At 46.2% G+C, this 227,853-nt stretch carries 210 protein-coding genes and 2 tRNA genes (1 of these 212 running past the window's edge); 123 read left to right on the plus strand and 89 right to left on the minus strand.

Annotated features, from left to right (window positions below; translation table 11 throughout):
• The 4 genes in view from CSH92_RS12720 to rpe are tightly spaced (at most 57 nt apart) and all read right to left on the minus strand, a layout consistent with a single transcriptional unit that may run on beyond the window.
• Positions 1-635: the 5' portion of an HDOD domain-containing protein gene (locus tag CSH92_RS12720; RefSeq protein WP_100658014.1), read on the minus strand. The gene continues 547 nt to the left of window position 1, outside the view; only the first 635 of its 1,182 coding nucleotides appear in the window; the start codon lies at positions 633-635; the stop codon falls past the left edge of the window.
• 57 nt (positions 636-692) lie between these two features.
• Complete coding sequence (locus tag CSH92_RS12725) at positions 693-1,307, minus strand: anthranilate synthase component II (protein WP_100658015.1); 615 nt, start codon at positions 1,305-1,307, stop codon at positions 693-695.
• A gap of 5 nt (positions 1,308-1,312) precedes the next feature.
• Positions 1,313-2,323 carry a tryptophan--tRNA ligase gene (trpS, locus tag CSH92_RS12730; RefSeq protein WP_100658016.1) on the minus strand — a complete coding sequence of 337 codons (1,011 nt, stop codon included), beginning with the start codon at positions 2,321-2,323 and terminating at the stop codon, positions 1,313-1,315.
• A gap of 20 nt (positions 2,324-2,343) precedes the next feature.
• A complete protein-coding gene (gene rpe / locus CSH92_RS12735) occupies positions 2,344-3,024 on the minus strand; it encodes a ribulose-phosphate 3-epimerase (protein ID WP_100658017.1) in 681 nt (226 codons plus the stop codon).
• Positions 3,025-3,358: 334 nt separating this feature from the next.
• Between rpe and CSH92_RS12740 the strand changes: the two genes are divergently transcribed.
• The 3 genes from CSH92_RS12740 to CSH92_RS12750 all read left to right on the plus strand — a co-directional run bounded on the left by CSH92_RS12740 (position 3,359) and on the right by CSH92_RS12750 (position 4,713).
• On the plus strand, positions 3,359-4,000 hold the full coding sequence (locus tag CSH92_RS12740) for a TorF family putative porin (protein ID WP_100658018.1): 642 nt from the start codon (positions 3,359-3,361) through the stop codon (positions 3,998-4,000).
• Between the two features lie 193 nt (positions 4,001-4,193).
• On the plus strand, positions 4,194-4,502 hold the full coding sequence (locus CSH92_RS12745; RefSeq protein WP_100658019.1) for a hypothetical protein: 309 nt from the start codon (positions 4,194-4,196) through the stop codon (positions 4,500-4,502).
• Between the two features lie 13 nt (positions 4,503-4,515).
• Entirely contained in the window at positions 4,516-4,713 is a 198-nt protein-coding gene (locus CSH92_RS12750) for a DUF2970 domain-containing protein (protein ID WP_100658020.1), read from the plus strand.
• Positions 4,714-4,729: 16 nt separating this feature from the next.
• Here the strand turns inward: CSH92_RS12750 and CSH92_RS12755 are convergent, their stop codons facing one another.
• From CSH92_RS12755 to pilM, 9 genes are all read right to left on the minus strand, one after another.
• Positions 4,730-5,551 carry a Dam family site-specific DNA-(adenine-N6)-methyltransferase gene (locus tag CSH92_RS12755; RefSeq protein WP_100658021.1) on the minus strand — a complete coding sequence of 274 codons (822 nt, stop codon included), beginning with the start codon at positions 5,549-5,551 and terminating at the stop codon, positions 4,730-4,732.
• Between the two features lie 73 nt (positions 5,552-5,624).
• Positions 5,625-7,070: an SPOR domain-containing protein gene (locus tag CSH92_RS12760; RefSeq protein WP_124916958.1), complete on the minus strand. Its 1,446-nt coding sequence runs from the start codon at positions 7,068-7,070 to the stop codon at positions 5,625-5,627.
• A 63-nt stretch (positions 7,071-7,133) separates the two neighbouring features.
• A complete protein-coding gene (gene aroB, locus CSH92_RS12765; protein ID WP_100658023.1) occupies positions 7,134-8,204 on the minus strand; it encodes a 3-dehydroquinate synthase in 1,071 nt (356 codons plus the stop codon).
• An 18-nt stretch (positions 8,205-8,222) separates the two neighbouring features.
• Positions 8,223-8,738, minus strand: coding sequence for a shikimate kinase AroK (gene aroK, locus CSH92_RS12770; protein WP_100658024.1), 516 nt, complete (start codon positions 8,736-8,738; stop codon positions 8,223-8,225).
• A gap of 240 nt (positions 8,739-8,978) precedes the next feature.
• A complete protein-coding gene (locus CSH92_RS12775) occupies positions 8,979-10,751 on the minus strand; it encodes a type IV pilus secretin PilQ (RefSeq protein ID WP_100658025.1) in 1,773 nt (590 codons plus the stop codon).
• Positions 10,744-11,292: a pilus assembly protein PilP gene (locus CSH92_RS12780; RefSeq protein WP_100658026.1), complete on the minus strand. Its 549-nt coding sequence runs from the start codon at positions 11,290-11,292 to the stop codon at positions 10,744-10,746. Before CSH92_RS12780 ends, CSH92_RS12775 begins: the two co-directional genes overlap by 8 nt.
• Entirely contained in the window at positions 11,289-11,915 is a 627-nt protein-coding gene (locus CSH92_RS12785; protein ID WP_100658027.1) for a type IV pilus inner membrane component PilO, read from the minus strand. The genes CSH92_RS12780 and CSH92_RS12785 overlap by 4 nt, the downstream gene beginning before the upstream one ends.
• A gap of 1 nt (position 11,916) precedes the next feature.
• Positions 11,917-12,498 (minus strand): PilN domain-containing protein, encoded by a 582-nt coding sequence (locus CSH92_RS12790; protein WP_100658028.1) that lies wholly within the window; start codon positions 12,496-12,498, stop codon positions 11,917-11,919.
• Positions 12,486-13,550, minus strand: coding sequence for a type IV pilus assembly protein PilM (gene pilM / locus CSH92_RS12795; RefSeq protein ID WP_100658229.1), 1,065 nt, complete (start codon positions 13,548-13,550; stop codon positions 12,486-12,488). Before pilM ends, CSH92_RS12790 begins: the two co-directional genes overlap by 13 nt.
• A 264-nt stretch (positions 13,551-13,814) precedes the next feature.
• On the opposite strand from pilM, the gene CSH92_RS12800 reads away from it, so the two are divergent.
• From CSH92_RS12800 to CSH92_RS12820, 5 genes are read left to right on the plus strand one after another with little or no spacing between them, the layout of a single operon-like run.
• On the plus strand, positions 13,815-16,562 hold the full coding sequence (locus CSH92_RS12800; protein WP_100658029.1) for a penicillin-binding protein 1A: 2,748 nt from the start codon (positions 13,815-13,817) through the stop codon (positions 16,560-16,562).
• 27 nt (positions 16,563-16,589) lie between these two features.
• Positions 16,590-18,275 carry an NAD-dependent malic enzyme gene (locus CSH92_RS12805; protein ID WP_100658030.1) on the plus strand — a complete coding sequence of 562 codons (1,686 nt, stop codon included), beginning with the start codon at positions 16,590-16,592 and terminating at the stop codon, positions 18,273-18,275.
• Between the two features lie 9 nt (positions 18,276-18,284).
• The gene (locus tag CSH92_RS12810) at positions 18,285-19,040 is read left to right on the plus strand and encodes an MBL fold metallo-hydrolase (RefSeq protein WP_100658031.1); all 756 of its coding nucleotides are present in this window, start codon (positions 18,285-18,287) and stop codon (positions 19,038-19,040) included.
• A gap of 53 nt (positions 19,041-19,093) precedes the next feature.
• Entirely contained in the window at positions 19,094-19,477 is a 384-nt protein-coding gene (locus tag CSH92_RS12815) for a PAS domain-containing protein (RefSeq protein WP_100658032.1), read from the plus strand.
• Complete coding sequence (locus CSH92_RS12820; RefSeq protein WP_124916959.1) at positions 19,470-19,868, plus strand: hypothetical protein; 399 nt, start codon at positions 19,470-19,472, stop codon at positions 19,866-19,868. The genes CSH92_RS12815 and CSH92_RS12820 overlap by 8 nt, the downstream gene beginning before the upstream one ends.
• A 32-nt stretch (positions 19,869-19,900) precedes the next feature.
• Here the strand turns inward: CSH92_RS12820 and argA are convergent, their stop codons facing one another.
• From argA to argC, 6 genes are read right to left on the minus strand one after another with little or no spacing between them, the layout of a single operon-like run.
• Positions 19,901-21,214, minus strand: a complete 1,314-nt coding sequence (gene argA / locus CSH92_RS12825; protein ID WP_100658034.1) for an amino-acid N-acetyltransferase — start codon at positions 21,212-21,214, stop codon at positions 19,901-19,903.
• A gap of 2 nt (positions 21,215-21,216) precedes the next feature.
• Positions 21,217-22,611: an argininosuccinate lyase gene (argH, locus tag CSH92_RS12830; RefSeq protein WP_100658035.1), complete on the minus strand. Its 1,395-nt coding sequence runs from the start codon at positions 22,609-22,611 to the stop codon at positions 21,217-21,219.
• Between the two features lie 4 nt (positions 22,612-22,615).
• Positions 22,616-23,830 (minus strand): argininosuccinate synthase, encoded by a 1,215-nt coding sequence (locus CSH92_RS12835; RefSeq protein ID WP_100658036.1) that lies wholly within the window; start codon positions 23,828-23,830, stop codon positions 22,616-22,618.
• A gap of 11 nt (positions 23,831-23,841) precedes the next feature.
• Positions 23,842-24,777 carry an ornithine carbamoyltransferase gene (locus CSH92_RS12840; RefSeq protein ID WP_100658037.1) on the minus strand — a complete coding sequence of 312 codons (936 nt, stop codon included), beginning with the start codon at positions 24,775-24,777 and terminating at the stop codon, positions 23,842-23,844.
• 6 nt (positions 24,778-24,783) lie between these two features.
• Positions 24,784-25,575: an acetylglutamate kinase gene (gene argB, locus CSH92_RS12845; protein WP_100658038.1), complete on the minus strand. Its 792-nt coding sequence runs from the start codon at positions 25,573-25,575 to the stop codon at positions 24,784-24,786.
• Positions 25,568-26,602, minus strand: a complete 1,035-nt coding sequence (gene argC, locus CSH92_RS12850; RefSeq protein WP_100658039.1) for an N-acetyl-gamma-glutamyl-phosphate reductase — start codon at positions 26,600-26,602, stop codon at positions 25,568-25,570. Before argC ends, argB begins: the two co-directional genes overlap by 8 nt.
• 350 nt (positions 26,603-26,952) lie before the next feature.
• On the opposite strand from argC, the gene CSH92_RS12855 reads away from it, so the two are divergent.
• The 3 genes from CSH92_RS12855 (at position 26,953) to CSH92_RS12865 (ending at position 29,556) form a co-directional block, all read left to right on the plus strand.
• Entirely contained in the window at positions 26,953-27,363 is a 411-nt protein-coding gene (locus CSH92_RS12855) for a methylglyoxal synthase (protein WP_100658040.1), read from the plus strand.
• Positions 27,364-27,513: 150 nt separating this feature from the next.
• On the plus strand, positions 27,514-28,998 hold the full coding sequence (locus CSH92_RS12860; RefSeq protein ID WP_100658041.1) for a methyl-accepting chemotaxis protein: 1,485 nt from the start codon (positions 27,514-27,516) through the stop codon (positions 28,996-28,998).
• Positions 28,999-29,556, plus strand: coding sequence for a DUF6436 domain-containing protein (locus tag CSH92_RS12865; protein ID WP_100658042.1), 558 nt, complete (start codon positions 28,999-29,001; stop codon positions 29,554-29,556).
• Here the strand turns inward: CSH92_RS12865 and CSH92_RS12870 are convergent.
• A complete protein-coding gene (locus CSH92_RS12870) occupies positions 29,553-30,299 on the minus strand; it encodes a Spy/CpxP family protein refolding chaperone (RefSeq protein ID WP_100658043.1) in 747 nt (248 codons plus the stop codon). The genes CSH92_RS12865 and CSH92_RS12870 overlap by 4 nt on opposite strands.
• A 168-nt stretch (positions 30,300-30,467) precedes the next feature.
• Between CSH92_RS12870 and CSH92_RS12875 the strand changes: the two genes are divergently transcribed.
• The 4 genes from CSH92_RS12875 (at position 30,468) to trmL (ending at position 34,011) form a co-directional block, all read left to right on the plus strand.
• Complete coding sequence (locus CSH92_RS12875) at positions 30,468-31,163, plus strand: response regulator transcription factor (protein ID WP_100658044.1); 696 nt, start codon at positions 30,468-30,470, stop codon at positions 31,161-31,163.
• Positions 31,164-31,255: 92 nt separating this feature from the next.
• Positions 31,256-32,581 carry an ATP-binding protein gene (locus CSH92_RS12880; protein ID WP_164084737.1) on the plus strand — a complete coding sequence of 442 codons (1,326 nt, stop codon included), beginning with the start codon at positions 31,256-31,258 and terminating at the stop codon, positions 32,579-32,581.
• On the plus strand, positions 32,565-33,554 hold the full coding sequence (locus tag CSH92_RS12885; protein ID WP_100658046.1) for an alpha/beta fold hydrolase: 990 nt from the start codon (positions 32,565-32,567) through the stop codon (positions 33,552-33,554). Before CSH92_RS12880 ends, CSH92_RS12885 begins: the two co-directional genes overlap by 17 nt.
• Complete coding sequence (gene trmL, locus CSH92_RS12890; protein ID WP_100658047.1) at positions 33,547-34,011, plus strand: tRNA (uridine(34)/cytosine(34)/5-carboxymethylaminomethyluridine(34)-2'-O)-methyltransferase TrmL; 465 nt, start codon at positions 33,547-33,549, stop codon at positions 34,009-34,011. The genes CSH92_RS12885 and trmL overlap by 8 nt, the downstream gene beginning before the upstream one ends.
• 278 nt (positions 34,012-34,289) lie before the next feature.
• Here trmL and CSH92_RS12895 read toward each other — a convergent pair whose 3' ends face one another.
• Complete coding sequence (locus CSH92_RS12895; protein WP_124916960.1) at positions 34,290-34,538, minus strand: hypothetical protein; 249 nt, start codon at positions 34,536-34,538, stop codon at positions 34,290-34,292.
• A 267-nt stretch (positions 34,539-34,805) separates the two neighbouring features.
• Between CSH92_RS12895 and CSH92_RS12900 the strand changes: the two genes are divergently transcribed.
• Positions 34,806-35,375, plus strand: a complete 570-nt coding sequence (locus CSH92_RS12900) for a hypothetical protein (RefSeq protein ID WP_100658049.1) — start codon at positions 34,806-34,808, stop codon at positions 35,373-35,375.
• Positions 35,376-35,439: 64 nt separating this feature from the next.
• On the opposite strand, the gene ppiC is transcribed toward CSH92_RS12900, so the two are convergent.
• Positions 35,440-35,718: a peptidylprolyl isomerase PpiC gene (gene ppiC / locus CSH92_RS12905; RefSeq protein ID WP_100658050.1), complete on the minus strand. Its 279-nt coding sequence runs from the start codon at positions 35,716-35,718 to the stop codon at positions 35,440-35,442.
• A gap of 239 nt (positions 35,719-35,957) precedes the next feature.
• Here ppiC and CSH92_RS12910 point away from each other — a divergent pair, with 239 nt between their 5' ends.
• From CSH92_RS12910 to CSH92_RS12920, 3 genes are all read left to right on the plus strand, one after another.
• Entirely contained in the window at positions 35,958-36,443 is a 486-nt protein-coding gene (locus tag CSH92_RS12910) for a DUF1648 domain-containing protein (RefSeq protein WP_100658051.1), read from the plus strand.
• Positions 36,444-36,691: 248 nt separating this feature from the next.
• On the plus strand, positions 36,692-37,123 hold the full coding sequence (locus tag CSH92_RS12915; RefSeq protein WP_100658052.1) for a hypothetical protein: 432 nt from the start codon (positions 36,692-36,694) through the stop codon (positions 37,121-37,123).
• Positions 37,113-37,568: a hypothetical protein gene (locus CSH92_RS12920; RefSeq protein ID WP_100658053.1), complete on the plus strand. Its 456-nt coding sequence runs from the start codon at positions 37,113-37,115 to the stop codon at positions 37,566-37,568. Before CSH92_RS12915 ends, CSH92_RS12920 begins: the two co-directional genes overlap by 11 nt.
• Positions 37,569-37,917: 349 nt before the next feature.
• Here CSH92_RS12920 and CSH92_RS12925 read toward each other — a convergent pair whose 3' ends face one another.
• Positions 37,918-39,945 carry a VIT and vWA domain-containing protein gene (locus tag CSH92_RS12925; protein ID WP_100658054.1) on the minus strand — a complete coding sequence of 676 codons (2,028 nt, stop codon included), beginning with the start codon at positions 39,943-39,945 and terminating at the stop codon, positions 37,918-37,920.
• Positions 39,946-40,114: 169 nt separating this feature from the next.
• On the opposite strand from CSH92_RS12925, the gene CSH92_RS12930 reads away from it, so the two are divergent.
• Positions 40,115-40,717: a TetR/AcrR family transcriptional regulator gene (locus CSH92_RS12930; RefSeq protein WP_164084738.1), complete on the plus strand. Its 603-nt coding sequence runs from the start codon at positions 40,115-40,117 to the stop codon at positions 40,715-40,717.
• 11 nt (positions 40,718-40,728) lie between these two features.
• Entirely contained in the window at positions 40,729-42,603 is a 1,875-nt protein-coding gene (locus CSH92_RS12935; RefSeq protein WP_100658056.1) for an MFS transporter, read from the plus strand.
• Positions 42,604-42,676: 73 nt separating this feature from the next.
• Here the strand turns inward: CSH92_RS12935 and CSH92_RS12940 are convergent, their stop codons facing one another.
• The 5 genes from CSH92_RS12940 to CSH92_RS12960 form a co-directional block, all read right to left on the minus strand.
• Positions 42,677-43,237, minus strand: coding sequence for a GspH/FimT family pseudopilin (locus CSH92_RS12940; protein WP_164084739.1), 561 nt, complete (start codon positions 43,235-43,237; stop codon positions 42,677-42,679).
• Between the two features lie 264 nt (positions 43,238-43,501).
• A complete protein-coding gene (gpsA, locus tag CSH92_RS12945) occupies positions 43,502-44,503 on the minus strand; it encodes an NAD(P)H-dependent glycerol-3-phosphate dehydrogenase (RefSeq protein ID WP_100658058.1) in 1,002 nt (333 codons plus the stop codon).
• A 1-nt stretch (position 44,504) separates the two neighbouring features.
• Positions 44,505-45,008, minus strand: coding sequence for a protein-export chaperone SecB (secB, locus tag CSH92_RS12950; RefSeq protein ID WP_100658059.1), 504 nt, complete (start codon positions 45,006-45,008; stop codon positions 44,505-44,507).
• Positions 45,009-45,031: 23 nt separating this feature from the next.
• Positions 45,032-45,292 carry a glutaredoxin 3 gene (gene grxC, locus CSH92_RS12955; RefSeq protein WP_100658060.1) on the minus strand — a complete coding sequence of 87 codons (261 nt, stop codon included), beginning with the start codon at positions 45,290-45,292 and terminating at the stop codon, positions 45,032-45,034.
• 12 nt (positions 45,293-45,304) lie between these two features.
• Positions 45,305-45,730, minus strand: a complete 426-nt coding sequence (locus tag CSH92_RS12960) for a rhodanese-like domain-containing protein (protein ID WP_100658061.1) — start codon at positions 45,728-45,730, stop codon at positions 45,305-45,307.
• Positions 45,731-46,116: 386 nt separating this feature from the next.
• Here CSH92_RS12960 and gpmI point away from each other — a divergent pair, with 386 nt between their 5' ends.
• The gene (gene gpmI / locus CSH92_RS12965) at positions 46,117-47,661 is read left to right on the plus strand and encodes a 2,3-bisphosphoglycerate-independent phosphoglycerate mutase (RefSeq protein ID WP_100658062.1); all 1,545 of its coding nucleotides are present in this window, start codon (positions 46,117-46,119) and stop codon (positions 47,659-47,661) included.
• A 71-nt stretch (positions 47,662-47,732) separates the two neighbouring features.
• Positions 47,733-48,899: a murein hydrolase activator EnvC family protein gene (locus CSH92_RS12970; protein ID WP_240612808.1), complete on the plus strand. Its 1,167-nt coding sequence runs from the start codon at positions 47,733-47,735 to the stop codon at positions 48,897-48,899.
• On the opposite strand, the gene CSH92_RS12975 is transcribed toward CSH92_RS12970, so the two are convergent.
• On the minus strand, positions 48,900-49,886 hold the full coding sequence (locus CSH92_RS12975) for a threonine/serine dehydratase (RefSeq protein WP_164084740.1): 987 nt from the start codon (positions 49,884-49,886) through the stop codon (positions 48,900-48,902).
• Positions 49,887-49,989: 103 nt separating this feature from the next.
• Between CSH92_RS12975 and CSH92_RS12980 the strand changes: the two genes are divergently transcribed.
• Positions 49,990-50,808, plus strand: coding sequence for a divergent polysaccharide deacetylase family protein (locus CSH92_RS12980; protein ID WP_124916961.1), 819 nt, complete (start codon positions 49,990-49,992; stop codon positions 50,806-50,808).
• A gap of 101 nt (positions 50,809-50,909) precedes the next feature.
• Positions 50,910-51,302, plus strand: coding sequence for a MerC domain-containing protein (locus CSH92_RS12985; RefSeq protein WP_100658230.1), 393 nt, complete (start codon positions 50,910-50,912; stop codon positions 51,300-51,302).
• On the opposite strand, the gene CSH92_RS12990 is transcribed toward CSH92_RS12985, so the two are convergent.
• The 4 genes from CSH92_RS12990 to rsgA form a co-directional block, all read right to left on the minus strand.
• Complete coding sequence (locus CSH92_RS12990; RefSeq protein ID WP_100658066.1) at positions 51,299-52,021, minus strand: glycerophosphodiester phosphodiesterase; 723 nt, start codon at positions 52,019-52,021, stop codon at positions 51,299-51,301. The two genes, CSH92_RS12985 and CSH92_RS12990, sit on opposite strands and share 4 nt — an antisense overlap.
• A 35-nt stretch (positions 52,022-52,056) precedes the next feature.
• A complete protein-coding gene (locus CSH92_RS12995) occupies positions 52,057-52,932 on the minus strand; it encodes a DMT family transporter (protein ID WP_100658067.1) in 876 nt (291 codons plus the stop codon).
• Between the two features lie 5 nt (positions 52,933-52,937).
• Complete coding sequence (gene asd, locus CSH92_RS13000) at positions 52,938-53,807, minus strand: archaetidylserine decarboxylase (RefSeq protein WP_100658068.1); 870 nt, start codon at positions 53,805-53,807, stop codon at positions 52,938-52,940.
• A gap of 96 nt (positions 53,808-53,903) precedes the next feature.
• Complete coding sequence (rsgA, locus tag CSH92_RS13005) at positions 53,904-54,950, minus strand: small ribosomal subunit biogenesis GTPase RsgA (protein ID WP_100658069.1); 1,047 nt, start codon at positions 54,948-54,950, stop codon at positions 53,904-53,906.
• A 98-nt stretch (positions 54,951-55,048) separates the two neighbouring features.
• Between rsgA and orn the strand changes: the two genes are divergently transcribed.
• The 6 genes from orn (at position 55,049) to ilvN (ending at position 59,609) form a co-directional block, all read left to right on the plus strand.
• Positions 55,049-55,594, plus strand: coding sequence for an oligoribonuclease (gene orn, locus CSH92_RS13010; RefSeq protein WP_100658070.1), 546 nt, complete (start codon positions 55,049-55,051; stop codon positions 55,592-55,594).
• 253 nt (positions 55,595-55,847) lie between these two features.
• A tRNA-Gly gene (locus CSH92_RS13015) sits at positions 55,848-55,923 on the plus strand.
• A 260-nt stretch (positions 55,924-56,183) separates the two neighbouring features.
• On the plus strand, positions 56,184-56,684 hold the full coding sequence (locus tag CSH92_RS13020; protein ID WP_100658071.1) for a DUF4442 domain-containing protein: 501 nt from the start codon (positions 56,184-56,186) through the stop codon (positions 56,682-56,684).
• A 112-nt stretch (positions 56,685-56,796) separates the two neighbouring features.
• Entirely contained in the window at positions 56,797-57,171 is a 375-nt protein-coding gene (locus tag CSH92_RS13025) for a MaoP family protein (protein ID WP_100658072.1), read from the plus strand.
• A 222-nt stretch (positions 57,172-57,393) separates the two neighbouring features.
• Positions 57,394-59,112, plus strand: a complete 1,719-nt coding sequence (locus CSH92_RS13030) for an acetolactate synthase 3 large subunit (protein WP_100658073.1) — start codon at positions 57,394-57,396, stop codon at positions 59,110-59,112.
• The gene (ilvN, locus tag CSH92_RS13035; protein ID WP_100658074.1) at positions 59,112-59,609 is read left to right on the plus strand and encodes an acetolactate synthase small subunit; all 498 of its coding nucleotides are present in this window, start codon (positions 59,112-59,114) and stop codon (positions 59,607-59,609) included. The genes CSH92_RS13030 and ilvN overlap by 1 nt, the downstream gene beginning before the upstream one ends.
• On the opposite strand, the gene CSH92_RS13040 is transcribed toward ilvN, so the two are convergent.
• Positions 59,610-60,560, minus strand: a complete 951-nt coding sequence (locus CSH92_RS13040; protein ID WP_100658075.1) for a TonB-dependent receptor — start codon at positions 60,558-60,560, stop codon at positions 59,610-59,612.
• A 137-nt stretch (positions 60,561-60,697) separates the two neighbouring features.
• Here CSH92_RS13040 and tatA point away from each other — a divergent pair, with 137 nt between their 5' ends.
• From tatA to hemB, 7 genes are read left to right on the plus strand one after another with little or no spacing between them, the layout of a single operon-like run.
• Positions 60,698-60,928, plus strand: coding sequence for a Sec-independent protein translocase subunit TatA (gene tatA, locus CSH92_RS13045; RefSeq protein WP_100658076.1), 231 nt, complete (start codon positions 60,698-60,700; stop codon positions 60,926-60,928).
• 5 nt (positions 60,929-60,933) lie between these two features.
• Positions 60,934-61,302 (plus strand): Sec-independent protein translocase protein TatB, encoded by a 369-nt coding sequence (gene tatB, locus CSH92_RS13050; protein WP_100658077.1) that lies wholly within the window; start codon positions 60,934-60,936, stop codon positions 61,300-61,302.
• Positions 61,289-62,026, plus strand: a complete 738-nt coding sequence (gene tatC / locus CSH92_RS13055) for a twin-arginine translocase subunit TatC (RefSeq protein WP_100658078.1) — start codon at positions 61,289-61,291, stop codon at positions 62,024-62,026. The genes tatB and tatC overlap by 14 nt, the downstream gene beginning before the upstream one ends.
• A complete protein-coding gene (locus CSH92_RS13060) occupies positions 62,023-62,598 on the plus strand; it encodes a hypothetical protein (protein WP_100658079.1) in 576 nt (191 codons plus the stop codon). Before tatC ends, CSH92_RS13060 begins: the two co-directional genes overlap by 4 nt.
• 3 nt (positions 62,599-62,601) lie before the next feature.
• A complete protein-coding gene (locus CSH92_RS13065; protein ID WP_100658080.1) occupies positions 62,602-63,390 on the plus strand; it encodes a TatD family hydrolase in 789 nt (262 codons plus the stop codon).
• Positions 63,377-65,311, plus strand: coding sequence for a sensor domain-containing diguanylate cyclase (locus CSH92_RS13070; protein WP_100658081.1), 1,935 nt, complete (start codon positions 63,377-63,379; stop codon positions 65,309-65,311). The genes CSH92_RS13065 and CSH92_RS13070 overlap by 14 nt, the downstream gene beginning before the upstream one ends.
• Before the next feature lie 2 nt (positions 65,312-65,313).
• Entirely contained in the window at positions 65,314-66,318 is a 1,005-nt protein-coding gene (gene hemB, locus CSH92_RS13075; protein ID WP_100658082.1) for a porphobilinogen synthase, read from the plus strand.
• Here the strand turns inward: hemB and CSH92_RS13080 are convergent.
• Complete coding sequence (locus CSH92_RS13080) at positions 66,311-67,819, minus strand: Ppx/GppA phosphatase family protein (protein ID WP_100658083.1); 1,509 nt, start codon at positions 67,817-67,819, stop codon at positions 66,311-66,313. The genes hemB and CSH92_RS13080 overlap by 8 nt on opposite strands.
• A 2-nt stretch (positions 67,820-67,821) precedes the next feature.
• Positions 67,822-69,099, minus strand: coding sequence for an ATP-dependent RNA helicase RhlB (gene rhlB, locus CSH92_RS13085; protein WP_100658084.1), 1,278 nt, complete (start codon positions 69,097-69,099; stop codon positions 67,822-67,824).
• Positions 69,100-69,199: 100 nt separating this feature from the next.
• On the opposite strand from rhlB, the gene trxA (CSH92_RS13090) reads away from it, so the two are divergent.
• Positions 69,200-69,526: a thioredoxin TrxA gene (gene trxA, locus CSH92_RS13090; protein ID WP_100642744.1), complete on the plus strand. Its 327-nt coding sequence runs from the start codon at positions 69,200-69,202 to the stop codon at positions 69,524-69,526.
• A gap of 556 nt (positions 69,527-70,082) precedes the next feature.
• Entirely contained in the window at positions 70,083-71,624 is a 1,542-nt protein-coding gene (locus CSH92_RS13095) for a response regulator (protein WP_164084741.1), read from the plus strand.
• On the opposite strand, the gene CSH92_RS13100 is transcribed toward CSH92_RS13095, so the two are convergent.
• Positions 71,604-72,566 carry a calcium/sodium antiporter gene (locus CSH92_RS13100; protein ID WP_100658086.1) on the minus strand — a complete coding sequence of 321 codons (963 nt, stop codon included), beginning with the start codon at positions 72,564-72,566 and terminating at the stop codon, positions 71,604-71,606. The genes CSH92_RS13095 and CSH92_RS13100 overlap by 21 nt on opposite strands.
• Before the next feature lie 337 nt (positions 72,567-72,903).
• Between CSH92_RS13100 and rho the strand changes: the two genes are divergently transcribed.
• The 3 genes from rho to CSH92_RS13115 all read left to right on the plus strand — a co-directional run bounded on the left by rho (position 72,904) and on the right by CSH92_RS13115 (position 78,409).
• Positions 72,904-74,169 (plus strand): transcription termination factor Rho, encoded by a 1,266-nt coding sequence (gene rho, locus CSH92_RS13105; protein WP_100658087.1) that lies wholly within the window; start codon positions 72,904-72,906, stop codon positions 74,167-74,169.
• 112 nt (positions 74,170-74,281) lie between these two features.
• Positions 74,282-75,580 carry an amidohydrolase gene (locus tag CSH92_RS13110; protein WP_100658088.1) on the plus strand — a complete coding sequence of 433 codons (1,299 nt, stop codon included), beginning with the start codon at positions 74,282-74,284 and terminating at the stop codon, positions 75,578-75,580.
• 18 nt (positions 75,581-75,598) lie between these two features.
• Complete coding sequence (locus tag CSH92_RS13115) at positions 75,599-78,409, plus strand: response regulator (protein WP_100658089.1); 2,811 nt, start codon at positions 75,599-75,601, stop codon at positions 78,407-78,409.
• A gap of 6 nt (positions 78,410-78,415) precedes the next feature.
• Here the strand turns inward: CSH92_RS13115 and CSH92_RS13120 are convergent, their stop codons facing one another.
• The gene (locus CSH92_RS13120) at positions 78,416-79,318 is read right to left on the minus strand and encodes a LysR family transcriptional regulator (RefSeq protein ID WP_164084742.1); all 903 of its coding nucleotides are present in this window, start codon (positions 79,316-79,318) and stop codon (positions 78,416-78,418) included.
• Positions 79,319-79,590: 272 nt separating this feature from the next.
• On the opposite strand from CSH92_RS13120, the gene purE reads away from it, so the two are divergent.
• From purE to CSH92_RS13160, 8 genes are all read left to right on the plus strand, one after another.
• Positions 79,591-80,082 carry a 5-(carboxyamino)imidazole ribonucleotide mutase gene (purE, locus tag CSH92_RS13125; protein WP_100658091.1) on the plus strand — a complete coding sequence of 164 codons (492 nt, stop codon included), beginning with the start codon at positions 79,591-79,593 and terminating at the stop codon, positions 80,080-80,082.
• Positions 80,079-81,227, plus strand: a complete 1,149-nt coding sequence (locus CSH92_RS13130; protein ID WP_100658092.1) for a 5-(carboxyamino)imidazole ribonucleotide synthase — start codon at positions 80,079-80,081, stop codon at positions 81,225-81,227. Before purE ends, CSH92_RS13130 begins: the two co-directional genes overlap by 4 nt.
• A gap of 51 nt (positions 81,228-81,278) precedes the next feature.
• A tRNA-Thr gene (locus CSH92_RS13135) sits at positions 81,279-81,354 on the plus strand.
• Positions 81,355-81,576: 222 nt separating this feature from the next.
• Positions 81,577-82,869 (plus strand): sensor histidine kinase, encoded by a 1,293-nt coding sequence (locus CSH92_RS13140; RefSeq protein ID WP_100658093.1) that lies wholly within the window; start codon positions 81,577-81,579, stop codon positions 82,867-82,869.
• A complete protein-coding gene (locus tag CSH92_RS13145) occupies positions 82,870-83,244 on the plus strand; it encodes a response regulator (protein WP_100658094.1) in 375 nt (124 codons plus the stop codon). It abuts the gene before it with no gap.
• A 199-nt stretch (positions 83,245-83,443) separates the two neighbouring features.
• A complete protein-coding gene (locus CSH92_RS13150) occupies positions 83,444-83,926 on the plus strand; it encodes a copper chaperone PCu(A)C (RefSeq protein ID WP_100658095.1) in 483 nt (160 codons plus the stop codon).
• A gap of 148 nt (positions 83,927-84,074) precedes the next feature.
• Complete coding sequence (locus CSH92_RS13155; protein ID WP_100658096.1) at positions 84,075-84,551, plus strand: Dps family protein; 477 nt, start codon at positions 84,075-84,077, stop codon at positions 84,549-84,551.
• 10 nt (positions 84,552-84,561) lie between these two features.
• Positions 84,562-85,665: a PQQ-dependent sugar dehydrogenase gene (locus CSH92_RS13160; RefSeq protein WP_100658097.1), complete on the plus strand. Its 1,104-nt coding sequence runs from the start codon at positions 84,562-84,564 to the stop codon at positions 85,663-85,665.
• A gap of 56 nt (positions 85,666-85,721) precedes the next feature.
• Here the strand turns inward: CSH92_RS13160 and CSH92_RS13165 are convergent, their stop codons facing one another.
• Positions 85,722-86,423, minus strand: a complete 702-nt coding sequence (locus CSH92_RS13165) for a hypothetical protein (RefSeq protein ID WP_100658098.1) — start codon at positions 86,421-86,423, stop codon at positions 85,722-85,724.
• A gap of 149 nt (positions 86,424-86,572) precedes the next feature.
• Positions 86,573-86,905: an Mpo1-like protein gene (locus CSH92_RS13170; protein ID WP_100658099.1), complete on the minus strand. Its 333-nt coding sequence runs from the start codon at positions 86,903-86,905 to the stop codon at positions 86,573-86,575.
• A gap of 123 nt (positions 86,906-87,028) precedes the next feature.
• Here CSH92_RS13170 and trxA (CSH92_RS13175) point away from each other — a divergent pair, with 123 nt between their 5' ends.
• The 7 genes from trxA (CSH92_RS13175) to CSH92_RS13205 all read left to right on the plus strand — a co-directional run bounded on the left by trxA (CSH92_RS13175) (position 87,029) and on the right by CSH92_RS13205 (position 93,213).
• Positions 87,029-87,886, plus strand: a complete 858-nt coding sequence (trxA, locus tag CSH92_RS13175) for a thioredoxin (RefSeq protein WP_100658100.1) — start codon at positions 87,029-87,031, stop codon at positions 87,884-87,886.
• A gap of 229 nt (positions 87,887-88,115) precedes the next feature.
• The gene (locus CSH92_RS13180) at positions 88,116-88,820 is read left to right on the plus strand and encodes a spondin domain-containing protein (RefSeq protein WP_100658101.1); all 705 of its coding nucleotides are present in this window, start codon (positions 88,116-88,118) and stop codon (positions 88,818-88,820) included.
• A gap of 10 nt (positions 88,821-88,830) precedes the next feature.
• A complete protein-coding gene (locus CSH92_RS13185) occupies positions 88,831-89,559 on the plus strand; it encodes a spondin domain-containing protein (RefSeq protein WP_100658102.1) in 729 nt (242 codons plus the stop codon).
• Between the two features lie 10 nt (positions 89,560-89,569).
• On the plus strand, positions 89,570-90,295 hold the full coding sequence (locus CSH92_RS13190) for a response regulator transcription factor (RefSeq protein ID WP_100658103.1): 726 nt from the start codon (positions 89,570-89,572) through the stop codon (positions 90,293-90,295).
• The gene (locus CSH92_RS13195) at positions 90,289-91,773 is read left to right on the plus strand and encodes a sensor histidine kinase (protein WP_240612809.1); all 1,485 of its coding nucleotides are present in this window, start codon (positions 90,289-90,291) and stop codon (positions 91,771-91,773) included. Before CSH92_RS13190 ends, CSH92_RS13195 begins: the two co-directional genes overlap by 7 nt.
• An 82-nt stretch (positions 91,774-91,855) precedes the next feature.
• Positions 91,856-93,022, plus strand: coding sequence for an aminotransferase class V-fold PLP-dependent enzyme (locus CSH92_RS13200; protein WP_100658104.1), 1,167 nt, complete (start codon positions 91,856-91,858; stop codon positions 93,020-93,022).
• Between the two features lie 11 nt (positions 93,023-93,033).
• Positions 93,034-93,213: a DUF2065 domain-containing protein gene (locus CSH92_RS13205; RefSeq protein WP_240612810.1), complete on the plus strand. Its 180-nt coding sequence runs from the start codon at positions 93,034-93,036 to the stop codon at positions 93,211-93,213.
• Here the strand turns inward: CSH92_RS13205 and CSH92_RS13210 are convergent, their stop codons facing one another.
• Positions 93,214-94,896 (minus strand): alpha-amylase family glycosyl hydrolase, encoded by a 1,683-nt coding sequence (locus tag CSH92_RS13210; RefSeq protein WP_100658105.1) that lies wholly within the window; start codon positions 94,894-94,896, stop codon positions 93,214-93,216.
• 327 nt (positions 94,897-95,223) lie between these two features.
• Here CSH92_RS13210 and CSH92_RS13215 point away from each other — a divergent pair, with 327 nt between their 5' ends.
• Both CSH92_RS13215 and CSH92_RS13220 read left to right on the plus strand, forming a co-directional pair.
• The gene (locus tag CSH92_RS13215; RefSeq protein ID WP_100658106.1) at positions 95,224-96,522 is read left to right on the plus strand and encodes an adenylosuccinate synthase; all 1,299 of its coding nucleotides are present in this window, start codon (positions 95,224-95,226) and stop codon (positions 96,520-96,522) included.
• A 163-nt stretch (positions 96,523-96,685) separates the two neighbouring features.
• Positions 96,686-96,985: a hypothetical protein gene (locus tag CSH92_RS13220; RefSeq protein ID WP_100658107.1), complete on the plus strand. Its 300-nt coding sequence runs from the start codon at positions 96,686-96,688 to the stop codon at positions 96,983-96,985.
• A 413-nt stretch (positions 96,986-97,398) separates the two neighbouring features.
• Here CSH92_RS13220 and CSH92_RS13230 read toward each other — a convergent pair whose 3' ends face one another.
• A complete protein-coding gene (locus CSH92_RS13230; protein ID WP_100658109.1) occupies positions 97,399-98,397 on the minus strand; it encodes a hypothetical protein in 999 nt (332 codons plus the stop codon).
• Positions 98,398-98,738: 341 nt separating this feature from the next.
• On the opposite strand from CSH92_RS13230, the gene CSH92_RS13235 reads away from it, so the two are divergent.
• Together CSH92_RS13235 and CSH92_RS13240 are read left to right on the plus strand one after the other, a co-directional pair.
• Positions 98,739-100,157: an aldehyde dehydrogenase family protein gene (locus tag CSH92_RS13235; RefSeq protein ID WP_100658233.1), complete on the plus strand. Its 1,419-nt coding sequence runs from the start codon at positions 98,739-98,741 to the stop codon at positions 100,155-100,157.
• A 12-nt stretch (positions 100,158-100,169) separates the two neighbouring features.
• Positions 100,170-100,598, plus strand: coding sequence for a VOC family protein (locus CSH92_RS13240; RefSeq protein WP_100658110.1), 429 nt, complete (start codon positions 100,170-100,172; stop codon positions 100,596-100,598).
• A 4-nt stretch (positions 100,599-100,602) separates the two neighbouring features.
• Here CSH92_RS13240 and CSH92_RS13245 read toward each other — a convergent pair whose 3' ends face one another.
• Entirely contained in the window at positions 100,603-101,976 is a 1,374-nt protein-coding gene (locus CSH92_RS13245) for a Na+/H+ antiporter NhaC family protein (protein WP_100658111.1), read from the minus strand.
• Between the two features lie 75 nt (positions 101,977-102,051).
• On the minus strand, positions 102,052-104,472 hold the full coding sequence (pbp4b, locus tag CSH92_RS13250) for a penicillin binding protein PBP4B (protein WP_240612811.1): 2,421 nt from the start codon (positions 104,470-104,472) through the stop codon (positions 102,052-102,054).
• A gap of 260 nt (positions 104,473-104,732) precedes the next feature.
• Here pbp4b and CSH92_RS13255 point away from each other — a divergent pair, with 260 nt between their 5' ends.
• Positions 104,733-106,535, plus strand: a complete 1,803-nt coding sequence (locus tag CSH92_RS13255; protein WP_164084744.1) for a glycoside hydrolase family 3 N-terminal domain-containing protein — start codon at positions 104,733-104,735, stop codon at positions 106,533-106,535.
• Between the two features lie 146 nt (positions 106,536-106,681).
• A complete protein-coding gene (locus CSH92_RS13260; RefSeq protein WP_100658114.1) occupies positions 106,682-107,107 on the plus strand; it encodes a hypothetical protein in 426 nt (141 codons plus the stop codon).
• A gap of 13 nt (positions 107,108-107,120) precedes the next feature.
• Here CSH92_RS13260 and CSH92_RS13265 read toward each other — a convergent pair whose 3' ends face one another.
• The gene (locus CSH92_RS13265) at positions 107,121-108,077 is read right to left on the minus strand and encodes a glycoside hydrolase family 16 protein (protein WP_100658115.1); all 957 of its coding nucleotides are present in this window, start codon (positions 108,075-108,077) and stop codon (positions 107,121-107,123) included.
• A 297-nt stretch (positions 108,078-108,374) separates the two neighbouring features.
• Between CSH92_RS13265 and CSH92_RS13270 the strand changes: the two genes are divergently transcribed.
• Positions 108,375-109,400, plus strand: coding sequence for a mechanosensitive ion channel family protein (locus CSH92_RS13270; protein ID WP_100658116.1), 1,026 nt, complete (start codon positions 108,375-108,377; stop codon positions 109,398-109,400).
• Positions 109,401-109,488: 88 nt separating this feature from the next.
• On the opposite strand, the gene CSH92_RS13275 is transcribed toward CSH92_RS13270, so the two are convergent.
• From CSH92_RS13275 to CSH92_RS13290, 4 genes are all read right to left on the minus strand, one after another.
• Positions 109,489-110,325, minus strand: coding sequence for a substrate-binding periplasmic protein (locus CSH92_RS13275; RefSeq protein ID WP_164084745.1), 837 nt, complete (start codon positions 110,323-110,325; stop codon positions 109,489-109,491).
• Between the two features lie 455 nt (positions 110,326-110,780).
• Positions 110,781-111,596, minus strand: coding sequence for a substrate-binding periplasmic protein (locus CSH92_RS13280; RefSeq protein WP_100658118.1), 816 nt, complete (start codon positions 111,594-111,596; stop codon positions 110,781-110,783).
• Positions 111,597-111,781: 185 nt separating this feature from the next.
• Complete coding sequence (locus tag CSH92_RS13285; RefSeq protein WP_164084746.1) at positions 111,782-112,432, minus strand: GDSL-type esterase/lipase family protein; 651 nt, start codon at positions 112,430-112,432, stop codon at positions 111,782-111,784.
• Between the two features lie 10 nt (positions 112,433-112,442).
• Positions 112,443-113,759 carry a M14 family zinc carboxypeptidase gene (locus CSH92_RS13290; RefSeq protein WP_100658120.1) on the minus strand — a complete coding sequence of 439 codons (1,317 nt, stop codon included), beginning with the start codon at positions 113,757-113,759 and terminating at the stop codon, positions 112,443-112,445.
• Positions 113,760-113,917: 158 nt separating this feature from the next.
• Here CSH92_RS13290 and CSH92_RS13295 point away from each other — a divergent pair, with 158 nt between their 5' ends.
• Positions 113,918-114,712 carry a MurR/RpiR family transcriptional regulator gene (locus tag CSH92_RS13295; RefSeq protein ID WP_164084747.1) on the plus strand — a complete coding sequence of 265 codons (795 nt, stop codon included), beginning with the start codon at positions 113,918-113,920 and terminating at the stop codon, positions 114,710-114,712.
• Here the strand turns inward: CSH92_RS13295 and CSH92_RS13300 are convergent.
• The 3 genes from CSH92_RS13300 to CSH92_RS13310 are packed head-to-tail and all read right to left on the minus strand — an operon-like array spanning position 114,663 to position 118,438.
• Entirely contained in the window at positions 114,663-115,907 is a 1,245-nt protein-coding gene (locus CSH92_RS13300; protein WP_240612812.1) for an exo-beta-N-acetylmuramidase NamZ family protein, read from the minus strand. The genes CSH92_RS13295 and CSH92_RS13300 overlap by 50 nt on opposite strands.
• On the minus strand, positions 115,900-116,841 hold the full coding sequence (gene murQ, locus CSH92_RS13305; protein WP_100658123.1) for an N-acetylmuramic acid 6-phosphate etherase: 942 nt from the start codon (positions 116,839-116,841) through the stop codon (positions 115,900-115,902). Before murQ ends, CSH92_RS13300 begins: the two co-directional genes overlap by 8 nt.
• A 4-nt stretch (positions 116,842-116,845) precedes the next feature.
• Positions 116,846-118,438, minus strand: coding sequence for a sodium:solute symporter (locus tag CSH92_RS13310; protein WP_100658124.1), 1,593 nt, complete (start codon positions 118,436-118,438; stop codon positions 116,846-116,848).
• A gap of 113 nt (positions 118,439-118,551) precedes the next feature.
• Here CSH92_RS13310 and alr point away from each other — a divergent pair, with 113 nt between their 5' ends.
• Positions 118,552-119,619 carry an alanine racemase gene (alr, locus tag CSH92_RS13315; RefSeq protein WP_100658125.1) on the plus strand — a complete coding sequence of 356 codons (1,068 nt, stop codon included), beginning with the start codon at positions 118,552-118,554 and terminating at the stop codon, positions 119,617-119,619.
• 4 nt (positions 119,620-119,623) lie between these two features.
• Here alr and CSH92_RS13320 read toward each other — a convergent pair whose 3' ends face one another.
• The 5 genes from CSH92_RS13320 to fadB form a co-directional block, all read right to left on the minus strand.
• Complete coding sequence (locus CSH92_RS13320) at positions 119,624-120,601, minus strand: GGDEF domain-containing protein (protein ID WP_100658126.1); 978 nt, start codon at positions 120,599-120,601, stop codon at positions 119,624-119,626.
• A gap of 105 nt (positions 120,602-120,706) precedes the next feature.
• On the minus strand, positions 120,707-121,990 hold the full coding sequence (locus CSH92_RS17270; protein ID WP_240612813.1) for a hypothetical protein: 1,284 nt from the start codon (positions 121,988-121,990) through the stop codon (positions 120,707-120,709).
• Positions 121,991-122,040: 50 nt separating this feature from the next.
• A complete protein-coding gene (locus CSH92_RS13330; protein ID WP_100658127.1) occupies positions 122,041-122,553 on the minus strand; it encodes a DUF2846 domain-containing protein in 513 nt (170 codons plus the stop codon).
• A gap of 257 nt (positions 122,554-122,810) precedes the next feature.
• On the minus strand, positions 122,811-123,974 hold the full coding sequence (fadA, locus tag CSH92_RS13335) for an acetyl-CoA C-acyltransferase FadA (RefSeq protein WP_100658128.1): 1,164 nt from the start codon (positions 123,972-123,974) through the stop codon (positions 122,811-122,813).
• Positions 123,975-123,995: 21 nt separating this feature from the next.
• Entirely contained in the window at positions 123,996-126,152 is a 2,157-nt protein-coding gene (gene fadB, locus CSH92_RS13340) for a fatty acid oxidation complex subunit alpha FadB (protein WP_100658129.1), read from the minus strand.
• A 182-nt stretch (positions 126,153-126,334) separates the two neighbouring features.
• Between fadB and CSH92_RS13345 the strand changes: the two genes are divergently transcribed.
• Both CSH92_RS13345 and pepQ read left to right on the plus strand, forming a co-directional pair.
• Entirely contained in the window at positions 126,335-128,428 is a 2,094-nt protein-coding gene (locus tag CSH92_RS13345) for a lytic transglycosylase domain-containing protein (RefSeq protein ID WP_100658130.1), read from the plus strand.
• A gap of 52 nt (positions 128,429-128,480) precedes the next feature.
• Complete coding sequence (pepQ, locus tag CSH92_RS13350) at positions 128,481-129,800, plus strand: Xaa-Pro dipeptidase (protein WP_100658131.1); 1,320 nt, start codon at positions 128,481-128,483, stop codon at positions 129,798-129,800.
• A 12-nt stretch (positions 129,801-129,812) separates the two neighbouring features.
• On the opposite strand, the gene CSH92_RS13355 is transcribed toward pepQ, so the two are convergent.
• The 5 genes from CSH92_RS13355 to CSH92_RS13375 form a co-directional block, all read right to left on the minus strand.
• Entirely contained in the window at positions 129,813-130,808 is a 996-nt protein-coding gene (locus tag CSH92_RS13355) for an L-threonylcarbamoyladenylate synthase (RefSeq protein ID WP_100658132.1), read from the minus strand.
• Positions 130,809-130,810: 2 nt separating this feature from the next.
• Positions 130,811-131,677 (minus strand): DUF6671 family protein, encoded by an 867-nt coding sequence (locus CSH92_RS13360; RefSeq protein WP_100658133.1) that lies wholly within the window; start codon positions 131,675-131,677, stop codon positions 130,811-130,813.
• Between the two features lie 10 nt (positions 131,678-131,687).
• On the minus strand, positions 131,688-132,455 hold the full coding sequence (locus CSH92_RS13365; protein ID WP_100658134.1) for a ParA family protein: 768 nt from the start codon (positions 132,453-132,455) through the stop codon (positions 131,688-131,690).
• A gap of 131 nt (positions 132,456-132,586) precedes the next feature.
• A complete protein-coding gene (locus CSH92_RS13370; protein WP_240612814.1) occupies positions 132,587-133,099 on the minus strand; it encodes a fasciclin domain-containing protein in 513 nt (170 codons plus the stop codon).
• A gap of 283 nt (positions 133,100-133,382) precedes the next feature.
• The gene (locus CSH92_RS13375) at positions 133,383-135,404 is read right to left on the minus strand and encodes a phytanoyl-CoA dioxygenase family protein (protein WP_100658135.1); all 2,022 of its coding nucleotides are present in this window, start codon (positions 135,402-135,404) and stop codon (positions 133,383-133,385) included.
• A gap of 466 nt (positions 135,405-135,870) precedes the next feature.
• On the opposite strand from CSH92_RS13375, the gene CSH92_RS13380 reads away from it, so the two are divergent.
• On the plus strand, positions 135,871-137,031 hold the full coding sequence (locus CSH92_RS13380; RefSeq protein WP_100658136.1) for a tetratricopeptide repeat protein: 1,161 nt from the start codon (positions 135,871-135,873) through the stop codon (positions 137,029-137,031).
• 10 nt (positions 137,032-137,041) lie between these two features.
• Complete coding sequence (locus tag CSH92_RS13385) at positions 137,042-137,971, plus strand: M28 family peptidase (protein WP_164084748.1); 930 nt, start codon at positions 137,042-137,044, stop codon at positions 137,969-137,971.
• On the opposite strand, the gene CSH92_RS13390 is transcribed toward CSH92_RS13385, so the two are convergent.
• The 3 genes from CSH92_RS13390 to udk form a co-directional block, all read right to left on the minus strand.
• Positions 137,968-138,813: an isopenicillin N synthase family dioxygenase gene (locus CSH92_RS13390; RefSeq protein WP_100658138.1), complete on the minus strand. Its 846-nt coding sequence runs from the start codon at positions 138,811-138,813 to the stop codon at positions 137,968-137,970. The genes CSH92_RS13385 and CSH92_RS13390 overlap by 4 nt on opposite strands.
• A 97-nt stretch (positions 138,814-138,910) precedes the next feature.
• A complete protein-coding gene (locus CSH92_RS13395; protein ID WP_100658139.1) occupies positions 138,911-140,122 on the minus strand; it encodes a NupC/NupG family nucleoside CNT transporter in 1,212 nt (403 codons plus the stop codon).
• Positions 140,123-140,144: 22 nt separating this feature from the next.
• Entirely contained in the window at positions 140,145-140,768 is a 624-nt protein-coding gene (udk, locus tag CSH92_RS13400; protein ID WP_100658140.1) for a uridine kinase, read from the minus strand.
• 446 nt (positions 140,769-141,214) lie between these two features.
• Here udk and CSH92_RS13405 point away from each other — a divergent pair, with 446 nt between their 5' ends.
• Positions 141,215-144,367: a TonB-dependent receptor gene (locus CSH92_RS13405; RefSeq protein WP_100658141.1), complete on the plus strand. Its 3,153-nt coding sequence runs from the start codon at positions 141,215-141,217 to the stop codon at positions 144,365-144,367.
• Between the two features lie 450 nt (positions 144,368-144,817).
• Here CSH92_RS13405 and argR read toward each other — a convergent pair whose 3' ends face one another.
• Positions 144,818-145,282, minus strand: a complete 465-nt coding sequence (gene argR / locus CSH92_RS13410) for a transcriptional regulator ArgR (protein ID WP_100658142.1) — start codon at positions 145,280-145,282, stop codon at positions 144,818-144,820.
• 194 nt (positions 145,283-145,476) lie between these two features.
• On the opposite strand from argR, the gene mdh reads away from it, so the two are divergent.
• Together mdh and CSH92_RS13420 are read left to right on the plus strand one after the other, a co-directional pair.
• Positions 145,477-146,415: a malate dehydrogenase gene (gene mdh, locus CSH92_RS13415; protein ID WP_100658143.1), complete on the plus strand. Its 939-nt coding sequence runs from the start codon at positions 145,477-145,479 to the stop codon at positions 146,413-146,415.
• A 341-nt stretch (positions 146,416-146,756) separates the two neighbouring features.
• Positions 146,757-149,285 carry a M12 family metallo-peptidase gene (locus CSH92_RS13420; RefSeq protein ID WP_100658144.1) on the plus strand — a complete coding sequence of 843 codons (2,529 nt, stop codon included), beginning with the start codon at positions 146,757-146,759 and terminating at the stop codon, positions 149,283-149,285.
• A 114-nt stretch (positions 149,286-149,399) separates the two neighbouring features.
• Here CSH92_RS13420 and ppc read toward each other — a convergent pair whose 3' ends face one another.
• Positions 149,400-152,039: a phosphoenolpyruvate carboxylase gene (gene ppc / locus CSH92_RS13425; RefSeq protein WP_100658145.1), complete on the minus strand. Its 2,640-nt coding sequence runs from the start codon at positions 152,037-152,039 to the stop codon at positions 149,400-149,402.
• 153 nt (positions 152,040-152,192) lie between these two features.
• On the opposite strand from ppc, the gene CSH92_RS13430 reads away from it, so the two are divergent.
• The 18 genes from CSH92_RS13430 to CSH92_RS13515 all read left to right on the plus strand — a co-directional run bounded on the left by CSH92_RS13430 (position 152,193) and on the right by CSH92_RS13515 (position 172,870).
• Positions 152,193-152,810 carry a BamJ family beta-barrel-assembly machinery protein gene (locus CSH92_RS13430; protein ID WP_100658146.1) on the plus strand — a complete coding sequence of 206 codons (618 nt, stop codon included), beginning with the start codon at positions 152,193-152,195 and terminating at the stop codon, positions 152,808-152,810.
• A 122-nt stretch (positions 152,811-152,932) separates the two neighbouring features.
• The gene (locus tag CSH92_RS13435; RefSeq protein WP_240612815.1) at positions 152,933-153,442 is read left to right on the plus strand and encodes a TRAP transporter small permease subunit; all 510 of its coding nucleotides are present in this window, start codon (positions 152,933-152,935) and stop codon (positions 153,440-153,442) included.
• Positions 153,442-154,806 (plus strand): TRAP transporter large permease, encoded by a 1,365-nt coding sequence (locus CSH92_RS13440; RefSeq protein WP_100658148.1) that lies wholly within the window; start codon positions 153,442-153,444, stop codon positions 154,804-154,806. The genes CSH92_RS13435 and CSH92_RS13440 overlap by 1 nt, the downstream gene beginning before the upstream one ends.
• A gap of 30 nt (positions 154,807-154,836) precedes the next feature.
• Positions 154,837-155,946 carry a TRAP transporter substrate-binding protein gene (locus CSH92_RS13445; RefSeq protein WP_100658149.1) on the plus strand — a complete coding sequence of 370 codons (1,110 nt, stop codon included), beginning with the start codon at positions 154,837-154,839 and terminating at the stop codon, positions 155,944-155,946.
• 109 nt (positions 155,947-156,055) lie between these two features.
• A complete protein-coding gene (gene fabV, locus CSH92_RS13450) occupies positions 156,056-157,246 on the plus strand; it encodes an enoyl-ACP reductase FabV (RefSeq protein WP_100658150.1) in 1,191 nt (396 codons plus the stop codon).
• Positions 157,247-157,735: 489 nt separating this feature from the next.
• Positions 157,736-159,076, plus strand: a complete 1,341-nt coding sequence (locus tag CSH92_RS13455) for a Na(+)-translocating NADH-quinone reductase subunit A (RefSeq protein WP_100658151.1) — start codon at positions 157,736-157,738, stop codon at positions 159,074-159,076.
• A gap of 3 nt (positions 159,077-159,079) precedes the next feature.
• Complete coding sequence (locus CSH92_RS13460) at positions 159,080-160,321, plus strand: NADH:ubiquinone reductase (Na(+)-transporting) subunit B (protein WP_100658152.1); 1,242 nt, start codon at positions 159,080-159,082, stop codon at positions 160,319-160,321.
• Positions 160,311-161,072 (plus strand): Na(+)-translocating NADH-quinone reductase subunit C, encoded by a 762-nt coding sequence (locus CSH92_RS13465; protein WP_100658153.1) that lies wholly within the window; start codon positions 160,311-160,313, stop codon positions 161,070-161,072. The genes CSH92_RS13460 and CSH92_RS13465 overlap by 11 nt, the downstream gene beginning before the upstream one ends.
• Positions 161,073-161,084: 12 nt before the next feature.
• Positions 161,085-161,717, plus strand: coding sequence for an NADH:ubiquinone reductase (Na(+)-transporting) subunit D (locus tag CSH92_RS13470; protein WP_100658154.1), 633 nt, complete (start codon positions 161,085-161,087; stop codon positions 161,715-161,717).
• Positions 161,718-161,719: 2 nt separating this feature from the next.
• Complete coding sequence (gene nqrE / locus CSH92_RS13475; protein WP_100658155.1) at positions 161,720-162,328, plus strand: NADH:ubiquinone reductase (Na(+)-transporting) subunit E; 609 nt, start codon at positions 161,720-161,722, stop codon at positions 162,326-162,328.
• Positions 162,329-162,346: 18 nt separating this feature from the next.
• Positions 162,347-163,579: an NADH:ubiquinone reductase (Na(+)-transporting) subunit F gene (gene nqrF / locus CSH92_RS13480; RefSeq protein ID WP_100658156.1), complete on the plus strand. Its 1,233-nt coding sequence runs from the start codon at positions 162,347-162,349 to the stop codon at positions 163,577-163,579.
• A 60-nt stretch (positions 163,580-163,639) separates the two neighbouring features.
• On the plus strand, positions 163,640-164,665 hold the full coding sequence (locus tag CSH92_RS13485; RefSeq protein ID WP_100658157.1) for an FAD:protein FMN transferase: 1,026 nt from the start codon (positions 163,640-163,642) through the stop codon (positions 164,663-164,665).
• A gap of 20 nt (positions 164,666-164,685) precedes the next feature.
• Complete coding sequence (gene nqrM / locus CSH92_RS13490; RefSeq protein ID WP_100658158.1) at positions 164,686-164,919, plus strand: (Na+)-NQR maturation NqrM; 234 nt, start codon at positions 164,686-164,688, stop codon at positions 164,917-164,919.
• A gap of 403 nt (positions 164,920-165,322) precedes the next feature.
• Entirely contained in the window at positions 165,323-168,646 is a 3,324-nt protein-coding gene (locus CSH92_RS13495; RefSeq protein ID WP_100658159.1) for an Ig-like domain-containing protein, read from the plus strand.
• Positions 168,647-168,801: 155 nt separating this feature from the next.
• Positions 168,802-169,899: a DNA polymerase IV gene (gene dinB / locus CSH92_RS13500; RefSeq protein WP_100658160.1), complete on the plus strand. Its 1,098-nt coding sequence runs from the start codon at positions 168,802-168,804 to the stop codon at positions 169,897-169,899.
• Between the two features lie 17 nt (positions 169,900-169,916).
• On the plus strand, positions 169,917-171,488 hold the full coding sequence (locus tag CSH92_RS13505; RefSeq protein WP_100658161.1) for a M17 family metallopeptidase: 1,572 nt from the start codon (positions 169,917-169,919) through the stop codon (positions 171,486-171,488).
• A gap of 1 nt (position 171,489) precedes the next feature.
• Positions 171,490-172,665, plus strand: a complete 1,176-nt coding sequence (locus tag CSH92_RS13510) for an MFS transporter (protein ID WP_240612816.1) — start codon at positions 171,490-171,492, stop codon at positions 172,663-172,665.
• Positions 172,655-172,870, plus strand: a complete 216-nt coding sequence (locus tag CSH92_RS13515) for a DUF1653 domain-containing protein (RefSeq protein ID WP_100658163.1) — start codon at positions 172,655-172,657, stop codon at positions 172,868-172,870. Before CSH92_RS13510 ends, CSH92_RS13515 begins: the two co-directional genes overlap by 11 nt.
• Positions 172,871-172,917: 47 nt before the next feature.
• Here the strand turns inward: CSH92_RS13515 and CSH92_RS13520 are convergent, their stop codons facing one another.
• Positions 172,918-175,896 carry a TonB-dependent receptor plug domain-containing protein gene (locus tag CSH92_RS13520; protein ID WP_100658164.1) on the minus strand — a complete coding sequence of 993 codons (2,979 nt, stop codon included), beginning with the start codon at positions 175,894-175,896 and terminating at the stop codon, positions 172,918-172,920.
• 340 nt (positions 175,897-176,236) lie between these two features.
• Between CSH92_RS13520 and CSH92_RS13525 the strand changes: the two genes are divergently transcribed.
• From CSH92_RS13525 to CSH92_RS13540, 4 genes are all read left to right on the plus strand, one after another.
• A complete protein-coding gene (locus CSH92_RS13525) occupies positions 176,237-177,259 on the plus strand; it encodes a sensor histidine kinase (RefSeq protein ID WP_100658165.1) in 1,023 nt (340 codons plus the stop codon).
• Positions 177,256-178,008, plus strand: coding sequence for a LytR/AlgR family response regulator transcription factor (locus CSH92_RS13530; RefSeq protein ID WP_100658166.1), 753 nt, complete (start codon positions 177,256-177,258; stop codon positions 178,006-178,008). Before CSH92_RS13525 ends, CSH92_RS13530 begins: the two co-directional genes overlap by 4 nt.
• Positions 178,009-178,113: 105 nt before the next feature.
• Positions 178,114-178,971, plus strand: coding sequence for an MBL fold metallo-hydrolase (locus tag CSH92_RS13535; RefSeq protein ID WP_100658167.1), 858 nt, complete (start codon positions 178,114-178,116; stop codon positions 178,969-178,971).
• A 10-nt stretch (positions 178,972-178,981) separates the two neighbouring features.
• Positions 178,982-179,767, plus strand: coding sequence for a substrate-binding periplasmic protein (locus tag CSH92_RS13540; protein ID WP_100658168.1), 786 nt, complete (start codon positions 178,982-178,984; stop codon positions 179,765-179,767).
• A gap of 123 nt (positions 179,768-179,890) precedes the next feature.
• Here the strand turns inward: CSH92_RS13540 and CSH92_RS13545 are convergent, their stop codons facing one another.
• Positions 179,891-181,558 carry an amidohydrolase gene (locus tag CSH92_RS13545; protein WP_100658169.1) on the minus strand — a complete coding sequence of 556 codons (1,668 nt, stop codon included), beginning with the start codon at positions 181,556-181,558 and terminating at the stop codon, positions 179,891-179,893.
• Entirely contained in the window at positions 181,555-182,601 is a 1,047-nt protein-coding gene (locus CSH92_RS13550) for a serine/threonine dehydratase (protein WP_100658170.1), read from the minus strand. Before CSH92_RS13550 ends, CSH92_RS13545 begins: the two co-directional genes overlap by 4 nt.
• A 271-nt stretch (positions 182,602-182,872) precedes the next feature.
• Here CSH92_RS13550 and CSH92_RS13555 point away from each other — a divergent pair, with 271 nt between their 5' ends.
• On the plus strand, positions 182,873-183,247 hold the full coding sequence (locus tag CSH92_RS13555) for a PH domain-containing protein (protein WP_100658171.1): 375 nt from the start codon (positions 182,873-182,875) through the stop codon (positions 183,245-183,247).
• Positions 183,248-183,296: 49 nt separating this feature from the next.
• Here CSH92_RS13555 and CSH92_RS13560 read toward each other — a convergent pair whose 3' ends face one another.
• Complete coding sequence (locus tag CSH92_RS13560) at positions 183,297-185,522, minus strand: S9 family peptidase (protein ID WP_100658172.1); 2,226 nt, start codon at positions 185,520-185,522, stop codon at positions 183,297-183,299.
• Positions 185,523-185,584: 62 nt separating this feature from the next.
• On the opposite strand from CSH92_RS13560, the gene CSH92_RS13565 reads away from it, so the two are divergent.
• Genes CSH92_RS13565 through CSH92_RS13580 form a run of 4 tightly spaced genes read left to right on the plus strand, consistent with a single transcriptional unit; the run spans position 185,585 to position 187,856 of the window.
• Complete coding sequence (locus CSH92_RS13565; RefSeq protein ID WP_100658173.1) at positions 185,585-186,214, plus strand: NAD(P)H-binding protein; 630 nt, start codon at positions 185,585-185,587, stop codon at positions 186,212-186,214.
• Positions 186,177-186,953, plus strand: a complete 777-nt coding sequence (locus CSH92_RS13570; protein ID WP_100658174.1) for a methyltransferase — start codon at positions 186,177-186,179, stop codon at positions 186,951-186,953. Before CSH92_RS13565 ends, CSH92_RS13570 begins: the two co-directional genes overlap by 38 nt.
• A 10-nt stretch (positions 186,954-186,963) precedes the next feature.
• Positions 186,964-187,335, plus strand: a complete 372-nt coding sequence (locus CSH92_RS13575) for a hypothetical protein (RefSeq protein ID WP_100658175.1) — start codon at positions 186,964-186,966, stop codon at positions 187,333-187,335.
• A 14-nt stretch (positions 187,336-187,349) separates the two neighbouring features.
• Entirely contained in the window at positions 187,350-187,856 is a 507-nt protein-coding gene (locus CSH92_RS13580; RefSeq protein WP_100658176.1) for a YgjV family protein, read from the plus strand.
• Positions 187,857-187,910: 54 nt separating this feature from the next.
• Here the strand turns inward: CSH92_RS13580 and CSH92_RS13585 are convergent, their stop codons facing one another.
• The 4 genes from CSH92_RS13585 to CSH92_RS13600 form a co-directional block, all read right to left on the minus strand.
• Positions 187,911-188,309: an ExbD/TolR family protein gene (locus CSH92_RS13585; RefSeq protein ID WP_100658177.1), complete on the minus strand. Its 399-nt coding sequence runs from the start codon at positions 188,307-188,309 to the stop codon at positions 187,911-187,913.
• A 111-nt stretch (positions 188,310-188,420) separates the two neighbouring features.
• A complete protein-coding gene (locus CSH92_RS13590) occupies positions 188,421-189,242 on the minus strand; it encodes a CLCA_X family protein (RefSeq protein ID WP_100658178.1) in 822 nt (273 codons plus the stop codon).
• A gap of 11 nt (positions 189,243-189,253) precedes the next feature.
• A complete protein-coding gene (fldB, locus tag CSH92_RS13595) occupies positions 189,254-189,790 on the minus strand; it encodes a flavodoxin FldB (RefSeq protein ID WP_100658179.1) in 537 nt (178 codons plus the stop codon).
• Positions 189,791-189,808: 18 nt separating this feature from the next.
• The gene (locus tag CSH92_RS13600) at positions 189,809-191,725 is read right to left on the minus strand and encodes a metallophosphoesterase family protein (RefSeq protein ID WP_240612817.1); all 1,917 of its coding nucleotides are present in this window, start codon (positions 191,723-191,725) and stop codon (positions 189,809-189,811) included.
• Between the two features lie 161 nt (positions 191,726-191,886).
• Here CSH92_RS13600 and CSH92_RS13605 point away from each other — a divergent pair, with 161 nt between their 5' ends.
• A complete protein-coding gene (locus CSH92_RS13605; RefSeq protein ID WP_240612818.1) occupies positions 191,887-193,068 on the plus strand; it encodes a hypothetical protein in 1,182 nt (393 codons plus the stop codon).
• Positions 193,069-193,107: 39 nt separating this feature from the next.
• Here CSH92_RS13605 and CSH92_RS13610 read toward each other — a convergent pair whose 3' ends face one another.
• Both CSH92_RS13610 and msrA read right to left on the minus strand, forming a co-directional pair.
• On the minus strand, positions 193,108-193,728 hold the full coding sequence (locus CSH92_RS13610; RefSeq protein WP_100658180.1) for a hypothetical protein: 621 nt from the start codon (positions 193,726-193,728) through the stop codon (positions 193,108-193,110).
• Positions 193,729-193,880: 152 nt separating this feature from the next.
• Complete coding sequence (gene msrA / locus CSH92_RS13615) at positions 193,881-194,417, minus strand: peptide-methionine (S)-S-oxide reductase MsrA (RefSeq protein ID WP_100658181.1); 537 nt, start codon at positions 194,415-194,417, stop codon at positions 193,881-193,883.
• Positions 194,418-194,536: 119 nt separating this feature from the next.
• Here msrA and CSH92_RS13620 point away from each other — a divergent pair, with 119 nt between their 5' ends.
• The 3 genes from CSH92_RS13620 to CSH92_RS13630 all read left to right on the plus strand — a co-directional run bounded on the left by CSH92_RS13620 (position 194,537) and on the right by CSH92_RS13630 (position 197,276).
• On the plus strand, positions 194,537-194,950 hold the full coding sequence (locus tag CSH92_RS13620; protein ID WP_100658182.1) for a thiol-disulfide oxidoreductase DCC family protein: 414 nt from the start codon (positions 194,537-194,539) through the stop codon (positions 194,948-194,950).
• Entirely contained in the window at positions 194,940-195,677 is a 738-nt protein-coding gene (locus CSH92_RS13625) for an SDR family NAD(P)-dependent oxidoreductase (RefSeq protein ID WP_100658183.1), read from the plus strand. The genes CSH92_RS13620 and CSH92_RS13625 overlap by 11 nt, the downstream gene beginning before the upstream one ends.
• A gap of 177 nt (positions 195,678-195,854) precedes the next feature.
• Positions 195,855-197,276 (plus strand): sodium-dependent transporter, encoded by a 1,422-nt coding sequence (locus CSH92_RS13630; protein ID WP_100658184.1) that lies wholly within the window; start codon positions 195,855-195,857, stop codon positions 197,274-197,276.
• On the opposite strand, the gene CSH92_RS13635 is transcribed toward CSH92_RS13630, so the two are convergent.
• Complete coding sequence (locus CSH92_RS13635) at positions 197,265-198,110, minus strand: NAD(P)H-binding protein (RefSeq protein WP_164084750.1); 846 nt, start codon at positions 198,108-198,110, stop codon at positions 197,265-197,267. The genes CSH92_RS13630 and CSH92_RS13635 overlap by 12 nt on opposite strands.
• Positions 198,111-198,170: 60 nt before the next feature.
• Positions 198,171-198,986 (minus strand): DUF2884 family protein, encoded by an 816-nt coding sequence (locus CSH92_RS13640; RefSeq protein WP_100658186.1) that lies wholly within the window; start codon positions 198,984-198,986, stop codon positions 198,171-198,173.
• Positions 198,987-199,238: 252 nt separating this feature from the next.
• On the opposite strand from CSH92_RS13640, the gene CSH92_RS13645 reads away from it, so the two are divergent.
• Positions 199,239-199,430, plus strand: coding sequence for a hypothetical protein (locus CSH92_RS13645; protein ID WP_100658187.1), 192 nt, complete (start codon positions 199,239-199,241; stop codon positions 199,428-199,430).
• Here the strand turns inward: CSH92_RS13645 and CSH92_RS13650 are convergent.
• Genes CSH92_RS13650 through CSH92_RS13660 form a run of 3 tightly spaced genes read right to left on the minus strand, consistent with a single transcriptional unit; the run spans position 199,427 to position 202,487 of the window.
• Entirely contained in the window at positions 199,427-200,680 is a 1,254-nt protein-coding gene (locus CSH92_RS13650) for a mechanosensitive ion channel family protein (protein WP_100658188.1), read from the minus strand. The two genes, CSH92_RS13645 and CSH92_RS13650, sit on opposite strands and share 4 nt — an antisense overlap.
• 3 nt (positions 200,681-200,683) lie before the next feature.
• Positions 200,684-201,577 (minus strand): acyltransferase, encoded by an 894-nt coding sequence (locus CSH92_RS13655; protein ID WP_100658189.1) that lies wholly within the window; start codon positions 201,575-201,577, stop codon positions 200,684-200,686.
• Positions 201,578-201,581: 4 nt separating this feature from the next.
• Positions 201,582-202,487 (minus strand): acyltransferase, encoded by a 906-nt coding sequence (locus CSH92_RS13660; RefSeq protein WP_100658238.1) that lies wholly within the window; start codon positions 202,485-202,487, stop codon positions 201,582-201,584.
• 99 nt (positions 202,488-202,586) lie between these two features.
• Here CSH92_RS13660 and CSH92_RS13665 point away from each other — a divergent pair, with 99 nt between their 5' ends.
• The 3 genes from CSH92_RS13665 to CSH92_RS13675 are packed head-to-tail and all read left to right on the plus strand — an operon-like array spanning position 202,587 to position 205,025.
• On the plus strand, positions 202,587-203,708 hold the full coding sequence (locus tag CSH92_RS13665) for an S-(hydroxymethyl)glutathione dehydrogenase/class III alcohol dehydrogenase (protein WP_100658190.1): 1,122 nt from the start codon (positions 202,587-202,589) through the stop codon (positions 203,706-203,708).
• Positions 203,709-203,721: 13 nt separating this feature from the next.
• Positions 203,722-204,582, plus strand: coding sequence for an S-formylglutathione hydrolase (fghA, locus tag CSH92_RS13670; RefSeq protein ID WP_100658191.1), 861 nt, complete (start codon positions 203,722-203,724; stop codon positions 204,580-204,582).
• A 17-nt stretch (positions 204,583-204,599) separates the two neighbouring features.
• Positions 204,600-205,025 carry a CBS domain-containing protein gene (locus tag CSH92_RS13675; RefSeq protein WP_100658192.1) on the plus strand — a complete coding sequence of 142 codons (426 nt, stop codon included), beginning with the start codon at positions 204,600-204,602 and terminating at the stop codon, positions 205,023-205,025.
• Here CSH92_RS13675 and CSH92_RS13680 read toward each other — a convergent pair.
• Positions 205,022-206,134, minus strand: a complete 1,113-nt coding sequence (locus CSH92_RS13680) for a GNAT family N-acetyltransferase/peptidase C39 family protein (protein WP_100658193.1) — start codon at positions 206,132-206,134, stop codon at positions 205,022-205,024. The genes CSH92_RS13675 and CSH92_RS13680 overlap by 4 nt on opposite strands.
• Positions 206,135-206,136: 2 nt before the next feature.
• Positions 206,137-207,588 carry a RimK family protein gene (locus CSH92_RS13685; protein ID WP_100658194.1) on the minus strand — a complete coding sequence of 484 codons (1,452 nt, stop codon included), beginning with the start codon at positions 207,586-207,588 and terminating at the stop codon, positions 206,137-206,139.
• A gap of 364 nt (positions 207,589-207,952) precedes the next feature.
• Here CSH92_RS13685 and dusA point away from each other — a divergent pair, with 364 nt between their 5' ends.
• From dusA to CSH92_RS13735, 10 genes are all read left to right on the plus strand, one after another.
• Positions 207,953-208,924 (plus strand): tRNA dihydrouridine(20/20a) synthase DusA, encoded by a 972-nt coding sequence (gene dusA, locus CSH92_RS13690; protein ID WP_240612826.1) that lies wholly within the window; start codon positions 207,953-207,955, stop codon positions 208,922-208,924.
• Positions 208,925-209,139: 215 nt separating this feature from the next.
• Positions 209,140-209,421 carry a hypothetical protein gene (locus tag CSH92_RS13695; protein WP_100658196.1) on the plus strand — a complete coding sequence of 94 codons (282 nt, stop codon included), beginning with the start codon at positions 209,140-209,142 and terminating at the stop codon, positions 209,419-209,421.
• A gap of 19 nt (positions 209,422-209,440) precedes the next feature.
• Positions 209,441-210,169, plus strand: a complete 729-nt coding sequence (pspA, locus tag CSH92_RS13700; RefSeq protein ID WP_100658197.1) for a phage shock protein PspA — start codon at positions 209,441-209,443, stop codon at positions 210,167-210,169.
• An 88-nt stretch (positions 210,170-210,257) separates the two neighbouring features.
• Positions 210,258-210,458, plus strand: coding sequence for a PspC domain-containing protein (locus tag CSH92_RS13705; protein ID WP_100658198.1), 201 nt, complete (start codon positions 210,258-210,260; stop codon positions 210,456-210,458).
• A 1-nt stretch (position 210,459) separates the two neighbouring features.
• Positions 210,460-210,783 carry a hypothetical protein gene (locus CSH92_RS13710; protein WP_100658199.1) on the plus strand — a complete coding sequence of 108 codons (324 nt, stop codon included), beginning with the start codon at positions 210,460-210,462 and terminating at the stop codon, positions 210,781-210,783.
• A gap of 77 nt (positions 210,784-210,860) precedes the next feature.
• Positions 210,861-211,853, plus strand: a complete 993-nt coding sequence (locus tag CSH92_RS13715; RefSeq protein WP_100658200.1) for a DUF2333 family protein — start codon at positions 210,861-210,863, stop codon at positions 211,851-211,853.
• Positions 211,854-211,858: 5 nt separating this feature from the next.
• A complete protein-coding gene (locus CSH92_RS13720; protein ID WP_100658201.1) occupies positions 211,859-212,614 on the plus strand; it encodes a TIGR04219 family outer membrane beta-barrel protein in 756 nt (251 codons plus the stop codon).
• 138 nt (positions 212,615-212,752) lie between these two features.
• The gene (locus CSH92_RS13725) at positions 212,753-214,552 is read left to right on the plus strand and encodes an assimilatory sulfite reductase (NADPH) flavoprotein subunit (protein ID WP_240612819.1); all 1,800 of its coding nucleotides are present in this window, start codon (positions 212,753-212,755) and stop codon (positions 214,550-214,552) included.
• Positions 214,552-216,261 carry an assimilatory sulfite reductase (NADPH) hemoprotein subunit gene (gene cysI / locus CSH92_RS13730; RefSeq protein WP_100658203.1) on the plus strand — a complete coding sequence of 570 codons (1,710 nt, stop codon included), beginning with the start codon at positions 214,552-214,554 and terminating at the stop codon, positions 216,259-216,261. Before CSH92_RS13725 ends, cysI begins: the two co-directional genes overlap by 1 nt.
• 34 nt (positions 216,262-216,295) lie before the next feature.
• The gene (locus CSH92_RS13735) at positions 216,296-217,018 is read left to right on the plus strand and encodes a phosphoadenylyl-sulfate reductase (RefSeq protein ID WP_205662188.1); all 723 of its coding nucleotides are present in this window, start codon (positions 216,296-216,298) and stop codon (positions 217,016-217,018) included.
• A gap of 21 nt (positions 217,019-217,039) precedes the next feature.
• Here the strand turns inward: CSH92_RS13735 and CSH92_RS13740 are convergent, their stop codons facing one another.
• Complete coding sequence (locus tag CSH92_RS13740; protein ID WP_100658205.1) at positions 217,040-217,963, minus strand: TIGR03899 family protein; 924 nt, start codon at positions 217,961-217,963, stop codon at positions 217,040-217,042.
• 98 nt (positions 217,964-218,061) lie between these two features.
• Between CSH92_RS13740 and CSH92_RS13745 the strand changes: the two genes are divergently transcribed.
• Both CSH92_RS13745 and CSH92_RS13750 read left to right on the plus strand, forming a co-directional pair.
• Positions 218,062-220,293, plus strand: coding sequence for a bifunctional diguanylate cyclase/phosphodiesterase (locus CSH92_RS13745; protein ID WP_100658206.1), 2,232 nt, complete (start codon positions 218,062-218,064; stop codon positions 220,291-220,293).
• Positions 220,294-220,457: 164 nt separating this feature from the next.
• The gene (locus CSH92_RS13750) at positions 220,458-220,766 is read left to right on the plus strand and encodes a pyridine nucleotide transhydrogenase (protein ID WP_100658207.1); all 309 of its coding nucleotides are present in this window, start codon (positions 220,458-220,460) and stop codon (positions 220,764-220,766) included.
• A gap of 129 nt (positions 220,767-220,895) precedes the next feature.
• Here CSH92_RS13750 and sthA read toward each other — a convergent pair whose 3' ends face one another.
• Positions 220,896-222,320 carry a Si-specific NAD(P)(+) transhydrogenase gene (gene sthA, locus CSH92_RS13755; protein WP_100658239.1) on the minus strand — a complete coding sequence of 475 codons (1,425 nt, stop codon included), beginning with the start codon at positions 222,318-222,320 and terminating at the stop codon, positions 220,896-220,898.
• A 117-nt stretch (positions 222,321-222,437) separates the two neighbouring features.
• On the minus strand, positions 222,438-223,568 hold the full coding sequence (locus CSH92_RS13760) for an acyl-CoA desaturase (RefSeq protein ID WP_100658208.1): 1,131 nt from the start codon (positions 223,566-223,568) through the stop codon (positions 222,438-222,440).
• 143 nt (positions 223,569-223,711) lie between these two features.
• On the opposite strand from CSH92_RS13760, the gene fabR reads away from it, so the two are divergent.
• Complete coding sequence (fabR, locus tag CSH92_RS13765; protein ID WP_100658209.1) at positions 223,712-224,308, plus strand: HTH-type transcriptional repressor FabR; 597 nt, start codon at positions 223,712-223,714, stop codon at positions 224,306-224,308.
• 5 nt (positions 224,309-224,313) lie between these two features.
• Here fabR and trmA read toward each other — a convergent pair whose 3' ends face one another.
• On the minus strand, positions 224,314-225,402 hold the full coding sequence (gene trmA, locus CSH92_RS13770; protein ID WP_205662179.1) for a tRNA (uridine(54)-C5)-methyltransferase TrmA: 1,089 nt from the start codon (positions 225,400-225,402) through the stop codon (positions 224,314-224,316).
• Between the two features lie 128 nt (positions 225,403-225,530).
• Here trmA and CSH92_RS13775 point away from each other — a divergent pair, with 128 nt between their 5' ends.
• Positions 225,531-226,871, plus strand: a complete 1,341-nt coding sequence (locus CSH92_RS13775; protein WP_100658211.1) for a DUF5610 domain-containing protein — start codon at positions 225,531-225,533, stop codon at positions 226,869-226,871.
• 68 nt (positions 226,872-226,939) lie between these two features.
• Here the strand turns inward: CSH92_RS13775 and CSH92_RS13780 are convergent, their stop codons facing one another.
• Complete coding sequence (locus CSH92_RS13780; protein WP_100658212.1) at positions 226,940-227,404, minus strand: RNA recognition motif domain-containing protein; 465 nt, start codon at positions 227,402-227,404, stop codon at positions 226,940-226,942.
• Positions 227,405-227,853: the final 449 nt, after the last annotated feature.

A 227,853-nucleotide genomic window follows, 5' to 3' on the forward strand; every position in this document is an offset into this window, starting at 1 on the left:
GCCACACTCAGCGCGTAGTGCCAAATGTGCTGTTTTATTTCTGGATAGGGATCGGTAATTTGAGGGATACAGCGGCGAAAGACTAGCGTTGGTATGATTAGCTGTAAGTTCTCAATGTTGATGAAACTGAGAGCGGCACGCAGGGTTTCAACAATAATGACTTTCCCACGCGAATCTTTGCGCCGATGCTGCGGCGCATTAACGATTTTCAAAAGCTCAGGATACATCCAAGGGATCCGCGCAACTAATGGCTCAATACGCGGAATAGTGCAGGCCTTTACAGACAAAAGATCGAGCAGTTCGGGCACGCTATTACTCAAGCCTAACCAATCACTAAAAATTGCCCCGGGTAAGCGAATTTCTGTTTCCAGCCGACCGAGCAGTTGCTTGTGGAAGTCATTGCGTACGGCATCGACATACGCTTGTTGCGTCATTTCTGCGCGCTGGCGATTTTCAATCGCTTGTTTTTCAACGATCAGTAACTCACGCCTCGCATAACCTTGCTCTGAGTCTTCATAAGTAATCAAGCCTGGAGTTTCCCGGCCCATGAGTTCATTCGCTTCAAACAAAGATGTCATCATTGTTTCAAAGCGATGATTTACGATTGCTAAGTGATGTTCAGATTCAGTTTTCATTTACGCAATTACTGTTGCAAGTCGCACTCTTGACGTGCTTTCCTAATAGATAATAGCTTACCGCGCCATTTGTGTCATAACTGATTGATTATTCGGATGGAATAAAAAATTACGCAAGATTTGATGACCACACTCGGTAAGTAAAGACTCGGGGTGGAACTGCACGCCATACAGTGGGTAAGAAATATGTTCGAAAGCCATGATTTCATCCATTTTAGGCTGGTCGCTTGCAACCCATGCAGTGACAATCAAAGTACTCGGAAGCGACGCCGGTTCGGCGACTAGGGAATGATAACGGGTAGCCGTGAAAGGGTTTGGCACATCTTTAAATAGGCCCTTTTCACTATGCTCGATGAGCGACGTTTTACCATGCATAATTTGTCGTGCGTTAACGACATTCCCACCAAGTGCTTGGGCGATGGTTTGATGGCCAAGACAAACACCCAAAATGGGGATTTGGCCAGCAAACTCTCGCACCACATCTAAGCAAATACCGGCTTGATCGGGTGTGCAAGGCCCTGGCGAAAGCACAATATACTCAGGTTGTAGTCGTATAATGTCTGCAAGCTCAATCTGATTATTTCGAACGACTTCTACCGTTTGCCCTAATTCACAAAAATAGCGGGCAAGGTTATGGGTAAAAGAATCAAAATTGTCGATCAGTAACAGCACTGGTGTTAGCGGATGCGCGGCACAAAACCAACAGCATCATATACCGCCTGCAGAGTGTTTGCAGCGCGCTCTGAAGCTGCTTCCGCACCTGCTCGCATAATCGTATCTAATGCCGCTCTATCATCTCGAAGTTCATGAAAGCGCTGTTGAATGGGCTCGACTAAAGCTACTACTGCATCAGCAACATCACCCTTTAAATGCCCGTACATTTTATTTTCGTATTCTGGTACTAGCTCATCCACTGTTCGCCCTGTCGCACACGATAACAAGGACAGTAGGTTTGACACGCCGGGTTTTTCTTCCACGTTAAAGTAGATCCGGGCTTGTTCGTCAGAGTCGGTTACCGCTCGTTTGATTTTTTTCGCCAGTTTCTTCGGATCTTCCAACAGACCAATGACATTATTGGGATTGGTATCCGATTTGGACATTTTTTTGGTCGGGTCTTGTAAGCTCATCACCCGCGCACCGTGTTGCGGAATAAATGGGTCCGGAAGGGTTAAAATGTCACCATATAAGTTATTAAATCGCGTGGCGATATCTCTGGTCAGTTCTAGATGCTGCTTCTGATCTTCGCCCACCGGTACTTCATTAGCCTGATAAAGTAAGATATCAGCCGCTTGTAAGACGGGATAACTATATAGACCGACGTTTACATTTTGGCTGTGCTTTGAGGATTTATCTTTAAACTGCGTCATGCGGTTTAATTCGCCCATCTGAGCATAGCAATTAAGCACCCATGCAAGTTGCGCATGCTCAGGCACATGGGACTGCATAAAAATAGTGCTCTTATTGGGATCAATACCACAGGCAACGTACAAAGCTAAGCCGTCCAAGCAGGCTTCGTAAAGCGCTTTTGGGTCTTGCCGCACAGTAATTGCATGCAGGTCAACTAACATATATAAGCAATCATGAGTGTCTTGCATGGCAACCCACTGACGCAGCGCGCCCATATAGTTCCCAATGGTTAATTGACCTGATGGCTGACAGCCACTTAATACAATAGGTTTACTACTCATGAAAAATAACTCTAATCTGCTTATGCTTGGTTTAGGGTGCTTAGTTCGTGCCGCATCTGATCAATCACGGTTTTGTAATCCGGTTGATTGAAAATGGCGGAGCCAGCGACGAACATATCAGCACCCGCTTCTGCGATGGCGCGAATATTATCGACTTTTACGCCGCCGTCAATTTCTATTCGGGTGGCTAAACCGCGTTGGTTAATCAATTGTTTCGTTTGACGTAACTTATCTAACGTCGAAGGAATAAACGATTGGCCACCAAAACCGGGGTTAACTGACATCAATAATACATGATGTAGCTTATCAATGACATGCTCTAAGACACTGAGCGGCGTCGCAGGATTTAATACCAAACCTGGCTTGCAACCGGCGTCAATAATTAACTGTATACTACGGTCGACGTGCCGAGAAGCTTCCGGGTGGAAACTAATCATGTCGGCACCAGCATCAGCAAATCCAGCAATTAAATCATCGACAGGCTCGACCATCAGATGTACATCCATAGGGGCTGTTATGCCATAGGATTTCAATGCCTTTACTACCATTGGACCAAACGTAAGGTTCGGAACGTAGTGGTTATCCATAACATCAACATGCACAACATCCGCGCCAGCGGCCAAAACACGCTCTACATCGGCACCGAGCGCGGCAAAATTAGCCGATAAAATAGAGGGTGCGATTAGGAAATTAGAGTTCACGTAATCTATCCATTACAGCAAAAGATTGGCGTAGCATAGCAAATCTTCGCAAATGCTTGATACTATTTATAAATGGCACTAAAGTGGTGCAATTGGAGTGTAATGGTGCAATATGTTCGTCTGGCAATGCTCTCGGCTTTATAGGTGCCCTGTTAAAATCATTTAAAAACAGTAGCTTATGAATTATTGTGCGAGTGTTTTATCAAACGGAATGTCGGCACTAGATTTGCGTGGTGTTTGCGTAGAACAATAATAATACACTGCAGACAGAATAATTTACTGGCGCTTACAAAGCAGAGTAAAAAGCTAAGAATATAATCAATGGAGAACACACATGAAACTCAATAAATTAGCAGCGCTCACAGCACTTGCATTAGGTTCAACTGTGGTCAGCCACACCGCTGTTGCGGGTTGGTCTGCAAACGCCGGTTTGATGTCTGATTACCACTTCCGCGGTATTCAGCAAGCTGAATCAGCATCGGCTTATGCGGGCGTTGACTTTGAATCTGAAGACGGATTTTTTGTTGGTACTTGGGCAGCGGAAGTTGAAGATGGCTTGGAAGTAGACTTGTACGGTGGTTACGGTACTGAGTTCGAAAATGGCGTTGGTATGAGCTTTGGTTTTACCACGTATCAGTACACGGGCGATTTTGATTCTGCATATAATGAGTTAAATTTTGGCTTGTCATACAGCTTTGTTAGCTTTGAGTATAGCATCGGTGACTGGGATGGCGTTGTAGGCGACGAAGCAAATACTGAGTCTAAGTATGAATTCGTAGCGGTTACGCTTGAGCATGAAGGCTTTTATGCGACTTTCGGTAAATTTGGACGCGAATTCTCAGGTGAATACGGCGAGTTCGGTTATTCTACCGAGTATGAAGGGTTTGATATCGGGGCAGCTTTAGTGGTTAGCGGCAGTGAATTAGATGATAGCGAATCATTAGTATTCACTATCGGCAAAACTTTCTCTTTATAAGACGCAAGTTATGTGAAAAGCGCGGTCTATTTAGGCCGCGCTTTTTAGTGCACGTTTTCTACTGCTAGCGCTAACTAAATTGCTTTTCAAACCTTGATTAGCCGACCAAGTGTCAACTTTATCCGATAAGTTTCTTTCCGAATCCCCAAACCCGGCGTATACTTAAGTCTATGTGAGTTATGGGAGAGCGCGCATGAATTGGAAGTCATGTAGCAAAAAATCATTCGGTGTAGCATTAGGCGTGTTTACGCTTGGTTTTGTGTTAAGTGCTAGCGCGCTAAAGCCGCGGTGGCAAGGTAACTGTGAACAACAATTCGCAGTTGACCTTCAAACGCAACCCACATGTGTAACAAAAACCAATGAGTCTATCGGCTGGTTTGATTGGATCGGCGGCAAATCGCGTTCGTATCAATTTCATTTTTTAGATTTGCTCGAACTTTTATACAGCAACGATTCAGAACACAATGATAGAGTAGGTTCTGGCCCCACAAGTTCGCTTTAAAAGAATAGGCGGTATGACCAAATCCCCCAACCGCCCGACGTTTTGGCAAGTTATTACGAGTGTAATGGCCAGTTTCTTTGGCGTTCAGAGTCAAGCTAATCATCAACGAGATTTTACTCAGACCAGTGTTGTGCCATTTATTGTGGTGGGGATCTTCATGGTGCTCCTGCTGATTGCAGGCCTATTGATGATAGTGGATCTACTACTTTAACCCGCACTCTTACTAACTATCGATAATACAGCGCAAACAATTCTCCAACGGCAATCCGATTATTGGCATTCTGACTAATCGAGCGCTTCACTTTTAACTCAGTGATTGCGGCGTGCTGGTATATATCACGCGTGAATGGTACATCATGATTGCTGATCAGAACGGGGATCTGTCGTTTGAATGCTGCGTGTTTAGCTAGCTTTGCAAGTTCAACCTGCTGATCTAGACTAAAGCCTTTGCTACTGTAATCGGTAAACATTGCTGTAGTGTTGATTGGTACATAGGGGGGGTCGCAGTACATCACTGATCCTTTTCTTGCCCGCCTAAATACCTGATTGAACGATAAGCAAGTAAATGTTGCGCGTTTGGATTTTTCAGCGAATATTTCCAATTCATATTCTGGGAAGTAGGGTTTTACATAACGCCCAAAGGGAACATTAAAGCCCCCGCTACGATTATATCGACACAACCCGTTGTAACCGTGTCGATTCAAATACAAGAATAATAGACAACGCTCGTATGGATCGGTGCTTAGGTTAAACTGCTCGCGTAAGGCGTAATAAGCAGCATCAGTATTATTCTGATCCGTGAACAGCCTACGCGCATCGTTAATAAAGGTTTGCGGTCGGCGCTTGAGCGTCGTATAAAGATTGATCAAGTCGGGATTGATATCGTTAAGATGGTATTTTTCAAAGTCACTATTGAGAAAAACCGAACCCGCACCGACGAAAGGCTCAATGAGTTTTTCTGCTTCAGGTAGCAGATTAACAATACGTTCAGCAAGGCTATACTTGCCGCCAGCCCACTTCAAAAACGCGCGGGTCTTTTTGTTCTTCATTTTTCGCGCAACTACAGGCCGAATTCGTTCTCAAATTGTAACCATCTGCTCATGTTCAAACAAGCTTTACACGTTAATCTACATTGATTTGTTGACGTTTAATTTGCGCTATCGATTTAACAAAAGGCGCACTCACCTGGTTGTAATTGGGCAGTTGACTAATCCCATCGCGTGCTTGAGCAATGGTTGGATACGGTTTATTGGTCACAATGACATACCAAGGATTGCCATTTAGCTGTGCCTGATAAACCCAAGTTAACGCTGACAAATTGTTGTCGACAATGAACTGTTCGGCTAACCCTAGCGTGCTCACTCCGGTCAATTGAATAACAAACCCGTCTGCGAGTCCTTCGGGTAACCATGCGAAAGATTCTTGATCCGGCTGACTTTTAATCGACTGTGACTCCGCATAGACAGATTGATTCTCATCTGTCTTTGAAGGAGGCTCTTGCGCTTGCTGCGCGTTGTTTAACGCGCTTGGGTCAGAGATTTCATCTGCTGGGCCCTGTTCTAGCGTTACTGGTTGTGATTTGGTTGCTACCGCCGGAATTAGAGCAGTGTTCAATGTTTCTTGTGCAACCTTAGATGGCTGTTCGGAATCCATGCTTGCGGTCTCGTTATCACGTTGCCAGCGAGAGACCAACAATTGCTCGGTAACCGAGTCTGCGGGTTCGTTGACTGAGTCTGAATTTATTCCGTCAGCGCTCTGCGGGTTGGCAGATACTGGTTCCATTTCGGATGAGGCACTGACTGGGGTGGGGGCTTCAGTTGCAGAAGACGATTCGACTAATTCGCCCTCAAAACCGAATAGCGCAGCGACTTTATCCGGATATTGCCACCACAGCAAACCGCCGAATATGACGATAAATACAGCGATTGCAAGGAGCGCAAATATCGGACTGCGAGTAAATGCTGGTCTTGATTCGGCTTGTGTAGGAACGTTTGCGCGATCAGCAAGACGGCGTTGGAAGGCCGCACGTTTTTCTGCAATTAGTCGATCTAAATCGCTGGTGGCTCCACTAACAACTTCAGAACTTAGTAATAGCGGGGTCGCTGTATTGGTCGCTGGAAGCCATTGCTGAGCTCGCTCTGCCCAGTCAGTTTCACCAAATAAGACAATATTTAGGTGTTGCTTATTGGCCGCAAAGCGACTTTGCAGCACCAGCTGCCATAACTCACGAAGAAATTCATTCGGCAATTCTTGGGCTTGCATAATCCCAATCAAGACGGGTCCATCATGATGATTTAGAGATTGCAGCAATTCATTTAAAGGACGAATGAAACTACCTGCAACCTGCCCTAATAGCTGTTGGCACAGTTGCCGCCGATATTGGGTAATATCTAATTCTGGATTCGCTGTGATAAAAGCAACATCAGTTTGTTCGTCCTGGGTTGCCAGAAAGCTCTCGAGGGTCTTGCGCTGTGCGGCAATAGTATCACTGCTGACAAAGATCAACTGTGATGAATAGTTCACCATCTGATTTAAACGTTCATGCAGTTCGGAGTACACGGTGTTCACTGTTTTTTCCACTCTCATCAATAAGTGTAGCGAACGTTCAGACTCTTAGCTTAAGATCTTGTTTTATGCTCTGACTAATACTGCTTGCAGGCACTCATCGCTGATCTTATCGGTTACTATGGCGTTCCCAATCGTGGTTGGAATAACAAAGCGTATGCGACTGTCGAGGACCTTTTTGTCATGCCGCATATGCTGCATGTAACTGGCATAACTCATATCCTGCGGTCCCACGACTGGTAAACCAAATGCTTGTAGCAGGTGTTCTACCCGACAAAATTCTGACTCAGAGAACGAAAATTCGCGTCTTGCAACACTACAAGCAAGTATGATACCAGCCGAAACAGCTTCACCGTGTAGCCAATTTCCATAACCTTGTTCGGCTTCAATGGCGTGACCGAATGTATGACCAAGATTGAGCAACGCTCTAATACCGCTTTCTCTCTCGTCTTTGGCAACTATTTCTGCTTTTATCTCACAGCAGCGTCGAATCGCATATTGCAGAGCTTGCGCTTCTTTGTTTTGTAATTCAGCGACATGGCTCTCCAGCCAAGCAAAAAAATCAGCATCATAGATTATGCCGTATTTTATCACTTCGGCCATACCTGCGGCGAATTCACGGTCGGGTAAAGTGGCTAATGTCGTTGTATCAATCAATACGGCTTGTGGCTGGTAAAATGCGCCGATCATATTCTTACCCAAAGGGTGATTGACTGCTGTCTTGCCGCCAACAGAAGAATCAACTTGCGCCAATAATGTCGTGGGAATTTGAATAAACGGCATTCCACGCTGGTAAGTGGCTGCAACAAAACCTGTCAAATCGCCAACTACTCCGCCGCCCAAGGCTATTAGTGTGGTATCCCGACCCGCTTCACACGAGAGTAACTCGGTCATGATAGAGGCGTAGGTATCCAAGGTTTTGTGCTGCTCACCATCTTCAATAATGATGGTATGGAGTAATTGCTCACCGAGGTGTTTTTGAATTATCGATAAATACAGTGGCGCAATCGTCGTATTCGTCACGACGATTGCCTTTTTCTTGATATTGCTAATTAGCGGCTCGTTGGACTGAGAGAGAAGACCCGCTGCAATTATGATTGGGTAGCTACGGTCACCCAAGTCTACCGTTACGCTCATGGGTGAACCTCCGTACGATTACAATCCGATTTTACTGATTATTTGATTGGCCACAGCGCGTGCGCTTTGATCGTCGGTATCGACAACGTAGTCAGCAACTTCTTCATACATCGGATTCCGCTCATCAGCGAGATCGCGCAGAACTTGTTCTGGATTGTCGTTTTGCAATAATGGACGACGCTTATCGCGCTGAGTACGTGCCACCTGCTTATCGATTGTGGTTTGTAAGTAAACCACTATGCCGCGCGCGGATAGGCGATTGCGCACTGCTTTACTGACGACCGAGCCGCCACCCGTTGCAAGTACAATCCCTTGCAGGTCAGTCAAATCGTTGATTACGTTTTCTTCGCGCTTGCGGAAACCTTCTTCACCTTCTAAATCAAATATCCAAGCAATATCAGCACCTGTGCGGCGTTCTATTTCTTGATCCGAATCATAAAATTCAAGGTGGAGTTCATCTGCGAGGTGTCTGCCGATGGTGCTTTTACCTGCGCCCATTGGACCAACTAAAAAGATATTACGTTTTTCAGCCATAGTTTGCTATTTTCACAACTCAATATTGATAATAGGGCAGCGAATTGTTGCTCTGCTGACTACCCGTTCATGCGTGCATTGGGGAAATCGCCCATGTGCACGACTCCTCAGACCTCGTTAAAAATTTCGAGGGCGCGATTATCTCAGTTAAATTAGGCAATATGCAAGCTTCGCGGCGAATTCATTAAAAAAGCCGCAAAAATTGCGGCTCTTTTTTAGTCTAAAAATCGATGCTTAGTGTTAAAGGCTTTCGTTCATTATTTTAGGAGTGACAAAAATCAATAATTCACGTTTCTGGTAAATTGTTGATTTATTTCTAAATAACGCTCCGACGACCGGTAAATCACCGATGAGCGGAACCTTTGTTACATCGTCAGTATTGGTTTGTTGGAAAATACCACCCAGAACGACTGTTTCTCCATTCTCGACCAATACTTGTGTGCTGATTTCCTGTGTATCGATGGCTACCGCTGGACCGGTCGATGTAGATACTGTCTCACCGCGGGTATCTTGAGTTACCACCAAGTCCAAGATAATACGATTATCCGGAGTGATATGCGGCGTTACTTTTAAACTTAATACGGCTTTTTTGAATTCCACTGACGTTGCACCGCTAGAAGTCGCTTGTACGTATGGGATCTCGGTACCTTGCTCAATATATGCTTCTTGTTGATTAGCTACAGTAATGCGCGGGCTTGCAATCACTTCACCTTTATTCTCAGACTCTAGGGCAGACAGTTCTAAGTCCAAGATAGTACCGTCAACCAAACTTGCAATTTGGAAGCCGATGCGTCCTGCTGGGTTAGTAACCGGTAAGTTAACGTTGAGTCTATCCGTAATAGATGGGATCACGCCCCCGGCAATCGAATCGGCACCTTCTATTGAACCAGACACGCCATCATCTCCCTGACGGTCAGAGAAACCCCAACGTACACCCAATTCTTCATCGACATTGTCGCGCACTGTTACCATGCGGCTCTCGATCAATACTTGCTTAACTGGAATGTCGAGCTCTTTAACGACACGACGCGCTTCATCAATAGACTCTTGGGTGTCGCGGATCAGCAGCGTGTTAGTGCGCTCGTCTACGCTAACGACTCCACGGTCACTTAAAATTCCACCACTGCCATTTTTGAGAATTTCTGATAATCCTTCTGCTTTCGCGTAGTTAACGGTAATACTGGCAGATTTTAATGGCGCTAAGCTTTGCACTTGTTGCTGGCTTTGTAGCTCTTGTGTTTCCCGTGCGGTGAGTTCTTCAGCAGGCGCTATTAACAGGATATTGCCCTCTAAACGTTTCCCTAATCCTTTAATCTTCAGGATCATATCTAAGGCCTGATCCCAAGGTACAGCTGATAGGCTGATGGTAACGTTGCCAGTCACTGTATCTGTGGTCACTAAGTTAAATCCATTTACTTGTGCAATGATTTGTAGCACCTGACGTACAGGAACATCTTGGAAGTCCAAAGAAATGGGTTTGCCAGTGTAAGTACTCTCTTGTTCAAGTTCTTCCACCTGAGCAGCGGTTAGCGGAGATACTTCGACGCTAAAGCTACCTTCTTGTTCATTTAAGCGCGCCGTGACTTGGCCAGAATATTCTATAACAACACGAGCATCGGCATCATCTTGGAAGGTTTCAATATGCGTGATGGGGGTGCCAAACTCATTTACTGCAATCTTCACGAATTGATCATCAGCCAGACGGGTCGCGGGTAATGTAACCGTCACTTTGCCCTGAGATTCAATCAGTTGTGAGTTGCTTGGCAATGAATCGAAGGTAATATTGGCGATTCCTTGGCCGTTGGCACCACGTGTAAAGTTAATGCCGGTTAGGGTTGCGCTGTAAACGCTTTGGATTTCGGCGTTTGGATCGAGTAATTCAATATCTTGAGCCCATGCTTTTGCGCCCACACTGCTTGCAGCAGCAAACACTGCCAATGACATTGCCATCCATAGGTACTTGCGACCGCGGTTTTGATTTAATTTCTTGTTAAAGATAAAACGCTCAGACATTATCGTTCTCTCCTGCCAATGACGCCATAGTCAATTCAGTTTCTTTTCGCTGCCAACAGCCAGCGCCATCTGGAAGTAATTCAGTAATTGTCACTGATTGATTTGAAATCACAGTAATCTCACCGTGAAACAAACCTAAATGATTACCATAGGAAGCTTTGTGTAACGCTCCATCATTGGTTTTAAATAAGACCCACTTTTTATTATTGGCATTAAAAATTCCGGACATGGTTATAGCATCGATTCCATAATTCTCAAGTGCTTCTTTCTTGCGGCCAAAATCGGGTTGCAAACAGTTTGCTTTAGCCACCTCTGCGGCTGGCTGTTCAATTGTGCGAGGACGCACAAATGGACTGCGTAACTGATTAGCAGAATAATCAAACGGTGGTTGTACTTCAAACTCAGGATAGGGCTCAATGCGTACCTGGGTATTCGCTTTAACCTGCTGTGTATACGCCTGTAAGTCACTAATGTCAGCTGTACAGCCCGTTAAACCCAGTACAACGGCGGTAAGACAGAGAGTTAAATTGCTACGCTTCATTGCGCACCTCCCGTTGCAGCCCCAGCATTGGGTGACGAGGTTAATGCAGTACGATAGGTCTTCGCTTGCATTTGTAACTTAAGGCCATCAGATTCACTGATAATCTCAAAATCATGCAAAGTTACGATTCGCGGTAGACCGGCGATTGAGGACACAAAATCACCGAACTCGTGATAGTTGCCTTTAACTTCTAGTTCAATCGGAAGTTCTGTATAAAACTCTTTCGGAACTTCATTCTGCCAATTAAGCAAACGGAAAGTGAGTCCTGCGCTAGTGCCCACATAAGTAATATCATCCAATAATCCAGGCGTTTCATTGCTGGTCGGCAATGAACGTAACATTGAGCTGAAGTCTGCTTCGATGCGCGCTAGCTGTTCTTGGTAGGCCTCTAGATTGACCGCGATACGATATTTCGCCTCAAACTCACGTTTTAGCTCGACCTCTTTTAATTCGGCCTGCTCCAATTGCGGGAGTTTACTACTCACAATTAGGTTGTAACTTAAAATACCGACCACAATCGCGAGAACAAGGGCGACGACAGTTTTGATTTCGAACGGCCATACGGCGACATTTTCGAAATCCAATTCGTTCATTTCTTTTAATTTGGCAAAATCAAACTGCATGTTATTTGCCCTCCGACGTCGCAACTTGTAGCTGTGGTGCTACTCGCGGACTGATAGAAAATGTCAATTTAAATTCGCTGACCGCATCGGTTGATGAGGTATCCGCGACAATAGAGGACAGCACGCCATTTGAGAACACCTCTGAGGTTTCCAAGCGACGCATAAAATCGGATAAACGGTTGTTGCTGTCGCTGATACCATCGATATCAATTCGGTTACCCGTGCGGGTCATCGTTCTGAACGCAACGCCCGGTGGCACAATACGCGCTAATTCATCGAATACACGCGGAGCGATGTTACGACTGGTTTGTAGTTGCTCAATGAGTGCCATGCGCTGTTCAATTGCGAGTTTAGCTTCTTTGATCGTTTTAATTTTGTCAATTTGGGTATCTAAAATCCCAATTTGGGTACGTAAAAAATCATTCCGCGCATTTTGGTGACTAATTTTTTGGTCGATAAATGCACCAACAAACCAAAACACTAAGCCAACAAAAACCGCAGTAACAAATAACGCACCTAAGTATTGTTGCTTTTGGGCCTGACGCTGTTTTTCACGCCAAGGGAGTAAATTTATATGTGCCATGGATTAAAACTCCTACTGGCTAACCCAGCCGCAATAACCATTTGTGGTCCGATAGCCAGCGCTTTCTCCACGTCGATATGCTTAGCAAACTGCATGTTACTGAATGGGTTAAACACCTCAACCGCTACACCTAAATCCTGCTCTAGCAACGTCGCTAACTCAGTAATAACCGCACCTCCGCCACTAAGTAGCAGCTTTTCCGGTCGATTAGCGTGAGCTGCACTGATATACATTTGCATGGCACGGTTGATATGTTGTTGCAGACTAGATGCAAAAATTGGCAGTATTTCTTGCTTCCAAGTTTCCGGTAATTCACCGTTAAGCAATTGGTTTTGCGCGTCATCACGCTCGAGCATCATCGAGGCACAGATATCCTGTAAAAGTGCATCGGTACCAAAGTTATGTTCTTTGCTGTATTCAACGTTACCGTTTTTGGTCACAGAGACTTGTAATAGAGAAGCTCCGATATTAATGCATACAGTCGACTGCTCGTCAGCACCGTGAAACGCAGTCACTGCGTTAGCCATTGCATAGCCTTCGATATCAATGATTTTAGGCTCAAATGGAATTTCGCGGATAAGGGTCACACGAGCGTCGACGATATCTTTGTGCGCCGCACTAAGTAAGACGTTGACTTGATCCATATGGGTTTTACTTGGCCCCAACTCTTCAAAGTCTAAGTAAACTTCCTCAAGTGGATAGGGGATCAAGCTATCTGCTTCAATCTCAATTTGGCCTTCCAGTTGATAGTCCGTTTGGTCAGGTTGCATTTGTACAACTTTGGTCAGGACTGAAGGGCCAGCGACTGCAATAGCCACGTCTTTGACCTTTTTCTTTTTAAGCCCAAGCTTTACTTTTTTGAGGCACTGGCTAACCACATCAAAGTCTTTCAGCTCACGCTCAGCAAACGCATTCCCATTAATGGGTTCACACGCTAGCGCAGCAACGGTGTACGTGTCGCCTGTTTTTTCTAACAGGACGGCTTTAATGAAGCGAGTGCCTATATCCAGCCCTATTATGGGTTGAGCGCTTCTGTTGAACAGAGATTTCATTAAATCGTTATTCCGCATCATTGGCGTTTTCATGGCTATAAATCCGAGAAAGCCATCATACGCCGTTATTTTCAATAATATGGTTCTATTATCGACACTTACGTATAATCCTAGACAAGTAATTGTCGAATTGACCGATAAACCTCATACTAACAAACAGCAAAAAAACCGCTGTGATGGTTAAATGTTCAACAGCGATTTTATTCTTGTGATTAGTTATAATATAAGCCATTTCCTCGATTTTGCCTCGGAATCTGAAATTTTGTGAAGTACATCAAACCGTTATTCATCACCTTTATCGTTGGGTCCATCATCGGATTTGCAGGACTTGTAGGTATTTATTTTTATATCAAACCTGAACTGCCCAGCGTAGATGTACTAAAGGAGGTAAAGCTACAAACCCCCATGCGGATCTATACCCATGATGGCAAACTCATCTCCCAATACGGCGTCAAGCGCCGTATACCACTGGCGCTGGAGGAAGTTCCAGAGCAGCTAAAACAGGCCTTGTTAGCGACTGAAGATAGCCGTTTTTATCAACATATTGGGATCGACCCTATTGGCGTTTTCCGAGCAGCGCTTAACCTGGTTTTAACTGGCGAAAAGAGTCAGGGGGCTTCCACCTTAACTATGCAGTTGGCGAGAAATTTCTTTCTTACGCGGGAAAAAACCTATATTCGCAAGATAAAAGAAATCTTTATTGCACTGCATATGGAGCAAGTATTAAGTAAAGACGAAATACTTGAGTTGTACCTGAATAAAGTGGAGTTGGGGCACCGTTCCTTCGGCGTGGGCGCAGCAGCACAAGTTTATTATGGGAAGTCGGTTAACGAGCTTAGTTTGGCGGAAATCGCCACTATCGCTGGATTACCGCAGGCACCTTCGGTACTTAACCCAATCAGTCGTCCCGATCGCTCAATCGAGCGGCGGCGCATCGTGTTATTACGGATGCTTGACGAGGGATTTATCACGCAAGAGCAGTTCGAGCAGGCCAATTCAGCCCCCGTCACTGCGCGCAAACACGGCGCCGAAATAGAAGTGGATGCGCCCTATTTAGCGGATGTTATCTACAACGAAATGATTAGCATCTATGGTAAAGAAGAAGCGGAAACCGGAGGCTATCAGGTTTTTGCCACAACTCCATCACACCTCCAGTTAGCAGCACAAGAGGCCGTGATACGCAACATCCATGATTATGATGAACGGCACGGTTACCGGGGGCCTATCGGGCAGCTCTGGCAGTCAGAACCGGAACCACCGGGTGACTCGGAGTCCGTTGCAATAGCAGACTTAGCGCCTGAGGAACCACTGGAAGAAACTTCATTAGACATCGTTGACGAGCAAATGCTGGATGAGGTTATTGAGCAAACGCCTGCAGCTATTCAATTACCCGTCAGTGAGAACGTTATTCTTGAACATTTACTGAATATCAATTGGGTTGACCCTCTACGCCCAGCGGTTGTAGTTGAGGTTGGCGAATCTAGTGTTAGAGTTTTATCGGTTTCAGAAGAGCGAGAATTGAAATCGCTGCGTATCGACTGGCCAGGTATCGCATGGGCACGCGAATATATTAGTGATTCCAAACAAGGTGCTGATCCTCAAGTGGCTGCTGATGTGCTATCTCCAGGCGAAGTCGTTTGGGTAAGAGAGCAGGACAATGCTTGGCGATTATCGCAAATACCTGATGTTAGTTCTGCGTTCGTGGCGCTTGATCCATACAATGGTGCTGTCATGGCCGTTGTGGGTGGTTATAATTTTTATCAAAGTCAGTTTAACCGTGCGACTCAAGCAAAGCGTCAGGTCGGTTCAAACATAAAGCCATTCGTTTACTCTGCGGCTATTGAAAGTGGTTACACGCTGGCGAGCATTATCAACGATGCGCCGATAAATCAATGGGACGCGAGCAGCGGAATTGCTTGGCGCCCACAGAATTCACCCGCTGAGTACGATGGCCCTGTGCGCATGCGCTATGCATTGGGTCGCTCTAAGAACGTAGTGTCGGTGCGCTTGTTGCGCGGTGTAGGACTGGACGAAACCGTTCAGTACTTAACTCGTTTTGGCTTTGAACGTGAAGAAATTCCGCGTGATGAAACCGTCTCGTTAGGTTCCGGTTCGCACACTCCGCTCGAGGTCGCCAGGGGATTTGCGACATTTGCTAATGGCGGGTTTTTGGTGCAGCCATACTTTATTTCCCACATTACTAATGAGCTAGGCGAAGAAATCTGGCGAGCTAATCCTCCGCTAGCCTGCGATCCATGTGAACAAGAGGTGACAGATCTCAACGCAAAAGAGGTAGACAGCGATGACATCGAGGCGCTGTTGGCTGAGCAATTTGCCTCTATTGGGAATGACTTGAGTACTGCAGAAACGACCGAACAGAATGCCCCGCCACTGCTCAAAGCTGAACGCGTGGTTTCTGAGCACAATGCGTTTTTAACCCGAGAAATGATGCGCACAGCCGTGCGAGCCAATGGTAGTTGGTCGCATAACACCTATTGGTTAGGGACTGGTTGGCGCGCAAGAAACATTCTGCAACGCACAGATATCGGTGGTAAAACGGGAACTACCAATGATTCTCGAGACACTTGGTTCAGCGGTTTTGCTCCGGGTTTGGTAGCAACGTCTTGGGTTGGTTTTGACGATATGAGTCGTCAATTGGGCCGCGTCACGCGCAATCAGAATTTGGTCAACATGAACCCGGAAAAGTATAACTGGATTGGTAACGGTCTAGTGGGTGTAGAAGATGGTGCAAAGGCCGCTCAACCTGCTTGGATCCGTTTCATGCAACAGGTTTTAGCTGATCTTGAGGAGCAACCGACGGCGATTCCGGATGGGATATTACGAGTCAGAGTAGACCGTTCGACTGGTCTGCTGACATCTCGAACTGATCACACCACTTTATTTGAGTATTTCATTCCGGGCACAGAGCCGACACAATATGTACTTGATGAGGATATTGTCGATCCGGCAACTGAACAGACTACAGCGCCAGAAAATGATGAGATTTTCTAGCTTTACATTATTAACTAGAGACTGCAAATGGCTAAAAACAATCACCTATATATCCCGCATGCAGGTCCCGCTTTATTAGAGACCCCGTTATTGAATAAAGGGAGCGCATTTAGCTCGGAGGAGCGTGTAACCTTTAACCTGACGGGACTGTTACCGCCACGTTACGAAACTATTGAAGAGCAGGTAGAGCGTGCATACATGCAATACCGCAGCTTTGAAAACCCACTCAATAAACATATTTATTTACGCTCGATCCAAGATACTAACGAAACGTTATTTTACAACCTGATCCAGCAACATATCGATGAGATGATGCCAATCATCTATACCCCAACCGTGGGTGACGCGTGCGAACAGTTTTCCGACATTTACCGCTCGTCACGTGGGTTGTTTATTGCTTACAGCGAGCGTCATCAAATCGATGATATTTTGCGTAACGCAACTAAGCGTAAAGTAAAAGTGATTGTCGTGACCGATGGAGAGCGGATTCTAGGTCTTGGCGACCAGGGGATTGGTGGCATGGGAATTCCGATTGGTAAGCTATCACTATATACCGCCTGTGGTGGGATTAGCCCAGCTTACACGCTGCCAGTTATGCTTGATGTGGGCACCAATAACCAGAAATTATTGGATGATCCAATGTACATGGGCTCGCGTCACCCACGTATCGGACAGGCTGAATATGATGAGTTTGTAGAGCTATTTATTGCTGCGGTCAAACGCCGTTGGCCAGAGGCTATGCTGCAGTTTGAAGACTTTGCTCAACCGAATGCAATGCCGCTGTTAACGCGTTACCGCGACAAGGTGTGTTGTTTTAACGATGATATTCAAGGCACTGCTGCGGTCACTTTAGGAACAATTTTGGCCGCGTGTCGGGTCAAACAGGCAAAGCTATCAGAGATGAAAGTGGTGTTTGTCGGGGCCGGATCTGCCGGTTGCGGGATTGCGGAAATGCTCATTCAACAAATGGTTAGCGAGGGGATAAGCGACGCGCAGGCAAGGCAACAAATTTTCATGGTCGACCGTTTTGGTCTACTAACTGAAGGAATGCAGGGTTTACGGGATTTTCAAGCTCGTTTGCAGCAATCTACCGAACAGCTTGCTGACTGGAGTTACAGCGGCGATTATGCAAGTTTATTGGATGTTGTTAACTGTGCGAAACCTGATGTGTTGATTGGTGTGTCGGGTCAGCCAGGTTTGTTTACTGAGCAAGTTATTCGCGCTATGGCTAAACATTGTCCACAACCGATAATCTTTCCATTGAGCAATCCTTCAAGGCAGGTTGAGGCGCGTCCTGAGCAAGTCGTCGAGTGGACTGAAGGAAACGTAATTATCGCGACAGGTAGCCCATTTAAGCCGGTTGAGTATGCAGGTAAATTATTCCCAATAGCGCAGTGCAACAATAGTTATATCTTCCCAGGTATTGGCCTTGGCGTTATCGCCAGTAAAGCTAAATTGATCAGCGACGAAATGCTAATGGCGACCAGTAACGCCCTAGCCGATGCGTCTCCTTTAGCGCTTGGTCAAGGGAATGAACTGCTTCCGCCACTGACGACAATCGCAGAGTTGAGTAAAAAGATCGCCTTTGCAGTCGCCAAAGTCGCTGTTGAGCAGGGATTAGCGCTAGAACAATCCGATGAAATGTTGCACGCTGCGATAGAGCGCAACTTCTGGCAAGCTCAGTACCGTCCATATAAACGGGTCAGTATTTAGCTTTAAGCCATGCACATACACAAACTCAAAGGTTATATTCAGAATATCTATCTGGTTGAGTATGCTCATGGCTTGCTATTACTTGATGGTTGTAGCCAAGCCGACGTTCGGCGCGTCACTGAATTTATCGAGCAGAAGTTACAGCGTCCGGTGTCCGATCTTATTGCATTAGTAGTTACCCATATGCATCCGGATCATGCGGGTGGGGCGCATAAGCTCAGAGAGCTCACGGGGTGTCGTATTTTCGCGCACCCCAAAGCAGCACGTTGGTACACGGGATTGGGCGGTCGTCTAGCTCACATAATTGATATAGGGTTAGCGCTTTGGGTTGCCGGACGACTCGGTAAACCGCGCAAGAGTATTTGGTACTCTGCCGTGTTACGTCCCGATGAACTTGTCAAAGACTATCAGTCAATCCCGGGTTTTCCAGAATGGCAGGTATTACATACGCCGGGGCATACGGATCATGATTTATCTCTGTTGCACACGCCGTCACAGCAAGTCTATATTGCTGACCTAATCGTTAGGGTTAAAAATCGATATGTCCCACCTTACCCAGTGTGCCACCCAAATCAATACAAGCGTTCATTGGAGCGGATTGCCGCTTTAAAAAACGCAACGCTATACTTTGCGCATGCGGCTCCAGCACAGTTGTCAGATAACGAAATACAGAATGTTTTTGCGTTAGCACCGCATGAACCCAAAAATCATTGGCGTTCAACAAAATCGCGAATTTATCGTGTCTTACGCTTACCCCTCGCATAACGATGCATGCTGCGCTATCCTGCAGAAATGAGAGTGCTAGCTAGAGGGCGATAATGGCTGATTTCACGACCAGTATTGTAAAAGTAATACCTACCCCAGTATTAATAGCTAACGCGGTTGGCGATGATTTAAATCATCGATGTGTCTATGTAAATCCAGCGTTTGAGTCGCTCTTTGGCTGGACGCTCGAAGATATTCCGGACAAACAAGCATGGTGGTTCAATGCCTACCCGGATCCTGAGTATCAGATTGTTGTTGAGCGGCAGTGGGAACTGGCATTGGAAACCATGCATTTAAGTAAGGAAGAGCATGTGATGATGAAAGTCAATATTATGACAAAATCCCAAAAAACCGTGCGCTGTAAAGTGTTCGCTGAGAAATTGGGGGCCAGTTTCCCTGATCATTATTGTGTTGCATTTGTGCCCGAGCATGAGTAGTCCATCCTATTCCATCAAACGGACGCCGCGCATGATATACGTGCGCTTGAGTGGCCAATGGACGACGGCTATTGACTTGGCATATTTATCAGAGTTAATTGAAAACATACGTGCCATGCGCGGTCAGACATGGGGCTTGATTGCCGATCTACGCCAGTGGTTCGTTGCGCCAGAGATTGCAGGGAAAAACAGCGGTTACGTGATTGATATTCAACGCCGCAATCAGGTAGCTGAAGCTTGGATTGTTAATCATCCCGAACAAGGTCAGCATCTCGAAGACTTTTTTAACGAGTACAACTTTGCCCCTGAACGCGTGCAGACCGAAGACGAACTGGAGCAATGGGCACAAAAGCATCAATTGCCGCTCGATAAAACCTTTTACGCAGGATAAGCGTTAAATAAAAAGGCCGAATAAACGGGCCACTAACTGATCACTAGTTCAAACACCTTAGAGTTGCGTTGAAAGTTATACAGCTCTTTCTTTTGTGCCGGCAAATTATCTAAGTCGGCTGGTTTAAAGCCCTGCTCTAAAAACCAATGCGCGGTGACTGTGGTTAACACAAATAAGCGCTCAATACCTTGTAACTTAGCGAATTTAATCACTTCTTCCAGTAAGCGTTCGCCGCGATTCTTACCGCGATATTCATGATGGGTTGCAACACATGCTAACTCGGCACAAGCATCATCGGGGTACACGTATATCGCGGCACAGCCAATGATCATGCCATCGCGCTCAATCACACTGAAGTGTTCTATCTCACTTTCCAAGCGTTCGCGCGACCGTTTAACTAAAACACCGCTTTCTTCCAAAGGTTTGATTAAACGTAAGATGCCGCCAACATCTTCAATAGTTGCACGGCGCAGCTGTTCATAGTGGTTACGCAAAACGAGGGAGCCTGTGCCATCGCGGGTAAAGAGTTCTTCGAGTAGTGCGCCGTCTTTCTCATAACTGATGCAGTGGGCGCGCGGTACATCTTGCGACACGCTTGTAGTCAGTGCACGCAACACGCTGGCTTCGGTTTCAATCTGTTCGGCGCTGATCATTTGGCGCAGTTGCTCAAGCTCCAAGGTACGCAATAATTTCCCTTCTTTGTCGACTACGCCTGACCAATGGGAGAACACTATCAGCTTGTCTGCCTTCAAAGCTATCGCGGCTTGTGTGGCAACATCTTCATGGGACAAATTAAACACTTCGCCGGTGGGGGAGTATCCCATGGGAGATAACAAAACAATCGAACCATCGTTGAGGTGATCGTTAATGCCGTCAACGTCAATACGCCGCACTAATCCGGTATTTTCAAAATCAATGCCGTCACGCACACCCATGGGTTTGGCAACCACTAAGTTGCCGGAGCAAACACGGATCTGCGCGCCGTGCATAGGTGAGTTGGGTAACCCCATGGTTAATAACGCTTCAATGTGCGAACGCACCGAGCCAGCAGCATCCTTTACGCACTCAAGGGTCGCTTTATCAGTAACCCGTGTGTCGAATTCAAAGCGCCCATCCATGCCACGCAATGCCACACGTTGATCGATTTGAGGGCGCGCGCCATGGACCAATACAAGGCGAATCCCCAGACTGGATAGCAATCCGATATCATGAATGATATTGGCGAAATTATCATGCTCAATTGCTTCGCCCCCAAACATCAATACAAAGGTTTTACCGCGGTGTGCATTGATGTAGGGCGCAGAGCTACGAAATAAACGAACACTGTCTTTATCACTGATGGCCATGTTTATTTCTCAGCATCTAACTGTTCATCTAACCAAGCATGTGCGGCGAACAACGCATCGTTAACCGGTACAGTGCCAGTACCACCCAGAATGCTACGTTTATCCACTAGGTAGTCGAGCATTAATACTGGGTATACATCCTCTTCAATTTCGCAAGCAATGGTTTTTAATTGAGTAAGCGCTAAGTCCTCAATCGCACATTTTTGTTCAATCGCGAGTAATACCGCCTTGCCCGCCAGATCATGCGCCGTACGGAAGGGGATCCCTTTATCAACCAAATAGTCTGCAAGCTCGGTCGCATTGGCAAACCCTTGCTGCGCGGCCTTGCGGCAGCGTTCCTCGTTTAAGCTCAAGCCATTGAGTACTTCAACGCCAATGGACAAACAGATATGCCATTGTTTAACGGCATCCATGGCACCTTCTTTGTCTTCCTGCATATCTTTGTTGTAGGCTAAAGGGAGCCCTTTCATTGTGACTAAAAGCCCTTGCAAATGCCCGAACACGCGGCCACATTTACCTCGCATCAACTCTAAGGCATCTGGATTCTTCTTTTGTGGCATCAATGATGAACCTGAGGTCACATCGTCTGACAATTGAGTGAATCCAGCTTCGCCAGAATTGTAAAAAATGAGATCTTCCGCCATTCGACTCAAATGCATCATGCTGGTGGAGGCACAAAACAGTAATTCCAATACGAAGTCGCGATCAGACACAGCGTCAAGACTGTTCAGACAAGGACTGCTGAATCCTAGTTCGTCAGCAATCGCCTGACGGTCGACGGGGTAGGTTGTACCGGCGAGGGCGCCGCAACCCAACGGCGATTGATTCAATCGCTCTTGGGCATCTTGTAAGCGGCTAAGATCGCGCTTAAGCATTTCTACATAGGCTAAGCACCAATGGGGGAAGCGCACGGGTTGCGCGCGCTGGAGGTGCGTATAACCAGGTAAAATAACCGCTTGATTACGCCCAGCACAATGCAACAACGCTTGGATCAAGTGCAATATATCCTGACTCAGTGCTGTGATATGGCTCCGACACCAAAGGCGGAAATCGGTGGCCACCTGGTCGTTGCGGCTACGTCCGGTGTGAAGTTTTTTACCAATATCTCCGACCCGCTCAATAAGCGCGGATTCGATGAAACTGTGAATATCTTCTTCCTGACTCGTGGCAAATTCCAATTTGCCTTGTTCGGCTTCCTCCAGTAGCTCCTGTAGCGCAGCGATTAACAATTTATGTTCGTCGGCGCTAAGCACTCCGGCTTTATGAATCGCATTGGCCCAAGCCATAGAGCCGGTAATATCCTCGCTTACCATCACTTGATCAAACGGCAAACTGTCATTGACTTGTTTGAACATTTGGCTTGCTTGGCCCGTAAAACGGCCTCCCCATAGTGCCATTGCGTTAGTCCTTCTGCGCTTGGTTTTTCAATGCCTTGATCCGGCTGGACAAGCTGAATAAACGAATAAAGCCCTCAGCGTGACTTTGGTCATACACGGTATCTGCACCAAAGGTTGCAAAATCCTCAGAATACAAGCTGTTGGGTGAGCGCCGCTGCACGACTGTCGCTTGACCTTTGTAGAGTTTCACAACGATGTCGCCAGTGACTTGTTGAGCAAAGCTTTGTGCCCCTGCTAAAAGTGCATCATTGAGCGCGGTAAACCAACGCCCGTCATACATGACGTGGGAAAATTCCAAGCCGATTTGCTCGCGGTACTTGAGCGCGGCCTTATCGAGCACAAGTGTTTCCAATGCTTTGTAGGCTTTAAGTAAAACCGTGCCTCCAGGAGTTTCATAGCAACCGCGGGACTTCATGCCGACTAAACGGTTCTCAACAATATCAATGCGCCCAACGCCATGCGGAGCGGCAATTTCATTTAACTTCACCAGCGCTTGATAAGGCGATAATGCTTCGCCATCGACTTTAGTCAAACGACCCTGCTCAAAACTCAGCGTCACTCGCCCCGGCTCATCGGGCGCTTGTTCGGGAGCGGTCGTGAGAGTCCATACTTGGTCACTGGGCTCACACCAAGGATCTTCTAATTCACCACCTTCATGCGAAATATGCCAAGCATTGGCATCGCGACTATAAATCTTGGTCGCCGACGCTGACGTTTTAATGTCACGCTCTGCCAAGTAGGCCAATAAATCTTCTCGCGATACCATGTCCCACTCGCGCCAGGGTGCGATGACGGTTAAATCAGGCGCCAGTGCGGCAAAGGTACTTTCAAAGCGCACTTGATCATTCCCTTTGCCTGTGCAGCCATGACACAGCGCGTCGGCACCGACCTTGCGGGCAATTTCGACTTGGGCTTTAGCGATGACTGGGCGCGCCATCGATGTGCCCAATAGGTATTCGCCTTCGTATACGGCGCCGGTCGTTATCGTGGGGAAGATAAAATCACTGACAAATTCTTCCTTTAAATCGACGATATAGCATTCGCTAGCGCCGGACGCGATTGCCTTAGCATGTAAGCCTTCCAATTCTTCATCGCCTTGCCCCACGTCTGCGGCGAATGCGACCACTTCGCAGGCATAGTTCTCACGCAGCCACGGAATAATCGCTGAAGTATCTAAACCGCCGGAGTAAGCCAATACCACTTTTTTGATTGCGCTCATGAAAATTTGTCCTAACCTTCTGTTGTTGCGAGTAATTCGATTAAAATTGCATTTTGTGCATGCATGCGGTTCTCTGCTTGGAGCATCAATAGTGATGCTTCGCTGTCCATCAACGAACCGCTGATTTCTAAGTCCCGGTGCGCTGGCTGACAATGCATCACATGCTTTGCGCCACTGAGTGACATTAATGCTTCATTGACTTGATAAGGCATAAAAGTCTGTTTTATTTCAGCCAGTGGCGTGTTATCCCCCATTGACAGCCAGGTATCAGTATAGATGACATCTATCGAGTTGCTGCTATTCGCTAGCGCATTGATATCTGTCGTGACCGTTATGTCACAGCCAGTTTGTTGTGCAATGCTTTGCGCTTTGGCCAGAATATCAGTATCGACTTCAAAACCGGGCGGGGTCACTACCCACTGATTGCAACCTAGTAACGCGCCAAGAAGTAAGAGCGAATGCGTCACGTTGTTGCCATCGCCGACGTAAGCAAGCGTGCGACCTTTTACACTACCATAGGTTTCAAGCACGCTGAGGTAGTCGGCCATGGCTTGGCAAGGATGAAACCGATCACACAATGCATTAACTACCGGCACTTTTGCCGCTGCATCCAAGGTTTCTAACGTTTCGTGTTTGAATACCCGGGCAATAATTGCGTCGGCCCAACAGGCAAAGTTTGCGCCCATATCTTTAATGTCTTCGCGGCCTGCCAGATTGTTTGATTGACTGTCTAGATACACTAGGTGTCCACCCAGCTTGTTAATACCAATATCAAAGCTGACGCGGGTACGTAACGATGGCTTCTCAAATAACGCAATGATGGATTTCCCCGCCAGAGCAGTTGCATACTGGTGTGGATTTTGTTTTACCTGCAACGCCAGTGCGAGTAGTCTTTCCGCCTGAGCTGGTTGCCAGTCATAAAATGTGAGTAAGCTTTTCTTTGTCATTTCGCATTAACCTAAAGTGTGCGGGATGATTTGAGTGCCAAAAGGCGTATGATTTTGCTGAGTCGCATTAGCAATCAAGGATCCGGTATCCGCCCAACTACCGATGGTTACCGGCTTGCCGAGGTGATTAGCGGCTTGTAGTGCCGCATTGACTTTGACCAACATGCCATCTTTGATGGTTTGATTGGCGACCAACACTTGAATTTGTGTTGCTGATAACTGAGTGAGCGGCTTGTTGTTATCATCCAAAACGGCGGTCACATCAGAAAGTAGGTATAAATCAGCATTTAACAGCTCAGCCACGGCAGTGGCAGCCTGATCCGCGTTAACATTTAACAGCCGACCCTCAGTGTTGCATCCAATTGAACTCACGATCGGTACGTAACCCTTCTCAAGCAATCCTAACAGCAGTTCAGGATCGTTCGGTGTTGCTTTACCTACCGCGTGCAGTGCAGCAGAGATGGCAACACATTCAATACTATTTCCATCGAATAAACTTAAGCCTACAGGGCGTAATCCTTGTTGCTTAGCGATTGCACAGAGTTGTCGATTGGCTGTGCCGGCCAGCGCTCCGGCGATATACGGCATTTGTTCATCTGGCGTGACTCGCAAGCCTTGGTGTTTTTCAGATTGAAAGCCTAGCTTCGCCAACAAGGCTTCAACACCGTTACCGCCGCCGTGCACAATGACAACCGCGCGCGCAGCCGCAATTTGTTCAATCGCTTGAATAAAGCTACTAAGTGCAGCAGTATTCTCCAACAACGCACCACCTACCTTGATAACTACAGGCTCACTCATGGTGGCCACCTTGATGGGCGACTAACCCAACCCAATCAGGCAAACCAAAGACGAGGTTAGCGCATTGCATGGCCTGACTCGCGGCACCTTTTAACAGGTTATCAATGGCGCAGCTTATAACCACATACCCGTTCTGTGCAGAGTATTGCCAGTGAATATCGGCAAATGCTTGATGAACCACGTCGTCAATTTTGGGCGCCTGTGTTCTGAGTCTAACCAGACTACTTTGTTGGTATGCCTGGCTGAATGCGTCATTCACTTGTGCTTCGGTAACGCCGTATTTTAATTTGCACGTTACAGTCGCAAGAATGCCGCGTTTAAAATTACCCAAGTGCGGCGTAAAAATCACTGGTGAGCCTAAATAGGCGCTGATTTCAGGTGTGTGGCGGTGCGAAAGGATCCCGTAGGCCTGCAGACTGACCTCGCAAAAACTCGTGTTTAGCGCGGCTTTGCGACCAGCACCACTAACCCCGGAAACAGCATTGATAATCGGGTAATGCGCCGCATCAAGCAATTCAGCTTGCATCAGCGGTTTGGTGGCCAGTAGCGAGGCTGTGGGGTAACACCCAGGAACCGCGATTAAACTAGCCCGTGCGATGTCAGAGGCATACCACTCTGCCAATCCGTATACGGCTTTGCATAGCGTGTTGGGGTGTGCATGAGGAAAACCATAATGGTGCTCAAAAACCTGACGGTCTTGCAAGCGAAACGCACCGCTAAGGTCAAATACTTTGGCTCTCCCTTGCAATAGCGTACCGACCCAATCATGGCTTGCTTCATGGGGCGTTGCGAGGAAAATAATGTCAAAGTCGTTACTTAACTGAGTTAAGTCTGGCATTCCAATAGGAATGAGAGGGAAATCGACACAGCCTTGCAGAGCTGGATACAGCTCACTCAACCGTTTGTTTGCATCTGCGCTGTTTTCACTGACGCAAAGTTGCTCTAATTCAAATTGTGGATGGTTATTAACTAACCGCGCAAGCTCAGCGCCGGTATAACCACTAGCTCCAATAATGCATACTTTCATTTTTATTCATTTCGTTGGAATTAAAAGAACTTTTTATCTTTGCTTGTTGTTCCAACAGAACAGTGCCACAAGCAAAGATAAAAAGGTGCCAATGAGATTTACTTACATCGCAATTTAAGTGATTCTTGGCTAGTCAGGGAGTATTTTAGTGTTACAGATAAATGCCTTTTCATCGTATTCAAATTAGAGCAAATTGATTCCACGCAAAGAATACAACAATCAGAATAAATATGAAATAAAAAAGAATAAAAATTCATTAAAAGTGCATTTTTATAGCCTGAATGCCCGTCGCTATCTAACGATAGGCATGGCACTATGAACATAAATCCACAATTAAATGAGTAAATAGCATGCAAGAACCAACTGTGGCGCTGGTTGCCCATGACCACAAAAAATCCGATTTACTGGCTTGGGTGGAGGCGAATGTTAGTCGACTGGGGCAGTGTCAGTTAGTCGCAACAGGAACTACCGGAGGATTATTGGCCGATAAAACCGGTTTGAGTATTCATCGCTTTAAAAGCGGCCCGCTTGGAGGGGACCAACAAATAGGCGCGCTAATCGCTGATAATAAACTAGATGCTTTATTCTTTTTTTGGGACCCATTAAATCCAGCGCCACACGATCCCGATGTGAAAGCATTGCTGCGGTTGTGCTCGGTGTGGAATGTTCCCGTTGCCTGCAACAGGTCGAGTGCGGATATGATTATCACCTCGCCACTGTTTTTAGCTCCAGACTACACACGAGACGTACCCAATTATTAGCTGATTTCATTATTTTTGCATTGACTCCAATGCAGAGAACGCTTCGATGTACTAGATTGTAAGTAGTTATGATTGGTTTAATGACGCGTGTGAGTATGGCTCTTTTGTAGCAGAGCAAAGTCGCATTATTTTCCGAGAAAAAGGCAAAATATGACAATGTATAGTTGGACAGCACAAGCAAACAGTATCTTCCGAATTGTATTGATCGTTCAGTTCGCTTTGGCTCTGTTTATCGCCGCGTTTACTGATACCTGGTTCGAGGCGATTATCATTGGTGGTCTGATCGTCGCATTTCCACTCGCACTTCTGCAGATCAACCCTGCAGCGCCGATGACCCGCTACATAGTTGGAATCGCAGTGCAGTTGATTACCGCACTGCATATCCAGCAAACCTCGGGTTTAGTGGAGATGCATTTTGAAATATTTGTTCTTTTAGCCATTTTAAGCGTTTATCGCGACTGGAAAGTGATTGCGATTAGTACCGTGGTTGTCGCAGTGCACCATATTCTCTTCTTCGTACTCCAGTCTAACCAAGTGGGCGTTTACATATTTCAAGAAGGGTACGTAACGCTTTGGATTTTGGCGATCCATGCTGGGTTTGCATTAACTGAAGGTGGAATTTTAATTTTCACAACCCGCAAAAGTTACAGTGAAGCGATGGCTGGATTCGTACTTACTTCTACCATCAGTAAAATCTTTGCTGATCCGAAAAGAATAAATTTAAGCGTTGATATTCAGGGCGAGGGGCAAGAGATTGAAGAGTTTAAACGACTCATCAGTGGCTTTAAGTCGATCATCAATGCTGCTAAACAAACCGCATCATCGGTATTGAAAATTGTCGAAGATGTCGATAGCAGCGCAGATAAAGTGTCGGCGTTGCTAACCCAAAGTTCACAAGAGGTCGACTCCATCGTTCACGCCATCGAACAAATGAGTTCAACAATAGAAAACGTTGCCAAACAAGCTGAGAATGTATCAGTCGCGGCGACAACCTCACAGCAAGAAATCCAAGCAACTAAAACTACAATAGATAGTGTTAGAAGTGATATCCAAGCACTCCATGCCGCATTAGGAGACACGAGCAACACAATCGGTCGCTTGTCTGAGATGTGTAACGACATTGACAATGCGATGGCAGCTATTAAGTCGATTTCCGAGCAGACAAACCTTTTGGCACTCAACGCTGCAATAGAGTCGGCACGAGCGGGAGAGCATGGTCGAGGGTTTGCCGTTGTAGCAGATGAAGTGCGTCAGTTATCTATTCGAACCAGTGAGAATGCTGAAGAAATATCCAAAATTACGGCGCAATTGATGAGCGAATCGGCAGCCTCAGTTGAAAAGGTTAGTAACTGTGTCACTCAGGTTGAAAATAGCGTTGAATTGTCGAAGGGGGCGGGAGAAAAAACGGTCAGTGTGACCCAACGTATAGAAGAGTTGGCAGGTAACATTGAGCAGGTGGCCTCCGCATCGGAAGAGCAAGCATTAATGTCTAATTCCATTGCAACCTCATCGAATGGGCTGCGAGAGTCCTCCAATGTGCAACAGAGTGAGGCTACAACTACGGCGAAGAGTATTGATGCCTTGAAGGTGCAAATATCGTCGCTTAACGAACAACTCGAAACCTTTGACGTGTAGATGAAGGTTGAAGGTCCTGCAATATTGGCATCGCTCTGGGTGGTTATCATTGCTTTAGTTTGGCTACTCGGGATTGGGGTGCTGATGGCTGGATTCTCGGCGCGGCAACTGATTACTTTCGATCAAAATGGCGAATTATTGACTCAGATTGAGCGTTTAGATGCGATGACGTTCTCTCTGTTCAATGATACAAGCTTGATTGAGGCTTCTGCTAAAACCGTGCTGCACATAAAAGATAACGAATGCATGTGTCAGTGGGTAGCAGCTTCACACATTGCATCAGTGGAGCGTTTAGCGACAGAGCAAGGCTTTAAGAATATCAGCTTTACTGCAGCTGAAGCTGAGGCATTGGGGCTGTTTGTACCTGCAGTTCCGGCAGTTGCGGTCATTTCTGCAGAACAAAAGTTACTTTATTTCGGCCCCTATTCCGCAGGTTTATACTGTTCTGCTGGGAACGGTATCGTCGAATCTTTTATCGAGTCAACTCCTGAACGAAGTATAGGCGCGACGATACCGGTTGACGCTGAAGGTTGTTATTGCCCAGTACAGCGGGCTTAGCCCCTGCGGCGTTTGCGTTGCATTAATGCTTCCAACTTATCCTGTTGCGCTTCGTTCAATTGGTTAAACATCTGATGCTGCAGGTAAGTACGGTTTAGTGTGATTTGTTGTTGTACCGGCTGATATTCATTGAACAGCGCTTCCCATGCATCTACGTCAAATTCGGTAGCCTGAATGAGTGCGCGTTCCTGTGCTCGCAACGCTTGCAATTGTTGTTTAAGTGGAGCGATAACTTGGCTGGTTTCCTGCAGGAGCGTTTGCATGACTGCTTGTTGTTCGTCTGACAACGAAAGCTTTTCTGCCATATGAGGTAGACGCTCACTCCAATCAGGTCGCTCTTTGTCTTGTGGCCGTGCTAGCTGCATAAACTCGGTTTGCTGCTCGGGCGTTAACAATAGCCAAATATTATGGCGTAAGTCGGCACGGTCGCGCAGTGCTGACTTATGTTGCTCGGCGTGTTGGGCAAGCAGCTGCTCTACTAACTCAGGTTGCCAATCTTCGGCTTGAACGATGTCCTTCATCGCTTGACGAAAGGCCTGTTGGTCAGCTTTAAAAACCGCGCGATCTGCCTTCGCCTGCCGCATCAAAGCTTTTACATCTTGTTTTTGCTGCGCACCTAGGTCCAATTGTTTTAAGGTTTGCAACATAGGGTTTTGGTGTGCATCTTGCGGGTGTGCAACTGCAATGCTAGCAGCACTAATCGCACCAATAAAAAGTAAAGAACGAATGGTTGGGTTTTTCATATTAATGACCTCTGGGCTAGTGTTATTTTTCAACACCCTCAGTCTATAAAATTGGATGCAAAGAAACGCAAAGCCAGTGTAAAGGTTGTGTAAAGTTAACCGCGAAAAGATGAATTCACTAATTTAAACTCGTAGTCTACGCTTACCAAAACAGTCTTCTGCTTACTCATGGATAACCGACAACTTCTAATAATTGATGACGACCGCGCGTTAACGGATTTGCTGAAAAGTTATTTCGAACCGCAAGGTTATGCTGTATCGATATGTTCCGATGGACGCTCTGGTCTCGATGCAGCTACGTCCAGAAACGATATTGATGTGATTTTATTAGATGTGATGATGCCGCAGTTGGATGGTTTTGAAGTACTCAAGCAGCTGCGCCAAACTCATTTAACCCCGGTAATAATGCTGACCGCGCGAGGTGATGATTTTGATCGCGTGTTGGGTCTCGAGTTAGGTGCTGATGACTATCTCCCTAAACCATTTAATCATCGGGAACTATCTGCACGGGTGAAGGCACTCATACGACGCAGTGAACACGCCTTATTAGCGGTTAACCAACAGGACATTCAGTTTTCTCAGTTGTGCATTAGCCAGGCCAAACAAGCGGCTTTTATCAATGGCGATGCGCTAGCACTCACCATGACAGAGTTTATGTTGTTAAAGTTATTAGTGTTAAACGCCGGACATGTGGTGACTAAGGAAAAGATCAGTGAGCAAGTGTTGGGGCGCAAACTAGCGCCATTTGATCGCAGTATTGATATGCATGTTAGTAATGTGCGTAAAAAACTCGCCGATGCGGGATTAAGCGATGTCATTAAAACTCAGCGGGGTGCCGGTTATACTATGAGTGAACAAATGTAATGCAGTGGCGCCGGCTGGATCCTCGACACAGTTTTTTTGGCCGAATTTTTTTTTGGTTTTGGTTTATTACTTTGGTGAGTTTAGGCGCAGGTGTGTTAACAGCTCGCTACTTTGTAGCAACGCCGGAATACGCGACGCCAACTCAACAACAAATCAACACGTTAAATGCAGTGGCACAACGTTTAAGTGAACTGCCAATCTCGAATCGTACAGATTTGGAGCGAGCCTTACGCAGAGTAGGGCGGCGCTTTGAAACCGCAGTGTTCGTGGTTGATGCACAGTCAGAACAGTTTGAATTTGGTTTTCCACCGCCTCCCCGGCGCGCGATGCAACCCTACATTGATCTCGCAAGAGGACAGCAGGTGTTGGTATTAACGCGCGCTAATACTCAGTTTATTGGGCCGCAAACTATTCAATTGGGGCAGCGAAATCTAGCCGTGTTTGTTGGCACAATGCGGATCAATGAAAACGCCCGTTTGCCGATGGCATTAAGTATCTTGGCGGTGGCGTTTGTGGTGAGTGGCGCATTGTGTTTTTGGCTGGCGCGCAGTTTTTCCCGGCCGGTACAAGAGATCCAACGCGCTACTGAAGGTTTAGCGAGTGGAAACTTGAATACGCGTGTCTCACTGACTCAGCCGCGTCAAGATGAGCTTGGAAAATTGGCGCATGCTACCAACCAAATGGCTGCGCAATTGCAACAGTTATTCACTGAGCATCAACGTTTTTTGGCAGACATCTCGCACGAGCTGCGCTCGCCCCTTACGCGCCTGCAAATCGCTATAGGCGTTGCAGAGCAGCAACCGGAAGTTTCAGCTGAGGTTTTGCAACGGATCAGCAAGGAAAGCGAGCAAATGGAGCACATGATTGCTCAATTGCTATGGCTTTCGCGACTGACTAGCAATAGCGTTGAACTAAAGTTTCAACAATACTCCATAGCCACGATTATTGAGTCTTTGCTGTATCCACTGCTACAAGACTTGCGCTTTGAAGCCGATGCACACGGTAAAAGTATCACCTTCAGCGATACCGAAGTGATGCTACAGGCATCAGCCAGTATTTGCCCAGAGTTACTCGTAAGTGCCTTAGAAAATGTCTGTCGAAATGCCATTCGATATGCAGAAAGTGCCGTTGATGTGGGTATTAAAACGGTAAGTTCGAAGTTACTGATTAGCGTGAGTGATGATGGCCCAGGCGTGAATGTTGAAGAATTGAACGCCCTATTTAAGCCGTTTTATCGCACTGATCCCAGCCGCAACCGGGATAGCGGAGGCGCCGGATTGGGTCTAAGTATCGCACAGCGTGCAATTGAGCGTCACGGTGGTAATATACAGGCACAATTACGCCAGGATAAACAGGGCTTAATGGTTTGCATTGAAATTCCATTAACCAATACAGTACACGATGTGGAAAACTCTTAGTGAGCAAGCGCTTACAACCGCCTACGACAATGAAATTAAAGACTTTTGGCAATCTAAGGTGGTGCAGGATAGTTTCACTGGCGAACACGGTATCAATATCCAATATGCCACTGTGCAGCCGGCGCAACCGGTTGCCCATTTAGTATTCTCCAATGGTCGCATTGAAACGTTAGTGAAGTACAAGGCGTTTGCCTACGAGTGCTATCTGAATAATATCGCTTTGTATATGCTCGATCATCGTGGTCAGGGGTTGTCTGGGCGTATGCAAAAGGACTCTCAGCGCGGCTATGTCGATAATTTTGTGGATTACACCAAGGACTTGGCAAGATTTGTAGAACAGGTAGTGTTGCCGGTAAGTAAGTCTCCCCCTGTACTTGCATGCCATTCGATGGGCTGTACGGTTGGTTACCTAACTGCGTTGCAGCACCCAGAGCTTTTCAGTCGAGTGATGTTTTGTTCGCCAATGTTTGGTATTAAGCCGAGCATTCCTGCGCCGTTATTAGACATTTTACTCTCGGCTGGTTTATTGGCGAATCGTTGGTTTGGACGTAAAGCGTGGTATGCCTTCGGACAAGGCCCTTATATTGAGATCCCTTTTCAGCTTAATACCTTAACGCACAGTGAAATTCGTTACCGTCAATTTAGAGCTGAGTATAAGCAGCTACGCTCATTGCAACTAGGGGGCGTTACGTATCACTGGTTAGCTGAGGCAACAAAAGCAATGGCTCGCATTGAGAGCACTGCTAAAGACTTTCATTTACCAACCCGAGTGCTGGTATCTGGCGCAGATAAAGTCGTTGATAATCGACGGATCCGTCGAGTGGTAGCGCAATTACCCAATGCGACGGTGAGCACGATCGAAGGCGCACGGCATGAACTTTTGTTCGAAAGTGATAGCTACCGCGATCAAGCGATTAATGCACTATTCGATTTTGTATGTAAACCCCAAGAGAACCCAGCTGAACATGCTTGATATTGTTTTGTACCAACCTGAAATCCCGCCAAACACCGGTAATATTATTCGTTTGTGTGCCAATACAGGGTATTCATTGCATCTTATTGAGCCATTGGGTTTTGATTGGGACGATAAAAAGGTGCGGCGAGCAGGATTGGATTATCATGAGTTCGCCGAAGTAAAACGCTACGCGGATTTTGCTACCTATCTAGCTGAGCGCAAACCAGCGCGAGTGTTCGCCTGCGAAACCACAGCAAAGCAATACCATTCAGACGTCAGCTTTCAAGCAGGCGATGCCATTCTATTCGGGCCTGAAACCCGAGGAATTCCCAACGAGGTGATGAACACCTTTACGCCAGAGCACCAAATTCGTATTCCTATGTTACCCAACAGTCGGAGCATGAATTTATCCAACGCTGTCTCGGTAGTGGTGTATGAGACTTGGCGTCAGTTAGGCTATCCGAGCGCTTGCTAACATGTCTTAATACGCTATCTGAACTTTATAATTAAGCTCAACCATCAATAGTCTCACCTCGACCGAGGGCTATGAGTAAGTCTTTCAAATCCAAATACGACAGAAACGATCGCCCATTTGCACACGATAATAATCGGTATTGTGTTTTCGCCACGAAATAAGAATAGAATTACTGCTGCTAATTCAAAGAGACAGCTAATGCGGAAAAATATTGTTGTAAACAATCAAATGTTCCTCTAGAAAATGCTAAACACGATGTGTTCAGCATTCATAACAAGTTACTCGTCAGTGGTGCTGACTTCAATACGTTGCTCTTCTCGTTCAGAGGTAGCAAGTGCGAACCCGACACCAACCAAAGCTCCTACTGCCATGCCGATAGGACCGCCCCAAGCCATACCAAATGCGATGCCTGCTATCTTACCTGCGCCATATCCGCCAGCAGTAGAAAGACCAATACCAACTAAATCGCCAGTCAAACTGGCGCCACTTACTTCCATTATTTGTTGCTGTGATAACTCTTTCATCATTCTCTCCTTTAATGACGTTAATCAAACGCTCTTTTGCATTTGAGAGAATTATTCTATTAGACATTAGGTCTTCGTGTACCTGTCCTCTGGAACGTATTTTGGAGGGCGAAAACTGCATCTAACGTGCTTCAAGGGCACTAACTGAGCACGTTAAACGAACTGAGCGCCAATAACTTCCCGAAGCGTTAAGCGCTAAGTACTACCCATATTGCTAAAGCTACAAATGTCTTCTAGTGTTGGAGTTGGAAAACAAAACGAGTAAATATCATGACGGTTTCTTTAAGTGAGTTGTGGCTGGCTATTTTAATCGCAGGAGGCTTGTGTTGGGTGGCAAGTTCCCTAATCCATATGTTGTTCAAATACCATAACGCTGACTACCAGTCGCTGCCAAACGAAGACGAGGTAGCTACCGCTTTGCGCAACGGCGCTCCCAAGCCAGCGCTGTATACTTTGCCTCATTGCATCGACATGAAAGCCATGGGTGAAGAATCCATGCAAAAGAAGTTTAATGACGGTCCTGTAGCGATGATCAGTGTGATGCCAAACGGTATGCCTCCGATGGGTAAACTGTTAGGTCAACAAGTCGCGTTCTTCATTGTTGGTTCACTTTTGATTGGGTATATCGCAACACTGTCTATGTCCGCTTCATCAGACTACATGACGGTATTCAGACATGTTCTTGCGACAGCCTTTGTTGCCTACGGTTGGGCGCAAATTCCTTATAGCATTTGGATGGGGCAACCCTGGTCGAATTGCATGCGTTATTTGTTAGATGCTGTGATCTATGCTGGTGTGACTGCGGGCAGTTTTGCCTTTATGTGGCCTGAAGTGATTTGAGAAGCAAGCGCTTTGGTGCCAAAGTCATTTGCGTTTCAAGACTACATCGTGAGTCATTATAGTTTTAGTTGCGATATAAGGTCTTGATCAAATGATAACCAAAGCGTGTTTTCACAGGGCCATGCACTGTCAGGATGGGCTTTTTGAATACTACATCATCAAAGGCCTTGACCATCTGACCACGTCGAAACTCACCTAAATCACCGCCACGTTTACCCGAAGGGCACGTTGAATAACGTTTTGCCAATTTGCCGAAATCTTTACCCTGTTGTAGTTGCTTTAAAATATCCAACGCCTGCTTTTCAGTTTTGACCAGGATATGAAGAGCACAGGCTGTTGCCATGAGTAAATTCCTACTAAATCGTATTACCTATGACTATAACCTATTTAGTGGGGTTAGTTGCAGAGGTTACCCAGCTTAAGTCTGCATTTAGCACGCAATTGAATTTTAATAGCTGAGGTATTAACCGTTGTTGAGTGCATAGAACTTTTGCATTTTGCTCAATAAACTCACTTGGAAATCAGTTAATTGGATGCTAATTTTGCTCATCTGCAAGTTTGAACGCAAAAGGAAATGCCCAGATGAAAATGACTCTACTAACAGCAATCGGTGCCGTTATTTTTATATGGTTAACGGGCAGTGGTATGCCAGCAAAAGTCGCTTCACATTTTGATGCTGCTGGAACAGCAGACGCTTTTATATCCCGTGATAGTTATCTAATTTTAATGGCAGTAGTTGTCTTTTTTTCCACACTGTTTGTCGGGGGCATTGGCAAGCTCATTACATCACTGCCAGATGAAGCCATTAATCTGCCGAATAAAGCTTACTGGCTCTCACTAGAAAGAAAAAGTGAATCTCTTGGTTACATTGCAAGATGGCTAAATTTGTTTGCCGTAGGGATTGCGGTGTTTCTCTGCTTTGTACATTGGTTAGTGGTGCAGGCGAATAATGCAGAGGCTACACAACTTGATAGTGGCTTATTCTATTTGGGTTTAATACTCGTGTTAGTTGCTTTGATAATCGGTATTTATTCGTTGGTACGAAGATTCAGCACAATTAATGAGTAAGTATTAGCTTCATTATCGTGAGTTCGTTTCGTGCGAGCATTGAATTGGGCTTCACGTTAAGTGACTCAAAAAGACAATTTGCAGTCGTTCAATCCCGAACGGTAATCGAGAAAATGAAAAATCAGAGTTGAGGTAAAGCGGACGTTCAGCTCTTACCCCCTCTGAAAACTCAAGTTATGTTTTTTTGATGTTGGTGAGTGTTACTATTAACTTTTACTAATATCCTGATAGACGCTCAAAGGAAAGACATGGAAGTTAAAATTCTATTTATAGTTCTCGCTACGTATATTTTAGCGTCGTGTAGCGACTCTTCTAATCCAAAATATTTGATAGTAGATAGTGAACAATTGGCATGCATAATAAATAAGATGGAGAATGGAGATTATACTGTTGCTGATACCGTTTTACCTGAGCATTTAAAAAATGAATTGAAAGTTCTAGTTATCGATGACCAAAGCAGCCAAGATGAGGTCAGAATGGATTTCACTATATGCTTTTATGATCGAATATCTATAGTAAATGGTGGAACAGAGCGAATTAACTCTGTGTACAGTCACTTCGTGAGCACGGGCGCCAAAAGAGTCGGTATTTTCAAGTCTCAGTCTTCAGATTCAGTTTATATCTATTCCAAAGGTGATGCTAACTCTTCAAGTAATACCCCCGCGTCTGATGAAAAGTAATAAAAAGGTCTTAGTTCCGGTTCAATCTGCCTACCGGGAAATAGTTATAGGTCTTACTACCATTTTCGCATGGGTACCCAGTTTAGTTTTGGTGTTTCTATCGATTTTTATCATCTACATGGGGGGAGTCGCCCTTGTAGAGGGAGAGATTAAATTTGCTGTAAGCGCACTTTTGCTAGGTGTTGGCGGAGTTTTAGGTTTTATTTCGCTAACGTCTCTTTGTTGGGGGTTGTATGTACCTTTCTTAAAGCGTTTAATTTTCCTGCTGGCAGGTGTTATTTCACTTAGCATAGTTATTGCTCTTACGCACACAGAAGCACTATGGTTGTCATTGAGCCCTAACATTTTGGTGGCTTACCTTTTCTATTCACCTCTTACTTTAGGCATTTTTCACATAATTCTGCACTTGTGTTTCTGGCGTAAATCGAAAGATATTCCAATGTAGATTTTATTGTAAATTCGAATCGCGATTTACCTCTGTGGTACCAGACGAAAGCGGCCATTCAATTCGTAAATTACATGCGGTCAGTAATGTTATGAAACCAAAGCTATGAAACATTCAGTGAGAGATCGTTTATTACCCATTGCTGACATCGTATTGGCTCAACTATCAACGACCGCTTTACGTACACAGCAGATCCTGACTTTCGTCAGGATGACAGGCTGAAAAACGTACACAGCCGATTCTGGTTAACTTCTAAATCAATATTAGTTTTATATATTCAACGAATCCTATGATTCTCGATATTAACGATTGAGCCCTCTACTCAACATGGAGAAGAGGGCTAAAAGTGTTAACTCATATGCTGCAAGCGCAGTTTCAGATGGGTGTATTTTCGGTAGCCAACCAAAACTAACAGCAATACTAAGAGGCATTTACCCATGCTGCCGCCAGAACCCGAAGAATTGGAATAGGTGGCGCGGGGTTGGTTAAACATCGGTGCTTGTTGGTCAACTTTAGTAGTATTAATAGGGTTTAGCTGACGCTGCTCGCGTGCTCGTTGTTCTTTTTCGATGCGGCGTTGGTTAGCTCTATCGATGCCGAGTGCTGCGAACACATCTTCTTCCACCACTAACATTGAGGTGTAGTCGGTCACTAAACCGTACTCAATAGCTAAATCCACTATCGCATCTTGGCGATCAGCATCCTCACCAAAGTCTTGTTGTTGTTCAATCAAAGTTTCGATTTGATTGAAGGCCCAGAGGCGTTCGAGTTCCGGATACGATTCATTATAAGTCGGGATAGGGAAGCGGGTATTATAGCTCACCGTCTCGCTACCTCGTTTAGCGGTAAGCTCAACCTGTAATTCTCCGTCACCCCAATAGTGCCCCGTCAACACCAATTGCTGACCTCGATATAAGCTTTTAATGTCGACCGGGTGCACATCGGCCACTTTCACTCCGGTAAAGTTAACTGCAATATCACGCAGTGATTGATGTTTGACTTTGCTTGCCGCGTTCAATAGTAGGCCGGTAATGTCATCGCTATTGGAAACGTTTAAGGCAAAACCGTTACTTGCTTTAGTGAGGCCATTCAGTAACGGTTGATTTGCACTATTGCCCATAATGAATGTGAACAAGCGCACATCTTTTTGTTGCATAAGTTTTATGAACGCCTGCTGCTTAGTTTCGCCAACGTTGGCAACGCCATCAGTAACTAACCAAATCGCGCTAGTTCGGTCAGCATCTAATTCATCAAGCGCTGATTCAAGGCCTGCGTAGAGATTAGTTCCGCCATCAGGATGATACTGATCGAGTGATTGGATCAGGTGGTTAATGTCAGTCGGCGTGGCTGGGGTAAAGTGCTCGCGCACTAGGGTTGCACTATCATTAAACAGCACTATTTTGATACGGTCATTTGGCGATAGTTTTTTGAGGCCAGCCTGTACACCTTGCAATAGTGTTTGGTATTTACCTGCCATCGAGCCTGAGTAATCCAGCACAATAATCCAATCACGGCCTTGGGAAAGCGGCGCTAAATCATTACCCGGTGTTAAGGTCATCAGAAACGTGCCACGCTCGCTGTTCGTCGCGCGATAGGTCATCATGTCAATACTACCAGGCAAGTCACTAGCGAGGCGCCAGTACACGACAATGTCTTGATCCAAGCGGTATTGGTTGACCCCTTCGGTCTGCGGATCTTTATTGGTCAAATTAACCTTCCAGTTTTGCTCGTGTTGGCTGCTGATATGGGCTTGCGGATGAGCCGGAAGACGAAAATCTGCGACTGGGTAGCTGCTATTGAGGGTTAGATCGAAGCTGAAGTTTTGCTCAACAACTTCGTTTGCTGTCCAGAAGGCGTTTTGAGCCTCATCAGTTCCACCGAACTGCAAGGGATACACGAAGCGCGCAATCCCATGATCGACATGTACGGGCTGTAAATAAACCAGCTTTAATCTGACGTCTTGGCCCGCGGGGATCTGGCTAACTTTGATCTGAAAATCCAAGTAGTCATTTTTTTCCACTAATGCAGCATTTCGCCCCTGAGCCTTTTGTTCAGCGTAGACACTTCTGGCTGTTTCCTTAGCCAAAACTTCAGCATGTACCGGAATACCATTCAGCCAATAAGTAAATTCGCCAACACTCGCATTGTTTGGTACCGGGAATGAATATATGGCCTCTAACGGCAGGGTATGCGGGTTACTAAACACTTGCTCGACCTCAATCACGGCGAAGCTATGGTCAACTGTTACCTTAACTTGGTGCTGCTGAATACTCAGTGCTTGAGTTTGACCCACAGGCGTTAGCAAGCCTGCTGCCATACTGAATGGGGTCAATAACAAGGTCATTATCATTACTAGTGTTGATTTAATCCTGAACATTTTCTTTCTCCAATGAAACGGTGTTCGATTAATATATTGAACACTGTTCGATAAAAGTCAAGAAAAAATAAAACACTGTTCAATTAATTTTTGAACGCTATTGACCAGTCGATGGATTAGGGATAGTCTAAAAAAACACTGTTCGATAATGAGTTGGTTTAAGCAGACGATGGGAAGAAGAAACGATCATAATGCAGATGAGTTCAACGAGTTGGTGCTCACCCAAATGGAAGAGTTCCTCACTCGTTTACCAGCATCTGAACTGAGTTTGCGTAAAGTTGCCAAAATGATTGGGTATGCGCCAAGCACGCTCATTCATACCTATAGCAACTGGTCGATGTTATTGCTGCGGGTAAACGCAAGAACATTGGATCGCTTACTGAAAAGTTTAACAACCACCGAGGCAGAGTTCACAGATCCAGAGCAACGTTTGTATGCAATTGCAGAGAGCTATTTGGCCTTCGCGTGCCAGCAGCCACACTTATGGAGCTTAGTATTCGAACATAAATTACCGGCGGGAGCAGATATTCCGGATTGGATGCAGCAGCGAATTAACACCTTGTTTGAATTCGTTTCAAAATGTCTAGCCGATATCAATGACTCGCACTCGCCAGTGCAAACGCAGTTATCAGCGAATACCCTGTGGGCCAGCGTGCATGGCATAACGCTGTTAACGTTGGATGATAAGTTATCGCTGAATATGAACACTGATCCAAAGGTTATGTTGCATGATCTCCTGGATAACTATTTGCGCGCCTGGAAAAACGGCTAGAGGATGAACCAATGAGCTCTCAATTTGAATTACTGACAACCCGGCGCTTTTTACCGTTTTTTCTTACTCAAGCGCTTGGTGCGTTTAACGACAATATTTTTAAAAATGCTTTGATGTTGCTTATGGCATTTACTGCGGCGAGCAATTTACCCTTTTCCACTGACATACTGATGAACCTTGCTGCAGGATTATTCATATTGCCTTTCTTTTTGTTTTCTGCAAGCGCTGGTGAGCTGGCTGATAATATGGAAAAGTCGCGCATCATTCGCTGGGTAAAACTGGTCGAAATTGTACTGATGTCTTTTGCCGCCATCGCGTTTTATTACGAAATGTATATGGTACTGCTCGGTCTCTTATTCTTAATGGGCACCCAATCGGCTTTCTTCGGTCCCGTAAAATACGCAATTTTGCCGTCGCTGGTGGATGAAACCGAGTTAATCGGTGCTAACGCACTGGTCGAAATGGGCACGTTTGTGGCTATTTTGTTGGGCACCATAGGTGCAGGTTTGATTATGGGGTTGGAACACACGCTGTTTGTATTTTCGTGTGTACTGGTAGCTACAGCAATTGTCGGATATTTGGCTGCGCGCAAAGTACCCGCTATAGCAATGACCAATCCGCAACAAGCATTCAAATGGCAACCGGTTCGTCAAACCAAACAGGCTATGCGGATCTGCTTTGAACAGCGGCCAATTTACTTGTCTATTTTTGCCATCAGTTGGTTTTGGTTTTTGGGTGCGGGCTACTTAACTCAATTCCCGAACTTCGCCAAAGATTCATTAGGTGGTGATAGTTCAGTGGTCACTGTGTTGTTGTGTGCCTTTACGATTGGTGTTGCGGTCGGCTCAATGCTATGTGAGCGTCTATCGGGGCATAAAATTGAACTAGGGATAGTGCCGATCGGGTCTATTGGACTGACCGTATTTGGTGTGGATTTGTATTTTGCAACTCCGACGCTACTTCCTGAACAACTGTTGGCAGCGCAGGCGTTTTTTGAACAAAGCTATGCATGGCGGGTACTGATTGATCTTTCGTTGATTGGTATCTTTGGTGGCTTCTTTATTGTGCCCTTGTATGCATTATTGCAGCAGCGCGCGAAGCCAGAAGAGCGCGCTAGAGTGATCAGTGCGAATAATATCTTTAATGCACTGTTTATGGTGGGCAGTGCGCTTTCAGGTATTGTGCTGCTTGGCATGTTGGATTTATCCATACCGCAATATTTTCTGGTACTTGCTTTATTCAATGCGGTAGTGGCCGTGTATGTGTACAGCCAAATGCCAGAGTTTGTGCTGCGCTTTATGATCTGGATGTTAAGTCACAGCATGTATCGTGTGACCCACAAAGAGCTAGATAATATTCCTGATGAAGGCGCTGCATTGTTAGTGTGTAATCATGTGAGTTATGTTGATGCGTTGCTGTTGGCCGGTGCCTGTCGTCGACCGATCCGTTTCGTGATGGACGACAACATCTTTAAAAGCCCGGTATTAGGATGGCTATTTAAAATAGCTAAAACCATTCCAATCTGTGCCAAAGCGAAAGATGAGGCAACCTATGAAAATGCCTTTAAACGGATTAAGGCTGAATTGGATGACGGCAACCTGGTGTGTATTTTCCCAGAGGGTAAATTGACTCGCAGTGGTGATATCAACCCGTTTAAAACTGGCGTCGAGCGGATCTTGCAAGAAACGCCGGTCCCGGTTGTCCCTATGGCGCTGCAAGGATTATGGGGCTCGTTTTTCAGTCATCAGGGCAGCGGTATGTTTAAATCGGGTAAGCGCTTCTGGTCTAAGGTGAATATAATCGCTGCTGAGCCCGTTCCGGCGACTGCCGCAAACGCAGAAATGCTGCAAGCAAAGGTGCAATTGTTACGCGGTGACCATGCCTAAGCCTTGATCGAACTGAACATGAAGTCTGTGTCGCAGCGCAGACTATCGTGCTGCCAGAAAGGGCGGGCGCAATCTAACATTTAATGGCTTTACCATTGTTTAGCTCATGAATTCCATCGCCGTTAGTGTCTCGACTCAATTTGATCCGACCTTGCATCGATACTATTAGCGCGCGATTTAACTGTGGCGTTTTTTGGGTTGGACATAACGTTAGGGTTGCTGGTGTGGCCGTTTGACCATTGGCATGAAAACGGATGTGGCGCTTAGGTCCAACACTTTTGATTTGATTGTCAATCTTACCTGAACTCAACAATAAGGGTTCATTAGGATCGCGATGCTTATCGCCATCGCGATCGTCAAATACCATCTTTCCCAGTGTCCAATCAGAAAAGTCACAGCGCTGCCAATTCTGCGTGGGGCATAACGATAATGTGCGCTGCTGATCGATGGCCAAGGCTCTGGTGGCTTGGATAACCCCGCTGAGCGAATTTAACTCTGCGATGATTTGTGACTTGCGATACAACTCAGATAGCGGGGGAACGGCAGTGGTTAATAAAAAGCTACTGATCCCCAGTGCGACCATTAACTCCGTTAAGGTCGCGCCAGACACTGGCGAACCTGTATAAGCTCTCATAGCAAACTCCTGAATACAGTGTTTACCCAGCATAGTTCGTAAGGATGTCGTTAAACACTGGTCTCAGGGCTAGAAGCGCGTTACATGAAAACTATTTGAGTTTGATTCGCGCCTTGCCATCTAATACCCAGCCCAGCGGAGTGCTGCGCAAGAACAATTGGTAATTAATCAGCCACAGCACAAGTGATTCTGCCGTCGATCCTTTACGCTGTGATTGTGCGACGCCGCATGCGTGCACAGCCGAGCAAAGGGCATTAGTCGAGTTTATTCGGCCTTTTGCTCGCGGCCTAACAAGGTCAAGGCGGCTTCTTTGGCCGATTTGCCCTGATAGAGGACTTGGTAGATTTGTTCACTGATTGGCATTTCAACGCCCTCACGTTGAGCGAGAATATGCACTTCTTCGGTATTGCGGTAGCCTTCAACCACTTGCCCAATATCCGCCATTGCTTGTTCCACACTAACACCTTTGCCAAGTGCAATCCCAAAACGACGGTTACGGCTTTGGTTGTCAGTACAGGTGAGAACTAGGTCACCGAGGCCAGCCATACCCATAAAAGTCTCTGGTTGTGCGCCTAATTGCACGCCCAAGCGGGTCAGCTCTGCTAAACCGCGAGTGATCAGTGCGGTTCGAGCATTGGCCCCAAACCCTAAACCATCCGCAAGTCCCGCTCCAATGGCAATTACATTTTTAACTGCACCGCCTAATTGCACGCCAATAAAATCTGGGTTGTAGTACACCCTAAAGGTTTTTGCACAGTGCAATTTATCGGCAAATTCCTGCGCCAGAGTTTGATCCGTTGCTGATAATGAAATCGCAGTGGGTAATCCTGCAACCATTTCTTTAGCAAAGGTAGGGCCAGAAAGCACTGCCAGAGGTCGGTCAGTACCCAAAATATCGGTCGCAACATCACGTAATAATCGACCCGTTCCGGGCTCTAAACCCTTGGTAGCCCAAATAATACGGTGTTGCTCATTGAGATAAGGTTTGAGTGTCTCCAGCGTTTGCTTAAAAGCATGGCTTGGAACAACGATGAGCAAATCTTGGCTGCGCTTAACGGCTTCAACTAGATCGGCTTCCACGTGTAAGTCTTGCGGAAAACTGGCGCCTGGCAAGTAACGTGTATTCTCACGTTCTTGCTCAAGCGCTTGCATATGCCCCTTGTCGCGCCCCCACAAATAGGTAGGCACGCCGTTACGGGCTAAACAAAACGCCAGCGCAGTCCCGTACGAACCGGCGCCAAAGACACTGACTGGCGTTTGACTCATCTTATGCGTCAGCTTGTTGGGCGGCTTGTTGCTCTTGGGCGCGCTTCTGCATGTATGCAGTGAAGATCGCGTCAAAATTCACAGGCGCTAAATTCAATGGAGGGAAAGTGCCACGGTTAACTAGGTTAGATACTGCTTCACGCGCATACGGGAAGAGTAAGTTAGGGCAATACGAACCTAACAAGTGTGCTTTATTTTGATCCGGCATTTCACCAACATTAAACAAACCTGCTTGCTGCACTTCACACAAAAATGCAGTTTCTTCGCCTAAGGTTGCAGTTACGGTGATCGCCAGCACTACTTCATAAGTGTTTTCGTTAATTTGGTTGGTACGAGTATCGATGTCCAATTTAACTTCTGGCTTCCACTCTTTGGTGAATACGTTCGGAGAATTCGGCGTTTCAAAAGAAATGTCTTTTGTGTAGATGCGCTGAATATTAAATTGTGGAGCTTGGTTCTGTTGCTCAGCGCCAGCTGCGCCGTTCGTTTGCTGTTCGTCTGCCATAATACTGCCTGTATTGATTAGGTTTAATCCGCTGCGAGGAGTGGATCTAATTTTTGTTGAGATTCGAGTGCATACATATCGTCACATCCGCCAATATGTTGCTGGTTGATAAAGATTTGCGGCACAGTGTAACCACCGTTTGCGCGGCTTATCATTTCATCACGCAATTCGGGTTGCTTATCGATAGGATACTCAGTGTAAGCCACGCCTTTCTGCTCGAGTAACGCTTTTGCTCGGTGACAAAATGGGCAATACCCTTTGGTGTAGATTTCAACTTGACTCATCATTTTTCCGTCTTATTTGCTTACTGGAAGACCAGCTCCCGTCCAGGCGTTAATACCGCCTTTTAATACAGACACTTGCGGGAAACCGGCTTTAACCAGTTGCAAGGCTGTCTTGCGTGCGCTATGCCCCATGGCACAAGCTACAATAATGGGTTTATCTTTATATTTTTCAAGTTTACCAAAGTCGGCTGCGCGGACTTCTTCAGGTTTTAACTGTCGAGAGCCCAGGATATGACCTTTTTTAAACTCCGCTGGAGGGCGAATATCGAGAACGACGGCATCTTGTTTGTTAATTTGTAGTGTCGCGTCGTGCGTACTAACTTCTTTGACGGGCGAAAAAGCACTATTAACAAAGCTGTACACCAGCATAACCACTAGTGCGACCCAAATCGCTGACAATATGAAATTGTTTCCAGCGAACTCGATGATTTGTTCCATTAATTCTGGCTCCGTGAAGCGCGGTAAAAAGAACGCAAAGTATATAGAAAATTCTCAATTTTGAAAGCCAAGAAGGCCTTATTACAGGCGCTTTGGCACAGAATGGTGAGTACGTAACGAGTAGCTGGCCTTATTTAGCAAGCGTTGCTAGTGCATACATCATGGCGATCATATGCTCAACGGCAGTGCGAAGCAGCCATGAGCCAACTCGGTAAACGTATGATCCGCAGCAACTTATACGTAGTCCCAGTAGTAAACAAAGCGGCATATCTATAGCATCTGGATCTAATTCAGATTGGCAAAGCTGTTTATTAACCGTTCGGTTACTGGTATTTTTTAACGCCTGAATATCTCTCTTTTTTTCTATTGCGACCGCTGAGGATTTTATGGAAAACGCTGCAACACATCGCAAGAAAACGCTTGCGCTATTAATTTTAGATGGTTGGGGTTATCGCGAAGACACCGACAATAATGCGATCGCAGCAGCCAATACGCCTAATTTGGACCGTCTGACAAAAGAGTACCCATCGACCTTGATCTCGGGTTCAGGTTTGGATGTTGGGTTACCTCAAGGACAAATGGGGAATAGTGAAGTAGGGCACGTGAATCTGGGTGCGGGACGGGTGGTCTACCAAGATTTTACGCGTGTGAGTAAAGCGATTGAAGAGGGCACCTTTGCCAGCAATCCTGTATTAACTCAAGGTATCGAGACAGCCATCAACGCAGACGGTGCAGTGCATATTATGGGCTTAATGTCGCCGGGCGGCGTGCATAGCCACGAAGAACACATATTTGCTGCGCTGAAATTGGCAGTGGCGAAAGGCGCGAAAGCAGTTTACTTGCATGCGTTTCTAGACGGCCGCGACACACCTCCCCGCAGCGCAAAATCAAGCCTTGAAAAGGCTGACGAGTTGTTCGCATCGTTGGGAACAGGTCGCACGGCTTCACTAGTAGGGCGCTATTATGCGATGGACCGCGATAATCGCTGGGATCGGGTTCAGCAAGCCTATGATTTACTCACGTTAGGCAAAGCAGAGTATACCGCTGATAGCGCTGTGGCTGGATTGGAAGATGCCTATGCTCGCGACGAGAATGACGAGTTTGTGAAGCCAACTGTGATTGGTGATAAAGCGACTATTAATGACAATGATTGCGTTATATTTATGAATTTCAGGGCTGATCGGGCACGTGAATTGAGTCATGCGTTTGTCGATGCAGAATTTACTGGGTTTAGTCGCGAGTCACACCCACAGTTAGCCGCGTTTATATCATTGACCGAGTATGCGTCAGATATCCCTTCCCAAGTCGCGTTCCCATCTGAAGACCTAGTGAATGTGATGGGTGAGTGGTTGGCGAAACATGATAAAACTCAACTACGAATTTCTGAAACGGAAAAATACGCCCACGTAACATTTTTCTATAGTGGCGGTCGAGAGAGCGAATTCGACGGTGAAAAACGGGTATTGATCCCTTCGCCTGACGTGGCAACGTACGATTTGCAGCCTGAAATGAATTCAGAAAAGTTGACCGATGAATTGGTCGCTGCGATTGAGTCGGGTGAGTTTGATGTAATTGTGTGTAACTTCCCTAACGGCGACATGGTTGGTCATACGGGTAATTTTGATGCTGCGGTGAAAGCCTGTGAAGCAGTCGATACTGCAATTGGCCGCATCGTGGAAGCGCTGGAAAAACAGGGTGGGGAATGTCTAATTACCGCTGATCATGGTAATGCTGAGCAGATGCGAGATCACTGTACTGGCCAAGCACATACTGCACATACTAGTGAGCCAGTCCCGTTTATTTATTTTGGGCGTGACGCTATAGCTAGAACCGGTGGGACCTTAAGTGATGTTGCGCCGACCATGTTATATCTTATGGGTATGGAGCAACCCAGCGAAATGACGGGTAAATCCATTCTGGAATTGAAATAAGCCCACGCATCACTTTTTTGTTGCAAGTATCTTGGGTAGACTGACAGCACGATTATCCTGAGGAATGACTTTTGTCGCTGCTGTCTCTACATCATCAAGCACTGTGTAAAGGTTTTTGCCGTCGCATGGTGCTTTTTTGTATCTGCGCATTAGTCACTACGTTTGTCAGTGCACAAGAAGCGAGTGAACAAGAGCTAGAGGCAATTCAGCAACAGCTGCGAGAAACTCAAGCACAGTTAAAAGAGAAGCAAGCCCGTGCACAAGCACTAGAAACACAATTAAAGCAGGCCGAAATCGCTATTTCGGACAGCGCCAAGGCGCTTTCGAAAACCAACCGAAATCTGGAAGACAACCGCGTCAAACAGCGTGATCTTGAGCAGCAGCAAGCAGACACTGAACGCAAGATTGCACAGCAGCAAATGCAGCTCGCGGCGCAAATTAAAAGTGCATTTCTGGCTGGCAATTATGACTACGCTAAAATGTTGTTAAATCAAGAGGATGCCGCAAAATTTGAACGTGTGTTGAGTTATTATCAATACGTGAGTGAAGCTCGGCGCCAGTCAATTGAACGATTTCGCGGCGACATGCTCGCCTTAGCCGAGATTAATCGCGATCTTAGCGTAACCATTACCCGTTTAAGTGAGTTGCTAACGCAGCAAAAACAGCAGCAACAAGCGCTTGATGAACAACAACGTCAGCGAGAGACCACCTTAACAGCGCTGAGTCAATCAATTCAAACAGACGCGGAGCGAGTGGAGCAGCTGCAAGCCAGTGCACAAGCTTTAGTTAATGCCATCGAGCAAGCGCGTCAGCGCGCCCAGCAACAACCCACAGAACTCGATGGATTAGAGCATCGAAAAGGTCAACTTGCTATGCCAGCCGACGGACGATTTAGGCGCATCTTTGGTGACCGTCGTCAGGGCAGTGTGCGCTGGACCGGTGTGATCATTGAAGGGCGAGAAGGAAGTCCTATCGAAGCCGTTTATCAAGGTCGAGTATTGTATGCGGATTGGCTTAAGGGCTTCGGCTTGGTAACGATTATTGATCACGGTGAGGGATTTATGAGTGTGTACGGGCACAGCCAAGCGCTACTCACCCAGCCAGGGGATCTGGTTACGGCTGGGCAAACAATTGGGCTGGTAGGACGCAGTGGTGGGCAAGCAAGTCCAAACTTGTATTTTGAAATTCGGCATAAAGGCAAAGCGCTCAACCCTAGCGCTTGGTTGCAGTGGCGCTAATTACTGATTCGCATGTTGGCGCACAATAGACGATAGCTTGCTGAAGGCGATATTGCGGCCACATACGATAACCGCCACTTGTTTATGCGCGTACTGTTCACTCAAACTTAATGCACCTGCAATCGCGACCGCAGCGGCGCCTTCTATCACTTGCCGCTCGTGCTCTAACGTTTGCTGGATAACCGTGGCAATTTGCTGTTCATTGATCAATACATGTTTGTCGATGACTTGCTGACATAGGCGAAAGGTCAGTGCATTTGCTTCGATGTTACCAGCCGTTGCATCGGATAAGGTGGCCTGCTCCGCAACTTCGATCACTTGACCGGCTTCCAAGCAGCGGGCCATTACTGGCGCTGAGCTAGGCCAGCAGCCAATCACATCGACGTGCGGGTGAAGGGATTTAAGGTAGTGACCAACGCCTCCGATTAACCCACCACCGCCGACGGCAACAAATACCGCATCCAAATCAGGTAATTGTTGTGCTAATTCAATTCCCACTGTTCCTTGCCCTGCGATTACGTGCACATCATTGTAGGGCGATACGTAGGTTTTATTTTCGCGTTCAGCCAGCGCATGAGCGGCGGTTTCTGCAGCCAGACAGTCACCGTCAACGAGCATAACATTAGCTCCCAATCGAGAAATTTGCGCTAGCTTACATTCATCCACGCTTTCAGGTACTAGGACTGTCGCATCGATATTCAGATCGGCTGCAGCGAAGGCGCATGCCATGGCGTGGTTGCCAGTGCTTGCTACCACTATTCCTGCCTGTTGCTGGCTATCAGTAAGATTTAGTAATTTGTTTAAGGCACCACGGTATTTGAATGAACCGGTATGCTGCATATGCTCATGTTTTAGAAAAATATGGCATTGGTGACCAGCACTAAAGAATGGACTAAATTCAAGCGCGGTTGAGTATGGGGGAGTTTTCGCATCACTCAGAGCTATGCGTGCTTGAGTTATGGCGTCGCTCCAATTGATATCTGACACTCTTAATCGCCCCCGGTGACTATGCAAATGCGTATCCCAACGTAACTGTCGCAATTGGACGCTTGCATTGTTATGCTAATGAAAAAACATCCTAGCATTGATTGTGTCTCGAGTCTTAATTTCACTTATTTGTTCGGCCCTCTTGGTTGTCGCGCCGAGCAGCTTCGCTAAGACGGTCCCCAAGGTTGCGTTGATCATTGACGACATGGGTTATCGCGATACTGACTTCCACGCCTTTGAGCTGCCTTCACACGTGGCCTTCGCGATATTGCCACACACGCAACACTCAAAGCGCTTTTCAGCAATGGCGGATCAGCAAGGTCGAGTGGTCATGCTGCATTTACCCATGGAGACCTTGCACCCACAAAACCTAGGGCCGGGTGCGTTATTGGCTTCCATGAATGCGAACTATTTGATCGATACCTTTGAAGACGCGCTGGCCTCAGTTCCGCATGCCGTTGGGCTTAATAACCATATGGGCAGTAAACTCACCCAGTTGAGTTTTCCGATGACAACCTTAATGCAAGCGGTTGCCAAGCATGATTTGTTTTTTGTGGATAGTCGCACTACCCGCTACAGCAAGGCGTTTACCATCGCGACTGAGTTTGGGATCCCAAGTGTACAGCGCAAAGTCTTTCTTGATCATGATTTAAGTGAAGAAGCAATTGAACAGCAATTTGACCGTCTGGTCAGATTGTCACGTAAATATGGTGAAGCGCTGGGGATAGGACATCCGCATCCGCAGACACTTGCCGTATTGCAACGCCGCTTGGCTGCGCAGAATGATGTGATATTTGTCGCAGTGACTGAATTGCTCAACCCGCAAGAAAGCCCACGTATCGTGCGTCGAGACAAGCGTAAGGATATCGGAACAGAGAGATTAAGCGCCGACGCAGAATCATCCGTGGAGTTATCGCCCTAAATTCTACTTTGCTCCGCACTTTATTTGTTATAATATAACGTCTCTTCGTTTTAGCAAAAGTCAGGTTCAGTTGTTTCGTGTCAGATAACACACGCTTATTAATGGATAAATTGGGCATTTGGGTGTCAGGGTTGTGCGCGTTGCACTGCCTTGCGTTGCCGCTTTTATTGCCTATTGCACCATTAATTGCAAGCTCGTTTGTGGCAGAAGCATGGTTTGAACGCACAATTTTGAGTCTATCATTGTTGGTGGGTCTGGCCGCTTTAAGCGTCGGTTACATCCGTTACCACCGCCAAATTTTGCCTGCATTAGCACTTTTTGCTGGCGGTTTGATTTACTGGAATAAAGATATCTTGGGCGAAGCGTTTGAACCCATCACCATTGCGATGGGGGCCAGTTTGATTATTGCAGCACACGTAATGAACTTGCGCTTATGCAGAGCCCATAAAATTGCCAAAAGAACCGAGTGTGAAGCCGTCCTGTCTAGTCGTTAACGCGGCGAACTAGAGTCTCTTTGCTGCAGGTGCTGGAGCACCCGAGCTGGAAAGTTGGTAAACACCGCATCCACGCCAAGCGTTTTAAGCCAGTCGATATCATCCGTTTCATCTACTGTATACACAGCGACTTTTATGCCACGCTGATGGGCATCGTTGATGAGCTCAACATTAAGTACGTCTGCATCTATCCCCAATATTTGACAGTCCAACACTTCAGCCTCATGCGCCTTGCCTACTGGCATCGATGCACTTAGCCAACCACGCGGATAGGGCAATTCAAGCGCTTGAGCATCTAGTAACAGCAGATGATTAAACGAAGATAATACTATCTGGTTGGGGCTGAGTGTGGCGGGGCGATGACGTTCAATATACGCATATAATTGCTGTATCGACTTAATGGCTTTTATTTCTATATTTAATACTTTGTTCTGCCAATTCAGCCGCAACACATCGGCGAGGGTCGGAACCTTCTGCGGTGCATCGAGATAGCTGCCAGCGTTTAGTTCACTGAGTTGTTGTAGGCTAACTTGATCAATCCGTATTTTTTCCCCGGTGGTACGGGTCAGCCAACGGTCGTGCATTAATACAAACTCATCTTCTACTTGAAAGATATCTATCTCGACACCGTAGATGTCAATGTCTAAGGCTAGTTGAATAGCTGCCAGGGTATTTTCCGGCGCGTGCCCGCTGGCACCGCGGTGGGCAAAAATATGCATCTTTTTACCTATCGAACAGTTTGCTTAAGCCGCTCTTACGTGCCACTGGTTGCTTGTCGAGTGTGTGCATTCATGGTTTCGTAAACGGACGCAGAGACCACCAAAATACCACCAATCAATGTGCTAAGACTAGGATTTTCGTTGAGCACTAAAATAGCGAGAATAACACCGTAAAAAGGTTGCATACAGGCGATCAAAGAGAAAGTCTTGGCACGTAGATACTGCAAGCTAGACGCCACCAATGCATGAGGTAATGCGGTCAATACACTACCGAGGATCACCAACTGCCACCAAACATCTGCACTCGCCCGCAGAAAATCTGGTGATACAAAAAGTGCAAGGCACACGCAAACGACTAAAATCTGGTAAAACATGGTGCGTGCCCCGCCATAGTGAGCAAAATACTTACGGTGTAGCAAATTGCGCAGAGCATATAATACGGCTGAGCTGATCCCAATGGCGACGCCTAATGTGGTGTCGTCGGCGATATTGGGGGTGGGGACAATTAAATAAATCCCAATAATCACCACTAAAGCACTCACAATGTCTTGCCAGGCCAGACGAAAGCGTTCAAACAGTGGCTCTATGAGAACTGTGATCACAGGAAAGGTGAACAAGGCAATCATGCCAACGGATACCCCGGCATACTGCATTGCGGCAAAGTAGCTTGACCAATGCGCCGCCATTAGTACACCTAGCCCGGCAGCGACGAAATAACAACGTGGTGTTGCCAATCGAAACGTAGATCGCGTGGCTAGCATAAAGGCTAGCAAGGCGAGACATGCAAAAAGCGAGCGTCCGAAGGTGATATCTATTGCATTCAAAGGAATAAGCACCGAAAACAAAGACGCGGCGCTTAACAAAATGACGGTAATATGCAGCGAGATTAGGCTGCGTTTAATGGGATCCATGGGCGTTATGATACGCCCAGTTTTCTCGCAAATGGCGTACCTAAGCGGGTAACATCACCGGCTTGCATGGTTTCCAACTGGATACTTTCAGGTTCAAAGCAGGCGACAATAGTCGAACCTAACTTAAACAAACCCATCTCCTCGCCTTTCTTTAGCGTGATGATGTTATCAGGATTGCTAGTGTCGTACTGCCAGTGCATAACATTTGGGCCTGCGGGTGGTGTTACGGTGCCCGCCCAAACGGTAGCTATGCTTGCCACGATCGTAGCGCCCACCAGTACGATAGCCATTTTTCCAACATCGGTATCGAATATTGCAACGACTCGTTCGTTGCGGGCAAACAAACCGGGTACGTTTTCTGCCGTTAATGGATTAACTGAAAACAAATCGCCGGGTACGTACAACATATCGGTTAACACACCATCAATTGGCATGTGAATGCGGTGGTAATCTCGCGGTGATAAATAGATCGTAGCAAATGTTCCATTCTTAAACGGGGCCGCGACTTCTGGCTTGCCACCGAGCAAAGCGGTAAGACTATAGTCATGCCCTTTGGCTTGAAAGATGGCATCGTTACGGATCGGGCCAAGCTGACTTACTGTGCCGTCCACTGCGTGACATAACACCGAATCATCTGAATCGATGGGGCGCGCGCCGTCTTTGAGTAAGCGCGTAAAAAACGCATTGAAGGTTGGATACTTTTCTGGATCTGGCTCGGCAGCTTCCTGCATGTCTACGTTGAACTGTTTAATAAAAACTTTAATCAACGATGTGGTTAGCCAGCCCGCATTGGCACTGGCCAATGAACCGACTAAACGGGAAATCAAATGTTTAGGCAAGATATATTGTACGTTGACCTTAAACCAGTTAATCACAAACTCAACTCCGCAATAATGACCGCTGAATTGTACACTATTCTGAGTGCCTAAATAGCAATATTAGTGTGATTGAACAGTCCAGTTAGCTATATCTTAGTTGCGTCCGGGCTTTTGAGCATGACTAGGGCGTGCCTCGTCAAGGTTGGCCAAAATTTTGTGATAACTTTCGAAGCGTTGTTGTGAGATTTCGCCGTCTGCGACTGCCTGTGTAATTATGCAGCCTGGATCGTTGAGGTGTTTGCAGTCGCGAAATTTACAACCGCCTAAATAATCGCGAAATTCGACAAAACCATGGGTTATTTGCTCTACTGGTAAGTGCCATAAACCAAACTCTCTAACACCGGGAGAGTCAATGAGATCGCCACCTGATGGGAAATGTAACAACTTGGCTGTAGTGGTTGTGTGCTGGCCTAACCCCGAGGTATCTGAAATCTCGCCGGTGAGTTCATCAGCGTCTGGGAGCAACACGTTAATTAGACTGGATTTGCCCACGCCACTCTGACCAACAAACACACTGACTTTGTGATTTAAGATAGTTTGTAGCGGCAGCAATCCATCTTCAGTTTTACAACTGGTAAACACTACCGGATACCCTAAATCGCGATACAGTTGGATATCCTCTTGCACCTGTTCCTGTTCATCGGCACTTAACAGGTCCATTTTATTGATCACAATGACAGCGGGAATTTGGGTGTCTTCACACGCAACTAAATAGCGGTCAATAATGTGGGTGGAGAGTTCTGGCTTTATTGAGCTAACGATAATAATTTGGTCGATGTTGGCTGCTATTGGCTTTATACCGTCATAAAAGTCGGGGCGGGTGAGCACAGTTTTTCTGTCGTGCACCGCTTCAATCACGCCTTCTAGTCCGCCTGCACTGTCTTGCCCGGTGCTAATTTCAACCCGGTCACCACACACCACGGAATCCACGCTTCGACGAATATGGCAACGGCGTGTCTCGTCATGTGAGATTTCGACATCAGCGTGTTGACCAAAGCGACCAATAACGGTGCCGGAAAGCATTGGGGTGTCTTGAGTAATGGCTGTGGTATCAGTTTTTTGCCGCTGTTCTAAGCGGCGCGTCCGATTCGCACTGATCCTGCGCTTTTGTTGGTGCGTTAAATGCCGTTTTTTCTTCACAGGCTTCTAATCGTTGGCTCAATTGCCTTGTCATGTTACCGTTTGCCGATAAGAAGTGCCACGCTTTAATCGATTTATTCTACCTATTGAGAGTACCTATGATGCTGAATGATAAAAACTTAGTTTGGATTGATATGGAAATGACGGGCCTCGATCCGGAAAGTTGTGTGGTACTTGAGATTGCAACAATTGTGACAGATGCACAACTTAACGTACTCGCGGAAGGCCCCGTGATTGCGATTCATCAGCCCGATGAAGTCCTCGATAATATGGATCCTTGGTGTATAGAAACGCATGGTAAAACAGGGCTCACCCAGCGCTGCAGAGAAAGTACAGTGGATGTTACCCAGGCAGCAGAGCAAACCATCGCGTTTTTACAAAACTATGTGCCCAAAGGAAAGTCACCATTATGTGGTAACTCTATCGGTCAAGATCGACGCTTTATGGTTAAGTATATGTCGACGTTGGAAGACTATTTTCATTATCGGAATGTCGACGTTAGTACGATTAAAGAGCTGGTAGCGCGCTGGCAGCCAGAGAAATTGGAAGGCTTCAGTAAAAAGAATGTTCATCTAGCGTTAGACGATATTCGTGAGTCCATCGAAGAATTAAAGTTTTATCGTGAGCATGTGTTTTCTATTTGAGTGCTAATCTTCGTATCGCTAAGGCAAAGGGCAGTAGGATGGCTATTGTTTGTTTTGCTCGTTAGCCGACAAACGACTTGTCAGATAGAAAGGAATCATGCTCAGAGTTGGACAAATTAGATAGCTTGAATTGAAGCGAAAACGTCATCGTGTCGATTTTGGACGTAAATTATATTTTTTTTTTAAAATTCGGTTGCGCTCATCCAAAAATTTTGTAAAATGCGCACCTCTTCGAAAGAAGGCACCTCTCAAAGCGGGAATAGCTCAGTTGGTAGAGCACAACCTTGCCAAGGTTGGGGTCGCGAGTTCGAGTCTCGTTTCCCGCTCCAAATTTTCTCAGTAACATCTAAATCAATCGAATTAGCATAGCTGCGCCCCGTGGGTAGCGACCGAGTGTCGGCCAGTGTGAGTCTCGTTTCCCGCTCCAAATTTTCTCAGTAACATCTAAATCAATCGAATTAGCATAGCTGCGCCCCGTGGGTAGCGACCGAGTGTCGGCCAGTGTGTTTCAGAGGTCGCGTAATCATTGCGATTGCAATTCGCCGGGTAACCCGCTACATTCAACTGGTCTAACCAGAGGGGTTTAAGCATGGTGTCAGGTAATCCACTACGTAATTTTGTTATCAAGGTTAATCAATATCCAGCGTGGTTGAGTTCTCGACTAATGACCTGGATGTTTCGTTTTAAAGTAAAGTTAGCTGGCACTGCGGGTGTTGATATTGTTGAAACCGATCTCAAAAGCGTGACGTTTCGACAGAAGAACCGTAAAAAAGTGCAAAACCATATTGGCGGTGTGCACGCCGCAGGCATGGCCTTGTTAGCAGAATCAGCAACAGGTTTTATTGTTGGTGTCAACCTGCCGGGGGATAAGTTACCGCTGATCAAAAGCATGAATTTAAGCTACGTAAAACGTTCTACGGGAGATATGCAGGCAATTGCTGAACTCACCGGTCAGCAACTGGAAGAGTTACGAACGGCAGAAAAAGGCGAGGTTACTGTGCAGGTTAAGGTGACTGATGCTCTCAATGTAGAGCCGGTCCTGTGCGAAATGGTCTGGGCTTGGATACCAAAAGTAAAGAAAAAACAATAACCTATAACCGTCACATAAATTTAATGCAAAAGCCGTTTGACAGCAGTCAAATTTCGCCCTAAAAAGCAACAATAAATAGTTTCCTAACCCTTGATTTGGAAGGTTTAATGTTATGGCGAATTTAACTCGTATCGATTTGCTAAAACGGTTATTCAGCGATCCGAAAAACTATCCTTATGGCTTTTCGCGTTCTGGTGATTTTTCTATCAATGAAAGCAAAGCATTAAGTCAATACGGTTGCTTGATGGCTGCGTTAGTCGATGGAAAACTAGCCCCTGAAACAGAAGACGACCATGCGTTCTTGGAGGCTGCTTACGGACGCAGTGAACCTGAATCTATCATGGAGAGAGCATGGGTTAAGTATCAGAAGCGTATTAATCGCCCTAAAATGGGCAATATTTACGGTTCCAGTAAAGTAACTTCGAATGATGATTCTGATGACGCAATAGACGACGTTGAAGACTCAGATATCGTTATAGATGATTAGGATTTTTAGCCTAAAATAATGTAAATAAAATGTAAAAAACCCCTAAAAGAGCGATTTTGGCTCGCTATTTTAGGATGTTCATCCCAAAAATCCCCTGTTTTGGGATATGTGCCTCACTATTATTCAAACTGTTGTTTTAATACCCAATTGTCCTCGGTATAGTCACTCGAAAATCAAGCTCTTAATCGCTATTGAAAATAGCCAACCTCAGGAGATGTGCGAGTGAAAATGATGTCAGGCGCAGCCATGGTGGTAGAAGCGCTCAAAGATGTTGGCGTAACCCACGTATTCGGATACCCAGGTGGTGCGGTATTGGACATTTATGATGCGCTGTTTGCGCAGGACCATGTCAAACATGTTCTGGTGCGTCATGAGCAAGCTGCGGCGCACATGGCAGACGGCTATGCGCGGTCAACAGGCAAAACCGGTACAGTGCTAGTTACTTCAGGCCCCGGTGCAACGAATACACTGACTGGAATTGCAACTGCCTACATGGACAGCATTCCCATGGTCGTGTTATCGGGTCAGGTACCCAGTATGCATATCGGTGAGGATGCCTTCCAAGAGACTGATATGGTGGGTTGCTCGCGACCAGTGGTCAAGCATAGCTTTTTAGTTAAACGCACAGAAGACATTCCGATGGCAATTGCCAAAGCGTACTACATCGCGAACAGTGGTCGTCCGGGTCCGGTTGTGGTTGATTTACCCAAAGATCTGGTGAATGTTCAAGAATCCCACCCTTACGTGTTTCCTGACGATGTTAGCATGCGTTCTTACAATCCAACGGAGCGTGGTCACCGCAAGCAAATTAAAAAAGCGGTGGAAGCGATCGTTAATGCCGAACGTCCTGTTTTATACGTGGGTGGCGGGGCAATCAATTCGAATGCTTCAGCCCAAGTAACAGAGCTGGCAGAGCTATTGAAAGCCCCTGTTACCTGCACGCTTATGGGACTGGGCGCTTTTTCAGGCACTCATGAACAGAGTTTGGGAATGTTGGGTATGCACGGTACTCTTGAGGCCAATAAATCCATGCATAACTCGGATTGTATTGTTGCCTTGGGGGCACGCTTTGATGATCGGGTCACGAATAACGTGGATAAGTTTTGCCCGCATGCAACCATCATCCACGTCGACATTGACCCAGCGTCAATTTCAAAAACCGTTAATGCACATATTCCCGTTGTGGGATCGGTTGACAAAGTGTGTGAGCAGTTTCTCGCAGAATTAGCCGAACGTGACTTATCTCAGCAAACTGAACGTTTACAAGATTGGTGGGAGCAAATTCATCAATGGCGAGCGCGTCAATGTCTGAAGTACGCAGATTCAAGCGATGTCATTAAGCCGCAAAAAGTGGTTGAAGCGGTGTATAAACACACCAATGGAGAAGCGTTCATCAGCTCTGATGTTGGTCAGCACCAAATGTTTGCTGCGCTGTACTATCCGTTTGCCAAACCACGCCAGTGGATTAATTCGGGAGGCCTGGGCACTATGGGCTTCGGCTTACCGGCGGCTATGGGAGTGCAGTTTGCGCATCCAGAGGCAACTTCGGTTGTGATCACTGGTGACGGTAGTATTCAGATGAATATCCAAGAACTATCAACCTGTTTGCAATATAACTTGCCGATCAAAATTATTTCATTGAACAACCGTGCACTTGGAATGGTTCGTCAGTGGCAAGACATGATTTACAAAGGTCGCCACTCGCATAGTTACATGGATTCAATGCCTGATTTCGTCAAGCTCGCCGAGGCGTATGGCCATGTAGGCATGAAAGTTGACCGTTTAGAGGATTTGGATGCGGCGATGCAAGAGTGTTTCTCGCTAACTGATCGCTTAGTCTTTATGGACATTGCGGTTGACCAAAATGAACATGTTTACCCTATGCAAATTAAATGGGGTGCAATGGATGATATGCGATTAAGCAAAACGGAGCGTACCTAATGAAACGAATTATTTCTGTGTTAATGGAAAATGCTCCGGGTGCGCTGTCTCGAATTGTTGGGGTTTTTTCTCAGCGCGGTTACAACGTTGATTCTTTATGTGTTGCACCAACGGATGACCCCAGTTTATCGCGCCTGACAATCATCACCCATGGCGATGATAAAGTGATAGAACAGATCACTAAACAGGTGAATAAGCTGATTGATGTTTTGAAGGTTGTTGATTTAACAGAGGGCGCACACGTTGAGCGTGAGCTAATGTTGATCAAAGTTGCCACTAGAACTGAATTGGCGCGTGCTGAAGTAAAGCGTAATGTCGATATTTTCCGGGCAAGGATCGTCGATGTGAACGCGTCGAACTACACCATCGAGGTTACGGGAACGAGCGACAAACTGGATGCATTTGCTGCTACATTGGCACAAAGTACTGAAATTATCGAATCTTCGCGCACCGGTGTTTGCGGGTTGGCGAGAGGTGAAAAAGCGTTACGCCCTTAATTAGATTCGACCATAATGGACTTCAAGCCGCAGGGCAATGCCATAAGATGGCTTGAAGTCTTCCTCTTTGAGCCAAAGAACAAATGGCTCGACCTCATAAAATAGCCAATGCCGAGTTGGGTTTGTACGCCAACGCACACTGGTGAATACTTGCTCTGTGTGCATGTTAGGGCGGCTTATTCCCTCAACAAACAGCGTGTAAATGAACGCACTATTCGCACTTGTTTGGCTTAACCACTGAGCCTCGTGACGCCAGCGCCAGTCATTACTGATATCGCGGTAATAGTACCGATTATTGAGTCGCCAAAGCGTATGGTCGTCAATAAGGTGTTGATAGGTTAAACCAAGTTCTCCGCCCAAGCGGTCTCGATTGTAATAGTAAAGTTCGGCGTCATAGAACAGCGCATTTTGTGGATCAATGTCGTAATGATTGCGATAACGGCTTTTGACAAACACTTGATCGCGGCGACCAAATCCGATGCGATGGGATAGTTTTGCATCCGGACTGCGCCTAAAACGCAAAGACAATGTTGTTTGATCACGCCGGCCTAATTGATCGTTTCGCGAGGCTTTTACGCTATTTTCGTCCAAATCATCTTCATCATCGGTAAGGAGTAAATCCACGCGGTTTTTAAGTGCGGGAAGTTTTACTCTGACTCTAAAGCGGACGTCAAATTCAGCAAAGTCGCGGCTGCGCGGCTCCCAACCTATACGGATGCGACCTGAAGCCCTTGCATCTTCATGCGACCGATCATTGGCAAGCGCAAAAAAGGCATCCAAATCTTGTGCAGTACTGTCCATTGCTGTTTCAAATTGGGAATGCCACGCATCGAACCACGCATCACTCTCATGTGTTGAGTCAATTTCTTGCGCCAGAACAAGACAGGGCAGCAGGCTGAAGAAGCCAGCAATGACCCGTACTTTGTTATGTTTGCAGCAAGGATGTTTCATTTTGTAAAAACCACCATACGAGCAGGCCAATTTTTGCGACTATCTAATACCTATAATGGCAAATCTTCGTAGCATTGGATAGGTGGGTTGTGACACAATGCAGTGTATGCATTATAGATACCAATTATGGGTGAAGTATGGGTGGAATTAGTCTTTGGCAGCTACTGATCATTTTGGTCATTGTCGTTCTATTGTTTGGCACTAAAAAATTACGCGGCATGGGCAGTGACCTAGGCTCAGCGGTAAAAGGCTTCAAGAAAGCTGTGAACGACCAAGATGCAGATTTTGAAGAACCGAAAAAAGTGGCCGAACAGAATGACAAGCAGGCAGCTGCACAGGCGACAAAAGCGGATAAAACTGACGCATAAATTCTATGTTTGATATTGGTTTTTGGGAATTATTGGTCATTGGTGTGATGGCGTTGTTAGTCCTCGGGCCCGAGCGCTTGCCCGGTGCTATACGTTCGACTGCGCGCACGATTCGCAGTGTTAAGTCGATGGCCAGTGGTTTCAAGGCAGAAATGGACGAGCAATTACGCATCCATGAGTTGCATGAAAATTTACGCAAAGCCGAATCTATGGATATGCAAAACTTGTCGCCGGAGTTGCAACGTAGCGTAGCGGAGCTAAAAGTGGCGGCTGAGTCAGTACAACAACCTTACAAATCAAAACCTGCGCAAGATCAAGATGAGCCAGCGGACGCTGCGGCAGATAAACAGCAAGATACGCATGCAAAATCCTGAAAATAATCTTATATCCCACCTTATCGAGTTACGCAGCCGGATCCTCAAAGCGTTATTGAGTGTTTTGGTGGTTTTCTTAGCGTTGGCGTATTTTGCTCAGGATCTATATCATTTGCTCGCGCAGCCCCTACTGGCGACGATGCCTGAAGGTGCCAACATGATTGCTACAGATGTAGCGTCGCCCTTTTTTGCGCCGTTTAAACTCACTATGGTACTGGCATTTTTCATAGCTATTCCGTACATCCTATATCAAGTTTGGGGATTTGTTGCCCCTGGGCTTTATCAAAATGAAAAGCGATTGGTAGCGCCGCTACTTTTGTCTAGTACCCTATTATTTTATGCAGGGATGGCATTTGCCTATTTTGTCGTGTTTCCGCTGGCCTTCGCGTTTTTTAATAGTGTCGCACCAGAGGGGGTTCTGGTAAGTACCGACATCAACAGTTATCTTAACTTTGTGTTGAAACTATTCTTCGCGTTCGGATTGTCATTTGAAATTCCTATCGCGATTATTCTTATGTGTTGGACCGGCGTTACCGACGCCAACTCACTGCGGGCAAAGCGTCCTTATGTGATTGTCGGGGTTTTTGTCGTTGGTATGCTATTAACGCCACCGGATGTTATTTCACAAACACTTTTAGCCCTGCCCATGTGGCTTTTATTTGAACTTGGTGTGGTCGTGGGCGGTCTATACTCGGCAAAAAAACAACAACAGGAAAGTACATGAAACGAGTCTCTTTTCGCGCATTCAGCTTGGTTTTGACGGCAATTCTTTTAGGCGCCAATTCTGCGACGGTATTGGCCCAATCACAGACGTTGCAAGATGCTATTCAAAACTGCAGCAGTGAAGCCAATAGTTTGCAACGCCTAGTCTGTTATGATCGTGTGGCTAAGTCGGTGCGTGAGTATAAAGGGGGGCAACTGGTATTGCCTTCTGCATCTGTAACTCCTCCAGCGGCGCAGGCAAGGGTAACACCGCCTGCAGCACCTGCGCGTCAAGTGGTAGATGCTCCTGCAGCGCCGGTTAATGATGCAGAATCGCAGTTTGGATTAGAGCATCGCCAAGACACTGACGCGATGATCCAGAAATTGTATGCAGTCATTACTAAGATCAGCACCGATGCTCGGCGCAAGCGCCTAATTACGCTGGATAATGGTCAGCGCTGGCGGCAACAAGACAGCAGTACCTTGAAAGTTTCAGTGGGAGATACTGTCTATGTTGAGCGCGGCGTGCTTGGGGCTTTTTACTTAAGTACTGATGATGTAAATAAACGCATGAAGGTCAAGCGGGACGAATAATCCATGCGTTGGTTCGACGCAGGAGTTAACTGTTTTGATACGCGTATGCCGCTGGCAGAAACTCTGGCGCAGGCAAAGGCGAACGGGGTTGACCGTTTGTGTGTTATTACGACACAAGAAAGTGAATGGCAACAGTGCCTAAATTGGGTCGAACAGTACCCTGACACGCTATGTTGTACTCTTGGCGTACATCCGCATAACGCCGATAACGTTAGCCCTAGCTGGTTAGAAGATTTACATCGAAATCTTGCGGCATCCCATGTTGCTGCGGTCGGTGAGTGTGGTCTTGATTTTAATCGGATGTTTTCCAGTCAGGCCGGTCAACTGCGGGTATTTGAACAACAACTTGAGCTAGCGTGCGAATTACAGTTGCCAGTGTACCTTCACGAACGCGATGCCTTTGCGCATCAGTATGCACTGTTAAAAACCTATTGCCAGCGTTTGGATGGTGGCCTTGTGCACTGCTTTACCTCACATCAAGAGCACCTAAAGGCTTATTTAGATCTGGGCTTTTATATTGGCATTACGGGATGGCTTTGTGACCAAAAACGTGGGCATGAATTGCGCGAGGCGATGGCTTACCTGCCACTCGATCGCTTGGTGATTGAGACCGATGCACCGTATTTGTTCCCCAAGGGCCTGAAACCGAGGGCACGTAATAATACGCCGGCTAATTTACCCTATATTGCTGAAATTATTGCTGAAATAAAAAAAGTCACTGTTGAAGAAGTAAACCAAGCGAGTATTATCAATACTAACCAGCTTTTATGGCGTAACAATGACATCAACTAATGCAAAGTCTATTTCAGTCGATGCGACCCGGCAGCGCTGGCGATTCGGTATTGTCAGCGCCGTTGCATTTGTAGTGGTATGGGGGTTGGTATTTTTCAGCTTGGTGCAAAAGCAACAAAACAGTGTTGCTGGCGTCGAATATGTGCTCGATGGCTCAGCAGACTTGCAATTGCCAGATATCATTCAACTACCAAGTGAGCAGTGGCTGAGTATCGGTAAAGACAGTTCATTAGGTATGAATACGGCCGCATTCTGGTTTCGTTTTCAGTTGCCTGAAAGGGTGAAAATACAAGCAGACGGTGACTTCATCATAGAAGTTGACTATCCGATGCTGGATGAGCTTACGCTGTATTTACTCTCTGAACCGACTATGCCCGGTGGCGCGAATGTGATCAAGCGTTACCAGATGGGCGATACGTTAGTCTTTTCCGAGCGCCCGATTCCTCATCCGTTGTTTTTGGTGCCGCTGCGTAATGCTGCTGATGTGTCTTGGGTATATGCACGGGTAAAGACCACCGGAACGGTGCGCTTCCCCGTCAGTGTATGGCAAAGCACCGACTACATTGCGGATTCAACCAAACATGCCAGCATCATGGCGTTGTTTTTTGGTTTTATGGTCGCTATGGCGATCAGCAATTTATTCTTTTTTATCACCACTCGCAGCATTACTTTTCTGGTTTACACAGGTTACGTGCTGGGCCTAGGTGTGACGATTGCAACTTTGCATGGTTTTGCCTTCCAGTATTTGTGGCCTGGCAATACCTTTATTCAAGCGCGAGCCATTGCCATATTTGCTTCACTGACATTGTGTTTTGCTGTGGTGTTTTCCTATCAAACGCTCGACGTTGCAAGTTATAGCAAGCGCGTGAATAAAACTTTGCAAGTCCTCGCGGTGATTTTCGCCATGTATGCAGTTATCAGCTGTATCGCTCCGTATGCCATTGTGATTAAGATCTTTATGTTGATGTTACTATCGGCAGTCATTGCTATTTTGGCTTGTGGGATATGGTTGTCAGTGCGCGGCAGCGAAGTCGCGCGCTATTACACACTGGCTTGGTCTTTTTTGCTGCTTAGTGGATTTTCCGCGACGCTAGATAATCTGGACTTGGTTGAGTTACCAATATCATCGCATTACATCCTGATTTTTGGGGCATCAATTGAAACCGTCTTGCTGGGCTTGATCCTAGCCATGCGTTATTCGCAGCAGCGTGATAGTTTATCAGCGGCCCAAGCGCTAGCGCTAGAGCAGGAGCAAGCGGCCACCAAAGCCAAAGACGAACTCATTCGCGTACAGCAACAAAGTCAAGATGAACTCGAGTACAACGTGCAGGAGCGAACACTTGAGTTAGAAATTGCGTTACGCGAGTTGTCTGAGGCCAATCGCGAATTAGAACAACTTAGTGCGATGGATCAGTTAACTTCATTGCCCAATCGACGACACTTTGATAAGCGTTTACTGGCGGAAAGTCGTCGCAGTCGCCGAGAGCAAACCCCTCTCGCTATTGCGATGTTAGATGTCGATCATTTCAAGCAGGTAAATGATGACTATGGCCATATTGCCGGCGACGAGTGTTTGAAGCAGATAGCTCAGATCATTAAAACTCAACTGAAGCGCCCCAGCGATGAAGTTTGTCGCTACGGTGGCGAAGAGTTTGCGTTTATTTTACCTAATACAGACTTGTTGGGCGCAACACAGCTGTTAGAAGAGATCCGTAAAGCGGTGGAGAAGACGCCTATTGAAACTGATGATCATTCTATTTCAGTGACGCTAAGTGCAGGCGTAACCGCCGCCACGATTGCCAATGAAGGGCAGGAAAATACACTCGTCGAATTTGCCGACGGTTTACTTTACGACGCTAAGCGCAACGGCCGGAATTGCGTTATCAATCGAGCCTTCAGTAAAAAATCTCAGGAATCCTAGTTATGCATTCAGACTCCCATTTTCCAGCCGCACGTATGCGTCGGCTGCGTCGAACAACTTCCCTTAGAGATCTCGTTAGTGAGCATCAGTTAAGCACCAACGATTTGATCTATCCTATGTTTGTATTGCCCGGCACAAACGCACGGGAGACGATTGATTCGATGCCCGGTATAGAGCGTCTGTCTGTAGACTTGTTATTGCGCGAGTGTGAACAGTTACTCTCTTTAGGAGTGAAAACAATTGCGCTATTTCCGGTTACGCCAGCAGAAGACAAATCGCTAATGGCGGAGCATGCCTATGCCGCAAATGGTCTTGCTCAGTCCGCCGTGCGAAATATTAAGCAACGTTTTCCTGAGATATCAGTGATCACTGATGTAGCTTTAGATCCTTTTACTATCCATGGGCAAGATGGACTATTGGATGATGACGGTTATGTGCTGAACGATGAAACCACAGCCGTTTTGATCAAACAAGCACTTAGCCATGCTGAGGCTGGTGCAGATATTGTTGCCCCGTCAGATATGATGGATGGGCGTATTGGTGCCATTCGCTCGGCGTTGGAGCAACAAGGGCATATCCACACCTGCATCATGGCGTATTCAGCCAAGTATGCTTCACACTATTATGGTCCGTTTCGTGATGCTGTCGGTTCAGCGGCAAATCTTAAAGGGGCAGACAAGAAGACGTACCAAATGGATCCTGCTAATACGGACGAGGCGATGCGCGAAATAGCCCTAGATATTGCTGAAGGGGCAGATATGGTCATGGTAAAGCCGGGCATGCCTTATTTAGACGTTGTGCGCCGTTGTAAAGATCAGTTCGCAGTGCCAACCTTTGCGTATCAAGTTAGCGGCGAGTACGCCATGCACAAAGCTGCATTCGCTAATGGTTGGTTAGCCGAAGAGCCTGTCGTTTTGGAATCCTTGTTGGCTTTTAAGCGCGCCGGTGCAGATGGGATATTGACCTATTTCGCTAAACAAGCTGCAACCTATCTGCAGGCTAAATAAAACTTAATTGCCATCCGGCTTTGTGGCTCAACCAAGCTTCATTATTGAGTTCGGCTTTGAGAAGCGGGTGTGCTTTGAGCCAGTCGGGTGGGAATTCCATGCGCCAATGGTCACCCTCTAAATCTAGTTTGATTGCTGGCATATCCAAGTTGGCCCGTCTGATAGAAAGCACCACTGCGATGCGCAATACACGCAATAAGTTTAGGACCATGGGCTTAACTTCTTCGTGATAGCCGTCAAAATCGTCGAGATTAACGGCTTGTCTGTGATTGCTGACCAAGTGTCGAATGGTGGTTTTTTGCAACAGCGTATAGCCAGGTAAATCGATATGCGACAACACGTAAGCGCCATGTTGATGATACAGTTTATAATCAATATGCAAGCCTAATTCGTGCAGCATACAGGCAGCCTTTAACACCGCATCAGTATCAAAATTACAGATACCCGTTTGTTCACAAACTTGGCTGGACAATCCCGCGGCCACCTTGTGCACGGTGCGTGCGTGCTCTACATCAATACGAAAACGCTGCATGGTTTGATTCAACGTTTGGGTACGCCGGTCGTTGTCTTGCATGGAATCTAACATGCCGTAAATCAAGCCTTCCCGCAAAGCTCCGCCGGAAATATTCATTTCCGCAATATTTAGCTGTTCAAACAAACTAATTAGTATGGCCAGTCCGCTGGGAAATATAGCTCGGCGAGCATCGCTTAAACCCTCAATATTCAAAGAGTCCATGCTGCCACAGTCGATGCATTGCTGGCGCAGTTGATAAAGGTAATCAAGGCGGATTGAATCACTGATACGTTGATTCACTAAAATTTCTACGATGGCCTGAGGAGTACCTGAGGCGCCGAGGCAATTGCGCCAGTCAAAACACAAATATTCTTCCTTTACGCTTGCGAGCAATTGCGTTGCTGCGGTTTGTGCCGCGTTAAAATTACTTTCCGCCAATTGACCATCGCCGAAATAGCGATCCATAAAGGTTACACATCCCATGTCCAGGCTATTTTCAACAATAGGCGTCATGTCATTACCAAAAATAATTTCGGTACTTGCGCCACCAATATCAATTACTAGACTGCTACCCTGATTGGCTGACGTGTAGGCAACTCCGAGGTATATCTGACGTGCTTCTTCCTCACCACTAATAACGCTAATCGGGTGATCTAAAATTTCTTCTGCTTGGTGCAAAAAAGCATGTGCATTTTGCGCCAGTCTCAAAGTCGCTGTCGCAACGATACGAATATTTGAGCGCGGGATATCTTGCAAACGCTCCGCAAAGGAACGTAAACAATTCCACCCACGATCCATGCTGGCATTGTCCAGATTCATATTTTCATCTAAACCTGCAGCCAAACGCACTTTTTGTTTAATTTTCCCAACGATTTGCACGTTGCCATTGATGACGTGCACGACGACCATGTGAAAGCTATTCGAACCCAAGTCCACGGCAGCATAATACTCACCGCGTAACGTCGGCAATCCAAACGTGTTATCCATTGCTAACGAGCTCCTCGGCTCCCGCTGTGGCGTTTATTCCGTCCGCCTTGTGGTGAGCGTCCCTTACCGCGGTCATTGGGGCGTCGTTTGTGCTGGAATTTAGGTTTTTCGATGTCATCCAAAAGTGCTGCTGCATCATAATCTGTCACGGGTATGGAATGTCTGATGTATTCTTCGATAGCTGGTAAGTTAAGCGCATACTTTTCGCAGGCAAAACTGATTGCGTGACCACTTTGACCTGCACGCCCCGTGCGCCCGATACGGTGCACATAGTCTTCTGCGTCGTCTGGCAAGTCGTAGTTGAATACGTGTGTTACTTTGTCGATATGTAATCCGCGAGCGGCGACGTCGGTCGCCACTAAAATATCGAGTTCTCCGCGGGTGAACTTATCCAATATACCAAGGCGCTTTTTCTGCGGAACATCGCCAGAAAGCATACCCACTCGATGGCCATCTGCTTTTAACCAAGCTTCAACTTGCTCACAGCTGTGTTTGGTATTGGCAAAGACAATGGCTTTGTCTGGCCATTCCTCTTCAAGCAAGGTGAGGAGCAGTTTGATTTTATCTTCATCCGAAGGGTAGAAGAGCTCCTCTTGCACCCGCGTCGCCGTCATTTGCTCAGGTTCAACTTGCACGTGAGTAGGGCTATTCATGTGTTCATAGGCTAATTCCTGCACTTTAAAACTCAGAGTAGCCGAAAACAACATACTCAAGCGTTCGCTGGGTTTGGGCATACGCCGGAATAAGTAGCGAATATCTTTGATAAAGCCAAGGTCAAACATGCGGTCAGCTTCATCCAATACCGCGACTTGGATGTTGGCCAAGGAAAATACCCCTTGTTTATAATAATCCAGAATCCGGCCCGTGGTACCAATGATGATATCGACACCCTTTTCTAGTTTTTCACGTTGACTTTGATATCCTTCGCCCCCATATATCAAACCAAGCGATAAGCCAGTGTGCTTGCTTAGTAGCTCCGCATCGTTATAAATCTGTACGGCTAGTTCGCGTGTTGGTGCCATAATAATGGCTCGAGGCGTAGAGGATTTATCCACTGGGTTTGATAATAGATGATGAAAAGTAGCGACTAAAAACGCGATGGTTTTACCTGTGCCGGTTTGTGCCTGGCCAGCCACATCTAGCCCTTCAAGACTAGGTGGCAGGCTCAGCGCCTGAATTGGGGTACAATGTTTGAAATTAGCGGCATCAAGTGCAGCGATCACGTCTTTATGGATCGGCAATTCAGAAAAATGTGTGGTCGTTAAATGAGTTGTTTGCATAGCTTATAGCTTATCAGTGCTTGCATTAAAAACAGATTCTATATAACACTTATGGGAGTGCTGAAAAAGTATCAGCAACAGACCATTAACGGAGAAAAGAATGAGCGACAAAATTATCCAGTTAACTGATGATAAGTTCGAAGCAGATGTTATCAATGCTGCGGGTCCTGTGCTGGTTGACTTCTGGGCTGAGTGGTGTGGCCCCTGTAAAATGATTGCACCAATCTTGGAAGACATTGCTGGTGAATACGAAGGCAAGTTAACAGTTGGTAAACTGAATGTCGATGAAAATAACGAAACTCCGCCAAAATATGGCATTCGTGGCATTCCTACTCTACTCTTATTTAAGGATGGCAATGTTGCAGCTACTAAAGTTGGTGCTTTGTCTAAGACCCAATTAGAGGAGTTTTTGAACGAACATATCTAATCATATGTAAGAGTTCCAAAAAAAGCCCTCGCAATTGAGGGCTTTTTTGATTGCGTTATCACGAGGTAATATGCTTACTCATCAAGGATGGTTAAAGGGCCTGAGTCGGAGACACTTGATCCAAGGAAGTAGTCTTCTTTTATTGTTTTTAGTAACGGTTGTTTTGGAATGGCAAACCTACACAACACAAAAAACGCTTGATAATCATCTCAGTAAACTTACTTATATAAATTCGCCCAACGGCATTGATAAAGGCGAAGAGTTAGCATCCCTCGCAAGGGATATTCACAGTCAGTCTTCATTGATGCAGCAAACGCAATTGGCGGAAACAGCAAAAAACATACTGCGCACTGAAAAAGCCAATAGTGCCTTGGAAAGTGCTCAACTATCTAGCATAGAAATGTTAACTCATGCTCTTCAACAGACTAAGATCGACCTTTACAAATGGCATGCTGAGCGACGTATGGTATTAATGCTACTCCTAATCGTCGGAATATGTGTATTTGCCACATCTTTGTTTAGAACCTTTAAACGCTTGGGCAATGAACACCATAGCATGTTTCAGCGTTTAACCAATCGTGTCCGAACCAGCCGCCGCGACTTTCGTAATGCTATTCAATACAAGAAAAAGTTGCTTTCATCTATGCAGCATGAGTTAAGAACTCCCATTTCAACCATAGTGGGTTGTTTGGAGGTATTATCTAACAGACCAAGTAAAACTATGCAGACTGCCTTTATTACAAAAGGTAGAGCGGCCAGTTTTCAGCTTTTACGAGAAATTGAAACGATAACAGAAGTTGCTGACATTGGCAGTCCTAACATTCGGGTGAATAATCAACAAATAAATTTAATGTATTTAGTAGATCATATAGCTGCCGAATTTTTGATGTCTCACCAAGGGCAGAATTGTCAGTTACGCACGAAATGCTTACCTCAAAGCAACATAAGCGTATCTACAGACTCGAGTAAAGTCTCCTCAATTTGTCTCGGCTTACTTAACTCTATCTTTGAGGCATTTTACGACCATGCCATTCAATGGACAGTTGATTTACAACAAACGCGGTTGGAATTAACCTTTCAGTGCACAAGCAGTAAGGAAGAAACCGTTGAATTCAAGAGGTTTTGGCTGAACGATGCAATGTTGAACGACAGCCAAAGAGGCTGGGATTATGACAAAGCCGCGATTGTAAAGTATTACATGCAGCTTATGCCGGCAACTTTGCTAGTTGAACGAAATGCTGGCAAGTGTGTAGTCTCCCTGACTATACCCGTTGGTTACACTATTGAGGAAGACCTCTTCCAAGAATGCTCCGTTAAAATCAACGGTGAATTCGCTGTCGTGGATGATTTAGAGACGAGCCGAGACTACTTAAAATATCTAATCGAAAGTGCCGGTGGCAAGGTTCGATTGTTTGAATCAAGCACAGGACTTTTACAAAGCTTAAACCAAGGCGATAATTTTGATGCGATTGTGCTTGATGTCCACATGCCCCAGGTTTCGGGCCTGGAGACGCTCGATATGTTAACCGCGATGAAGAATCGTTTTTCCGTAATTATGATTTCTGCAGACCCTGCGGCTTTGGGAAACATCACTGCAGATTACGATATCGTTCAACAGGTGTTTTCCAAACCCATTGATAGTCGCCGCTTCTTGGATACCCTGGCCTCAGCGAAGTATCGCAATCACCTTCCAGAGCCCCAGAAAATCAATATATTGATTGTTGAAGACGACCCTATTAGTTCGGAATTTGTGGTGCAAATTTTAACTGGTTTTGGGTTTCGTTCTATTGCTGCGCAAAGTGGCAGCGAAGCCAGAAAAATTTTACAAACTCACCGGTTTGATGTTGCGCTAATAGACTTGAATTTGCCCGATGAAACTGGCTACTCTTTAGCATCATTTATCAAACAGCATCTTCCATATGATAAACAGCCTCGAATGCTCGCACTAACTGCCAACACGTTAGAAAAAGACCGGCAACAGAGCCTGAAAGCAGGAATGCAGTACCACATTTGTAAGCCGGTTTACGCGACAGAGTTGAAACGCGCGATAGAATTAGTATTGATACAAGGCAATTCGTCAGAACGAAGAAATGACTAAATAATACATATAACCGATGTACACTGCAGTAAAAATACCGCCTTCGATGCGATTAACTTTGCCTGGACCTTTGATGCCAACACAAGAAATGAACAAAGCAACCGTTAAGCCAATCATCAACAAGGCGTCGCGGTAAAGGAATGAAGCATCGACTTGCATGGGGGCGATGACCCCAGCGAGGCCAACCACGCCAAGCGTGTTAAATAAGTTAGAACCGATCACGTTACCCAATGCGAGTTCATGTTCACCTTTTTTGACGGCCACTAAAGCGGCAGCCAGTTCGGGCAACGACGTACCGATAGCGATAATGGTCAAGCCTATTATCACGTCACTAACACCGAAGGCAGTGGCAATATCAACGGCACCCCAGACCAGTAAACGAGAACTTGCGACCAGAAGTACCAAGCCGATACCCAGCGAAATTAGGCTTTTCTTTAGTGGTTGATGTTCTGGGATTTCCGCCGCTACATCATCGGCTAACGCATCCTCACCGCCTTTCATCCCAGAATAGATACTCCACGCCATTAATCCCGCGAAAATACCTAGCAACGCGAAAGCGTCATCATGAGAAACTTCACGGTCTAGCAACTGATAGACTGAAAACAGGGTAACCCCAAGAAGCAAAGGAAGCTCTTTGCGCAACACCTGTGATTTGACCGCTATAGGACTGATTAACGCGGTTAACCCCAGAATTAAAGCGATGTTCGCGATATTTGAGCCATACGCATTACCCAGCGCTAATCCTGGGTTCCCTTGGCTTGCGGCAAATGCAGACACAATCATTTCCGGCGCTGACGTGCCAAAGCCAATGATCAACATGCCTATTAATAATGGTGACATTCCCAGATAACGGGCAGTGGCTGCCGCGCCATCAACAAATTTACCCGCGCTCCATAACAACACAAGAAGTCCGCAGATGATGGCTAGAATTGGAAGTGTCATAAGTACCTTTTAAAAAACCTTTTTAGTTTATTGTGAGTCAAAACCAGTTTTGGATCATATCACTGAAGATTGGGAGTGGTTGCTACCCTTAAGATTTATGCTCACTATCTCTACTGCTTAATAGTCATGCTCTCATCAGAAAACAAGGTTGTGCTGTAATAAATACAATAATTTTCATCATATTCAGTCATCAGACTAGACGAACTGGGAATATGGTGCTAAGTTTCTTACAGCTCAAACCGGAGCTTTCCAATTTTCTTTCAAATCTGAGCTTTATAAAACTCTTTTCGAAAAAAAGATTACGCACAATAGCGTTTACGTACAAAGACCCACCAATATGAATTTAACAGAACTTAAGAACAAACCTATCAGCGAGTTAGTTGCGTTGGCCGAAGAAATGGGCCTCGAGAATATGGCTCGTGCACGCAAGCAAGACATTATTTTCTCAATCTTAAAAACCCATGCTAAAAGTGGTGAAGACATTTTTGGCGATGGTGTGTTAGAAATTTTGCAAGACGGGTTTGGCTTCTTGCGTTCTGCAGACTCTTCATACTTGGCGGGGCCTGATGATATATATGTATCGCCTAGCCAAATTAGACGATTCAATTTACGTACGGGCGATACTATTGCTGGGAAAATCCGCCCACCCAAAGACAGTGAGCGTTACTTTGCCCTATTAAAAATCCGCGAAGTTAATTTCGACAAGCCGGAAAATTCACGTAATAAAATTTTATTCGAAAACTTAACACCGTTACATGCCAATGAGCGTTTGCGCATGGAGCGAGGTAACGGAAGTACTGAAGACATTACCGCTCGGGTTTTGGATTTGGCATCACCGATTGGCCGTGGCCAACGGGGCTTGATTGTTGCACCACCCAAGGCTGGTAAGACTCTACTTTTGCAGAATATTGCTCAATCGATTGCCGCCAATCATCCTGAATGCCAATTAATGGTGTTGTTGATCGACGAACGGCCTGAAGAGGTTACAGAAATGCAGCGCTTGGTTCAGGGTGAAGTCGTAGCTTCGACCTTTGATGAACCAGCCAGTCGCCACGTACAAGTGGCAGAAATGGTGATCGAGAAAGCCAAACGTTTGGTCGAGCATAAAAAGGACGTGGTTATCTTATTGGATTCGATTACTCGTCTAGCGCGGGCTTACAACACGGTAATACCTTCTTCGGGTAAAGTATTAACTGGTGGTGTTGACGCCAACGCATTACACAAGCCGAAGCGTTTCTTTGGTGCTGCACGGAATGTTGAAGAGGGCGGTAGTTTAACCATCATTGCTACTGCACTTATTGATACCGGCTCGAAAATGGACGAAGTTATTTATGAAGAGTTCAAAGGCACCGGTAACATGGAACTGCACTTAAATCGTAAGATCGCAGAAAAACGGGTATTCCCAGCAATTGATTTTAATCGTTCTGGTACGCGTCGCGAGGAATTACTGACCACTCAGGACGAGCTCCAGAAGATGTGGATATTGCGTAAAATTGTCCATGAAATGTCGGAAATTGATGCAATGGAGTTTCTCATTAACCGCTTAGCGATGAGTAAAACTAATAATGAATTTTTTGACGCGATGAAGCGGCAAAAAAGCTAACGTTACACACGCCAATAGAAGATGAAGCCATGTTAAATACATGGCTTTTTTATTTGGGGTTGGTCAAATGATAGGGTAATCTCTATTTAATCACTTCAGGCAGAGCCGTCTTATGAAAAAAATGGTGTTATCTCTTTTTGTTGGTCTGACCACATTCAGTGTGGTAGCTAAACCTAGCCCCACCCAACTCAGTGAAATGAGCGGAGAAATTGAAGCGCAAGTTATCAATTGGCGGCATCATTTTCATGAGTTCCCCGAGTTGTCCAATCGTGAATTCAAAACTGCAGCATACATTGAAAAGTACCTACGTGATTTAGGGCTTGAAGTGCAAACCGGTGTAGCTAAAACCGGTGTGGTCGCGGTTTTAGATAGCGGAAAGCCTGGTCCTGTGGTGGCGCTGCGCGCCGATATGGATGGACTGCCAGTTTTGGAGCAGAATGATTTACCTTATCGTTCAGTACAACGTGGCGAATTCAATGGCAATGATGTGCCGGTCATGCATGCCTGTGGTCATGATACTCACATGGCTATGCTGATGGGGGCCGCGAAGATCTTAGTTGATGTAAAGGATGAACTGCGCGGACAGGTTAAATTTATCTTCCAACCAGCGGAGGAAGGTTCGCCAGCAGGAGAAACCGGCGGGGCCGAAGTCATGGTGCAGGAAGGTGTACTCAAGAACCCAGATGTAGATGCGATATTTGGGCTACATATAAGTGCAGATACCGATGTGGGAAAGGTACGCTATCGCGCGGGTGGCGTTATGGCAGCAGTTGACCCGTTTAAAGTAGTCATTAACGGCAAACAGGCACATGGCGCGTACCCTTGGCTGAGTGTTGATCCGGTAACTACGGCTGCACAAGTTATTATGGGTTTACAAACCATTGTTAGTCGCGAGTTGAAGTTAATTGACGATGCCGCCGTGATCACGATTGGTTCTATTCATGGTGGTAATCGCTCGAATATTATTCCGAGTCAAGTTGAGATGGTGGGAACGATTCGTACACTCAATCAACAAGCACGTGATCACATCTATGAAGCATTGCCGCGCAAAGTGCATGCAATAGCGGAAAGTATGCGTGCTACGGCGGAGGTAACTCTGCCGCTTGACTATAACTATCCAATTACCTTCAATGACCCCGAGTTAATGGCTGCGATGTTGCCCACTATTCAGCGTACCGCTGGAGAGGCTAATGCATTGCATTCTAAGCCTGTGACCGGTGCTGAGGATTTTTCATTCTTCCAGGAGCAAGTTCCGGGTGTATATTTATGGGTGGGCGGTAAGCCGTTGGATGTTAAGGCTGAGGATGCGCCTGCACACCATACGCCAGAGTTTTACGTAGATGACAGTGGTATGCGCCTCGGCGTGGATTTGCTGACCAATATGACAGTTGATTATTTGTTTAATAATTAATCTCGAGCTAATGGCCCAATGGTGATCGAGTTTTTGCTCAAAAATAAACGAATAACGGCAACGCTGTTGTCGTTATTCGGAATGCTATTACATTGGATCCCCCCGCCATTTGAAACGCAAGGCTTGTTCTCTTTCGGCTTTGCATTTGCCATATTTATAGGCCTACTGTTTGGCTTTAAAACCGCTTGTCTAAGTAGTATTTTTATTAGTTTGCCGTACTGGTCACCGGTTATTTATGGTTCTCCAGTATTGGGTGTGCAGTTATATCATCCGCTAGTTATTGCGGTTATGCTGAGTCAACCCATCGTGGTGGCATATTATTGCTATAAGAGGCCAATCAAGCGAACCTTAGTGATCGGGCTTGGTTATTGGTTAGCGTTTATTATTCCGCTGCTAATAATGCTGTTTTATAGTGCCAATCCGTACAGTATTGTACTTGCTTTTACTGCTATGGCAGTGACCTGTTTTTCAGCCATTATTAGTCTAGTGATTGGGCACTTTTTATTCATTGGGCGATTTATGATCTGGCCTTCCAGTCAAACGCCAATGATTGAAGTGAGAGTGTTGTTTCAATACTTTTTTGCCGGTGTGTTTTTTATTGCTTTGGTGACGGTGATTTATTTTTACATCGCCAATTTTCAAGCGCAGCAAAAACAACAACTGCTATCCTACATGCAACAACGTTCGCAGGTGCTAAGTGATCAACTCGCTAGCTTTTTCACTCGCCATCAATCGGCGATTACCCTAGCCTCGCGTATCTTGGAACGTTCCCCCGAGCTAAGTGATCGTGTATTAACCGAACTGGCGCCGCAAAACCCAGAATTTCTTACCTTCTTAGTCACTGATAAGGATGGTAATATCACTCACGCTTACCCACAATCCGTGTTGACGCTAGCGAAGCGTACCGGATTTCTCTCAGTCGCTAGTCGCGATTATTTTTATCGAGCCAAAGAGACTGCACGCCCCTATATCTCTGCAGCGTTTCAGGGGCGCGGTTTTGGTAATGACAACATTGTTGCTGTATCGGCACCAATGTACAACGAGGACGGTGAGTTTATCGGAATTGTTGAAGGCTCGCTTGGGCTCAATGAGTTCAATTTGTACGATGACCGCAATCTCACTGGATTTGTTACCATGGTCAGCGATCCACTTAATCAGGTGGTATACGCCAACAGTAGCCTTGAATTTGAACGCTTGTTTGATATCGGTTCTTTTCCCTGCCTAGTCAGCAAGTGTAATCAGGCAACCGTATCTCTGGCTGGAAAAAATTGGTTCGTACAATCAAAACACGATGGACCGAAACAATGGTCCACTCACGTATTTTATCCTCAAGACGAGTATATCGAAGCGACTTCTAAATATTTGTTGTTGGCATTAGTGGTGCTCCTGCTGCTTGGTGCTGTGGGCATTATTATGGGGTATTTCGTTGCCAGTTTAGTGTCTCGACCGATGCGTACGCTAATGCATCAATTTGCTGTTTTTGATCCCGCAAACAAATCCGAATTTAAGCATGATGAACGCAACCGTTTGTATCTGCGCGAAGTGGATGCGTTAAATAGCGAATTTGTGAGTTTGCGTAAACGTTTAGTGGACACGTTCAATGAGTTGCAGCGCGCGCGCAGCAAGCAGGAGTTGCTAAACAAAGAGCTGAATCATTTGAATACGACATTGCAGAAACGCGTAGAAGAGAAAACTCACTCACTGACTACGGCCCTGAAAATGGCGGAAGTCGCTAGTGAGGCAAAATCTAAATTTCTGGCCAATATGTCACATGAGATCCGTACGCCCATGAACGGTATTATTGGCAGCTGCGAAAATTTATTAACGGAAGATTTAAGTAAACCTCTAGAGCGCAAAATAAAGGTTATTGCAGAGTCTGCGCAAAACCTGCTCTTAATTTTAGACAGTGTGTTGGATTGGTCAAAAATTGAATCGGGCGAAATGCAAATACGGGTTTACCCGTTTGATGTCGTAGCTACAACTCGCAACGCTTGTGAATTGCACTCTGAAGCTGCATTAAAAAAAGGTATTCGACTCAGCTGCGAGATATCAGAAGAGGTGCCGCCGCTGGTGCAAGGTGACTCTGGCAAATACGCCCAGATATTAAATAACTTGTTGAATAACGCTATAAAGTTCACGCATATTGGCAAAGTATCGTTAACCCTTAAATATAATCGTGGCGTTCTGCGCTTACTGGTTCGCGACACTGGTGTTGGGATAGCTAATGAAGATCTTCAGTCTATTTTCGATGAGTTTGTGCAAACAGATTTTACTGCTGCTCGGCAGTACGGTGGCACGGGACTAGGCTTGGCTATTACCAAGCAAATGATTGAACTGATGTCAGGCAATATTGCGGTTAATAGTACACCAGGTGAAGGCACCGTTTTTTCGATAAGCATACCAATGGCAGAGGCCAACTCGGATAATAAGCCTGCGGCAGTGGGTTTGCCCAAGTTACCCGCGGGTTTGCGTATATTAATTGCAGAAGACAATGCGGTGAATGCAGAGATACTGACCGATATGCTCAGTAAAGAAGGAGTAAAAGTTGTTAGTGCTCGCAATGGCAAAGAGGCACTAGCTGCTGTAGAGGCATATCGTTTCGACGCCATATTGATGGATTGTCAAATGCCAGAAATGAATGGCTATGAAGCAACTGAAGCGATTAGGCGTTTGGACAACGACAAAGCTAATACATTGGTTATTGCCATTACGGCTAATGCTTTTGAAGAAGACAGGCAGCGCTGTCTACTAGCAGGCATGAATGATTACATGAGTAAACCCATCACACGTGCAGAAGTTATTAGAACATTGACGCGCAACCTGCTGTGAAAGCTTTTAGTTATTCTTCTGGGTATCAATATCACCGTGTTCGCGCAGAAACTGTTTAAAGCCAGAAGCCGCTAGACTTTCCGGTCGGCTATTTAAAGTAACCGCTTGCCAGTAGTTCTGTAGCGGGAAATCATTAACCTGTAAAAATGTCAGGTCATCTGACGGCGAATGCGCCAAGGTTTGCTCAGAGACTATCGCAATTCCTAAGCCTGTCGATACGGATAGTCGAATGGCTTCATTGCTCTCGATGACCATGACGTTATTGAGTTCAATTTTTTGCGCTTGGCAATAATCATCCACTAGTTTCCGAGTGCCTGAGCCAGGCTCCCGCAATAGAAAGCGTTGATTGGTTAGTTCGCTTAGATGGCAGTGATTTGGACCTGTGTAGTCTTTAGGCGCGATTACACTCAATCGATTGAGCAAAAACGGCTCAACATGGATCGCCATATCACGGGGAGGCTGACTAAAAATATAAATATCGTCCTGATTGTTCTGTAAACGCTCGATTATTTGCGCTCGATTGCCAACTTTTAGAGTGATATCAATGCCCGGATGAAGTTGACAAAATTCGGCCAATAAAGGCGGCACTACATACTTCGCCGTGGTAACCACCGCGATTTTCAAGGAGCCTACTTCCATCCCTTGTAAGGCCTGCATATAGCTATCTAGTCTGGCTTGCGAACTTAACACCTCTTGAGCACATTGGTAGACCGCTTTGCCCGCATCAGTCATCTTTAATCTGCCTTGGTGCTGCTCTAGCAGTGCCATATTAAACAACGACGCGAGTTTCTTAAGCTGCAAAGAAACAGTAGGTTGAGATAGCCCCAGCGCTGTCGATGCAGCCGTGATAGAGCCACTATCAACAACTTGTTGGTAGACTTGTAACAGCCGAAACGTTAACGAATTCATATCGCACCCTATAGGTAAACGTAAAACAAAATACAAAAACCATAATAAAATGTAAATGCTGTGTCGTTGCAGTTTGGCGTCAACGCTCTGCAGCATAGAGCCCAACACTGGCAGAAACCAATGGTTTTAGACATCTTATTTACCATCAACACTGCTTTAGTACGGTCATTCGAAGCAATGGGAACAATTCTATTTTTAGGGTATACTCTGCGCCTTTTTAATCCTTGCGTACAGGCGCCTGCTCAAAGGCTGTGACTAAAGTTGGAGTTGAAATGAATAAAGTAGCGATAGTAATGGGTTCAACATCAGACTGGCCAACCATGCAAAATGCGGCGAAGATGTTGCAGGCTTTTGGCGTGGAATTCGAAGCGAAGGTTGTTTCTGCTCATCGCACACCTGATCGTTTGACTGAGTTTGCTGTAAACGCAGAAGATAACGGTTTTGACGTAATCATTGCTGGTGCTGGTGGCGCTGCACATTTGCCTGGCATGATAGCCGCGCATACACATCTGCCAGTGCTAGGCTGCCCGGTTCGCTCAAGTCAGCTAAGTGGTATGGATTCATTGTTATCGATTGTGCAAATGCCTAAAGGAGTTGCCGTGGGTACCTTGGCCATCGGCGAAGCCGGTGCCGCTAACGCCGGCTTACTCGCAGCTCAAATCATTGCTTTACATAATCCTGCCGTGCGGCAAGCAATCTTGGATTTTAGGCAGGAACAAACCGAGAAGGTTTTAGCCGCCGCTGATTTGGAACTAGATGCATGAAGGTAGTTGTATTTGGCGATGGTCAATTGGCGCAAATGCTTAGCCTTGCCGGCGCACCATTGGGTATAGAGGTCGCTGCGGTTAATGTAAAAAATCAGCAGCTGGTAAATCCGGTTGACAAAGCACCGTTGAATGATTCACTCAAAGATGCTGTGGATGCCGCACAGGCATTGACGGTTGAGTTTGAGCATGTGCCCGTTGATTTACTTACGATGGCTCAGGCATCCCAAAAATTATATCCGCATTTTGATGCCATTCGACTTGGTGCTGATCGCGTGCTAGAAAAGCAGTTTTTAGACCGTCTAGCGATCCCAAATTGCCGCCACAAGATAATTACCCACATTGACCAGCTGCCAGATGTTGTTGCCGAGTTGGGTAGCAAAATTATCTTCAAAGCGAGCTTGGATGGCTATGATGGCTACGGTCAGTGGCGTTTGACGGAAGCGAGTTCGCTATCTGATCTAACGGCAGAGTTGGCAAAGCTTGATTTGGCAGCAGTACCAATTGTTGCCGAAGAAATGGTATCTTTTGAGCGCGAGCTCTCGATCATTGGTGCGCGCAATGCGCAGGGGCAGATAAGCGTTTACCCATTGGCGGAAAATCGCCACTATCAAGGGCAATTGCACGTGTCAGTAGCGCCTGCGCCTGCGTTAACTCCCGCGTTACAAGAGCAAGCGTTAGCGCTTTTCCATAAAATTGTGAATGATCTCAACTACGTCGGTGTGCTTGCGGTTGAAATGTTCCAAGTGGGTGATCAATTATTGGTTAATGAGCTAGCACCGCGGGTGCATAATTCAGGGCATTGGACGCTACATGGAGCACAGACTTCGCAGTTCGAAAATCAGTTACGTGCAGTGTTGAACTTGCCACTTGGCGATATGTCCGTCACTGGAGTCAGTGCAATGGTTAATATCATTGGGTGCGGTAGCATTGCGAAAGACGTTTTAGGACTACCGGGTTGTCACTTACATTGGTACGGTAAAACGGTGCGCGCGAAGCGCAAGATGGGGCACATTAATGTGGTCGCGGCTGACTATGCAGAGTTAGCGGATCGACTTGCCGCTCTAGCGCAATTATTACCGGCTGAAAATTTCCCTGTTTTAGCAGACGAGGTAACAAAATTAAAAGGTTTAAACGGCGCATAAAAGCGCTTGACAAAATGTTAGGCGTACCTAAAATACGCGCCTCTACAGTGTGCCGACTTAGCTCAGTTGGTAGAGCAACTGACTTGTAATCAGTAGGTCGCCAGTTCGATTCCGGCAGTCGGCACCATTTCTAACGTTTCCCATATTAGCTAATGCTGATACCACAGTGACGGTTCAACGTCATAGCACGTCTTTCATATTGCTACATAGCGCAACTTCAGTGATTGGATGATAATCGCAGGGTTTATTTTATTGACATGAAGTAGTCAAACAGCTATTCCTTTAGTGTTGTTTATTAATAGTTCATTGCTGCAGGTTCTGTGCAGCCAAACGTGGTGTTATTAGGCCTATGCAAGCCAGTGAAATTCTAAAAGCCATACAGACTGCTCAAACCCAATATATTACAGGCACTAGCGCGGGAGTTTTGTTCAACGACATGTTGACAGCCTTGTTAGAGCTAACAGATAGCGAGTATGGTTTTATTGGAGAGATAAAAACCAGCGCAGAAGGCCAGCTATTTTTAAAAACGCACGCGTTAACGAATATTGCTTGGAATGAAGAAACCCGAATGTTTTATGAGCAGAATGCGCCGTTTGGTCTAGAGTTTCACAATTTAGATACATTATTCGGGCAGGTAATCAAAACAGGTCAGGTGGTTATTGCGAATGACCCATCGCACGACCCCCGAGCGGGGGGGATTCCTAGCGGTCATCCTGACCTCAATCACTTTTTGGGTCTTCCATTCCATTTGGGCGATCGTTTTATTGGTATGGCAGGGCTTGCCAATCGTCCCAACGGCTTTGATGAATCAATTGTGGAGTTCTTGCAGCCTTTGATGATGACATGTGCGCAACTGACAGAGGCATATCGATTAGATCGAGAAAACAAAGAAATGTTGAGTTCAGTAATGGCTTTGAAAGAACAAGCTGAAAGTGCCAATATTGCGAAGAGTGATTTTATTGCCAACATGAATCATGAAATGCGCACGCCGTTGCATGGCATATTGGGTACCACAGAGTTAATCCAAGAATATTTCGAGTTTAAGTATCCGAATGATCCCAAGCTAGCTGAGTATTTGGATAATATTATCTCTTCGGCCAAGCATCTAAGTGGTATTGTTTCAGATACCTTAGACTTGGCTAAAATTGAGGCGGGTGCAATTGATGTTAATCGTGAAGCATTTGTAATAGATGAGATGATTAATGAGGTGTTTGAGTTGTCAGTACGATTAGCCGAGAAGCAAGGCAACCAATTACTATTTAAGCCAGTTAAACTGGGAGTAGTCATTGAGAGTGATAAACAAAAACTCAAACAAGTCTTACTCAATTTACTTTCAAACGCGAATAAGTTTACTGAAAACGGGCAAATAACGATTGAGTTATTGCAAGAAAACCGCGCTAATGGCCCGTTTGTGATCATCAAGGTCATCGACACTGGGATCGGCATTGAGGAAAGTCGTCATAAACAAGTGTTTGAGCCCTTTTCGCAAGTTGATTCTAGTGCCACTAAAAAGTTTAAAGGGACAGGCCTTGGATTAAGTATTTCGAAGCAATTTATTGAGTTACTGGGTGGAGAAATGGTTCTCGAGAGTCAGCTAGGTCAGGGCAGCACATTTACCTTAAGCCTACCAATTAAGGGGTAAATGATATTGAAAATACTATCGGTAGAAGACAGCGAAATAAATCAAACTCTCATTACAGAGCGTTTAAAACTGCGTGATTACGAAGTATTGCAAGCGTTTGATGGCCAGCAAGCCCTGCAATTAGCTCGTGCCGAACCCTTAATCGACCTCATTTTGTTGGATATCGGTTTGCCTGATGTCAGTGGCATAGAGGTTGCTCAGCAGTTAAGGCAGAGCGCAACACATCGAGATACGCCAATAATTTTCTTAACAGGGCATACTACTCCAGAGTACCAAGATCAAGCTAATGCGCTGGCAAATACAGAGTTTTACTCCAAACCAGTAGACTTTAAAGCGCTATTTACACGAATTTCGCAGCTCACCAGTGCGCAATGAAAATGCCAGTATCTTTTGCAGTTTGCCATTAGCTTTAGTGACATCTAAAGTCACTTGCATACCGATTAAAAGCATGTACTAATGAACGCCCGTTGAAGTCCTAAATGTCTGCTTGGTGAACATCAGCGTTGCATCTAAAACAGCATATTATTTACCTTTTTTAAACCGAGCAGGTTCATTGTCACCTAGGGGAAGAAGTATGCCTTTTCATATTCGAATGAGTCGTTTTACTTTACTGTTATTAGGTCTGCTGAGCTTGCCATCCGCAGTTGCGAGTTCGCCAATCAGTGTTAATCAAGCCTGGGCGCGAGCTACGTTTCCGTTAGCGCCAACCGGGGCTGTTTATTTGCAAGTAGAAAATCACAGTAAGCGCACTGTTGTGTTAGAGCGCGCGTCGGTGCCTGAGACTATTGCTAGCGAAGCGCAAATACACAATGTGATTAAAGATGGCGATATGATGAAAATGCGTGAGCAAAAAGACGGGGTTTTCGTTCCCGCCGGAGAAACCTTACTGTTTGCGCCAGGCGGATATCACGTCATGTTATTAGGCCTTAAGTCGGGCTTGGAAGCTGGGCAACAGTTTATGCTTACCTTACATCTGGATTCCGGAGAAGCGTTTGAGACTCAGGTGACCGTTCAGTCAGTCGATGACGCAGGGCATGCACACGAGCATCATCACTAACTAAATCGCAATTTAGGCTAATCTAAAATCGACTATTCTGCGTTAACAGTGATAATCCATTAAACGACAATGGTTAGACGTTTAACGCTTTCCTCTGGCTTCAGCAGATCTAGTCGGTATGCTGGAAGATAAGAAAACAGGAGTGAACATGCACAAAATTGATATCGGAATTAATGAATCAAATCGTATTGCAATAGCTGATGGACTTAAGCGCCTATTAGCAGATTCATACACGCTGTACTTACAAACGCATAATTTTCATTGGAATGTCACCGGCCCGCAATTTCGCGAGTTGCATTTGATGTTTGAAGAGCACTACACCGAGCTTGCCATCGCAGTCGATGATATCGCTGAACGGATCCGCACGCTGGATGTACCTGCGCCTGGCACCTACAAAGCGTTTGCAGAATTAAGCTCAATCAAAGAAGTTGAAGGCGTACCTGCCGCAGATGAAATGGTTGCTTTGTTAACCAAAGGTCATGAACAAGTGGTGAAAACGTGCCGTGCTGTACTTTCTACTGCGCAAGAGGCCGATGATGAATCCACAGCTGCACTTGTCTCTGACCGCATGCGCGTCCATGAAAAAACTGCTTGGATGTTGCGCGCGACTCAATCTAACGCCTGAGGAATAAATAATGCAAAAACAAATTCTATTGTGTGGACTACTAGCTACTGGATTAGCGTTGAATGTTAATGCACACAATCATGCTGGGTCTGAAGTGAACGTGACAGAGTTAACCGATGGCCTTAAACATCCTTGGGGTATGGTGCAATTACCCAACGGTGATTTTATTATCAATGAACGCCCAGGAACGATGCGTCGCTTTAGCCAAGGAGTCTTGAGTGAGCCTATCGTTGGGGTGCCTGAGGTTGTAGCGAAAAATCAAGGTGGCTTGTTAGGAATTACTGCTGACCCTGATTTTGCCAATAACAATACCTTGTATTTCTGTTACAGCAGCCCTGGTGAAGGCGGGGCAACAAGTACCGTCGCGAGCGCAACCCTTAATGGGCAAGCGTTGACAGATGTTCGTGTTTTATTTACCGCCGATCCACGCATTGATACAGGTTTTCATTTTGGCTGTCGTGTAGTGATTGACGGGCAGGGCGATTTGTACATCAGTATGGGTGACCGCGGTTCTCAGCGTCACGAGGCTCAAAATACTGACAATCACTTTGGCACAGTTGCACGGATCAAGCGCGATGGCTCGGTACCTGAAGACAATCCTTTTGTGTCTGGCCAAGCGCCAGAAGTGTTTTCCTATGGCCACCGGAATGTGCAAGGAATGACCGTGCATCCGGAAACGGGAGCCGTTTGGACAAACGAGCATGGTCCTAAAGGTGGTGACGAAGTCAACATCTTAGGCAAAGGTAATAACTACGGTTGGCCAGTGATCACTTACGGTGTGAACTATGATGGCTCAACGGTATCCGAGCTCACCGCGAAAGAAGGCATGGAGCAACCGTTTATGTATTGGGATCCATCAATCGCGCCGAGCGGAATGGATTTCTATCAGGGCGATGCATTTAGTGACTGGCAAGGCGACCTCTTAGTAGGCTCACTTAAGTTTGACCATCTTCGTCGTATCGAACTGGATGACAGTGGCGCTGTGGTGGCTCAACATGAGCTGTTGCGTGACAGAGGGGAACGTATTCGTGATGTGGTGGTTGGCAACGATGGATTGATTTATCTGCTCACTGATGAGCCTAACGGCAAGTTGTTGCAGGTATCACCGAAGTAACCGCGCGATCAGTCCTTCAGCAGAACAGTGTTAAGCTGTTCTGCTGTTCGATATCACTAATCTAATTGATTACTTGCCAACCCTAATTCTGCAGCTTTAATCAGATCCACAGAATCGAACTGAATTTTACACTCAGCCTCAATCATTTTGCGCCACACACTGCGCAGCGCTTCTGCGCGCTCGCCAAGCCAAAACTGTTCAGTTTTAGCAATGTAATCCATTACAGGTTGAATATGGCCATCATGATACATGTGCCTAACCAGCTCAAAGTCAGGACCATAGGCACCTAGAAGGATAGAGCGATTGCTGTCGATAGCATTTAGCATTTCTTCACTTGCGAGCGAATGGGCACCTTGCCGATAGGCTAACCATGCTCTAGCGATACCTACAGCGTGGTTCTCATTGCTGAATCCGTCAATAACTTCACCCGCTATCACCTGTTCACGACTGAGTTGTTCTGCGTGTTCAAATAAACGTTCTATTTTGCGCTCAACCAATACAATCGGTTCAAATTGTGCGCTGTACGTTAAATGCCTGCCGAGGAGAGTCATTAGCTGATACTGACTGCTATCAGCCTGGAGACTGAGAGTATAGGTTTGCTCTGTTAATTCGAGTTGACGTTTCGCGCGAGCCTCAAGCGCAGCCAAACGACTTTCAATATATTGATGATATGCCGGATCGGCGCACCCTCTTTGATAGCCAGCCTGAGCGGGAAGAGTAATAAGGCACAGAATGAGGGCATAAATCGCTTTAAACATGATCCAATAAGTTATCTGAGTTTGCTCTACTTATACTGCTTGCCGCCGCGAATTGATTAAACTTCGGATCTATCATGTTGGTTTAGCGTAGCGCAGAATTTGGACGCAAAGCAGCCTCTAAATGGGAAAGCAATGTGTTTTCTGAATACTTATTTATGCTCACTCTGCGCAATGGAAATTCGGCCAATCAAAATATCTTTAAACATTACCCAATCGCCTAACAGACTGTAAAACGGATAAGTGAAAGTGGCTGGTTTGTTGTGTTCAAAAAAGAAGTGACCAACCCAAGCGAAGCCGTAACCGATGACCGGCATTAGCCACAATAAGACCCATTGCTGAGTGTAAATGGCGGTGCCTATTACAGCTAATACCAACCATGAGCCAATGAAATGTAAAAGGCGGCAACGTGGATCTTGATGTTCACTTAAGTAATACGGATAAAACTCGACAAATGAAGAATACATTTTTTGTTGCGTTTGCATAACCAATTCCTTATTCGACCTCTACGACGCTGCGCCTTCGCGCACCTTTGTTGTGATTGGGTTGATATTCAACTTTAACACCACATATTATAGCCATCTTGGCAAAAGCACGGCGTGAATTCAATGCAAAACCTTGCGACAAATATCGTAGAACTTAACCTCGAAAACTTCCAACAGGTGATTATTCAGCAATCCCATGAAAAACTGATTATGGTGGATTTTTGGGCTGATTGGTGTGAGCCGTGTAAGGATTTGATGCCGATATTGCGAAAAATCGCACAGGAATATCCCAACGACATGATTTTGGCCACGGTCGACTGTGAAAAACAGCAAGAAATCGCTGGCCAGTTTGGCGTGCGTAACCTTCCCACCGTGATGTTAGTGAAGGACGGGCAACCCGTCGATGGTTTTGCCGGAGCGCAACCAGAAGCTCAGATCCGTGAAATGCTTGCAAAGCATTTGCCTTCACCGGAACAAGATTTACTGGCTCAAGGCGCGCAGTTAATTGGTGAGGGGAATTATGCAGCAGCTTTCCCTTTGGTCAAACAGGCCTATGAAATCAATCCAGAGAACATTGATGGAAAGTTGATGATGACTGACTGTTTTATTGAACAGGGCTACATCGACCAAGCCAAGGCGATACTAAGTACTATTGGGCTAGTGGATCAAGACGGTCGCTACAGTGCATTGCAAGGCAAAATTGAATTGGCTGAACAGGCTGCGGAGTCTCCTGAAATCAAAGCGTTGCAAGCCAAGTTGGAGAAAAATCCTGATGACATGGAAACCCAAGTACAGCTGTCAGTTCAGCTCCAACAAGCTAATAAACATGAAGAAGCTCTGACATTATTGTATAGCGTGATCAGTAAAGATTTGAATTTTGGTGATGCGAAAAAGTTATTTTTAGATATGGTCAATGCACTGCCTGACGGTGATGCACTAAAATCCACCTACCGCCGCAAAATTTATAGCTTGTTGTATTAATAGGCTGGTACAAGCGTTTACCGTATCCAAAACTAAGCATTCAAACTGTCACGGTACATATTTACCGTGATGGTTGGCTAGTGCTCATTGTCGCCGATGGTTTCAAGCTAGCGCTTGCGAAGCATTGTAGCTCTAATTGCCAGCAAATTATGATCTTTTCGTGATACTTTTGCGATAATTGTTGCGCACACTTTCCTCGTTGTTAATGACATTTACTCACGAGGAATCTATGAAAAAGCGTTATTCAATTCTAGCGGCATCGCTATATTTAGGCACTGCGTCAACGTTATCAGCGGCTGAACTCTCCGTTGAAATAACCAACCTTACTCAAGGGATATACTTTACGCCTTTACTGGTCGTGGCCCACGGCGATGAGAATTCATTATTTGATGTGGGGGCCCCGGCATCTGCAGAGCTTCAGGCAATGGCCGAAGGTGGTAGTCTAGATGGGCTAGCTGCAATTGGTAGTGCGATAAGTGCTGATGCAGTGGCGAATCCAGCCGGTGGTTTACTGGCGCCAGCACAATCAACCACGGCAATGTTAAGTACTGCTGAAAGTAACGATGTGTTGTCTATCGTAGCAATGATCCTGCCCTCCAATGATGGCTTTGTTGGTTTAGATAATTGGCCAATCCCGAGTGAAGCTGGAACCTACACACTCTACCTGAATGCCTATGATGCCGGTACCGAAGCCAATGACGAGCTACGGGGCAGTGGCATGCCAGGCATGCCCGGCATGCCAGTCCCGCCACCTCTAGATCCTCTACTAGGTATGAACGGAACAGGGGTGACTACTATGTCGACAAATACCAACGTACATATTCACCCAGGCAATTTAGGTGATAGTGACGCAGCTGGTGGCATCAGTGATGTAACCAATAATGTCCATCGTTGGCTTAATCCGGTCGCGAAAGTCACGGTTACGGTGCAATAGGGAGGCCGCCATGATTAGCAATCCAATTAAACGCCAGTTGTTGCTGGCAACCGTAGTCAGTGTTGCACTTTCCGGCTGTGGCAGTGATAGCGACGATTTGCCGCCGCCGTCACCACCACCTGAGCCACCGCCACCTGCACCTGTAATGGTAAGTTATGAAGTTACGCTCACTAACCTGACCAATGCGCAGCCATTCTCTCCAGCCGCAATAATACTGCATGCAGAAGGGCAATTGTTTGCAGTTGGTGAGCCTGCTTCGCAAGCCATCGAAGTAATGGCGGAAGGTGGCGACAACTCCCAGCTTATCGCTTTAGATATAGCGTTAAGTGCCGTTTCGGGAGTGGCCCCGATTGGTCCTGGAAACAATGAAACCATTACTGTGACAGTCGAAGACACAACCGATGCATTATTATCCATTACCACAATGCTGGTGAATACAAATGATGCTTTTACCGGTCTTAATGCAATATCCCTATCAGAACTTGCCGTGGGCGATAGCTGGATGACGACGACGGTAGCCTACGATGCGGGTACAGAAGCTAATTCTGAAGCACAAGGCACTATTCCAGGCCCTGTTGATGGTGGTGAAGGTTATAACGCGACGCGTGACGATGTTGACTACGTTGCAATGCATGGTGGTGTAGTAACTGGAGACGATGGATTAATGGACTCCGTGTTGACGGTACAGCACAAGTTTGACAATCCAGTAATGCGGGTAGTTGTAACCCGAATAGAGTAGGAAGTGGAGCATGAACGACAGTGTATTGGTGGTTGAGGATGATAATGATATCGCCGACCTGATACGAGTGAATTTGGCGGAAATAGGGATCACTGTCGATCATGCTGCATACGGCGATGTTGGACTTGCAAAGGCGTTAGACAACCAATATGAGCTGTTACTACTGGATGTAATGCTGCCGAATGTCAGTGGATTGGATATCTGTCGCGAGGTACGCCAACGCAAGCCTGAGCAAGCTATTGTCATGCTCACCGCGAAAGACTCGGAGATGGATCGGGTGTTGGGGTTAGAGCTGGGTGCTGATGATTATCTAACTAAGCCTTTCTCCGTGCGCGAATTGCAGGCTCGGATCCGCGCCCAATTACGTAAAGTGCACATGCTCGCCTGCGCTGTTCAGTCGCAGGATGACACTCAAGCAACCGTGGTTATCGGTCAGCTGCAGATATGTACCAAGCGCCGCACCGTGCTGCTACGTGAGCAGCCCGTGGACTTAACCGCGACCGAGTTTGAGTTGCTGGTTTTTCTGGCACAACACCCTAATCAGGTGTTCTCACGGGCACAGCTGTTGGAATCAGTGTGGGGTTATCACCACAGTGGATACGAACACACGGTGAATTCGCATATCAATCGACTGCGCGCGAAAATAGAGGCGAATGTGACGCGGCCACTCATTATTCAAACAGTGTGGGGCGTTGGCTACAAATTAAATGCCTTGGGAGTACAAGACCAGTGTTGAAGCTATGCTTTTACCAGCGCTTAGCCATTTCATTGGTCAGTGTATTTATCTTAGTTGTTGGTGTATTTGTGTATGCGTCAGCGACGTTGCAACACAATACGCGTTTAGAAGCTGAACAACGTTTGCACGTTGATTTGGCGGCGCACTTAGTGAATGATAATCCGCTCCTCGCGCAAGGCGTTTACGATTATAGTGCATTGAAAAATCTGTTTCATACCTTGATGGTGATGGGGCCAAGTTTTGAATTTTATTATCTGGATCCCGATGGCAAGATTTTGAGCTATGCGTCTGAGCTTGGCGAGTTAGCCCGCGACTCTGTTGAACTTCAGCCTATCACTGATTTTCTACGTGATGCGGCGAGCTTGCCTATTTTGGGGAACGACCCACGCCATTCACAACGCAGCAAAATATTTTCTGTTGCCCCTGTCGTTACTGAGCAAGGGCTGCAAGGCTATATCTACATCATTATTGGTGGTCAGGCCTATGACTCGATCCTTGCGAACTTAAAGCGTAGCGCTGCCACCCAACAATTTGCCATTTTTGCAGCAGCCGCGCTGATATTTTTGTTGGTAGCATTATTGGTGCTATTTAAAGCTTTTACGCGGCCAATGAAGCAGTTGAGTGATGATATGGATACCGTCCGTGATGCCAGTTTTGATGCTAATGCCATCGCCAAGGTAAAGCGTCAGTGGCGGCGCACAAGTCATAATGAAATTCATCGTTTGGGTTGTGCGTTCAACGATATGATGGAACATATCACCGTGCAGTTTGATCGATTGCAGCAAACCGACATTCAACGTCGCGTATTGCTAGCTGATCTGTCCCATGACCTACGCACGCCATTAGCCAACCTTCAGGGTTATATTGAAACTCTGGATATTCAGAACGACACATTGAGTGCTGATGAGCGCAAGCGTTTTATCGAGATATCGTTGAAAAACGCGGGCAATTTAAAGCGCTTGATTGAGCAAATATTCGAGCTTGCTTATTTAGAAGCAGGGCAAGTCACACTCACGCAAGAGGCCTTCTCAGTCGCCGAACTGTTACATGACGTCGCAGCTACCTTTTCCGGCCAACTGACGAGCAAGAATATTGCTCTGCGCGTCAAAGCCGACGCACCGGATCTTTTTGTGCATGCAGATATAGGCAAAGTTGAACGTATTGTGGCGAATCTTTTAGATAATGCGATCCGGCACACGCCTGAGGATGGGCAAATTGAATTGGTGTTGACGCGCCAAGAAACACTCGCCTGTATTGAGGTTAAAGACACGGGAAATGGAATTGCTGAAAGTGAATTGGCATTTATTTTCGCAGCCCGCTATCAAGCAGCCAATCAGTGCAGTGATGATCGTGTCCACGTTGGTCTGGGTTTGGCTATATGTCAAAAACTAACCGCATTGATGCGCGGTGAGATCAGTGTAAGTAGTCAAGTAGGGCGAGGTACTGTGTTTAGTCTGAGTTTGCCACTGGCCCCTTAGAGGGTGGGAAAATATATCGAACTAACCACGCACGTGCTACCATGCTCGTCAGCTACTTACGGCACTTTTTAATTATTTTGCTATGTACCAGCATTTGTACTCACGTTTTTTAACGGCTAACCCAAATAAACAGCATTTTGCTTGTCACAGCCATTATTTTTGGCCTGATGTAACACGCGACGCTCAGTTGCAATATTGGGATGATACGGCACGATATGTCGACGAAAAATGGGGCTATTTCTTCAGTGATTGTATCCCCGACGTGCAGCAGCAAATCGCGCGCATCCTTAATGCGCCGGATCCAGAACAAATTGTGTTTGCCCCAAACACCCACGAACTGCTTTACCGGATCATGTCCTGTTTGCCGTCTGGGCGGCCAATAAGGATCTTAACCACTGACAGCGAATTTCACAGCTTTTCGCGCCAAGTTGCGCGCATGGAAGAGGCAGAGCAGGTAGTCGTAACACGGATCCCATCTGCACCTTATGCGACTTTCACCCAGCGCTTCATTGAGGCGATAAATGCTAACTACCATGATTTAGTGTTTTTTAGTCAGGTGTTTTTCAATTCAGGCGTGGTTGTTGAAGACCTTCCATCAATTGTTAATGCGGTTACTGACTCCAATACACAAGTTGTGGTCGATGGCTACCATGGCTTTATGGCTAAACCCACAGATATCAGCCCGCTCGCCCATCGCGCTTTTTATTTAGCGGGTAGTTATAAATATGCTCAAGGTGGCGAGGGCGCTTGTTTTGCGGTGGTTCCTGTCGGCTGTGAATTGCGCCCAGTTTATACCGGTTGGTATGCTGAGTTTGGCGAGCTGAGCAGCGCCAAGCAGGGTGAGGTTAAATACAGCAAAACGGGCATGCGCTTCGCCGGAGCAACGATGGATTTTTCTGCGATTTATCGTTTGCGCGCGGTATTAAATATGCTTACCGAAGAAGCGCTAAGTGTCGATGTGATCAACGCGTTTATTCAATCTTGCCAACAACAATTTCTTGCGCACATAGATGCGCTTAAACATCCTCTGCTTAATCGCGATAGTCTGTTATGCCACGACTTATCGAATCATGGCCATTTTTTAACCTTTGCATTACCCGATGCAGCAACTGCAGCGCGATTGCATGATAAATTAGCTAACGCTGGAATCCTCACAGATTATCGAGCAGAAAGGTTACGCTTTGGTTTTGCGCTTTATCATGATCCAAACCAGTACGACTTTTCCTGCTTGAGCGAGCACGCGCTGTAATGGATTACTCAATGTGGTTTATTGCATTGGCTTTAGTGTTGATTATTGAAGGCATTGGGCCACTTTTATTTCCAAAAAAGTGGCAAAAATTTATGCTGACTATCAGCCTGCAATCCCCAAATGAACTGCGTCGTGTGGGTGGGGTCCTGGTAATAACTGGGGTGATCAGCTTATGGTTTTTATTGCGTTGATCACTCTTGAACAAGTTTTTTAATTCCTTGTTGAGCTCGGCGCAACTCGGCGATAAGCGCAGGTGCAGCAAGCGGTTCATCCAAAACCAATACCCGTAAATCATTGGCGGCTACGTCTAAAGTTAACGGTTTATTGGCATCGATTTGAATATTCTCACCAGTAAGAGCGTCAGTCCATGTACCGCTATTTAAATATTTCTCTAGCGTTACTTGTGTTGCCCCACCTTTATTAAGCACCACCAAGGCGGTTTGAGTAACACCGTTAAATTGCAATACTCGATAAAATGCTGCGACATTACCGCTAAAAGAAAGGTTGAATTGTAGCCCTTGTTGTAATGCCTGTAATTGTTTGCGTAAGTTGGCTACACGACTGAGTTGTTGTTGAATAGGGTGCTGTTTCGCCCGTTCTACATTTTCTTGCCCAAAGTAATTGCGGTTGCCTTCGTGCTCGGCCTTACCGGTCATAAAATTAATTTCAGAGCCGTAATAGATTACCGGGATGCCACGACTGGTGAATAGCCAGTTGTTTGCATTGATAAAACCAGCATCATCAGCATTCATGCGCGCCATATCGTGATTGTCGTAAAAGGTCATCAGCTCGTAGGGGTTTTGATACATGCCTGAAGTCAGGTGTAAATACGACGTGAGGTCGGCGAAATCACTCGCAGGATTTTCAAATACCTGGGTTATGGCCTGACGGCCAGGAAAATCTAATACACTCACACCGCCATTTTCAGGCTGAGTGTGCTGCGCAATAAATTCTGCATCATAGGAATAGCTTTCACCAAACATAAACATACTTGGATAGTCACGGCGAATGTCATCGGCTAGGCGTTTCCAAAAGTGATGTGGCATTTCCTTAATGGTATCGATGCGAATAGCATCAACTCCCTGCGCTAGCCAATAGCGATAAGCATTGAGCAAATAGTTGTAAGCTGTATTACTGTTTTCATTGATATCAGATAATTGGGCAAGTCCTGTCTGTCGGTTATAAAACGCGTGCAGGGGATTATCATCACTCAACTCTGTCGGATGTAAATTTTGATGATCAGCTACCAAGTTGCCCTGAGCATCATAAAGCTCGCCAAAGAGGGGTTGATCCTCAACCATACTGTAAGCCGGTGAGCCATGATTGGCGACGATATCGAGTACAAACTTGAGGCCCTTCTGTTCCAGTGCAGCGGTGAAATCTTTGAATTTAAGCCCTGCTGAGATCAGATGCTCGTCTTCTTGGTAAAAGTTGTGTGCCCAATAACCGTGGTAGCCAGTCTTGCCGCCATCCTTATAGCCGCCCGCATAAGTAATGGTTTCACCTCCATTGAAGGCAAGATCTGGGTTATCCCAAATTGGGGTAAGCCAAATCGCAGTGAAACCCATGTCACGAATATAGTCAGCATTATTCAGCACGCCACGAAAATCACCGCCCAAATACCCCACGTTAGCAGACTGTCCATTTGGGCCAAGCAAGGGGCGGTCAAAGGTATACCACTGCCCCTCTGCGTAATCTTTGCCCTGTTCAGCGTGATTGTTGGTTGGGTCACCATCGACAAAACGGTCGGTCAACGCGAAGTAAATAGCTTCTTTGGCAAACGGTTCACTGGTACCAAAAAAAACGTCAGTAGATTCTGCGCTCGTAGCGCTGAGACTGGCTAAGGCTAGGATTATTAACGCTCGTTTCTGCATAGGGAGCTCTGTTTACACGATTTTCGCTAGATTTACATATTGCTAACATTGAGTCACGTTACATACGTTTGCACCGTGGCGTGTGGTTTCTAATGACTGCGATGCCGAGCGCTCAGGATTCGACTTTTAAGCATTTTATGGCGAAATGTGCGCTAGGTTTAATGTAGAGGTAACGGTCCTCCCTAATTAAATGAATAAAACTTTTATTAAATAAATCAGTGCACTGCATAACACCTTTAGGTTGTTGTCTAAACTGCTCGAAAAAAGGTCAACAGTTGAGGTTTTTTTTGGTAGGATCCGCGTCTATTTTTTCGATAGTAAATTTCCATGGCTAAAAATGTTGTAGTGCTCGGCACCCAATGGGGTGATGAGGGCAAGGGTAAGGTTGTTGACTTACTTACGGATCGCGCCAAATATGTGGTGCGGTATCAGGGCGGGCACAATGCCGGTCACACGCTTGTCATTGACGGTGAAAAAACGGTGTTGCACCTGATACCCTCCGGTATTTTACGTGACAACGTAACCTGTGTGATTGGTAATGGTGTCGTACTAAGCCCTGAAGCATTATTAACTGAAATGAAAATGCTTGAAGATCGCGGCGTACCTGTGCGCGAGCGATTGGTCATCAGTGAGGCTTGTCCATTAATTCTGCCGTTCCATATTGCACTGGATCAAGCGCGCGAAAAAGCTCGCGGTGATAAGGCGATTGGTACTACTGGGCGTGGTATTGGTCCAGCTTATGAAGATAAAGTCTCGCGCCGTGGATTGCGCGTCGGGGATTTATTTAATCCCGAGGATTTCGCCAGCAAGTTAAAAGAAGTTCTGGCTTATCATAACTTTATGCTGACTGAATACTACAAAGCGCCAGCGGTTGATTTTGATACTGTTTTGAGCGAAGCGTTAGCTGTTGCCGATATGCTCAAAGCGATGGTGGTCGATGTTACTGATACGCTAGACAAAGCGCGTTTGCGTGGTGATGCCATTATGTTTGAAGGTGCCCAAGGTACCTTATTAGACATTGACCACGGCACTTATCCGTATGTGACTTCATCGAATACTACTGTTGGTGGTGTTGCTACCGGTGCTGGTTTTGGGCCGTTAAACTTGGATTACGTGCTGGGTATCGTTAAAGCCTACACCACCCGTGTTGGTTCAGGGCCTTTCCCCACAGAGCTTGAATGTGCCGTTGGCGAGCACTTAGGTGTTAAAGGGCATGAATTCGGTGCAACTACTGGACGGAAACGTCGTACTGGTTGGTTTGACGCGGTTGCGATGAAACGAGCTGTGCAAATTAACTCTATTACTGGTTTCTGCTTAACTAAGCTTGATGTTTTAGACGGCTTGGAAGAACTCCAAATCTGTATTGGTTATAAAGATGCAGAAGGTAATATTGCAGATGTTCCGCCAATGGCAGCAGATGGATACGAGTTAGTTACGCCAGTGTATGAGAGCATGCCAGGCTGGTCAGAAAACACCTTTGGTTTGACTGATTTCGAGCAGTTACCGCAAGCCGCTAAAAATTACATTAAGCGGTTAGAAGAATTAACCGGTGTACCGATGGATATCATTTCCACTGGACCGGACCGCGCACACACGATGGTTGTTCGCCATCCTTATGACGCGTAAATTTCTTTTTCTACTTACACAAAAAAACCAGCCGCTCGGCTGGTTTTTTTATCCCTAAGATCAGTAGTTCCCAAGTTGTCAGTATGTTTTACTTTATGTGCAGATAAGGATGTATTTGCTTTTGAATTTTTAGTTTTTTAACTAATCACGTAAGGATACTGAAATGAGAACACTATCCATAAATGAGATGGAGCGAGTCAATGGTGGCGTTGGGCCAATAGGAGCGGTTATAGGAGGAGCGATAGGTGGAATTAGTCAAGCAGTCAATGGCGCGAGTATGAGTGGAATTATGAGCGGGATTGCACTAGGGGCATTATCTGGATTTACCGGTGGATTGGCAGCAGCAACTTCTGGCTTTGTGAGAGCGGGTTGGGCAATAAGATCCGTTGGAAGTGGCTTTGCTAGTGGCGCTTCTATTTCTAATCAATCAACAGAATCGAATAGTGATACAACGGACGAGTAATGGGATTCAATTCTGTGAAAGGCCTAAACCGAATCAGCATCCGAAATATTTTGATGTCGACGTCGAGTATGTATAAAGACTGGGATCCGAGCAAAAGGGCAAAATGGCAGGAAATATACCGTCAAGGCTTTGTCCGATTTTTCATCTGGCGCGGCCTCTTAATTTACACAACTTCGATTTTTGTTCCACTGTACTTTCTCACATTGAGCTTGGTACAAAGAGCTGAAATTTCACAAAGCGTACATGCATCTATATTAAACGTCTTTATGCTAAGCGTTATAGGTGGATTTTTGTTTTGCTTGTGTATGTGGTTTGGCACTCTTTTTTCTTATCAGAAAAATGCTCAAATAAACCAAGAGAGGCAATAGCCTCTCTTGGTTTTCAGGACAACGAATTTCAAATTTGGGAATTGCTTATGCTTTGATGACAGGTAGCTTTACTTGCACTTGTGCAGGAACCAGCTTCAGAACCCACTTGCGGCAGCCATGCCAGAACGCTGATAACAATAGCAGCGAAGACCCGATGCATAAGCCAGTAATCGCAAAACTTGAGGTGACCATGCCGAATGTCTCCATCAAACTGGAGAACGTGTAAATTACGTACACTAGCGCTGAAACCATGATGGCGCGGCGATCTACTGCGATACTGATCAAGGCCAATAACACATACAACCCTAAAACTACTAACGAAATCATGATCCCACCATTACCATCAAGTACACCAAGACTTTGGAATATCGGATGCACAATCATTGGGGCAGACAATAAGTGTAGCCAGAAAGCCACATCGGAGGCACGCGTCTGACGTTTAGTGTCTTTGCTGTCCCAGTACATAGCCAAACCGAAAATCAGCAGGCCAAAGGTCAATAGAATGTTATTCACATAGAACACTGTTGCTGGGAAGTAATACAAAATGGCGCCGACGATACCAGCAGTCAATGCAGCGGCTCCTGCTGCCACAGTAATCGGTACACGGAAGCGAAGCCAATGACAAATCGCACCGACGGTGGTTAATAGGCCTGAAGCAATTAGGGCAAACTCTTTGGTTTCAGGTTGAAACAAAATGGGAGTCGCAAATAGCCCAAGTAAAAAGGACAACAGCAGCGCTATAGCGGGTAGTGCCATGCGTCGTTTGATAACAAAATACTCTGCCAGTCCCCACGATCCCAATGCGACGGCGATACCGCCAAGTGGGGGAGATACTGAATAGCCTAACCATGCTAGAGAAGCCAACAATAATCCGCTGGCGATAACCACAAAAATGTCATTAAAGCCGTTGATCAAACGGAAATTTTCCTCATCAACTGCATGCGAGTTTCGAGTTTGGTTTATGTAATGGCGAAAATCCTGCACTGCTGCAGAAGTGAGAATATTGTTTTGCACCGCCTGATTTAAATCTTCATCGGTATACATGTGCGTTCCTTTTTCTACTCGTTATTCGTACATCGCCTGTTTTGCAATATCGAAGCCAAAAATAAAAGCACTAAAAAACAATGATTTAAATTGTCTTTTAAAGGTGGTGGCATAATTCACCAAAGAAAAATGAGCAGATTGACTAAATGTTGGTTGGTCACATCATAAACATACCAGTGCATTGAAATAGCATTGGTAAACCACCATAACCGAAATATAAGCGGGCTTACTTCGTGTGTATGTTGGCGCAAGGGTTGACTGATCAAGCAGCACGAAATCTCGTACTAATAGCCTATGTGGTGTGCAATAATGCACCGATTAAATCGAGAATGAGATGGACTATGACTGCGACTATTTCTGATATTTCAGGCACTAATCGTAAAGACGATTTTCGTTACATTGAGGATTCCTTTGCGAAACTCGATGCGCATTTTAATTCGGGGGTGACCTTTGAATACCAATGGCGCGTTAAGCAGCTAAAACAGCTTAGTCGACTTGTGGAAGAACACCAACAAGACATCCAAAAGGCCTTGAAGCAAGATCTCGGTAAATGTGAGATGGAGGCTTGGATTTCTGAAATTGGTTATTTACAAGCAGAAATCAAGCACACGCTAAAACACCTAAAAAGCTGGATGAAGACACGCAAAGTCTCTTCACCCCTGTTAGCACAACCCGGCAAAAGTTACCTTAAGCCTGATCCATTAGGTGTAGTGCTGATCATTGGTGCATGGAATTATCCTTTTCAACTTGTTTTAGCACCGCTTATCGCAGCGATAGCCGCGGGTAATTGCGCGGTATTAAAACCTTCCGAACTTTCGGTGGCGACATCCGTCCTCATTGCCAAATTAATTCCACAGTATTTGGATAATCAAGCGTTTTGCGTAATTGAGGGGGGCAAAGAGGAAACTACTGAGATCCTGAAATTGCCTTTTGCGCACAGTTTTTATACCGGCGGAGAAGCGGTCGGTAAAATTGTTATGCGCGCGGCGGCGGAACATTTAACGCCGGTGACGTTAGAGTTAGGTGGCAAGAGCCCCTGTATTGTTGATAAAAATACCGATCTTGAGGTTACTGCACAGCGCATTGTTTGGGCTAAATGGATGAATGCCGGGCAAACCTGTGTTGCGCCTGACTACGTGTTAGTTGAGCAAGACTTCGTTGAACCCTTATTGGATGCTATCAAGCGCAAACTGATTAAACAGTATGGTGATGACCCACGCGCCTCGGCCGACTATGGGCGCATTGTTAATACCCGTCACTGCGCACGCTTGGCAAGTTACTTAGAAGGGCAAAATGTCATTCATGGCGGCGTTGTAGATATTGATGAGCGTTACCTTTCGCCAACCATAGTGTTAGATCCCAAGCTAGATTCTACAGTGATGCAAGAAGAAATCTTTGGTCCTATTCTGCCGATCATTCCGGTTGAATCAATGGATGCTGCCATTCGCTTAATTAATCAGCGGGCGAAGCCGCTCGCCATGTATTTGTTCACTAAGAACAGCCAGTTAGAACAAAAAATTCTGCAGAAGACCAGCGCGGGCAGCGTATGTATCAATGACGGCTTTATGTTTATGGTCAACCCTGAATTACCCTTTGGGGGTGTTGGACATTCAGGGATGGGGAGCTACCACGGTAAATGGGGTTTTGATACGTTCAGTCATTTGAAATCTGTGATGAAGCGCAGTTTTTGGTTTGATTTAGACGTGCGCTACGCGCCGTTTAATAAGACTAAATTAAGTTTGCTGAAAAAACTGCAGTAAGGGGCTAGTAGATTGACAACAGCGACAGTTTCTCCGTTTCATCTTGCCATTCCGGTGAGTAGTTTAACTAATGCACGCGCGTTTTATGGAGCCTTGTTAGGCTGTGCACAAGGGCGCAGCAGTGAACAATGGATTGATTGGAATTTCTTTGGCCATCAATTGGTCACGCATAAAGTCGCGCGAATGCCATCGGCACCTGAGCACAATCAAGTTGATAGTAAAGCCGTGCCTGTCCCACATTTTGGGGTTGTATTACCACCAGAGCATTGGCAAGTATTGGCAGATAAGCTATCAGCGCAAAAGTTTGAATTCGTTATCGCGCCTTATACGCGCTTTAAAGGCGAAGTTGGTGAGCAATCAACCATGTTTCTACTCGACTACTGCGGTAATGCACTTGAATTCAAAGCCTTTGCTGACATAGAGCAATTATTTGCGTCGTAAGCGCTTAAATCATCACAAAGCTTGCAAATGTAAAAGCTAATAAGCTGAGTCCCCCAGCAAATAAGGCGTAGGGGAGTTGCGTTCTCACATGAGTCAGTAGGTCGCAACCTGCAGCAATTGAGGATACCGCCGTAGTATCAGAAATGGGTGAACAGTGATCGCCAAAAATGCCTCCGCCAAGTATGGCGGCCAATACTAATTCTGGAGGCAGTCCTAGCGTCTGGATTAAGGGAACGCCAATCGGTACAAGGATCGCGAAGGTGCCCCAACTAGTACCTGTAGTAAATGACATGATCCCGCCGGCCACAAACAGTAAGGGTACGATCAAGTAGACAGATAAATATTCACCAACGATCCCGGCGACAAATACCCCAGTACCTAAACTTTTAAGACTGGCACCTAAGGTTAACGAAAGTAAAACAATGGTTACTAAGGGCAATAGTTCGCCCATCCCTTTAAAACCGACAGTCACTAATTCTTGGTGACTAAATCGTCGGTGGAAGAGCAATAAAAAGTAGGCGACCATACAGGCGAGTACCGTAGCATAAAGTACAGATTTACTGCCACTGCCGGCAGCAAGATCGCCCTCTCCCGTCCATAGCATAAAGCCAAGCATGGCAACAACCATGGTTAACAGCGGAACTAGCATAAAACGCGCTTTAGTTGCGGGTGCGGCGCTTAGCTCAGAATCGGTACTACTGAGTTGCGTCTCCTCCTGCTTCATTGGGCCGTGTAGCCTGTCGGTGAAAATCGTATATAGCACAATCACTAGGGTAAAAATGGCGTAAAAGTTAAACGGCACGCTGCCCCACAAAATAGCTGCTGGTGGTTTATCTAATTCATAGGTACTCAGCAGGCCTAAGACAAAGGCACCCCAACCATTCAACAAAATTAATATACACACGGGGGCACTGGTACTATCAATGATGTAAGCCAAGCGAGCCCGACTCATCTTGAATTTATCGAATAGTCCACGGGATAAAATACCCGCCGTCAACACGCTTAAGTTTGACTCAATAAAAACAGCAATGCCGGTTAAAAAGGTTAAGCCGCCGACTTGTCGTTTGCCTTTCGCAATACCTTTATTTACTAATAGTGCGACCGTTGCAGCAACTCCACCGGAGTCTCTGAGATAGGCTAATAGCGCACCGATCAAGATACTAAATAATAAGATCCGTGCGTTACCACCATCAGTAACGATAGCAATCACCCGTTCGATACTATTAATTGGACTCAGCAGCACACTTTGCTCACCGCTACCGACTAAAAGCAGTGCTTCAGCACACAGTACGGCCATCAACAACGCCAGAATAACTTCTTTTTTCCAAAACACGATAGCGATAGCTACGAGTGGTGGGATAATTGAAATCCAGTCCATGTTGGTCCTTATGAAATTATTTGGCTTTGGGGCTGCTGGAGCTTTGCACAAGGGCCACTAAGGTGCAAGTCCAGGCTAGTCATTAAACAATACAGCTTCATAAATAAGGCTAACAATACTGCCATAACGGCCGGTTTCGAAGCTGTCACCCGCAAAAGCAACAGTCTCGTTACCAGCATTATCAAACACAGTATGAATCGGAGTATGGCGCTTATTGGTCAGTAAAATAATAATTAAATCATGTTCCGGATCGATGACGCTGAGTGTGCCCGTCCAACCGGTATGACCGAATGCCCGCTCACTGGCATACGGACCAAATTGCCAGCGTCGCTCTCCGCCTGCAGCCCGTCGAAATCCCAATCCAGTGGCATTATCGACGGCACTGGGTAAGACAAACTGATTGATGATGGACTCTGACATCAAATGTTGCTCGCCGTAGCCGCCGCCGTTGAGTAGCATTTGCGCCAAAATCGCGAGTTCGCGCGCCGTAGAAAAAAGACCTGCATGCCCCGCGACACCTTGCATACTGTAAAACGCTTTTTCATCGTGAACTTCACCTGCAAGCGTATGAGTGCGAATGTTGTCAAAGTTGATACGGCCACCCCGTGTATTACCCATTAGTTCAGTTGCAGCATAGTGTTGCTCGTTGTTAAGTTTTTGCCTAGGGGTAAAGACGCTGCGGGTTAACCCTAACGGTTGATAAAGATTAGATTCAACGAAGGTATCCAAGGGTAAACCGCTTATTCTCTCCACGAGAATACCCAGCAACATAAAGCTGCTATCACTGTAGCTCATCTTTATCCCATTGCTGGTAAGTAAGGGAACTTGAGTCAAAAGTAGACGTTTAGTGTGCTCTGCTTGTTGCGAAAAGAATCGTTCGCCCATTGAATTGTCACGGCGGAAGAATTGCACTTCCGGTGCCAGACCTGCAGTGTGAGTCAGTAGGTCTCGCGTTGTTCTGGCATCGCGCCCAGCACCACGAAACTCGGGTAAATAGTGATACAACGGCTTGTCGATATCGAGTAAGCCAAGCTCCACCAACCGCATAATTGCCAGTGTTGTTGCAAAGATTTTGGTATTAGAGGCAATGTCAAACGCGGTATCTGTTGTCATTGGCACTGGGCTGGCTAATTCGCGGCCTTGTTCATCGTAACGTTTAGCGAAGCCGTAGGCTTGGTGTTTTATGATGGAACCTTGGTGAGCGACTAACAAGACTGCGCCTGGGAATCCATTGGCAACATCTGCAGTGATTAATTGATCGACGAGGCTAAAATCAATCGTTGTGTGCGCTTGGTTCTGTAGTTCAGGGTAGGGGATAACGACTTTAAGCTGACTATCCTCTGGTTGCACATTGCTTATAGCCAGCGCATTGACGCCATCTCGGGTGCGGCGTGACAATGAATATTCATAATGAATGTCAGGCTTGAATTCGTCGGCTAAGTTGAGTTTTTGCCCATTAACAAAAATATCCGCAGTCAGCGGCTTGGCAGAGATATTTTCCAAACGCAACGTACCGCGCCCCTGGTAGGCTTTGAAGCGAGCCTTATTATTGACAAGTTCGCGGTCTGACGGCTCTGCGTCTGGAAAAATCCGGTCTATCTGGCCTATCGGTTGGACCACATTATGAACTGGACCCGCTATTGCTTCGCGTTGATAACGAAACATCAAGGCTTTCAGTTTGGCTGGAAAGTACTTATCCAAAAGAGCAAATAGCGCGGCATTGGTTTGGCTACTATTGGAAGCATCCACTTGCCAAGGAGTGAAATGCATCTGGAAAGCGGCCAGCGTATCGCGGGTAGGCGCATCTAAAATTCCGGTCTCAGTAACGCCGTAGCCGTAAGCTTGCAAGGCTGCTTGGGTCAGTCCAATATGCGGTAGTCGCTGATTAAAATCACGCCAATAAGCGATAAATTCGGCGTTATCGTACCAGGCGCCAATCCCCGCCTGATAAAGCTGATACCAAGGGAAGCGAGGGCCAGGATCACTTTTTCTGTGCGGCGCTATATCAGCATGACCGACAACCGCGGTTGGGTGAATATCAGGATTGCGCGCCAAAATCTCTTTGCTCAGCTCAATGAGCAGTTCAATTTGCTGAGGATCATAGTCGGGAAAAAGGCAAACACGGTTAGCGGCATTTTCAGCTCGACTTGAAGAAAGTGCTTGGTCCCGAGCGCACTCGGGGATATTAACAATTTCAATACCGATCGATTGATCATTTAAGCCACTCATACCTTGCCAGTAGCTTTGTCCCGCGTGCCAAGCGCGCGCTTCTTCTTTTACTAACTGGAATACTTTCAACTTATCGTAAGGGTAAGATTCATCGCCATTTTCAGGTATTAGATAGTGTGAACTGAGCCCGCCTTCATCGACCAGTGCAGTGACTGAATCGGCATAATTTAGCGCAGTAAAATGCATGACCAACGCCTTTACTCGTTGATTTTGATTGGCCGAAGGCATTTGCACTAGGCTTTGGATCGCGCAGCTTGATAACAGCATTAACAGACTCAACGTCAAAAGCCGTGCGGGTATCCGCGATAAGTTCCTTACAATCTGTATCATATTAGTTATTGATTTCAGTTGGCGATTGTTCAGCAAACAACAGCTAGCAGATTAACTTTGTAACGAGTTTGAATAAAGCCTTACTTTACAAAACTATGCTACAGTCGCTCATAACGCTGGGCTATAAAACGCTGAGAGGACATTCCTTTATAATGCACTTCATCACATTCAGGTCTTGCTTTTGGGTAGCATTTTTTATGCTGTTAGCCACTGCCCTACCCATAAGCGCAAAGCCGTTAAATTTTATGCTTGGTCAGAAGCAAATGTTGGATATCCGCTATTTTTGTCCATCAAATACGCAGTCTGAACAATGCCGTGAGCCGGTTACTCAGTTACCTGCTGAGTTAAAAAAGCTGATTGTGCAGCACCAAATTGGTGGTGTGATCCTGTTTGCAGAAAATGTCGCCTCAGCAACACAAGTAAAAGCATTAATTGCAGATCTACAAGGCGCAGTAGCTGATGCTGGTTTACCGCCATTGTTTATTGCGATTGATCAGGAAGGTGGCCGTGTATCGAGGCTCCCAGTTAGTGAGACCAATGCATTTGCCGGCAATATGGCAATTGGAGCGAGCTATGCGCGAGAAAATACTGCATTTGCAACGCGCATCAATACTGCAATAGCTAAGCAACTAACCGCTATCGGGGTGAATGTGAATTTCGCACCCACCGTAGATGTTAACGTAAATCCCCTCAATCCGGTTATCAATGTGCGCTCGTATGGCGAGTCTGCCCGAGTGGTTTCCGAGTTAGGGCTTGCCGCGGTAAGGGCACTGCAAGAGAACGGTATCATTGCTGCGATGAAGCATTTCCCCGGCCATGGTGACACCCATATTGATAGTCATACTGGTTTGCCGAATGTGGCGCATTCACGTGAGTTGATTGAGCAGGTGGATTTATTACCTTTTAAACAAGCGATTAATGCCCCCGATAATGCACATCCCAAAATGATAATGACGGCGCATATCCAATACCCTGCGCTGGACAGCAGCGAGTTTGAGACCCGAAACGGTGATAAGACGATTCTACCGGCTACCTTATCGCGGACTATATTGACCACGCTTTTACGCGAGGAACTTGGTTATAAAGGTATCATTGTTACCGACGCCATGGATATGGCAGGCATCGCGCATTACATGGCACCGGCAGAAGCGCTGTTACAAACTTTTTATGCGGGAGCAGATATCGCGCTCATGCCCTTTACCATCAGGACGCCAAAAGACATCATCGAATACAATCAGCTCATGCAATCGGTGCAAGAGCAGATCGGTACACAACGGGCTGCCAATGCAAGTGCCGGCATCGGTATGGTTTCTGCTTCTGAGCTGGCAGAATCTGTCACACGCATTCAGCGCTTGAAAGAGTCGCTGGTAACCAAAGTTAAAGAAACATCAACCCCATTGCCGCGGTTTGATCAATTAGAGTCAGCGCTTGCTGAAGCGGCAATTACGCCAGTCGTGCAAAAGGTTGATTTGCCTATTGCCGCCAAGCCCATTCTGATGTTGATGCCAGATGCAGCGCGATGCGCTGCGATGGAAGCTGCTCTCCACGACGTTAAGCTTCCGGTTCACGCTTGTTTTTCTCTAGCCAATGAAATCGACACAGAACGAGTAAATACAGTACTAGATGGGGCAGCAGCAGTACTTATTGGTGATATCTCTCCACAACACAGTATGGCCGAGATGGGCGGGATGGACGATTGGGTCGACTGGCAAAATCGCATCGATAAAGAGGCGCAGTACAGCATTATTAGACAGGTACTTGAACGCGCCTCACAACAACAAAAAATACGAATATTTGCTGCACTGCGTGCGCCTTATGTTATCGAACGATTTGCCGCCCATTTGGATCTTGCTCTTGTGACCTATGATTATCGCGTATACGCAGATAGCAATGCACAGCCCCGCGGCTTTATGTTTGACGCCTTAGCCAAAGTTTTAGCGGGTCATATGGGGGCCAATGGTACTTTACCGGTAACTGTTAATGGATTGCTCCCCGAATAGATTCGGCAAAGGTTATTCGGGCTATCTGTGTGTGAAGGGCAAGTTCGATTGACCACAAGAAGACCAGTGCTAAAAGTTCTGGTGAAAGCTTTCTATTTTTAATACGGTCTAACTTGCACATTAACGACAGACCCAAGGAGTCACTGGTGACCATACGTGAAAAATTTACTCTGTATTATCTGACGGCTATGTTCAGTGTGGTTTTTGCGATTGTTGGCTTTACTTACAACACGTGGCGTTTAGAAGTGACAGAAGACAATAATACGATCCGTGAGGCTGCGTTTGAGGTCCTCGTATTACTTTCTGAGTTAGAGCAAAATATTTATGCGTTGCATTATGACAATAATGCGGAAGAGGGAAGTCCTCGGATTGGTTGGGTAAAAGTAGGTCTGATCCATGAGTTAAGTGCGTTGATCTCCCCCGAAGTTGAATCGCAAACCAGCGAGTTAAAGCAGCACTGGAACGAACACTGGGATAAAATTCAACAACACAATACGTCGGTAGAGCTGATCCTCGCGCGCGCGGATGCTGTGCGCGCGGAGATTAAACATCAGTTGCAAACCCTGCCCTAGTTAACCGCTACGATTATTGCTCTGGGCTTGCCGACCACTCAACAGGGTGGGTATCAAGCTGATAATAGCGGATCCAATCATATTCGGTTTTCATTGGGTAGCGGTTACGCGCTTTGTTGCCACCAAAGGTATCTTGAATTGCGTCATTCGGGATCCAAAAATTAACGAATAGTTGCGTAGGATTGTCAGGAATAGGGGCGGGGAAACGTTGTTCGCCGATGCACTTGGGTTTGCAGTCGGTATCATCTTGATGCAGGGTTTTAACTAACTCGCCGTCCACATACCACTTGATTGCATCGGGTAACCATTCGATGGCAAATACACGCCATTCATCCACGGGCCCAACAACGATCTTATCTTCCCAAGCGCCGTAAGCCCGAGTGCGCCACCATTCCCATGTATTTACACCGTAGATTAAATTTGCCTGAAATTTGTCCGGTCGCCCACCTTCAAGTTCAACGTCAATTTCTTCCCACTCAAGTATAGCGTCGGCTGAAGCCTGCGGATCAATATCATTGGTATAGGTAAATAAAGAGGAAATATAACCTGAAGCAGTGGCTCGATTAGGGGCTTTCATGCGGGCTTCGAGACGCCCATAGCGAATGTTTAAGTGCGGATGCGTATGCACTTCACCGCAGGAAAATTCGTAGGCATTTTTTTCTTGCTGGTGATCATCCGACCAACCAGCTGCAATAGCTTCTTCTTGGACTAACAGGGTTAGGATGCCATCGATAACTTGCACCCCCTGTGGTTGAAAACGACAGGCGGACTCAACCCCTACAGCACCATCGCCAGTTTTCCAAATCGCCTGATTAAATTCGTCGAACCGTTCGTCAAGGACTAAACTAAAACCAGGGTACTCGCCGGTGTATTCCGGATATGCGGTTAACACCTCAGTGCTTGTAATGTTGTTTGCATGCGCTGAACATACGACCAATAAAAGACCTGTAAACGTGCTTTTCTTCAGCATTTGTATGGCACCCTTCTGCGCTTATTGATTAGCTGAAAGATTAAATGCCAATGAGTATATTGCAACTACCCCTCGACCAGTGCGGTCACTCTTGAGGCGAAAGGGACTTAATTTTTGTGTGCGACCGAAGTAAAGAACTAGGCTGATATTTATGTTCTGATTCGTTAGGATTGAAGTAAGCTGAACTGCGGTTATCGACGTAATGGGCTGACTTCCAGAGTTTCTGTCCATTCGCGCCCCTTTGTAGTGCCGCAGCAGTATCATGACGAATGATTGTATTACTTTGTAAGGATAACCATGGAACGCTTAACCCAATCAGGGCCTCTTCTCATTACGCTTATCGTAACTGCGATGGTTGTTTTTACGGCGCACCGCGTATTACTCAACAAGCCTGAGCTCAGCGTGGAACAGCGCTTGCCGCGCCAGTTGGGTTTTGGGTTATTGGTTATTATTGCGTTTGTTGCAGTCATCCTTTCTCTACCCGTTAGTGAGGGCTCACGCAACCAAGTGCTCGCGTTACTCGGCGTAATGGTTTCCGGTGTTATTGCTTTTTCTTCTACGACCATCGTTAGTAACTTAATGGCCGGGTTTGTCTTACGGCTAAACAAGCCCTTTCGTACTGGCGATTTTATTCGCTGCAATGACTATTTTGGTCGGGTTTCTGAAAAGGGATTATTAGATACAGAAATTCAAACCGAGCAACGCGAGCTTATTTCTCTCGCCAATAGCTACTTGATAGCGCATCCGGTTTCGGTTATTCGCTCTTCCGGTACTTTAATTACTGCAAACGTTAGTATTGGCTATGATGTGCACCATGAAACTGTAGAAGATGTCTTATCCAGTGCTGCAAAAAAGGCAGAACTAAGCGAAGGGTTTGTACAAGTGATAGAGTTAGGGGATTTCAGTGTCAGTTATCGTGTTTCAGGGCTATTAACAGAGGTTAAAGGACTACTAACGGCAAAATCCAAATTGCACAGGGCGATACTCGACGAATTTCATCAACGCGGCATTGAAATCTTGTCGCCCAATTACATGGCGCAGCGGCCCACCGATCCGAACATTGCTGTAATCCCACAGGCACCAAAGAAAAAATTGGTAAAGGCGCATAACGAGCAGCACGAAGAGGTTGCTTTTGATAAAGCTGAACAAGCTGAGCAACAAGAATTATCAGTCCAGCAGTTGCAGTCTGAGCTAGAGGAATTGCACAAAGCTCTATCTGTAACGACAGATGCCGAAGAAAAGCAACTTAAGAAGGAGCAAATAGCACTCATTCAGCAGCAAATTTCAGTATTGCTGGAGCAGAGTAAAAGCAATACTGATTAGGGATTGTCGAGAACATTAGGCACAATTTAATGCTTAAGATCAGCGAGTTATGAGCGCAAGGGCGTCGTGCATTTAACAATGCATTACTTTACTTAGCGATGTATTTGATTTTGTAGCGCGCAAAAATTTCGCGTTGCAGTTGTTCTAGTTCTCCACTTTCCTTTAGCGTTGCGAGTAAGGCGTTGAGGCGCGGTAGAAGGGTAATGTTGGAAGATTTATTACTAATAAATAAATGCCAATTAACGCGCTGAATAATCGGGCGAGGTAGCGTTAAGAGTTGTTCATCTAAACCAAGCTGAGCGGCTTGAAATTGAAACATTTCGGCCTGCTCGATGTAAAGATCGGCACGATTTTGGATAAGCATCATGGGGATCACAGACGCATCTGCGACACGGGTTACATTCTGAGCGGTTTTAAGCATTTCTTCATGCCAACCTGAACCACGCATAAATACATGCCGTAGCTCCTGCATCGCCAACAGTTCAGGGACAAATGTTACCTTGCGTAATTGCTCAATGACTGGACTTTTTTGCGCAACGTGGATAACAAAATCGGTGGTGTAGAACGGTATTTCTGACTCTTGTGTGTAGGATTCTCGTTCGCTGGTAGGTACAGTAAAAAAACCGTCGAGCGTGCCTTCGGAGACCATGCGTTGACAACGTTTCCATGGGCAAGACACATGTTGTACGGTCAGGCCTAGCCGGGTCACGAGTAGCTCTTCTACAAAGTCCACCTGAATTCCTTCAGCTTCCCTATCACCCGCGTATGCAAAGGGTTTGTAAGCATCTCCATAGGCGATAGTGATAATTTGAGACGCGACGCTATTTGGCAGTGCAATCAAATACAGACAAAGAAAACCAAACAAAGATAATAACTGCCGGAAAGAAGAGGGTACTTGCCGGTGTTCGGTAAATGGCTTGTTCAAATTACGATCACCTTGACGCCGATTAATTTAATTGGAGGGAATATACAAACAGTACTACTAAAAATCATTTAACGACCAGAGTTAACTTAGCATTCTTAAACTTCATACTTAAAGCTCACTTTATAAGCTGTCGCTATTCAGTCTAGCGCCTTTTAACGAATAGTAAAACCAGTTCCACAAGGGCATCCTAAAACATGACTCTAGTATGCTAAACGTGACAGTATGAGGTCCTCCCACGGCTCTTCTAGCTCAGCGTTGGGATGCAAATAATCATCCATTCCCATATCGTTACACATACCTTTGCGAACTTTGAGGATTCTTACCCTCGTTCGGCCATGACTATCGATTAACTGGCGTGCATGAAACAGCTAATTTAGGCGGCAAGTTTCTATCTTAAGCACGCATAACTAATGGTGTGTAGCGAGGTTAGATAAATAAGCTAGCGCGATTGTGTTTTATTGATTTGACGGCCTGTAATTCTCGAAGATGGATTGTTTATCAATGCTCTCAAGCCCATCTAAAATTCTTTTCGCAATTTCCTCATGCTGGTTAATGAATTGCTCACTAAAAATGACAAAACCATCGCTCGACAAATACGGGGGGTAAATAGTGGTTATGTTTTGAAAACCTGCGTCTTCTACTTTGGTTTTAATTGGATTTTTGTCGATACTACATACTTGTGCAATAGCATCAACACGACCTTTTTCAAGTAACCGATATTTTTCTAAATAGTTGTATAAAACAAGCCACTCAAAGACGACGTTGTCGCTGTGTTGCTGCGAAAAACCCGCTTCCACGCCAACGGTGAGCTTATTTCCTCCTTTGAGACCGGCGCTAACCTTTTCAATAAGAGCCTCGTTGCTTAATGTTGTCAAACACACTTCAACTGTTGAAAATATGGCCTTGGCATAAGCCGCGCCTATTTCTTTTGGGTAAATGCCTATAGAATCTCTGCTTGATCGGTAACTACCCACGATCATGTCTACCGTTCCGGCCTTAAGTTCAACGTCGCAACGCTTCCAGGGACGGGGTACAAATTCTAGTTGCACGTTAGCTAGAGAGTCTTGTTCAAAGACTCTCTTCATAATGTCGGGGTTAGTCCCTGTCAACGTGGCATTTTGATATATAAAAAAAGGATAAACATCAGCATTGGGTACACAGAAATTCACCGTGAGCGTATCGTTTGCTCTGGCAACAAAACTGATGAACATGGTAACTACTACTAAGACTGTTACGCCTACTAAGCCAGTCCGCTGGACATTATGATGCATCTATACCTCGTTACCCACAAGCATAGCTGTCCATAGCGAAATTTATATCCAACAACGTTTTATTAGCTCAGAAAATTAAGGCTAATAAAGATATTCACGATATTAAGCTTAATACAGTTTGGAAAAATGATACAAAAATAACAACACCTTTATCGATTGAGTAGCAAGTTTCTTGCGTGTATAAATCAGCCTTGTAGCCAAGATAACAATGTTTTTTCCCATACAGTGTATGTCTCAACATTCGGATGTAAATAATCATCCATTACCTGATCTTTCATTAAACCTTGCTCATCAATGAATAGCTGCGACGCTTCAAACCATGTAGCGTTCAACGTTACTGCTCGATTTTTGATGTGATCATTGACTGCGTTATTTACAGCGCGGAATGGATTGGTTGGTCGTTTGCCGCGTGGTAGTAATGCATGCAAAACAATGCGCGCGTTTGGTTGTTTCGCCTTGAGTTGCTGGACAATGGTTTGGATGGCAGCGGCCGTTACATGTGCAGGGTCTTTACGATGCCCACTGTTGTTAGTTCCAATTAAAAGGAGAATTCCTTCCGCGGCATAACCATCGAGTTGTCCATGTTCGATTCGCCACAACACATGTTCCGTGCGGTCACCAGAAAAACCCAAATTCAAAGCCCCTAAGCCGCTTTGAAGCCGCTGCCATGAATCGGTCGCCAACTCTTCCCAATTCTGAAAAATAGAATCACCAAGAAATACCCAACGAATACTCGACGCACGCATTTGGATTTCCGCTAATTTTTGTTGGTGTCGCTCATACCAACCGGGTTTATCAAGGTTACTGGTAGGCACGCTTGCAATAGATAGGCTCATCAATACCGGCTCATTCTCTAAGGTTCGATATATAGCAGTTCCCAAGTATTGCCGCGCGGACTTTGCCATTCTCAACGAGCAATACATAGCCGTCACAACCCGGTTGGAGAGCATGCTCTGCGCTCGCTTTGCATAGCATTGGCCATTGACTGGTATTATCAATCCAGTGATGTTCACCAACAAAATAACTGTAGCCAGCAAGCAGTAACTCGCGGTATTTCTCGCGGGTTAATTTAAGCGGATTTTGTAACGCAAAACCATTCCCGGATTGCAGAGCTATGTTCTTACCGTTGATTTCCTGAAAGGCCGCGTGATGGCTCAGATCACCAATGGCATCTAGCAGTGGAAGTGCGGTTTTCTCACTTACTCTAAAGGTAACATCTGCAATGTAGGGTTGATGCTGGCCTGTTGAGTTTAGGGTGATGTCCCGGATCAGAATATCAGCAAAGCCCTCTTCAAGATTTTCTGGAATTGCAAAGTAATCAGCTTGAGAATGGTTTTGCCACTGACCATTAAACAATATGCGTATAGCGTGGCAAATCGCGACAATATTCATATGTCTGGCAGTCTGACGATTGGGATCATTATATTGCGCGCCCGATTCAATTAAGATTGTACTGGCACCTAAACCAGCTAACGTATCGCCGAAAGAACGCACAGAATGCGTGTCATCGTAGCGCGCTATTTGATTTGGGATTGTTGTTTTCAGCTCAGCATGTATTGCAGCTATCAGTTGCATAGCTCTGGCACGTACCGGATTAATTGATTTTGCTTCATCGTAGGCGGGTGCCAAAAATGCAATGGTGGAGGGTTTACGTGAACGTCCTGCACTGTAGTACGGGTTCTGGTCATGCAAGTTAAATGCAACATCTGGCTTAAATTGCTTGGCAACGCTCATCAACAAGCGACCTTCAGGACTAGTAAGCTTTAGGGCATCACGATTAATGTCGATACCTTGGGCGTTGATACGGATTCGGCGCGCCGCACCATCCGGGTTTAGCATGGGTATAACAAGCAGCGTAAATTGGGTCAGAAACTCTTCAATCGGCATGACTCGGCCAGATACCAAATGTTGCAATAAATCCAGGATTGCTGCTGAGGCGGTTGGTTCATCGCCATGCATTTGGGTCCAAGCGAGGATTTTTAGCGCGCCATGTCCTATTTTCAACTGATGGATCGGACGCCCCTCGTAGCTATGTCCAATGATTGCCGCGGTGACGTGGGGTAGAGTGCTTACCTGTTGGAGTATGGGAGCAATATCGTCGAGCGTTAGGTGCTGTCGATCGAGTTCTGCCCACACTGGCACTAAGGCATCTTGAGTCAACATCGTAATCACTCCATGCAGACAATTATTGTGGCTACTATAGCGAAGATTTTATCACTCCGCAGACAAATATTCTGATTATCACTAAACATTCGAATAAAAAATTCACATTCTTGATGGAATCTCTATACTGAATTGAAGTTTCATTGTTTAGCATGGCTATGTCTGTCTTTGTAAAGATCAAAGCTGTCCTCGAAAGTCTCTCTACAAGCGAGCTAAAGCTAGCCTCGTTCGTACTAGATTCGCCAGATGCTGTAAAAGATATGAATTCGCAAGTGTTGGCGAGAGCCGCGGGTGTCAGTCAATCCAGCGTAGTAAAGTTTGCACAAAAGTTGGGTTATCGTGGTTACCCTGCGCTCAAATTTGCCGTGCTTGAAGCGCTCAATACAGATACTCCAAACCCTCTCCTAAAGGGCCAGATTACACAAGCTGATAGTTATCAGGAAATGGCTGATAAGTTGGTGAATAGTAAGATTGCCGTCCTACATGAAACCCGCCAGTTAAATGAAATTGTGGTGTTTGAACGCGCAGTGGAGCTGATAAAAGGTGCGCGACGAATTCTGATCAGCGGGGTTGGAGGTTCGGCGCTTGTGGGTAAGGACTTTTCATACCGGCTGCATCAGTTAGGTATCCATGCGATGGCCGAACATGACGGTCGTGCTCAGTTAGGCATTGCGGCAGCGCTTGGTGAGTCTGATGTGGTTATCGCCATAAGTCATTCTGGTACTTCGCGAGATGTATTAAGTGCGGTGAGTAAAGCGCACAATAACGGAGCTAGGATCATTGCGATGACTAAGTATGGCAGCACACCAATTTCGCGTCTGGCGCATGTTCAGCTTTACTCTGTCGCGGAAGAGCACGCATTGTGTTTGTCATCAACCATGGCTAGAACGTCACAAGAAATGGTTATCGATATGCTCTGTATGGCTTTAACTCAGGTGGTCCATCAGAGTTAACTGTTTCTGTTGTGGGTGAGTGCGCCTGGTTATTTGGTGATGTTTCGGAATACAGCAAATAAGAATGACGGAGTTGCTTAAACTCGGATAAGCCCGCTTGCCAACCGGCTCGAATGGTAGCTTCAGATTCGCCGCGTAGTAAAGCTAAGCGCAGTTTATCGCTTCCCGCCAGCTTGTCAAAAAAGCTCGGAGAAGTGAAAAACTCGATATTCAATGCTTGGCTTCGGCGCAGGCTCTCAATCAGTAATTCTAGATCCAGACCCTTTTGTTCACTGGTTCGCAAGTCGAGCCCCATTAACAGGGTATCCTGAAGTTTGGGTGTCGGAGCACTGCTTGGCATGCTGATGGGAGTGAAAGCAAATTGCCCTAAGTGCACCTGATCATGGCCGATAACCTGAAAGGGGAAAGGGGTTCCTCTGCCAATACTCATGATAGAGGGCTCAAACAAGCACAGACTAGGATACAACTGAATTGCTTGATCATTGGGTAAGTTAGGGCTGGGAGCAACTGGCAGCGAGTAGGGCATGCTACGCGTGTAATTTGCCACCGGAACAACATCTAAATTAATCGGCTTAGAGTTATCTAACCAATCCTCACCCTTGATCATCTGTGCCAGCTCTCCAACCGTCATGCCATGCAATATTGGGATTGGATGCATGCCAACAAAAGACTGAAAATCAGGCTCCAGTATTGGTCCATCAATAAAGCGAATATTTGGATTGGGTCGATCCAGTACGATGACTGGAATGTTCTCTTCGCTCGCAGCCTCGAGAACATAGTGCAGGGTACTGATGTAAGTGTAAAAGCGAACCCCCACGTCTTGGATATCGAAAACTAGGATATCAACGTTCTGTAGCATCTGCGCGGTAGGTTTGCGTGTTTTGCCATACAACGAATAAATCGGTGCTCCGCTAACACTGTCCTTGTCGTCAGCAACCTTTTCCCCTGCACCCTTATCACCACGAAAACCATGCTCAGGTGAGAATATTGCCGATACCGTAATTCCTTGGTTCACTAAGTAATCGACAAGGTGTTGGTCAAATGCTCGTGACGAAGGGTTTACCACCAGTCCAACCTGTTTATTGGATAACTTTGGTAGGTACATTGTTGGCCGTTCAGCACCAACAATGATTGCGTAGACGTTGCTATGCAGCAATACGAGTAAAACGCTAAAACAGCGAAAAATGTTAACCACCTTGCGTATCCACCGCTTTGCGCAAAAAGCCATCATGCTGGCTTAATAGCTCTTCAGCTTCTTGGACTTCAGTATTGGTAAGTAGCATTAAGATTGCGAGCTTGGCACGATTGCCAGCGCGATCAAGCGCGTACTCTGCTGCTTCAGCTTCACAACCGGTGGCTTGCATGACGATACGGATTGCACGTGCACGTAATTTTTCATTTGTGGCATTCACATCCACCATCAAATTTTGATATGTCTTACCCAGCCTTATCATACTGGCGGTACTGAGCATATTTAAGATTAACTTCTGTGCCGTACCGGATTTCATCCGCGTCGAGCCAGTTAAACACTCAGGGCCCACTACGGCGCAGATCCCTATCTTGGCGGTCTCAAGAACCGGTGAGCTAGGATTGCAGGTGATCGAAATCGTTGGCGCCCCAATATCATTAGCAAATTGCAGCGCACTGACCACATAAGGAGTACGGCCACTCGCCGCTAAACCAACCAATACATCAGCGTGAGTAAGCTTGACACGCTGTAAATCATGAATGGCAGCTTGAGCATCATCTTCTGCACCTTCCACCGCGTGCTGGATAGCCTGTTCTCCACCAGCAATGATCCCTTGCACCAGTGTATCGGGAACGCTAAATGTTGGCCTGCATTCGACTGCATCCAGTATGCCAAGGCGACCACTGGTGCCCGCCCCGAGGTAAAACAACCGACCGCCCTGCTGCAAGTGGGCGACGATGGTGTCGACTGCAAGCGCTATTTCGCTGATACAGTCACGCACTGCAAGCGCGACTTTTTGATCTTCCTGATTGATGCGTTTGAGTATGTCAACTGTGTTGAGAAGATCAATGTCCATCGTGTCAGGGTTGCGCCCTTCAGACACAATTGTACTGAGTTGACTGAGCAATTGCGCTGTTGTGGAGGATTTATGATGCTGCATTAAGTTAACTGGCTCTTGGTTGTGCGCGGTTTTGACTCGCTGTGGGTGGCTGCTTAGCTCCACATAGACAGACGATACTGGAGGTTAACGTACCAAGCAAGAGTTGCCAGGTAAAACCTAGCGTGACGGTTTCTTCGCTGGAGAGCCACTGATTAAGTATGTAGGGCTGCAGGGCTAAAGGCACAATAAAACCGCTGATAAGAGCAAGTAGGACACTTAATTTTGAGCCACGCTGGGTGAAAATTGCGGTGAAGTAAACGCCCAATAGGCCACTATAAGAAAACACCATAACACTCAGTGCAAATTGTAGTAACGGAGTGTCAGTATACTGTTGCCAATAAAAGCAAATACCCGCTACGGTCGCGAGTAATATAGCGACGCCACCCATAGCCCATTGCCCAGAGCGGACTTCTTGATTACTCGATAACACTTTGCTCTGCTTAGCATAGAAGGGCTTTAGTAAATCATTGACGATTACCGAAGCCATGGAGTTTAAGCCCGAGTTTAGCGTTGATAGCGCCGCAGCAATTATCCCTATGGTAACCCATGCTTTTAACCCCGCTGGCATTTGGGTGAGCACGTAATACATAAAGATTGTAACTGTCTCGCCGGCGAATCTGGGCGTTGTCGCATCAGTCTGGGCCATCATCATTAAGTCTGGGCGTTGATAGAAAATGTACAATAACAGTCCGATAGTAATGAATAGCAGCATGACTGGGATCACTAGGACTATTGAACTTATCATTGCTGCAGCTCCATCTTGCGCAGATTTGCAGGTAAGCACGCGTTGAGTCATGTCTTGATCCAAGCCAAAAGCTGCAATATTCAGCAGCACAAATCCAGTCAATATTGAGGCCATGGTGAATACGCCGCCAGCAGAAAAATCCAGCCGCCAGTCAAACAAAGTGAGTTTTGAAGCGCTGCCATCAATTGGGGCTTGTAGGGCCGCGATAATCGTCGAGTAATCTGCAGGTATTGAGATGAGTAGCCATATAATGACGGCTATAGCAGCGCTGACATACACGAAGCATTGAATAACGTCACTGTAGATCACAGTGCGAACACCACCATAGACTGTGTAAGCAAGACCGCCAACACAGATGATTACGGTGGCACTGAGCACACTGCTTGGGGCTATATCTCCAAATAGGATCATGGCGACTGCTATAGCGGCCATGTAAAGGCGGGCTCCACTGGCGAGTAGCCGACCAAAAAGATATATGCATCCTGCTTGTTGCTTGGCGCTTGCGCCAAAACGGTCATGCAATAATTCATATACGGTCATGACGCGCGCTTGATAGAAACGTGGGATCAAAATCAGACTAACAAAGAACGCTGCAATTAAGGCTCCGATATTACTGGCAAGGTAACTTAAATCGCCGCGATATCCCTGATCCGGTCCACCTAGAAAGGTTGCTGCAGATTGCGATGTTGCCAATACCGATATAGCAACCGCCCATACTGGCATGGAGTTATTTGCGAGAAAAAAGTCAGCTCCACTTTTAGCTTTGCGATTAAACCAATATCCAGTAATTAACAGTAGTAGCGCATAACTAACAAAAACAACGACATCAAGACTGGAATATTGATCAAGCATTGCGGTATGTTTAGCGTCTGAAAGCGTTACCCATCAAAAAAGAATACTTTATTCTTTTGGTAAAGTATATGTTGGAATATTATTCCTATTAAGCTACTCGACGGAAGAGACCTTTGACCCGCAAAACCACCGCAATCATCGATTTAAATGCGTTAGTGAATAACTTCAAATTGTTGCAACAACATAATGTCAACGGCAATACCTTGGCAGTGATTAAGGCCAATGCGTACGGGCATGGTGCTATTGAGGTCGCGCGGGCGCTTGAACACGATGCAAGCTGTGTCGCTGTGGCTTTTGTGGATGAAGCAAAGTGTTTGCGCGAACAGGGAAGCAAGCAAGAGATTGTGGTGTTGGAGGGGGCATATAATGAGAGTGAGACGCGCTGGGCACTGGCCAATGATATTATTCTAGTTGCACACCGCACCGCGCAATTGCAGTGGTTAAGTGAGAACACCAACATAGCCGCTAGACTCTGGCTAAAAGTTGATACGGGTATGCATCGCTTAGGGTTTATGCCTGACGAACTGGCCAACGTTTTTGAACAGTTTAACCATTTATTTAATCAAGAAACGGTCATCTTCAGTCATCTCGCGTGCGCCGATGAACCAGAGAACCAGCACACAAAAGATCAAATACAGCGCCTCAACGCGATACTTAAACAATATGCTTTTCCTAGCAGCATGGCGAATTCCGCAGGCATTGTTCAATGGGCGAGTAGTCATGGAGCCTGGAATCGTGCAGGCATAGCTCTTTACGGTGGGCAGTCGAGTCAACTTCCGCTGGATATTGGTTTGCAACCAGTAATGACACTCAGTGCTCCAATTATCGCTTTGCGTAACATCGACGCTGGAGAATGTGTTGGCTATGGTGCGTCGTGGCAGGCCGAGCGACCATCAACAATTGCTACGGTGGCCATTGGCTACGCAGACGGCTATCCACGCCATGCGCCGAGTGGTACACCCGCATGGTGTAAGGGGCAGCACATCCCACTGGTCGGCAGAGTGTCAATGGACATGTTGACGTTTGATGTCACCGATCACGCCCAGGTAGCTGTCGGTGATCAAGTCGAACTGTGGGGTCGCAATGTTAGCGTCGCAGAGGTTGCAGCTCGTGCTGGAACGATTGATTATGAATTATTGACGCGGGTCTCTGAGCGGGTACCAAGAGAATACGTGGGTTAACTCGCTAGTCTGCAAATTGGCTTTGATTGCGGCCCATCGCTTTGGCTCGATACATTGCGGAGTCTGCCCTGGCAATCCACTCGTACGCAGTTTCTCGGCCGGTAAATTCAGCGGTTCCACATGACATAGTGACAGTTAAGGTGGCTTCAGGCCAGCTGGTTGTTCGAACAGCATCAACCAACTCTTGCGCCAGTAACTTTGCCTCATTGAGCGCCGTATTTTCAACAATAACCACAAACTCTTCACCACCAAAACGAAACAGTGCGTCAGTCTTGCGAATGCGCTCTCCTACCACGTGCACAAACTGCTTCAGCACTTCATCGCCAACACTATGTCCAAATTGATCATTGATTTGTTTAAAGTGATCGATGTCCATCATTATTAACGAACAGGTTTGTTCTGGGTAACGCCGCAAGCGCTCAATCGTTTTTATCAACATTTCTTCCATCGCTCGTCGATTACCCACTTCGGTTAGTGGATCTGAAGTTGCCATGTGTTGGAGAAATTCTTGGTGTCGTCGTGTACGACTGGCAAACGCGAAGCAGAATAGCAATGTTGCACCAGCAGAAACGGCAAATTTAAGTGCAAAAAAAGCATCGATCTGTGGCCAGATTATCAGGATCACGGCAGAGATAAACAGCGAACCGATAACTACAGCTACCCGAGGTGTTAACAAGAAAAACACAGTAGTGATTGCCGGATATGCCCAGACAATCTGATCCGGTCCTCTTAGACCGATTGTGACTAACATTACGAACACACTTAAAAGTGCAAGACCCCAGCGGGCGTAATAGACCGTATGGGTAATGTATACTTGGAGAAAAATGGCTGCGGTGATCGAAACGGCAGTGCTATTTAGGATGGCAACAGGAATGTCATTCTGTAAAAAACGAATAATGACAAAAGGTAAGAGACTCAGTGAAATAGCACCACTGATGGTAAGAATGATAGATTCTTCTAATGTCCTACTTTTCCTCTGCATAGCTATCCTAACGCCGAGAGCCTGAATTCATACTAACGCTGGTTAAACAAAAAACACAACCAATATTTGACGCACTGTTTGACCGAGTCCAACGTTCGATGATGGCTAATGCGTCTTTTCTAAGACTTCATCCATTGCGAGTAATTTGCGCATACTGCGATTCAACAGGTGCTGCATTTTTATCCCAGCATAACCAACAAATAATTCGCCGTTACCGCTCTGCGCAGTCTGAGCAGCAAGGGTAAATTCTCTCCCGCCTTGATAATAAGGCAAACAAACGTGCGCTAGCATCACAACTTCGCCGGCCCTGCGAGTTTCACTTGGCCCCCAGCCAATTTTTTGAAAAATGCGCCATTGACCTTGAGTTGCACTATCCAATACGTTTTTACTCTCACCTGTGTTTATTGGTTCAATGGCTTGGGCGATGGCATCTGCCATCATGCGGCTAATTCCAGCCATCATGCCACCTAGGCCATCAGCACCATAAAACAGAATATTAATGTCTTCCTGCTCAAGCCGAGGATGGCGTGTAGTGCTTACCCGTGCATGAGTCGCCAAGCGTTTGAGCCATTCTGCTTGCGCCAAGGCGCTCATAGCTTTATTGCCAGTTAATCCACAATCTTCACAGCGATAGGTTTGATAACCAGGGTCTTCGGTGGCGTTCAGATAGGGTGCCAATGAGACTGCATTATTTCCGTAACGCCATTGTTCCTTGGGCGGGATGAATGCGTGAGAACCGTAGGCGCCACGAAACTGGATTGCTGGGTTTTCCAGCAGCAGCCAGCGCTCATGAAAAAGTTCGGTTAAAAAATTACGTCCGGCAATATTAGCGAAAAACGTAGCAATTGCGTTGGAATCTCCAGGTGCATTACCGGTTGGCTCATAGCTATTAATGCTGGTAATAAGGTCAGCGATGCTGACATTTCCTATGGAGCCTGTTGCGCCAATCCCCTGTTCGCGCAATTTTGCAACTGCACCCGTATAAGCAAATATTTTAGACGAGCTCCACGGCTCATAGAGTTCATGCTCACGGCCATTGGATAGATACCGAAACGCAAGTGTACTTTCATCCTTCGTCGCGTAGTCGATGACTAGCAGTCGGCCTAAGTTGTTAGTGTTAGAAAACCATTCTCGGTTGGCGGCTACGCGTTGAGTCCAACTCGGTTGATTGTAGTTTACCTCTGCGCTGCTCAAGTACGCGTGCGAGTTTGCTGGTTCACGCGGGTTACAACTATTTACATTAATATTGGTATTTGCCGCGATCAGTGGCGGTACGTTCATACTGTTTTGATAAAATGCTTCAGAGTCGGTAAGTGACGCTTGTCCCCAAGTCATCCCAATCGCACTGAGATATACAAGCGTGATAAAAGTTAGGGCTCTATACGGCATCTGGGTATCTGTAATAGCAAGTCCCGAGAAAACTCGGGACCAATCAATGTTTATGATTCAAGTGGTGCTCGAACCGGAAGTACAGTAACCGTTTTAATTTTAGCTTCACTCAGTTCAGTACTAGCGATCTGCGCGGGTACGAAGCGATAATCCATAGGTCCAGCAAAACTATCGGCAGTTAGGGATACATCGTAGGTTTTATCTTCTTGCCACCGGAAATAAAGCCTTTCACCTTGTTCAATAGTGAAGGTTGCAGCATAAAACGCTTGGCTTTTCACAGTGAATGGAGTCTCCATTTTGTACAAGGTTATTTCGTGAAGTCCCGGTTTAAGGTTGACCACAGCTAAAGCGCCATTGGTTAAGCGCGTTACCTCTTCACCATTGATATGCACTACGGGTATTTCATGCCCATTCCTGACTTGCAGCGGGCTGTAAACGAACAATGCAGTATCTGATGTATATTGAGCCACGGGAATAAATGGCTGAGAACTAGTGCATCCCATGAGCACGAATAGCGGCAATGAAAGTGAAATAGCGATTATACGAACTGTTTTATGCAACATGAGTTTTCCTTGTAATGTAGATCCTGAGATTTAAATATAGCCTTCAAAACTCAAAACTCAAAACTCAAAACTCAAAACTCAAAACTCAAAACTCAAAACTCAAAACTCAAAACTCAAAACTCAAAACTCAAAATTCAAAACCCATTCAACCGCAGATGGCATGGGATCAATGAATCTTGACTTCCGCCATCAAAGCAATAAAAAAGGCCCCTTACCTTGCGGCTAGGGGCCTCTTGAAGTTTCATCAGCGCTTGGGTTTAGACGCGCTCAAAGATCGTGGCAATCCCCTGACCTAAGCCAATACACATGGTAGCCAAGCCTAATGTTTTGTCTTCAGACTCCATCAGGTTAAGCAATGTGGTAGAAATACGCGCTCCTGAACAACCCAGTGGGTGGCCAAGGGCGATGGCGCCGCCATTTAAGTTAACTTTCTCATCGTAATTGTCCAGCCAACCTAGTTGTTTGATGCACGATAACGCTTGTGCAGCAAAGGCTTCGTTGAATTCGGCAATTTCGATGTCAGCCATAGTTAAACCTGCACGCTTGAGCGCTTTTTGTGTTGCAGGTACTGGACCAAAGCCCATGATTGCTGCATCACAGCCCGCCACGCCCATAGCGCGGATCTTCGCGCGCGGTGTAAGACCGAGCTCTTTGGCCTTGTCCGCAGACATCAGTAACATGGCTGCAGCTCCATCAGAAATCGCTGATGAGGTGCCAGCAGTTACGGTACCGTTAACGGGATCAAATACTGGACGCAAGCTCGCCATGGTTTCCACTGTGCTATCCGGGCGGATAACTTCGTCACGGTCAATTAACTTGAGCACACCATTCTCATCATGCCCTTCAATGCCCACAATTTCATTTGCCCAGCGACCTTCAAGGTGAGCCTTGTGTGCACGTTGGTGTGAGCGCGCACCGAACGCATCTTGCATTTCGCGGGTAATACCGTTTTGGCGACCGAGTAATTCTGCGGTCATCCCCATATTACCTGAGGCCTTAGCCGTGTACTTTGCCAGCCCTGGATGGAAGTCCAGATTGAAGGTCATTGGTACATGCCCCATGTGTTCTACGCCACCAATCATAAAGATATCACCGTTACCGGTCATAATTCCTTTGGTTGCATCATGCAATGCCTGCATAGACGAGCCACACAAACGGTTTACCGTTACGGCGCCAGTACTGCGCGGGATATCAGTAAGAAGCTGTGCGTTACGGGCAATATTAAAGCCCTGCTCTTTGGTTTGCTGTACACATCCCCAGATAATATCTTCGATTTCAGCTGGATTTACGTTGGGATTGCGCTCCAGCAACTTGCTCATCAAATGCGCAGACAAGGTTTCTGCGCGAACATTGCGAAAAACACCGCCCTTGGAGCGACCCATCGGGGTGCGTATACAATCAATAACTACTACGTCTTTCATAAGATTCTCCTTAGGCCTGAATTATGCGAAGTATGATTTGCCGGTGCGAGCCATCTCGCGAACACCATCAGAGACCTGATAAATAGGGCCTAAGTCAGCATACTTGTCAGCTAAATCAACAAACGCCTGTAATCCCATGGTTTCGATGTAACGGAAAATTCCGCCTCGGAACGGAGGGAAACCAAGCCCATAGAGTAACGCCATGTCGGCTTCTGCTGCGCTACCAACAATACCTTCTTCTAAACAACGAATGGCTTCGTTAGCCATTGGGATCATGGTCCGCGCGATGATTTCTTCGGCACTAAAGTCGGCACGCTCAGCGACGTGCGGTTGCAACAGTTCATAGGCTGTTTGCGCCGGAGTTTTCTGCGGTCTACCGCGTTTATCAACGCCATAATCGTAGAAACCTTTGCCGTTTTTCTGACCTAAACGTTCGTTCTTGAACATCACGGTCACAGGATCATTGTCTATCTTTTGCATACGCTCAGGGATGCCTTCAGACATTACACCTGCGGCGTGATCAGCCGTGTCCATACCAACGACATCAAGCAAATAGGCAGGGCCCATCGGCCAACCAAATTGCTTCTCCATAACTTTATCGACGGCAGTAAAATCTGCGCCATCCAAGACTAAGCGACTAAAACCAGCAAAATAGGGGAACAATACGCGATTGACTAAAAATCCGGGGCAATCGTTAACCACTATAGGGGTTTTACCCATTCGTAAGGTCGTTGCAACAACCGCGGCAATGGTGTCGTCTGAAGTATCCTCACCACGAATGATTTCAACCAGAGGCATCTTATGCACTGGATTAAAGAAATGCATGCCACAGAAACGTTCAGGTTTCTTTAGGCTCTTGGCTAATTGGTTAATGGAGATAGTCGAGGTGTTCGAGCAGATAATGGCATCATCTGCGACTGCGCTTTCAGTCTCTCCCAGTACAATACCTTTAATTTTCGGGTTTTCTACTACGGCTTCAACAATTAGGTCAGAATCTTTGATTGCACTGTACTCTAACGTTGGCGTGATGTTGGCAAGCGTTGTGGCCATCTTGGCGCCATCAACTTTGCCGCGCTGCATGCCTTTCAACAAAATGCCGGATGCTTCTTTCATACCTAAATCAAGTGCTGCTTGATTGATATCTTTCATCACTGTGGGAATACCTTTAACCGCACCTTGGTAGGCAATTCCACCGCCCATAATACCGGCACCCAAAACGGCATTTTGCTTAACTTGCTTTGTGGCTTGTTTGGCTTGCTTCTTACCTTTGCTCTTAACCAGTTGGTCAGCCATGAAAATGCCAATTTGCGCTTTTGCTGCATCAGTTTTGGCTAATTTAACAAAGCCTTCGTTCTCTAGCTTCAACGCACCATCACGATCCAGCATTGCTGCATTTTTTACAGTCTCAACCATCATGTGTGGAGCTGGGTAGTGCTTACCCGCTTGCGCAGCTACCATGGCCGCAGCCGTTGAAAAGCTCATCATGGCTTCGTTTTTATTTAACTGTAAAGGAGACTTTTTCTGCGTCCGTCGGGCTTGCCAATTAATATTGCCAGCAGCTGCATCTTGTGCCATCGAAATTGCGGCATCGCGCAATGCTTCTGGTGCAACCACAGCATCCACAGCGCCTTCAGCCAATGCTTTAGCCGCTTTCCGGTCGCGTCCTGTGGTCATCCATTCAAGCGCATTGTCTGACCCAATGACGCGAGGTAATCGCACCGTGCCACCAAAGCCAGGCATTAGGCCAAGTTTCACTTCAGGTAGACCGATTTGTGCAGTTGTATCAGCCACACGTAAGTCACAGGCGAGCGCCATTTCACAACCACCACCAAGGGCAAAACCATTCACTGCGCATACCGTGGGCAAAGGAAGATCTTCAAAGCGATCAAACACTTGCGAAGTTTTTGCTACCCAAGCGAGTACTTCATCATCGGGTTGGGCGAACAAGCCCGTGAATTCGGTGATGTCGGCACCGACAATAAACGCAGGCTTAGCGCTGCGCACGATCAGTGCTTTGAGACCAGTCTGTGCTTTGATGGCTTGTGTGGCTTGGTCTAGCTCCTCAACGGTTTGACGATCAAACTTGTTGACCGAGCCCGAGGCATCGAATACGAGCTCGGCGATGTCATTGGCCGAGTCGATGGTTGCAACTGTTAAACAGCTACCTGAGTAAATCATATTGTATATCTCCTCATCGCGGTGGAGCATAAGTATAGATGACTCACACCACTTTATGCGTAGGGGGTCGAGATTCTCGTTAAAATCGGTGCGAAACACAACGAAAAAATAAAACACGTGTTTGAAAGTCTAGAGATAGGTAGCCTTGCTATTTTTTCAAGGTGCAAAGTCAGTAAATTGCGATGAAGTTCGCTGAAACGCACGCCAAATCTTGCTACTCTATGTTTATGCAAAGGTTACTTTTAGTTGCGTCGATGCTGCGTATTAGCCGTGTTAAAAGTCTCAAGTTGGCTGGGTTATATCGACTATTTTTTGTATCTATAGCTTGGCATAGTCTTGTCTTGGCGGCTGACAACCCGATCGTTTCGTTCCCACAAAGCCCGTTGGTTGCTGCGGTAGACCCTTTTAGTACCGCCGACACAGAGCGCTTTCGCGAGCAATTCGACGAGTTTGTGACCATTATCCGCACCCAACGCAACATTGACGCCACAGACATGCAGGCGCGGTTACATGCGCTTGAGGGTTACACCTTATATCCTTATGCATGGAAGTACTGGCTGCTTGCCAGTTTATCGCGCCAATCTGAAGCTCAAATTGGCGAGTTCCTTACACGTTACGATGGCCAACCTGTGGCAAGAAATGTACGTAAGCGATGGTTGCAGTTGTTACAGGACCAGAATGCTAACCAAGCGTTTGTGCATGACTATCATGCTGGGTTGAGTGCAGAACTAGATTGCTATTATCTGCGTCAAACACTACCCGAGGACGTCGATGCAGAGGTGCTCGATTCGAGCGTCGCGAAACTATGGATGGTTCCTTACTCACAACCCAGTGCGTGTGATCCATTGTTCGCGCGCTGGAAAAAGGCCGGATTGCAAACCTCCGAACGCACGCTCAAACGGGTTAAGTTGGCCACTCAGGAAGGCAATTATCGACTCGCTAGTTTTCTGGCGCGCAGTTTGAAACCACAACATAAGTATCTCGCCCAGTTATGGCGGGATGCTCAGCGTAATCCAGCTCGTCTCACTAATGCCAAGCGTTTACCTATGCAGTACTTGCTGCAAGAAGGCGAGGCATTTACGTATGCAATGAAAAAATTGGCGTGGTCACAACCGCAAAAGGTCATTACTGCATACCAAACCTTTGCGGATGGTTTGCAACTGAGCGAACAGCAGCGAGAGGACATTGTCAGTGCTATCGCCCTATCGTTAGCGGTTGATCAACACCCAGACGCACTTAGTTGGTTACAAAAAGCGCAGGAATTTAATGTTAATGAAGAAATCTTGCGTTGGCAGGTAGCTACTAGCATTCGCCAGCAGCAATGGCAGCAAACACTGGCTATAATCGAGCAAGCCAGCGAGTTAGCAGCGCAGGATATTTCTTATGAATACTGGATGGGGCGCAGTTGGCAGCAACTGCAAGTGGAAGAAAAGGCTACAGAACGATTTAATAATGCTGCGCAAGAACGCCACTATTATGGATTCCTGGCCAGCGCTCAGTTAGATCGGCCAGCGCAGTTTAATCATCGTGAGCCAATTTGGGATGCACAAATTCAAACACTTTTGCTTAGCGACCCGGCAATCAATCGCGCCTTTGAATTAAAACGCAGTGAGCGCTTTGCTGAAGCCCGCCGTGAGTGGCGCTTTGCGTTACAAGCCATGTCACCGGAAATTAAAATTCAAGCAGCATTACTCGCTCATCATTGGGGCTGGTTTGACCAAGCTATCCAGTTATTTACCGAATTAAATTACATGGATGATGTAGTACGCCGCTTTCCTGTGCCGAGTGAGTCGCCATTGCAGCCCTTGGCGACAGAATATCAAGTCGACCCAGCTTGGGCACTTGCCATCACTCGACGCGAAAGCTCTTTCATGGTGGATGCAGTCTCGCAGGTTGGAGCGCGCGGATTAATGCAAATAATGCCGACCACAGCAAACTATTTAGCCAAGCAACCGGTTAATTATTCTGCATTGCTAGAGCCTGAGAGGAACATCTCTTTGGGTCTGCGCTATTTACAGTACTTGATGCAAAAGGTGGATAACAATCCAGTCTTAGCCACCGCCTCGTATAACGCAGGTTGGCAGCGCGTGTTAAACTGGCTGCCAAAGCAAGAGGCGCAGGATGCAGACATATGGATCGAGTCGATCCCCTATCGAGAAACACGAAATTATGTCAAAGCCGTGTTAGCCTATAAATACATATACCAACGGCAGTTGGGGCTGGAAACCGATGTGTTTGAGCAGTTGCAGCACATGCAAATGAGCCCCAAGCAATAATCTAAGCCCCCGCCGACAGCGGGTGGTCATACTGAAATCGAGTAAGGAATATATGCAAGCACTAGCTGAAGACTACGCCAAGCACATTGAAATTTTACAGGCGCGGACCCGCGAGGCATTGGAGAACGAAGCGCTGGATGGCCTGGTCATTCATTCGGGGCAGAGCAAGGTGATGTTCCTCGATGACAATCATTATCCATTTCATGTTAACCCGCAATTTAAAGCTTGGCTTCCAGTGGTCGACAATCCGAATTGTTGGTTAGTGGTTGATGGGGTCAGTAAACCTAAATTGATTTTCTATCGTCCGGTGGATTTCTGGCATAAGGTTCCGCCAGAGCCGGCAGCGTTCTGGACCCAGCACTTTGATATTGTGCTATTGAAGCAAGCCAATGCAGTGGAAAAGCACTTACCTTACGACAAAGATAAGTACGCCTACGTCGGCGAATTCATTGAGGTGGCGCAGGCGCTCGGTTTTCATCAAGTAAACCCTGATCGCGTTATGCATTATCTGCATTATCATCGCGCCTATAAAACTGACTATGAACTGTCATGTATGCGCTTGGCCAACAAAACCGCGGTAGCTGCACACCGCGCCGCAGAACAGGCGTTTATGCAGGGCAAAAGCGAGTTTGACATCAATTTAGCTTATTTGAATGCAGCTCGTCAGGGCGAGAATCAAGTGCCGTATTGCAATATTGTCGCTCTCAATGAGAATGCTTCGATTTTACATTACATGGCCTTGGAGTCTCAGCCTCCACAGCAACACCGCAGTTTTTTGATAGATGCAGGTGCTTCATTTAATGGCTATGCCGCTGACATTACACGAACGTACTGTAATCAGCCGCATGAATTTAATGACTTAATCTCTCGAGTGGACAACTTGACTAAGTTACTCGCAACAGAATTGCAGCCAGGTATTGATTATGCGGATATTCATCGCAAAGCTCATGACGGTATAGCGGAAATATTGAGTGACGCGCATATTGTTAATCTCTCCGCCCAACAAATTGTTGATAAAGGGATTAGTCGTACTTTTTTCCCACATGGTATTGGGCACTTTTTAGGATTACAGGTTCATGATGTAGGCGGGTTGATTGCCGATGAGCGCGGCACCCCCAAACCAGCGCCAGATGATCATCCCTTCTTGCGCTGCACTCGCACCGTTGAGGCGCGCCAAGTGTTTACCATTGAGCCTGGTTTATATTTTATCGACAGTCTATTGGATGATTTACGTAGTTCTGATAACAGCCAGTACATTAACTGGGATCGAGTCGCGGAGTTCAAACCGTTTGGTGGTATTCGTATCGAAGACAATGTTATCGTGCACCCGAAATCGATAGAAAATATGTCGCGTGATTGCGGCTTGGTTTAAGTGACTTTCGGGTTAAGCTTGAGCGCGAGTTAGGCGATCATTGACATCATCCCAAGCTTCGTCGCTTGGTGGTTGTTCCACCCAAATGTGAGCAAAACCTTGGTTATCGAGCTGATAAAGCGATTGGTATAAGTTTCGGGCATAACTAGCTTTCTCAGCACTGAGTTGCACAAACCCGTCGATTTTTTTATTCCCAATCTCGCGAGTTAACTCGGTGCTGTAATGAACGCAAGCGGTATGCTCTGGCCATTGAGTTAGAGCGTCTGCTAATTCTTGTGTCGTTTTAACCTGAAGTCTGCCTTTAGGTTGGTAATGTTGCTTAATGTTTCCAGGAACTTGCAATTGATGGCTGCGATAGCTTTGCACAGGCAGTTGTAAACTTTCGGATAACTGCTGTGCCGTAATCGGTCCAGCACGTAAAATACGTAAGGGTTGCGTGGGATAATTACTGATATCGAGGATCGTCGATTCCAGTCCAACTTCACAGGCTCCACCGTCAATCACCGCGTCGATTTTGCTGTTTAATTCATTAAATACTTGCTGTGCAGACGTCGGACTGAGCTGCTTGTGCGGATTAGCAGAGGGGGCTGCGACGATTAATTCACCGCGTTTTAGAATTTCACGGAACACGGGATGTGCCGGCATGCGCACCCCGATAGTGTCCAGTTCACCGGTAACTGCAGCTCCAATAAGCGGGCTTTTTTTAAGGATCAACGTGAGGGGGCCAGGCCAAAAATGTTCCGCTATTTGGCGTGCTACGCTTGGAATATCGCGACAAATGGAATCGAGTTGTTCAAGACTGTGAATATGTACGATCAATGGGTGATTGTTGGGGCGTTGCTTAGCACTAAATATTTTTGCTACTGCTGCCGGGTTGGTTGCATCTGCTGCAAGACCGTAAACAGTTTCCGTGGGTACGGCAACCGTACCTCCCTGCACTAAGATAGCAGCGGCTTGCGCGATACCTGGCTCATCGGATCGCAAAAATTGAGTTGTATTGTCGGTCATCTTTATGGATTACAATAATTACAATTGACCGGATCTGTGTCCGGCGCTTCGACTGCTTGGGTTTGGCTAAATCCACAATCCTGGCAGGTCATAACATGGGCTTTGGGCTGTCTACTGGGAGTTCCACACTGTCGACAAGGTAGCCCTGCCACGCGTTGCTTGACCACGAAACCACGCGCTGCGCACTGTGGACAGTGACTGGTTAAGTATTTGACAAGCGCTTGCGCAGCTAGCTCCAGAGTGACTTGACGTTGTGGGCAGTGCATAGCCCTAAAATCATACTGCAATTCTATCAAACTCGCCTTAGCAGTTGTACCGAGTTGTTGCACGGCAAGTTCTATTGCTGCTGCATTTAACAAGCCTTTGTGCGCAGCCAGTGCTGACTTTTTGCTGTCTCTGGCGATGATCATGCCGGCCTGACCAGGCGGAACTTCTTCAATAAAGGTACTAACCTGGGATTTCCAATTCACATCGAGTGGCAGAGCCAACGTCAGTTTCTCCAACATAATCGGCTGTTGTGCGCTAGCGCTAGCAATCACTTTGCCGTCTCGATTGACGCAAACGAGGATCTCCGTATTGAGCGCAAATAAGCCAAAACCGTCACTTTGAAAGCTTCCTTCACTGCCAATACCCAGCTCTGCATCGTGGTGCTGTAAACTCATCAATGCTTTGTGTTTGGCACATTCATAGGGCGATTGCGTGCGCGCTACTTCGCCACTAAAGGTGCCCAACGTGTCAGTATTGAAGCCAGTATAGTTAACCACTTGCCAACCCAGCGCTGCTGCCAGTGGCTTAGCGATGTAGTCGGCTTTGCCGTGCTGAGTCGCAATGGCAGCGGTAAGGCCGTACATTGGGTCGTTGGTGCGCACGATTGATCGGTTAAGACTCGAGTTCGTTGAGGAGTTCCTCGAATTGTAGGCTCAATTTGTGACTTGGGGCAAAGAACGCCAATGGACGGCGCTGGCTATGTGATTCACGTACCTTTACGGAAGAGCTAAGTTTGGACTCGAGGACTGGTAATCCTTGTTCAACTAAACCGGCAACCAGTTGCTTGGGTAGGTTTGCCTGGGCATTAAACTGATTGATAATAATGCCTTCACAGGCCAAGTCTGGATTGTGATCACTTTTAAGTTCCATGACATTATCCAGCAAACGCTGGATCGCCTGAGCTGAGAAATCGTCACAATCAAAAGGAACTAAAAACGAGTCGGCAGCTATTAGTGCAGCTTTAGAATAAAAGTTGAAATTTGGTGGAGTATCAATATAGATGCGATCATATTGACCTTCTAACTCTTTGATAGTATCGCGTAACTTGAACATTTTATAGCGTGATTCCAACTCGCGCTCAATGTTAGCTAAACTTTTGTCTGCGGGCATGACGAACAGATTTTCAAACGCAGATGGCTGGACAAAATCTTCTCCCGTTAACGCTTTACTGAACCAGCCCACGGTTTGCTTAAACATGTCGGCGACCGTATGTGTGTCCTCGGTAACATCGATACCGGCATAATGCGTCGCATTGCCTTGCGCATCGAGATCGATCAAAAGTGTTTTTAAACCCCTTTTGGCGCTCGCTGCAGCCAAATTGGTACTTATCGTAGACTTACCAACGCCACCCTTTTGATTAAACACAACTCGTTTTTTCATACTATGTCTTCGCTACCCAACAGGTACGATCAGCATAAAAGAAAGCATTGGTTTTGGGAATGGCTATAGCACGACAGGTGCGAAATAAATGGTAAAAAGCCCCGCCGTTGCTATGTGACGGGGCTCTGAAGTTATGAATTTGGTAAAATCACGTTGTCGATAACGTGGATCACACCATTGCTACCTTTTATATCGGTTTGGATAACCTTGGCTCCATCAACGGTGACTGTGCCCATGGATACGGCTATGTCGATACTGTCGCCTTGCAAAGAATTGGCTTTAGAGAGGTTTACCACTTCTTTGGCATAAATCTCTCCCGGAACCACGTGATAAGTCAGAATATCAATCAATTTGTGCTTATTTTCCGGTTTTAATAACGTCTCGACAGTCCCTGCTGGTAATTTGGCGAAAGCATCGTTAGTGGGGGCGAAAACGGTGAATGGTCCTTTTCCTTCTAGCGCCTCGGTTAAATCAGCCGCTTTTAATGCTGCTACTAACGTTGTGAAGTTGGCATTCCCAGCAGCAATGTCAACAATATCGGGTTGGCTGTGTTTACTTTTCGTGTAATTACCGCCAGCAACAGCAACTCCGGCTACACCAATTAGTGCAGCAGCAATAATCGTAGATTTTAAACGCATGTTCATAATGTCACCTCAAATAATGTCGTTAATTGAATTAGGTCATGCAGTGCACATTGCATAACGTCAATACAGCTGCGTTTTCTTTTTGGTTGATGAAAGTTTTGTAATCTGTGATTTACCGACCAGATTGATGCTGAAGTATGAATATTTGGCAGTTAAGAATAATGACTAACTTAATGCTAAGGAATCGCATCTATGTATGATTTCTCTATTTCCATGTAATGACGGCATTGGCCAACGTGGAACAGCTGAAAGTAAAGCGTTCCTTGCTGGCTTAGTTGTGAATTTAGACTTTATCTTTTTCGTTAATGATAAATCGTTTATCAACATTCATATCTTTAGGAATGAGGTGCAGAACTAAACTATGCCGGCTTATCCCCATGTCTTTGCGTGGGCTTCCGCCGTGCGCAAGACAAGCATGCCAGAATAATGCCTGGCCTTTCTTGATGATGAGCTCTCGCCGTTCTGACACTTTGCTTGCTTCAGCACTTAACCAGGCAAAATATTCAGCGTTTTCAGCCTTGGATAAGGTACGCAAATTCGTTTGTGGATAATTGCTATCGTGTTTGTTCCAATAGCCCAATTTGTGTGTTCCCGGGTAAAATTCGAGAGGGCCACTGTCCGGATGAATATCTTCCAATGCTATCCAACACCCGATCAAATAATTGCGTGGGTAAATATGAAATTGAGCATAATCTTGATGCAGTTTTTGTTGGCTACCAACTCCAAAACTTAAGGTAAAACCTGATTCAGCTGGCTTGTCGAACAGCAACGATCCAATGCGTAAAATAGTCTCATTTTCGCTCACTTGTTCAAACTGTTCAGAAAACTCATTCATCCCATGAATGCGCCAATTATTATTCAATTGCATCCACTGCCTTTCACTTTCGGGTAAGGACAGTAATTCCTCTTGTGAGAGGTTTTGAGGCTGTGATTCATCCTCGCGTCGTAAACCAATAATATTCAGGTTTGGATAGCGTTTTTGGCCACGCCATATACCATTTTCCATCTCACTCTTAAGCAAATCACAGGTTTTGCTATCAAGAACATTGGCGATTACGAAACCATTGTCGACCCACTGGTTGAGCATTTCTTTATCGTCTTTTGGTAGGTCTTTGGCAGCGATATACGTTTTTGCATCAGTTTGGTCAAACCAAGGGCGAAGCTCAGGAGATTTAGGCCATTGGCCATTTTTTGAATAATCAATAGTGTTTCTAAGTGACTGACTTTTAGCTGTTTTTTTTCGTTGGCGGCGAAACCTGCCGAGCCGATCTGGAGCTTTTAAGAAATCCACCAGTTTAGATGTCTTAATTTTCAATTGCTTGACCGTTAAATCCATACTCTTCTCTGTCTCTCGCGCCTCATTGCGTGGCGTTGGTAAATTTCGCACTAGCTCGTCTATCGCTCTATAATTTGGCTGGCACATAGAGGCCGACAACACATAATTTAACCGATTGATATCAAATTGTATGCCCTCGGAATTGGCTAATTGCATAATATCACCGCGATAATAACCACGCAGTTTTTCAATCTCTGCGGAAGGTAGTGAAAGGGTGAACTCATTCTGCTGATTCAAGGCCTGATGGACTTGTGCTAAAGAGAGGTCGCTATACAAAGTTGCCTCATAATCGGATGTTTGCTGCGCTATGCAGTAACTTCCATCAGATTGCTTAAAGTGGGCCACGACTTGAGGGATAGTTTTCCGTTCATTTGCATGCGGTAACGATGCATTTGCTAAGGCATTTTTGTCTAGTCCTAGAAATTCGGAGAAATTTACCAAGGTACGTTCCTGCTGCTGCATTAAATCTTCGAGTTTCATGACATGCACGTTGTCTCGACCGAATAGTTCAAAAGCGTTGGCAACGAGCTCTGCATACTTGGGTAAGTAGTAATTCTGTCGTTGCCAAACCACGTCTTCAAAGGAGGCGGAGATATCAGCGCTGAAATTTTGGCTTTTTTGACCGGTAGAAAAATGATGCACAACATCATGGGTGTAATGTGAGTAAGCCCTCTTTATCGGATCTCTGAGCATAATAAGTATTTTTTTCTCACCTTTAAGCTCCTTGATTCGTTTAAGCGCAGAGGGATTGCGGAAGTAACTCGGGGTGATATCCACGCTGTAGCCACTAAATTGTCGCGGGTCTTGTTTAAAAAGACCGAAAAATGCATCGTTTTCTGTGGTGTAATTTTTGCTGAAGAAAAATGTCTCTTTCTTAGTTGTGGTATTGAACTGCGGATCGTTATCCAGCAGCTTGAACATAGAACTTGTACCGCATTTTTCAACGCCAATACCAAAAAGATATTTCATGTTTGCTAATTTACTATACGAATTGAAGGGAGCTTAATAAGCGATTCAGTAAGCTACGATTAAGTGAGCACAAAGGCTCTCTTGCTGCAGATTGATTTGTCTACGACTGGCCAAATCGACCAAAAATCAATGCACATTAATTTAGCAAGTGTTCGTGCTTGCTTCAAGCAAATCCGAATGCTTCAGGTAGCTTTGTCACCGCTGCGCCTTTTTTCTAGTGTGCCTACTGTAACTCAGCAACGAGTAAACTTTGCATCTACAGCAAGTGGGAGATTCGTTCGACTAAGCTAGAATTCACTGCAAAGCAGCTAATTTGGGTTAAATGAATTTAATGCATGAGCAAAGTCTCGAATTTTGCCCAGTTTATTATTTTCGACGAACGACCTTATTTTACGGGGAACTCACTTGGCGTATATTGTCTGACTGTATATGCTTAACATATTGTTAACATTCGGTGGGGTGGTGTATGCAAAAGGTTCCACGATTATTGTTAGCCATAGCAGCGCTAGGGTTGTGCGCCTGCCAAAGTACCCCTGTCACGCTGACTGCAAGCCCACATCAGTTGCTCAATGACGATGCGTTTACCGGTTACCATTTATTTGATATTGAAACCGAGGAAGAGGTTTTTGAACTAACTCCAGAAGCGAAATCTTTTGTTAATCGCGTTACCTGGCAACACGACCATCCCACCAAGAAAATTAAAGCCTTAGTGAGCAGTATTTTCGACCGCTCCGATCTCAACTTACTGTACAGTAACGACGCGAATACTACAGCATCAGACACGTTTAGAACCGGGGCTGCTAATTGCTTATCGATGTCTATTATGACCTATGCATTAGCCGAATACGCTGGTTTTGATGCGCGTTTTCAGGATATTCAAATCCCCGAATATTGGACTCGTCGCGATGGCTTCTCTTTACTCAATGGACATGTCAATGTGTTGGTGCGTCCCAAGCATGATCAGCAAGTGATTCAATTGTTGAGTTCTGACGTGGTGATTGATTTTGACCCACAGGATAGCCGCAGACACTTCCCAATTGTCGAAGTGACCAAGCAGCAAGCGCTTGCCATGTTTTATAACAACAAGGGCGCGGATGCGCTGATTGATGATGCATACACACGTGCCTATGCATACTTTAGAGCGGCTATTTTGATGGATCCAAACTTTGATGGCGCTTGGGTTAACTTAGGTATTCTATATCGGCGCACGGGGCATATGGAGCTAGCAAAACGTAGCTACGAGCGGGCCATAGAAGCTGATGATGACAATCTTACCGCGTGGGAAAACTTGGCATTTTTACACAGCCAAAACGGTGAGACTGAGCTCGCAGAAAGCATATTCAGTCGCGTTGAACGCCAGCGTCAGGATAATCCCTTCTACCATTTTATTCTGGGAGAGCAGGCATTTGATGAAGGTAAACTTGATGAAGCTTTACAATTTTTCGTGCGTGCGCATCGTTTAGATACAGAAAAGCATGAAATCTTGTTTGGTCTGAGTAAAACCTATTATGAACTAGGCGATATCAGCCGCGCCGAAAAATACCTCGCAATGGCCAAACGGCGAGCCCCGAATCCTCAAGATGAGGCGCGCTATGAGGGTAAGCTATCAAAACTACAACACATGTAAAGCCAGCGTAGTGAAGTATTGGCCTATCATTTTATTTAGCATTGCCGTAAACGCGCCACAAGCCCATGCTGATGTGTATGCTCAGGCGTGGGAGGATTTAACGTATTTATCAGCACCCGAACGGGACGGACGCGAACCTAATTCTCAAGGTAGCATCGACGCGCAGCAGCGGATTGTCGCGCGCTTTAAACAAGCCCAGTTGCAGGCATTGAATGGTGGAGATAATTTCTACCACCCGTTTACTTTGAAAAGTGGATTGAACAATTTTTCAGGAACCAATGTCCTGGCTGTGACTCATGGGCAAGATTCCGGGCTTATTGTGCTAACCGCTCACTATGACCACCTTGGACGTATACAAGGGCGTGTTCATCCAGGGGCGGATGACAATGCCTCCGGGGTGGCTGTGATGCTTGCGCTGGCTCATCTCAGCCAAACGAAGGCTTGGCAGCATGGCTTATTATTTGCCGCAACTGATGCGGAAGAGAAAGGGTTAATTGGTAGCAAGGCCATGCTGCAACAGGAGGAGTTCCCGTTGGCTCATATTGTAGCCAACCTTAATTTAGATATGCTTGGACAGTTTGGTCGTCCTCCGCGCTTGTACTTAACTGGCACGCAATCACACCCTGCCTTTAATGCGCTGGTTGAAGATATCAATGCGACAGTGTTGTTGGATTCGCAAGTGCGCCTGATAAAAGATCATCGCCAAGCTCGCAGCAGACGCTCAATTAATACTGAGATTAATTTTAAACGCGCCAGTGATCATGCCGTATTTGCTGATGCAGGAATACCCTACTTGTTTTTGGGAGTAGGGGAGCATCCTTGGTATCACACGGCACAAGACAGCGCCGATAGAATAGATCCCGCCAACTTAGCACTAGCGATTGATGTCGCATGGGCGCTGCTCAATAACGTTGATAAGCGCCTAGCGAAAGAAAATTAGATAACCCCCAGTTCGCGTAACCGCTCTTTAAGGTAGCTGTCGGCAGTGTGTCGGCCAGACAACACGACATCTGGGCGAGGGTGCAAAAATAATGGCAATGAAATTCGTGCTCGAGTTTGATCGGCGCCTTCCGGATTAATCACGCGATGCGTTGTAGAGGGAAAATAGCCGCCAGAAGCTTCCTGTAACATATCACCGATATTGACGATCAAATTTCCAAAGTTACAAGGCACATCAATCCAACCGCCGTCTTTCCCTTTTACTTGCAAGCCTGGCTCGTTGGCTGCAGGCAGAATGGTAAGCAGGTTGATATCTTCATGGGCAGCAGCTCGGATGGCATCCGGTTCTTCTGACCCATCAAGCGGCGGGTAATGTAAAACGCGCAATAGGGTTTGTTCGCTGTCCTTGATCATATGTGATAAAGGCTCTCGGTAACCCTGGCTTACCTCAGCGGGCGAAAGCTCTTCAACCCAAGAAAGTAGCTCAGCTGCTAATGAGGTGGCTTGATCATAGTAATCTTGCAGTTGTTGTTTCAATTCAGCTGGGCATTGGCCCCATGGGTAATAATGAAAGTACTCTTTGATGTCCTTCTTTTTAAACCCTTTGGCGACTTCAGACACGGTACTCGGGAAAAAACCATCCTGAGTTTCTTTGTGAAAGGTGTATTGTTCTTTTTCGTCGCTATTAAAAAATTTTTGCCAATTGGCGTAGATATCGGCAACCGATTGTTGTTGGATAGGGTGGTTCTTTAACACCCCAAAGCCAGTCTCGCGCAAGGAGCGCACGAACTCTTCTTTTGCATTGGCTGCCTGATAATCGACAGCAACTAATCGCTGAGTCATAGTCATCTCTATTTCACTTCGAAGGCGCGCATTATAGCGCGCTTTCAGTGGAGGTCATTGATTCGGGTCAAAAAAAACTGCAGGTGGTGTCAGCCAATTATGCCAGCGATAAGAATACGCCAGCCAGCGCTGCACTCATTAAGTTGGCCAATGTGGCAGCAAAAACTGCCTTCAAACCTAATTGTGCAATTTCTTTGCGGCGGGTCGGCGCCATGGCTCCGATCCCTCCCATTAAAATAGCAATCGATGAAAAGTTAGCAAAACCACACAGTGCAAAGGTTACGATGGCTTGCGTACTTGCCGACAACTCTTCCTTGTACTTAATGAAATCGAGGTAGGCGACAAACTCATTGACGACGATCTTTTGCCCAATAAAACTGCCGGCTAAGCGCGCTTCCTCCCAAGGTACACCGATCGCCCAAGCTAAAGGTTGCAGAATGTAGCCGAGGATCATCTGAAAGGTAAGGTCTGGCATGCCAAACCAAGCGCCAATCCCACCTATCATGCCGTTTAACAGAGCGATTAAGGCGACAAATGCGAGCAACATAGCGCCCACGTTTAACGCCAACTGCAAGCCTGATGAAGCCCCACTGGCGGCTGCATCAAACACATTCGCATAATCGGCTTTTTCTTCTTTTACTTCGGCCAGTTCATTATGCACCTTATCCACTTCAGGTTGCATCAACTTAGCCATTAACAGTCCGCCAGGCGCAGCCATAAAGCTAGCCGCTAACAGGTACTTGATTTCGACGCCTAATCCGGCATAACCGGCCAATACTGAGCCAGCAATGGATGCCAAACCGCCAACCATAATGGCAAAGAGTTCAGACTGTGTCATTTTCGGAATAAACGGGCGCACGACTAATGGTGCTTCAGTTTGCCCAACAAAAATGTTGGCCGCCGCGGACATAGATTCTGGCCGCGATGTTTTTAAAAGCTTCTCCAGGGCACCACCAATAATTCGAATAACCCATGACATGATCCCAATGTGATATAGGACTGTGATCAAAGAAGAGAAGAAAATAATGACTGGAAGTACATTGAAGGCAAAAATAAAACCTAACGAAAGGTTGCCAACAGGACCGAACAAAAAGTCGATGCCTTGTTGCGAATAGCCAATGATGTTTTTAACAAATTCACTAAGGCTCAACAGCATTTGAATGCCAGGTTCAAAATACAGGATAAAGGCACCTATACCGGCCTGAATAGCGAAAGCACCGCCCACGGTACGCCAGCGAATGGCGCGACGGTTGGAAGAAATGGCGTAAGCCAATGCGAGCAGCAAAAGAATGCCAAAAATACCAGTCATGTGTAGGGTTACCTTTTTATTTTTATTGTAATGCTTGCTTGATGTGCGATGAGATGACATCCAGTGCAATGTAGTTCTTACCACCCTGAGTTACCACCACATCAGCCGTAAACCGACTGGGTTCAATAAACTGGTGGTACATGGGCTTCACGGTCGACTCATACTGGGTCGCTACGGATTCTAGCGTCCGGCCGCGTTCACGTACGTCTCGCATCATACGACGCATTAAACAAATGTCCAACGGAGTATCGATAAACACCTTAACGTCATACAACGGCAAAAGCTCAGGCCGGGCCAACAACATAATGCCCTCAAGTATGATCACCGGCGCTGGTTTTAAGCGCTCCGTATCAGGTAAGCGTGTATGGGTTTTATAACAGTAGTGGGGATAATCAATTTCTTCGCCATTACGCAAAGCTTCAAGGTGGTCTTTTAATAAGCTGTGTTCAAATGCGTTGGGATGGTCATAGTTATTTTTTTCGCGTTCTTCCATCGGTAGATGGTCTTGCGCTTTATAATAGTGATCCTCGCGCAAGATTTGCACCGGCCGACCTTGTTCGGCAAAGGCTTTGAGGAGATTTTCAGTAAACAAGGATTTACCGGAACCGGATGCTCCAGATATGGCGATAATAAGCGGCTTTTGCATGATAAAACGAAATTTTGCTGACTTCGTGCAAAGATACGTGTTTAGTGACTTTTTGGCAATTTTTTAGGGGCAATATTCGCTTATCTTGTTAACTGTCGTAGGTTTTTAATCACTGCGACTCTGGGTTTGATTAACGGCTGGAACGCTCTGGTTCGATAGCCGCATCATTAAACTGTCATACAATCAGGACTAAAATAGTGAGAGAGCTGGCTTGTTGGTATGGCAATTAAACCAATTAGCTCAAAGTTGATTGATTTATCGCCGAAAATGACTTTTTTGCTGGATTTTTACGCGACTTCGTACCAAACTAGGCGGCTGATTGTCATAAAGTTGCAATATTTCTTATATAGACTTCCGCAGCTTTTTGAATTGGACTCAACGTGCTGATAACAATAATAAGCCACCGCGTTGAACAAAGTATTACGATACATAATAGGAAACACACTATGTTACTTAAATCAAAACTCAATCGTGTTGCGATTGCAGTTGCTGTTTCAGTAGGTCTTTCTACTGCAGCGATGGCGCAAGATACGTCATCAACCATTCGTGGTTCTGTAGCAACTCAAGCTGGCGAGATGATTAGCGGTGCTACCGTTACTCTAACTGATACTCGTACTGGCGCAGTTCGTACACTAGAAACTAACGAAAACGGTAGCTTCGTTGCACGTGGTTTACGTGTTGGCGGTCCCTACACTATTACCGTTGTAGACGCGCAAGGTTCGCGTACTATTGAAGATGTTTACCTAAACCTAGGTGAACCAGCGAACGTAGACATCGCGTTGGAAACTTCTTCTAACATTGAACGTATCGTAGTAACGGGTGCTGCGGGTGGTGTTGTTACTGAAGCACTAGGTCCATCATCTAACTTCAACTTTGAAGACCTTCAGTTCCAACCGTCTATTTCACGTGACATCAAAGACGTTATCCAAAACGACCCACGTATCACAATCGATCCATCAAACTCTGATGCGATCCAGTGTGGTGGTGCAAACAACCGTTTCAACAGCATCACTGTTGACGGTATCGCACAAAACGATAACTTCGGTTTGAACAACAATGGTTACCCAACTGAGCGTCTACCATTCCCATTCGACGCAATTGATCAGGTTGACGTGCAATTAGCACCATTTGACGTAACTTACGGTGGTTTCACTGGCTGTAACGTAAATGCGGTTGTTCGTTCAGGTACCAACGAAATTCACGGTAGCGTATGGATTGATTACACCAACGATGCAATGCAAGGTGATTCAATCGAAGGCGAAAAGTTTGATGTTCCTGATTTTGATGAGAAGCGTTACGGTTTCACAATTGGTGCACCAATCATCAAAGATAAATTATTTATCTTTGCTGCTTATGAAACTCACGAGCCAACTGAGTTATTTGAAGACGGCCCTGAAGGCGCGGGCTTCGCTGAGCCTATCGATGGCTTGACTGTTGGTTTACTCGACGAAATCCGTGATATCGCACTTAACACTTATGGTTATCAAGCGGGTGATATCCTAACTGCAGCTGATGAAGACGAAGAAAAAGTCCTTATCAAGCTAGATTGGGAAATCATGGACGGTCAGCGTGCGTCATTGACGTATCAAAACACTGACGGTAACACCATCAGTGCAACTGGTGCTGGTTCACGTAGCTACGCGTTTAACGATCGTTACTACAGACGTGCTAATGAACTAACATCATACTCATTGCAGTTATTCTCTGACTGGACGGACGATTTTTCAACTGAAATCCGTGTGGGTATGCAAGAAGTACGTAATGGTCAAACACCATTCACTTCAGATCCAGATTTCGGTGATGTCGTGATCCGCGATGTGGTCGGCAGTGTTGACGTTTTCTTAGGTGCTGACCGTTTCCGTCAAGCAAACAAACTAGATTACGATACAGATACGTTCCGAATCGCAGGTACTTACTTCGCGGGTGATCACGAAATTACCGGTGGTGTAGAGTATGGCGCAGTTGACGTATTTAACCTATTCGTTCCAGGTAGCCAGGGTATTTTTGAATTCGCTTCATTAGACGATTTCCGTAACGGTATCGCGAGCGAAATCGAATATAACATTCCAGCATCACTAGATGCGAACGATGGCGCTGCAGCGTTTACCTTTGAAAACACCACAGTGTTCTTACAAGATCGCTGGGAAGCAACGGTTGACCTAACTCTGACTTTTGGTTTGCGTTACGACAAGTGGACTTCTGACGATACTCCAACTGCCAATGCTAGCTTCCAAACACGTTATGGCTTCACTAACGCCGTTGCTCCAGACATGGACCTATTACAACCGCGCTTGGGCTTCAACTACGTAGTTGATGACAGCACGTTTGTATACGGTGGCGCTGGTTTATTCGCGGGTGGTAACCCAAATGTTTGGTTGTCTAACAACTATTCAAATAATGGTGTAACGATTCTGGCTTCATCAATTGAAGACGGTCCTGGCTTGATTGCAGCAAACACGCCTGGATTCTTATTCAATGTACCTCAAGCTTCTATCGACGGTTTGACCGGTGGTGACGGTGCAGTTAACGCACTAGACGCAGACTTCAACGTTCCTGGTGTTTGGAAGTTTAACCTAGGTACGCAACACGAGTTTGAAGATGGTACAGTTGCAGGTATCGACGCAATTTACTCACGTCAACAGGATTCAGCCAAGACTATCGCGCTTAATACAGTTCGTGTAGGTCGTGCCGCTGATGGTCGTCCAATCTACGAAGATGTTGATTTGTTGGACCCAGATTGCCGCACTAGCCCAACCAGCAGTGACTGCTCTGGCCGTAGTACAACAGACTACTTCTTGACTAACGCTGATGATGACGGCGATTCATTGGTTGTTTCAGTGTTTGCCAACAAGACTTACGACAGTGGTCTACGTGTTGGTGCAGCATACGCTTACATGGATGCTGAAGAAGGCAGCCCAATGAACAGCTCAACCGCAAGCTCTAACTACGGTAACTTGTCTACAGCTGATTACAACAACCCAGAAGTGGCAACCAGTAACTATGAAGTTAAGCATCGCTTTACCTTCAGCATGGGTTACAAGATGGAAATCTTCGACGGTTATGACACACGCTTTAACCTATTTGCACAACGTGTGAAAGGTAAGCCGTACAGCTTCAACTTCGACTGGGATCCTGGTTTTGGTGACGAGCGTCCGTTTGAAGACCGTTCATTGTTGTACGTACCTTTAGTTGACGATCCAATCGTTCAATACGGTGACAACTTTGACCTAGACGCGTTCAACGCATTTATCCGTACTCGTGGTCTTGAAGGTGCGCGCGGTTCAATCCTTGACCGTAATACTCAGAACAGTAACTGGTGGACACGCGTAGACTTACGTGTATCTCAGGAACTGCCTGGCTTTATGGACGGACACCGTGGTGAAGTTTACTTCGCAATCCGTAACCTTGGTAACCTAATCAATGACGATTGGGGTGTATACCGTCAGGTTAACTTCGAGTACAACAACCCAGTGGTTGATGCTCGTCTACTTGACGACGGTACATACCTTTACACCAACTTTGACGGTGATGCAGGCCAGCGTGTTAACGCAGACGCATCTACTTGGTCAATGCGTGTAGGTGTTAAATACCGCTTCTAATCCAATCGGATTAAGTTAAATAAAAACCGGCCTTTTGGCCGGTTTTTTGTTGTTGGGGATCAACTGACGGCAGTTTATACAATTGACCTCAGTATCCTCAGGACTATGCCTTAATCTTAACTACAGCATCTACCATTACACTTATCTTTGACAGCCAATACCTTTAGAAAAGCAGTTTCGAAGCGGCGTGCAGAGCACTCTTATTTACGAGGACCAACATTGAGCAACGTTCAGTCATTAACGCTTGTCCTTTACTTAGAGGAGTCATTAATAATGGTTAAAGATTGGGTGGAACCGACGCGAAATAGCCAAATCAGGCTCATTGGATAGTTCTCTAGCGAGACTGCGGAGTGGCGATAGGAAACATCTAGTCGGTGTTCATTGGGCTTAATCAATCCCATACAAATCTATCGGCTGTGCTTGGGATATCCAGCGTAACTAGCCTCGTTGTTAAACGTTGTCGAACAGTTTCTCTACTCGCTGGCGCAGCTCTTCAATTTCAGTCACGTCCGCAGGCGCGATAAAAATCGTATCGTCACCGGCGATGGTGCCAAGTACACCGTCCTTCTTAGATAAAGAGTCTAACAGACGTGCAATGAGTTGGGCTGCACCCGGGCTGGTGCGTATGATCACCATGACATTATTGTGCACGATATCCAGCACTAACTGCTTAAGCGGACTTTTGGCGGTCGGCATGCCTAACTCAGGCGGCAAACAATAAACCATGTCTCCACGGGCATTACGGGTGCGCACCGCGCCGAATTTACTCAACATGCGAGAAATCTTAGACTGGCTGATGCTATCAAAGCCGGCTTTTTTGAGCGCGTCTACAATCTCTCCTTGCGAGCCGTAGCTTTCGGCTTTCAATAGATCTTTGAATGCTTTTATCAATAATTCTTGCTTCGGAGTGGCCATAGATATCGCAGTTGCTTGACGGTAAACCGATATTTTGCCGCAATCGACGCGACGTGGCAATTTTCATCGTTAATTCAGGCTATAATTGCCTAAAATACTCAGTATACGACCATTGGGTCATTGAGTTTTAGACCCGATTGTTTTAGTGTGTCGGGCGTTTTATTCAACCACAGATTTTTAATTAGGAGACACTCATGAAAGTAGCAGTCCTAGGCGCAGCTGGTGGTATCGGTCAAGCGTTATCGTTGTTGTTAAAAACCCAATTACCAGCCGGTTCAGAACTCTCGTTATATGATGTAGCACCTGTGGTGCCTGGTGTCGCTGTTGATTTGAGCCATATCCCAACGGACGTAAAAGTCACAGGTCATGGTAAAGACGATTTGGCGGATGCATTGCAAGGTTGTGACATTGTTTTGATTCCCGCTGGTGTGCCGCGTAAACCTGGTATGGATCGTTCTGATTTGTTTAACATCAATGCTGGTATCGTGCGTAACTTAGTGGATGCAATCGCTGACACTTGTCCGAAAGCCTGTATTGGGATCATCACTAACCCAGTGAATACTACGGTAGCAATCGCTGCTGAAGCACTAAAAGCCAAAGGTGTTTACGATAAAAACAAATTGTTTGGTGTAACGACGTTGGACGTTATCCGTGCTGAAACTTTCGTTGCCGATAAGAAAGGCCTTGATGTTTCAGGCGTGCACGTGCCGGTTATCGGTGGTCACTCGGGTACCACGATTTTACCTTTATTATCTCAAGTTGAAGGTGTTAGCTTCAGTGATGAAGAAGTCGCTGCGTTGACTACGCGTATCCAGAATGCGGGTACCGAAGTGGTTGAGGCTAAAGCGGGTGGTGGCTCAGCTACACTTTCAATGGGTCAGGCTGCTGCGCGTTTCTGCCTATCTTTAGTTGCGGCTATGAAAGGCGACAATGTTGTTGAGTACACATACGTACAGGTAGATTCAGATGATGCCGCTTTCTTTGCCCACCCAGTGCGTTTAGGCGCAAATGGTGTTGAAGAGATATTACCGTACGGTGAATTGAGCGCGTTTGAGCAAAAAGCTAAAGAAGATATGCTTGAAGGTCTGCGTGGTGATATCCAGTTGGGTGTCGACTTTGTGACAAAAGCCTAAATCACTGACCTAAGTAGGTAATTCAAAAGCCAGTCATCAGACTGGCTTTTTTGTATCTATAACTAGCATCGAGCTGGTTTTTCAACCTCGTTTCAGCGCCCGTTACGTAGTAAAGCATGCGGACATTTCACCGCAAGAAGCATATAAATTGTCAAAACAACGCGCGTAAAACTCAAACGCACTTGCTAGCTGCGTAGCGCCAGCAAAGTTATCAAAAAACATCCGTAGGCAAAATTCCAGTTACCCAATCGGGATCGGCATAGCTCTATACTGCAGTTACGAATAGACCTGAAATTACATCAGTGTCTTGTTGTTTCGAATTTACCACTGAGGGCACAACAATGATGCCAAACACCATCTCTTCAACCTGCAAAAAGACGGCGATAGCAGCCATACTATTCTCAGGGCTTAGCAATGCAGCTATAGCGGAACCTCTTGCCCTGTTTTCTGAACTGGCGCCGCAACGCAATGCGCAATTACCTGCCCACGTGACTAAGGCGTTCAGCGTCAAAGCCAACCGCAAGGCCTTACTAGCTGCAGAGATACTGATTGATCTACCGGACTTAGTCGAGCCCGTAGTGGCTATTCGTACAAGCTTGGACCGCAGCCGCAAAGGTTTGCATGTCTGGAGTGGTCATGTGCAGGGAGATGAAGCGGCGAGTGTTATCATAACGTTTAAAGGAAGCCAGTTGTCTGGCTTAGTGCAATGGCAAGGAAAAACCTACCGGTTAACCACAAATAATGCTGGCAAAGAACTGCTCTACGAAGTGGATTTGGCTTCGCTACCCAGTGAGGAAGCTGATGGTGAGGTTCCTCGGGGCGATTCAGCAGGTAATGAGTTTAGTGTTGAAGCTAGCAGTGTGGCTGCCGGCGACACGGTAACGCAAGATCTGTTAGTGGTTTACACCCAAGGCGCGTGCAACTATGCCGGTAGCTGCACGCAGTTGGAAGCAGACATTGTAACTGCCATTGCGGATCTCAATAACGCTTACGCGGCCAGTGGTATCAACATCACCATGAATCTTGCTGGTGCGCATTTAACCGACTATAGCGGTACAAATGCAAGTGAAACGCTAAGCGCTTTGCGCTCAACAACCGATGGGGTGATGGATGAAGTGCATCAAGTGCGCGACCAACTGAATGCCGATATCGTGTCGCTAATCTATGATGGACAAGGCTGTGGCATTGGCTATTTAGGTTCATCAGCGACTTCAGCGTTTAATGTCACTGATGTGCCGTGTATGGTTGGTAATCGTACTTTGGCCCATGAAATTGGTCACAATCAGGGGGCACATCATGACCGTCAAACCGTCGGCGGCGGAGTCTCTGGGGCGTTCAATTATGGCTATCGCCGGTGTAGCGATGGCTCGATTGACGATGCAGGCTCGCCGTATTTCCGAACTATCATGTCCTATAGCTGTTCAGGGGCTGCACGGGTAGGCAGGTTTTCGAATCCTCAAGTCACTTATGCCGGCGTACCGCAAGGAATAGACCCAGCTGATTCGCCTGCAAGCGGCGCTTGGAACGCCCGCACTTTGAACGAGTCAGCCAGCTATGTGGCGTCATTCAGAATCAATCAGCAAGTCAATATTCCGCTTGCACCGAGTGCTCTAGAGGCTGTGAGCGTTGAATTTAATGCGGTAACCATAGCGTGGACTGACAATGCCACTGATGAGGAGCTCTACGTGGTGCAACGTCGTGATGCGGCGTCAAGTTGGACAACTGTTGCACGCTTGGGCACTAACGTAACTAGCTTCGTAGACAATACTGTTAACGCTGATTCAACGTATGAATATCGAGTTGCAGCAGCCAACAGTGCCGGAACCTCAGAGTACAGTGCTCAAGTTGTCGTAATGACACCCGTTCAACCAAGTGAAATCACTGAATTTGTGCTCAGCGAGTTTACCAACCAAGGTCAGGTAAGCAGTGGCTTTGCTGCAACCTATGCCGATGATGGTAGTACTCAAGTTATTACAGAAACTAGTTCAGGCGGACCAAAGCGTTCCAGACGTCAAGCATACCAGCATGTATGGAATTTCAATATCAGCGGTGGAGCAGGAGGTTCAACCTTAGTGGCGAATACCTGGGTTTCTGGGAACGAAGGCGCTAACTTTGCAATGTCGCTGGATAATGGCTCTAGTTGGGTGCCGTTGTTCACCGTTGCCAGTCAATCAGCTGAAAACAGTGTTGTAGCGGTCTTGGGTACAATCAGTGGCCCTGTGCAAATCCGTGTAACCGATGCAGAGCAAAGTAGCGGTGAAGCGGTTGACAGTCTCTATGTGGATCAGCTAATTATTCGCACCTCGACGACTGTACCTGAAGCTCCTCTTGCCCCCAGTGATCTTGTTGTCACTGCAACGACAGCCGCTGCCGTAATGTTTGAGTTTAACGATAATGCTGAAAATGAGCTTGGTTTTACGCTCTATCGAGCCACTAGTGATCCTTTAGGCAACTGTGCTGCCGGCGAAGCGGTAACCGATCAGGCGAGTTTAGTCGGTACCGGCTTAACAACCATCAGCGACGAGACAGTGCAAGCCAATTCGGAGTATTTCTACTGGGTCACTGCGTTCAATGCCGGCGGTGAGTCTCTTGACTGTAGCAATGCGGTGAATGTGGTTACTGAAGCGACGCGTGCAGAATTAACTGTATCTGGATTTAAGCAGAAAGGCGTACAAAACGCTGAACTCCAATGGCTTGGGTTAAGTGGTGAGCAGGTAGAGATTTATCGGGATGGTCAACGTATTGCAACAGTTGCGAATTCTGGTCAAAGTGTTGACAACATAGGCCAAAAAGGCGCGGGTAGTTATCGTTATCAAGTCTGTGAATTAGCACAAGCTGCGTGCACACCAGAGCAAATAGTGGTGTTTTAATAGTGCACTAGTCGGCAAAAGGTCCCAGCATAGATACACTAAGTTGGGATTATTTGGCAGTTAAAAAAGGCCTGATCGTAGTTAATAGTTGCGTTCAGGCCTTTTGTGTTTCGCTTAACCAGTATTGCGCATTCCGATTGCGATACCAGCAATGGCGACCATCATGGCTCGCTCTAGTGTCGCAACCGTTGGGGAAGGCTGCTCGCCATCAGCAGTTTCAACTTGTGCGCGGATCCGTTCCAGCAATTCAATTTGCAAGTAATGCAACGGTTGTAAATACCCAGCGCGGATATTCATTGATTCCTTGCCTTGTGGATCGGTTTCCATCACGCTGTTTTGCTTGGTTAGCTTTAATAACAAGGCAATACTATCAGAGAGCTCTTGGCGTAAGGTTTCGCCGAAATGTTTTAATTCCGCAGGTACCAAGCGGTCATCATAGGCGGCGCTAATCTGCGGATCTGCTTTATGAAAAACCATGTCGAGCATTGACAGTCGCGAAGCAAAAAATGGCCAATCAGCGATCATTTCCTCAATCGTCGCTTTTGCATCTGAATTGTAGCTTGCTTCAATCGCAGGCATAACACCAAGCCAAGACGGCAAAACCAACCGAGTCTGCGCCCAGGCAAAAATCCATGGGATTGCCCGCAAGCTTTCTATACCGCCGGTGGGCTTGCGTTTCGCTGGACGACTGCCCAGAGGTAATTTACCGAGTTCTTGTTCAGGTGTAGCAACGCGAAAATAGGGCACAAAATCTGGATGCTCACGCACAATACCGCGATAATTATCCCGCGCCTTATCAGCCATGGTTTGGATAGTCTCACGCCACGTTTGTTTGGGCTCTGGGGGTGGGAACAAGATGGCTTCAATAATTGCGCTGGCATAAATCCCGAGACTGCGTTTGGCAAGTTCAGGCATCCCAAACTTATAGCGAATGGTTTCACCCTGTTCGGTGACACGGAAACCACCGTCAAGCGAACCAGGAGGTTGAGAATGAATGGCCGCATGCGCAGGCAGCCCACCACGGCCAATTGTTCCACCCCGACCATGGAATAACGTTAATTGAACTTGTGCATCTTGTGCGAGCTTAACTAAGGCTTCTTGTGCCTGATATTGGGCCCAACCGGCGGCGAGAGCGCCTGCATCTTTGGCGGAGTCTGAATAGCCAATCATGACATATTGACGGCCTTGAATATAACCACGATACCAATCAATCGAGAGCAGGTTATTCATCACTTTAGGTGACTGATTTAAGTCATCTAACGTTTCAAATAACGGAGCTACCGGCATTGGCCAATCCACGCCCATTTCTTGTAGCAACAACTGCACTGCTAACACATCCGACGGTTCGCTTGCCATTGAGATAATATAGATCCCAAAGCCTTGTTCCGAGTGTGCAGCAATGGTCGCTGCGGTGTTTAAGACCTCTTGTACCTCTTCACTGGGTTGCCATTGGCGCGGGAATAAAGGTCGTTTTGAACTCAATTCACGCAATAGAAAGGCTTGTTTATCGCTTTCTGACCATTGGTTATAGTCGCCCAAGCCAAGGTAGCGAGTGACTTCGCTGAAAACATCCGCATGGCGTTGTGAATCTTGGCGCACATCTAACTTCAACAGATGGATCCCGAAACAGTGAGCGCGGCGAATAGTATCAGTGAGCAAACCATCGGCAACAATCTGCATGCCGCAATCAACAAGACTTTGATAACACAACATTAACGGTTTTATCAGGTCGTCTTGTGATGCGATCCATTGGTTTGGTTCGCTGGCTTTCCCGTTCACATGGCGGTCAATATCATCGCGGGTAAACTGAAGCTGTGTTACCAAGGGGCGTAACAATGCTCGGTAGGGCTCTAAAGCGTCGCCAACGACTTCGCGCAAGTTATCGTTACACTCACTCATGGACAGTTCGACCTGCAACTTATCCAAATCAATGGCAAATAACTTGGCGGCACGCTTGCGCGCGAGTAATAAGACTTGCTCTGTCACTTTAGAGGTAACAAATGGATTTCCATCACGGTCGCCCCCCATCCAGCTACTGAATTGAACCGGCTTGGCATCGAGGGGAAGCCCAAGGTTGTAGTTACTCTTTAAACGGGTTTCAAAGTCACGCAAAAATTCTGGTACCGCATCCCATAGTGAATTTTCGATAACAGAAAATCCCCAACGTGCTTCATCAACCGGCGTTGGGCGTACGGTGCGGATCTCTTCTGTATGCCAGGCTTGGGCAATCAAATCTGCAATACGTTGGTTAAGTTTGTCACGGTGGTATTCGTCAGTCGTACTCTGGTGTAATCGAGCTAAACATGTCGCCAATTCGCTGTGTTTATGGATTAGAGTACGGCGCGTAACTTCAGTGGGGTGGGCGGTCAATACTAAGTCGATATTTAAGTCCGCGACGGCGCTAGCGATGCTCTCGTTGCTAAGTTCGGCGCGGTCGAGGTGAGCAAATAATTGATCGATGGGGAAATCAATTTGTTGTGCGGAATTATATTCTTGCTCCGCAATGTTGGCTAAGTTCAGGAATTGCGCAAATGCACGGCCGATGACAAGCAGCTCAGATTCATCTAACTCACTGAATAATGCCTGCAATTTTTCACGGTTTTCTTGATCCCCTTTATTGGCTGAACGTCCTGCTTTACGGATCAATTCGATCCGCTCGAGCCACTCCTCACCCAACTGATGTCTAATCGTTGCGCCAAGGGTTGCGCCAAGTTGGCGAACCGTATCTCGAAGTTGTGCATCTATGTCAGCCATTTCCTTCTCCTTAAATTTTGCGAATGATTACGATACTGCAAGTTATGGATAACTGTCTAATGTGTTTGGCTATAAGATAGACACTTGTCTATTCCCCACAATTTGTTTCAGACTGTGTTATCATCGCCGCCTTTTACCACTTTGGGGATAAATGTGAGCGATAAATTTACCACAATCGAAGGTCAAGGTAGCTACGGCATTGGCTATCAAATGGGTCAGCAATTAGCGTCAAATCCGTTCGAAGGAATGGACGTTGATGCAGTCGTCGAAGGCGTGCGTGATGCATTCACTGGCGCTGCGCCACAGGTTTCTGATGCAGACCTGCGTACAGCATTCAATACAATCCACGAGCGTATGCAAGCGGCTAAAGCCGAACAGCACAAAGCCGTGATTGAAGAAGGCGTTGCGTTTTTAGCTGAGAATGCAAAGCGCGCTGAAGTTGAAGTTACGGCTTCTGGGTTGCAGTACGAAGTGATCACTGCCGGCGATGGCGCTACACCTGATGCCGACTCTACCGTACGTACGCATTATCACGGCACACTGATTGACGGTTCTGTATTTGATAGTAGTTACGATCGTGGTCAACCAGCAGAATTCCCAGTAAACGGCGTAATAAAAGGTTGGACTGAAGCATTGCAAATGATGCAAGTCGGTGCCAAATGGCGTTTATACGTACCGCACAATCTTGCCTATGGTGAGCAAGGCGCGGGTGGTGCAATTGCTCCATACAGCACCTTGGTATTTGACGTAGAACTTTTAGATATCCTTTAAGTCACACCAAGACTCTGCATAAGGCCCCGCATTTCGCGGGGTTTTTTATTTGTGTTGCGTGTACCCATTCGCAACGCTTACCCTATAGTCAATTTGGCCAATAATAATAACAGGAGCTATGAGTGAATTCGCTCAGTAACTCGATAGACCGGATCTTACGATGGCTTGGGCATGCTGCAAGTTATGGGATCTTGCTAATGACGCTAGTGACCTTTTTAGTCGTGGTATTGCGCTATGGCTTTTCAACAGGGTGGATCGCTTTACAAGAATCGGTGATGTACTTGCATGCACTCGTATTCATGTTGGGAGCTGCATATACACTTCGCGATGACGGCCACGTGCGGGTTGATATTTTTTACCGCAACTTTAGTGCAACTCAGCAAGCCTGGGTCAACATTATTGGTACGCTATTACTGTTGTTTCCAGTTTGTATTTTTATTTTTGCCATGAGCTGGGATTATGTGGTTAATTCTTGGCAGCTGATGGAGTCATCTAAAGAAGCGGGTGGGTTACCGCTGGTATTTATCTTGAAGAGTTTAATCCCGGTATTTTGCCTAACCTTGTTACTGCAAGGGTGTGCCGACGTGTTGCGCTACCTTGGGGTAATCAAACAAGCCGCTGGAGCGCACTAATGGAATATATGGCGTTAGTATTGTTTGCATGCGTGTGTTTGGTGTTACTACTCGGATTTCCTGTTGCATTAACCTTGGCCGGCACATCATTGCTTTTTGCTGGGCTGGGCATCCTGCTGGGAGGTTTTGATGCCAGTTATTTGCATGCTTTGCCGAGCCGGTTATATGGGATCTTAACTAACACGACATTAATTGCGGTACCTCTTTTCGTATTCATGGGGGTATTACTGGAGAAATCCAAGATTGCTGAAGAGCTATTGCAAACCATGGCACAATTGCTCAGTGGTCGCTTACCAGCAGGGATGGCACTTTCAGTGATTTTTGTCGGCATGTTGTTGGCGGCCAGTACCGGAATTGTCGGCGCAACAGTAGTCACAATGGGATTACTTTCACTGCCCAGTTTATTGAAAAAAGGGTATACCCCAGAACTCAGCAGCGGACTGATTTGTGCAACCGGAACGTTGGGGCAAATCATTCCTCCGTCGATTGCTCTGGTGCTGCTAGGCGACGTGCTTTCAAGCGCCTACCAACAGGCCCAGTTGGACATGGGGATCTTTTCGCCAGACTCAGTCTCTGTGGGAGATCTTTTCGTTGGTGCAATTATCCCAGGCTTATTGTTAGTTGGATTGTATGTAGTTTATGTGGTCTTTACTACGTGGCGTCAGCGTATGCCAGTCAATCAAACGGAGCAGGCTGAACCCGTTCCGTTCAAGCGTATTCTGTCAGCGCTTTTGCCACCATTATTACTGATTATCGTTGTGCTGGGGGCAATCATTAGCGGCTATGCTACGCCCACTGAGGCGGCAGGCGTTGGGGCGATGGGAGCGCTGGTGTTGTCGATACTGAAGCGCACATTATCACGCCAGCAGTTATCAGAAGTTCTAATCGACACCAGTAAGATCACCTCTATGGTGTTTCTAATCCTGATCGGCGCATCCGTTTTCTCTTTAGTTTTTAGAGGTTTTGGTGGAGAAGAACTGATCGAAGCATTCTTCAGCAGTTTACCAGGTGGTCAATTCGGCGCGATGCTGGTGGTGATGTTAGTGGTTTTCTTGCTTGGCTTTATCCTCGATTTTATTGAAATCACCTTTGTCGTAGTGCCTATTGTCGCGCCAGTTTTGCTAATGATGGGGATTGATCCAGTGTGGTTAGGGATCATGTTAGCGGTGAATTTACAGACTTCGTTCTTGACGCCTCCGTTTGGTTTTGCCCTCTTTTACTTGCGTGGAGTTGCACCAAAAACGATCCAAACCACGCAGATTTATCGTGGTGTGATACCCTTTATTGCTATTCAGATCGTCGTGTTGATATTGCTATCATTATGGCCGGAACTGGCGACTTATTTGCCAGATACAATTTATTAATTTAACCGTTCCATCGTTAAGGTTATAACAATGAAAATAAAAAATACGCTCACTGGCCTTATTTCGCTAACCCTAGTTACGCTGCTTATGGGGTGTAGCCAACCTTCACCGTCTACTTCAACTGCTCAGGGTTCTGTCGAACCGATGCAGGAATATCGTTGGAAGATGGTAACTGCATGGCCGAAAAACTTTCCGGGATTGGGGCGAGGCCCAGAGACGTTTGCGCGCTATGTTGAGGAAATGTCTGGCGGCCGCTTAAAGGTACGTGTGTATGGCGCGGGTGAATTGGTGCCTGGTTTCGAGGTTTTTGATGCAGTGGCGCAAGGTACCGCGCAAATGGGGCATGCTGGTGCGTACTATTGGAAAGGGAAAATACCCGCAGCGCCGATTTTTTCAGCAATTCCGTTTGGGATGAATGTGACGGAAATGAATGCATGGTTGCATTATGGCGGTGGCTTGGAGCTGTGGCGCGAGATTTATAAACCCTTTGGCGTAATTCCTTTTGCGGGCGGTAATACCGGTGTGCAAATGGCTGGCTGGTTTAAAAAGGAAATTAAAACATTGGATGACTTCGCAGGGTTAAACATGCGTATCCCAGGGTTGGGCGGTGAAGTTTTTGCCAAAATAGGTGGCGTGCCCGTGACGTTAACTGGCGGCGAGATTTTTACCTCATTACAAACCGGTGCAATTGACGCAACTGAGTGGGTTGGGCCATACAATGATCTTGCTTTTGGTCTACATAACGCAGCAACCTATTATTATCACTCGGGATGGCATGAACCTGGTACGGCCTTGGAGTTTATTGTCAACGAAGAGGCATTTAATGCTTTACCTAAAGACTTGCAGGCGATTGTTGAAATCGCCACGCGAGCAGTGAATCAAGATATGCTCGACGAATACACTGCTCGCAACAACAACGCGATGCAACAGTTAATCCAGGAACACAAAGTGGACGTTCGCCCGTTGCCAGATGATGTGATGCAAGCTTTACGTCAAGCGACGGCAGAGGTACTAGCTGAAAAATCAGCTGAAGACGCGGATTTTGCTAGAATTTATGCGTCTTATCAGGCGTTTTATCAGGGTGTAAAAGCCTATCACAAGCTGTCTGAGCAGGCGTATTACGAGAATCGCGACAAATAATGTTACCGGCTCCAGTTTCACACTGGAGCCTGAGGTATCGAGCTGCTCCGAGTTGTTAATCGTGTGTAGCTGATTACAATAGCCGCCATTCATAGGAATAGGACATAACATGGTTATACAACCAAAAGTGCGTGGTTTTATCTGTACCAACGCTCACCCCGAGGGCTGTCAGGCCTCGGTTGATAAACAAATCGATTATATTCAAGCGCATGCTGCAGAGTTTGCGGCGAATGCTCGAAAGCCAAAGAATGTTTTAGTAATTGGCTGTTCAACTGGGTATGGTTTGGCTTCGCGGATCACTGCGGCGTATGGTTATCAAGCTAACACTTTAGGTGTTTGTTTCGAAAAACCGCCAACTGAGCGTAAAACCGGTACTGCAGGTTGGTATAACACTGCGGCTTTTCACGCTCGAGCAAGTGCACAAGGAAAGTACGCTAAAACCTTAAATGGCGACGCCTTTTCAAACGAATTAAAAGACGAAGTTATCGCGGCTATCAAAGCGGACCTCGGCACCATAGACTTAGTAGTATACAGTCTCGCCTCACCGCGCAGAGCTGATCCAGTATCAGGAAACGTATATAAATCAACGTTAAAGCCGGTGGGTCAGGCATACTCAACCAAGACCTATGACACCGATAAGGATTTAATCCACACAGTCGATTTAGAGCCTGCCAGTGACGAAGAAATCCACGATACGGTCAAAGTCATGGGCGGCGAAGACTGGGAGTTATGGTTGAATGCGTTAGCGGATGCTGGGTGTTTGGCTGAAGGTTGTGAGACTACTGCATACACCTATATTGGCAAAGAGCTTACTTGGCCGATCTATGGGCAAGCGACTATCGGTAAAGCGAAAGAGGACTTGGATCGCGCTGCAAACGCGATTCGTGAGCGTCACGCCGGTCTGAATGTTGATGCGCACGTTTCCTCGTTGAAGGCGTTAGTGACTCAAGCCAGTTCTGCGATACCAGTAATGCCGCTGTATATTTCGTTGATCTATAAAGTGATGAAAGAAGAAGGCACTCACGAGGGCTGTATCGAGCAAATCGCCGGTTTATTCTCGCAACGACTTTATGCTGATGATGCACCTACCGATGAAGCCCGGCGTTACCGCATGGATGGCAAAGAAACCAATGATGCCACCCAAGCAAAAGTGAAAGCGTTGTGGGATCAAGTCACGCAAGATAACTTCCATGAACTGGCTGATTATGCAGGATATCACCGCGACTTTTTGCAGCTCTTTGGTTTTGCCTTTGACGGCGTTGATTATGACGCCGATGTGGACCCGCTAAGAAGCTGGTAAGGTAAATGATGAAAAAACGCCCCATTTTGGGGCGTTTTGCTATGCTTATAAGCGTTTACATAGAATGAGTCTGAAACACGCATTTTTTCGTATCGACCTCTGTGTAGTTCGAGAAAGCGATTTAAAACATTAAATTTCTGATGTTTATGTGATTTTGATTAGCACAACAATGCCGGATAGTGTTAAAATCACAGAGTTTATTGACGTGGAAAATGTCGGGAAGACTTTACCGCTCAAAGCGAACGTAAAAACATCATAAATTTCTATTATTCACAAGATTATATTTGCGCAAGATACGGACACCTTGACGGTTTGTGAGGATGAGCATTTCGTGATGTGGGGTTTTGGTTTTACCAAAGCAGAATTGGGTGAATGTCTGGTCATCCATCAGCCAAGACTCATTTTACTAGGCTATTTGCCTGCCAATGGCAATCATTGCCAAGTGGGTTAGTAAAATCAGGTTTTGTAATTAAAGTAGTGCTATAGCGTATGATAAAAATCAAGAAAGGTTTGGATCTTCCTATTGAGGGAGCGCCGCAGCAGCAAATCAGTGACGGCCCAGCTGTTACTAAGGTCGCTGTGTTGGGCGAAGAGTACGTTGGTATGCGTCCAACCATGCATGTGCAGGTCGGCGATACAGTGAAGAAAGGTCAGGTCTTGTTTGAAGACAAGAAAAATCCTGGCGTGAAGTTCACTGCTCCCGCGGCCGGTCAAGTGGTTGAGGTTAATCGTGGTGCCAAACGTGTGTTGCAGTCCGTGGTAATTCAGATTGAAGGTGACGAGCAAATTAGCTTTGAACCGGTAGCCGCTGACCAACTGTCAGGCATGTCGCGAGAGAAAGTGGTTGAGCAGTTGAATGAAGCAGGGATGTGGGTAGCATTCCGCACGCGCCCGTTCAGCCGTTCACCAGCACTTGACGCAATACCACATTCCATTTTCGTGTCAGTGATGGATACCAATCCATTAGCCGCTGATCCGTTATTGGTAATTAACGAGCGCATCGAAGATTTCAATAACGGTTTAGCCGTACTGAGCACGTTGACTGAAGGTAAGGTGTTTGTCAGTAAAGCGGATGGCGCCTCGATTGATGCCAAAGGACCGCGCGTTGAAATCAACGAATTTGCTGGCCCTCATCCTGCAGGCCTAGTGGGTACTCACATTCACTTTTTAGACCCCGTCGGTCTTAACAAACGTGTATGGCATATCGGTTACCAAGATGTGATTGCGATGGGCGCATTGTTTACCAGCGGTAAGCTTGACAATAACCGCGTGGTTGCCTTGGCGGGTCCTGCTGCAACCAATCCTCGTCTCATCCGCACTGTACTTGGTGCTTCAATCACTGAACTGACCGCTAATGAGCGCAAAGAAGGTGAGGTTCGTGCGGTATCGGGTTCAGTCCTTATGGGCACTAGTGCGATGGGCGTGCATGGGTATCTTGGTCGCTTCCATGTACAAATCTCATTGTTGCTGGAAGGCCGTGAGAAAAAACTGTTTGGCTGGATAACACCGGGCAGCGATAAACACTCAATTACACGCGCCTATCTTGGGCATTTGAGTGGCAGCAAGAAATTCAATATGACAACTACCACCAATGGTTCAGACCGTTCCATGGTGCCGATCGGGAATTATGAGCGCATTATGCCGCTGGATATCATCCCGACTCTGCTTTTACGCGACATCATTTCCGGTGACACTGATAGCGCACAAACACTCGGCTGTTTAGAGCTGGATGAAGAAGATTTGGCTTTGTGCACCTATGTTTGCCCAGGCAAATATAACTACGGTCCAATCTTGCGCGATTGTCTAACTACTATCGAGAAAGAGGGCTAAGTCATGGGATTAAAGACATTTCTTGAAGACATAGAGCCGCATTTCGAAGCGGGTGGTAAATACGAAAAATGGTATGCGCTGTATGAAGCTGCAGCAACCATTTTCTACACGCCAGGTAAGGTCAACAAGGCCGGTACCCACGTGCGTGACAGTATCGACTTGAAACGCATTATGATCATGGTTTGGATGGCGACATTCCCTGCCATGTTCTACGGCATGTACAATGTAGGTGCTCAAGCACACGAAGCTATGATGCAGTACGGTACTGCATTGCCAGATTTCTGGCAGGCAGGTTTGTTTGCAGCGTTAGGTGGTCAATTAGGCCTCGATAGCACGGGTTGGGGCAGCATGATGCTATACGGCGCATGTTTCTTTATCCCGATTTATGCAGTCACTTTTGTCGTAGGTGGATTTTGGGAAGTTTTGTTTGCTTCTATCCGCAAACACGAAGTGAATGAAGGGTTCTTTGTAACCTCTGTCTTATTCGCACTAACACTACCTGCAACTATTCCGCTCTGGCAAGTTGCCTTGGGTATTACCTTCGGTGTGGTTATCGCGAAAGAAATTTTCGGTGGCACCGGGCGTAACTTCCTTAACCCTGCTTTGTCAGGTCGTGCATTTTTATATTTTGCCTACCCTGCACAAATCTCTGGCGATCAAGTGTGGATTGCAACTGACCCAGCGACTGCTGCTGATGGCTATTCAGGTGCGACTTGGTTGAGTAAAGCGGCATCAGGTGAAATGGGTGACGTGACTAACGGCTTTACCGACATGACACTATGGTGGGACGCGTTCTTCGGGAATATTCCGGGTTCAGTAGGTGAAGTTTCCACGCTGGCAATCATGCTTGGCGGTTTGTTTATTATCTACATGCGTATAGCGAGCTGGCGTATTGTTGCTGGTGTTGCCTTAGGCGTAGCCTTCTTCGGCTCGTTACTAAACTTCGTTGGCAGCGATACTAATCCAATGTTTGCGATGCCTTTCTACTGGCACTTCGTGATTGGCGGCTTGGCGTTCGGTATGTTCTTTATGGCGACTGACCCAGTGTCAGCCTCATTTACCAATCAAGGCAAGTGGGCCTACGGTATTTTCATCGGCTTTATGACCGTGCTGATCCGTGTGCTAAACCCAGCATTCCCAGAGGGGATCATGTTGGCCATTCTATTTGCTAACCTTTGGGCGCCGTTATTCGATTATTTCGTGGCGCAAAGCAACATAAAACGGAGGCTTGCTCGTGTCGGCTAAAAAAGAAACTTTAGGAAAAACCGTTGGTATCGTAGTTGCCGTCTGTTTGGTTTGCTCTATCGTTGTAGCAGGCTCTGCGGTTGGCCTACGTGCCACTCAAGAGCGTAATGCAGCGCTTGATAAAAAGAGCAATATTTTGACTGCCGCAGGACTTTACGAGGCCGGCATGACAGGTGCTCAAATTACTGATGTCTATGACCAGTTCGTACAAGAACGTCACATCAGTCTAGAGACAGGTCAATATGTCGAGACCGAAGAAGGTTATGACATGTACAAAGCGGCAAAAGACCCTGCGCGCAGCAGTAAGGTTGAGAACAGCAACGTAGGCTTTCAACGCCGTGCTGATGTTGCCAGTGTTTACGTGGTTAAAGATTCTAACGGTGCTGTTACTCGCGTCGTCTTACCCGTCCACGGCAGTGGCCTATGGGATTTGATGTATGGCTTTTTAGCGGTTGATGCCGACGGTAATACCATTAAAGAATTGGTCTATTACCAGCACAAAGAAACCCCTGGATTGGGTGGCGAAATCCAAAACCCAGCTTGGGCGGCTAAGTGGCAAGGTAAGCAACTTTATGATGATGGCAAGGTTGCCATTCAGGTCAAGAAGCAAGCCGGTAACGACAATCCGTACGCGGTTGATGCCATCTCTGGTGCTACACTAACCAGTAATGGCGTGCAGAACACATTGACTTATTGGGCGGGTGAGAATGGCTACGGCCCTTACCTTAAAAAGCAATCCTGGCGTTCATAAGAGGCAAGAACAATGGCAGATACAAAAGAAATGAAAAAAGCCCTGTTCGGGCCGATTCTTGACAGTAACCCCATTGCCTTACACGTACTTGGTATTTGTTCGGCATTGGCGATTACGACCAAGCTAGAAACTGCACTGGTAATGTCACTTGCATTGACATCAGTAGTGGCATTCTCAAACTTATTTATATCCATCATTCGGAATCACATTCCAAGCAGCGTGCGGATCATTATTCAGATGACCATTATCGCGTCTCTGGTAATCGTGGTTGACCAGGTGCTTAAAGCCTACAGCTACGAAATTTCCAAACAGTTATCGGTGTTTGTTGGTTTGATTATAACTAACTGTATCGTGATGGGACGTGCTGAAGCATATGCAATGAAGAGTCCTCCCATGATGAGCTTACTTGATGGTATTGGTAACGGTCTTGGCTATTCGTTTATCTTAATTGTCATCGGCACCATTAAGGAACTGGCTGGCTTCGGTACTATTCTTGGTTTTGAAATCCTTCCGCTCGTACAAAATGGCGGTTGGTATCAAGGTAACGGTTTGCTTATTTTACCATTTAGCTCGTTCTTCCTAATTGGCGGTATGATCTGGTTTATTCGTACCATTCGACCAGAGCAAGTAGAGGCTAAGGACTAATCATGGAACATTATTTATCATTATTGATCCGCTCGATCTTTATCGAGAATATGGCTCTCACCCTCTTCTTGGGGATGTGTACTTTCTTGGCGGTATCGAAGAAGGTAAAAACCTCAATGGGATTAGGCGTAGCAGTAATTGTGGTACTCGGGATCTCGGTTCCTGTTAACCAATTAATTTACGTTAATATCCTCGCTCCAGGTGCGTTAGCGTGGGCTGGTTTTCCTGAAGCTGATTTAAGCTTCCTGAACTTTTTGACCTTTATCGGCGTAATCGCTGCATTGGTACAGATATTAGAAATGAGCTTGGATAAGTTCTTCCCAGCGTTATACAACGCACTGGGCATTTTCTTGCCATTGATTACGGTAAACTGTGCCATCTTCGGTGGTGTTGCATTTGCGGTTCAGCGCGAATACAACATGGCTGAAAGTGTGGTTTACGGATTAGGTAGCGGAATTGGTTGGGCGTTAGCGATTACCCTTCTTGCTGCGGTACGTGAGAAACTTAAATACGCAGATATGCCGGATGGCGTGCGTGGTTTAGGTTCGGTATTTATGATTGCAGGCCTAATGGCGTTAGGCTTCCAGTCGTTCACTGGTATCCAACTTTAATAAAGGCAGGTCAAAGGTATGAATCAAGTTGAAATTTACCTCGGCGTTGGCATGTTTATCGCCATCGTTCTCGCCTTGGTGTTTATTATTATGTTTGCCAAGTCAAAGCTAGTGCCTAGCGGTGACATAAAAATCATGGTGAATGATGATCCCGATAAGGTTATTACAGCCGAGCCGGGTGGTAAGTTATTAGGTGCGCTTGCAGATGCTGGAATTTTCGTTTCTAGTGCCTGTGGTGGTGGTGGCTCATGTGGTCAGTGCCGCGTTGATGTGAAAGAAGGTGGCGGTGAGATATTACCGACCGAGCTTGATCACATTACTAAAGGTGAAGCGCGTGAAGGGTGCCGTCTGTCGTGTCAGGTAGCGATTAAGCAAGACATGAAGATTGAGCTACCCGAAGAAGTCTTTGGGATCAAAAAATGGGATTGTGAAGTTATTTCTAATAATAACGAAGCGACCTTCATCAAAGAACTTAAATTGGCTATTCCAGATGGCGAGAGCGTTCCGTTCCGAGCTGGTGGTTACATTCAAATCGAGGCTCCACCGCATCATGTCAAATATAAAGATTTCGATATTCCTGCAGAATATCGTGGTGATTGGGAACGCTTTGGTTTCTTTGATATCGAATCAAAAGTGGATGAAGAAACCATCCGCGCCTATTCCATGGCCAACTACCCTGAGGAAGAAGGGATTATTATGTTGAACGTGCGTATTGCTACGCCGCCGCCTAATAATCTTAGTTTGCCAGCGGGTAAGATGAGTTCATTTATTTGGAGCTTGAAGCCAGGTGATAAGGTCACCATCTCTGGACCATTTGGTGAATTCTTTGCCAAAGAAACTGATGCTGAAATGGTGTTTGTTGGCGGCGGTGCTGGCATGGCGCCGATGCGTTCACACATTTTTGACCAGTTACGTCGTTTGCAGTCAAAACGTAAAATATCATTCTGGTATGGTGCCCGTTCATTGCGCGAAATGTTCTATGTAGAAGATTTCGACATGCTGCAAGAAGAGAACGACAACTTTAATTGGTATGTAGCCTTGTCTGATCCTCAGCCAGAAGACAACTGGGAAGGATACACGGGGTTCATTCACCAAGTATTGCTTGAGAATTATCTTAAGGATCACCCTGCACCAGAAGATTGTGAATTCTACATGTGTGGTCCACCGATGATGAACGCTGCCGTGATCAATATGCTTAAAGATCTCGGTGTTGAAGATGAAAACATCATGTTGGATGACTTTGGTGGCTAAAAAGCCATTGAATGTAAATGCATAAAGGGGGCGATATCGCCCTCTTTTTTTAGGAATTTCATGAAACTACTCCATACAACTCTGATTCTTTTGACGGTAGTGGTGCTTGCCGCCTGTGCACCGCAGCCTGAGCAAGACATTCACTTGCAAGGCCAGACAATGGGGACGACGTACAACGTTAAGTTCCCACCACGTGAGAACTTGGATACTGACGCATTACACGCCGAAATTGATGAGCTCTTGGTTACAGTAAATAAGTTGATGTCCACGTATGATCCTGAGTCAGAATTATCCCGCTTTAACCAGCACGAGAGTAACCAACCATTTACTATTTCACCTCAGACTCAGTTGGTAATTGCTGAAGCATTGCGATTGGGCGAGTTAACTCAGGGGGCTCTGGATGTAACGATTGGTCCGGTTGTTAACTTATGGGGGTTTGGGCCACAAATGCGCCCTGAACAGGTACCTTCTGTAGAAGCGATCGAAAGTGCGCGTGAAACAACGGGTTTAGATAAATTACGCTTAGCAGATAATGCAGTGATCAAATATCATCCAGACCTCTATGTCGACTTGAGTACCATCGCGAAAGGATACGGTGTCGACGCCGTTGCTGAATTGCTACAAGCCAAAGGTCTGAATGATTATTTGGTTGAAATTGGTGGTGAAATGCGCGTTTCGGGGCAAAAAATCAGCGGGCAAACGTGGCGAATAGCCATTGAAAAGCCGGTCAGCCAACAACGCGCACTGCAAAAAGTCATTTTAATTGGTAACAACGGCATAGCCACGTCAGGTGATTATCGTAATTATTATGAGCATGATGGGGTGCGTTATTCCCATTTAATCGATCCCTCGACGGGCTATCCCATACAGCATAACTTAGTGTCCGTAACGGTGGTACATCCTTCAGCGATGACTGCCGATGGTTTAGCGACTGCACTTGCCGTTATGGGGGCTGAAAAGGCCAAAGCTTTGGCTGAATTAAACGACTGGGCGGTGATTTTAATCACTAAAGAACAAGATGCATTTATCGAATGGACATCAAGTGGATTTGACCAGCGTGTAACTGTGGTCAATTCAGACCAGTAACTACAGAGTATTTAAGTATTATGAGCACGTTTATCTTGGCATTTTTCTTTTTTCTCGCGATGGTCGCGGCTATGGCCATTGGCTATATGGTACAGCGCAAAACGATATCCGGAAGTTGCGGAGGGCTCGGTGCATTGGGCGTTGATAAAGCCTGTGATTGCCCTGAACCCTGTGACCGCAAAAAAGCACGGATGGAAAAGGAAGCCGCTCGGCAGAAAAAGTTGGCCGAGTGGGAAAAAAATAAAATCATATAGAGAGGCATTGAGTGGCGACTGTAACGCCGCTCAGTAAGTTGCCTTTTAAACCAACTGATACCGTTACGTTCGAAATAAAAAACGGCTGGTGACCAGTGTTGCTTGTGTTGGTTTTTTGAATAATTGAGTCTGCAGCCGCCGATACTAGGCGGTTGACATTTAATACCGTCGCCCATTAAAAACGTACAAAAATCAACCAGTTGATCGTCAGCTTTTTTTACGCTTTCCTTTTCTCTCTTAGCTAACAATCACCAATCCACTGTTTTATAGCGCTTTTTTACACAGGCGCAATTCTTGCTTAATCGGCGCCACGCTTTCGTAGAAAGTCTTTGATCATTAAATCGTAATATAAACGCTGTAAAAAAATGTCGGCCTACCGACACATAACCCTCAAGGAGTTTACATGAAATTGGCACACACGGCCTGGCTGGCGCTATTTAGCTCTTCAGCTGTATTGGCGACAGACGTGTTTATTAACGAAATCCACTACGATAATGCGGGTGGTGATACTGGAGAAGGTATCGAAATTGCAGGTCCTGCTGGCACTGATTTAAGCGGTATGACACTAGCATTGTATAACGGTTCGAGCAGCCAATTGAATGTTTACAGAACAGTTGATTTGAGCGGTGTAATCCCAAATCAACAAGATGGTTATGGTACGGTAGCATTTGCGATATCTGGTATCCAAAATGGATCACCAGACGGTTTCGCTTTAATCGACAACACCGGCGCGGTCAGTCAATTCTTAAGTTATGAAGGCTCTTTTACAGCGGCGAGCGGCCCAGCAGCTGGCATGACAAGTACTGACATTGGTGTAGCAGAAACTAGCTCAACACCAGAGGGATTCTCGTTACAACTCGTCGGTACCGGTAGCGAGTACGACGATTTCGTGTGGCAAGCACCAGCGGCTGAATCGTTTGGTGACATTAATACCGACCAAATCTTTGGCGGTGGTGGCCCAGCAGTAGACACTGCACCGATAGTTATTAGTACTGCTCCTGCAAACAACACAGGCGCTGTAGCGTTAAACGCAAACATCGAAATTAGTTTTAGCGAATCAGTTAATGTTCAAGGTAACTGGTTCTCGATAGATTGTTCACTCAGTGGTACGCAAAGTGCTTCTGTTGAAGGCGGTCCGCAACATTTCACTTTGGTTCTCGATAACGATTTACAGGCCAATGAAGTTTGTGACGTAAATGTTGTTGCAACCCTTGTCAATGACTTGGATTTAAATGATGGTCCAGACTTCATGGAAGGTGACTACGCATTCCGCTTCGGAACGCAGGTGGACTCACCCATTCGCATTAACGAAGTTGATGCTGATTCTGCTGGTTCAGATACATTAGAATTCATTGAGCTATATGATGGTGGTGTAGGTAACACGTCTTTGGACGGTTTAGTTGTGGTTTTGTTCAATGGCTCAGATGATGCGTCTTATGGCAACGCGATTGACCTAGATGGCTACACCACGGATCAAGATGGCTTTTTCCTTATCGGTAATCCAGCTGTTACACCTGTGCCGAGTATTGTTGTTCCAAATAACACATTACAGAATGGTGCGGATGCAGTAGCCATATTCGCTGGCAATGCGGCTGATTTTGGTAATGATACGCCAGTAACTGGCATTAGCTTAGTAGATGCATTGGTGTATGACACTTTTGACTCAGATGATGTTGGTTTGTTAGCGGTACTGACGCCAGGACAAACTCAGCAGAACGAAGGTGGAGCAGGTGATAAAGATAATCACGCAAACGCGCGTGTGCCTGATGGCGGAGCTGCGCTTGATACCTCTAATTATCTGCAACAAACGGCGACTCCGGGTGTAAGCAACGTACCTGTGGTTGAAATCTTTGATATTCAGAGTGCGGGCATGCAATCGCCGTTTGAAGGTGGTTTTGTTAAGTCATTGGGTAACATCGTTACTGCTATTGATAGCAACGGGTTCTTCATGCAAACACCGGTTTCTCGCAGCGATAATGATGTGGAAACGTCAGATGGTATTTTCGTATTCACGGGGTCTGCACCGAGCGTAATGGTTGGCGATGAGGTTAACGTTGTTGGTCAAGTCATCGAGTTCTTTGACTTTACTGAGTTCAGTAATGGTACTCAGGTTACCGTTGTCAGCAATGGTAATGCCTTACCTCCAGTTGTTGAGTTCGATGAAAACACACCTTCACGAGTTCAGCCTCAACCTGAAAATGAAATGGAACGATTCGAAGGTATGATTGTTAGTTTCGACGGAATTGCCTCTGCTGCAACAGATCGCTTCGGCGATACTGCGGTAGTAGTTGGAGAGACGCGTGCATTCCGTGAGCCGGGCATCGAATATCCAGGAATTGCGGGCTTACCGGTATGGGACGGCAATCCAGAAATCTTCGAACTAAACCCAGATGGTTTACTGTTAGCGAATCAAAGCTTGTTTGCTGGTCAGCGTGTATCTGCAACCGGTCCTCTCGGTTATTCTTTTGGTGATTATCAAGTTTGGCCAACGGAACTAACAATCGGTGAAACACCTGATCTTCTTGCGCCTGTTCGGACTAAAGCTGCCGGCGAAATGACAGTGGGTGCTTTGAATATGTTCCGTCCTTCACAAGTTGCGAACGTGTATGCTGAGCGTTTACGCAAGATTTCTCAATTTGTGCGTGAAGTTATGCATGCACCGGATATCCTTGCGGTCAGTGAAGTAGAAAGCCTGGAAGTATTAGCGACAATCGCTGAGCAAATTAATAATGATGACCCATCAATCAACTACACAGCTTACCTTGAAGAAGGTAATGATATTGGTGGTATCGATGTTGGTTTCTTAGTTCGCAGCTATGTCGAAATGGATGCTGTAGTACAGTATGGAAAAGACACTATCTTCGAATACGATGGCTCACTATTGAACGACCGCCCGCCACTATTGTTTAAAGGTCGTGTAGTTGAAAATGGTAGTGATTTCCCAATACAGGTACTGGTTGTACATAACCGCTCCCTGAGTCGTGTAGATAGCAGTGATCGCGTGCGCAACAAGCGTTTGCAACAGGCTCAATTCGTGGCTGAAATCGTACAAGATATTCAGACCAATGAACCGGATGTAAACTTAGTTGTTACTGGCGATTTTAATGCTTATCAATTCACTGACGGCTACGTCGATGTCGTCGGGCATATTGCGGGCACTGCGGTAGCAACTGATAACTTGTTGTGGCAGTCAAGCCCAGTATTCCCAGTGTTGACCAATCAAGTGAATGAAATCGCTGCCGATGAGCAGTATTCATTCGTGTTTGGTGGCAGTGCACAGGTTCTGGATCATGCGTTGACTACCGCAAACCTGAGTCGTTTAGTGACTGACTTTGAGTATGCACGTGGGAACTCTGATTCTCCGGCGAACCTGGTCAACAATGACGCAAATGCGTTACGCGCGTCAGACCACGATGGCTTGGTTTTGTTTGTTCAAATGGATTCGGATAATGACAATATTATCGATGCCTTGGATATGTGTGCTGCAACGTCAGTGCCGGAAACCGCGCCTGAAAAAGGCATCAAGCCAAACCATTTCGCGTTACTCGATGGCGATATTTGGTTTGACACTGCAGGAAAAGCCAAAGAAAGCTTTAGTCTTGTTGATACTGCGGGCTGCTCATGCGAACAGATCGTAGAACAACAAGGATTGGGTAAGGGGCACTTAAAACATGGCTGTAGCGTTGGCGTTATGAAGAATTGGGTTGAGATGGTTACTCAACCGTAAGTAAACGCTAATGTTGTACCTCTATATCTTAGCTAAATAAATAGCTGAGTTACGCAAAAGCCCGGCAGTGAAGAACTTCATTGTCGGGTTTTTTGTTTTGCAATTTTACGACAAAAAATGCATCATACTGTTTATTTATACAGCTCGGTGGGCGCATGCGCAAAATCATTCATGTTGATATGGATTGTTTTTATGCCGCTGTTGAAATGCGTGATAACCCAGCGCTAACAAATATTCCAATCGCCATTGGCGGCAGTTCTGATCGTCGCGGCGTGATCAGTACGTGTAATTACCCAGCTCGCCAATACGGCGTGCGTTCGGCGATGCCAACAGCCCATGCCATGCGTTTGTGTCCTGACTTAACATTGATTAAAGGGCGCATGGACGTTTATGTCAGTGTGTCTAAGCAGATCCGTGAAATATTTTTACAATATACCGACACGATTGAGCCATTAAGCTTGGATGAGGCCTATCTTGACGTCAGCGATTGTCAATTATTCAACGGCAGCGCCACGTTAATTGCAGAAGACATCCGTCGGCGTATTCAGCAAGAAATTGGCCTGACGGCATCGGCCGGTGTAGCGCCGCTTAAGTTTGTCGCAAAGATTGCCAGTGATGAGAATAAACCCAACGGTCTCTGCGTAGTAACGCCGGATAAATTAGATGAATTTGTGCGTCAACTACCCCTGCGTAAGATCCCTGGTGTGGGTAAGGTCACTATCGAGAAACTGCATCGGCTTGGTTTATATACCTGCGAAGATGTCCGTAAATATCCACTCGACCGGTTAGTGAAGCAGTTTGGTAAGTTTGGTCCCGTATTATGGAAGCGCAGTCATGCTATTGATGATCGCGATCTTACCGTTGAACGGCAACGCAAATCCGTAGGGGTTGAACGCACGCTACCCTCGGATATTACATCTTTAGAAGAGTGCCAAGAAGTCAGCCAGCGGTTGTATGAGAGTTTAATCAAGCGACTATCTAATGGTGGTGCAACAAAAATTGCATCGCAAGGTGTTAAGCTCAAGTTTGCTGATTTTCAACAAACCACAGTAGAGCATCGAATGACGGTTTTACAAGCCGATTACTTTGATGTGCTTTTGCGTGAAGCGTTTAGCCGAGCACAAGGTAGAGGGATCCGTTTAGTGGGTTTACATGTTGGCTTGCCAACAAATCATTCCATGCGACAAATGGATTTACCACTGGAACAACTTGAGTTTGCTGCCGAACCACAGGCACAATACCGAGTCCGTTAATCAAATTGAGAAAGCTAATGCCTGCACCGCACGTTATAGCAGTTGAAACCTTCGCCCACCATGGAACAGTTGCCGAGTTTGATGCTTTGGTGGTGTTATCAGATTCCTTGTCGGCAATCGCCGACCAAGCAATTGTCGAAGCTTTGGTCGCGCACCAAACCATTGATGGGCGGGTGGGTAAAGAGCTCGTTGTCGTGCCTTGTGCTGAAGCACCAGCGCAGCGCCTGATCCATATTCCCACTGGCGAACTCACGCATTATTACGATGATGTGCGGCGTATTTTTGATGCCGCGCGAAAAGCTGCTGATACCTTACTTGCGGCAGGCGCTCAAAAGCCACTAGTGATGGTTAATTTAGCGCAAAAGGCGAATCAGTTTAGCAAAGCAAAAGAAGCATCATACTTAGGGCTTTGCCAAGGCTTGTGGCAGCCATTAGAAGCGCGCGAGGCGCAATTAGAAAGTGAGTTAGAGCCGATTTCTGCTATAGGGATCGTGGGTGTAAACGCCGCGCAAGCTGAGCAATTGTATGCGCTTGAATTGGGTAAACGTTTGGCGCGTGACCTCTGTGGTACTGAGCCTGAGCGCATGGCCCCGCCAGCATTTGCCGACTACTGTGTCGAAGCATTTAAAGATACAGCGGTAAAAGTCGAAGTCATTGCTGACGATAGTGTTTTACGCAAAGAGTACCCATTATTACACGCTGTCGCTCGCGCATCGGTCCCCGTTGAGCGTCATCAACCCCGCGTAGTGCGCTTAACCTATGACGGTTCAGGATTAACCCAGAAAAGCCTGTTTTTAGCCGGCAAAGGCATTACCTTTGACACTGGTGGCGCCGATCTCAAAGTTGGCGGTCACATGGCTGGAATGAGCAGAGACAAAGGCGGTGCTGCATCTGTCGCGGGTTTTATGCGTACGTTGGCTGAGGTTAAACCGGAAAACTTAAAAGTGGTCGCAGAACTAGGCGTAGTGCGAAACAGTATTGGTGATGATGCGTTCGTGCCGGATGAAATTATCCGCGGTCATGCGGGCGTGCGAGTGCGCGTCGGAAATACTGATGCTGAAGGGCGTATGGTACTTGCTGATGTATTATCACACTTGCGCGAGTTAGCATTAGCCGAACCGCAGCAAACCCAGCCTGAATTGTTCTCGGTTGCCACGTTAACCGGGCATGCTGCCATTGCGCTTGGGCCGTATACCGGCTATGTGCAGAACGGCTGCGCAGAGTCACGTCAGGTAGCGAAGCATATTATTGCTAACGGTGAATTGTGGGGTGACTGTGGTGAGATTTCGCGCAGTCGCCGCGAAGATTACGCGTTTATTGCGCCGCGCAGCAAAGCTGATGACGTGTTGTCATCAAATAATGCGCCGTCTGTGTCTACTATGCGCGGACACCAGTTCCCGATGGCGTTTTTAGCCATCGCTTCTGGACTGGTCCAGCATGACGTAGATTGCACTGAACCCTTGGCCTACACCCATGTGGATATTGCCGGTAGTGGCGTTGAGAACAGTGACTGGCAGCATGGCAAGCCAACCGCAGCCGCGCTTACTGCTTTAGTTTCCACATATGCATTTAGTGGGAAAGGGCACTAGTTTGCCTGCTCAAGTATGGTTGCTAGCCTGTATTCAAGCCCTAGCTATGAGCGCCGGTGCTACGGTGGTGCTGGTAGGTGGTATCGTCGGTGCCCGTCTGGCACCAAATGAGGCGCTTGCGACCTTACCAGTAGCCCTAATGATTGTAGGGACTGCGTGCGGGGTACTACCGGTCACCCGCGCTATGCACCGTTGGGGGCGACGTTTAGTTTTTATCAGTGCCGCTTTGGTGGCAGCAATAGCTGCAGTTATCGCGATGGTAGCCACATTACAGCAAAGTTTTTACGGATTCTTGTTTAGTACTTTTGCTCTTGGACTTTGTGTGGCCGCTTTTCAACAAACGCGCTTCGCTGCGATAGAATCAGTGCCCAGCGAGTTGGCGGCAAAAGCGACCTCGACCGTGTTACTTGGTGGTTTGGTAGCGGCGATTGTTGGGCCAGAACTGGCCACCATAGGTGAACCACTTTTGGCGCAACCTTTCGCGGGAAGTTTTTTGCTGGTCGCCAGTGTTATGCTAATTTGTACGCTGCTGTTCACGCGCATGGACCGAACCCCTTCATTACACGGCAGTACACCGAGTATTGTTGTCCCCAAACGGCAGTTGTTTAGTCAACCACAATTTATTATTGCAGTGGCGACTTCGGTCACTGGGTTTGCCTTGATGAGTTTTATTATGACGGCAACCCCAGTGCACATGCATGTTGTTGAGACCTACAGTTTGGAACAGACTAAGTGGGTGATCCAATCGCATATCCTGGCGATGTATTTACCCTCTTTTATCAGTGCGTGGTTGATTACGCGCCTCGGCCTAAAAGGGGTCATCGCAACCGGGATTGTGATTTATCTGATTACCATCGGTGTTGGTTATATTGGCGGACACTTTGTGCAGTACTGGTTAGCTTTGGTATTGCTGGGCTTAGGATGGAACCTACTATTTCTGGCCGGAACTTTATTACTTGCTAGCAGTCATTCAAGTGAGCAACGTTTTACTGCACAAGGAGCCCATGATTTTGCCGTTTTTGCCGGGCAAGCGTTGGCTGCGCTCAGCGCAGGGGCTTTGCTCGCGATTTTTAACTGGCAAGGCTTAATGCAAATTAGTTTAGTGATTATCGTCGGCTACTTGTTGTTACTCAGTTGGCAATATCGACGTGTAAAGGAGCAACCTAATGTCACTTAAACCGGGGCGCTATCGGCATTATAAAGGCAATGACTATCAGGTTATTGATGTCGCCACGCATTCCGAAGACGGCTCAAAACTTGTAGTCTATCGTCCATTATATGGTGAAGGTAAACTTTGGGTTAGACCGCTAACGATGTTTCAAGAAACTTTAGATGTTGAAGGTGAGGCGGTGCCACGATTTCGCTTTATCAGTGCGGAATAAAAAGCGAGGCACAGAGGCCTCGCTGACTTGACGGCAGACGTATCGTCTTAGAAGCGGAAATTAATACCCGCTTTGTAAATACGACCTAGCGTGTCGTAGTTACTCGGGAAGGTGTTACCTGAGTTGGAGCTGGTATCACCGATTTGATTGCCTAACGCTGGTGGATCATCGTCAAAGAGGTTATCCACGCCCGCAGTTAGCGTTATGTAATCATTGATTTGGTAACTACCAAATAGGTCAATGTAATCATAAGCATCAATGCTGCGGAATTCTTCAAAGCGTAATGAACTTTCTGGCGGCTCAACATCTACAGAACTAATGTGGCGCCACTGCACAGACAAGGTCAGATCGTCATATGTCCATGTTGTGCGCTGCACCCAACGTAGATCCGACAGCGGATCACAACTGGTTCCATAATATCCTTTACAGTCGAGCACTGGCACTGTCGCAGAGCTTTGCGACTCCTGAGACAAGTACTTGTTGATGTTCCCCGATAACCTTAGGCTGCCCATATCATCCAAATCAAATGACATGTTAAATGCAATCTCAACGCCTTCGGCTTCGAGATAACTAAGATTAGTCGTAAACAAGTTCACACCAGCCGCAGAACCGGTCAGGTCGCCACCCACGCGGTTGATCTTCGCGCAGTCTTCAGTCAGTCCATTGGTATAACATGAATCTAGCACTTCTTGTGCGCTGAAGTTGCCAATGATGTCTTGGATATCGATTTTGTAATAATCTGCTGAGATAACAAAGCTGTCAAAACCATTGAATTCTGGCGTCCAGACGAACCCAGCAGTAGTCGTGTCAGCTTCCTCTGGTCCAGGTGGGTTGTCAGGGTCACTACCGGCAAAGGTATTAATTTGGCCGGCGATAATGTCAGGAATTACACCCACTTGCGCCGCCGACATCCCCGTAGAAATACACAGTTGACGGAGACGGTCATCAATATTGCCAGCATTGGCTACGGAACATGGATCTTGCGTCGCGTTACTGAGTCCCGAGGTGACCGGTGACGCGAGTTCACCTACATTGGGCGCGCGGTTAGCGCGTTGCTGCATAACTCGCACCATAAACGATTCAACTGGGCGCCAGTTAAAACCTACTTTCCAAGAGTCGGTTTTGCCGATGGTATTGTAATCCGATGTGCGATAACCAAACTCAAGATCCATTCGGTCTGCAAACGCTTGGCCGTCGAATATCGGCAAGATACCTTCAAAGAAGAAATCGTTGACTGTATATCCACCGCGGATAGGTAACAAGTTTCCACCAGCGCCGCCTTGGCAGCTCGCAGGGGATTGTTTTAAGCACTCATCGGGCTCAAGAATACCGGTTTCTTTACGATATTCGAAACCAAAACTCATGGCCAGTGGGCCGCTCGCTGTGGGTAGTTCAATTGCGTCGACGGGGCCGGTGAACAACAGGGTAGCGATGGTTTGCTCATACTTTTGTTGTTGTAGTGCAATTGCTCGCGCATAACCGGCCATCGACTCGGTGATCGTGCCAAGTCCGCCAAATAAGTCGATAGGTACACAGGTACCACCCACTGCACAGGTTACACCGTCGCGCGAATCCAAAGCGTTTTGGATGTTGGGCAAGTTTGTGTATCCGTCACGCACAGTGGTTCGATTTGACTCTCCATACTGAAATGATGCGTCATATTCCCAATCACCCAAGAAAGCGCCATTTACGCCAGCATTAATCTGCCAGATATCTGAATCATAGCGCTCGGTACGTGGCCCTAATTCCAGGGTGCGGCGGCGCAGGCGCACGGTCAAGCTATCTTCTGAGTCAACCACGCCATTGGCATTCGTGTCGGTCCAACTGCCGCCATTTACGAGTGAGCCATCAGCTACCGCAGCATTGGCCCCATCAATCATAAAGCCTAATGCTTGATCACTGATGAAAGGGTTATACAACGGCAATACAAAGCTTGCACCAAAAGTTCCAGAAGGGGCGACTTGCTGTGTAACCGACGTATTTGAGTAGTTAAACCGAGCATATACGTTGGCATATTCATTGATTTCATAATTGGCCAATGCCGTTGCCGAATAGCGTTGTGCCGGCGTTTGGTAATAGTTAAAGGGGTTAAAGTTGAAGCGACTGCATTGCTCACCCAGGGTGCGGTCGTTTCTAAATTGCCCAGTCACATTGGTACCAATTAGCTCGAAACGCGTAGGTATTGCGGTCGTTGAACCACTACCGTTCACAAAGTCTACAACATTTGGACCATCACAGCCTGCCGGTGGTGCCGCCGGTGGCTCTCCCGCCAGAAATTCGGCATAACCGGCGCCCGAGTTAGAGTTAATACCTAATAAGCCCAAAGGCCGCTGCCCCAGCCTTACAGCATCGCGCTCCATCCAACTCAAACTGACGACCGCATTCCCGCGGCCATCATCTAAATTAGAGCCTACGGTAAGTGAAATGCTGTCTTGATCACCATCATTTTCGCCTGTCTCGTTATGATTCATGTCGAAGGCGACACCTTCAAAATTATCTTTGAGGATAACGTTGACTGCACCTGCAATCGCATCCGAGCCATACACTGCTGATGCACCACCGGTAACCACATCGATTCGCTCTATAAGTGCGGTGGGGATAGTTGCGGTATCAACAGCACCGTTGAAGTTAAATGGAACCATGCGCTTACCGTCCATCAGGACCAGGTTACGTTGTGCGCCTAGACCGCGCAGGTCGATTGTTGCAGCACCGGCGGTCCCGTTGTTAACGTTACTGCCATCTGCGGGGATTGTTGCTGGCAAGCTGCGCACTATCCGCTCAAATTCTGGTGTTTGTAAGTAACCTATTTCCTCTTCACCTATCGAAATAATTGGACTCGATGACTCAACGCCCGGTGCTCGGATACGGCTACCTGTGACCGAGATTACTTCAACATCAGCGGTATCATCCTTGTTGTTTGGCTCGCTTTGTTGCGCGCTGGCCGCGTGCGCGAGCAACAAGGATGTTGTCGCGCCAGCGACACACGCAATTTTCACTGCGCGTGCGATTTTTGAATTTGCAAACATTATGTTGTCTCCCTGCTTCGCCGCTTCGATTAGGAAACAACGAAGAGTTGTGTGTTTTAAGATAACCCTGTTGTTATCTGCGCTATACGCTATGCCCACGCGACTATTTGCTCCATAGGGCTTCCACCAAGTGCGACTTCTAAGTGATAAATCGCCTAAATAAATGGATAAATGGGGGATTAATTCTTTTGATATGGCGTATGATTGAATTACACGAAATATTTATCACCAATAATGCGTTGAACAGGGGTGGGTTATTTCAAATTCTCGCGGTGAGCATTCAATATCTATTCAAAGTCGTTGGTTCTGGCTGGCGAATATTTTTATTTGGTTAAGTTTTTTGACCTTCTTTTCCTTTGCCCAATCGCGTAATGCTAAAGCTATAGAACTCGCAATCAGTTGGTGGGATTACTGGGTTATGATGGCACCGTGGTTTCTAAACTTCATTTGGGTAACGCCCGCGGTTTTTGTGGTTATTCACACCACGCTTGAGAAAAATGAACAGAATAAATGGCGCAAGTTTTGGCCCGCAGCAATGGCATCTCTTGGTGTGTTGTTTTGTTATTGGACTCTTAGTTTAATCATGCAGCTGATTATTCGCGACCAATCGTTTGCTGATTTCCAGCAACGTTTATATGGCGTGATCATGTCCACGGGGGTTATTGATATTGTTATTTACGCCGCGATCCTGTGGGCCGCAGTTGGGGGGCACTACTACCATAAGTCGATGCAGCAACGGGTGCTGTTCAATAAAATGCAGCAACAATTAGTGGCCGAGCAACTTAAGGCCTTGCGATCGCAACTTAACCCCCACTTTTTGTTTAATACGCTTAATACGGTGAGCAGTTTGGTGCGTTTAGATGAAAAAGACAAAGCGATAAACGCATTGTCTGAATTAAGCACCATGCTGCGCATGTCATTGGATACCAAGCAAGACGAAATCATCACATTGCGCCAAGAGATGCAGTTTATTCATAGTTATTTAGCGATCCAAAAATTGCGTTTTGCTGAGAAACTTAAAATTCAAACCGAAGTGGATGATGATTGCTTGAATGTTTCTATTCCTAACATGTTGTTACAACCTTTAGTTGAAAATGCAGTGCAACATGGGGCTCAATTAGCTGGGCAAGCTAATGAAATAACGTTGAGTATCCGCCAGCAAGACGGTGCATTAGAGATTTATCTGACCAACCATGTCGATGAAAATAATTCTGAATCTGGTTTTGGCATTGGCTTATCGAATACACAAGAGCGACTGAAGCGATTATACAAATCATTCCGTTTGGAGTTGACGCCGCTCAACAATGGAATTTTTCAGACACTGCTGAGTTTACCCATCACGCATGTAGGGAGGGAATCATGATTAATGTACTGGTTGTTGATGATGAGCCATTGGCGCGGCAAGCCGTTGTTGGGCTGCTATCTGAATGTGCCCCCATTGGACATATATTTCAGGCAAGCTCTGGCAGTGAAGCCCTCTTAGTTGCGGCCCAGCATGAGGTTCATTTAGCCTTTCTTGATATGCAGATGCCGGGGATGACTGGAATTGCGCTGGCACGTGAATTACCGAGTGATTGTGTGCGGATTTTTATTACTGCTTTTGACCAATTTGCGATTCCCACATTTGAAGTTGATGCACTAGATTACATTCTTAAGCCGTTTACCAACGATCGCTTCAAGCAAGCATTAGATAAGGCACTAAGTGCGCTGGCAGTCGATTTGACTGTTACGACAGTGGGTGAGTCGACGGTATCACATACCCCAGTTGCTGCGGTGGGTCATTATAAGACTCGGCTTGTGGTAAGGGATCCCGGACGCATACGATTAGTCGATGTCGCGACTATCAATTACATTACGGGTGCTGGAAATTATGCTGAGCTTCACCTTAATGACGGTAAAACCGTGTTGCACAGAGAGACTATGACTAACCTGGAGTCACAGTTAGATCCGGAACATTTTATTCGCATTCATCGTTCGTCTATCGTACGGCGAACTTACGTTGCTGAACTTAGGCCGAATGACAAAGGCGATTACACTGTAATTCTGTCAGAGGGTGAATTACTTACTTTGTCGCGACGCAATCGCGATAAAATCGAAGCTCTTACTGGCTAGGCGATAGCTAAATCGCTACTTTGTGTTAACAAAATGATCTATCCTTATCCGCTCTGCATAGTGAGTTAGTGAAATCTGCACAACTGACTGGATTAAGGAATTTGTATGAAATGTAGCAAGGTGTTGAGTTGTTTTATGGGACTACTGCTGTTGCCAAGTGCGGCAATAGCAGATGACCGTTTTGCCGGTGTTGAAATGGACGTTCAGGCATTGTCTGGCACAGTGCATATGATGGTAGGCTCCGGCGGCAATATAGGTGTTTCAGCAGGGCAAGATGGGATTTTGATTGTGGATGACCAATATGCTCCATTGGCTGAAAAGATCGCCGCTGCGCTACAAGGGTTAGGATCTGATAAGCCACGCTATGTGGTAAATACGCATTATCATGGCGACCATACTGGTTCCAATGCATTCTTTAGTGAGACTAAAGGAGCCACCATTTTCGCTCATGAGAATGTACGCATTCGCCTCGCATCCAGTGAGGATGTAAATGCAGCTGCGTTGCCGGTAGTGACCTACCAAGATGGGATTAAATTCCATTTTAACGATGAGACTATTCATGTTATTCATCTACCCGGCGGCCACACTGACGGTGACAGTATTGTGTGGTTTGAAGATTCCAATGTGCTGCACACCGGCGACTTATTTTTTAAAGACTGGTTCCCTTATATCGATCTAGGCGCGGGTGGCAGTGTTGCCGGTTACATCGCATCGGTGGCGCAAGTGTTGGATATGATTAATGATGATACTCAAATTATTCCTGGACACGGCGCGTTAGCAAATAAACAAGATCTCATGCGTTTCAAAGCAATGATCGAAGAAACATACGCCTACGTTCAGGCCCTTAAAGTGGCTGGTCAGAGCGAAGATGAAATCGTCGCGAAAGGTCTCGAGAGCCAATGGGAAAACTGGGCTTGGCGGTTTATTACCGAAGAGCGTTGGATCCGAACGTTATATAAATAGGTAACGGCAAATGGGGCGGTATTGGTTTGTTTTGCTGGCAGGTATCAGTTGCATAATAACTGGCGCCAAAGCGAGCGAGCAGGAAAACGATTTAACGATTTACTTTGAGAGCAATTATCGCCCCTATACTTTTCTTACTGACGGTCAAATTGACGGTTTAAATGGGCTGTTGATTAAACGGTCATGTGAAATTGCCAAGCTGCGTTGTGAATTTGTCGACATGCCATGGACTCGCGCAATGTCGATGGGTCTGCAAGATCCTAAGGGTGCTATTTTAAGTGCGTCGAGAAATGCTGCGCGCGAATCTTTCTTTCAATGGGTTGGTCCAGCAGTATCAGGCGAGACGTTCTATTTCAAATTGAAAAGTCGCACTGATGTCATGATCACACAGGCCAGTGACGTTCTGAACTACACTGTAGGTGTGACGCGAGATGATATTTATGAGTCAGTTCTCACTGCTCGAGGTTTTGTCGCGGGCAAAAACTTACTGCAATGCGCGAACAAAGATGATCCAATCCGCTTGTTTTTGCGCGGGCGGTTAGATCTTATGTTTGCATCGGGATACACCTTAGCCGATACATTGGTGCGGTTTGGAGCATCCCTTGATGATGTAGAAGCGGTTGCATGGCTGCATACTCCAGAACTTAAAGGCAATTACCTGGCCGTTAACTTAGCAGTATCTGATAGTTTGGTTACAAAGCTCAATTTCGCGGTCAGTGAATTTCGTAAAACCGCAGAATTTGCTGAATTAGTTGACCGTTTTCGCCCCGTTGCCATCCGCTATCCCTCGATTTAACCCTGCGAAGCCCTCTGAAGTTAACCATACGTTTGAACTAACTCGTTGGCACCACTTATAGTGCCAACAGGTAACTTAATCCGATTGGGTTCTCAAGAGCCTTTAATCTGGTTCGTGTATTGTCTACTCTTTGGCGAATACCTCTTCACCTGCGATATAGGTGCTTTGGACTTCAATTTTCCAGAGGTTTTGTGGGTTGATTGTGAATGGATCTTGATCAACCAGAATGAAGTCAGCCCAGTACCCTGGCAACAATGCACCTATTTGGGTGTCTTGGTCCGCCGCATAGGCCGCGTCAAGGGTAAAGGCCTTAAACGCTTGTTGTACTGTAAGTGCTTGTTCTGGCACCCAGCCATTTTTCGGCTGGTTGTTGCGGTCTTGACGTGTCACGGCTGCGTGGATGCCATAAAAAGGATTGGCTAACTCAACTGGAAAATCAGACCCAAACGCAAGAATCGATCCTTGCTGTAAAAAGGTTTGCCACGCGTAAGCTCCTTGCAAACGTTGCTTACCTATGCGGTCTTCCGCCATATTCATATCGCTAGTGGCGTGGGTTGGTTGCATTGAAGGTATGATATCTAGAGTTTTAAAACGTTTAATATCTTCTAATGCAATGACCTGAGCATGCTCAATGCGATTACGCAATGCTTTACCGCCGATACGTTCAAACACTTGTTCAAAATGATCCAGTGCGAGTCGGTTGGCACGGTCGCCAATGGCATGAAAATGTAACGCAAAGTCCTTACTGATCACCTGATTAAACAAGTCGGGGAGTTTCTCCTCAGCCGTCACTAGTAAGCCGTGATTGTGAGGATCATCAGAATAAGGTTTTAACAATGCTGCACCGCGACTGCCCAGAGCACCGTCTCCGTATGCTTTGACACTGCGGATCAATAGTTTAGCGTCTGCTCGCTGGATTGGCCCTGCTGCCAGCATTTTAGGTAACTGCGGATCGGTGGCTGATAGCATGGCATACACGCGCAGGGGGAGGTGGCCTTGTTCGGCCAACGCTTGATAAAGATTATAAGTCGCATAATCGATACCTGCGTCGTGCATGCTGGTTATTCCCAGCGCTGTTAAGTGCTCACCAGCCGCATTCAGTTGTTCGATGCGCAATTGATCATCAAGTTTAGGCAAATGTTGTTCAACCAGTCCCATCGCGGTATCAATAAGCACACCTGTAGGATTGCCGTTGTCATCAGTGAGGATTTTCCCTCCTTCTGGTGAAACCGTTGAGCTATCTATTCCAGCAATTCTCAATGCAGCTGAGTTGGCCCAGCCCGCATGCCCATCTACACGGGTTAGCCAGACCGGCTTATCAGCAATCTTTTCGTCGAGAATGGCGGCAGTAGGAAAGGCTTTGTCGGGCCACAATACTTGATTCCATCCGCGGCCTTGGATCCAGCTCAATTTGGGGTGACTCTTAGCATAGTCGGCCACTTGTTGCGCTGCATCGTGAGCAGATGCTGTTTCACGGACATCAATTGCAAGTAAGGTATCGCCTAGCCCAAGCAAATGTCCATGAGCATCAATCAACCCCGGTAATAGAGTTTTGCCTTGGCCATCTAGCACTTCTGCTGTGGGGTAACCATGGCCTAACGCTTCATCACCAATCGCGCGGACTTTGCCATCCTCGATTACCATATCACTGAAGTTGATCAGGTCGCCCTGGGTATTCAAGGTATAACCTTTAACATTACTAATGTGCAGCGGCGATGCACAAATACTAAAACCGTAAAGAAGAGTAACTAATGACAATAATCGAAGCGGCAGGCGCAAGGCGTGTTTCATAAGCTGAGTTCCTGAACAATGTGTGAAGATGGAGGATTGATCAAATGATCACTTGAATAAATTTTTTGCGTTGTATTTGCACTGACATTCCCACCCGACAAAACTACGACAATGCGTTTAGCACTGGTTTGTTCGGCTAGCCACTCTGCAACCGCTTGCATCGTCATGCAGCATGTCGGTTCAATATGTAACTTCAATAGATGTTGTAGCCATTGGGTCCAGTAACTGATAGCTCGCTCGTTTACTTCGTAAAAGCCATCTAACTGTTGTAAAAAAGGAAAGGTAAGGGCACCTACACTTGGTGTTGCTGCACCGTCTGCCAAGGTTTTAGCTGGCCCATCAAGACTCTTAATTTCTCCTGCCCGGAGTGATTCAGCAGCATCATTGGCAGCTAGAGGTTCAACACCAAAAACTTTAGCTGTAGGGTTTAAGTGTCGCGTCGCGATAAGGCTGCCTGCGGTAAGCCCTCCGCCCCCGCATGGCGTGAATACAGCATCTACAGCTTCAACTCTTTGCAGGGTTTCGGCTACCGCCGTTCCCTGACCTGCGATGATATCAGTATGATTAAACGGAGGGATCCAGATACAGCCCGATTGTCGACTGGCGTCAGCTACTGCCTGGTCGGCTTCGATGCGGGTTGGATAGACTCTTAACTGGGCACCGTAATCTCGTGTTGCTGCCGCTTTAACTGCTGAGATGTTGTTGGCAGCATAGATCGTGGCGGATATTCCAAATTGACTGGCTGCAAACGCGACCGCTTGCGCATGATTGCCTGAACTATTCGCCACAATGGAATCAGGCAACTGCTTGTTCTCTGCAAGCTTGGCGATAAAGTTAGTCGCACCACGGAGCTTAAATGCGCCCGTTCTTTGCAAACATTCGGCTTTAAACAAGATTGTATGGGTTTGACCTGAAGGCAAGTTTTCCCGGCTTAGCCAGCGGTTCAAGCGACTCGAAGAGACTATCGGTGTATCGACCACCGTTGCTTCAATTCGAGATTGTGCGGCGAGAATGTGTTGGTAATTAATCGTGTCGGCTGGCAAAACTAACTCTATAAAAAATTGAATAATTAGCCATTAGCCTAACGATAAAACGAAAAGAATGCACAGTATTATTCACTCCGTTGTGAGGGCGGCTGTTACACGCTTATGTTCGTTGAAATAAACTCGGGTGTTACTGATAAACATCATGTTTCAGGCCCAAATACGTAGTGTTACCGAATTGGCGAACATTGATGTTTAGGTTTAGGATAGGGCACTGATTAAAACTTAAAACGCAGATAAATAATTCATCAAACAATGTTAAGGAACAATTATGGGATTACTAGATAAGTTATTGGGGAATGCCTCAGAAATCGATGCTGGAGAAATTCAAGAAGAGCTAGCCCCGGTATTGGCGGATTCTGAACAGGTTACACAAGCTTATAAGCTGATCAGGGATTTATTTGTATTGACCACGAGTCGGGTGATCTTCATTGATAAACAAGGCATGACGGGTAAAAAGGTTGATTATTACAGCATTCCATATCGTGCGATCACCCAGTTTAAAGTCGAAACAGCGGGCCACTTTGATATGGATGCTGAATTGAAGATCTGGATTTCAGGTCAAGCTGAGCCATTACATACCGAGCTTAGCAAGGATACCGCACAAAGCTTGCAAAAGGCTTTAGCAACCGCGATGTTCGGCTAACATGTGAGCGCCGGCAAACGCTCGCGAGTGCCGGCGAAATGTCTTGGTTTTAGGGTTGAGTCGGAGGCATTAGATTACGCTCGAAAAACTGCGTAATCGTTTTGTACATATGGATGCGCGTATTTTTACCGCGAATACTGTGCTTCTTACCGGGGTAATCCATTGCCTCAAAAGATATCGCACGATCTTGTAGATGCTTATAAAGCATTGTGGCGTGGGTAAACAATACATTGTCATCCGCCATTCCGTGATAAATCAAAAGAGGCCCCTTTAGGTTTTCTGCATAGGGAAATACAGACGCGGCAGTGTAGGCAGCATCCACTTCATTAGGATTGCCCATGTAACGTTCAGTGTAATGCGTATCATATAAGCGCCAATCGGTTACCGGTGCTCCTGCCACCCCTGCGCTGAAATAGTCGCCAGCTTTAAACATGCTCATTATGGTCATGTAGCCACCGTAACTATGGCCGTGAATACCAATTCTTTCAGGATCAACAAATGGCAATGTACGTAGATACTTAACCCCGACAATTTGGTCTTGTACCTCGGTTTCACCCATTTTCAAATAAAGCGGATCTTCAAACGCCTTGCCACGATAATTTGAACCGCGGTTATCGATGGAGAACACTACGTAGCCCTGGTTAACCCAATACTGCATCATTAATCCACGCGGACCAAACCACCTATTTCTGACAACTTGTACCCCAGGACCACCGTATACATAGACGATGACCGGATGTTTACCCTGCAGTTTTTGTGGGGTAAATAACTGATAATGCAATGTTACGTTGTCTTCAGTTTGTAACGTGCCAAAGGTTGGTTTTACCCATTGCGACTGATACGCCTGTAATGGGTGATCTTTGCCAATGCTATTTTCCTGCAGCCACGTTAATTGTGCGCCGGAGGCACGATGCACACTGACCTGAGGAGGCGTGTTTACAGTGGAAAAGCTATCCACATAAATTTGTGCATTATGGCTAAAAGTGACTTCGTGAAATCCGTTTCGCTGCGTTATACGCGTAATATCACCGCCGGCTAAAGAGACACTATATAAGTGGTTCTCTAACGGCGTGTCCTTTCGACCACTGAAAAAGATGGTTTGGCTTTGCTCATTTACAGCATCTAATGAGGTAACGACCCAACTGCCTTTGGTCAGTTGCCGCACTAATCCAGATGACAGGTGGTACAAGTATAAATGATGGAAACCGTCGCGTTCAGATGCCCAGATGAAATGCTGCTGGTCATCTAAAAACGTTAAGTCATCATGCAAATTCACCCAAGTATTAGCTTGCTCTTTTAGCAGCACTTTTGACGTTTTCTGCGTCGTATCGTAGGCGAATAAGGTTAGTTGCTTTTGGTCTCTGGATTGCAATTGATAGGTAAAATGTCGATTGTCCTTGGCCCATTGACCACGAGCGAAATAGATGTCTTGCTCAGAGCCCAAATCGACCCATTCTCGCTGCCCTGATAGAACGGATTGGATCGCCAAAGTAACCGTTGCGTTTGGAGTTCCTGCACGCGGGTATTTTTGCTCGATCATCGTGATGGAGTCCGCGTAAATTTCAGAGCGTGTTATTACATCTACAGGCGCCTCATCGACACGCGTAAAAGCCAGTTGGGACTCATCCGGTGACCACCAATATCCGGTCAAACGCCCCATCTCTTCTTGGGCAACAAATTCAGCCATGCCAAATTTAATATCGCCGCCTCCCTCTTGAGTGATGGCCAGTTCCTCACCATCATTAATTGATTTAATGTACAGGTTCTGCTCGCGGATAAACGAAATATAATTCCCTTTGGGTGACAACTTGATGTCTGTTTCAAATTCAGGCGTATTCAATAATTGTTTCACCGTTGCTGGAGTATCAGCAGTGGCGAGACGGTAGTAGTAGGCGTCACCAGCGAGAGGAAATAATAGCGCGCTACCATCGGCTGACCAGGTGTAATCGACGATGCCTGTGCCAGATAGGCGCATTCGCTCGCGACGCGCTTTTTCTTCATCTGAAAGGTTTTCGTCACCTTGATGTAAGTCATCTGAATTAACGAGTAAGCGGGTTTCGCCACTCTCGATGTGATACTCCCATAAGTCGTAGCGCTCATAATCATCAACTTTGCCCTGTAAGAAAGTTACCCGCTTACCATCAGGCGAAATTTTAAGTTGCACAGGAGCAGTACCGTCGAGCGACGGTGAAGAAAATATACGTTCTATGGTTAGTGCCGAGTTGGCAAAACTATTTACACTAAAAAACAGTAAAAGAAACCAGAGTTTTTTCATTATTATTACGTCTTTGTTTTACACTGAGGTGCTAGTGTAGAGCATCGCAACGAGGAACCAAAGTGACTAGCGATAAAACAGCGATTGTGCTCGGTGCAACGGGCTTGGTTGGCCGCGTGTTGACTCAACAATTGTTGGCTGATCCGCGTTATGCCAATGTTACTGTATTAGTGCGTAAGCCTCTGAGCCGCGCCCAATTCGTTGATCCTGCCAACAAACTTCAGCCCGTGGTTATTGATTTTGAGCAGCTACAAGACTATCAGGGTTACTTTACGGTTGACCATGTATATTGTTGTTTAGGAACAACACTCAAGCAAGCAGGATCTAAAGCGGGCTTTCGACGGGTGGACTTTGAATATGTGCACGTGGCCGCACAATTGGCACGTGCGCAGCGGGCAAAGGGGTTCGTTTGGATTTCTTCAGTTGGTGCTGATGCAAAGAGCAGTAATTTTTACCTGCGTGTCAAAGGTGAGCTGGAAAACGCCATTATGAGTATGCCACAGTTGTCTCATGCCGCGGCTGTGAGGCCTTCTTTACTACTTGGTGAACGCAACGACACCCGTTATGCAGAGGCTCTGGGGATTTGGGCTGGCAAATTGTTCGGCCCACTAATGCTTGGCCCTTTGGAGAAGTACCGCCCAGTTGAAGCGGCCGATGTTGCGCGGCAAATGGTGGAGTTGCAACATTTTTAAGTTTAAACAATTTACCATTGAAGACAGTAACTGTGCCATGAAAGTGGGTACTGATAGTATTGTCTTGGGCAGTTTCGCCATTCATCGATTAGGCCATCTAGTGGAACCAGCGGTCAACAAAACAGCGTTAGATATTGGCTGTGGTAGTGGACTGCTCGCGTTGATGCTCGCGCAGTGGTCACAAGGGCAATTGAAGATTACAGCGCTCGATATTGATAGCGCGGCTTGTCATCAGGCGAGGCACAATGTCGCGAGCAGTCCTTGGCCTGATAGTGTTAGTGTCGTTCATCAAGATGCAAAACAATGGCTAGCTGAGGCACCGATGAAGTTTGACATCATGATCAGCAACCCGCCCTATTTTGACGTGGTTCAATCTCCTAGTCGGGGCTTTAATAATTACTCCGCAGCGCGCCAATACGCGCGTTCGCAGGTTGGTTTGAGCCTACCTGAATTAGCTACAGGTTTGCAGCTAGGGTTGGCATCAACAGGTAAAGCGTTCGTGATTTTACCCGCAGATTCACATGATGATTGGGTCAATCATCTGCAACACTGCGGCCTTTATGTGGCTCATCGACTCGACATTGCCAGTGTGGCTAATCAGTCAGTTAACCGCTGCGTCTATGAAGTTAGTAAAAAGAAGCAAATGACTTTGCAGCAACGCCTAAATGTTTATACCGCTGATCGTGTCTATACTGAAGAGTACCGTCAACTTTGTCAGGCGTTTTATCTGAACTTTTAGAGAGGTTTGAATGCCAGTTAACGAAATCCTCGCAGACACGGTTTCACATATAGCGGTGCTTGATTATGTTTGGATGGGCGTTCCCTTTAGAGTGCCTTGCTTCGAAGTCTACGCACAGATCCCGGACCCAATCCCAGATAAATACTGCAAAATTAGCCAGCAAATGCTACCTATTTTGACCATAGATCAGTATGATGTGCCGCTTTTTGACCCGTTGGGACTCGGTGTTGAAGAGATGCCTGCTTATGCGATTGTTTTGGCAGACTTTTGCGAGACACATTATCGCATGGTCGCGCGGCCTGCTGATCACATTGTTGGAACTGCAACTATTTCAACGTCTCAGCTCCCTATTCAATCGGTGTTTGGTCCCAATATTATTTAATTAGAGGTTATACGTTGTATTTAGCTGAAGCATTTGGTGCAGTCGCCGTGATCCTGAATTTCATCGGCTACCGGCAGAATGAAATTAATCATTATCGTTTTATTTCTGCACTGGCACTAGCCAGTGTCAGTACGCATTTCTTTTTATTGGGTGCAATGGCGGCCGGCATCGGCTGTATGCTGGCGAGTATTCGTAACATTGTTGCCATGCGTTATCGTCACAACGGTATTTTGTATCTATTCATCGCTTTAAACATTGGCTTCCTCTGCTATGAACTGTTCGTGCTAAAACATGGATTAATGATACTTGTTGCTTATGCCAGTTCACTTATTTTCACCGTCGGCTCGATTGTCCTGCAGAACGCTACTCAGGTTCGCCGTTGGTTTGTGCTCGCTGAAGTTCTCGGTCTAATCTACGCGCTTTCGGTGGGGAGTATCTTTGGTAGTGTTTTCAATATTAGTAACTTATTCAGCATCGGCTTGAAGCTTTGGCAAGAGCGGCACGTGAGTTACAAAGAATAATGGACATAAAAAAACCGAGCCATAGAGGCTCGGTTTTAGCAAACACTTAGAACCTTATTTAACCAGAACAGATACTTTCTCTATACCCGCTTCTTTAGCTTGGTTCATTACTTCAACTACAATTCCATGCTCTGTATCTTCATGAGCTTGAATGGCGGCTGAGTCAGTATTATTTTCAGCTAAGTAAGTTTGGATGTTAGCGATAACACGACGAATATCAACATCTCGACCATTCATACGGATCTTGCCATATTCATCAATCTGAATAGACAAAGCTTTACTTGGTTGTGTTGGTGAGTTGTTGTCCTTCGGACGGTTAACTTCAAGACCTTTCTCTTTTACAAACGACGTGGTCACAATGAAGAAAATCAACATAATGAATACGATGTCTAGCATCGGGGTCATATCGATCTGTGCTTCGTCGTCAGCCGAGGTATGCTTTTTTCTTTTCATCTCTTTAGCAATCTTTTAACGTCAATCAGACCTGTTAGTATACTTGCTCAAATAAAAATGAATAGCCCCTGAAGTGATCTTTCTATTAAAAGATCGCGCAGATCCGACGAGTTACCGCACTTTGCGCTGTTCTTGTTGATATCGAATGGCCGCGCCAAGTTGGCTAAAGTATCGGTATAGCAGCGGTCTTAACTCCTGTCGTTCGGCGAGCGTGGGGTATGCACCAAGCTGTGCTTCAGTCGATTGCTTGGTGCCAGCCACTAAAAAATGATTTTTTATCGGGTTGTCTTGAAGAACTGACTCAAACGCGCGTGCTGTAATTTCTTGCGGACGAGAATAGTAAAACGTATTAAGTTGTCGATCGATGGCGACGCTGCGCTTGAGGTAAGCACTAGAATTTAATGCTTCATTGTCAATGGCGTTCGGTTGGAAAAAGACCATTTGAAACCACTCGTTGAGTAAATTGTTCAATGGATGTGGATGTGTGGTTTTGCCTTGAAGCCATAACTCGCTGGCAAAATCTAAGGTACCAGCATCGACAAACGCTCTTTTCGCAATGTAGTGGTCAAACGCGTGGAACCACTCATGTGCCAGCGCTCCACCACCTGCGTTTTTGGCTAGTGCTAAGGTTGCGTTGGAAGAATCATAGTGAGCACTTACTGACTTCCTGCCTCCAGTTCCAAAAGCTAATGATAAAGTACCATTAAGTGATATCACTGGCGTTGGAACGGCCAGCAGATCGGATAAATCACATAACGCGTCAAAAAATAAGTTGGCGGCGATTTGTTGTTCTGAGCGGTTAACCCAGCGGCCAATGGTGATACTGCGAAAACCAAATACTCGCTTGATATCGGAAAACGTGACATCTGCCCCCGCGCGATGGTTTTCACCATTGCGATAAAAAGGCTTCTGCAAGCGGCCTGGTTGGGACATGCTAGTTTTGCCTAACTGAGCTCACTGAGTAATTGTTCACACCAACGCGCAATACGTGCATCGGTCTTGTCATACTGATTTTCATCATCTAGTGATAAACCAACAAAATAGCGCTGATCCTCAGTTAAAGCTTTTGAGGCGGTGAATTCGTAATCCTCGTTCGGCCAGTACCCAATCACAGTGGCCTGGCGCGCAATAACTTCATCGTGCAGCATTCCAAGTGCATCTTGGAACCAGTCTGCATATCCTATCTGGTCACCTAGACCAAACAGTGCAACTACCTTTCCAGCAAGATCGAGTGTACGAATATCATCCCATTGCGACTCCCAGTCTTCCTGTATTTCGCCGAAATCCCAGGTTGATATCCCCAAAATTAAAATATCGAATTGGGCGACTTTGCTGAGTGCCGTGTCTTGTAGATTAAATAAATGCACACACTCGAATCCCAGTAATTGATTAAGGTGTTGTTGTATTTTTTCCGCTGCCATTTCGGTGTAGCAGGTGGTAGAACCGTAAAACAGGCCAATGCTGAATGTTTCTTCGCTCATGTTTATCGCGCGTACTCGTTAATCTTGGGTAAATGTAATGGTGGTGCCGTCAGCCAGTAATAGCTGGCATTGGTCAGGTTCACCTTGATCGTTCAGTAACAACTGCCCGACTGCAGGAGTGTTGACCACATGACCTAATACGCAGGAGTGGCTATCTGGATTAGGGTCGCGCTCGTCAATCCGCATATTGCGGCGGCGAGTGAAATAGTTGAGCGGTGAACGCTTGGAATATAATAACCGATTGAGGCGCTCAAAACCCTTTAGCAAACCCGTTGGAAACGCATTCTTAAATCCGCTGCAGGTAAATTGGAGAATCTTCGGACTATTCTTGCGAAAGCGTAGGGTTACGTCATAAACAAATGAGTAATGGACATCGCCACTTAAAATCATAAATAACGGCGGTGTTTTGTAATGGCGAAAAATGTTCAAAATAACCTGCGCTGTACCTTTGTGCGCCATCCAGTTTTCCGCATCGACCATCAGTGCTTTGCCGAAAAAAGTAAATACTTTTTGTACAGCTTCAATAAACTTCAGTCCGTAAATAGGGGCTGCCGAGACGACAATAACAGAGTCTTTACCTAATATTTGTTGCTGAAACTCACACAGCGCTTCCCAATCTAATAATCCTGAGGGTTTATTCGGGTTTGACTCTGAACGCCAGCGCCGCGTGCGCGTGTCCATGACAAAGATTGAGGGGGTTGTATCCAGGCAGTAGTGCCATTGATCCCAATCATAAAGCGCCTCGATAAATTGGTCTTGCGACTTGATACCCTCAGTCGTAAACGTCGTTTTAGCAACTTGCACTAATGGCGCAAAAATATCAGGATTATTACCCCAGCCCTGACATAACCAATAACCAGCCAAGGCGTTCCCGACCATACGATTTGATAGAGGATGCCCGTAAACTTCTTCTTCCCACCCGCGAGTTAGATTCCAGTCGTCGGTAACGTCATGATCATCAAATATCATGTAGGTGGGAATATGCGCTAACATGCGAGCAGTGCGAGGTAATTTGTCAACGAATCTGGCGAGGATTTGTTGTTCGCTTCGGTACTGCGCTTGAAATTGTTCTTCAACATTCTCTGGCATGCCAGCTTTGACAAAACGCCATAGTTGCGCCGACCACACCAAGATATACATGGCCATCACTTCGCTAAATGCAATGAGATGATTTTTGGCATTAACCGAGGTGAAAATAGGTTTCTGTTTCGCACCAAAAAATAAAGAAGAGAGCAAGCTATTGTCGGCGGTTTTAGGAAGAATTTTTTCGCGTTGGTAATAGCCTAATTCAGCATCACTCAATTGCGCACTGTTATTCAGCGTGGCATCGTCTAAGTCTTCTTCGTAAAGCCCTAGTATATCAATGACTTGGCGGACCGCATACAACATAGGACCGGCGACATCATCTACATATACTTGGTCGCCACTCATAAGCAATAGATCAGGCCTCTGGCTCGGGGCTTTTTCAATTAAGCTGTCTATGGCGGGTAAGGCGTCCTCACCATCAAAATGCGGCTTGCGACAAGATCCATGAACCACATGGGATAGTTGAGTCACGCAGCGAAAACTAAATGCAGTTTCGCCTTGATAGTAGAGTTGTCTGTCACCCAAATCCTGCCCATTATCGGCGTAGTCGATTAACCGATAGGCGTAGGTTTCACCTGGAGTAAACAGCGTCTGTTGTTTGATTTGAACTAAGCCTACAAAAGCACGCTCGCCAACAGGTATTTGCTGGTATTGAAATGCTTCGTGATTGGAAGAAAACTGCGCAATTAGTTCACTATTGGAGTCTAACAGATCCACGCCTAAGTTAAGCGGACGACTGCTAACCAGCCAGACGACTAATTCTTGAGGGGCGACACGTCGCAAAATTGGACCGGCAAGTATTGCTGGCAACTCACTCGACTGGCTTGTAGTGCGCTTACTGTTTGACAATGTATACGATTGATTTATTTAGCGATGCTTGAGTCTAACAGCGACAAACCTTTTCATAAAGTCATTGAACCGATAAATTCTACTGAACTCTGTGGCATTTTTGCTTATGATACACCGACTTAAATTCAGCCTATGATAACTAAACAACGACGGAGAAGTTTTTGATTTCTGATATTTATGCGTCGCGCCTAGGCCTTTTTAGCGGAGCCTTGTTAGCGCTTATTATGACTGTAGGCGTTGGCTGTGCGCCGGTAGACGAGGTTGCTCAAATAAATGATGCTAACGCACCGGCTCCTGTTGTCGTTGATGGTATTTGGATTACTGAGCAAGATGGTTCAGTCATGGCGGATCCGCAAACCTCAGGGTTGATTGCTTATGGTGATTCTTTGATCACCATATCGGATGGCAGTGCACTTCCGGAGCAACGTCGACGCTTACATCTGATAGATCCCGCTTCGGCGATGGTGCAACGAAAACTTGGGCCGATGAAGATGAGCACAGCGGTGAGAAGAAGTTGTTTTAGTCAATATTTGGCCGATGAGCCAGACTATGAGGCTATCGTACAAGATCCGGATGAAGCGAATGTATTTATCATTGTTACCGAAGACGCGACTCGCACAGGGGCTTTAACTCCGCGCTGCCAGCAACGGTTTGAAGCGACTGGTTCTACCGCGTATCCAACGTTACTTGTACGCGCAGTTGTGCAAAACGAAACTGTGACTTTGACACACGTGCGTCCGTTACAATTCGCATTAGAATTTAATGTGGGTGATTTTCCCAATGACGGTATCGAGGGCATGGCGTTCGGCCCAAACCGAGTCCTCTATCTCGGACTTGAAAAAGATGCTGCAGGAAATCCGCGTATTTTTAGTGTAAACGTGGACGCTGAGTTCTGGCAGGAAACTGATTTCGCCAAGGTTAATGATCCCAATTTGTGGTTACCTAGTTTTCCAAATGGTGGGAATCATCCAATTAATGGCATGGACTACATCCCTCTGGCAGGCGAGCATCCAGGTTTACTCGTTGCCGCTGCGCGTAATGACAATCAATTGTGGCTGATTGATCTGGCTAAGCAGCAGCCAACGCAAATCATTGATTTGCAGTTTCATGCGCCGACGTTAAGCAATGACCCCAGTTGTGGTGCATATGAGTTAATGGATAATTCGTCACTGGAAGGAGTCGCTGTTGTTGGTATTGATTTGTTTTTGGTCAATGATCCATGGAAAAAGAATTATCTGAAAAATGTTCAGTGCGCTTCCAATCAACCACGGTACGCAGCTATGGCGCCGCTGTTATTTAAACTTCCAATACAACCTGAGTGGCTGCACCGTTATTTAAATTAAAAAGACCTCGTATGTTCGAGGTCTCACTTTTGATTATCTTTAAAATCTAAATCTAAGGTGCGCGCCCAGTGCGTTATCCACACCGTCGCCACTAACATACTGTTGCAAGAACAAACCAACATCGATGGATTCATTGTGTTTCATCAGAGTGGCTTGCACAAACAGGCCTCCATCAACATCGATGTCTTCGCTGTAGCAATTGGAGCAGTAGTCTATTGAACGTTCAGAATAAAGCATTTGGCTAAAGCCACCCTGTAACGCAAACGAAACATCGGCACGTTCACCAAAGACCCATTGATAGCCAGTCGCAACGGACAACAAAATACCGTTGGCAGATGACGACTCTGTAGAAACATCGCCATCATTGAATAGACCGTCACCAACAACAACCTGACTAAATTCAGCGTTATCGTCATAGACGACGATATCCATGCCTAATGTCGTGATCCAATTGTTTTGCAGATAGTTTCCGGTAAAACCGATGAAGTACGCCGTATCTTCAACACCTTGCGACAGCGCCGTGGCTTCATCGATGTTAATTGTGGCGGCGCGGACACCGACGTCCCACTCTCCTGAAGTAGAATGAGTGGGAAGAGTCTCTTGAGCTGATGCAAGTTGGCTGATCCCAGCCAGTGCGAGGGCACATACGATTTTTTTCATTGTAGAATTCCTTTTAAATGCTAATCCAACTTGATTTAGCGAGCGGAATTCTACTGATGAAAGTGAAATTGTCTACGTAATTATATTTGCAAAGCCCTTATATTTTGCGTGGTATCGCACGACTTAAAGCGAATACCCTGGTGATCAATGGTTTACTTTAAGTTGTCAGCAAAGGTCTTTTTAAATTTCGCCAATTTGGGCGCGACGACCATATTGCAATAAGTGTTTTGTGGGTTATTGCTGAAGTAATCCTGATGATAGTCTTCAGCTTGCCAATAATTGGACAACGGCACCACCTCTGTAACAACTGGATCGGGCCAGATCCCTTGTTGGTTAATTTCTGCAATGATTTCCTCGGCCAGTTGTCTTTGCGTATCATCGTGATAGAAAACTGCGCTTCTGTACTGGGTACCAATATCATTGCCTTGGCGGTTTAGCTGCGTGGGATCGTGCAGAGCAAAGAAGATTTCTAATAAGCTGCGATAGCTGATCACCTCCTCATCATAGGTAATTTGGATTACCTCAGCGTGGCCAGTGTCGCCAGAACATACTTGCTCATACGTTGGATTTTCTGTGCTACCGCCTGCATAGCCAGAATAGGCGATTTCCACCCCTTTGATGCTGTTGAACGCCGATTCCAGACACCAAAAACAGCCGCCGGCTAATGTCGCTTTTTGTAAATGACTCATATTGGACTCCTTTGCATTGGAACAACTAACGTATGTACTGCGCTGACAAAATCAAGTCATCCGCTCTGGCTATCTGACCGTACTTATAGGGTGAAACAAACAAAATAGATAGGTAAACGATGCAATTTACGCTGTTTTATGATGGCAATTGCCCACTATGTATGAAGGAAATGCGTCATCTAATGCAACGCAATCAAAGCGGTAAACTCGTTTTTGAGGACATTAATCAGCCAGATTTTGCGCAGCGCTTCCCTGAACTTGACTACGCGACTTTAGATGCTCGGATCCATGGTCGTTGGTCGGACGGTAAAATATTGACCGGGCTAGACGTTACCTACACTGCGTGGAAGCTAGTAGGGCACGGCTGGCTGTATGCGCCATTGCGCTGGCCATTAATCCGGCCTCTTGCTGATCGCTTTTATCTCTGGTTCGCCCGTCATCGCCATACGCTATCTTATTGGCTTACGGGGCAAAAACGGTGTGACACTGGCCAATGTGCCCTACCTAATAAGGAAAATCCAAATGAGCAGTAACCAGCAGAGAATCCTAATTATTGGTGGTAGCTCAGGCATAGCACAGGCATTGATTGAGCATCACCTATCTGAGCCAGTGGTCGAACGGGTGTATGTGGTTTCTCGCGGTAGCCAAGACTTTTTTCAAGATTCATCCAAGCTGGTGTGGGTAAGTTGTGACACGGGGAATGAGGCGCAAGTTAAGGAATTAATCGCGGAGTGGCAGGCAGAAGACGTTCGCTTTAATCGTGTTATTAGCACCGTTGGCATGCTGCACACGCCAGATGTGCAGCCAGAAAAAAAACTCGAAGACTTAAACATTGATACCTTCACTCAAGTGATTTCGGTGAATACTGGTATCAATGCATTGTGGCTGAAATTTGCAGCTCAATTACTCGAGCAAACCACGCGCAGTGAATGGGTCGTGTTCAGTGCTCGGGTGGGTAGTATCAACGACAATCAGTTAGGGGGATGGTACAGCTACCGCGCATCAAAAGCTGCACTGAATATGCTGATGAAAACTGCCAGCATAGAATTTGCTCGCCGTTTTAAAAAGGCTAAATTAGTCTGTTATCACCCCGGTACAGTAGATACACCTTTGTCAAAGCCTTTCCAAGCGAATGTGAAGCCAAATAAATTGTTTACGCCGGATTTCACGGCTTCTCAATTAATCAAGCATCTACAATCCCTGCCGGATAATAATAATTTGGCGTACATTGATTGGGATGGTAAATCCATACCTTGGTAAGACAAGCCATTAGGAGCAAAAAAAACGATAATTGAAGCAGTTGAGCGAACCGATAAGTGACATTGAGAAGCGATACAGTCTCTAGGCAGGTTGCCATTCTACTGTTAACATACCGCTAACACATGCGCTAGTTTAGAAAGAGCGCGACTACAATAATAAATATAAAGGAAAGATGTTATGGCCGCTGCTAGAGAAGAGTTTGGCTCTCGTTTAGGGTTTATTTTGGCTGCCGCGGGGTCAGCTGTAGGTATCGGTAATTTGGTTGGTTTCCCGGTAGGTGCAGCGAAGAATGGTGGTGGCGCCTTCTTACTAATGTATGCACTTTTCGTTTTCTTAATTTGCTTACCGGTTATGTTGGCTGAAATGTCAGTTGGCCGGCATGCAGGGAAGGATCCCCTAGGTGCATACAGCAAACTGACTAACGGCTCTACACCATGGAAAATAGCGGGTTGGCTCTCGATAATAACGCCATTTATGATAGCCGTATTTTATTTGGTGATTACGGTATGGATATTTGGTTACCTGTTTGAGTCTGCAACCGGTGATCTTGTTCATCTTGCAAACCCTGAAACCTTTGGCACATTCATCAACAGTCAATCCATCTTCATTTATATGGCAGTGGTCTTAGGTATCGTGTATTTGATACTGCAAGGCGGAGTGAAAGAGGGTATCGAAAAAGCGGCTAAGCTTATGATGCCGGCATTGTTTGTCATGCTACTCGCCCTAGTAATATTTGTACTCACCCGAGACAATGCAATAGAAGGCGTTAAGTATTACCTGATCCCAGACTTTAGTAAGATTGATGCTTCAGTCGTAAATGGTGCGCTCTCGCAAGCATTCTTCTCGTTGTCGTTGGGTATGGGGATAATGATCACTTACGGCAGCTACATTAATAAACGAGCTGATATTCCAGGCTCGGCAAAATTGGTGGCATTAACCGATACGGCCGTAGCGTTTGTTGCAGGCTTAATGATCCTTCCGGCGATCTTTTCCTTTAATCCTAACGTGGATCCGACCGAGCTGAGTGAGTCTTCAATCAGCATGATCTTTACGTTCTTACCGAAAATCTTTTTGGCGCTGCAAGCCTCCCTTGGCTATTTGGGAGCAAGTGTCGTTGCCAGCGTGTTCTTCTTGCTGGTGTTCTTTGCTGCCATCACCTCGATTGTCTCTATCTTTGAAGTACCTGTAGCTGCTTTAATTGATGAAAAGGGGATATCACGTAAAGCCGCCCTTGGTATCTTGGGGATATTGTTAGCTATTCTGGCGGTATTCTGCGCGTTATCCTTTGGCATGGTAAGTTTCTTTACTGAATTTACCGGTTACGCTGGCGCTTCCAAGTCGTTCTTTGATGTTGTGTATGACGTTTTCTACGACACAATTTTACCGCTTAACGGCTTATTGATTTGTATATTCGTGATTTACCGCTGGAAAAAACATAACTTCAATGCTGAGTTAGACGAAGGCGCACCAGCCTATAAAGGCTCGTTGTTCGAACGTTACGTTGACTTGTCTGTAGGTACCTTTATTCCTGTTATCTTGTTGATTATTTTCGTTAATACAGTTGCAGTGAAATACTTCGGCGTATCGCTATTCAGCTAACATTGCGTAAGGGCTGGCAAAACGCAATGTCAGCCCAATTGCAGCGCATGATGCGCGCGCATCTATTAACTTTCCTGTGTCATCATTGGCCGTTTCTTCAATTGGAATAAAGTCAGGTTGAGGTAAGTCGAGCTGGGCAGCTGCCCAGCGATAATAGTCATCTCGTCGAGGGTGTTCACTACTCGCTAATACCAGAGTACCGAAGTTGTTCGGCCGTTGCTTTATGATAGCTGACAAGGCGCTAATTACATCAGCTTGATGCACTAAATTAACTCGTTGTTGGCCGTTTTCTATCCTTTGTTTCCTACACAGCGTGCGCACCGGGTGGCGCGCTCGATTAACTAATCCTGCAAGGCGTAATATCGTATGTTGTTGAGGAAATTGCTGGCGTATATTCTCTTCAATTGCAACATGCGCCTTGCCTGATCCGGTCACTGGAGCGGTCGGCGTTTGCTCGTCTACAAGGCCTGAAATATTGCCGTAGACTGCTGTAGTACTGACAAACACAATCTGCTTTTTCGGGTCTTGTTTAGCTAGCTTTAGACAGGCTTGAATGGCACCAACGTAGGCATTGAAATCGGTGTTTTTACGACCTGCAGCAATCGTAAACACCCAAGTAGAAGCGTTACTCAATGCGGGTGTCGAAAAAGTCGCAGGCTTATATACATCTGCATATTGAGCGGTTATGCCGAGGGCGCTGAGTTTTTCCAGCGTAGATGTTGTTCGAGAAGTTCCTACCACCGGGTAGTGAAGGCTGGCTAGGTGCCGCGCTAAAGGGAAACCCAACCAACCGCAGCCAATTACAGCGATCGTTGGTTTACTCGTTTGTTGCATAAACATGACCCAAAAAAATACCCCGCTTAGGCGGGGCATTATAGTGCTTTATGTAGTTAATTACATTTTAAAGCGAGGGTTCTCGATATCCAGCATGTTCAATGAGCTCAGCTCCTTAACGCTGTTCGCTAATTTTGCTTCCGCAAGGTCGGCACTGCTCAGTGTCATGCAGAGGTTTTCAGCTTTTTCTTCAAGTTCGTCAGTTTGAAATTCGACGCGTTGTTCGATTTGTTCACCAAAGTTCTCCATCTTGGCTTCAAACGCACTCATATCGCCGCCGCCCATGACCATCTCTGTACCGATAGCAACTAAAAGACGGCCAATCGATTTGCCAACCATATCTTCAATTTTATTTTCCAGCTCAGATTCCCATGCAGGGCTGACCCAACGTCCATCGTTGTCATCTGAAGAGCGCATAGTAAAAGTACCATCCGCGGCATAAAACTGTTCGTTAACACTGGTATTTAGATCGGCGAAGAAATCGTCAAATTCATTGACAAGCGGGTCGTCATAGCCCAGCAGTTCGCCAAACGCTTCAGTTACCGCACCACTGGCTATTTCAAGTGCATCCACAGCAATTTCAGCAGTCATGGGGATCGCAGTTGTGATCGATGAATAATACTGCTGCGCATCGGCTTTTTGCTCGGCGGTTAAATCTAGGCTGTCACGGTTAATATCAATTTGACCGTCAGGGGTAAAATGCGCGATATCACCATTTTCAAGGGTGATAGACAGAACCTCATCTTTAAAAGAGAGTTCGCCTTCAAAGTTAATATTACAACTGTCAGTAAAATTGGTGTGCGCCAATGCTGAAGTGCTGGTAGCTAGAATTACTGCCATTGCTGAGTGAGTCATAAAAGTACGCATTTTCATCATTAATCCATTCCTTATCGTGGTTTAATTATCCTTATTCATTTCTTGGGCCAGTTTTTAAAATTATTTAATATCAATGGGTTAGTTATTTTTGAGAGAGGTTGGCAAGAAAGGTAAACTTAAAAAGTAGCGATGTTGGCAAACAGTTGGTCAATTTGACCAAGGTCAATAAATCTGCAAAAAATAGTTAAGTGGCATACCATTGATAAACAGCTTAAGGCATAATGCGCGCACTTTAGAAAAGGGGTTTTTAACATGGCTGATTGGTTAAACGCGATTTTGTTTGGCGTGACATTAGTTGCACTGGTCTTGGGTTTAAGCAGTGTTATTATGGGCTTCTTATCCGATAAAACTGGCGCAGAAGCGCTCAAAGAGCGCATCGAATATGGTTATTTAGGGGTATCTGGTATCGCCCTTAGTGGATTACTCAGTTACTTACTGATTTAGTCTTTAACCTGCATCACGTTGTCGCGCTGGTAGGCCTTCAAACCAAATAAAGGCAACATCGCGATGGCGTGATCGAATATATCTGCTTGGATCCCTTCATACGCGACCCAGTCTTTGTTGGCGCTAAAACAATAAACTTCTAGCGGCAAACCTACCTCAGTCGGTGCTAACTGCCTAACCATCATGGTCATATCTTTATTAATTTCCGGATGATTACTGATATAACTGCGCAAGTACGCGCGAAACGTACCTAAGTTAGTTAAGCGACGGCTATTCAGCAAGTCCTGTTCGTCAATGTGCTGATCAGTATGATAACTTTTCAGGACGTTGAGCTTATCCGCGATATAGGCTTTGATGTAGCGGATTTTGCCAAATTCTTGCAGCATATCCTGGTCACAAAATTTCACACTGCGCAGGTCGATGTTTATTGCCCGTTTGATCCGGCGGCCGCCTGATTCACTCATACCACGCCAGTTCTTGACTGCTTCGGTGGTTAAGGAGTAGGTGGGCAGAGTCGATATCGTTTTATCCCAATTTTGCACTTTAACGTTGGTTAGTCCGATCAGCAGTATCTCGCCGTCCACATCGTATTTTGGCATCGCAATCCAATCACCTGTGTTAAACATGCGATTAGCCGCAATTTGGATGCCTGCTACAAAGCCTAAGATGGTATCGCGGAAAATAAGTAACAAAACAGCAGCGATGGCGGTCATACCAGAGAGCAGGATAATCGGGCTTTTATCGATAAGTAAACTGATCACCAGAATAATCACGATCATAGTAAACAGCAGCTTAGCGACCTGAATAAAGCCAGTGATTGGTGCCCGTTTGGCCAGCGAAGACTTATTATAGATGTCTTCAATCGTGTTTAGCACCGCACTGATAATTAACAGCGAGGCCAACGCCAAATAGATCATGGATAATTTTTCGATGACCGAGAGTAGCTTAGAGTCATCGGGTAAGAGAGCATAGGCCACTAGGCTTATCGCGATCGCTGGCACAATGTGGCCACAGCGTTTGAAGAAATGGTGCCGGTGCAGCTCATCGTCCCACTGACTGCGAGTGCGCATTACAAAATGCGTAACCTTGTCACTGACCACAATTCGAGTGACCCAAAGCGACAACACAGCACTAAGCAAAATCACCAAACATGCTGCAGCGAAGTATGCAACACTATCCAGTGTCGCTGCAGGCACAAGCATTTGGACTTGCTCAAGCAACACTTGTTTAACGTTGAGTTCGCTTAACATAAGTTAGTTTCCTAATAGGGTTTTTAGGCGTTGATCTTTGGCACACCAAAGTTCATTTAACCAACGCTGAAAGCGCGCCTTAAAAGAGGCATTGTTAAAGTAGTCGCCAATCACATCTTCGGTTACAGGTAACACATTAACATCAATGATGATGCTGCGCATTTGGCCGCTTAACATTTCGAGCATGGGATGGCGACGATTGTGCGGGTAGGCTAAAGAGATATCTAGAATGTTAGTAAACAGTTCACCCATTGCAGCCAGAGTGAACGCAATACCGCCAGCCTTGGGGGGTAAAAGACACTCAAACTCACTGCCTTTCAACTGATGTTTTACAGGGGTAAAACGTGTACCTTCGACGAAATTGATCACTGTAGTTGGTTGCGATTTGAATTTCTCGCAGGATTTCCGCGTAGTTTCGATGTCCTTGCCGCGCAAATGCGGATTTTTCGCTACAAAGGCTTGTGAGTAGCGGCGCATGAACGGCATATCGAGCGCCCAGGCTCCGAGCCCAACAAATGGCATCCAGATCAGTTCTTTCTTAAGGAAAAATTTCGGCGGAGGAATACGCTTGTGGGCAAAATGGATCAACAAAACAATGTCCAAATAACTTAAATGGTTAGCAATAATTAAGTACCAACTCTGCTGACTAAGTTGCCCGTCGACGCGATATTCAATAGTAATTGGATTAAATAACTTGATCATTGCTACGCTGATTTGACCAAAAGCGAGCAAAAATATATTCATTAACGGGTTAATGAATCGTTGTGTAATCGCTTGAGGGATGATCAACTTCAGCAAACCGAACATGATGATAAGCAAACCCCAAATCGCTAAATTGAGCAGTTGCAGGGGTAAGTGAAGAAGAAAAATAATGGGAGCGAAAACGACACGCATCATACGGCTAGTCCTGCGTTGAAAGTTGTTTAAGTTGCTGGTCTTTTTGCGCCCATACACTATTTAGCCATTGTTGAAAAATGGCGCGTTGTTCAGGGTCATCAAAGTAGCGTTGGGTAAATATGTTTTGGCTAAAAAGATCGGCGATGGGCGTGACCGTTATATTCACTTTAATGTCTTTCACTTTGCCGCAAACAAAATCCCAATAGGAAGGAATGCCCTGCGGGTAGTAAATCGTAACATCAACCAATTTATGCAACTGCGAGCCCATAGCGCTAAGCACAAAAGCGATACCTCCGGCACGGGGTTTCAGGAGGTGTTCGTATGGGCTCAACTGCCGAGCGTGTTTACTGGGCGTCAAACGAGTACCTTCAATGAAATTCATCACACTGACCGGTTTGTGCTGAAATTTTTCACAGGCTTTACGCGTAGTTTCCAAATCTTTACCTTTCAAATGTGGGTTCTTCGCCAGAAAGGATTTGCTGTACCGACGCATAAACGGGAAATCGAGAGCCCACCATGCGAGCCCGAGAAAGGGAACCCAAATCAACTCTTGTTTGAGAAAAAATTTTAAGAACGGAATTTTGCGATTAAACACCCGCTGTAAAACTAAAATATCGACCCAACTTTGATGGTTTGCAATGACTAAATACCAATCGTCAGTCGAAAGTGAATCAAGACCGTTGACGTTCCACTTGACGCGACTAAAGATGTTTTGATTCAGTCGGTTGATTGTTATCCAGTTGGTTGCACATCCGTCAAGTAAGTGGGAAAGGCCGCGTCGCCAGATAGGAACGGGAATCAATTTGAGCACCGACAGCAACATTATCGGGATCACCCAAAAAATTGTATTCAGAAAATACAGAATTACGGACAGGCTGCCAGCAATGGTGTAGCCTATTTGCTTAAACATTTTGCAACTAACCCTTTCGCGACCGATAAAAGCGCGCATTGTAAACGAAAACCGCTAAAATCCGAATACATGCGTGGATAAAAACAATAGGAGCACACTATGTCAGACATCATTTCATGTAAAGCCGCCGTGGCATGGGAGGCAGGTAAGCCGCTGTCCATTGAAACCGTGGACGTAATGCCGCCGCAGCGTGGCGAAGTTAGGATCCGGATTGTTTCCTCAGGGGTTTGTCATACCGATGCCTACACACTGTCGGGGGATGATCCCGAAGGTAAGTTCCCCTGTATCCTCGGGCACGAAGGAGGCGGTATCGTCGAGTCTATTGGAGAAGGCGTTACTTCAGTCGCCGTAGGGGACCATGTTATTCCACTGTACACACCCGAATGCGGTGAGTGTAAGTTTTGTCAATCGGGAAAAACGAATTTATGTCAGAAGATCCGGTCAACTCAGGGTCAGGGGTTAATGCCGGACGGCACTACGCGCTTTTCAATTAATGGCCAGCCAATCTACCATTATATGGGGTGTTCAACATTCTCAGAGTACACCGTGCTACCTGAAATATCATTGGCCAAAATAAACCCTAATGCGTCACTTGAGGAAGTCTGCTTGCTCGGTTGTGGAGTAACCACCGGCATGGGGGCTGTGTTAAATACCGCGAAAGTTGAAGAAGGTGCTACCGTCGCGATCTTCGGCTTGGGTGGGATTGGGTTATCTGCGGTTATTGGTGCAGTAATGGCTAAAGCATCACGTATTGTCGCCATTGATATTAACACCAGTAAATTTGATTTAGCGCAGAAATTAGGAGCCACTGATGTGGTTAATCCGCAGGATTATGATAAACCCATTCAGGACGTTATTGTTGAGATGACCGATGGCGGAGTGGACTATTCGTTTGAGTGTATTGGCAACGTAAATGTTATGCGTAGCGCGTTGGAGTGTTGCCATAAAGGCTGGGGTGAGTCTGTAATTATCGGAGTGGCTGGGGCAGGACAAGAAATCTCTACAAGGCCTTTCCAATTGGTTACCGGTCGAGTTTGGCGCGGCACCGCGTTTGGGGGCGTTAAAGGCAGAACGCAGTTGCCCGGGATTGTTGAGCAATACCTTGCTGGCGAAATCCCTTTACATGAATTTGTAACGCACAAAATGGGATTAGCGGATATTAATCAAGCTTTTGACTTGATGCATGAGGGCAAAAGTATTCGCAGCGTAATTAATTTCTAACAGGGCAGCTACTATGAAAGTTTTATCTACACAGCGCGTGTTTGAGGGACTTTTGATCCGCTTTGAACACCCATCGAATGTGAATCATTGCACCATGACTGCCAGCGTGTTTTTACCACCTTTGGCGACACAGGGGGCGGATCCCAAGGCAGTTCCAGTGCTTTATTGGCTCTCAGGTCTTACGTGCAATGATCAAAACTTTGCCCAGAAAGCAGGAGCGTTTCGAGCCGCAGCGGATCTCAATATTGCTATCGTTATGCCGGATACAAGTCCGCGCGGATACGGCGTGGCTGATGATCCGGACGGCGCGTATGACTTTGGCTTAGGTGCAGGTTTTTACCTGAATGCGACTCAAGCGGAGTTCGCACTTAATTACAATATGTACGACTATGTAACCCAAGAATTGCCTAAAATCATTGAAGCCCACTTTAATGTAACCAAAGATAAAAGCATCAGCGGTCATTCCATGGGCGGTCACGGAGCATTAGTGATTGGGTTACGCGAATCAGCAGCGTATCGGTCGGTTTCTGCATTCAGTCCAATTTGCCATCCCATGGAATGTGAATGGGGGCAAAAAGCGTTCAGCGGTTATCTCGGAAACGACAAAGCCAAATGGGCCATGTACGATGCCACGGATTTGCTATCGCACGCGACAGAAATACCGCCAATTCGCATCGATCAGGGCAGTGACGATGAGTTTTTGGTGGAACAATTGATGCCAGATAGTTTGATCAAGGCGGCGCAGGAGAATGATCTCAGTCTGAATTATTCCCTGCACACCGGCTATGACCACAGTTATTATTTTATCGCTACATTCATCGACCAACATCTGGCCTTTCATGCCAAGCACCTGTTTGCTGGTGAAGCAGAGTAAAAGGAGCGGAACTAAAGATGTCTGTGGATCAGTTGATGACGAAAAATGTGGTCACCGTAAACATGGATGACCGCTTGAAAGTGGTGCGGGACTTATTTATCAAGCACCGTTTTCATCATCTGCTCGTGGTAGATGATAATCATGTGCTCGTGGCGGTCATTTCTGACCGAGATTACTTCAAAGCAACGACGCCGACAGTTGATTTACCGGCGGCTCGCGCGAAAGATTTGGCTACGCTAGATAAACGCGTTCATCAAATCGTTAAACGTAAGCTGGTTAGCATCCGGCAAGGGGATTCGCTGAAACATGCCATAACCACATTCAAGCAATATAAGGTTTCCTGCTTGCCTGTGGTTAACCCCGACGGCAAACCGGTCGGGGTTATTACTTGGCGAGACATCATTAATTGGCTTTATGAGAAGATTAATAAATCCCAAAGTTAGTGCCGTCGCAAGATAATAAATGCGCGTAGTTTTTGCTTGCCATAACCTGACATCTTGAGAAAGTCCTGATTACTGATGGGGATATGCTGATATTCCAAGGGGTTGGTGGTTTCACTTTCAGCATCCGGATCATGCAAGTAAAAACAGGCTTCATCAATATGGGTTATGCACACCCAGTGGGGTGTTTTGCTATTACTCAAATGATATGTACTGATCAAACCCACAATGGCATCACCTTGCATTAGATGCTGCTGCAACATGTCCAGCGTCGGCGTAGTTTCGTGCAACTGAATCGCCGTTTGCTGCATTTCATCGCGAAAGGTTTGCTCAACAACCTGCATGATGTGTTTTTTCTCAGCGCTGCGCACCCCATCAATGAATAATCCCTCGGCATAAGAAACATAGACTTCAACGGCAAAATCACGTCGATGAGCCGCTAGTGCTAAGCCATACGGGTGACAACCGCCATGACCTGAAGTCATATAAATTGAGGTGGCCTCGCGCCACAGAGCTAATTCAAGGGTTTGCGTCATTTGTATGGCGTCATCTAAATGATGCATGGCCATCAACAGTGCTGACGGTCCGCAGGTAAATTCAGTGGTCTGGCGGTACCAAGGGTAGCGTGGTAGCAAAGTTTGCACTGCCAATTGACGGATAGGCTTTTGCATCCGAATCGCGTCAATATTGTTCGCGTAGTATTCCGCATAAACACCAAACGGCTCATACCCTGCACGCTTATAAAGTGTGATTGCTGAGGTATTGTTTTCTGCAACTTCCAAGCGCATAAACAAGCGGCCTTGCTTGAGCGCAGCTTGCTCTAATCGTTGCAGTAATGCTGCGCCTAACCCCGAACCTCGCGTACTTGGACTTATAGCAATAGAATAAAGACGCGCGAGTTGAGTACCTTTGCGCAGTAACACCAATCCATAGCCGAGTACTTGACGATCGACTTCTGCGACCAGGAATATGCAATTCTCGGCAGCAACCCAGTGCTTGAATCGTTTGGCTGACAAACGATCAGTAGCAAAAGCTTCACACTCCAAAGCATATAGTTGCGCGACATCAGCGCGCTGCGCCGCACGAAAAACGACTGAGTCCAAGTTCAACATGGTTAGCGACCTCGCGCCTCCAGACGCTGCGCGAATTCTTCCATAATGATGGTGTACAATTCTTTGCCTAAATAAACATCTTCAACTTTGGACTCGATGGATGGGTTATCGTTGACCTCAATCACATAGACTTTATTTTGAATTTGCTTAATGTCTACGCCGTATAACCCTTTACCAATGACTGCACTCGCGCGCACTGCCGCATCAAGAACAGGTCGAGGCACTTCAAACGTCGGTAAGGTTTCAAAGCCGCCACTGAAGTCTTTTTTCGATTCATGGTTGTAAATTTGCCAATGGTTACGTGCCATAAAATAGCGGCAGGCGTAAATCGGCTTGCCATTGAGTACACCAATGCGCCAGTCATAGTCAGTAAACAGGAATTCTTGTACCAGCACGATAGAAGAATGTTCAAGCATCTGCGTTAAACGGGCACGCAATTCGTCACGGCTTTCTACCTTATGTACACCCAAAGAGAACGCGCTTTCAGGTAATTTAAGTACCATCGGATAACCGTAGCGCTGTTCCAAGTCGGCACAGACCTCAGCACTGCATGATGAGACAAATTCACTGCGTGGCGCTGGTACATTACTGTAGGTAAACGCATCCTGTAAGAACACTTTGTTGCAACAGCGTAAAATCGACGTCGCGTCGTCAATTACAACCAGGCCATGTTGTTCCGCGCGCCGAGCGATGCGGTACGTATGGTGATTGATTGCCGTCGTTTCGCGAATGAACAGCGCATCATAGGTATCGATTAAATGCACTTGATCCGGGGTAATTAATTCAGCATCAATACCCACCCGTTGCGCAGCTTTGACAAAGTTAGCTAGCGCCTTGCTGTCACTTGGTGGGGTTTTCTCTTCTGGGTTATACAAAATAGCCATGTCCCAGCGAGCAGTCTTATTGCTGCGTGCGCCTACAAAGGTCGATTCGGTGAAACGTTGCAGCGCAGCAGAGAACAACGCAGTTTGCTCACTGTCCAGGCTTTCGACTGAAACTGTCTGTACCGAGGCTAACGCGACGGTTTGAGTTTTGCTCAGAACGACTTTAAGAATAGGTGCAGGGAACAGTCCAAACAGGTGTTTAGCGACCTTTCTGTAGTTTTCAATTGGACTCTGACCAAAAAATACCAGCAGCTCGATGCTTTCATCCATTTTCAGATGTTTGCTTTGTGCGTTAGTCAAAGCCACCTGACGGGCTTGACCGTGAGCGTCGAGCTTTAAATCGTTAATGGTGCTGACGCTAGGCAAAACTTGATGTTTCCGTGCTTCAGCCAATAGCGAGCAATAATAACCTTCGCCTAAATAACGACTGGTGTCACATAAATTAATGACCAACATCTTTGGCTCACCTTTTTTGGGGTAATGCGCTAAGTAGTCGGCAAAAAGTTCGACGGGAATGTCTGTAGTACCGATATCAATTTCGGAATCGGCAACGATTAATGGTTTGGCCACGGAGATAACAAGTGTAATAAAAGACGCGTGGAATATAGGCTATTCTTTGTGCAACGCAAGTGTCCACAAGGGTTATTTACGTGACTTTTTTTTATCGTCACGATTAGATCTATAAATCGATTGTTAACTAGCTTAAGAGCGGGTTTGTGCCGACATGTCGCTCGCTTTAAAACCTTTATATGCTGAGCCGGCAATTAGAATGGACTCAGTTAACGGAGATTGACGTGTGCGACAGGAGATGTAGCAGGTAACTTTTTAAATCGTACCAGGAAGTGATATTATCCGCCGGTAATCTGTAATTCCCGCGTAAAAGGCGTAAAGCGTGAGCAATCTTGATCAACATAGACGATTATCTGTAGCCCCCATGTTGGATTGGACAGACAAACATTGCCGCTATTTTTATCGCTTGATGTCTAAACAAACCTTGTTGTATACAGAAATGGTCACTACTGGGGCCATCATCTATGGCAAAGGAGATTATCTCGAATTTAATCCTGCTGAGCATCCAGTCGCTCTTCAGCTAGGCGGTTCTGACACCGATGCCATGGCTCGCTGTGCAGTGCTGGCTCAAGAGCGCGGCTATGATGAAGTCAATATCAACGTTGGTTGTCCTTCAGATCGAGTACAAAATGGTCGTTTTGGTGCCTGCTTGATGGCAGAGCCAAGCGTAGTGGCTGATTGCATACAAGCTATGCAGGCTGAAGTCGATATTCCGATTACTGTTAAATGCAGGATAGGCATAGATGATATGGATGAATATGCGGATTTGAGCCGCTTCATTCAAACAGTAGCTAATGCCGGTTGCGATACTTTTATTGTGCATGCACGCAAAGCGTGGTTGCAGGGCCTGAGTCCGAAAGAAAACCGCGATATTCCGCCATTGTCTTATCCACGGGTATATGCATTAAAACAAGAATTCCCCGAACTCTCGATCAGTATTAATGGCGGAATTAAGTCCTTTGCCGAAGCCAAAGAGCATCTCAAGCATGTTGATGGCGTAATGATCGGACGCGAGATCTATGCGAACCCCTATCTGTTAGCCGCAGCCGATCGTGACATTTTTGATCAGGACCATCACGCACTAACCCGCGAGCAGATCGTAACCAAAATGAGTGAATATATTCGCCAGGAAGTTGCTGCTGGTGCGCGTGAATGGCACATCGCGCGTCATATGCTCGGTTTGTTTCAAGGGCAGCCCGGTGGGCGAGTTTGGCGCCGTTACTTGAGTCAAAATGGTACAGGCCGTTCACCCCAGCCTGATATCGTACTGCATGGTTTAGACGCTGTTTTAGCTGCTGCAGAGCAGGTGCGACTGCGCTCATCGTTAGCTTCCTAACCAACTCTGTTTATAATTTGGTCAAAATGACTACATGTGGTGGTTAAATTGACCAGTCCGGTCATTTGTACGCTCTAATTCATTTATCATAACTTCTCCATAATTTCAAAAAATCAATATTAATCAGTGGCTTATTCGATTTTCGCAGAATTGGCACAAGCTTCGCTATATCTATTCCAAGTCAACGGTGAATACCAAGATAGAGAGAATGGATTATGAAAGTTATCACACGCATCACAGCAACATTGGTTTTGGGCGCTAGTTTGTTAAGTCCTGCTGCAATGGCGCAGGAAAATGTCTTACAAAGTATGGTAAGCCGCATGCTGACCAGTGTTGTCGAAATTACGGTCGATGAGTTGCAAAACCAAGCGGCAGAGGCAGTAGCCAATACCGCTCACAATATTTCTGAGCACGACAGTGAAATCAAAGCAAAAGTGAAAGTCACTGAATTGACCGCGGCAGAATCGCAAAACAACGAATTACCTAAATCAGAATAAGTACTTGAGGAGAGAAACCATGGGAATGTTTTCACGTATTTCAGATATCGTTCAATCAAATATTAACGCCATGCTTGATAAAGCGGAAGATCCAGAGAAAGTTATCCGTTTGATCATCCAAGAGATGGAAGAAACACTGGTTGAAATCCGCTCAGTCGCAGCGAAAAATTTAGCTGAACAGAAAATGCTTGATCGCAAGATTGCTGATGTAGAAAGCAAAGCGACAGAGTGGGGCAAAAAGGCAGAACTTGCTGTGACCAAGGAACGCGACGATCTTGCTCGTGCAGCGTTGAGCGAAAAGCATGCAACTGAGCAGGCTTTGGCTGAACTGGTACAACAAAAAGCACAGTTAGCTGAATTGATTGGCAGTATTCAAGATGACACTGCACGCTTGCAAGCTAAGCTGAGCGAGGCGCGAAGCAAGCAGAAAAGCTTAGCAACCCGTAAGCAAAACTCAGTAGTACGGTTACATGCCAAACAAAGCGTAAATAGTGATGCTATCACCAAAGCTATGGCGCGCTTTGAACACTATGAGACCCGTGTTGAAACGCTAGAGGCGCAGGTGGATGCATTTGATATTGTGCCTTCATCACAACAACTGGCACAAGATTTTGCAGCCCTTGAGAAGGATGAATCAGTGGAAAGCGCTCTTGCCCAGCTTAAGGCTAAACTTAATGCTAAAACTGCAGCACCGGCACCAGCCAAAAGCAGCAAGAAAGCCAATCAGAAAAGTGCTCAAGCTGCCTAGTTGAAGCGTTGGAACTTTGCACTAAATGGATATGCTACTGAGTTGATTAACCCGCAGCTCAGTAGCACAGACCTTGTCGGAGGGGATTATGAAACAAGAATTTGATCTTAATAGTTTTTATCGCAGTCGCCATGAAAAGATTATCACCGGATTAGCGGGTGGATTAGCCAGACATTTTGAGTTCGATGTTTTCTATGTGCGGGTCGCAATGGTAATCGGAATGTTCATTGCGCCCATGTTTTGTGGCATGGCTTACCTAATTGCCAGTATGCTGCTAAAGGAGCGGTAAAATGCGCAAACTACTCATTGCACTATTGATCGTTTGGACGCTGTTTTATTGGGTTGATTATTCATGGTTAAACAACATGCATTTTCATCTTGATTTACAGGACGTTCATCTTCAAGCCGGTGAGTGGTTTTTTGGCTTGTTGGCCTTAATTGCAGTATTTATGTTGTTGGCGGCTATTATGGCAACCGGGATCATTGTGTTGTTTATTGCGGGGGTAGTCGCTGCGGTCGCGTCATTCGCTGCTTTAGGGCTAAGCATATTTTGGCCTGTGGTAATGGGAGTCGGCGTTTATTTACTGTGTCGCGATAATCGTGTCGCGACCTAAGCCTTCAACAAAGTGATCAGCTAGACTACTATTAAGGTATCTAACATTTATTACACAGCAGATTGTTTAAGGGAATTATGAAATCATTTTTGACGGGTAAAATCATCACTATCGTTGCAGCCGCAGTCTTTGTGTTAATGATACTGATTGGTTGGTATTGGAGTAACGAGCCCGATGTGTTTGACGTGACTGAAAGGGCTAGTCAACACGCACTGGATAGTAATGAAACCTTGGTCGCTGGTTATACGGTATCTACGGCGCTGATTGAAGTGGGTGACACCTTACTTAACAAACCAGGTGGCTACTTGGCCAACGACGTAATGCCGCCCTCGCTGTTCATTGATAATATGCCAGCATGGGAATTTGGGGCATTAGAGATGATGCGCGACCTGGCCCTTGCAATGCGCAAGGATTTTAGCCGCTCGCAATCTCAGTCGGTTGAAAATCCTATGCTGATTAAAGCGCAGCCAAAGTTGAATATCGACCACCGCAGTTGGCTACTTCCCTCAGCAGAATCGCAGTATTCTGATGCCCTTGATTTACTCCGCGAATATCGTAGTCAATTGGGCGATCAATCCATTGACGATAGTCAATTTTATACTCGTGCGGACAACCTACGCGATTGGTTGAAGCAAGTAGAAAAGCGCTTAGGGAGTTTATCGCAACGTCTCAGTGCTAGTGTGGGGACCGAAGTACTAAACACCGATTTGGCAGGCGACCCACAAGCTCATCAATCGACACCAACTGATTACAAGGTGCAAACCAAAACGAGCTGGTTCAAATTGGATGACAACTTCTACGAGGCTCGAGGTGCGAGTTGGGCATTGTTGCATTTTCTCAAGGCGATTGAGTACGACTTTAGAGATGTACTTGCTAAGAAAAACGCGACGGTCAGTTTGCAACAAATCATTCGCGAATTAGAAGCCACCCAGCAAACAGTATGGAGCCCTATGATCCTAAACGGGAGTGGATTCGGCACTCTGGCTAATCATTCATTGGTGATGGCCAACTATATTTCTCGAGCAAATGCTGCTTTAATAGAGTTATCTGAATTACTCAATCAAGGTTAATTTTCATGCGCAAAACATTCATTGCGATGGCGCTAATTAGCGCAACCTCAGCACCTTGCGCTTTCGCTGATACGATTCTTGGCGTTTATGCCGGAGCCCAGGGATGGGATATGTCAACAGCGGGAGGTTTTGCTGACGACACAACGATCACTCAATTTGGTTTTGATTCACAAACCAACGGTTCTATCTATGCGGCATTTGAGCACCCAGTGCCTTTTGTACCCAACATCAAGATTAACCGCACAGTTTTGGATACAAGTGGTAGCACTACGTTGACATCGTCATTTACTTTTGATGGTGAATTATTTACTGCCGATACCCTGGTCGCGACAAATATCGACTTAACCACAACCGATTACATCTTGTATTATGAAATTTTTGATAACGACTTAGTGAGCATTGATATCGGTATTAATGGTAAACATGTCGATGGTACCCTGCTGGTCGAGGATGCGGCCTCAAGTCTTACGGCAACCCAATCGTTTAGTGGGATTGTTCCTATGGGCTACTCACGCATTGCATTTGGTTTACCGTTTACTGGTTTAGGGGTATATGCCGAGGGCAGTTACCTTGCAATTGATGACAGCACAGTAAGCGACTATCAAATAGCAATTACCTATAGCTTTATAGAAAGCTTGGCCTTGGATCTGACTTTGCAGTTGGGTTATCGCGATACTACGGTTGAACTTGATGATTTAGACAATACCTACTCTGATCTCACCTTTGATGGCGCCTTTGCCGGGATCGAGTTCCATTTCTAATTGATTTGTCTATAAGTCAATAAAGTAATAAAAAATCGTTTTTAATTCTTTCCTGTTTTGAAAAACACACGCTAGCCTTGCAATTAATTTGTTAGGTTAGCGTTCCTATCTTTTGATTATTGATATTTGGAGTTTCACGTGAGTGGTCAACAACCGGGTGTATTGAGCCCAGAACAATGGAATCTTATTACTCAAGCAATTGCGCCGTTAAATCGCGATCAATTGAACTGGGTAAGTGGTTACATCGCAGGCTTGGCAGCTGGCGCTGCGGGTGAAGCGAGCTCTCCACAGGCTATGACTACTGCAACAGAGGCTGCGACATTTACCGTTATGTACGGTTCGCAAACCGGAAACGCAAAAGGGATTGCAAGCGATCTACATAAGCAATTAGAGGCTGCAGGGGTAAAAGCGAACTTGGTCAGTATGGCTGATTACAAACCCCGTCAGTTAAAAAATGAAACTCATTTAGCCATTACTGTAAGTACTCATGGCGAAGGTGATGCGCCCGATGATGCAATCGAATTACATGAATTTTTGGCCAGTAAGAAAGCGCCCAAAACTACAGCATTAAATTATGCCGTATTGGGTTTGGGCGATACCAGTTACGAGTTCTTTTGCCAAACCGGTAAAGATTTTGATGCGCGCTTAGCCAAGCTTGGTGCAACGGCTATCACGGAGCGAGTAGACTGTGATGTTGATTATGAAGCGCAAGCCGCTGAGTGGATCGCTAAAATTGTCGAATATGCAAAAGCGAATGTGACGTCAGGTACTTCGAATACTGCCAGCAATGTGGTTCCCATGACCGCAGCTGCAGCGACTGCGTCGAACTACAGCAAGCAGAATCCGTTTCCAGCACCATTATTGCAAGTGCAAAAAATAACCGGTAGAGATTCGGTTAAAGATATTCAGCACATCGAAATAAGCCTTGAAGAATCTGGACTGCAGTATCAGCCGGGCGATGCGTTAGGTGTCTGGTTTACCAATGATCCTGAGATAGTGGATGAAATTCTTACCTTATTAGCGATTGAACCTGAAGTATCGGTTGATGTTAAAGGTCAAACCTTCAGCGTGCGTCAGGCGTTATTGGAGAAGCTTGAATTAACCTTGAGTTACCCTGGGTTTGTCAAAGCATTTGCAGCAGCGACTGAAAGTCCTGCGTTGCTGGAGCTTATGCAGGATGCACCAGCATTTAGAGCGTACTTAGCTGAGCGACAGATAGTGGATATTGTGCGTGAGCACCCAGCAAAAATTGCAGCTCAGGCATTGGTGGATGCGCTTCGCCCGATCACCCCAAGACTGTATTCGATTGCCTCGAGTCAGGCTGAGGTCGAAGATGAAGTGCATTTAACCGTGGCCCATGTGGATTATGAGTTTGGCGGTAAACGTCATCAAGGCGGCGCTTCAGGGTTTCTCACCACGCGCTTGGAAGAAGGTCAAACGGTGCAAGTGTTTGTCGAGAAGAATGATAATTTCCGCCTTCCTGCCGACCCTAACACGCCCATCATAATGATTGGCCCAGGTACTGGGATTGCGCCTTTTAGAGCATTTATGCAGGAGCGAGATGCGCAGGGCGCTGAAGGTCCTTCATGGCTGTTTTTCGGGAATCCCAATTTTACCCAAGATTTTCTCTATCAAACTGAATGGCAACAATACCTTAAAGCCGGTGCGTTGAATCGAATCAGCTTAGCATTTTCGCGTGATCAAGCTGAAAAGATTTATGTTCAACACCGCATTACTGAACATGGAAAAGAAGTATTTGAGTGGCTGGAAGCTGGCGCTCATGTCTACGTTTGTGGCGATGCAATGCGCATGGCCAAAGATGTTGAGGATGCCTTACTCGAGGTTATTCGTACCCATGGTAAGTTGGACGACAGTGAAGCCAAAGCGTATTTAGTTGGCTTACGTAAAGCTAAACGTTATCAGAAGGATGTTTACTAATGAGCAATAAATCGAACCTAATCGTTGAAGGTAAACTTTCTGACAATGAACGCTTGAAAAGTGAAAGCGATTTTTTACGAGGAACTATTGAAACGGACTTGGCTGATCCAGTAACCGGTGGCTTTACTGCAGACAACTTCCAATTGATCCGCTTTCACGGCATGTATCAGCAAGATGACCGTGATATTCGTAATGAGCGAGCCAAACAAAAACTAGAGCCTTTGCATAATGTGATGTTGCGAGCACGGTTACCTGGCGGTGTGATTACGCCTGAGCAATGGTTAGTGATCGACAAATTTGCGCAAGATTATTCCATGTACGGCAGTATTCGGTTAACGACCCGACAGACCTTTCAGTTTCATGGGGTGTTAAAACCGCACATTAAACAAATGCATCAGACCTTGAACAAGGCAGGTATAGATTCCATCGCTACCGCAGGTGACGTGAATCGAAATGTGTTGTGTACGTCTAATCCTGTTGAGTCTGAAGTGCATCAACAAGCATGGGAATGGGCGAAAAAAATCAGTGAACATTTATTGCCTAAAACCCGTGCATACGCTGAGATTTGGTTGGACGGAGAAAAGCTAGAATCCACTGATAATGAGCCGATTTTGGGTTCAACGTACTTACCACGTAAATTTAAGACAACCGTGGTTATCCCGCCACAAAATGATGTTGATGTGCATGCTAACGATCTGAACTTCGTTGCTATTGCTGAAGCTGGCAAACTCGTAGGTTTTAATGTGTTAGTGGGAGGGGGCTTGGCTATGACCCATGGCGATACGTCGACGTTCCCTCGTAAGGCTGATGATTTTGGTTTCATTGAGCTAAAAGATACCTTGGCAATTGCAGAAGCGGTGGTTACTACCCAACGTGATTGGGGTAACCGGGTCAATCGTAAAAATGCAAAAACCAAATACACCCTTGAGCGTGTTGGTGTTGAAACCTTTAAAGCAGAGGTTGAGAAAAGGGCAGGTGTTACTTTTACTGATAGTCGCCCCTACGAATTCACCGGCCGTGGTGACCGCTTTGGGTGGGTAGAAGGCATTGATGGGAAACACCATCTGACCCTATTTATTGAAAATGGGCGGATCCTTGATTTTCCAGGTAAGCCGCTGAAAACGGGCTGTGCTGAAATTGCCAAAATCCATCAAGGTGATTTTCGCTTAACTGCTAATCAAAACTTGATTATTGCGGGTGTTCCAGCTGAGCAAAAGGCTGAAATTGAAGCCTTAGCAATAAAGTATGGACTGCTTGAGGCAAGTACCAGTGCGCAACGTCAGGATTCAATGGCGTGTGTGTCTTTGCCGACCTGCCCGCTGGCGATGGCAGAAGCTGAGCGCTATTTACCCGATACAGTCACTGAGCTTGAAGGTTTGCTGACAAAACATGGCTTGGTCAATGACAGTATCATTTTTCGTGTGACAGGCTGCCCAAATGGTTGTGGACGCGCAATGCTTGCTGAAGTTGGCTTGGTGGGTAAAGGTCCGGGGAAATACAATTTCCACATTGGTGGTAATCGTGAAGGTACTCGTATCCCACGGATGTATAAAGAAAATATCAGCCACGAAGAAATCATGCAGCATTTGGATGAGTTAATTGCTCGTTGGGCTGCAGAGCGTGAACAAAATGAGGCTTTCGGCGACTTTGTGGTGCGCGTTGGCGTCATTAAACCTGTGGTCAATTCGGCCAAGGATTTTTATGAGTAATGTAAAAGTAAAAGCGCAAGCAGGCTTGGCAAACATGCCAAGTGTTTCCGCAGATTCAGCGCCAGAAGTGATTGCTGAAGCCAATCAATTGCTAGAGTCAATGACGGCACAAGAGCGGATTTCCTGGGCGTTATCAGCGTTGCCGGAAACTGCAATTGTGTCGAGTAGTTTTGGCGCACAGTCCGCGGTGATGTTGCATTTATTGACCGAGCAAAAGGCTGATATTCCAGTTGTATTAACCGATACCGGTTATTTGTTTCCGCAGACCTATCAGTTCATTGATCAGCTAACTGAGCGACTGAAATTAAATTTACATGTTTATCGCGCTGATATTTCTGCTGCTTGGCAAGAAGCGCGTTTTGGAAAGCTGTGGGAAAAAGGCCTAGAAGGGATTGAGCAATACAATAAGATAAACAAGGTTGAACCCATGCAACGCGCTCTCAAAGAGTTAAATGCGGGCATATGGTTTGCTGGGTTACGGCGCTCTCAGTCTGATTCACGGGAGCATTTGCCTGTGTTGCAAAAGGTTGGAGGGCGACTCAAAGTGTTGCCGATTATCGATTGGACGAACAAAGATCTCCATTACTACCTGAAAGATCACCAACTACCATACCATCCATTGTGGGATGAAGGTTATGTTTCGATTGGTGATTGGCATACAACGCAGAGTTTACAAGAGGGCATGAGCGAGCAGGATACCCGTTTCTTCGGGCTCAAACGCGAGTGCGGCTTACACGAATTTGGTGATGGTATCTAACGACTTTGCTGTAGTCCTGCACTACAGTTTTGTGATCTGAAACGCGTGCTCTAACAAAGCGAACAAATCGCTGCAATAGTCTGCGCGGGGCTGTCTAGATATCAGGCGGTAAAGTTCGCTGCCAATACGGGTGAACTTGTAGTAAACCAATGCGGTCCCGCTTTTTTTCGGACTCAGCTCAAATTGCTCATCGCCACATCGCCAATGCTCGCCCTTAGCAGGGTCGAGTTCACCAGTTTCAATCTCACTGGAAAACAGCAATCCCATATCAATTAACGCCAACAAATCCGGATAAGTAATTCCATGTTGGGCAAGGTTCAGGTGTTTGCTGCGCGACGCCGCAAACCAAGTAAATACGCTAGGCTTTTGATGATAGCCAACTAACAGTCGCGGCACACTATCGTGTCTGCGGCGACTAGCAATACTGGCAGCTTTACTAAACAAACGTGCATCTTTCTGAGTTAATTGTTTGAGTAAGGCCAGCGTCTGAATAGAAAAACTTCCGGGGCGGGCGACTTCTACCGCAATTATTTTACCCCATAGAGTCTGCATACCGGGGGCGTGAATATCTTCAGCAAAACGTGAAAAACTAAAAAACCAATCCGGATCGAGATTATCGGTATGGTCACTTTCAATGTTGACACTGACGGCATGCTCCAATACACGTTGTAAATTGGTTAGCCTCTGCTGCGCCAATAGCTGTTCGCGGCGATGGGTTTGGCGGATCCAATCGATGTTGCTATCTAGGCCGGAGCTTTCTTCAACACCAATTTGTGCAAACCAACGTCTGATAGTGTCGGCAGATCGTTGCTGGCGTTCACTTTTGGTTGAATTCGAGGCTTCAGGTTTAGACGGTGTACTCTTTGACGGGCGACTGATTTTTGCCGTTTTTGGCCCAGCAGAAACAGGTTTTGCCTGAATGCTCGTTGAATCCTCAATTTTCATAAATTAAAACCGCGCAAGATTAATCCACACATTGTTTGCAAAATAGCCATATGGAGTTAGGATAACGTATAGGTCTACTAAATAACTAATAAGAATTAATGGTCCCTAACGATTACGACAACGACGAATTGATCTTCAAGGAAGAAGATAACAATGACGAGCAAACCGTAGAAAACTACCGCGTTTGGAACATCCTTATTGTAGATGATGACGAGGAAATTCACACCGTCACACGATTAGCGTTGTCAGATCTTATCGTAAGTGATCGCAAGCTAAATTTTTTACACGCATACACCGGCCAGCAAGCCATAGAAATATTAGGTGAATATCAGCGCGAAATAGCAATCATTCTGCTTGATGTTGTGATGGAAACCGATGATGCAGGTCTCAATGTCGTTAAGCACATGCGCGAACAAATGGAGCTTGTTGAACCACGCATTATTTTGCGTACGGGGCAGCCAGGTTATGCACCAGAAGAAGAAGTCATTAAAACTTACGATATTAATGATTATAAGACTAAGACCGAGTTAACCCGCGGTAAGTTAATGACTGCAGTGATTGCGTCAATTCGTTCCTATCAACAACTACGTACCATTAATCAAAGTCGCATCGGCCTGCAGAAAATCATTCAGTCAGCGGCACATCTATTAGAAGAACATTCAGTTAAAGGATTTTGCGAAGGGATTGTCACTCAGATCAGTTCAATGATTGGGTTAGAGGCTGAAGGTGTAGTCTGCGCCCGCGCAGGTTCAGTATTAGATAAAGAAGATGATGACGGTGTTTACGTTTTGGGCGCAGCAGGTGATTTTGCTACGTACATAAACGAGCGTATTGAACAACTCCATGACCCTCTTATTGTGGAGCATGTTAATCGCTGTTTGAAATTTCAAAAGCATGTATTTGAGACCAATTTTTCTGTGCTTTACATCAATAGCTCAGGGTTTGAAGCTGCCGTTTATGTCAATATGCGCAAGGAATTAGGGGAGCTTGATAGGCAGCTATTAGAAATTTTTCTTTCCAGCGTGTCAGTTGGCTATGAAAACGTAAACTTATTCCATCAACTGCGCAACGCTGCTTTTAGAGACTGGTTGACTCGTCTACCGAACCGCAACGAATTTATCAACATGTTGGATCGACCGCACCAAATCCGTTCGCACAACATGGTGAACGTGGCGTTAATCGATATTAATCATTTTTCTGATATCAATGATGGCTTAGGCCAAGAAGTGGGTAACCAATTGCTCAGTGCAGTATCGGATCGGTTACAACAGTGCTTCGACGAAGATATTAAGAAAGGGCGTATTGGTGCCGATGTCTTTGGCCTTATCGGTGACGAAGAAATCGTCAACCCAGAGCGTATTAACGAAATCTTTCAAACCTCCTTTATTGCCGGTGATCACACACTTCCATTAAATGTAACGATTGGGTTAACACGCTTAACGGGCGAGAGAAACCGCGGTAACACGTTGTTGAAGCAGTCCAATATTGCATTAAATCGAGCGAAAAAGAACCTTACCGATAATTACGAATATTTTGCGCCTGAGATTGAAGAAAAAACCACTTGGCGATTGAATATGATCCGTCGTTTACGAGCGGACTTTGGCGAGCAGAAACTCGAGCTGTGGTTTCAACCTCAAGTGGATTTGGTGAGTGAAAAAGTCGTTGGCATGGAGGGGTTGCTGCGCTGGCCAGATGGCGACGGTAAATATATATCACCTGCGGTATTTGTCCCCTTGGCCGAATATTCTGGATTGATAGTTGATATAGGACAGTGGGTGTTAGAGGCCTCGTGTGCTCGTATCAAAGAGTTGTGTGAAAAAGGCTACTCCCATCTTCGCGTTGCGGTCAATATTTCGATCCCACAGTTTCGCGATCGCCTCTTCGTTCAAAAGGTTAAAGATGCAATAGAAAAAAATGGCATCGATCCAAAATTGTTGGAACTTGAAATCACCGAAAGTGTGGTCATGGATGAGCCCCAGATTGTTATCGATGCATTGCGTTCGTTGAAGGAATACGGCGTCGCGATTGCCATTGATGATTTTGGGACCGGATTTTCATCGATGAGCTACTTACAACAATTGCCATTGGATCGGTTGAAAGTAGACCGTTCCTTCGTTAGTGATATTCAGCCTGGAGGTAACGCCTTTATTGCTGAAACAATCGTGACATTAGGCAATAAGCTAGGTCTCGCAACTATCGCTGAAGGTGTTGAGAAGCGTGAACAAGCCAGCTACATGTTAAAGCTAGGCTGTGACGAGGCCCAAGGTTATCTCTACGCTAAGCCTATGCCGTTTGACCAATTAATGGCCTTTCTAGCAGAGAAAGAGTAATCGTTTTCATCAAATTGTGACTCTATTGTCATAATACTGTCATATTAGTGTGATTGCTGATTGAAATTAGGGCAATTTTTTTGCTATACTTCTTTCAAGCCGATTGTTATGTCCCTATGAAATGGTCTAGGGAATACTAAGTACCGCGGCGAAATGGAGGAGTTATGCGTAAATATTTAGCTGTAATCACGTTGGCAATTGCTGCCACCGGTGCGCATGCAAACGCCGATAATGGCAAGGCGTTTGATTGTATGGATGCAAAGACTTTTGAAATTAATAGCCAGTGTATGGCTGCGAAGATTAACAACAATGTCGCGTTTGGTGAAGCGCAGCAATCAATTGTGATGGCTGCTCAAGAAAGCTCCGAAAATGCGATGGCAACTGTTTCATTCTATCCAGAACTGCGTCTAATCGAAGTCGTTGCACACCGAGATGCAACCTATGCCAAAAGGCTCGACGCGTCAAAAAATTAAATAAAAAAACCAGCGAAAGCTGGTTTTTTTATGTCTTGCAACTGTCCAATGCTTCCCTCATATTGTCATTTTTCTCCGTTAAGAGCGTATGTCATTCGGCATTGCGTCAGTTGATCGTTGTCTCTACTTTCAAAATACTCGGTTTAAACCATTAAGAGCCGCAACCCGGTAAGCTTCTGCCATAGTTGGGTAATTAAAGGTATTATTAACAAAGTAATCAATGCTATTGCCTTTACCCTCCTGCTGCATGATTGCTTGACCGATGTGGACGATTTCAGACGCCCGCTCACCAAAACAGTGAATACCCAGTACTTGCTTAGTTTCACGGTGAAAAAGTATCTTTAGGCTGCCTACTAAAGTAGATGCAATCTGGGCTCTAGCCAGATGTTTAAATTGAGCGCGACCCACCTCATACGGCACCTTCATGGCAGTAAGCTCTTGCTCGGTTTTACCCACTGAGCTGATTTCTGGGATCGTATAAATTCCGGTTGGAATATCTTCCACAAGGCTAGCATGACTAGCACCATCTAGCATCGCCTCAGCGGCGAAACGGCCTTGATTGTAAGCTGCAGACGCAAGGCTCGGGTAGCCGATCACGTCACCGACTGCATAGATATTGTCTACTTCAGTTTGGTAATTTTGGTTAACCGCGAGCTGCCCGCGCGAGTCTGACTTCAGACCGACATTTTCGAGTTTTAACATGTCGGTATTACCCGTGCGGCCGTTGGCGAAAAGTAAGCAATCTGCCTTCATGCGTTTGCCTGACTGCAAATTGAGGATCACACAATCGTCGTGGGTCTCCACTGATTCGTAGGCTTCGTTGTGGCGAATAACCACGCCGTTATTCCAAAGGTGGTAGCTGAGAGAATCAGAAACTTCAGCGTCCAAGAAAGACAATAAACGTTCACGCATGTTCACCAAGTCGACCTTGACACCCATACCGCGGAAAATTGAGGCGTATTCTGAGCCGATTACACCTGCGCCATAGATAATAATAGTTTTCGGATCATGCTTCATCGACAAAATACTATCCGAGTGATACACCCGCGGATGATTAAAATCGATGTCCTCTGGTGTGTAGGGCCGCGATCCCGTCGCGATTGCAACTTGTTTTGTGGTTATCCGATCGATTGAACCGTCGGGCTTTTTAACTTCGATAGTGTGAGCATCGATAAAGCTAGCCTCGCCGTGGATCAATGACACCCGATTGCGGCTGTAAAACGACGAGCGTAACTGCGATTGCTTGCGAATAACCCCACTGGCGTGCTGCATGATGTCGCTAAACGTCAATGTTTGAATCGTGTTTTCGTTGAAGAGTGGTGTGCTATTGTACTCCACTAAGCGACTGACCGAATGGCGCAGTGACTTGGATGGGATCGTTCCCCAATGCGTACAGCCGCCTCCGACTGACTCATAGCGTTCTATTACTGCAACTTTTTTCCCAGCTTTGGCCAACTGCATGGCAACACCTTCGCCGCCAGGTCCCGTGCCAATGACTACGGCATCAAATTGATAGGAAGTAGTTTGCGACTCGGTTTTTTTGCTTTTTCCCATGATCATCAACACGTTAATAGTTTTTTGTTAGTCTAGTTGACTTTGCACATAAGAAAAAGGCCTGTGCAATGATTCACAAGCCTTTATGACAGTTCAGATTACCCCTAGCTTAGATACTCAGGCAACTTGTGCATACTGCAAACGGTGTATGGTTAGCCATTTTTCCTTTTGTACAGCCAGCGTTTGTTTTAATTCTTTATATTTGTACATGAGTTCTAGACCATCTAATGTACGTTGCAGATGACGCTTTTTAAGTGCGACTAAACGCTTTTTGGTTGCGTAGTATTCAGCCATTTTTTCCATGAGTAAGGCGTACTCGCGTTCAATGATAGACAGCATTTCTTCCGCGTTCGGCAAATGGGCAACCTTTTGTTGTGCGTATTGCAACTGCATTTTCGCTTTGGCCTTTTCAATCCTTTCTTCTGGTGTTCTGCGTAAATCCCAAGTAAGGCCTACAAAGGACAGTCCACGGATCAGCCACTTGGTAGGATCGTATTGCCACCAACGTATACCATTACGGTAGTCGTACTCAAAAATATGGTGATAATTATGGTAGCCTTCGCCAAAAGTAAACAAGGCTACGATGCCATTATCTCGCGCTGTATTGCCGTCAGTGTAGGGCTGTTCACCCCAAATATGGGCCAACGAATTAATGAAAAAAGTCACATGGTGTACTGCGACTAATCTAAACACGCCGGCTAAAATGATCATGCCCAAAACCGACCCGTTTAACCAACCTAAGAACCCCGTGATACCAAAGTTTGCAACTAACACTATTGCTAAATAATGCTTGTGCTGCCACATCACAATCGGATCTTTTTGTAGGTCGCGGCAATTTTCATAGTTGTCATAGCGATGTGCTTGATACTCGCGCAACATCCATCCCATGTGTGAATACCAAAATCCACGTTTCGCAGAGTACGGGTCCTTGTCGTTATCATCCACATGACGGTGATGAATGCGGTGATCAGACGACCAATGCAAAATACTGTTTTGCACGGCCATTGCTCCTCCCACGGCGAGTACCCAACGGACTATCGGGTGCGCTTGATAGGTTTTATGCGACCACAAGCGATGATAACCGGCGGTGATCGAAATCCCGGTAAAGAAAAAGAGTATGATGGTGGTAACGATTTCTACAGTGTTGAAGCCAACAAAGTAGGCCCAAAGAGGTGCACCAATAAAGGCAATAGCCCCAGTGATTATGAATACAGCGATGTTTAACGGGATAAGAGGTGGTTTCTTCATGATAAAAATTCAGCGTACAACTGTTCGCTGATTTTACGGTAATTTTAGAATTGTGCAACCGCTTCAAGTAATGCTTGCTTGGAACATTGCTCAATATCGGTAACAATAATCGACTGTAGAAACCAACTATCGCGAAAACAGCATTGAGCAGACAAGAACAGAAATTAAAGACTCGTCAGAATATTGTGAATGCAGCATTTAGTCTTTTGGATGAAAATAGAAGCCTGTCTGCAATAAGTTTGCGTGAGGTGGCGCGTGCAGCAGGTATCGCGCCAACCAGTTTTTACCGCCATTTTAAGGATATTGATGACCTCGGTTTGACACTGGTTGATGAGGCTGGTTTGGCACTACGTCAATTAATGCGTCAAGCACGGCGTCGGATAGAGTCTGGCGGCGGCGTAATCGATACGTCGGTCAACACATTTCTTGAGTTTATTAGCGCAAATACAAATGTATTTCGGTTATTGTTGCGCGAACACACAGGTACTTCGGCAGCCTATCGCACGGCAGTTCAGCGCGAAATCCAGCATTTCATTGAGGAATTAACTGACTACATTATTGAGGTTCAGAACGTTGAGCATTCTTTGGCGTTTTTACAGGCCGAAGCAATGGTAAAGTTGGTATTCAGTGCGGGCGCGGAGGCGCTAGAGTCTGACCCCACGCTGCGTGTTGCAATCGGGGAGAGGGTCAAACAACAATTGCGCTTCATTCAAAATGGCGCGAGATCCACAAACCTTTAGATCGTTTAGCGTTTTTGCAGGACCATGCCGCACTCGAGATGTGGGGTGTATGGAAACTGGTCAAAAACAGCAAAAGCTTCTACATCATGGGATTTATTGAGTTCCCGCAAATTAGCTTTTAGCGTCATGGGGTTGCATGAAATGTAGAGCACACGTTCAAACCCTTGCACCAATTCCAGAGTTTCATCATCTAGTCCACTACGTGGTGGGTCAACCAAAACGGTATTAAATTTATAAACACTCAGATCGATATCACCCAAGCGATTGAAATGACGTTCACCGCGCATAGCTTGAGTAAACTCCTCCGCAGATAAACGCACAATTTGAACATTCGTCAATGCATTCTGCTGAATATTAAATTGCGCTGCTTCAACTGACGGTTTAGCGATTTCGGTACCAACAACGTGCTCAAAATGCTCAGCTAAAGGCAAGCTGAAATTACCAGCACCGCAATAAAACTCGACAAGATCGCCCGTTACCTTAGCACAGTGTTTTTTGGCCCACTCAATCATGTGGCAATTTACTTCAGCATTGGGTTGAGTAAAGCTATTTTCGATGTGCTTGAACGTGTACGTTTGATTGTTAATCGTAAGCTTCTCGATAACAAAATCTTCACCGATAATTATTTTTTGCTTGCGGGCACGACCAATGATGTTGACTCTACCTAATTCTGAGAGGGCTTCTTTTAATTGACTTGCGGCCGCTCGCCATTCGTCATCCAGCGGCTTGTGGTAAAGCAGGCTAATGACTAACTCCCCAGACAGAGACGAAAGGTAGTCAATTTGAAACAGCTTTTTGCGCAAAATCTCAATAGGTTTGAGATAATCGATAAGCTTTGCCATCGCTTGATTTATCAATTCATTGGCAGGCAAAAAACTGTCTACCCGATATTTTTGCTTGCTCTGCTGATCGAACATTATGTGATACAGATCGTCACCATCGTGCCATACACGAAATTCCGCCCGCATCCGGTAATGTTGAGGTTCAGAGCGATAAATCTCCAAGTCAGGCAATCGAAATTCGGCGAATGCACCGCGCAAGTCTGCAATCTTATCTGCAAGTTGTTGTTCGTAGGTGCTTGGGTCTAAAAGCATTACCAATTCACTGCTTATGTAAAATGCATATTGTAACGTTTTACGCTTAAGTACGCAGTAGTTTAAAAAAACACTAAACTATATTTTAGCGCCGCCGATAAGAAGTCGAGGATAGAGAGGTATCGAAAATGAACTTTGGCGAAATTAAGGCTTTTCATAGCGAACAGCCGCAATCGGCAAAACCACGCGACGCACTGAATAAGCAGCTTCAGGCCGAGGGTTTACAGCAAGCGGCAAATTTTCAGTCTGCGCAGGTAGCAAAGAGCACCGGCGCATCAATTAGCGTATTGAGTTCACAAACCACCGTGGGCTTAAAAATATACAGTGGCTCAATGCAGCAAAATGTTGTTGTTAACGACGAGAAAGCGTCGCAGGCGACGACCTTTGATAAAGATAAGCCGGCATCAATGTTCGACTTTGAAAAAGTCGCAGAGAATGTAATGCGCTTTGTGGGTAGCGTAATCAAAGGTGCAGCACGTGGTGGTGCTGATGACGCTAAACTTGCCAGTTTGTTCGAGCAAGCCCGTTCTGGTGTTGCCAAAGGCATAAAAATGGCAGAGCAAGATATTGGTGGCTTAATGAACGATGAGATCGATCAAGGCATCAATAGCAGTCGCCAGCTGATAGCGCAACGGATCGCACAGCTCGAACAACAATTGTTGCGACCTGAAGATGTAACAGCCGAAACTGTATCCTCATTAACTCAGTTAAGTGCAAGTCAGGAAAATAATGGCAGTCTAGTGATCCGAACTAAAGAGGGTGATGAAGTTACTCTGACATTCCGGGATCTGCAAAGCGTTGCGTATTTGAATGAGGCATCATTCACTCGATCTATAAACGACGCTCAAGCGGAAGGAGCGAATCAGCCGAACTCGACTGAGCAACAGGCCTCTGAGCAACAATTTGGCGGCAGTGGGCAATCCTTTAGCCAGTCTCTGCAAGCGAAGACCCTAGATTTTTCTGGATACAGCATTCAAATCAAGGGAGACTTAAACGAGAACGAGCTAGCCTCGATAGCCGATCTTGTGGCGAATGCGAATGACCTAGCTGATACTTTCTATCGTGGTGATATTGAGAGTGCGTTTAATCAAGCGCTTGAGTTAGGTTATGACAAACAAGAACTGGTTGGCTTCGCGTTACAATTGAATCGCATTGAACAAACTCAAGTTGTGCAGGCGTATGACTATGTTCAACATTACCAAGACAATAATCGTAACGAAGCTGATAAAGAAAAATCCAGCAAGCCAGTGGCACAATATATAGATAAGATGCTTAATGTGTTAGATCAGGCGCAACAAAAGCTACAAAGTCCTGAAGACTACAACACAATGATCAATGGCATCATAAATGAAATGAAAGATGTGCAAGTGCCGGATCTTGTTCAAGCGATAAACCGCTTTCATACGTTTAATCAACAATTACTTGATGCGTTACCAAAGTCAGACTCTACTGGCGTTGGGAATGAGTAATAAATGGTGATGAAAAAAAAGGCTGGTCTCTGACCAGCCTTTTTTAGTTTGTATTATATATGCTGTTGCTAATGAGCAACTTTGTCCTTGGCATAACGAACTTTTAATGTACGGTCTTGGAATACCGAGTCATTTAATTTATTAATGGCTTTGCTCACATCATTAGATATCACTTCAACAAAACCATAACCTTTGCGTTTGCCGGTACGTTTGTCTTTCATTAAACGCACCGACTGAACGGTTGCATGGGCTTCGAAATACTCTTTAACGGCATCCTCATTTGCCCGATAAGGCAGATTACCAACATATAGAGTTGTGACGTCGCCAGCAGCTTCTGAAGAATCTGCAGTGAACGATGACGCGTTACTACTAAAAAATTGAGCAATAAAAGGAGTAAGTAGACCAGCGAGTAGGACGAGAGCCGCTAGTACGCTTTTGGTTGAGGCAACTGTGATGAGATAATCAGCAGCAAAGAAGGTGAGAACTGCTAGGGCAACTGCCACTATAACGCAGTGGAAAAATTTAACGTTCATAGCTTTACCTTTTTTTATTATGTATACGTAGATAAAAAGCACGTTCTAGTCTACTGAACTCCGCCATATAAGCAAATCAGATTATTACTGACAGCTCTTTTAATTGGAATAAAGTGTAAAAAATAAGCGCTAACCCATTAAATTTCGATTAACTCACAAAAAAGACAAAAAAACAGTTGACGTTAAAATTCTTCTACGTAGAATGCGCACCTCGCTTCGGGGGGCTCTAAAGCAAACTGAAACGAGCAGTGACAAGCAAGCAAAAAACTTTGCTAACTTTTTTAAAAAGATGCTTGACACAGCGAATAAACAGCGTATTATTCGCATCCCGCTTGAGGAGAGTCACAAAGACGCTTCAATAGCACAGCAAAGAGAACAATAGTTAGCAACTGAGCGTACTGATTGTCCTCCTTGCGCAAAAGAACGATATAAAGCGTCGTTATTTTGCA

Source organism: Neoalteromonas flava (assembly GCF_002807685.1).
In the GTDB taxonomy this organism is placed as follows: Bacteria; Pseudomonadota; Gammaproteobacteria; order Enterobacterales; family Alteromonadaceae; genus Alteromonas_E; species Alteromonas_E flava.

Coding starts and splice junctions, on each gene's coding strand:
- trpS (WP_100658016.1), bottom strand. CDS start 2,323: ATGAGTAGTAAACCTATTGTATTAAGTGGCTGTCAGCCATCAGGTCAA.
- CSH92_RS12740 (WP_100658018.1), top strand. CDS start 3,359: ATGAAACTCAATAAATTAGCAGCGCTCACAGCACTTGCATTAGGTTCA.
- CSH92_RS12745 (WP_100658019.1), top strand. CDS start 4,194: ATGAATTGGAAGTCATGTAGCAAAAAATCATTCGGTGTAGCATTAGGC.
- CSH92_RS12750 (WP_100658020.1), top strand. CDS start 4,516: ATGACCAAATCCCCCAACCGCCCGACGTTTTGGCAAGTTATTACGAGT.
- CSH92_RS12755 (WP_100658021.1), bottom strand. CDS start 5,551: ATGAAGAACAAAAAGACCCGCGCGTTTTTGAAGTGGGCTGGCGGCAAG.
- aroB (WP_100658023.1), bottom strand. CDS start 8,204: ATGAGCGTAACGGTAGACTTGGGTGACCGTAGCTACCCAATCATAATT.
- aroK (WP_100658024.1), bottom strand. CDS start 8,738: ATGGCTGAAAAACGTAATATCTTTTTAGTTGGTCCAATGGGCGCAGGT.
- CSH92_RS12775 (WP_100658025.1), bottom strand. CDS start 10,751: ATGTCTGAGCGTTTTATCTTTAACAAGAAATTAAATCAAAACCGCGGT.
- CSH92_RS12780 (WP_100658026.1), bottom strand. CDS start 11,292: ATGAAGCGTAGCAATTTAACTCTCTGTCTTACCGCCGTTGTACTGGGT.
- CSH92_RS12785 (WP_100658027.1), bottom strand. CDS start 11,915: ATGCAGTTTGATTTTGCCAAATTAAAAGAAATGAACGAATTGGATTTC.
- CSH92_RS12790 (WP_100658028.1), bottom strand. CDS start 12,498: ATGGCACATATAAATTTACTCCCTTGGCGTGAAAAACAGCGTCAGGCC.
- pilM (WP_100658229.1), bottom strand. CDS start 13,550: ATGAAATCTCTGTTCAACAGAAGCGCTCAACCCATAATAGGGCTGGAT.
- CSH92_RS12805 (WP_100658030.1), top strand. CDS start 16,590: ATGGCTAAAAACAATCACCTATATATCCCGCATGCAGGTCCCGCTTTA.
- CSH92_RS12810 (WP_100658031.1), top strand. CDS start 18,285: ATGCACATACACAAACTCAAAGGTTATATTCAGAATATCTATCTGGTT.
- CSH92_RS12815 (WP_100658032.1), top strand. CDS start 19,094: ATGGCTGATTTCACGACCAGTATTGTAAAAGTAATACCTACCCCAGTA.
- CSH92_RS12820 (WP_124916959.1), top strand. CDS start 19,470: ATGAGTAGTCCATCCTATTCCATCAAACGGACGCCGCGCATGATATAC.
- argA (WP_100658034.1), bottom strand. CDS start 21,214: ATGGCCATCAGTGATAAAGACAGTGTTCGTTTATTTCGTAGCTCTGCG.
- argH (WP_100658035.1), bottom strand. CDS start 22,611: ATGGCACTATGGGGAGGCCGTTTTACGGGCCAAGCAAGCCAAATGTTC.
- CSH92_RS12835 (WP_100658036.1), bottom strand. CDS start 23,830: ATGAGCGCAATCAAAAAAGTGGTATTGGCTTACTCCGGCGGTTTAGAT.
- CSH92_RS12840 (WP_100658037.1), bottom strand. CDS start 24,777: ATGACAAAGAAAAGCTTACTCACATTTTATGACTGGCAACCAGCTCAG.
- argB (WP_100658038.1), bottom strand. CDS start 25,575: ATGAGTGAGCCTGTAGTTATCAAGGTAGGTGGTGCGTTGTTGGAGAAT.
- argC (WP_100658039.1), bottom strand. CDS start 26,602: ATGAAAGTATGCATTATTGGAGCTAGTGGTTATACCGGCGCTGAGCTT.
- CSH92_RS12855 (WP_100658040.1), top strand. CDS start 26,953: ATGCAAGAACCAACTGTGGCGCTGGTTGCCCATGACCACAAAAAATCC.
- CSH92_RS12860 (WP_100658041.1), top strand. CDS start 27,514: ATGACAATGTATAGTTGGACAGCACAAGCAAACAGTATCTTCCGAATT.
- CSH92_RS12865 (WP_100658042.1), top strand. CDS start 28,999: ATGAAGGTTGAAGGTCCTGCAATATTGGCATCGCTCTGGGTGGTTATC.
- CSH92_RS12870 (WP_100658043.1), bottom strand. CDS start 30,299: ATGAAAAACCCAACCATTCGTTCTTTACTTTTTATTGGTGCGATTAGT.
- CSH92_RS12875 (WP_100658044.1), top strand. CDS start 30,468: ATGGATAACCGACAACTTCTAATAATTGATGACGACCGCGCGTTAACG.
- CSH92_RS12885 (WP_100658046.1), top strand. CDS start 32,565: ATGTGGAAAACTCTTAGTGAGCAAGCGCTTACAACCGCCTACGACAAT.
- trmL (WP_100658047.1), top strand. CDS start 33,547: ATGCTTGATATTGTTTTGTACCAACCTGAAATCCCGCCAAACACCGGT.
- CSH92_RS12895 (WP_124916960.1), bottom strand. CDS start 34,538: ATGATGAAAGAGTTATCACAGCAACAAATAATGGAAGTAAGTGGCGCC.
- CSH92_RS12900 (WP_100658049.1), top strand. CDS start 34,806: ATGACGGTTTCTTTAAGTGAGTTGTGGCTGGCTATTTTAATCGCAGGA.
- ppiC (WP_100658050.1), bottom strand. CDS start 35,718: ATGGCAACAGCCTGTGCTCTTCATATCCTGGTCAAAACTGAAAAGCAG.
- CSH92_RS12910 (WP_100658051.1), top strand. CDS start 35,958: ATGAAAATGACTCTACTAACAGCAATCGGTGCCGTTATTTTTATATGG.
- CSH92_RS12915 (WP_100658052.1), top strand. CDS start 36,692: ATGGAAGTTAAAATTCTATTTATAGTTCTCGCTACGTATATTTTAGCG.
- CSH92_RS12920 (WP_100658053.1), top strand. CDS start 37,113: ATGAAAAGTAATAAAAAGGTCTTAGTTCCGGTTCAATCTGCCTACCGG.
- CSH92_RS12925 (WP_100658054.1), bottom strand. CDS start 39,945: ATGTTCAGGATTAAATCAACACTAGTAATGATAATGACCTTGTTATTG.
- CSH92_RS12930 (WP_164084738.1), top strand. CDS start 40,115: ATGGGAAGAAGAAACGATCATAATGCAGATGAGTTCAACGAGTTGGTG.
- CSH92_RS12935 (WP_100658056.1), top strand. CDS start 40,729: ATGAGCTCTCAATTTGAATTACTGACAACCCGGCGCTTTTTACCGTTT.
- CSH92_RS12940 (WP_164084739.1), bottom strand. CDS start 43,237: ATGAGAGCTTATACAGGTTCGCCAGTGTCTGGCGCGACCTTAACGGAG.
- gpsA (WP_100658058.1), bottom strand. CDS start 44,503: ATGAGTCAAACGCCAGTCAGTGTCTTTGGCGCCGGTTCGTACGGGACT.
- secB (WP_100658059.1), bottom strand. CDS start 45,008: ATGGCAGACGAACAGCAAACGAACGGCGCAGCTGGCGCTGAGCAACAG.
- grxC (WP_100658060.1), bottom strand. CDS start 45,292: ATGAGTCAAGTTGAAATCTACACCAAAGGGTATTGCCCATTTTGTCAC.
- CSH92_RS12960 (WP_100658061.1), bottom strand. CDS start 45,730: ATGGAACAAATCATCGAGTTCGCTGGAAACAATTTCATATTGTCAGCG.
- gpmI (WP_100658062.1), top strand. CDS start 46,117: ATGGAAAACGCTGCAACACATCGCAAGAAAACGCTTGCGCTATTAATT.
- CSH92_RS12985 (WP_100658230.1), top strand. CDS start 50,910: ATGGATAAATTGGGCATTTGGGTGTCAGGGTTGTGCGCGTTGCACTGC.
- CSH92_RS12990 (WP_100658066.1), bottom strand. CDS start 52,021: ATGCATATTTTTGCCCACCGCGGTGCCAGCGGGCACGCGCCGGAAAAT.
- CSH92_RS12995 (WP_100658067.1), bottom strand. CDS start 52,932: ATGGATCCCATTAAACGCAGCCTAATCTCGCTGCATATTACCGTCATT.
- orn (WP_100658070.1), top strand. CDS start 55,049: ATGATGCTGAATGATAAAAACTTAGTTTGGATTGATATGGAAATGACG.
- CSH92_RS13020 (WP_100658071.1), top strand. CDS start 56,184: ATGGTGTCAGGTAATCCACTACGTAATTTTGTTATCAAGGTTAATCAA.
- CSH92_RS13025 (WP_100658072.1), top strand. CDS start 56,797: ATGGCGAATTTAACTCGTATCGATTTGCTAAAACGGTTATTCAGCGAT.
- ilvN (WP_100658074.1), top strand. CDS start 59,112: ATGAAACGAATTATTTCTGTGTTAATGGAAAATGCTCCGGGTGCGCTG.
- CSH92_RS13040 (WP_100658075.1), bottom strand. CDS start 60,560: ATGAAACATCCTTGCTGCAAACATAACAAAGTACGGGTCATTGCTGGC.
- tatA (WP_100658076.1), top strand. CDS start 60,698: ATGGGTGGAATTAGTCTTTGGCAGCTACTGATCATTTTGGTCATTGTC.
- tatB (WP_100658077.1), top strand. CDS start 60,934: ATGTTTGATATTGGTTTTTGGGAATTATTGGTCATTGGTGTGATGGCG.
- tatC (WP_100658078.1), top strand. CDS start 61,289: ATGCAAAATCCTGAAAATAATCTTATATCCCACCTTATCGAGTTACGC.
- CSH92_RS13060 (WP_100658079.1), top strand. CDS start 62,023: ATGAAACGAGTCTCTTTTCGCGCATTCAGCTTGGTTTTGACGGCAATT.
- CSH92_RS13065 (WP_100658080.1), top strand. CDS start 62,602: ATGCGTTGGTTCGACGCAGGAGTTAACTGTTTTGATACGCGTATGCCG.
- CSH92_RS13070 (WP_100658081.1), top strand. CDS start 63,377: ATGACATCAACTAATGCAAAGTCTATTTCAGTCGATGCGACCCGGCAG.
- hemB (WP_100658082.1), top strand. CDS start 65,314: ATGCATTCAGACTCCCATTTTCCAGCCGCACGTATGCGTCGGCTGCGT.
- CSH92_RS13080 (WP_100658083.1), bottom strand. CDS start 67,819: ATGGATAACACGTTTGGATTGCCGACGTTACGCGGTGAGTATTATGCT.
- rhlB (WP_100658084.1), bottom strand. CDS start 69,099: ATGCAAACAACTCATTTAACGACCACACATTTTTCTGAATTGCCGATC.
- trxA (WP_100642744.1), top strand. CDS start 69,200: ATGAGCGACAAAATTATCCAGTTAACTGATGATAAGTTCGAAGCAGAT.
- CSH92_RS13095 (WP_164084741.1), top strand. CDS start 70,083: ATGTTTCAGCGTTTAACCAATCGTGTCCGAACCAGCCGCCGCGACTTT.
- CSH92_RS13100 (WP_100658086.1), bottom strand. CDS start 72,566: ATGACACTTCCAATTCTAGCCATCATCTGCGGACTTCTTGTGTTGTTA.
- rho (WP_100658087.1), top strand. CDS start 72,904: ATGAATTTAACAGAACTTAAGAACAAACCTATCAGCGAGTTAGTTGCG.
- CSH92_RS13110 (WP_100658088.1), top strand. CDS start 74,282: ATGAAAAAAATGGTGTTATCTCTTTTTGTTGGTCTGACCACATTCAGT.
- CSH92_RS13115 (WP_100658089.1), top strand. CDS start 75,599: ATGGTGATCGAGTTTTTGCTCAAAAATAAACGAATAACGGCAACGCTG.
- CSH92_RS13120 (WP_164084742.1), bottom strand. CDS start 79,318: ATGAATTCGTTAACGTTTCGGCTGTTACAAGTCTACCAACAAGTTGTT.
- purE (WP_100658091.1), top strand. CDS start 79,591: ATGAATAAAGTAGCGATAGTAATGGGTTCAACATCAGACTGGCCAACC.
- CSH92_RS13130 (WP_100658092.1), top strand. CDS start 80,079: ATGAAGGTAGTTGTATTTGGCGATGGTCAATTGGCGCAAATGCTTAGC.
- CSH92_RS13140 (WP_100658093.1), top strand. CDS start 81,577: ATGCAAGCCAGTGAAATTCTAAAAGCCATACAGACTGCTCAAACCCAA.
- CSH92_RS13145 (WP_100658094.1), top strand. CDS start 82,870: ATGATATTGAAAATACTATCGGTAGAAGACAGCGAAATAAATCAAACT.
- CSH92_RS13150 (WP_100658095.1), top strand. CDS start 83,444: ATGCCTTTTCATATTCGAATGAGTCGTTTTACTTTACTGTTATTAGGT.
- CSH92_RS13155 (WP_100658096.1), top strand. CDS start 84,075: ATGCACAAAATTGATATCGGAATTAATGAATCAAATCGTATTGCAATA.
- CSH92_RS13160 (WP_100658097.1), top strand. CDS start 84,562: ATGCAAAAACAAATTCTATTGTGTGGACTACTAGCTACTGGATTAGCG.
- CSH92_RS13165 (WP_100658098.1), bottom strand. CDS start 86,423: ATGTTTAAAGCGATTTATGCCCTCATTCTGTGCCTTATTACTCTTCCC.
- CSH92_RS13170 (WP_100658099.1), bottom strand. CDS start 86,905: ATGCAAACGCAACAAAAAATGTATTCTTCATTTGTCGAGTTTTATCCG.
- trxA (WP_100658100.1), top strand. CDS start 87,029: ATGCAAAACCTTGCGACAAATATCGTAGAACTTAACCTCGAAAACTTC.
- CSH92_RS13180 (WP_100658101.1), top strand. CDS start 88,116: ATGAAAAAGCGTTATTCAATTCTAGCGGCATCGCTATATTTAGGCACT.
- CSH92_RS13185 (WP_100658102.1), top strand. CDS start 88,831: ATGATTAGCAATCCAATTAAACGCCAGTTGTTGCTGGCAACCGTAGTC.
- CSH92_RS13190 (WP_100658103.1), top strand. CDS start 89,570: ATGAACGACAGTGTATTGGTGGTTGAGGATGATAATGATATCGCCGAC.
- CSH92_RS13200 (WP_100658104.1), top strand. CDS start 91,856: ATGTACCAGCATTTGTACTCACGTTTTTTAACGGCTAACCCAAATAAA.
- CSH92_RS13205 (WP_240612810.1), top strand. CDS start 93,034: ATGTGGTTTATTGCATTGGCTTTAGTGTTGATTATTGAAGGCATTGGG.
- CSH92_RS13210 (WP_100658105.1), bottom strand. CDS start 94,896: ATGCAGAAACGAGCGTTAATAATCCTAGCCTTAGCCAGTCTCAGCGCT.
- CSH92_RS13215 (WP_100658106.1), top strand. CDS start 95,224: ATGGCTAAAAATGTTGTAGTGCTCGGCACCCAATGGGGTGATGAGGGC.
- CSH92_RS13220 (WP_100658107.1), top strand. CDS start 96,686: ATGAGAACACTATCCATAAATGAGATGGAGCGAGTCAATGGTGGCGTT.
- CSH92_RS13230 (WP_100658109.1), bottom strand. CDS start 98,397: ATGTATACCGATGAAGATTTAAATCAGGCGGTGCAAAACAATATTCTC.
- CSH92_RS13235 (WP_100658233.1), top strand. CDS start 98,739: ATGACTGCGACTATTTCTGATATTTCAGGCACTAATCGTAAAGACGAT.
- CSH92_RS13245 (WP_100658111.1), bottom strand. CDS start 101,976: ATGGACTGGATTTCAATTATCCCACCACTCGTAGCTATCGCTATCGTG.
- pbp4b (WP_240612811.1), bottom strand. CDS start 104,472: ATGCTGTTATCAAGCTGCGCGATCCAAAGCCTAGTGCAAATGCCTTCG.
- CSH92_RS13255 (WP_164084744.1), top strand. CDS start 104,733: ATGCTGTTAGCCACTGCCCTACCCATAAGCGCAAAGCCGTTAAATTTT.
- CSH92_RS13265 (WP_100658115.1), bottom strand. CDS start 108,077: ATGCTGAAGAAAAGCACGTTTACAGGTCTTTTATTGGTCGTATGTTCA.
- CSH92_RS13270 (WP_100658116.1), top strand. CDS start 108,375: ATGGAACGCTTAACCCAATCAGGGCCTCTTCTCATTACGCTTATCGTA.
- CSH92_RS13280 (WP_100658118.1), bottom strand. CDS start 111,596: ATGCATCATAATGTCCAGCGGACTGGCTTAGTAGGCGTAACAGTCTTA.
- CSH92_RS13285 (WP_164084746.1), bottom strand. CDS start 112,432: ATGAGCCTATCTATTGCAAGCGTGCCTACCAGTAACCTTGATAAACCC.
- CSH92_RS13290 (WP_100658120.1), bottom strand. CDS start 113,759: ATGTTGACTCAAGATGCCTTAGTGCCAGTGTGGGCAGAACTCGATCGA.
- CSH92_RS13295 (WP_164084747.1), top strand. CDS start 113,918: ATGTCTGTCTTTGTAAAGATCAAAGCTGTCCTCGAAAGTCTCTCTACA.
- murQ (WP_100658123.1), bottom strand. CDS start 116,841: ATGCAGCATCATAAATCCTCCACAACAGCGCAATTGCTCAGTCAACTC.
- CSH92_RS13310 (WP_100658124.1), bottom strand. CDS start 118,438: ATGCTTGATCAATATTCCAGTCTTGATGTCGTTGTTTTTGTTAGTTAT.
- CSH92_RS13320 (WP_100658126.1), bottom strand. CDS start 120,601: ATGCAGAGGAAAAGTAGGACATTAGAAGAATCTATCATTCTTACCATC.
- CSH92_RS17270 (WP_240612813.1), bottom strand. CDS start 121,990: ATGCCGTATAGAGCCCTAACTTTTATCACGCTTGTATATCTCAGTGCG.
- CSH92_RS13330 (WP_100658127.1), bottom strand. CDS start 122,553: ATGTTGCATAAAACAGTTCGTATAATCGCTATTTCACTTTCATTGCCG.
- fadA (WP_100658128.1), bottom strand. CDS start 123,974: ATGAAAGACGTAGTAGTTATTGATTGTATACGCACCCCGATGGGTCGC.
- fadB (WP_100658129.1), bottom strand. CDS start 126,152: ATGATTTACTCAGGTAGCTGTTTAACAGTTGCAACCATCGACTCGGCC.
- CSH92_RS13345 (WP_100658130.1), top strand. CDS start 126,335: ATGAAGTTCGCTGAAACGCACGCCAAATCTTGCTACTCTATGTTTATG.
- pepQ (WP_100658131.1), top strand. CDS start 128,481: ATGCAAGCACTAGCTGAAGACTACGCCAAGCACATTGAAATTTTACAG.
- CSH92_RS13355 (WP_100658132.1), bottom strand. CDS start 130,808: ATGACCGACAATACAACTCAATTTTTGCGATCCGATGAGCCAGGTATC.
- CSH92_RS13365 (WP_100658134.1), bottom strand. CDS start 132,455: ATGAAAAAACGAGTTGTGTTTAATCAAAAGGGTGGCGTTGGTAAGTCT.
- CSH92_RS13370 (WP_240612814.1), bottom strand. CDS start 133,099: ATGAACATGCGTTTAAAATCTACGATTATTGCTGCTGCACTAATTGGT.
- CSH92_RS13375 (WP_100658135.1), bottom strand. CDS start 135,404: ATGAAATATCTTTTTGGTATTGGCGTTGAAAAATGCGGTACAAGTTCT.
- CSH92_RS13380 (WP_100658136.1), top strand. CDS start 135,871: ATGCAAAAGGTTCCACGATTATTGTTAGCCATAGCAGCGCTAGGGTTG.
- CSH92_RS13390 (WP_100658138.1), bottom strand. CDS start 138,813: ATGACTCAGCGATTAGTTGCTGTCGATTATCAGGCAGCCAATGCAAAA.
- CSH92_RS13395 (WP_100658139.1), bottom strand. CDS start 140,122: ATGACTGGTATTTTTGGCATTCTTTTGCTGCTCGCATTGGCTTACGCC.
- udk (WP_100658140.1), bottom strand. CDS start 140,768: ATGCAAAAGCCGCTTATTATCGCCATATCTGGAGCATCCGGTTCCGGT.
- CSH92_RS13405 (WP_100658141.1), top strand. CDS start 141,215: ATGTTACTTAAATCAAAACTCAATCGTGTTGCGATTGCAGTTGCTGTT.
- argR (WP_100658142.1), bottom strand. CDS start 145,282: ATGGCCACTCCGAAGCAAGAATTATTGATAAAAGCATTCAAAGATCTA.
- mdh (WP_100658143.1), top strand. CDS start 145,477: ATGAAAGTAGCAGTCCTAGGCGCAGCTGGTGGTATCGGTCAAGCGTTA.
- CSH92_RS13420 (WP_100658144.1), top strand. CDS start 146,757: ATGATGCCAAACACCATCTCTTCAACCTGCAAAAAGACGGCGATAGCA.
- ppc (WP_100658145.1), bottom strand. CDS start 152,039: ATGGCTGACATAGATGCACAACTTCGAGATACGGTTCGCCAACTTGGC.
- CSH92_RS13440 (WP_100658148.1), top strand. CDS start 153,442: ATGGAATATATGGCGTTAGTATTGTTTGCATGCGTGTGTTTGGTGTTA.
- CSH92_RS13445 (WP_100658149.1), top strand. CDS start 154,837: ATGAAAATAAAAAATACGCTCACTGGCCTTATTTCGCTAACCCTAGTT.
- fabV (WP_100658150.1), top strand. CDS start 156,056: ATGGTTATACAACCAAAAGTGCGTGGTTTTATCTGTACCAACGCTCAC.
- CSH92_RS13455 (WP_100658151.1), top strand. CDS start 157,736: ATGATAAAAATCAAGAAAGGTTTGGATCTTCCTATTGAGGGAGCGCCG.
- CSH92_RS13460 (WP_100658152.1), top strand. CDS start 159,080: ATGGGATTAAAGACATTTCTTGAAGACATAGAGCCGCATTTCGAAGCG.
- CSH92_RS13470 (WP_100658154.1), top strand. CDS start 161,085: ATGGCAGATACAAAAGAAATGAAAAAAGCCCTGTTCGGGCCGATTCTT.
- nqrE (WP_100658155.1), top strand. CDS start 161,720: ATGGAACATTATTTATCATTATTGATCCGCTCGATCTTTATCGAGAAT.
- nqrF (WP_100658156.1), top strand. CDS start 162,347: ATGAATCAAGTTGAAATTTACCTCGGCGTTGGCATGTTTATCGCCATC.
- CSH92_RS13485 (WP_100658157.1), top strand. CDS start 163,640: ATGAAACTACTCCATACAACTCTGATTCTTTTGACGGTAGTGGTGCTT.
- nqrM (WP_100658158.1), top strand. CDS start 164,686: ATGAGCACGTTTATCTTGGCATTTTTCTTTTTTCTCGCGATGGTCGCG.
- CSH92_RS13495 (WP_100658159.1), top strand. CDS start 165,323: ATGAAATTGGCACACACGGCCTGGCTGGCGCTATTTAGCTCTTCAGCT.
- dinB (WP_100658160.1), top strand. CDS start 168,802: ATGCGCAAAATCATTCATGTTGATATGGATTGTTTTTATGCCGCTGTT.
- CSH92_RS13505 (WP_100658161.1), top strand. CDS start 169,917: ATGCCTGCACCGCACGTTATAGCAGTTGAAACCTTCGCCCACCATGGA.
- CSH92_RS13515 (WP_100658163.1), top strand. CDS start 172,655: ATGTCACTTAAACCGGGGCGCTATCGGCATTATAAAGGCAATGACTAT.
- CSH92_RS13520 (WP_100658164.1), bottom strand. CDS start 175,896: ATGTTTGCAAATTCAAAAATCGCACGCGCAGTGAAAATTGCGTGTGTC.
- CSH92_RS13530 (WP_100658166.1), top strand. CDS start 177,256: ATGATTAATGTACTGGTTGTTGATGATGAGCCATTGGCGCGGCAAGCC.
- CSH92_RS13535 (WP_100658167.1), top strand. CDS start 178,114: ATGAAATGTAGCAAGGTGTTGAGTTGTTTTATGGGACTACTGCTGTTG.
- CSH92_RS13540 (WP_100658168.1), top strand. CDS start 178,982: ATGGGGCGGTATTGGTTTGTTTTGCTGGCAGGTATCAGTTGCATAATA.
- CSH92_RS13545 (WP_100658169.1), bottom strand. CDS start 181,558: ATGAAACACGCCTTGCGCCTGCCGCTTCGATTATTGTCATTAGTTACT.
- CSH92_RS13555 (WP_100658171.1), top strand. CDS start 182,873: ATGGGATTACTAGATAAGTTATTGGGGAATGCCTCAGAAATCGATGCT.
- CSH92_RS13560 (WP_100658172.1), bottom strand. CDS start 185,522: ATGAAAAAACTCTGGTTTCTTTTACTGTTTTTTAGTGTAAATAGTTTT.
- CSH92_RS13570 (WP_100658174.1), top strand. CDS start 186,177: ATGTTGCGCGGCAAATGGTGGAGTTGCAACATTTTTAAGTTTAAACAA.
- CSH92_RS13575 (WP_100658175.1), top strand. CDS start 186,964: ATGCCAGTTAACGAAATCCTCGCAGACACGGTTTCACATATAGCGGTG.
- CSH92_RS13585 (WP_100658177.1), bottom strand. CDS start 188,309: ATGAAAAGAAAAAAGCATACCTCGGCTGACGACGAAGCACAGATCGAT.
- CSH92_RS13590 (WP_100658178.1), bottom strand. CDS start 189,242: ATGTCCCAACCAGGCCGCTTGCAGAAGCCTTTTTATCGCAATGGTGAA.
- fldB (WP_100658179.1), bottom strand. CDS start 189,790: ATGAGCGAAGAAACATTCAGCATTGGCCTGTTTTACGGTTCTACCACC.
- CSH92_RS13610 (WP_100658180.1), bottom strand. CDS start 193,728: ATGAAAAAAATCGTATGTGCCCTCGCACTGGCTGGGATCAGCCAACTT.
- msrA (WP_100658181.1), bottom strand. CDS start 194,417: ATGAGTCATTTACAAAAAGCGACATTAGCCGGCGGCTGTTTTTGGTGT.
- CSH92_RS13620 (WP_100658182.1), top strand. CDS start 194,537: ATGCAATTTACGCTGTTTTATGATGGCAATTGCCCACTATGTATGAAG.
- CSH92_RS13625 (WP_100658183.1), top strand. CDS start 194,940: ATGAGCAGTAACCAGCAGAGAATCCTAATTATTGGTGGTAGCTCAGGC.
- CSH92_RS13630 (WP_100658184.1), top strand. CDS start 195,855: ATGGCCGCTGCTAGAGAAGAGTTTGGCTCTCGTTTAGGGTTTATTTTG.
- CSH92_RS13635 (WP_164084750.1), bottom strand. CDS start 198,110: ATGCAACAAACGAGTAAACCAACGATCGCTGTAATTGGCTGCGGTTGG.
- CSH92_RS13640 (WP_100658186.1), bottom strand. CDS start 198,986: ATGATGAAAATGCGTACTTTTATGACTCACTCAGCAATGGCAGTAATT.
- CSH92_RS13645 (WP_100658187.1), top strand. CDS start 199,239: ATGGCTGATTGGTTAAACGCGATTTTGTTTGGCGTGACATTAGTTGCA.
- CSH92_RS13650 (WP_100658188.1), bottom strand. CDS start 200,680: ATGTTAAGCGAACTCAACGTTAAACAAGTGTTGCTTGAGCAAGTCCAA.
- CSH92_RS13655 (WP_100658189.1), bottom strand. CDS start 201,577: ATGATGCGTGTCGTTTTCGCTCCCATTATTTTTCTTCTTCACTTACCC.
- CSH92_RS13660 (WP_100658238.1), bottom strand. CDS start 202,487: ATGTTTAAGCAAATAGGCTACACCATTGCTGGCAGCCTGTCCGTAATT.
- CSH92_RS13665 (WP_100658190.1), top strand. CDS start 202,587: ATGTCAGACATCATTTCATGTAAAGCCGCCGTGGCATGGGAGGCAGGT.
- fghA (WP_100658191.1), top strand. CDS start 203,722: ATGAAAGTTTTATCTACACAGCGCGTGTTTGAGGGACTTTTGATCCGC.
- CSH92_RS13675 (WP_100658192.1), top strand. CDS start 204,600: ATGTCTGTGGATCAGTTGATGACGAAAAATGTGGTCACCGTAAACATG.
- CSH92_RS13680 (WP_100658193.1), bottom strand. CDS start 206,134: ATGTTGAACTTGGACTCAGTCGTTTTTCGTGCGGCGCAGCGCGCTGAT.
- dusA (WP_240612826.1), top strand. CDS start 207,953: ATGTTGGATTGGACAGACAAACATTGCCGCTATTTTTATCGCTTGATG.
- CSH92_RS13695 (WP_100658196.1), top strand. CDS start 209,140: ATGAAAGTTATCACACGCATCACAGCAACATTGGTTTTGGGCGCTAGT.
- pspA (WP_100658197.1), top strand. CDS start 209,441: ATGGGAATGTTTTCACGTATTTCAGATATCGTTCAATCAAATATTAAC.
- CSH92_RS13705 (WP_100658198.1), top strand. CDS start 210,258: ATGAAACAAGAATTTGATCTTAATAGTTTTTATCGCAGTCGCCATGAA.
- CSH92_RS13710 (WP_100658199.1), top strand. CDS start 210,460: ATGCGCAAACTACTCATTGCACTATTGATCGTTTGGACGCTGTTTTAT.
- CSH92_RS13715 (WP_100658200.1), top strand. CDS start 210,861: ATGAAATCATTTTTGACGGGTAAAATCATCACTATCGTTGCAGCCGCA.
- CSH92_RS13720 (WP_100658201.1), top strand. CDS start 211,859: ATGCGCAAAACATTCATTGCGATGGCGCTAATTAGCGCAACCTCAGCA.
- cysI (WP_100658203.1), top strand. CDS start 214,552: ATGAGCAATAAATCGAACCTAATCGTTGAAGGTAAACTTTCTGACAAT.
- CSH92_RS13735 (WP_205662188.1), top strand. CDS start 216,296: ATGCCAAGTGTTTCCGCAGATTCAGCGCCAGAAGTGATTGCTGAAGCC.
- CSH92_RS13740 (WP_100658205.1), bottom strand. CDS start 217,963: ATGAAAATTGAGGATTCAACGAGCATTCAGGCAAAACCTGTTTCTGCT.
- CSH92_RS13745 (WP_100658206.1), top strand. CDS start 218,062: ATGGTCCCTAACGATTACGACAACGACGAATTGATCTTCAAGGAAGAA.
- CSH92_RS13750 (WP_100658207.1), top strand. CDS start 220,458: ATGCGTAAATATTTAGCTGTAATCACGTTGGCAATTGCTGCCACCGGT.
- sthA (WP_100658239.1), bottom strand. CDS start 222,320: ATGGGAAAAAGCAAAAAAACCGAGTCGCAAACTACTTCCTATCAATTT.
- CSH92_RS13760 (WP_100658208.1), bottom strand. CDS start 223,568: ATGAAGAAACCACCTCTTATCCCGTTAAACATCGCTGTATTCATAATC.
- trmA (WP_205662179.1), bottom strand. CDS start 225,402: ATGCTTTTAGACCCAAGCACCTACGAACAACAACTTGCAGATAAGATT.
- CSH92_RS13775 (WP_100658211.1), top strand. CDS start 225,531: ATGAACTTTGGCGAAATTAAGGCTTTTCATAGCGAACAGCCGCAATCG.
- CSH92_RS13780 (WP_100658212.1), bottom strand. CDS start 227,404: ATGAACGTTAAATTTTTCCACTGCGTTATAGTGGCAGTTGCCCTAGCA.